The 230,686-nt window shown below is 39.1% G+C and carries 225 protein-coding genes, 5 pseudogenes and 6 riboswitches (2 of these 236 cut by a window edge); of the genes and pseudogenes, 41 read left to right on the forward strand and 189 right to left on the reverse strand.

Features of this window, described 5'->3' with window-relative positions:
* Both AC3ANV_RS17295 and AC3ANV_RS17300 read right to left on the reverse strand, forming a co-directional pair.
* A protein-coding gene (locus AC3ANV_RS17295; protein ID WP_488309926.1) for a Ger(x)C family spore germination protein crosses the window boundary here: on the reverse strand, positions 1-723 show its 5' portion. Its footprint begins 450 nt before the window's first position; only the first 723 of its 1,173 coding nucleotides appear in the window; its start codon is at positions 721-723; its stop codon lies beyond the left edge, outside the window.
* A gap of 29 nt (positions 724-752) precedes the next feature.
* Positions 753-2,354: a spore germination protein gene (locus AC3ANV_RS17300; protein WP_488309927.1), complete on the reverse strand. Its 1,602-nt coding sequence runs from the start codon at positions 2,352-2,354 to the stop codon at positions 753-755.
* Positions 2,355-2,494: 140 nt separating this feature from the next.
* On the opposite strand from AC3ANV_RS17300, the gene AC3ANV_RS17305 reads away from it, so the two are divergent.
* The gene (locus AC3ANV_RS17305) at positions 2,495-3,598 is read left to right on the forward strand and encodes a GerAB/ArcD/ProY family transporter (protein ID WP_488309928.1); all 1,104 of its coding nucleotides are present in this window, start codon (positions 2,495-2,497) and stop codon (positions 3,596-3,598) included.
* 257 nt (positions 3,599-3,855) lie between these two features.
* Here AC3ANV_RS17305 and AC3ANV_RS17310 read toward each other — a convergent pair whose 3' ends face one another.
* The 17 genes from AC3ANV_RS17310 to nirB (AC3ANV_RS17390) all read right to left on the reverse strand — a co-directional run bounded on the left by AC3ANV_RS17310 (position 3,856) and on the right by nirB (AC3ANV_RS17390) (position 21,725).
* Positions 3,856-4,029, reverse strand: coding sequence for a hypothetical protein (locus AC3ANV_RS17310; protein WP_488309929.1), 174 nt, complete (start codon positions 4,027-4,029; stop codon positions 3,856-3,858).
* Between the two features lie 128 nt (positions 4,030-4,157).
* Complete coding sequence (locus tag AC3ANV_RS17315; RefSeq protein WP_488309930.1) at positions 4,158-4,298, reverse strand: hypothetical protein; 141 nt, start codon at positions 4,296-4,298, stop codon at positions 4,158-4,160.
* A gap of 207 nt (positions 4,299-4,505) precedes the next feature.
* On the reverse strand, positions 4,506-4,700 hold the full coding sequence (locus AC3ANV_RS17320) for a Fur-regulated basic protein FbpA (RefSeq protein ID WP_488309931.1): 195 nt from the start codon (positions 4,698-4,700) through the stop codon (positions 4,506-4,508).
* 47 nt (positions 4,701-4,747) lie between these two features.
* A complete protein-coding gene (locus AC3ANV_RS17325) occupies positions 4,748-5,035 on the reverse strand; it encodes a hypothetical protein (protein ID WP_488309932.1) in 288 nt (95 codons plus the stop codon).
* Positions 5,036-5,364: 329 nt separating this feature from the next.
* A complete protein-coding gene (locus AC3ANV_RS17330) occupies positions 5,365-6,378 on the reverse strand; it encodes an SIS domain-containing protein (RefSeq protein ID WP_488309933.1) in 1,014 nt (337 codons plus the stop codon).
* 79 nt (positions 6,379-6,457) lie between these two features.
* Positions 6,458-6,637 (reverse strand): hypothetical protein, encoded by a 180-nt coding sequence (locus tag AC3ANV_RS17335; protein WP_488309934.1) that lies wholly within the window; start codon positions 6,635-6,637, stop codon positions 6,458-6,460.
* Positions 6,619-7,584, reverse strand: a complete 966-nt coding sequence (locus tag AC3ANV_RS17340; RefSeq protein WP_488309935.1) for an SIS domain-containing protein — start codon at positions 7,582-7,584, stop codon at positions 6,619-6,621. The genes AC3ANV_RS17335 and AC3ANV_RS17340 overlap by 19 nt, the downstream gene beginning before the upstream one ends.
* Positions 7,585-7,707: 123 nt before the next feature.
* Positions 7,708-8,610 carry a carbohydrate ABC transporter permease gene (locus tag AC3ANV_RS17345; protein WP_488309936.1) on the reverse strand — a complete coding sequence of 301 codons (903 nt, stop codon included), beginning with the start codon at positions 8,608-8,610 and terminating at the stop codon, positions 7,708-7,710.
* A gap of 7 nt (positions 8,611-8,617) precedes the next feature.
* Entirely contained in the window at positions 8,618-9,505 is an 888-nt protein-coding gene (locus AC3ANV_RS17350; RefSeq protein WP_488309937.1) for a carbohydrate ABC transporter permease, read from the reverse strand.
* 53 nt (positions 9,506-9,558) lie between these two features.
* Positions 9,559-10,854 (reverse strand): ABC transporter substrate-binding protein, encoded by a 1,296-nt coding sequence (locus AC3ANV_RS17355; protein WP_488309938.1) that lies wholly within the window; start codon positions 10,852-10,854, stop codon positions 9,559-9,561.
* Between the two features lie 118 nt (positions 10,855-10,972).
* Positions 10,973-11,812: a PfkB family carbohydrate kinase gene (locus AC3ANV_RS17360; RefSeq protein ID WP_488309939.1), complete on the reverse strand. Its 840-nt coding sequence runs from the start codon at positions 11,810-11,812 to the stop codon at positions 10,973-10,975.
* A 74-nt stretch (positions 11,813-11,886) separates the two neighbouring features.
* A complete protein-coding gene (locus AC3ANV_RS17365) occupies positions 11,887-12,624 on the reverse strand; it encodes a GntR family transcriptional regulator (protein ID WP_488309940.1) in 738 nt (245 codons plus the stop codon).
* Between the two features lie 442 nt (positions 12,625-13,066).
* Positions 13,067-13,843, reverse strand: a complete 777-nt coding sequence (gene cobA, locus AC3ANV_RS17370; protein WP_488309941.1) for a uroporphyrinogen-III C-methyltransferase — start codon at positions 13,841-13,843, stop codon at positions 13,067-13,069.
* Between the two features lie 194 nt (positions 13,844-14,037).
* Complete coding sequence (nirD, locus tag AC3ANV_RS17375) at positions 14,038-14,367, reverse strand: nitrite reductase small subunit NirD (protein WP_488309942.1); 330 nt, start codon at positions 14,365-14,367, stop codon at positions 14,038-14,040.
* A 30-nt stretch (positions 14,368-14,397) separates the two neighbouring features.
* Positions 14,398-16,812 carry a nitrite reductase large subunit NirB gene (gene nirB / locus AC3ANV_RS17380; protein WP_488309943.1) on the reverse strand — a complete coding sequence of 805 codons (2,415 nt, stop codon included), beginning with the start codon at positions 16,810-16,812 and terminating at the stop codon, positions 14,398-14,400.
* Between the two features lie 346 nt (positions 16,813-17,158).
* Complete coding sequence (nasC, locus tag AC3ANV_RS17385) at positions 17,159-19,309, reverse strand: assimilatory nitrate reductase catalytic subunit NasC (RefSeq protein ID WP_488309944.1); 2,151 nt, start codon at positions 19,307-19,309, stop codon at positions 17,159-17,161.
* Between the two features lie 52 nt (positions 19,310-19,361).
* Entirely contained in the window at positions 19,362-21,725 is a 2,364-nt protein-coding gene (gene nirB, locus AC3ANV_RS17390; RefSeq protein ID WP_488309945.1) for a nitrite reductase large subunit NirB, read from the reverse strand.
* A gap of 538 nt (positions 21,726-22,263) precedes the next feature.
* Between nirB (AC3ANV_RS17390) and AC3ANV_RS17395 the strand changes: the two genes are divergently transcribed.
* Together AC3ANV_RS17395 and AC3ANV_RS17400 are read left to right on the forward strand one after the other, a co-directional pair.
* Positions 22,264-23,469, forward strand: a complete 1,206-nt coding sequence (locus AC3ANV_RS17395; protein WP_488309946.1) for a NarK family nitrate/nitrite MFS transporter — start codon at positions 22,264-22,266, stop codon at positions 23,467-23,469.
* A gap of 161 nt (positions 23,470-23,630) precedes the next feature.
* Positions 23,631-24,221 carry an undecaprenyl-diphosphatase gene (locus tag AC3ANV_RS17400; RefSeq protein ID WP_488309947.1) on the forward strand — a complete coding sequence of 197 codons (591 nt, stop codon included), beginning with the start codon at positions 23,631-23,633 and terminating at the stop codon, positions 24,219-24,221.
* A gap of 45 nt (positions 24,222-24,266) precedes the next feature.
* Here AC3ANV_RS17400 and AC3ANV_RS17405 read toward each other — a convergent pair whose 3' ends face one another.
* The 4 genes from AC3ANV_RS17405 to AC3ANV_RS17420 form a co-directional block, all read right to left on the reverse strand.
* Entirely contained in the window at positions 24,267-25,049 is a 783-nt protein-coding gene (locus tag AC3ANV_RS17405) for an alpha/beta fold hydrolase (RefSeq protein WP_488309948.1), read from the reverse strand.
* 136 nt (positions 25,050-25,185) lie between these two features.
* Positions 25,186-25,941 (reverse strand): gamma-glutamylcyclotransferase family protein, encoded by a 756-nt coding sequence (locus AC3ANV_RS17410; protein WP_488309949.1) that lies wholly within the window; start codon positions 25,939-25,941, stop codon positions 25,186-25,188.
* A 236-nt stretch (positions 25,942-26,177) separates the two neighbouring features.
* Entirely contained in the window at positions 26,178-28,367 is a 2,190-nt protein-coding gene (locus tag AC3ANV_RS17415) for a S53 family peptidase (RefSeq protein ID WP_488309950.1), read from the reverse strand.
* Between the two features lie 63 nt (positions 28,368-28,430).
* Positions 28,431-28,528: riboswitch (cyclic di-GMP riboswitch) on the reverse strand.
* A gap of 667 nt (positions 28,529-29,195) precedes the next feature.
* Positions 29,196-29,417 (reverse strand): hypothetical protein, encoded by a 222-nt coding sequence (locus tag AC3ANV_RS17420; protein ID WP_488309951.1) that lies wholly within the window; start codon positions 29,415-29,417, stop codon positions 29,196-29,198.
* A 280-nt stretch (positions 29,418-29,697) separates the two neighbouring features.
* Between AC3ANV_RS17420 and AC3ANV_RS17425 the strand changes: the two genes are divergently transcribed.
* Together AC3ANV_RS17425 and AC3ANV_RS17430 are read left to right on the forward strand one after the other, a co-directional pair.
* Positions 29,698-30,213, forward strand: coding sequence for a DnaJ domain-containing protein (locus AC3ANV_RS17425; RefSeq protein WP_488309952.1), 516 nt, complete (start codon positions 29,698-29,700; stop codon positions 30,211-30,213).
* A 274-nt stretch (positions 30,214-30,487) separates the two neighbouring features.
* Entirely contained in the window at positions 30,488-30,673 is a 186-nt protein-coding gene (locus AC3ANV_RS17430; protein ID WP_488309953.1) for a hypothetical protein, read from the forward strand.
* 84 nt (positions 30,674-30,757) lie between these two features.
* Here the strand turns inward: AC3ANV_RS17430 and AC3ANV_RS17435 are convergent, their stop codons facing one another.
* Positions 30,758-31,918 (reverse strand): MFS transporter, encoded by a 1,161-nt coding sequence (locus tag AC3ANV_RS17435; protein WP_488309954.1) that lies wholly within the window; start codon positions 31,916-31,918, stop codon positions 30,758-30,760.
* 199 nt (positions 31,919-32,117) lie between these two features.
* Between AC3ANV_RS17435 and AC3ANV_RS17440 the strand changes: the two genes are divergently transcribed.
* Positions 32,118-32,747 carry a DedA family protein gene (locus AC3ANV_RS17440; RefSeq protein WP_488314264.1) on the forward strand — a complete coding sequence of 210 codons (630 nt, stop codon included), beginning with the start codon at positions 32,118-32,120 and terminating at the stop codon, positions 32,745-32,747.
* A gap of 322 nt (positions 32,748-33,069) precedes the next feature.
* Positions 33,070-33,660, forward strand: a pseudogene (locus AC3ANV_RS17445) (transposase); the annotation flags it as partial.
* Positions 33,661-33,945: 285 nt separating this feature from the next.
* On the opposite strand, the gene AC3ANV_RS17450 reads toward AC3ANV_RS17445, so the two are convergent.
* The 24 genes from AC3ANV_RS17450 to AC3ANV_RS17565 all read right to left on the reverse strand — a co-directional run bounded on the left by AC3ANV_RS17450 (position 33,946) and on the right by AC3ANV_RS17565 (position 56,794).
* Complete coding sequence (locus AC3ANV_RS17450; protein ID WP_488309955.1) at positions 33,946-35,019, reverse strand: Ger(x)C family spore germination protein; 1,074 nt, start codon at positions 35,017-35,019, stop codon at positions 33,946-33,948.
* On the reverse strand, positions 35,016-36,107 hold the full coding sequence (locus AC3ANV_RS17455) for a GerAB/ArcD/ProY family transporter (RefSeq protein WP_488309956.1): 1,092 nt from the start codon (positions 36,105-36,107) through the stop codon (positions 35,016-35,018). The genes AC3ANV_RS17450 and AC3ANV_RS17455 overlap by 4 nt, the downstream gene beginning before the upstream one ends.
* 15 nt (positions 36,108-36,122) lie before the next feature.
* Positions 36,123-37,640: a spore germination protein gene (locus AC3ANV_RS17460; RefSeq protein ID WP_488309957.1), complete on the reverse strand. Its 1,518-nt coding sequence runs from the start codon at positions 37,638-37,640 to the stop codon at positions 36,123-36,125.
* 156 nt (positions 37,641-37,796) lie between these two features.
* Positions 37,797-38,135, reverse strand: coding sequence for a hypothetical protein (locus tag AC3ANV_RS17465; RefSeq protein ID WP_488309958.1), 339 nt, complete (start codon positions 38,133-38,135; stop codon positions 37,797-37,799).
* 90 nt (positions 38,136-38,225) lie between these two features.
* Entirely contained in the window at positions 38,226-39,170 is a 945-nt protein-coding gene (gene mdh, locus AC3ANV_RS17470) for a malate dehydrogenase (protein WP_488309959.1), read from the reverse strand.
* Positions 39,171-39,182: 12 nt separating this feature from the next.
* On the reverse strand, positions 39,183-40,787 hold the full coding sequence (locus AC3ANV_RS17475; protein ID WP_488309960.1) for an amino acid permease: 1,605 nt from the start codon (positions 40,785-40,787) through the stop codon (positions 39,183-39,185).
* 57 nt (positions 40,788-40,844) lie between these two features.
* A complete protein-coding gene (gene eutC, locus AC3ANV_RS17480) occupies positions 40,845-41,720 on the reverse strand; it encodes an ethanolamine ammonia-lyase subunit EutC (RefSeq protein ID WP_488309961.1) in 876 nt (291 codons plus the stop codon).
* 12 nt (positions 41,721-41,732) lie between these two features.
* The gene (locus tag AC3ANV_RS17485; protein WP_488309962.1) at positions 41,733-43,094 is read right to left on the reverse strand and encodes an ethanolamine ammonia-lyase subunit EutB; all 1,362 of its coding nucleotides are present in this window, start codon (positions 43,092-43,094) and stop codon (positions 41,733-41,735) included.
* Between the two features lie 3 nt (positions 43,095-43,097).
* Positions 43,098-43,481: a BMC domain-containing protein gene (locus tag AC3ANV_RS17490; RefSeq protein ID WP_488309963.1), complete on the reverse strand. Its 384-nt coding sequence runs from the start codon at positions 43,479-43,481 to the stop codon at positions 43,098-43,100.
* Between the two features lie 2 nt (positions 43,482-43,483).
* Positions 43,484-43,759, reverse strand: coding sequence for a EutN/CcmL family microcompartment protein (locus tag AC3ANV_RS17495; RefSeq protein ID WP_488309964.1), 276 nt, complete (start codon positions 43,757-43,759; stop codon positions 43,484-43,486).
* A complete protein-coding gene (locus AC3ANV_RS17500) occupies positions 43,759-44,400 on the reverse strand; it encodes a hypothetical protein (protein ID WP_488309965.1) in 642 nt (213 codons plus the stop codon). Before AC3ANV_RS17500 ends, AC3ANV_RS17495 begins: the two co-directional genes overlap by 1 nt.
* Positions 44,397-45,047, reverse strand: a complete 651-nt coding sequence (gene pduL, locus AC3ANV_RS17505) for a phosphate propanoyltransferase (RefSeq protein WP_488309966.1) — start codon at positions 45,045-45,047, stop codon at positions 44,397-44,399. Before pduL ends, AC3ANV_RS17500 begins: the two co-directional genes overlap by 4 nt.
* A gap of 18 nt (positions 45,048-45,065) precedes the next feature.
* A complete protein-coding gene (locus tag AC3ANV_RS17510; RefSeq protein ID WP_307408437.1) occupies positions 45,066-45,356 on the reverse strand; it encodes a BMC domain-containing protein in 291 nt (96 codons plus the stop codon).
* Between the two features lie 52 nt (positions 45,357-45,408).
* Positions 45,409-46,926 (reverse strand): acetaldehyde dehydrogenase (acetylating), encoded by a 1,518-nt coding sequence (locus AC3ANV_RS17515; protein WP_488309967.1) that lies wholly within the window; start codon positions 46,924-46,926, stop codon positions 45,409-45,411.
* Between the two features lie 20 nt (positions 46,927-46,946).
* Positions 46,947-47,600, reverse strand: a complete 654-nt coding sequence (gene eutL / locus AC3ANV_RS17520) for an ethanolamine utilization microcompartment protein EutL (protein ID WP_488309968.1) — start codon at positions 47,598-47,600, stop codon at positions 46,947-46,949.
* Between the two features lie 13 nt (positions 47,601-47,613).
* On the reverse strand, positions 47,614-48,648 hold the full coding sequence (eutC, locus tag AC3ANV_RS17525) for an ethanolamine ammonia-lyase subunit EutC (RefSeq protein ID WP_488309969.1): 1,035 nt from the start codon (positions 48,646-48,648) through the stop codon (positions 47,614-47,616).
* A gap of 12 nt (positions 48,649-48,660) precedes the next feature.
* On the reverse strand, positions 48,661-50,019 hold the full coding sequence (locus tag AC3ANV_RS17530) for an ethanolamine ammonia-lyase subunit EutB (RefSeq protein WP_488314265.1): 1,359 nt from the start codon (positions 50,017-50,019) through the stop codon (positions 48,661-48,663).
* 24 nt (positions 50,020-50,043) lie between these two features.
* Positions 50,044-51,477 (reverse strand): ethanolamine ammonia-lyase reactivating factor EutA, encoded by a 1,434-nt coding sequence (locus AC3ANV_RS17535; protein ID WP_488309970.1) that lies wholly within the window; start codon positions 51,475-51,477, stop codon positions 50,044-50,046.
* Positions 51,478-51,563: 86 nt separating this feature from the next.
* Positions 51,564-52,160: an ANTAR domain-containing response regulator gene (locus AC3ANV_RS17540; RefSeq protein ID WP_488309971.1), complete on the reverse strand. Its 597-nt coding sequence runs from the start codon at positions 52,158-52,160 to the stop codon at positions 51,564-51,566.
* A 6-nt stretch (positions 52,161-52,166) separates the two neighbouring features.
* Entirely contained in the window at positions 52,167-53,603 is a 1,437-nt protein-coding gene (locus AC3ANV_RS17545) for a sensor histidine kinase (RefSeq protein WP_488309972.1), read from the reverse strand.
* Between the two features lie 115 nt (positions 53,604-53,718).
* Positions 53,719-54,237, reverse strand: a complete 519-nt coding sequence (locus tag AC3ANV_RS17550; RefSeq protein ID WP_488309973.1) for a EutP/PduV family microcompartment system protein — start codon at positions 54,235-54,237, stop codon at positions 53,719-53,721.
* 14 nt (positions 54,238-54,251) lie between these two features.
* The gene (eutS, locus tag AC3ANV_RS17555; protein WP_488309974.1) at positions 54,252-54,593 is read right to left on the reverse strand and encodes an ethanolamine utilization microcompartment protein EutS; all 342 of its coding nucleotides are present in this window, start codon (positions 54,591-54,593) and stop codon (positions 54,252-54,254) included.
* 145 nt (positions 54,594-54,738) lie between these two features.
* Positions 54,739-55,926: a serine hydrolase domain-containing protein gene (locus AC3ANV_RS17560; protein ID WP_488309975.1), complete on the reverse strand. Its 1,188-nt coding sequence runs from the start codon at positions 55,924-55,926 to the stop codon at positions 54,739-54,741.
* A gap of 253 nt (positions 55,927-56,179) precedes the next feature.
* Positions 56,180-56,794 (reverse strand): LysE family translocator, encoded by a 615-nt coding sequence (locus AC3ANV_RS17565; RefSeq protein WP_488309976.1) that lies wholly within the window; start codon positions 56,792-56,794, stop codon positions 56,180-56,182.
* A gap of 230 nt (positions 56,795-57,024) precedes the next feature.
* On the opposite strand from AC3ANV_RS17565, the gene AC3ANV_RS17570 reads away from it, so the two are divergent.
* Positions 57,025-57,762 carry a metallophosphoesterase family protein gene (locus tag AC3ANV_RS17570; protein WP_488309977.1) on the forward strand — a complete coding sequence of 246 codons (738 nt, stop codon included), beginning with the start codon at positions 57,025-57,027 and terminating at the stop codon, positions 57,760-57,762.
* Between the two features lie 239 nt (positions 57,763-58,001).
* On the opposite strand, the gene AC3ANV_RS17575 is transcribed toward AC3ANV_RS17570, so the two are convergent.
* The 18 genes from AC3ANV_RS17575 to purK all read right to left on the reverse strand — a co-directional run bounded on the left by AC3ANV_RS17575 (position 58,002) and on the right by purK (position 77,028).
* Entirely contained in the window at positions 58,002-58,544 is a 543-nt protein-coding gene (locus tag AC3ANV_RS17575) for a 3D domain-containing protein (protein WP_488309978.1), read from the reverse strand.
* A 245-nt stretch (positions 58,545-58,789) separates the two neighbouring features.
* Positions 58,790-59,224 carry an SRPBCC family protein gene (locus AC3ANV_RS17580; RefSeq protein WP_488309979.1) on the reverse strand — a complete coding sequence of 145 codons (435 nt, stop codon included), beginning with the start codon at positions 59,222-59,224 and terminating at the stop codon, positions 58,790-58,792.
* Positions 59,225-59,455: 231 nt separating this feature from the next.
* Positions 59,456-59,656 (reverse strand): cold-shock protein, encoded by a 201-nt coding sequence (locus tag AC3ANV_RS17585; protein WP_007083691.1) that lies wholly within the window; start codon positions 59,654-59,656, stop codon positions 59,456-59,458.
* 205 nt (positions 59,657-59,861) lie between these two features.
* The gene (locus AC3ANV_RS17590) at positions 59,862-60,107 is read right to left on the reverse strand and encodes a glutaredoxin family protein (RefSeq protein WP_488309980.1); all 246 of its coding nucleotides are present in this window, start codon (positions 60,105-60,107) and stop codon (positions 59,862-59,864) included.
* A gap of 231 nt (positions 60,108-60,338) precedes the next feature.
* The gene (gene argH, locus AC3ANV_RS17595) at positions 60,339-61,829 is read right to left on the reverse strand and encodes an argininosuccinate lyase (protein ID WP_488309981.1); all 1,491 of its coding nucleotides are present in this window, start codon (positions 61,827-61,829) and stop codon (positions 60,339-60,341) included.
* A 298-nt stretch (positions 61,830-62,127) separates the two neighbouring features.
* Positions 62,128-63,441 (reverse strand): UDP-glucose dehydrogenase family protein, encoded by a 1,314-nt coding sequence (locus tag AC3ANV_RS17600; protein ID WP_488309982.1) that lies wholly within the window; start codon positions 63,439-63,441, stop codon positions 62,128-62,130.
* 1 nt (position 63,442) lies between these two features.
* Positions 63,443-64,348 carry a UTP--glucose-1-phosphate uridylyltransferase GalU gene (galU, locus tag AC3ANV_RS17605; protein WP_488309983.1) on the reverse strand — a complete coding sequence of 302 codons (906 nt, stop codon included), beginning with the start codon at positions 64,346-64,348 and terminating at the stop codon, positions 63,443-63,445.
* Positions 64,349-64,609: 261 nt separating this feature from the next.
* Entirely contained in the window at positions 64,610-65,386 is a 777-nt protein-coding gene (locus tag AC3ANV_RS17610; RefSeq protein ID WP_488309984.1) for a HipA family kinase, read from the reverse strand.
* Positions 65,383-66,498 carry a glycosyltransferase family 4 protein gene (locus AC3ANV_RS17615; protein ID WP_488309985.1) on the reverse strand — a complete coding sequence of 372 codons (1,116 nt, stop codon included), beginning with the start codon at positions 66,496-66,498 and terminating at the stop codon, positions 65,383-65,385. Before AC3ANV_RS17615 ends, AC3ANV_RS17610 begins: the two co-directional genes overlap by 4 nt.
* A gap of 104 nt (positions 66,499-66,602) precedes the next feature.
* On the reverse strand, positions 66,603-67,706 hold the full coding sequence (locus tag AC3ANV_RS17620; protein WP_488309986.1) for a hypothetical protein: 1,104 nt from the start codon (positions 67,704-67,706) through the stop codon (positions 66,603-66,605).
* A 509-nt stretch (positions 67,707-68,215) separates the two neighbouring features.
* Positions 68,216-69,775 carry a flavin monoamine oxidase family protein gene (locus AC3ANV_RS17625; protein ID WP_488309987.1) on the reverse strand — a complete coding sequence of 520 codons (1,560 nt, stop codon included), beginning with the start codon at positions 69,773-69,775 and terminating at the stop codon, positions 68,216-68,218.
* Between the two features lie 531 nt (positions 69,776-70,306).
* Complete coding sequence (gene purN, locus AC3ANV_RS17630) at positions 70,307-70,885, reverse strand: phosphoribosylglycinamide formyltransferase (protein ID WP_488309988.1); 579 nt, start codon at positions 70,883-70,885, stop codon at positions 70,307-70,309.
* Between the two features lie 2 nt (positions 70,886-70,887).
* Positions 70,888-71,922 carry a phosphoribosylformylglycinamidine cyclo-ligase gene (gene purM, locus AC3ANV_RS17635; protein WP_488309989.1) on the reverse strand — a complete coding sequence of 345 codons (1,035 nt, stop codon included), beginning with the start codon at positions 71,920-71,922 and terminating at the stop codon, positions 70,888-70,890.
* 14 nt (positions 71,923-71,936) lie between these two features.
* Positions 71,937-74,225 (reverse strand): phosphoribosylformylglycinamidine synthase subunit PurL, encoded by a 2,289-nt coding sequence (purL, locus tag AC3ANV_RS17640; protein ID WP_488309990.1) that lies wholly within the window; start codon positions 74,223-74,225, stop codon positions 71,937-71,939.
* Positions 74,212-74,895, reverse strand: a complete 684-nt coding sequence (gene purQ / locus AC3ANV_RS17645; RefSeq protein ID WP_488309991.1) for a phosphoribosylformylglycinamidine synthase subunit PurQ — start codon at positions 74,893-74,895, stop codon at positions 74,212-74,214. Before purQ ends, purL begins: the two co-directional genes overlap by 14 nt.
* A gap of 20 nt (positions 74,896-74,915) precedes the next feature.
* The gene (gene purS, locus AC3ANV_RS17650; protein ID WP_488309992.1) at positions 74,916-75,164 is read right to left on the reverse strand and encodes a phosphoribosylformylglycinamidine synthase subunit PurS; all 249 of its coding nucleotides are present in this window, start codon (positions 75,162-75,164) and stop codon (positions 74,916-74,918) included.
* Positions 75,157-75,876: a phosphoribosylaminoimidazolesuccinocarboxamide synthase gene (gene purC, locus AC3ANV_RS17655; protein WP_488309993.1), complete on the reverse strand. Its 720-nt coding sequence runs from the start codon at positions 75,874-75,876 to the stop codon at positions 75,157-75,159. The genes purS and purC overlap by 8 nt, the downstream gene beginning before the upstream one ends.
* An 84-nt stretch (positions 75,877-75,960) precedes the next feature.
* A complete protein-coding gene (gene purK, locus AC3ANV_RS17660; RefSeq protein ID WP_488314266.1) occupies positions 75,961-77,028 on the reverse strand; it encodes a 5-(carboxyamino)imidazole ribonucleotide synthase in 1,068 nt (355 codons plus the stop codon).
* A 258-nt stretch (positions 77,029-77,286) separates the two neighbouring features.
* Here purK and purF point away from each other — a divergent pair, with 258 nt between their 5' ends.
* The 4 genes from purF to AC3ANV_RS17680 all read left to right on the forward strand — a co-directional run bounded on the left by purF (position 77,287) and on the right by AC3ANV_RS17680 (position 81,690).
* Entirely contained in the window at positions 77,287-78,666 is a 1,380-nt protein-coding gene (purF, locus tag AC3ANV_RS17665) for an amidophosphoribosyltransferase (protein ID WP_488309994.1), read from the forward strand.
* Between the two features lie 189 nt (positions 78,667-78,855).
* A complete protein-coding gene (locus AC3ANV_RS17670; protein ID WP_488309995.1) occupies positions 78,856-79,230 on the forward strand; it encodes a nucleotide excision repair endonuclease in 375 nt (124 codons plus the stop codon).
* Positions 79,231-79,475: 245 nt separating this feature from the next.
* The gene (locus AC3ANV_RS17675) at positions 79,476-80,825 is read left to right on the forward strand and encodes a YheC/YheD family endospore coat-associated protein (protein ID WP_488309996.1); all 1,350 of its coding nucleotides are present in this window, start codon (positions 79,476-79,478) and stop codon (positions 80,823-80,825) included.
* Between the two features lie 112 nt (positions 80,826-80,937).
* Entirely contained in the window at positions 80,938-81,690 is a 753-nt protein-coding gene (locus tag AC3ANV_RS17680) for a protein-glutamine gamma-glutamyltransferase (RefSeq protein WP_488309997.1), read from the forward strand.
* 154 nt (positions 81,691-81,844) lie between these two features.
* Here AC3ANV_RS17680 and AC3ANV_RS17685 read toward each other — a convergent pair whose 3' ends face one another.
* Complete coding sequence (locus AC3ANV_RS17685; RefSeq protein WP_488309998.1) at positions 81,845-82,684, reverse strand: alpha/beta hydrolase; 840 nt, start codon at positions 82,682-82,684, stop codon at positions 81,845-81,847.
* 263 nt (positions 82,685-82,947) lie between these two features.
* On the opposite strand from AC3ANV_RS17685, the gene AC3ANV_RS17690 reads away from it, so the two are divergent.
* Together AC3ANV_RS17690 and AC3ANV_RS17695 are read left to right on the forward strand one after the other, a co-directional pair.
* On the forward strand, positions 82,948-83,862 hold the full coding sequence (locus tag AC3ANV_RS17690; RefSeq protein ID WP_488309999.1) for a DMT family transporter: 915 nt from the start codon (positions 82,948-82,950) through the stop codon (positions 83,860-83,862).
* Between the two features lie 247 nt (positions 83,863-84,109).
* Positions 84,110-85,444 carry an APC family permease gene (locus tag AC3ANV_RS17695; protein WP_488310000.1) on the forward strand — a complete coding sequence of 445 codons (1,335 nt, stop codon included), beginning with the start codon at positions 84,110-84,112 and terminating at the stop codon, positions 85,442-85,444.
* Between the two features lie 153 nt (positions 85,445-85,597).
* Here the strand turns inward: AC3ANV_RS17695 and AC3ANV_RS17700 are convergent, their stop codons facing one another.
* Entirely contained in the window at positions 85,598-86,164 is a 567-nt protein-coding gene (locus AC3ANV_RS17700; protein WP_488310001.1) for an MOSC domain-containing protein, read from the reverse strand.
* A gap of 205 nt (positions 86,165-86,369) precedes the next feature.
* On the opposite strand from AC3ANV_RS17700, the gene AC3ANV_RS17705 reads away from it, so the two are divergent.
* From AC3ANV_RS17705 to AC3ANV_RS17715, 3 genes are all read left to right on the forward strand, one after another.
* The gene (locus tag AC3ANV_RS17705; protein ID WP_488310002.1) at positions 86,370-87,098 is read left to right on the forward strand and encodes a YqcI/YcgG family protein; all 729 of its coding nucleotides are present in this window, start codon (positions 86,370-86,372) and stop codon (positions 87,096-87,098) included.
* 160 nt (positions 87,099-87,258) lie between these two features.
* Positions 87,259-88,566 carry an alkaline phosphatase family protein gene (locus AC3ANV_RS17710; RefSeq protein WP_488310003.1) on the forward strand — a complete coding sequence of 436 codons (1,308 nt, stop codon included), beginning with the start codon at positions 87,259-87,261 and terminating at the stop codon, positions 88,564-88,566.
* 22 nt (positions 88,567-88,588) lie between these two features.
* Positions 88,589-89,851: an MFS transporter gene (locus tag AC3ANV_RS17715; RefSeq protein ID WP_488310004.1), complete on the forward strand. Its 1,263-nt coding sequence runs from the start codon at positions 88,589-88,591 to the stop codon at positions 89,849-89,851.
* A gap of 97 nt (positions 89,852-89,948) precedes the next feature.
* On the opposite strand, the gene AC3ANV_RS17720 is transcribed toward AC3ANV_RS17715, so the two are convergent.
* The 24 genes and pseudogenes from AC3ANV_RS17720 to AC3ANV_RS17835 form a co-directional block, all read right to left on the reverse strand.
* Positions 89,949-90,746, reverse strand: coding sequence for a hypothetical protein (locus tag AC3ANV_RS17720; RefSeq protein ID WP_488310005.1), 798 nt, complete (start codon positions 90,744-90,746; stop codon positions 89,949-89,951).
* An 11-nt stretch (positions 90,747-90,757) separates the two neighbouring features.
* Positions 90,758-92,617, reverse strand: coding sequence for an HD-GYP domain-containing protein (locus AC3ANV_RS17725; protein ID WP_488310006.1), 1,860 nt, complete (start codon positions 92,615-92,617; stop codon positions 90,758-90,760).
* Positions 92,595-92,987 carry a DUF2304 domain-containing protein gene (locus AC3ANV_RS17730; protein ID WP_488310007.1) on the reverse strand — a complete coding sequence of 131 codons (393 nt, stop codon included), beginning with the start codon at positions 92,985-92,987 and terminating at the stop codon, positions 92,595-92,597. Before AC3ANV_RS17730 ends, AC3ANV_RS17725 begins: the two co-directional genes overlap by 23 nt.
* A complete protein-coding gene (locus tag AC3ANV_RS17735) occupies positions 92,984-93,718 on the reverse strand; it encodes a glycosyltransferase family 2 protein (RefSeq protein ID WP_488310008.1) in 735 nt (244 codons plus the stop codon). Before AC3ANV_RS17735 ends, AC3ANV_RS17730 begins: the two co-directional genes overlap by 4 nt.
* Positions 93,711-95,069: a murein biosynthesis integral membrane protein MurJ gene (murJ, locus tag AC3ANV_RS17740; RefSeq protein ID WP_488310009.1), complete on the reverse strand. Its 1,359-nt coding sequence runs from the start codon at positions 95,067-95,069 to the stop codon at positions 93,711-93,713. The genes AC3ANV_RS17735 and murJ overlap by 8 nt, the downstream gene beginning before the upstream one ends.
* 16 nt (positions 95,070-95,085) lie before the next feature.
* A complete protein-coding gene (locus tag AC3ANV_RS17745; RefSeq protein WP_488310010.1) occupies positions 95,086-95,937 on the reverse strand; it encodes a polysaccharide deacetylase family protein in 852 nt (283 codons plus the stop codon).
* 9 nt (positions 95,938-95,946) lie between these two features.
* Positions 95,947-97,113 carry a carboxylate--amine ligase gene (locus AC3ANV_RS17750; RefSeq protein WP_488310011.1) on the reverse strand — a complete coding sequence of 389 codons (1,167 nt, stop codon included), beginning with the start codon at positions 97,111-97,113 and terminating at the stop codon, positions 95,947-95,949.
* Positions 97,114-97,154: 41 nt separating this feature from the next.
* Positions 97,155-99,104, reverse strand: a complete 1,950-nt coding sequence (locus AC3ANV_RS17755; protein ID WP_488310012.1) for a hypothetical protein — start codon at positions 99,102-99,104, stop codon at positions 97,155-97,157.
* 15 nt (positions 99,105-99,119) lie between these two features.
* Positions 99,120-100,730: a hypothetical protein gene (locus AC3ANV_RS17760; protein WP_488310013.1), complete on the reverse strand. Its 1,611-nt coding sequence runs from the start codon at positions 100,728-100,730 to the stop codon at positions 99,120-99,122.
* 1 nt (position 100,731) lies between these two features.
* Positions 100,732-101,832: a hypothetical protein gene (locus AC3ANV_RS17765; RefSeq protein ID WP_488310014.1), complete on the reverse strand. Its 1,101-nt coding sequence runs from the start codon at positions 101,830-101,832 to the stop codon at positions 100,732-100,734.
* The gene (locus AC3ANV_RS17770; RefSeq protein WP_488310015.1) at positions 101,833-102,264 is read right to left on the reverse strand and encodes a hypothetical protein; all 432 of its coding nucleotides are present in this window, start codon (positions 102,262-102,264) and stop codon (positions 101,833-101,835) included. It abuts the gene before it with no gap.
* Between the two features lie 15 nt (positions 102,265-102,279).
* Entirely contained in the window at positions 102,280-104,040 is a 1,761-nt protein-coding gene (gene pelF, locus AC3ANV_RS17775; protein WP_488310016.1) for a GT4 family glycosyltransferase PelF, read from the reverse strand.
* A gap of 21 nt (positions 104,041-104,061) precedes the next feature.
* Positions 104,062-104,991 carry an NAD-dependent epimerase/dehydratase family protein gene (locus tag AC3ANV_RS17780; protein ID WP_488310017.1) on the reverse strand — a complete coding sequence of 310 codons (930 nt, stop codon included), beginning with the start codon at positions 104,989-104,991 and terminating at the stop codon, positions 104,062-104,064.
* Between the two features lie 309 nt (positions 104,992-105,300).
* A complete protein-coding gene (locus AC3ANV_RS17785) occupies positions 105,301-105,945 on the reverse strand; it encodes a YfjL-like protein (RefSeq protein ID WP_488310018.1) in 645 nt (214 codons plus the stop codon).
* 639 nt (positions 105,946-106,584) lie between these two features.
* Positions 106,585-108,029: pseudogene (locus AC3ANV_RS17790) on the reverse strand (IS1182 family transposase); the annotation flags it as partial.
* A 391-nt stretch (positions 108,030-108,420) separates the two neighbouring features.
* Complete coding sequence (locus AC3ANV_RS17795; RefSeq protein WP_488310019.1) at positions 108,421-109,512, reverse strand: AI-2E family transporter; 1,092 nt, start codon at positions 109,510-109,512, stop codon at positions 108,421-108,423.
* A 265-nt stretch (positions 109,513-109,777) separates the two neighbouring features.
* On the reverse strand, positions 109,778-109,984 hold the full coding sequence (gene copZ, locus AC3ANV_RS17800) for a copper chaperone CopZ (RefSeq protein ID WP_488310020.1): 207 nt from the start codon (positions 109,982-109,984) through the stop codon (positions 109,778-109,780).
* Between the two features lie 13 nt (positions 109,985-109,997).
* Positions 109,998-110,345, reverse strand: a complete 348-nt coding sequence (locus tag AC3ANV_RS17805) for a metal-sensitive transcriptional regulator (protein ID WP_488310021.1) — start codon at positions 110,343-110,345, stop codon at positions 109,998-110,000.
* Positions 110,346-110,459: 114 nt separating this feature from the next.
* Positions 110,460-111,032 carry a DNA-3-methyladenine glycosylase I gene (locus tag AC3ANV_RS17810; RefSeq protein WP_488310022.1) on the reverse strand — a complete coding sequence of 191 codons (573 nt, stop codon included), beginning with the start codon at positions 111,030-111,032 and terminating at the stop codon, positions 110,460-110,462.
* 103 nt (positions 111,033-111,135) lie between these two features.
* A complete protein-coding gene (locus tag AC3ANV_RS17815) occupies positions 111,136-111,903 on the reverse strand; it encodes a TatD family hydrolase (RefSeq protein WP_488310023.1) in 768 nt (255 codons plus the stop codon).
* A 2-nt stretch (positions 111,904-111,905) separates the two neighbouring features.
* On the reverse strand, positions 111,906-112,664 hold the full coding sequence (locus tag AC3ANV_RS17820) for an ABC transporter ATP-binding protein (protein ID WP_488310024.1): 759 nt from the start codon (positions 112,662-112,664) through the stop codon (positions 111,906-111,908).
* Positions 112,661-113,428 carry an ABC transporter permease gene (locus AC3ANV_RS17825; RefSeq protein ID WP_488310025.1) on the reverse strand — a complete coding sequence of 256 codons (768 nt, stop codon included), beginning with the start codon at positions 113,426-113,428 and terminating at the stop codon, positions 112,661-112,663. The genes AC3ANV_RS17820 and AC3ANV_RS17825 overlap by 4 nt, the downstream gene beginning before the upstream one ends.
* Positions 113,428-113,718 (reverse strand): thiamine-binding protein, encoded by a 291-nt coding sequence (locus AC3ANV_RS17830; protein WP_488310026.1) that lies wholly within the window; start codon positions 113,716-113,718, stop codon positions 113,428-113,430. The genes AC3ANV_RS17825 and AC3ANV_RS17830 overlap by 1 nt, the downstream gene beginning before the upstream one ends.
* 12 nt (positions 113,719-113,730) lie before the next feature.
* Positions 113,731-114,723, reverse strand: coding sequence for an ABC transporter substrate-binding protein (locus AC3ANV_RS17835; RefSeq protein ID WP_488310027.1), 993 nt, complete (start codon positions 114,721-114,723; stop codon positions 113,731-113,733).
* Positions 114,724-114,909: 186 nt separating this feature from the next.
* A riboswitch (TPP riboswitch) is annotated at positions 114,910-115,019 on the reverse strand.
* A 305-nt stretch (positions 115,020-115,324) separates the two neighbouring features.
* Here AC3ANV_RS17835 and AC3ANV_RS17840 point away from each other — a divergent pair.
* Positions 115,325-115,486, forward strand: a complete 162-nt coding sequence (locus AC3ANV_RS17840) for a hypothetical protein (RefSeq protein WP_488310028.1) — start codon at positions 115,325-115,327, stop codon at positions 115,484-115,486.
* 122 nt (positions 115,487-115,608) lie between these two features.
* On the opposite strand, the gene AC3ANV_RS17845 is transcribed toward AC3ANV_RS17840, so the two are convergent.
* A complete protein-coding gene (locus tag AC3ANV_RS17845) occupies positions 115,609-117,393 on the reverse strand; it encodes a S9 family peptidase (protein WP_488310029.1) in 1,785 nt (594 codons plus the stop codon).
* A 311-nt stretch (positions 117,394-117,704) separates the two neighbouring features.
* On the opposite strand from AC3ANV_RS17845, the gene AC3ANV_RS17850 reads away from it, so the two are divergent.
* From AC3ANV_RS17850 to menC, 5 genes are read left to right on the forward strand one after another with little or no spacing between them, the layout of a single operon-like run.
* Positions 117,705-118,553, forward strand: coding sequence for a MurR/RpiR family transcriptional regulator (locus AC3ANV_RS17850; RefSeq protein ID WP_488310030.1), 849 nt, complete (start codon positions 117,705-117,707; stop codon positions 118,551-118,553).
* Positions 118,554-118,570: 17 nt separating this feature from the next.
* Positions 118,571-119,701 carry an amidohydrolase gene (locus AC3ANV_RS17855; protein WP_488310031.1) on the forward strand — a complete coding sequence of 377 codons (1,131 nt, stop codon included), beginning with the start codon at positions 118,571-118,573 and terminating at the stop codon, positions 119,699-119,701.
* Positions 119,702-119,732: 31 nt separating this feature from the next.
* Positions 119,733-121,217: an amino acid permease gene (locus AC3ANV_RS17860; protein ID WP_488310032.1), complete on the forward strand. Its 1,485-nt coding sequence runs from the start codon at positions 119,733-119,735 to the stop codon at positions 121,215-121,217.
* Between the two features lie 27 nt (positions 121,218-121,244).
* Positions 121,245-122,069, forward strand: coding sequence for a GNAT family N-acetyltransferase (locus tag AC3ANV_RS17865; protein WP_488310033.1), 825 nt, complete (start codon positions 121,245-121,247; stop codon positions 122,067-122,069).
* A 31-nt stretch (positions 122,070-122,100) separates the two neighbouring features.
* On the forward strand, positions 122,101-123,213 hold the full coding sequence (gene menC / locus AC3ANV_RS17870) for an o-succinylbenzoate synthase (protein ID WP_488310034.1): 1,113 nt from the start codon (positions 122,101-122,103) through the stop codon (positions 123,211-123,213).
* 32 nt (positions 123,214-123,245) lie between these two features.
* On the opposite strand, the gene AC3ANV_RS17875 is transcribed toward menC, so the two are convergent.
* From AC3ANV_RS17875 to AC3ANV_RS17995, 25 genes and pseudogenes are all read right to left on the reverse strand, one after another.
* The gene (locus AC3ANV_RS17875; RefSeq protein ID WP_488310035.1) at positions 123,246-123,959 is read right to left on the reverse strand and encodes a FliA/WhiG family RNA polymerase sigma factor; all 714 of its coding nucleotides are present in this window, start codon (positions 123,957-123,959) and stop codon (positions 123,246-123,248) included.
* 65 nt (positions 123,960-124,024) lie between these two features.
* Positions 124,025-124,894 carry a MinD/ParA family protein gene (locus AC3ANV_RS17880; protein ID WP_488310036.1) on the reverse strand — a complete coding sequence of 290 codons (870 nt, stop codon included), beginning with the start codon at positions 124,892-124,894 and terminating at the stop codon, positions 124,025-124,027.
* Complete coding sequence (gene flhF, locus AC3ANV_RS17885; protein WP_488310037.1) at positions 124,854-125,999, reverse strand: flagellar biosynthesis GTPase FlhF; 1,146 nt, start codon at positions 125,997-125,999, stop codon at positions 124,854-124,856. The genes AC3ANV_RS17880 and flhF overlap by 41 nt, the downstream gene beginning before the upstream one ends.
* Complete coding sequence (gene flhA / locus AC3ANV_RS17890; RefSeq protein ID WP_488310038.1) at positions 125,996-128,026, reverse strand: flagellar biosynthesis protein FlhA; 2,031 nt, start codon at positions 128,024-128,026, stop codon at positions 125,996-125,998. The genes flhF and flhA overlap by 4 nt, the downstream gene beginning before the upstream one ends.
* A gap of 13 nt (positions 128,027-128,039) precedes the next feature.
* Complete coding sequence (gene flhB / locus AC3ANV_RS17895; protein ID WP_488310039.1) at positions 128,040-129,122, reverse strand: flagellar biosynthesis protein FlhB; 1,083 nt, start codon at positions 129,120-129,122, stop codon at positions 128,040-128,042.
* Between the two features lie 14 nt (positions 129,123-129,136).
* Positions 129,137-129,910 carry a flagellar biosynthetic protein FliR gene (fliR, locus tag AC3ANV_RS17900; RefSeq protein WP_488310040.1) on the reverse strand — a complete coding sequence of 258 codons (774 nt, stop codon included), beginning with the start codon at positions 129,908-129,910 and terminating at the stop codon, positions 129,137-129,139.
* 4 nt (positions 129,911-129,914) lie between these two features.
* Positions 129,915-130,184, reverse strand: coding sequence for a flagellar biosynthesis protein FliQ (fliQ, locus tag AC3ANV_RS17905; RefSeq protein WP_488310041.1), 270 nt, complete (start codon positions 130,182-130,184; stop codon positions 129,915-129,917).
* Between the two features lie 14 nt (positions 130,185-130,198).
* Positions 130,199-130,957: a flagellar type III secretion system pore protein FliP gene (gene fliP / locus AC3ANV_RS17910; RefSeq protein ID WP_488310042.1), complete on the reverse strand. Its 759-nt coding sequence runs from the start codon at positions 130,955-130,957 to the stop codon at positions 130,199-130,201.
* Between the two features lie 9 nt (positions 130,958-130,966).
* Positions 130,967-131,560, reverse strand: coding sequence for a flagellar biosynthetic protein FliO (locus tag AC3ANV_RS17915; RefSeq protein ID WP_488310043.1), 594 nt, complete (start codon positions 131,558-131,560; stop codon positions 130,967-130,969).
* Between the two features lie 14 nt (positions 131,561-131,574).
* Positions 131,575-131,922, reverse strand: a complete 348-nt coding sequence (gene fliN, locus AC3ANV_RS17920; protein WP_488310044.1) for a flagellar motor switch protein FliN — start codon at positions 131,920-131,922, stop codon at positions 131,575-131,577.
* Positions 131,923-131,989: 67 nt separating this feature from the next.
* Complete coding sequence (gene fliJ / locus AC3ANV_RS17925; RefSeq protein ID WP_488310045.1) at positions 131,990-132,442, reverse strand: flagellar export protein FliJ; 453 nt, start codon at positions 132,440-132,442, stop codon at positions 131,990-131,992.
* The gene (gene fliI / locus AC3ANV_RS17930; protein ID WP_488310046.1) at positions 132,439-133,764 is read right to left on the reverse strand and encodes a flagellar protein export ATPase FliI; all 1,326 of its coding nucleotides are present in this window, start codon (positions 133,762-133,764) and stop codon (positions 132,439-132,441) included. Before fliI ends, fliJ begins: the two co-directional genes overlap by 4 nt.
* Positions 133,757-134,506 (reverse strand): FliH/SctL family protein, encoded by a 750-nt coding sequence (locus AC3ANV_RS17935; RefSeq protein ID WP_488310047.1) that lies wholly within the window; start codon positions 134,504-134,506, stop codon positions 133,757-133,759. Before AC3ANV_RS17935 ends, fliI begins: the two co-directional genes overlap by 8 nt.
* Positions 134,496-135,503: a flagellar motor switch protein FliG gene (gene fliG / locus AC3ANV_RS17940; protein ID WP_488310048.1), complete on the reverse strand. Its 1,008-nt coding sequence runs from the start codon at positions 135,501-135,503 to the stop codon at positions 134,496-134,498. Before fliG ends, AC3ANV_RS17935 begins: the two co-directional genes overlap by 11 nt.
* A 16-nt stretch (positions 135,504-135,519) precedes the next feature.
* Positions 135,520-137,121: a flagellar basal-body MS-ring/collar protein FliF gene (fliF, locus tag AC3ANV_RS17945; RefSeq protein WP_488310049.1), complete on the reverse strand. Its 1,602-nt coding sequence runs from the start codon at positions 137,119-137,121 to the stop codon at positions 135,520-135,522.
* A 33-nt stretch (positions 137,122-137,154) separates the two neighbouring features.
* Entirely contained in the window at positions 137,155-137,448 is a 294-nt protein-coding gene (gene fliE, locus AC3ANV_RS17950) for a flagellar hook-basal body complex protein FliE (RefSeq protein ID WP_488310050.1), read from the reverse strand.
* A gap of 14 nt (positions 137,449-137,462) precedes the next feature.
* A complete protein-coding gene (gene flgC / locus AC3ANV_RS17955; protein ID WP_488310051.1) occupies positions 137,463-137,903 on the reverse strand; it encodes a flagellar basal body rod protein FlgC in 441 nt (146 codons plus the stop codon).
* A 5-nt stretch (positions 137,904-137,908) separates the two neighbouring features.
* Entirely contained in the window at positions 137,909-138,295 is a 387-nt protein-coding gene (gene flgB, locus AC3ANV_RS17960) for a flagellar basal body rod protein FlgB (protein WP_488310052.1), read from the reverse strand.
* A gap of 126 nt (positions 138,296-138,421) precedes the next feature.
* A complete protein-coding gene (gene fliS, locus AC3ANV_RS17965) occupies positions 138,422-138,793 on the reverse strand; it encodes a flagellar export chaperone FliS (protein WP_488310053.1) in 372 nt (123 codons plus the stop codon).
* Between the two features lie 17 nt (positions 138,794-138,810).
* Positions 138,811-139,170 carry a flagellar protein FliT gene (gene fliT, locus AC3ANV_RS17970; RefSeq protein WP_488310054.1) on the reverse strand — a complete coding sequence of 120 codons (360 nt, stop codon included), beginning with the start codon at positions 139,168-139,170 and terminating at the stop codon, positions 138,811-138,813.
* Positions 139,171-139,197: 27 nt separating this feature from the next.
* A pseudogene (fliN, locus tag AC3ANV_RS17975) lies at positions 139,198-139,443 on the reverse strand (flagellar motor switch protein FliN); the annotation flags it as partial.
* A 121-nt stretch (positions 139,444-139,564) separates the two neighbouring features.
* Positions 139,565-140,509 (reverse strand): flagellar motor switch protein FliM, encoded by a 945-nt coding sequence (gene fliM / locus AC3ANV_RS17980; protein ID WP_488310055.1) that lies wholly within the window; start codon positions 140,507-140,509, stop codon positions 139,565-139,567.
* Positions 140,510-140,680: 171 nt separating this feature from the next.
* Complete coding sequence (gene flgF, locus AC3ANV_RS17985) at positions 140,681-141,475, reverse strand: flagellar basal-body rod protein FlgF (RefSeq protein WP_488310056.1); 795 nt, start codon at positions 141,473-141,475, stop codon at positions 140,681-140,683.
* Positions 141,476-141,489: 14 nt separating this feature from the next.
* Complete coding sequence (locus AC3ANV_RS17990) at positions 141,490-141,906, reverse strand: flagellar hook capping FlgD N-terminal domain-containing protein (protein ID WP_488310057.1); 417 nt, start codon at positions 141,904-141,906, stop codon at positions 141,490-141,492.
* Positions 141,907-141,922: 16 nt separating this feature from the next.
* On the reverse strand, positions 141,923-142,951 hold the full coding sequence (locus AC3ANV_RS17995) for a flagellar hook-length control protein FliK (protein WP_488310058.1): 1,029 nt from the start codon (positions 142,949-142,951) through the stop codon (positions 141,923-141,925).
* A 166-nt stretch (positions 142,952-143,117) separates the two neighbouring features.
* Here AC3ANV_RS17995 and AC3ANV_RS18000 point away from each other — a divergent pair, with 166 nt between their 5' ends.
* Positions 143,118-143,849, forward strand: a complete 732-nt coding sequence (locus AC3ANV_RS18000) for a glucosaminidase domain-containing protein (protein WP_488310059.1) — start codon at positions 143,118-143,120, stop codon at positions 143,847-143,849.
* A 20-nt stretch (positions 143,850-143,869) separates the two neighbouring features.
* Here the strand turns inward: AC3ANV_RS18000 and fliD are convergent, their stop codons facing one another.
* The 6 genes from fliD to flgM form a co-directional block, all read right to left on the reverse strand.
* Positions 143,870-145,429 (reverse strand): flagellar filament capping protein FliD, encoded by a 1,560-nt coding sequence (fliD, locus tag AC3ANV_RS18005; RefSeq protein ID WP_488310060.1) that lies wholly within the window; start codon positions 145,427-145,429, stop codon positions 143,870-143,872.
* Between the two features lie 122 nt (positions 145,430-145,551).
* The gene (locus AC3ANV_RS18010) at positions 145,552-146,664 is read right to left on the reverse strand and encodes a flagellin N-terminal helical domain-containing protein (protein ID WP_488310061.1); all 1,113 of its coding nucleotides are present in this window, start codon (positions 146,662-146,664) and stop codon (positions 145,552-145,554) included.
* Between the two features lie 166 nt (positions 146,665-146,830).
* On the reverse strand, positions 146,831-147,709 hold the full coding sequence (gene flgL, locus AC3ANV_RS18015; RefSeq protein ID WP_488310062.1) for a flagellar hook-associated protein FlgL: 879 nt from the start codon (positions 147,707-147,709) through the stop codon (positions 146,831-146,833).
* A gap of 20 nt (positions 147,710-147,729) precedes the next feature.
* Entirely contained in the window at positions 147,730-149,181 is a 1,452-nt protein-coding gene (gene flgK, locus AC3ANV_RS18020) for a flagellar hook-associated protein FlgK (RefSeq protein WP_488310063.1), read from the reverse strand.
* 11 nt (positions 149,182-149,192) lie between these two features.
* Entirely contained in the window at positions 149,193-149,663 is a 471-nt protein-coding gene (locus tag AC3ANV_RS18025) for a flagellar protein FlgN (RefSeq protein ID WP_488310064.1), read from the reverse strand.
* Positions 149,656-149,937 carry a flagellar biosynthesis anti-sigma factor FlgM gene (gene flgM / locus AC3ANV_RS18030; protein WP_488310065.1) on the reverse strand — a complete coding sequence of 94 codons (282 nt, stop codon included), beginning with the start codon at positions 149,935-149,937 and terminating at the stop codon, positions 149,656-149,658. Before flgM ends, AC3ANV_RS18025 begins: the two co-directional genes overlap by 8 nt.
* Before the next feature lie 138 nt (positions 149,938-150,075).
* Between flgM and AC3ANV_RS18035 the strand changes: the two genes are divergently transcribed.
* Positions 150,076-150,519, forward strand: coding sequence for a PilZ domain-containing protein (locus AC3ANV_RS18035; RefSeq protein WP_488310066.1), 444 nt, complete (start codon positions 150,076-150,078; stop codon positions 150,517-150,519).
* A gap of 58 nt (positions 150,520-150,577) precedes the next feature.
* Here AC3ANV_RS18035 and AC3ANV_RS18040 read toward each other — a convergent pair whose 3' ends face one another.
* The 3 genes from AC3ANV_RS18040 to AC3ANV_RS18050 are packed head-to-tail and all read right to left on the reverse strand — an operon-like array spanning position 150,578 to position 152,652.
* Positions 150,578-151,351 carry a flagellar hook-basal body protein gene (locus tag AC3ANV_RS18040; RefSeq protein ID WP_488310067.1) on the reverse strand — a complete coding sequence of 258 codons (774 nt, stop codon included), beginning with the start codon at positions 151,349-151,351 and terminating at the stop codon, positions 150,578-150,580.
* Positions 151,352-151,354: 3 nt separating this feature from the next.
* Positions 151,355-152,197, reverse strand: coding sequence for a flagellar hook-basal body protein (locus AC3ANV_RS18045; RefSeq protein ID WP_488310068.1), 843 nt, complete (start codon positions 152,195-152,197; stop codon positions 151,355-151,357).
* 17 nt (positions 152,198-152,214) lie between these two features.
* Entirely contained in the window at positions 152,215-152,652 is a 438-nt protein-coding gene (locus AC3ANV_RS18050; RefSeq protein WP_488310069.1) for a YaaR family protein, read from the reverse strand.
* Positions 152,653-152,769: 117 nt separating this feature from the next.
* Here AC3ANV_RS18050 and motA point away from each other — a divergent pair, with 117 nt between their 5' ends.
* Positions 152,770-153,567, forward strand: coding sequence for a flagellar motor stator protein MotA (gene motA, locus AC3ANV_RS18055; protein ID WP_488314267.1), 798 nt, complete (start codon positions 152,770-152,772; stop codon positions 153,565-153,567).
* Positions 153,551-154,309, forward strand: coding sequence for a flagellar motor protein MotB (locus AC3ANV_RS18060; RefSeq protein WP_488310070.1), 759 nt, complete (start codon positions 153,551-153,553; stop codon positions 154,307-154,309). Before motA ends, AC3ANV_RS18060 begins: the two co-directional genes overlap by 17 nt.
* 174 nt (positions 154,310-154,483) lie before the next feature.
* Here the strand turns inward: AC3ANV_RS18060 and AC3ANV_RS18065 are convergent, their stop codons facing one another.
* From AC3ANV_RS18065 to AC3ANV_RS18080, 4 genes are all read right to left on the reverse strand, one after another.
* Positions 154,484-154,981 (reverse strand): GNAT family N-acetyltransferase, encoded by a 498-nt coding sequence (locus AC3ANV_RS18065; protein ID WP_488310071.1) that lies wholly within the window; start codon positions 154,979-154,981, stop codon positions 154,484-154,486.
* Positions 154,982-155,436: 455 nt separating this feature from the next.
* On the reverse strand, positions 155,437-155,937 hold the full coding sequence (gene uraD / locus AC3ANV_RS18070) for a 2-oxo-4-hydroxy-4-carboxy-5-ureidoimidazoline decarboxylase (RefSeq protein ID WP_488310072.1): 501 nt from the start codon (positions 155,935-155,937) through the stop codon (positions 155,437-155,439).
* Positions 155,938-156,005: 68 nt separating this feature from the next.
* The gene (locus AC3ANV_RS18075; RefSeq protein ID WP_488310073.1) at positions 156,006-157,265 is read right to left on the reverse strand and encodes an ArgE/DapE family deacylase; all 1,260 of its coding nucleotides are present in this window, start codon (positions 157,263-157,265) and stop codon (positions 156,006-156,008) included.
* Positions 157,265-158,536: an allantoate amidohydrolase gene (locus AC3ANV_RS18080; protein WP_488310074.1), complete on the reverse strand. Its 1,272-nt coding sequence runs from the start codon at positions 158,534-158,536 to the stop codon at positions 157,265-157,267. Before AC3ANV_RS18080 ends, AC3ANV_RS18075 begins: the two co-directional genes overlap by 1 nt.
* Positions 158,537-158,777: 241 nt before the next feature.
* Here AC3ANV_RS18080 and AC3ANV_RS18085 point away from each other — a divergent pair, with 241 nt between their 5' ends.
* Positions 158,778-159,599 carry a Cof-type HAD-IIB family hydrolase gene (locus tag AC3ANV_RS18085; protein ID WP_488310075.1) on the forward strand — a complete coding sequence of 274 codons (822 nt, stop codon included), beginning with the start codon at positions 158,778-158,780 and terminating at the stop codon, positions 159,597-159,599.
* Positions 159,600-159,636: 37 nt separating this feature from the next.
* Here the strand turns inward: AC3ANV_RS18085 and AC3ANV_RS18090 are convergent, their stop codons facing one another.
* The 16 genes and pseudogenes from AC3ANV_RS18090 to AC3ANV_RS18165 all read right to left on the reverse strand — a co-directional run bounded on the left by AC3ANV_RS18090 (position 159,637) and on the right by AC3ANV_RS18165 (position 173,452).
* The gene (locus AC3ANV_RS18090) at positions 159,637-160,572 is read right to left on the reverse strand and encodes a manganese-dependent inorganic pyrophosphatase (protein ID WP_488310076.1); all 936 of its coding nucleotides are present in this window, start codon (positions 160,570-160,572) and stop codon (positions 159,637-159,639) included.
* A 113-nt stretch (positions 160,573-160,685) separates the two neighbouring features.
* Positions 160,686-161,540, reverse strand: coding sequence for a GNAT family N-acetyltransferase (locus tag AC3ANV_RS18095; protein WP_488310077.1), 855 nt, complete (start codon positions 161,538-161,540; stop codon positions 160,686-160,688).
* 32 nt (positions 161,541-161,572) lie between these two features.
* The gene (locus AC3ANV_RS18100) at positions 161,573-161,974 is read right to left on the reverse strand and encodes an iron-containing alcohol dehydrogenase (RefSeq protein ID WP_488310078.1); all 402 of its coding nucleotides are present in this window, start codon (positions 161,972-161,974) and stop codon (positions 161,573-161,575) included.
* A gap of 61 nt (positions 161,975-162,035) precedes the next feature.
* Positions 162,036-162,932, reverse strand: coding sequence for a R2-like ligand-binding oxidase (locus AC3ANV_RS18105; protein ID WP_488310079.1), 897 nt, complete (start codon positions 162,930-162,932; stop codon positions 162,036-162,038).
* Positions 162,933-162,995: 63 nt separating this feature from the next.
* Positions 162,996-163,085 (reverse strand): hypothetical protein, encoded by a 90-nt coding sequence (locus tag AC3ANV_RS18110; RefSeq protein WP_488314268.1) that lies wholly within the window; start codon positions 163,083-163,085, stop codon positions 162,996-162,998.
* A gap of 160 nt (positions 163,086-163,245) precedes the next feature.
* Positions 163,246-164,193 (reverse strand): MBL fold metallo-hydrolase, encoded by a 948-nt coding sequence (locus tag AC3ANV_RS18115; RefSeq protein ID WP_488310080.1) that lies wholly within the window; start codon positions 164,191-164,193, stop codon positions 163,246-163,248.
* Positions 164,194-164,427: 234 nt separating this feature from the next.
* A complete protein-coding gene (locus tag AC3ANV_RS18120; RefSeq protein ID WP_488310081.1) occupies positions 164,428-166,104 on the reverse strand; it encodes a long-chain fatty acid--CoA ligase in 1,677 nt (558 codons plus the stop codon).
* Positions 166,105-166,175: 71 nt separating this feature from the next.
* A pseudogene (locus AC3ANV_RS18125) lies at positions 166,176-167,345 on the reverse strand (thiolase family protein).
* Between the two features lie 37 nt (positions 167,346-167,382).
* Positions 167,383-168,156, reverse strand: coding sequence for an SDR family oxidoreductase (locus tag AC3ANV_RS18130; protein WP_488310082.1), 774 nt, complete (start codon positions 168,154-168,156; stop codon positions 167,383-167,385).
* Between the two features lie 146 nt (positions 168,157-168,302).
* Complete coding sequence (locus AC3ANV_RS18135; RefSeq protein WP_488310083.1) at positions 168,303-168,704, reverse strand: MaoC/PaaZ C-terminal domain-containing protein; 402 nt, start codon at positions 168,702-168,704, stop codon at positions 168,303-168,305.
* Positions 168,701-169,150 carry a MaoC family dehydratase N-terminal domain-containing protein gene (locus AC3ANV_RS18140; RefSeq protein WP_488310084.1) on the reverse strand — a complete coding sequence of 150 codons (450 nt, stop codon included), beginning with the start codon at positions 169,148-169,150 and terminating at the stop codon, positions 168,701-168,703. The genes AC3ANV_RS18135 and AC3ANV_RS18140 overlap by 4 nt, the downstream gene beginning before the upstream one ends.
* 21 nt (positions 169,151-169,171) lie before the next feature.
* Positions 169,172-169,936: a beta-ketoacyl-ACP reductase gene (locus tag AC3ANV_RS18145; protein ID WP_488310085.1), complete on the reverse strand. Its 765-nt coding sequence runs from the start codon at positions 169,934-169,936 to the stop codon at positions 169,172-169,174.
* Between the two features lie 60 nt (positions 169,937-169,996).
* Positions 169,997-171,175 (reverse strand): acyl-CoA dehydrogenase family protein, encoded by a 1,179-nt coding sequence (locus tag AC3ANV_RS18150; protein WP_488310086.1) that lies wholly within the window; start codon positions 171,173-171,175, stop codon positions 169,997-169,999.
* 194 nt (positions 171,176-171,369) lie between these two features.
* Positions 171,370-171,741, reverse strand: coding sequence for a DUF3147 family protein (locus AC3ANV_RS18155; protein ID WP_488310087.1), 372 nt, complete (start codon positions 171,739-171,741; stop codon positions 171,370-171,372).
* 17 nt (positions 171,742-171,758) lie between these two features.
* Positions 171,759-172,115 (reverse strand): DUF3147 family protein, encoded by a 357-nt coding sequence (locus AC3ANV_RS18160; protein ID WP_488310088.1) that lies wholly within the window; start codon positions 172,113-172,115, stop codon positions 171,759-171,761.
* Positions 172,116-172,684: 569 nt separating this feature from the next.
* Positions 172,685-173,452 (reverse strand): SDR family oxidoreductase, encoded by a 768-nt coding sequence (locus AC3ANV_RS18165; RefSeq protein WP_488310089.1) that lies wholly within the window; start codon positions 173,450-173,452, stop codon positions 172,685-172,687.
* 166 nt (positions 173,453-173,618) lie between these two features.
* On the opposite strand from AC3ANV_RS18165, the gene AC3ANV_RS18170 reads away from it, so the two are divergent.
* From AC3ANV_RS18170 to AC3ANV_RS18180, 3 genes and pseudogenes are all read left to right on the forward strand, one after another.
* On the forward strand, positions 173,619-174,122 hold the full coding sequence (locus tag AC3ANV_RS18170; protein ID WP_488310090.1) for a GNAT family N-acetyltransferase: 504 nt from the start codon (positions 173,619-173,621) through the stop codon (positions 174,120-174,122).
* A 76-nt stretch (positions 174,123-174,198) separates the two neighbouring features.
* A complete protein-coding gene (locus tag AC3ANV_RS18175) occupies positions 174,199-174,465 on the forward strand; it encodes a YpbS family protein (RefSeq protein ID WP_488310091.1) in 267 nt (88 codons plus the stop codon).
* 259 nt (positions 174,466-174,724) lie between these two features.
* Positions 174,725-175,764, forward strand: a pseudogene (locus AC3ANV_RS18180) (transposase).
* 275 nt (positions 175,765-176,039) lie between these two features.
* Here AC3ANV_RS18180 and AC3ANV_RS18185 read toward each other — a convergent pair.
* From AC3ANV_RS18185 to AC3ANV_RS18195, 3 genes are all read right to left on the reverse strand, one after another.
* The gene (locus AC3ANV_RS18185) at positions 176,040-177,950 is read right to left on the reverse strand and encodes an APC family permease (protein ID WP_488310092.1); all 1,911 of its coding nucleotides are present in this window, start codon (positions 177,948-177,950) and stop codon (positions 176,040-176,042) included.
* A gap of 355 nt (positions 177,951-178,305) precedes the next feature.
* Positions 178,306-178,902: a hypothetical protein gene (locus AC3ANV_RS18190; RefSeq protein ID WP_488310093.1), complete on the reverse strand. Its 597-nt coding sequence runs from the start codon at positions 178,900-178,902 to the stop codon at positions 178,306-178,308.
* 135 nt (positions 178,903-179,037) lie between these two features.
* Positions 179,038-179,565: an RNA polymerase sigma factor SigX gene (locus tag AC3ANV_RS18195; RefSeq protein WP_488310094.1), complete on the reverse strand. Its 528-nt coding sequence runs from the start codon at positions 179,563-179,565 to the stop codon at positions 179,038-179,040.
* 226 nt (positions 179,566-179,791) lie between these two features.
* On the opposite strand from AC3ANV_RS18195, the gene AC3ANV_RS18200 reads away from it, so the two are divergent.
* Positions 179,792-181,459, forward strand: coding sequence for a PAS domain-containing sensor histidine kinase (locus AC3ANV_RS18200; protein ID WP_488310095.1), 1,668 nt, complete (start codon positions 179,792-179,794; stop codon positions 181,457-181,459).
* Between the two features lie 47 nt (positions 181,460-181,506).
* Here AC3ANV_RS18200 and AC3ANV_RS18205 read toward each other — a convergent pair whose 3' ends face one another.
* From AC3ANV_RS18205 to AC3ANV_RS18225, 5 genes are all read right to left on the reverse strand, one after another.
* Positions 181,507-183,762, reverse strand: a complete 2,256-nt coding sequence (locus AC3ANV_RS18205) for a molybdopterin oxidoreductase family protein (RefSeq protein ID WP_488310096.1) — start codon at positions 183,760-183,762, stop codon at positions 181,507-181,509.
* A gap of 68 nt (positions 183,763-183,830) precedes the next feature.
* Positions 183,831-184,052 carry an alcohol dehydrogenase catalytic domain-containing protein gene (locus tag AC3ANV_RS18210; protein ID WP_488310097.1) on the reverse strand — a complete coding sequence of 74 codons (222 nt, stop codon included), beginning with the start codon at positions 184,050-184,052 and terminating at the stop codon, positions 183,831-183,833.
* Positions 184,053-184,169: 117 nt separating this feature from the next.
* The gene (locus AC3ANV_RS18215; protein WP_488310098.1) at positions 184,170-185,276 is read right to left on the reverse strand and encodes a GerAB/ArcD/ProY family transporter; all 1,107 of its coding nucleotides are present in this window, start codon (positions 185,274-185,276) and stop codon (positions 184,170-184,172) included.
* A 27-nt stretch (positions 185,277-185,303) separates the two neighbouring features.
* Positions 185,304-186,512, reverse strand: coding sequence for a Ger(x)C family spore germination protein (locus AC3ANV_RS18220; protein WP_488310099.1), 1,209 nt, complete (start codon positions 186,510-186,512; stop codon positions 185,304-185,306).
* The gene (locus AC3ANV_RS18225) at positions 186,512-188,119 is read right to left on the reverse strand and encodes a spore germination protein (RefSeq protein ID WP_488310100.1); all 1,608 of its coding nucleotides are present in this window, start codon (positions 188,117-188,119) and stop codon (positions 186,512-186,514) included. Before AC3ANV_RS18225 ends, AC3ANV_RS18220 begins: the two co-directional genes overlap by 1 nt.
* A 210-nt stretch (positions 188,120-188,329) precedes the next feature.
* Between AC3ANV_RS18225 and AC3ANV_RS18230 the strand changes: the two genes are divergently transcribed.
* Positions 188,330-188,572, forward strand: coding sequence for a YczF family membrane protein (locus AC3ANV_RS18230; RefSeq protein WP_488310101.1), 243 nt, complete (start codon positions 188,330-188,332; stop codon positions 188,570-188,572).
* An 84-nt stretch (positions 188,573-188,656) separates the two neighbouring features.
* Here the strand turns inward: AC3ANV_RS18230 and sdaAA are convergent, their stop codons facing one another.
* The 5 genes from sdaAA to AC3ANV_RS18255 form a co-directional block, all read right to left on the reverse strand.
* Positions 188,657-189,556, reverse strand: a complete 900-nt coding sequence (gene sdaAA / locus AC3ANV_RS18235; RefSeq protein WP_488310102.1) for an L-serine ammonia-lyase, iron-sulfur-dependent, subunit alpha — start codon at positions 189,554-189,556, stop codon at positions 188,657-188,659.
* Between the two features lie 55 nt (positions 189,557-189,611).
* Entirely contained in the window at positions 189,612-190,271 is a 660-nt protein-coding gene (gene sdaAB, locus AC3ANV_RS18240; protein WP_488310103.1) for an L-serine ammonia-lyase, iron-sulfur-dependent subunit beta, read from the reverse strand.
* A gap of 241 nt (positions 190,272-190,512) precedes the next feature.
* A complete protein-coding gene (locus AC3ANV_RS18245; RefSeq protein ID WP_488310104.1) occupies positions 190,513-191,910 on the reverse strand; it encodes an amino acid permease in 1,398 nt (465 codons plus the stop codon).
* A gap of 210 nt (positions 191,911-192,120) precedes the next feature.
* Positions 192,121-193,101 carry an L-threonine 3-dehydrogenase gene (locus AC3ANV_RS18250; protein ID WP_488310105.1) on the reverse strand — a complete coding sequence of 327 codons (981 nt, stop codon included), beginning with the start codon at positions 193,099-193,101 and terminating at the stop codon, positions 192,121-192,123.
* A gap of 81 nt (positions 193,102-193,182) precedes the next feature.
* Positions 193,183-194,373, reverse strand: a complete 1,191-nt coding sequence (locus AC3ANV_RS18255; RefSeq protein ID WP_488310106.1) for a glycine C-acetyltransferase — start codon at positions 194,371-194,373, stop codon at positions 193,183-193,185.
* Between the two features lie 681 nt (positions 194,374-195,054).
* Here AC3ANV_RS18255 and AC3ANV_RS18260 point away from each other — a divergent pair.
* Positions 195,055-195,213 carry a hypothetical protein gene (locus tag AC3ANV_RS18260; protein WP_488310107.1) on the forward strand — a complete coding sequence of 53 codons (159 nt, stop codon included), beginning with the start codon at positions 195,055-195,057 and terminating at the stop codon, positions 195,211-195,213.
* Between the two features lie 529 nt (positions 195,214-195,742).
* Here AC3ANV_RS18260 and AC3ANV_RS18265 read toward each other — a convergent pair.
* The 5 genes from AC3ANV_RS18265 to AC3ANV_RS18285 form a co-directional block, all read right to left on the reverse strand.
* The gene (locus AC3ANV_RS18265) at positions 195,743-195,904 is read right to left on the reverse strand and encodes a hypothetical protein (protein ID WP_488310108.1); all 162 of its coding nucleotides are present in this window, start codon (positions 195,902-195,904) and stop codon (positions 195,743-195,745) included.
* Between the two features lie 148 nt (positions 195,905-196,052).
* Positions 196,053-196,703, reverse strand: a complete 651-nt coding sequence (thiE, locus tag AC3ANV_RS18270) for a thiamine phosphate synthase (protein WP_488310109.1) — start codon at positions 196,701-196,703, stop codon at positions 196,053-196,055.
* Positions 196,704-197,513 carry a bifunctional hydroxymethylpyrimidine kinase/phosphomethylpyrimidine kinase gene (gene thiD / locus AC3ANV_RS18275; RefSeq protein ID WP_488310110.1) on the reverse strand — a complete coding sequence of 270 codons (810 nt, stop codon included), beginning with the start codon at positions 197,511-197,513 and terminating at the stop codon, positions 196,704-196,706. It abuts the gene before it with no gap.
* Positions 197,514-197,526: 13 nt separating this feature from the next.
* Positions 197,527-198,342 (reverse strand): hydroxyethylthiazole kinase, encoded by an 816-nt coding sequence (thiM, locus tag AC3ANV_RS18280; RefSeq protein ID WP_488310111.1) that lies wholly within the window; start codon positions 198,340-198,342, stop codon positions 197,527-197,529.
* A 104-nt stretch (positions 198,343-198,446) separates the two neighbouring features.
* Positions 198,447-198,556: riboswitch (TPP riboswitch) on the reverse strand.
* A gap of 74 nt (positions 198,557-198,630) precedes the next feature.
* Entirely contained in the window at positions 198,631-198,897 is a 267-nt protein-coding gene (locus AC3ANV_RS18285; RefSeq protein ID WP_488310112.1) for a phage holin, read from the reverse strand.
* A gap of 213 nt (positions 198,898-199,110) precedes the next feature.
* Here AC3ANV_RS18285 and AC3ANV_RS18290 point away from each other — a divergent pair, with 213 nt between their 5' ends.
* Positions 199,111-201,231, forward strand: a complete 2,121-nt coding sequence (locus AC3ANV_RS18290; protein ID WP_488310113.1) for a transglycosylase domain-containing protein — start codon at positions 199,111-199,113, stop codon at positions 201,229-201,231.
* A 40-nt stretch (positions 201,232-201,271) separates the two neighbouring features.
* On the opposite strand, the gene AC3ANV_RS18295 is transcribed toward AC3ANV_RS18290, so the two are convergent.
* The 20 genes from AC3ANV_RS18295 to katA form a co-directional block, all read right to left on the reverse strand.
* Positions 201,272-201,964 (reverse strand): ECF transporter S component, encoded by a 693-nt coding sequence (locus AC3ANV_RS18295; RefSeq protein ID WP_488310114.1) that lies wholly within the window; start codon positions 201,962-201,964, stop codon positions 201,272-201,274.
* Positions 201,943-203,586 carry an ABC transporter ATP-binding protein gene (locus tag AC3ANV_RS18300; RefSeq protein ID WP_488310115.1) on the reverse strand — a complete coding sequence of 548 codons (1,644 nt, stop codon included), beginning with the start codon at positions 203,584-203,586 and terminating at the stop codon, positions 201,943-201,945. Before AC3ANV_RS18300 ends, AC3ANV_RS18295 begins: the two co-directional genes overlap by 22 nt.
* Positions 203,568-204,446: an energy-coupling factor transporter transmembrane component T gene (locus AC3ANV_RS18305; protein WP_488310116.1), complete on the reverse strand. Its 879-nt coding sequence runs from the start codon at positions 204,444-204,446 to the stop codon at positions 203,568-203,570. The genes AC3ANV_RS18300 and AC3ANV_RS18305 overlap by 19 nt, the downstream gene beginning before the upstream one ends.
* Positions 204,447-204,464: 18 nt before the next feature.
* Positions 204,465-205,199 carry a DUF4430 domain-containing protein gene (locus AC3ANV_RS18310; protein WP_488310117.1) on the reverse strand — a complete coding sequence of 245 codons (735 nt, stop codon included), beginning with the start codon at positions 205,197-205,199 and terminating at the stop codon, positions 204,465-204,467.
* A gap of 71 nt (positions 205,200-205,270) precedes the next feature.
* Complete coding sequence (locus tag AC3ANV_RS18315; protein ID WP_488310118.1) at positions 205,271-207,088, reverse strand: DUF4430 domain-containing protein; 1,818 nt, start codon at positions 207,086-207,088, stop codon at positions 205,271-205,273.
* Between the two features lie 96 nt (positions 207,089-207,184).
* Positions 207,185-207,376, reverse strand: a riboswitch (cobalamin riboswitch).
* Positions 207,377-207,425: 49 nt separating this feature from the next.
* Positions 207,426-207,878, reverse strand: a complete 453-nt coding sequence (locus tag AC3ANV_RS18320; RefSeq protein WP_488310119.1) for a bifunctional adenosylcobinamide kinase/adenosylcobinamide-phosphate guanylyltransferase — start codon at positions 207,876-207,878, stop codon at positions 207,426-207,428.
* Positions 207,830-208,441 carry a histidine phosphatase family protein gene (locus AC3ANV_RS18325; RefSeq protein WP_488310120.1) on the reverse strand — a complete coding sequence of 204 codons (612 nt, stop codon included), beginning with the start codon at positions 208,439-208,441 and terminating at the stop codon, positions 207,830-207,832. The genes AC3ANV_RS18320 and AC3ANV_RS18325 overlap by 49 nt, the downstream gene beginning before the upstream one ends.
* A complete protein-coding gene (gene cobS / locus AC3ANV_RS18330; RefSeq protein ID WP_488310121.1) occupies positions 208,399-209,178 on the reverse strand; it encodes an adenosylcobinamide-GDP ribazoletransferase in 780 nt (259 codons plus the stop codon). The genes AC3ANV_RS18325 and cobS overlap by 43 nt, the downstream gene beginning before the upstream one ends.
* A gap of 31 nt (positions 209,179-209,209) precedes the next feature.
* The gene (locus AC3ANV_RS18335) at positions 209,210-209,785 is read right to left on the reverse strand and encodes a bifunctional adenosylcobinamide kinase/adenosylcobinamide-phosphate guanylyltransferase (protein WP_488310122.1); all 576 of its coding nucleotides are present in this window, start codon (positions 209,783-209,785) and stop codon (positions 209,210-209,212) included.
* Positions 209,755-210,843, reverse strand: a complete 1,089-nt coding sequence (cobD, locus tag AC3ANV_RS18340) for a threonine-phosphate decarboxylase CobD (protein WP_488310123.1) — start codon at positions 210,841-210,843, stop codon at positions 209,755-209,757. Before cobD ends, AC3ANV_RS18335 begins: the two co-directional genes overlap by 31 nt.
* Positions 210,800-211,783 carry an adenosylcobinamide-phosphate synthase CbiB gene (gene cbiB, locus AC3ANV_RS18345; protein ID WP_488310124.1) on the reverse strand — a complete coding sequence of 328 codons (984 nt, stop codon included), beginning with the start codon at positions 211,781-211,783 and terminating at the stop codon, positions 210,800-210,802. Before cbiB ends, cobD begins: the two co-directional genes overlap by 44 nt.
* Positions 211,780-213,246 carry a heme ABC transporter ATP-binding protein gene (locus tag AC3ANV_RS18350; RefSeq protein ID WP_488310125.1) on the reverse strand — a complete coding sequence of 489 codons (1,467 nt, stop codon included), beginning with the start codon at positions 213,244-213,246 and terminating at the stop codon, positions 211,780-211,782. Before AC3ANV_RS18350 ends, cbiB begins: the two co-directional genes overlap by 4 nt.
* A 3-nt stretch (positions 213,247-213,249) precedes the next feature.
* Complete coding sequence (locus AC3ANV_RS18355; RefSeq protein ID WP_488310126.1) at positions 213,250-214,308, reverse strand: FecCD family ABC transporter permease; 1,059 nt, start codon at positions 214,306-214,308, stop codon at positions 213,250-213,252.
* Positions 214,274-215,236 (reverse strand): ABC transporter substrate-binding protein, encoded by a 963-nt coding sequence (locus AC3ANV_RS18360; protein ID WP_488310127.1) that lies wholly within the window; start codon positions 215,234-215,236, stop codon positions 214,274-214,276. The genes AC3ANV_RS18355 and AC3ANV_RS18360 overlap by 35 nt, the downstream gene beginning before the upstream one ends.
* 176 nt (positions 215,237-215,412) lie before the next feature.
* A riboswitch (cobalamin riboswitch) is annotated at positions 215,413-215,602 on the reverse strand.
* Between the two features lie 51 nt (positions 215,603-215,653).
* Positions 215,654-216,124 (reverse strand): 6,7-dimethyl-8-ribityllumazine synthase, encoded by a 471-nt coding sequence (gene ribH / locus AC3ANV_RS18365; RefSeq protein WP_488310128.1) that lies wholly within the window; start codon positions 216,122-216,124, stop codon positions 215,654-215,656.
* A gap of 66 nt (positions 216,125-216,190) precedes the next feature.
* Positions 216,191-217,384, reverse strand: coding sequence for a bifunctional 3,4-dihydroxy-2-butanone-4-phosphate synthase/GTP cyclohydrolase II (locus AC3ANV_RS18370; RefSeq protein ID WP_488310129.1), 1,194 nt, complete (start codon positions 217,382-217,384; stop codon positions 216,191-216,193).
* A 65-nt stretch (positions 217,385-217,449) separates the two neighbouring features.
* On the reverse strand, positions 217,450-218,109 hold the full coding sequence (gene ribE / locus AC3ANV_RS18375; RefSeq protein WP_488310130.1) for a riboflavin synthase: 660 nt from the start codon (positions 218,107-218,109) through the stop codon (positions 217,450-217,452).
* Between the two features lie 16 nt (positions 218,110-218,125).
* Complete coding sequence (gene ribD / locus AC3ANV_RS18380; protein ID WP_488310131.1) at positions 218,126-219,208, reverse strand: bifunctional diaminohydroxyphosphoribosylaminopyrimidine deaminase/5-amino-6-(5-phosphoribosylamino)uracil reductase RibD; 1,083 nt, start codon at positions 219,206-219,208, stop codon at positions 218,126-218,128.
* A gap of 128 nt (positions 219,209-219,336) precedes the next feature.
* Positions 219,337-219,490, reverse strand: a riboswitch (FMN riboswitch).
* A gap of 131 nt (positions 219,491-219,621) precedes the next feature.
* Entirely contained in the window at positions 219,622-220,095 is a 474-nt protein-coding gene (locus AC3ANV_RS18385; RefSeq protein WP_488310132.1) for a GyrI-like domain-containing protein, read from the reverse strand.
* A 175-nt stretch (positions 220,096-220,270) separates the two neighbouring features.
* Positions 220,271-221,731 (reverse strand): catalase KatA, encoded by a 1,461-nt coding sequence (gene katA, locus AC3ANV_RS18390; protein WP_488310133.1) that lies wholly within the window; start codon positions 221,729-221,731, stop codon positions 220,271-220,273.
* Between the two features lie 365 nt (positions 221,732-222,096).
* On the opposite strand from katA, the gene AC3ANV_RS18395 reads away from it, so the two are divergent.
* Positions 222,097-222,288, forward strand: coding sequence for a hypothetical protein (locus tag AC3ANV_RS18395; protein WP_488310134.1), 192 nt, complete (start codon positions 222,097-222,099; stop codon positions 222,286-222,288).
* Positions 222,289-222,473: 185 nt separating this feature from the next.
* Here the strand turns inward: AC3ANV_RS18395 and AC3ANV_RS18400 are convergent, their stop codons facing one another.
* Together AC3ANV_RS18400 and AC3ANV_RS18405 are read right to left on the reverse strand one after the other, a co-directional pair.
* Positions 222,474-222,674 carry a cold-shock protein gene (locus tag AC3ANV_RS18400; RefSeq protein WP_488310135.1) on the reverse strand — a complete coding sequence of 67 codons (201 nt, stop codon included), beginning with the start codon at positions 222,672-222,674 and terminating at the stop codon, positions 222,474-222,476.
* Between the two features lie 186 nt (positions 222,675-222,860).
* Positions 222,861-223,616 (reverse strand): Cof-type HAD-IIB family hydrolase, encoded by a 756-nt coding sequence (locus AC3ANV_RS18405; protein WP_488310136.1) that lies wholly within the window; start codon positions 223,614-223,616, stop codon positions 222,861-222,863.
* Between the two features lie 486 nt (positions 223,617-224,102).
* Here AC3ANV_RS18405 and qoxA point away from each other — a divergent pair, with 486 nt between their 5' ends.
* The 5 genes from qoxA (at position 224,103) to AC3ANV_RS18430 (ending at position 229,410) form a co-directional block, all read left to right on the forward strand.
* Complete coding sequence (qoxA, locus tag AC3ANV_RS18410; RefSeq protein ID WP_488310137.1) at positions 224,103-225,131, forward strand: cytochrome aa3 quinol oxidase subunit II; 1,029 nt, start codon at positions 224,103-224,105, stop codon at positions 225,129-225,131.
* Entirely contained in the window at positions 225,121-227,097 is a 1,977-nt protein-coding gene (gene qoxB, locus AC3ANV_RS18415; protein WP_488310138.1) for a cytochrome aa3 quinol oxidase subunit I, read from the forward strand. Before qoxA ends, qoxB begins: the two co-directional genes overlap by 11 nt.
* Complete coding sequence (gene qoxC / locus AC3ANV_RS18420; RefSeq protein ID WP_488310139.1) at positions 227,087-227,692, forward strand: cytochrome aa3 quinol oxidase subunit III; 606 nt, start codon at positions 227,087-227,089, stop codon at positions 227,690-227,692. Before qoxB ends, qoxC begins: the two co-directional genes overlap by 11 nt.
* 1 nt (position 227,693) lies before the next feature.
* Positions 227,694-227,990 (forward strand): cytochrome aa3 quinol oxidase subunit IV, encoded by a 297-nt coding sequence (gene qoxD, locus AC3ANV_RS18425; RefSeq protein WP_488310140.1) that lies wholly within the window; start codon positions 227,694-227,696, stop codon positions 227,988-227,990.
* Between the two features lie 298 nt (positions 227,991-228,288).
* Positions 228,289-229,410: an AbrB family transcriptional regulator gene (locus AC3ANV_RS18430; protein WP_488310141.1), complete on the forward strand. Its 1,122-nt coding sequence runs from the start codon at positions 228,289-228,291 to the stop codon at positions 229,408-229,410.
* A gap of 179 nt (positions 229,411-229,589) precedes the next feature.
* On the opposite strand, the gene pssA is transcribed toward AC3ANV_RS18430, so the two are convergent.
* A complete protein-coding gene (pssA, locus tag AC3ANV_RS18435) occupies positions 229,590-230,300 on the reverse strand; it encodes a CDP-diacylglycerol--serine O-phosphatidyltransferase (protein WP_488314269.1) in 711 nt (236 codons plus the stop codon).
* Between the two features lie 52 nt (positions 230,301-230,352).
* A protein-coding gene (locus tag AC3ANV_RS18440) for a phosphatase PAP2 family protein (protein WP_488310142.1) crosses the window boundary here: on the reverse strand, positions 230,353-230,686 show its 3' portion. 314 nt of this gene lie beyond the right edge of the window; 334 of the gene's 648 nt are visible here — the last part of the coding sequence; the start codon falls outside the window, past its right edge — the gene reads right to left on this strand; the stop codon is at positions 230,353-230,355.

The raw sequence follows: 230,686 nt of genomic DNA on the forward strand, positions 1-230,686 counted from the left end.
AATCTCATTGAGAAGCCATAGCACTCCCCGTGTCTCATTGTCATTAATCCACCCTATCAATTTATCCTGACGAAAAACAGCCGTTCCAATAATCGCGGGAACCAACTTAGAATTCTTCCTTCCCTTTTCTTCTCGTCTGACCCCTACTTGAGCCGCTACAGGGGAGACGCCTTCTGTTGTAAGCATACTGATAAAATCCTTTTGTCTGGTCTTTATCCCTACTCCCGTGTTCATCTCCTCCCGAATGGTTTCTGAAGTGTATCGCTCGATGACAGGACTTAATTTCAAAAGGGGGGCAGCTTCTCCCTTGGAAAACAATATAAAGCCACGCAAACGAGCATCCCTTACTCTCGAAAAGAAATCCATAACCGGAAAGACACCCTCTCTTGCTGCCTTTTCCCCAATGATCAAATTCCGGCTATGTGAGAAGAAAAGGCGGCGTGGAAATTTTTCTTGAATTTTCCGGTAAGTGTCCATCACGTTTTCGCCAGTATCTGAAATAACAACAGTCGGTTCCTTATCACTGCTGGATCCTCCGGCCCCAACAGCTCCAAGCAGCTTTGGAATCGCTACCTGAAGCGAGACCCGGAATTTCCCGTCACTCATCTTATCGATAGCTGTAGTGGTTACAATTGCTATATCATTGATCTCCTCCCGGCTCCAACAGCCTGTCAGTAAGAGAATTAATAGGCAATGGATTACTAAAATTCCTTTTTTTCTCATATAGTTACCTTTCCTTCCCATGACTCTGGTTAATTCCTCCGACGGTTCGGACGTGGACGTAATGAAGGATTCATCCGGTTTTGATTCTTTTTCCCGGTTTGATCGGAACGATTCATCATTCCCCACCATGGTGCACGCACATAAATATCCTTCAGACTATTGAAATTCAAAGGTGCCACAGGAGACAAATATGGAACACCAAAAGAGCGAAGCCTTGCCATATGGGTCAAAAGAATCAAACTTGCCACTAAGATTCCATATAACCCCAATACTGCTGCACAGACCATCATGGGAAAACGAAGCATACGAATGGCGATTCCTTGACTGAAGACAGGAAAAATAAAAGAGGATATACCTGTAAGGGAAACAATTATGACCATCGTAGCCGATACAATTCCTGCCTGAACAGCCGCCTGGCCAATAACAAGAGCCCCAACAATACTAACTGCCTGGCCAACAGTCCGCGGCAGACGTACACCTGCCTCCCGCAATCCTTCAAAGGAAATTTCCATTATCAAGGCTTCGACAAAGGCAGGAAAGGGAACGCTTTCCCTTCCGGATGCGATTGTAAGCAAAAGGGTTGTAGGAAGCATTTCTTGGTGATAGGTCGTAATCGCAATATAAAGAGAAGGTAAGAGGAGGGCGCTTACCAACATAATATAGCGAAGCCACCGAATTACCGTTGAAACCATAAAATGCTGATAGTAATCCTCACTAGCTTGGAGCATTTCATAAAAAGTAACCGGTACGAGCAGAGCAAACGGCGTATTATCAATGAGGATCCCAATTTTTCCTTCCAATAAATAAGCCGCTACTTTATCAGGGCGTTCAGTATTGTTCACTTGGGGGAAAACAGAGAAAGGGTTGTCTTCAATAAGTTCTTCGATATACCCGCTTTCTAAGATAGCATCGATGTCGATTCGGCCGATTCTTTCCTGTACCTCTGCAACAAGAGCCGGCTCCGCAATTCCCTCCAGATAGGTAATGACAATATTCGTATTGGATAGCCGCCCCACTTTCATGGCTTCCATTTTAAGCTGTGGGGTTTTTAATTTTCTGCGAATAAGACTGGTATTGGTTCTCAGATTTTCTGTAAAACCTTCTCTGGGGCCACGAATCACCGCTTCCGTAGCGGGTTCCTCGACTGATCTCATTTCCGATGCTTGGGCGCTGATAAAAAGGGCTCGTTTTACTCCCTCCAATAATAAAACGGTTTCTCCGTTCAAAATATGATCAACGACTTCCTTCATCGTCTCACCTATACCCACCTGTGAAACATAGATGACTTGCTCTTGAAGAAACGTCTCCATTTCTTTCAAAGGTATTGTTACGGAATGCGTTGTCCCTTTTCTAAAATCCATTAGGGGTTTTAACACATCAGAATCAATCACCTGGGTATCCACCATGCCATCTAAAAAAATGATCACTCCTTTCTGTATCCCGCCTAACAGAAATTCACGGAACATAATATCGGAGGATCGATTAAAAATTGTTTTCAACTGCTTTAATTCATCCTGTAAATGACCTTTTAGCTCGCTGTATAGTAGATCATCCTTCTGGTGAAATAACGGGTGATTATCGTTTTGATTGAGTTTTACGCTCTTCTTTTTTATCCGGCGCCATATCTTCAATTCCTCACCCCTTCTATTCCTAAAAATTTTTTCTTATTTTAACCAGTTGCAAAAATAACTTTCAAGGTTATACTGAAAAAATTTTGTTTATGCTAATACTAAATGGGATAACAATAAATGGGTTGGGAGGGAGAAAAACCATGGAGAGGATTTCGAATATTCAACTATTTATGCTTACCTTATTATTTCAAATCGGTTCATCGGTAATATTCGGATTTGCTGCTGCAGCCGGGAGTGATGCTTGGCTATCTACTTTAATTAGTACCGGCTTAGGGTCATGCCTTATCATGATGTATCTCATCTTAATGCGGTTTCAGCCGGGACTGACTCTTGTTGAATGGTTTCCTGCCCAGTTTGGCCGTTGGCTCGGTACTCCCATTGCTTGGGTTTATATGCTTCATTTTATATATAACTCAGGGAGGACACTTGGGGATATTAAGGACCTCATTCCGACGACCATTTTGCCCGGTACGCCTAATTGGATCATCCTTGGCGTATTTATGATTGCCATCGTTTATGCGTTATATAGCGGTATTGAGGTAATAGCCCGTCTTGCAGAAATGATTTTACCCGTCATCTTAGTTTTATTTTTAATTGAGATCATCTTAATTTTCGCCTCGAACATAACCGATATCAAGCATTTGCAGCCGATTTTGGGAGGAGGATGGGGGCGTATTTGGAAAGCGGTATGGCCGAGCGGTATCCAACAATCATTTGCGGAAACCCTTGAGTTTGCAATGATCTGGACATTAGTGTTAAATCCTAAACGCATTATGAAAACCACTCTCTTTGCATCGGTTATTTACGGAATTCTCCTTTCCATTTTTGACGCACTGGCTATTCTTACCTTTGGCGAAGGAACCTTTTCAACCAGTACCTATCCCTTATACAGATTAGTCAAAGTCATTTCAGTTGCGGACTTTCTCGAAAACCTGGATGCAGTGGGAATTTTGTATTTTATGGGAACCGCCTTTTTTAAAATAACGATACAAATGTACGGAGTCATTCGGGGAATTCAGCAATTGTTGTACCTTCGAGACAGCAGGTTACTCGTTTTGCCTATAGCGGCTGTTGTCCTTTATTTAGGAATGAGCTTATCCAGTAGCACTGCAGAACATATGTCCACTTTCAAAAACCTTGGTTCCTTCGGATTATTAATTTATTTTGTTTTCCCGAGTCTACTATTAATCGTGGTATGTATTCGCAAGAAAATAGCCAACAGCCCAATGACTAAAAGTGGATGATCGTATCAATTGGAGTTGAATTTGACAATGGAGAAATTTCTTTGGCCTTGGCAGTCAAACGTCATCATTGATTATCCTTGGGTATTTTACGCATTCCTATTTTCCCTGTCTATTCTTTTATCGATCATAACGTGGGTAAAAAAAAAGAGAAGATAGTTTAAACCTATATTCCACTATTCCAAATTAGCCTGTATTCCTAAATACAGTCCGAAAGAAAAGACGATCAAAAAAAATTGATCGTCTTTTTTTATCTTATTTTATTTTCGTCTATTGATTATTTCATTCACCAAATTTTGAGTGGCATCTTGAGTCGACAGATGGCCTTTTTCTATCGCCGTTTGCACATAATTTAAAGCTGATTGTTCCCCATTTTTGAATAGTTGCATTTTGTTTTCAACTACGTTGTTCGGATGTTGATCATTTTCTGTCATGGTAAAAACCTCCAATTATTTTCATTCAACATTTATTATCTTAATGAAATTAGAAAAATATACTCCCTCTAAGTCAGCGAAAAAAAGCTGCCTCCTTTTGGAAACCGCTTCTTTCAGCTTTCAGTTGGTCAGTCATCAAATTTAAATCTTGGTAAACCTTCATCCTCCACTACAGCTTGCTCGTTTTCCACTTTTACTTTTGCTTTTTTTACCGTAAAATAAATGATACCCGCCAATAAGACCGCAAGAATAAGGATAAGGAAAACCATTATTCAACACTTCCTTCCATTAAAAATGTGATCCCATTAGAATATATGACCAATAGTTTGTCATTTTTAATTCAATCAGCAAAAAATTTCTCCCAATTTAAAAAATAATTCTAAAGAACGATTTTTCAACCTTATTCCTGAATGGTCTCTTTAATTATGACATCCATTTCTGTATGGTTTATTGGACTTTAGACATTATGTATAATACTAAAGCCCATCATGATTTGTTTTTAAATCGCAATCCAATTCATTTGCTTCTATATATTTAATCTCTTCCTCTAAATCACTCAATGTCCATTCATATAGATGTTTATTATTTTTTTTATAAACACCCGATTTAATTAGCTTATCAATGAGAAGTTGCCTTTTTTTTCGGACAGCATTTCGAAGTAAATTTTCCATTTACAGATACCTCCCAGATACACTCGGAACCTTCGGAAATAAAAAATCTATGCGACCGTTTTAAAGTTAAGTGCAGGCCTATTGCCAGGTTTAGACCGCCAGTTTTTCAACCTTTTTTTCAAGAAATCCTTTAAAAAATCATTTATCCTTTTTTGTCTTTTATGAGATTTTTTCATCATACGGATCGGCTTTACAGGTTCCTCTGTATTTGTCCTACCGAAAGCCAAAATAGATATTTTTTCTTTCGTGTCTTTACCATTGCTGTAAGACTCATCTAGGATCTCGGCAAGTATAGGAGCCTGCCGATTCCAAAGTGTTTGACATACCATTTCCATTTCTCCTCCTTTATTTTTAGGCTTTGTTAAATTTGCCTGTTGATTTCAACAAAGATCTTTAACAAAGCCTATTTTTAAAAGCCATCCTTTAAGGTTTTTAGTAATGGAAAATTTTCACCTATATTCCTACAAATACCATTTTAACATGCTATTTTTAAGAATCTGTCGATTTATCGAGGATTTACCTACTCTTAAATGAATTGTTAACTTCCCTTAATAAACGAAAAAAAACTGTATTGTTTTCAAACTGTTCATATTAAAAAAAAATACATTGAGAGACATGTCCCTCAATGCATTTTTTTATTAAGTTAAACAACCATTCCACCTCTTTAATAGTCCATTTTACGATAGTATCTTCTGGTCTCTAACGGATGGTTTCTTTCACGTTCTAGGTAAATACTGATTCGGCCGGTTAATGCCCAGTTTACATTGATAGCGAGGTGCTTTCTGAATTCTTCGCTAATTCCTTCTAATGCATAGTCCTTTGTATCAATAATGAAGAGTTCCCTTGTCATTTTTTCCGCGAATCTTTCCACACGCTCCACTAAAGGACGTGTTTCATCTTCTCCTTTAAAGAGGATAACACTTGTATCCTCCTCGACAAGCTCAAGGGTCCCATGGAAAAATTCAGCGGCATGAATGGATTTTGACTTAATCCATTGCATTTCCTCTAAAATACACATCGCATAGGAGTAAGTGTTCCCCCAGAGGTTCCCTGCCCCTACTAACATGTGATATCCTGTATCCTTGTGCTTAATAGCAAATTGTTCAGCGCGTGTATCGAATGCTTCCATCGCATTTAGCATTCCTTTTGGCAGGTCAGCTATTTCCTTTGCAAACTGATCATATTGCGGAAACTCATCATGATTATGAATAAAGCGGAACGTAAGCAGCTGTAAATGGATAAAGAAAGTGTCGAACGAATGTTTTTCGTGACCGGTTGAAACGCAATAATCAACGGTTTCGGCTAATGGCGTGCCGGGAACAGCCACTAACCCAATAGTTGTTGCACCCTTGTCTTTACAAAATTGCGCGGCAGCGACCGTTTCTTTTGTTGTACCTGTTACAGAAGCAAAGATACAAACAGAATCCTTTGTTAGGTGTCGATTGTTCATGACAAGTAATTCAGCCGCTATCTCGGCATGTACTTCTAATGAAGAATTTGACTTAAGAATATATTCAAATGGATACATCATCGCAATCGTGCCGCCGGAGCCAATCAGGAAAATGTTTTTGAATCCTTTTGCAGATATTTTATCCACTACCTTTTCAATTTCCTCTCTCTTCGCCATCGCTTCATTTCCAACTAATTGTAAAAATAAATCAGGATCAAATTTTAACATGATTATACCTCCGAATTTTTAATTTAATAGGTTTTATTTATAAACATTATTGCTTTGAACACAGTTAATTGGGTTTCTATTAGACAATTCCGCGGACTTTGGAGAAAATTCCGCCGGGTTTTTCTTTTATTCCGGTTAAATTAGCCGTAATTCCGCCGATTATAAGCGCATTTCCGCCGGGTTCACCATTTATCCCGCAACGTTCACAATTGCCGGGATCAAGATCCTTCTCACCACTGTTTAATAAGGCACCTTCCACATATACCTTCTTGTACTTAACGGATGGTTGCGCACCTTCGCTAATTCCTCCGCATATTGACGCAACACAGCTTGTATTACGAGTGGAGCAATATAGCCTTTTACACTTTCTGCGATACCTTTTAGGTCAAATTCCTTCGCATCAAGGACAATAATCCGGTCCCCATATTTTTGGGTAAACTCCAATGAACGTTCTTCTAATGGACGGGTCTCGTCTAAACCTAAAAGAAGAATCATCGGTACGTCTTTGTCCAAAATTTCAAATGGTCCATGGAAATATTCTCCTGCATGGATGGCATGGGAATGAATCCATTGCATTTCCATCAGCAGGCAAATGGCAAACCAATAGGCAATTCCAAAGTTGGCTCCGCTCCCCATCGTATAGATCACTTTTTCATCCTTATAGGATTGGCCAAATTCCTTTGCACTCACTAAAGACTTTTCCACTTCCTTTTTTAAAATCGGTCTAAGGTTGTCTAATGAAGAAATGACATCATTAAATTTTTGATTCCCTTCCTTTAAAGAAAGAAGACCAAAAACAAGTTCCAGCATAATGCCGGGTGCCTCATTTACGTAACTCGTGCCTTTCCCATCTTCATAGACAATGACATGTTCAGAAGTTTTTGCAAGTGAAGAGTCGGCATCAAAGGTTAAGGAGACAGCTAATGCCCCTTTTTCCCGAGCAAAGCTGGCTGCCTCTACAGTTTCAGGCGTCTTCCCATAGTGTGAACAAAGAATAACAAGCGATTTTTCATTAAGTTTTCTTGGATCCCGATGCACGAATTCATTTGAGCTATAAAGATCAGAATCTATCGTTTCGCTCTCACGGTCCAGCACATATTTACTTGCATACATGAGTGAGGAAGAACCGCCGCAAGCAACGAAAAAGACACGATCAATTTCCCTTTCCTTTATTACATCCAAAACCTTCTGTACGTCTGTTAACATTTTTATTCCTCCTTTGAATCAATTTGGTATATACCATTTTAACAGCAGTATCTTTAAATGGTATTGAAAGAATCGAATAGGAATTTCAAGCACCCTTTCCCTATTCGATTCGAATCCCTACTTTTATCCTTTTACACTCCCTGCCGATAAACCGCGAACAAATTGTTTTTGGAAAAGGATATAGGCCATAATCATTGGAAGTGCGGCAATCGCCAAACCGGCCAATTGGATCCCAAAGTTTGTGTTCAACTGACTCCGGAGGTTCATAAGACCAACAGGAATCGTTCTTAGGTTATTATCCTCGACAAAAACCAGCGCGAACATGAATTCGTTCCATACACTCATAGCTGTTAATAATGCACAGGAAGCAATGATCGGCTTTCCCATTGGTACAATAATATGCCAATAAACTTTCCAACTATTACACCCATCAATAATCGCCGACTCCTCAAGCTCCCCCGGAATGGAAAGAAAATAGGATCTCATTAAGAAAATCGCAAAGGGCAATTGAAACGCTACATACGGAAGGATTAACGCTCCATATGTATTGTAGAGTCCTATCGCTTGAAGTATTTTGTAAAGTGGGATCAAGCTTACCTGAGGAGCCAGCATTAAACCGCAAAGGACGATGATAAGCAGAAGGTTCTGCCCTTTAAAGTGAAAACGGCTTAGTCCAAAAGCGGCCATTGACCCGAACAGTAGAACAATTATAACGGATGTAACCGTAACCAAAACACTATTCAGGAAAAACTGGCCGATTCCCGCATCCCATGCTGCCTTATAATTCCCCCATAGCCATTCTTTAGGAAGTGACCATGTATTCAAAAAGAAATCACTATTCGATTTTAGTCCACTCAAGGCAAGCCAGATGATCGGATAAATAATAACCAATGAAAAAATACCAAATACTAAAAGGATGACAAATTGGAAGATTCGATTTTTTATCGTCGTCGAAATGCTTACCCTTCCTGTGCGAATTTCCTTTATTTCGTTTGTCTGTAAAATCGGATCATGCTTGATTGTCATCGAATCTTTACACCTCCTGTCCTGATTTTCCTAATTTTATTTGAAGTAAGGATAGAGTAAGTGTAATAACAAAAATAACGGTACCAATTGTGGAGGCGTACCCCATTTCATCATTCCGAAAGGCTGCACGGTAAAGCATCGTACCTAGTACTTCAGTTGAGCGGCCCGGTCCTCCATTAGTCATGATATAAACTTCATCGAATACTTTAAACGCACCAATTACCGTAATAACAGTACCAACAAGAGTCATTTCTTTAATTTGTGGCAGCGTGATGTTAAAAAATGTTTTTATCTTAGAAGCTCCATCAAGCATGGCAGCTTCATAATATTCATATGGTATTTTTTGCATGGCAATTAAGAAGAGCATCGCCATGTATCCTGTATATTGCCATTGGGATACAGCGACTACTGCGTAAATCGCGATCTTACTTTCACCGAGCCATGAATGAGTCCAGCCGGATTGGCCGATGGCTTTTAATGCCCCATTCACTAGACCCACTTCCGGATTATAGATCAGCTGCCATAATAAGCCGACTACCGCTATCGAAATAACGGAAGGGATAAAAAACACGGTCCGGAAAAATGGTTGAAACCTTCTAATTAATTTATCTTCTAAAATCGCGGCAATAATTAAGCCGCCGCCAACCTGAAACACTAGGGAAATAACGGCATACAGTGAATTATTTTTCAGTGCGGTAAAAAAAACGGGATCCTTAAAAAGTCTGCGATAATACTCCAATCCAACAAAAGTTTTCCCCGCCTCAAAAGAATTCCACCGAAAAAAACTGTTATAAAGATTTAATGCAATCGGCAGAAATACAAGTGACAGGATCAGAAGGAGTGCCGGTAAAATATAGAGTATTGCGGTACTTCTATTTCGAAATGTTTTCGTCATCTTTCTCCCTCCAAGGAGGGGGTAAGCAGGTGCTCCTGCCCACCCTTACTCTTTTAGTCCACTTCACTTTGTACTTGTTTCGCTACTTTTTGAACTTCTTTCATGATTTGTTCAGGGGTTTTCGAGCCATCCAGAAGCAATTGGAGATTGGATAAATAAACATCCGCTACTTTAGCGTTGACATCCGTATCCAGCCATTCTGCCATCCCTTCGGCCTTCTTCATGTAATCCACACCTTCAGCCACTTGTTTAAGTGCTGTATCGGGATTTGTTGCTCCATTAATAGGACTTGGCCAGCCAAGTTTTTTTACAAGCTTCAGAGCATTTTCTTTACTGGTTAAGAATTTTAAGAACGCCAATGCTTCTTTTGGGTGCTTTGTTTTTGATGAAACGATAAATCCATCCGGCGCACCTGTAATGTAATTCTGATTTCCTTTACCATCCGCAATGGAAGGCATCGGGAAGAATCCCCAGTTCCCGCTCATTGCTTTTTCAACGTCAGGAAATTCCTCTAATTCGACATACATGATGGCACCTTTTCCGGCAAAGAACAATTGCTTTGCCATATCATGTGTTGTAGAGTTAACATCCTTCATAAAATAACCTTTTTTATTCAAATCCAATAACATTTGCAACGCCTTTACATAGCCCGGATCCGTAAATTCTCCTGACTTTGGATTGTAATCTTTCATCCTCACATCCTGAGCTACCATTTTCTGGTTTAATCCTGTTAAGTAATGGATTGCCGCCCAAGGACTTTGATTCCCAAGTACAATAGGAGTTTCTCCATCCTGTTTCAATGTGTCGAGAACCCGGGTGAATTCATCCCATGTTTTTGGTGCTTGCAGGTGATATTTATCAAAGATTTTCTTGTTGTAGACAAAGAATTTGCCGTTAAAGCGAAGAGGTATTCCGTAATTTTTCCCATCGGAGGTGAAAGGCTGCAGTGATGCCGGGATAAAGCTATTCTTCCAAGCTGCATCTTCATTTAAGTAAGGGGTCAAATCCAAAGCGGCGCCTGCGCGAACGAATTTTCTCGCAAACTCCCCTGACCACGAAAACATGATATCAGGAACGTCGTTTCCGCCAAGGATTACGCGAAGCTTATCTTTGATTGGTTCATCAGCAATAGCTTCCATATTAATCTTGATATTTGGGTTTTTCTGCTCAAACTCTTTTACTACTTCTTCAAAATAGGGGGCGTTTTCCGGCTGAGGCCACTTTTGCAAAAACTTTAATACGACTTTACCGGAAGTATCTTCTTTGGTTGAGGAAGAGCTGGAACATCCGGTAACTACAAGTGCGATTACCAACATTACCGCTAACAAAACCTTTGTTTTCATTCTCATTCATTAACCCTCCTTATTTTCTTAACGTTTCTTTCTCAAAAATAAAATCGATCCACCTCCTATGTTTCTACCAATTGAAAATATTTTTATAGTAAAATTCACTCCCCCAAAATAGGGCTTAGAATGAAATCCCATAACCAAACGCACCATCGACCAGGCATGTTTTTGCAGCAAATTTCGCGCCTTCTTCCAAGCTTCTTTTAATAAGAAGAGCGTCACTTTCATTTTGATTCGCCTTTTTTCCAAGGAGATAATGGATTATAAACGCAGTGAAAAAGGAGTCACCGGCCCCCAATGTATCAACCGGTTTTACAAAGTGCGGCTCCTGGAGGTAAAAAATTTTTCCATCATAAACCATTGATCCACGTGAGCCCATCGTACCGATTGAAAACTTACTGCCATAGGAATTTACGCGTTTTAATAGAGACTCTATTTCGGTCATTTCCAGTTGGCCACATGATAAAAGACTTACATCCACATGTTTGCAAACGCTTTCTAAAATGTGGTCATTATACTCATTCGAAAAATCAAATGATACCAGTATCCCTGTTTCTTTTAATTTATGTAATTCTGTTGCCATCCCGCTGTAGATGCTGCTATGAGCAATTTCAAAGGTTTTAATATATTCCAGATCTTCAGCAGTTAGGATGATTGGATGATCCTTTTGCACGCCAGCATTCCCGCCGATAAATACACGGTCACCTTCCACTAAATCAACAGCTGCGAAGGCATTTTCCCCGGGATACTGTCTGCAATGAGAAATTTCCACGTTCATGCCTCTCAATGTCTTCTTAATATGTTCTGCAGCCCGATCATTTCCAAAAACGCCCAGATAAGCAGAATCTATTCCAAGCTGCTTGGCATAGACACTAAAATTTAAAGCATTTCCACCCGGGTACATCATTTTCTTAAATAGATATTTATCGACTACATTATCGCCAACACCGATTACCTTCATGGTTCATTCCTCCTAAAAAAATCTTTAACTTTTATCGGTATATACCATTTATACTAAACCTGAAATGAATGTAATCATTTCAGAAACAACTCGGAATAAAACTTAACAATATCACTTCTTGTTAATGAAGTAGAAAATTCAATTTCTTGATCATTGGGATCAAAAGCAACAGCTTCCCGAAAAATAACCGGACTTTCAGAGCGAATTCTTAAGAGCTTGCTTTCACTTTCTTCTGAAACTGTGACTTGCATATACTCCTTTGCTTTTACAAGACTAATTCCATATTCACTCTCCAAAATTTGGTATAATGAATTGAAATTGGTTATTAAATTGTCGATATTTGGACAATACCGTTCCGGAATAAAGGATTCTTCAATGGAGATTGGCATCTCATTCACCAGCCGCAAACGTTTAATGGCAACCATTTTTTCCCCTACCGCAACCTTCAATTTATCAGCTAAAATAGCTTTTGCTTCAATCTTTCTGATTGAAAGAACCTGTGTACTTGGTTTTAACCCTTTTCCCAACATGGAGTTTGTAAAACTATTAAATGTTATAAAATCCATTTCAATTTTATTATTAGAAATAAAGGTTCCGGCACCTACCCGCCGCTCCACTACTCCTTCCCGCTCTAAAATGGACAACGTATGTCTCGCTGTCATTCGGCTTATTCCAAACTGAACGGCCAGTTCCCGTTCTGATGGGAGCTTATCCCCATGGTTTAATTTACCACTTTCAACGTCTTCTAAAATTTTGTCCTTTAACTGTTTATAAAATGGGGGTGCTTCTTCATCTCTAAACATTTTACTCATTTCATATACGTCTCCTATTTCAAACTGGGATACAAGCTTAATTATATATGAAAATAATGTTTCCTGTGGTAAATTGTATGATCATTTTACAGTTAATGGTATATACCATTTTGTTTATTTTTAATGAAAACTGCAATGAAGGTATGTAAATCACGAAGATATATGTAGGAAAGATATGGCGCTCCACTAAAATTAAAACGCTTTCAAAAGTTTTCAGGATAGAAGTTCATAACAACGATTATTATTTATAACACAAAATTTATGATTACTATTAAAATAGTTTAAATTTTCTGTCTTGTCAATGCATTTTCAAAATTTCTTTGCATTTTTATTTCATTTAGGCTAGTAAACGAAAAAATTGAGCAGCTCGAAAAGGGAGACTGCCCGTCATTGTTTATTCCTTATTTTCAACTCAGGCGCTAGCGAAAACAATTAATTCCCTTTAGAAAATCAGCTTTTCCGTTACTTTTTCGGGAAACCATGATATTTTTTCTGACAGTTTTACGACTTCCCCAATGACAATCATTGCCGGATTCGAAATCTGATTTCGTTCTACCACTTCTACGATCGTTTCAAGTGTCCCAACCACCGTCCGTTGATGTTCTGTTGTTCCCTGTTCAATAACAGCAATTGGAGTGTGAGAAGCCTTTCCATAGGATTGCAATTGGTTACAAATAAAAGGAAGATGTTTGATTCCCATGTAAATAGCTAGTGTATCCACGCCACCCGCTAAATAATCCCAACGAATGTTATTCGGTTTACCGTTCATACAGTGACCAGTGACCACCGCAAATGAACGGCTTAATTCACGGTGAGTGACAGGAATCCCCGCGTAAGCCGGAGCCGCAATTCCCGAGGTTATACCTGGAACGACTTCAAATTCAATTCCATGTCTTACCAGCACCTCCGCTTCTTCACCGCCACGACCAAAAATAAACGGGTCCCCTCCTTTTAAACGTACGATTGTTTTCCCTTCCAATGCTTTTTCCACTAATAATTGATGGATAGCATCTTGGGAGAAACAATGGTCTCCGGGAGCTTTACCGCAATAGATGATTTCGGTCTCCGACCTCCCGTATTCCAGCAGAACCGGATTAACGAGTCGATCGTATAAAATCACGTCGGCCATGGCAAGACATTTCATCGCTTTAACTGTAATTAACTCCGGATCACCGGGACCGGCACCAACTATATATACTTTTCCCTTATTTTTTTCCATTTCTATTTTCGCTCCTCGCTGACGATACTTGGGTAGACTTTTCACTATCTAACTGACCTGGTACAAAAGCTTAAAACTGATAAAAAAATCTGCAAAGGAATTTTCGGTTTAATCCATGTCAGTGCCGACAATAAAAACGAAAATTCCTTTACAGGAGGATGCCCAAGTATCTGTTTCTCGGACATCCTCTTTTCTTACAACTCTTCAATAAGAAGGTAAACTTCATCTCCATCTATTATTGTTTGATAGGTTTTCACACAGCCTGTATCAGGTTCTTGAACCTTTCCGTCATCGAGACATATCTTCCAATCGTGCATGGGACAAAAGACAAATTCGCCGCTTACAATTCCTTCGCTTAAGACCCCGCCTTTATGAGGACAGCGGTTTTCAACTGCCCGAACGCTACCGTTTGATAATTTAAAAACTGCCACTTCTTTATCTCCAACCAGAACGGTCTTTCCGATACGTTCTTGGAGCTCACTGACTGAACCAATAGATAATTTTGTTAAGCTTTTGTTTATCATCTGCAGATTTCCTCCTTTAAATTGTGTACATTATGAAATAACAAGACTCTCAAATAACTCTTTTTTCACTTTGCCATCCTCTACAATTTCCTTCCACGGATCGCTAAGAACCGATAAAGCTTTATCCATCCGAACACTCAATTCTTTGCGTTTTTCCTTGTCATCCAGTACAGAACGGACATGTTCTAATCCTACACGCTCAATCCATGCCGATGTACGCTCTAAATAGTTGGCCGTTTCACGATAATATTGCAGGTACGCTGATGTAATCTCCATCGCTTCTTCTGAAGTTTTCACTTTGTATAATAGATCTCCGCCACGGACGTGGGTTCCTCCGTTTCCGCCGACATAGATTTCCCAGCCGCCGTCAATCCCAATAAAACCAATATCCTTAAAGCCTGATTCAGCACAGCTTCTCGGACAAGCGGATACAGCCATTTTTACTTTATGCGGGGTTTGCAGTCCTTCAAATTTCTTTTCCAAATCTATTCCAAGTCCCATTGAATCCTGGGTTCCGAACCGGCAGAACTGTTCACCGACACAGGTTTTGACAGTACGAAGCGATTTTCCGTAAGCAAACCCTGACGGCATGTCCAAATCCTCCCACACTTTCGGCAAGTCATCCTTTTTAACCCCCAATAAGTCAATCCGTTGTCCGCCCGTTAATTTGACTAACGGAATTTCATATTTATCGACAACATCTGCTATGCGCCGTAAATCCTGTGAATTGGTCACACCGCCGTACATCCTTGGTACAACAGAATAGGTACCGTCTTTTTGAATATTTGCGTGCATACGCTCATTGACAAATCGGGATTCTCTTTCATCCTCATATTTAGTTGGATTGACCATTCCTAAATAGTAATTCAGAGCCGGGCGGCATTTTGAACAGCCTTCCTCCGTACCCCATCCGAGGACATACATCACTTCTTTTATATGGGTCAAACCTTTTGCTTTAATTTCTTCCACTACTTCATCCCTTGATAATGTAGTACAGCCGCAAATTGCTTCTTTTTGAACACTGGCATCAAACGATGACCCGAGTGTCAGCTGCAATACTTCAGCTACTAGCGGCTTACATCCTCCGCAAGACCTGGAAGCACTTGTACATGCCTTAATTTCATCAACCGATGAACAGCCTTTTTGCTGGATCGCCTGGATAATTCCTCCCTTTGATACACCATTACACCCGCAGATAATTTCCTCATCGCCCATGGCTGCAACTAAGCTTCCACCTGTTTCTTGCCCGAGCGGCTGAAGAATGGATACTTTCATCGTATCGGAAATGTCTGCTTGCTTTTGAATCATTGAAAACAAACGATTCCCATCGCCGCTATCTCCAAAGAGGACAGCACCGACTAGTTTGTTGCCGCGTAAAACAATTTTTTTGTAAATTCCTTCCTGATCATCAAAGACTTTAATGGATTTTTTGTCTTCAGCCTCCATAAAGTCTCCTGCTGAAAACACCTCAACCCCGGAAACCTTCAATTGAGTGGATAAAATGGAGCCTTGATATGGATTCGTCGCAACACCACAGATGTGTTTCGCTAACACTTTTCCTTGCTCATACAACGGCGCTACTAACCCGTAAGGTATTCCGTTGTGCTCAGCACACTCTCCGACGGCGTAAATATCAGGTATATTGGTTTGCAAATAGTCATTTACAACAATCCCGCGATTAACCGAAATTCCGCTTTCCTTTGCCAATTCTATGTTCGGCTTGATCCCGACAGCCATTACTACTAAGTCCGCCTCTAATTCGCTTCCGTCGCTAAATCTTAGTCCTTCTACACGATCAGTACCAAAAATTTCCTTCGTTTGTTTTTCTAATAAAAATGACATTCCTTGTTTTTCTAATTCTGTTTGTAATAGTTTACCTGCAGTTGGGTCTAATTGACGTTCCATTAAGTATGGAGCGAGATGGATAACCGTAACCTCCATGCCTAAGTTTAATAGACCTCTTGCTGCTTCCAGTCCGAGTAATCCCCCGCCAATAACGGCAGCTTTTTTATAGTTCTTCGAAGCTTCCAGCATCACTTCGGTATCTTGTATATCCCGAAAAGCGGTTACCCCTTTTTTATCCGCTCCCGGAATCGGAAGAATAAATGGAAGAGACCCGGTGGCTATAATTAACTCATCAAATGGTTCTACCCTCCCTAAGTCGGTTATAACCACTTTTTTTCCCGAATCTATTTTGTTTACCGACTCTCCGGTATACAATTGTATATTGTTTTCTTTGTACCAATCCCAGTCATTTAACGTAATATCCTTAACATCAGTATCACCTTGCAATACTTTTGAAAGCAAAATTCTATTATAATTCGGATGCGGCTCACTACCGAAGATAGTAATCTCAAATAACTCTTTTGATATGTTTAATACCTCTTCTACGGCTCTGACGCCGGCCATTCCATTTCCTATAAGAACCAACTTTTTCTTTTCCACTTGTCGTTCCTCCCTTAGAAAGTTCATGAAGAAACTATATCACAGCTTTTCTAAAACATTACCGATCGTGTTAGGTTTCCTAACATACTATTTTCACTATCTTTATAATGTTTCGATAATTTAATAGTGAATTTTTTAGAGTTAAGGATTTGTTCCTTTTTTAATTGGGTTATCTCCTAACATTGGTAAGAATTTGGCTCTGTTAAACTTGACTGTTGATTTCCGCTCCAATCAACATTGTGAGCAAAATAACAATGAGCTTTAACATAACCAAGAATTTAAAAAGCCTGAGTCCAATTAGTTATTGGACTCAGGCAGGTTAGAAAATCTTTTTTACTTGTCATTTTTAATTCGAAGATAAATCCATAGCAGGACTTACTTTTACTGCACTCACTTTAAATCCAGGCATTCTACAAGTAGGATCCAATTCATTTGAAACAAGAAAATTGACATTTTGCGAGTCTGCCCAATGAAACGGAACAAAAACCGTATCTTGGCGAATGGTTTCCGACCATTTGCTTCTGACCGTAATATTTCCTCTTCTGGATACAATTTTCACCAGAGTATTATCTTGAATTCGGTATTTCATCGCGGTTGTTGGATGAATTTCCATATACGATTCAACATTTCTCGCAGCTAATGCCGGGCTTTTTCTCGTTTGCACTCCCGTTAGATAATGTGACATGACTCTTCCTGTTGTTAGGTACAGCGGAAACTCTTCGCACACTTGCTCCTTTGGAACAACCGGTTTATTTGGAACAGCAACCATTGCTGCTTTTCCATCAGGATGAGGAAAAGAGGCTTCAAAAAGTCTTGTGGTGCCCTTATGGTTTAAGTCCGGGCACGGCCATAATATCCCTCCCTCTTTTCTCAAACGATCATACGTAATACCGTAATAATCAGCGATTCCTCCGCGGCTTGCGATTCGAAGTTCATTAAAAATTTCTTCAGCAGATGAAAAGGAAAAGTACTCTCCCTTGCCAAGAACACGGGCGATTTCACAAATAATTTGCCAGTCATGTTTCACTTCTCCCGGACATGGGTAGCTCGCTTCCCTTAACGTTACCCGTCCCTCGACATTCGTCATTGTCCCTTCATCCTCTAAATAAGCGGATGTAGGCAAAATTAAATCTGCTAAGCTCGCAGTCTCTGAGACAAATAGATCGACTGCCACAAAGAATTTTAATTTTTTTAATGCTTCTTTAACAAAATGAGCGTTCGGATTGGAGACAATCGGATTCGAACACATTAAAAACATGCCGGTGATTTCACCCTCATGGATTTTCTCCATCAGTTCATAAGCCGACACACCTTTTCCCGGCAATTCGTCCTTATTGACTCCCCAAACACTTGCTACATACGCCCGATGTTCTTCGTTTTCAATTGAACGGTATCCGGGAAGCTGGTCTGCTTTTTGCCCGTGCTCCCTTGCACCCTGACCATTTCCCTGTCCGGTAATCGCTCCAAAGCCGCAATTCAGCCTTCCAATTTTTCCTGTGGAAACAAGAATATTTAGGAAATTACGGACGGATATTGAACCATCTGTTTGCTGTTCCACTCCTCTTGCCGTAAAAATCATTCCCGATTCTTCTTTTCCAAACCTAATCGCCGCTTTACGAATTTGCTCTACCGGTACACCTGTCATTTCTTCAATTTCTTCTAACTTTAGAGACGATACATACTCTTTAACACCTTCAAACCCATTAACATGATCCTGAATAAACGTATCATCAATAAGGTTTTCTTCTATAATTACCTTCAATAGCCCGTTTGCTAAAGCTGCATCCGTTCCCGGTTTAAGTTTTAAATGCAAATCCGCTATTTTCGTTGTAGCTGTTTCCCGTGGGTCAATGGCTATAATATAAGCCCCATTATTTTTAGCTTTCTCAAAGTATGGCATGATTGTCGGCTGGCATTCTGCGATATTGGTTCCTGCTAAAATGATACACCGTGTAAATGGAATTTCCGACAAGCTGTTTGTGAATCCTCTATCCATTCCAAATGTTTGGCTGGCGGCTGAAGCGGCTGCAGACATACATAATCGGCCATTATAATCAATGTATTTGGTTTTTAATGCTACCCGGGCAAATTTCCCCAGTAAATACGCTTCTTCATTCGTGATGGACGCGCTCCCATATACAGCTAATGCATTCTGCCCGTTTTCCGTTTGGATTCTGGTAAAGTTTTCTTTAATGCGGTTTAACGCTTCCTCCCAGGAAATACGAACAAATTCCCCATTTACCTTTAACAACGGATATTTCAATCGCTCCCTGCTAAAGGCATGCTGATGTGCATTCATACCTTTAATGCATAAACGGCCTTCGGAAGTTGGATTATCTTTCCCGATTGTCAGATATTTTTTTCTTGATACAAAAGACTGTTCAATCAATTGCATTTTACATTGCATGCTGCAATATGGACATTGGGTATCATACGTTTTTTCCGATTGCACTTTTTGTTGCTGTGTACGGTAATACTTTAAAAACAATTCAGTCAAGGTTCCTCACCTATTCTCATAAATTTTTGTAACAAAAATGCTTATCAGCGATTCATTTCGAGTAGCTACTCTCCAAAAAATTCATGCTTAATGACACATCCTCATCTAAACGCTCCAATAATTGCTGGCGAAGTTCTTGATCAAACACAACTTCTCTAACGTGAACTAAGCCAACCCGTTCCATCCATTGCCAAGTCCGCTCCATGTAATTGGCTGTCTCGCGATAATATTGGATAAAACCGCTGATGAACTGGATTGCTTCTTCATCTGTTGCCGCTATACATAATAACTCCCCTGCGCGCGCATTACGTCCGCTGCTGCCGCCGACATAAATTTCCCAGCCTCTTTCCATACCAATGACTCCAATATCTTTTGTTGTTGAGCCTGCACCGTTATGTATACAGGCGGATACACCCATTTTTATACGATAAGGTGTTGTGAGAAATTCTAATCTTTTTTCGAGACTGACAGCGAGCTTTAATGATGGTTGTTTATCACATTGACAGATATGTTCCCCCATACATGTTTTGACGTTTTGAACCATATTTCCATACGTAGAACTTAATGGCATGTTCAAATCCGCCCAAACGCCTGAGAGGTCTTCTTTTTTTACACCCATTAAATGAATTCTTTGTTCACTTGTTACAGCCACATCTGCTATCCCGTATTTCTCGGCCACATCGGCGATTTTCCGTAACTGATCTGCAGTTGTTTTGCCGCCGTACATTTGCGGAATAACAGTGTACGTCCCGTCATTTTGAACCGTCGCATTCATTTGTTCGCTTACGAAAAGAGTTTCTTGCTTACTTTCATATTCCGGATAGATCATACCTAAATAGTAATTGATCGCAGGACGACAGGTTGAACAGCCTTGCTTGTTCTGCCAATTAAGCATTTCCATTACGCCTTGTGTAGTGGTCAAGCCATACTGCTGCATCTTATTAACCACTTCATCTTCCGTTAACGTTGTACAGGAGCACATTGACTTTTGTTCAATCACTTCATCAAATTCATTGCTCTGTACATATAATAGAAGATCTTCCACTAACGGCTTACAGCCTCCGCAAGAACCTGAAGCTTTTGTGCATTTTTTTACTTGTTCAATGGTCGTTAGTCCTTGTTTTTGAACCGCCTCGATGATGGCCCCTTTTGTTACTCCATTACAGTTGCATATTATCTCACCATAAGCCATGGATGCTACTGAATGTCCGTTCTTATTTTCAGATTGAAATAGCGTAACTTTTTCCACGTCCGACAAATCTTGTTGCTTCAAAATCATATCTAGCAATCTTGTACCTTCTCTCGTATCACCAAACAATACGGCACCAATCATTTTATTATCTTGAAAGACTATCTTTTTATAAACGCCATCAACCTCATCATAGATTTTAATGGACTTCACAGTTTCAGCATCATCGAACCTGCCGACTGAAAATACATCAACACCTGATATTTTTAATTGGGTCGAAAGAACAGATCCCTCATAACCTTTACAGTCCAAGCCGCAAATCCGTTTAGCCAGCACCTTCCCTTGTTCATAAAGAGGCTTTACCAACCCATATACAGATCCCCGATGTTCAACACATTCTCCAACAGCGTAAATGTTCGGTATGTTTGTTTCCATATAGTCATTAACGAGAATCGCACGGTTTGTTTCGATTCCACTTTCCTTGGCTAGCTGGACATTCGGCCTAACTCCTACCGCCATGACAACCAAATCAGCTTCTACTTCTGTTCCGTCGTTAAAACGTAAACCTTCTACCCGATTGTGTCCGATAATCTCTTGTGTCCCTTTTTCCAAAAGAAACTTCATACCTTGATTTTCCAACTCTTTTTGCAGCATTTTCGCTGCTGTTTCATCAAGTTGTCTTTCCATTAGGAAACTCGCAATATGAACAACGCTCACTTCCATCCCAAGATTTAGAAGCCCCCTAGCCGCTTCTAAACCTAATAAACCGCCGCCAATCACTGCTGCTTTCTTATAGTGCCTCGAGGTTTCAATCATTTTCTGACAATCTTCTATTGTCCGAAATGTGATTACTCCTTCCTTATCAGCCCCCGGTAGCGGAAGCAGAAACGGAACTGAACCCGTAGCTAAAATAAGTTGATCATATGAAACTTCTCGATTTTTATCTGTTTTTACAACCCGGCTCTCTTTATCGATTGTGGTAACCGTTTCCCCTGTAAACAGTTGAATATTTTGTTGGTCATACCAGTCACGATCATTTATTGTAATATCTTCAATCTTTGTACCGCCCTGCAGCACAGTCGACAAAAGAATTCGATTATAGTTAACGTGTGGTTCACTGCCGAAAATCGTAATCTCAAAAGTATCGGGATCACATTTTAATATTTCCTCAATGCAGCGTACGCCTGCCATACCGTTCCCTATTAATACTAGTTTTTGCTTCTCCATTCTAAAACCTCCAGCTAGTTATAAAAGATGATAGCTCAACCATGAATAACATCAATTATTCCATAAGACTTCTAAAAAGAAATGAATCGTGTCATGTTTTCTAACATAGGAAATTTACATAGTATCTGTTTTGAAACTATTAGGATCTTTTTATTTTTTTCGACAATTTCAGAACGCCACCCTATTTAGCTATTAATACGCTCTTTATCCAATGAACTGTAAGGATTTATAATTTTCTTTGTTAGAACACCTAACATGATTTGTGACAAAATGATGGACGACAAACTATTCTTAGACATAGCAAAGGAATTCCAAAGATCCTAAACGTATTGGAGGTATGGTGATGGTAAAAAATATCAATCTATTTTCATTTTTGGTGTTACTTGGAAAAGTAGTCTTTTCAAAATCTGCAAATATCGGCTGGTACTAACAAACAATTAAACTTAGTCCGGGGGAAGCAGCCCCAAATACTGTCAAGCACTAGAGCAGTACTAACACATTATGTAGGAATTGGTTTCCAGGAAGGAGAAGTAACATTATGAAGTTATCAAATTTACGAAAAAGCGGTCATGCACCGTCATTATTCGCGTCATTTTTATACTTTGATGTTAGTTTCATGATTTGGGTTATGTTGGGGGCTCTTGGGGTATATATTACAAAGGATTTCGGTCTTTCCCCCTCTCAAAAAGGTTTCATAGTCGCTGTTCCCATACTCAGTGGTTCGTTTTTCCGTCTCATCCTCGGAGTTTTAACTGATCGGATCGGTCCTCGAAAAACAGCCATCATCGGCATGTTGGTTACGATGCTCCCCCTTGTATGGGGATGGTTATTCGGAAAGACGTTAACCGAACTTTACTTTATAGGCATCCTTCTTGGCGTTGCAGGTGCAAGCTTTGCGGCAGCCATCCCAATGGCAAGCCGTTGGTATCCTCCGCATTTACAGGGATTGGCAATGGGAATTGCAGGTGCAGGTAACAGTGGAACGCTTTTTGCTACTTTATTCGGTCCTCGGATTGCAGAACAAATCGGCTGGCATAATGTAATAGGACTTGCTCTTATTCCTCTTTCGATTGTTTTTATCATTTATGTCATGATTGCAAAAGATGCACCTTCACAACCAACGGCAAAACCGGTAATTGAATATTTCAATGTATTTAAACAAAAGGATACATGGTATTTCTGTTTACTTTACAGCGTTACCTTCGGCGGATTCGTCGGTTTATCAAGCTTTTTAAGTATCTTTTTTGTGGATCAATATGATTTAACAAAAGTAAGAGCAGGTGATTTTGTTACATTATGTGTGGCAGCGGGAAGCTTTTTCCGTCCTGTCGGCGGATTCATAGCTGACAAAATTGGCGGGGTTCGTCTTCTTACCTTTTTATTCATCGGGGTTGCACTCAGCATGTTCGGCGTTAGCCAACTTCCAACTTTACCGGTTGTAACTATTTTATTGTTTCTCGGAATGCTTTTCCTTGGGATGGGAAATGGAGCGGTCTTTCAATTGGTTCCTCAGCGATTCCGAGAGGAAATTGGGATGATTACCGGGATTGTCGGAGCTGCCGGCGGGGTAGGCGGATTTTTTGTACCAAATATACTCGGAACACTTAAACAAGTTACCGGAACATATGCAGCTGGCTTTTTCGTTTATGCAGGAATAGGAGCAGCAGCACTTATAGTGTTAATGATCGCACAAATGTCATGGCGAAAAGCATGGTCTTCAAAGGAAGCCTCCGTTAAAATTTAACAACTGCCTTAAAAATTAAGACCCTAGCTGAATCGTTAGCAAGGGTCTATTTCTTTTTTAAAGGAATGATCCTTATCGGTTTAGGCAATTCATACATAATTTCCATTTTTAATGGAAAAACTACTCTTGAATTTTTTGAGTAAATTAAAGGAGAGATTCTTATGGACTACAGAATATTTAGAGTAATAAACCAATTTGCCGGCCGTTATCGTCTGTTAGATAGATTCATGATCACAATTTCTCAAAAAGCTCGTTACGTGTTTGTCCTTATTTTACTCATTATGTGGTTTCGCGATCGCTTTCATAAAAAAATTACGTTATATACATCCATTTCGGTGGGGATTTCGATACTTCTAAATATAATTTTGAAACGGTTTTATTTTAAACCACGTCCGTTTGTGAAGCTTTTGGTCCATTTATTACCCCCGGCCCCATCAAAAAAGAACTCTTCATTTCCAAGTAAACACACTGCTCTGGCATTTGCAGCAGCAACAACTGTGATATTTTATAAACGTGGATTAGGTTATATTATGTACATTTTAGCATTTCTCGCAGGACTCTCACGTATTTGGGTGGGACAACATTATCCATCTGATATAGCAGGCAGCGCTTTGCTTGGGAGTTTAAGTGGCATAATGGTTAAAATTTCTGAATGGGTATGGAATCCATACATTGAAAAAGTTATTCAAATCTACCATCGTTACTGTTCTATGCTAAAAAATAAACTTTCAGGGGAATTCCTTAAGTTTTAGGGAATTCCCTGTTTTTTTGACTTATAATCCAACATTGGTCGCCCTTTATTTTTCACACCCATCTGAATGGGATATGATAAACTGATCCATCATTTGGTTTAATCCCACTGCTGCTCTTGTAGGAATCTGATGCTTTACTTCCAAAAACCTCAATTCATTATCCGGTAGTTTTTTGTGTAAAAGGTTAGCATAACGATGAAAGGATTTATCTTTTGTACCGTAAACCAGCAAAATAGGGAGATCAATCTTTTCGAGCTGATCGGTACAACAATATTGCAAACTATAACGAAAATACTGCTTGATATTCCTTGCATCTCCTTTTAGTGCTTCTTGGTGTAGCTTCTTGAAGGTCTCATGTCTATCCGAATTGCCCCATGAAATAGATAAGGACAATAGTGCCAGTGTTCTTGCTTTCGCAAGTCTTAATCCCAAAGAAATCCTTTGTTTTTGATACCAATCACTTACTTCGGACATTCCGCTTATGACAATACCTCCTAAAGCACTATCCGCATAATGCAGCAAAAATTCTAATACTACAGAGCCGCCGGATGAATATCCGCAAATGAAGGATTTCTTGACATTAATATGATCTAACAGTTTTCTAATGTCCTCAGCAATAAGCCGATACGTCACCGGTTGATTAGAGTACTGACTTCTTCCGAGACCTCTAATATCAAAGGCAATCACTTTAAATTTTTGTGATAATTGTTCTATTTGATACCTGAAAACCTCACTGGTTATTAATGGGGGGTGAATAAAAACAATCGGAAGCCCTTCCCCCATAACAGTATAGTACAGATTGATACCGTCTACGTCCAACATGGGCACGTTTCCTATCACCTCAAATATCAACACATTTTTTGTCTATGAATCACTTTGAAAGATTTCATTATTAGTATGTATTTTTTCAACCTTTGAATTCTTCTTTCTAGCGTTACTTTGAAAACCGGAGAATTTCTTCAATTTAGTGGTCCGGCGGTGCTGTTTCGGATTCTTTCTTCACAACGGTAATGGTTAAAACATCCTTTATTAATTTTCCATTTAGCGTTACATCGACAAACGTCGGCCGATACCAGCCCTCCTGGACTCCTTCCCGTTTAAACAAATATGAAAGACATTTCCGGTTTATTTCATACAACTTACCTTCGACCATTCCGCCATCTTCCACAATATCCGCCCGGCCGCCATCATGAAACCTTATGGAATATCTTAGTGTATAGCCATTTAGAATGCCACGGCCTGCTATTTTTTGAAAAAGCTGATTCACATTCGCTAGTCTAAACCCGGCATCATCCAAACAGCTGCCATAGGCAAAATAAAGAATGGTTTCTTGCTCTAAGAGCCGATGTAGCTTCCAATCACACGATTGGATTGGTGTCTCTAGTAAATTTTCATTATGTTCCGTTATAGTATAAAGATAAGCATCTTTTTTTCCTGTATCATAAAAAATGATTTGTTTCTTCCGATCATAAAGGTTGTTTTTACCATGTTCCTCATATTCTTCTAACTCGTCAAGTTTTTGAAGCTGCTCATCCGTTACAAGGTACAATTCACCGTAAACCATGTTTGTTGTTGATCCCTTCATAGCCGGATAGCCGAGTCCCGTATCAAAAAGGCTTCCGTTTGTCCAGGCTTGCTCAGCCACCCGTGTTGCATCCTGTAACAGCCCATGATATTTTTCATGTTTTCTTAAGGTTCCGTAAACAAACACGTAATGCATTTTGTGCATCCTGATCACTCCATTCAGAAATTGAAATTCTTCCTATTTAAGATTACTGCGGAGTCCGAAATAATCCCGCCTGATATAAAAGCTAGTGAATAAGAACCTGTTTTTTCAACAATCATGCCTGTTATCACCCGCAAGAGATCTCCGCCATGAGCGTTCCCAAAGCCAAAAATAAAAAGTGAGCAACTCCTAAATGGAGACTGCTCAACAACATAACCGTCGGATGGCAATTATTGAATCTGTAAGCTTACATCATCGACAAAAAAATCAGTTGGATTACTGGAATCGTTCGTGCCTTTAAAAGCAATTTGGATGGTTTGGCCCTTGTAATTCAGCAAATTGAAGCTGCGCTGCACCCAACCGGTTGCCGTACCGTCGTTTAGAGTTAACAAGGTTGCCAATACTGAACCACTCGTGTTACGAATTTGCGAATATAAGTAATCGTAAGGATGACTCGTTTCTGTGGTGGATACATAGGTCCAGAATGTAAGTGTCGCATTGGTTGCAGTTGAGGGAATCGTCACAGTCTGATAGATTAGATCGACGGCATTGTTGTAACCGCCCAGATACGCTGAGGAGCTCCCTGTATGCGGTCTGGTCGTATCAATCAGCTGGTACCCTCCTGAGCTCGATTCGGTCCATGGCGATTGACCGTTTTCAAAACCACCGTTTTGAATCAGCTGGATAATGTTGCCCCCACCCCCTGTTCCGCCGGAAGAACCGTTAATATCACGAATTAAGTTATACGCATCCGGTGTACCGATACCGGATGCCATATCATAACCGGACGTCGCAGGATAGTAAAGATTGCTTCCACTTGTAATATCGTGGTACGCCGGATAGACCTGCGTAGTGTTAAATGCTTTATACAATGTTAGGTTAGCCTGTCCGAGAACCCCTTTACCAAACGCTTGTGCATATTGATTATTTAAAGCGGTCAGGGCAGCCCACAAGGGAGCGGCAGCTGATGTTCCGCCGACTGTTGTCCAGGATCCTGAGCTGTAGATTGAGTATCCTGTGTTTGGATCTGCATCTGCCGAAACATCCGGGACTTGGCGCTTCCCGTTTGAATAGCTATTTTGTACACCCGGACCTGCTTGGAATGAAGGCATGGTGTAGACTGTAGAGATACCACCGCCACCGCCTGTTCGGTTAGTGCTGTTGCTCCAAACCGATTCGGAGCTGTAGGAGGAGCCGCTAAGGTTAAGGTGAGTACCGCCCACACCTGTAACATACGGATCGTTCGCAGGGCTATCGACAGACAAGGTAGAATTACCCGAGTCGTAAGCACCGTTATCACCGGAAGCAGCAAATATACTTTGCCCCTGTGCTGCGTTTTGCTGGAAAATGGTGTGTAAGCTATTCATCGTGGTACTCGAAGCTTGCTGCTCGCTGATCCCCCAGCTGACTGAGATCGATTTCGCTATGTTATCAGAAGCAATTTTTTGATACGTATCAATTAAGCCTCGATCCGTATTTGGCCCTTCATATACCTTAACTTGCGCTTTCGGAGCAACGGCATGAATAACTTCAATATCCAGTTCAACCTCGATCTCACCTTGCCCGGCAGCTCCATTATAACCGTCTACATACACGGTTGTTGGTGTCGGACTTCCGAGTCCGTAGTAATTGTCGTAGGTGCTGATATTTGAAGCCTTGTAACCGTCAAGTTCCATCAACGCTACGGTTTGCCCTGATCCTGTGTATCCGGCGCTTGCCAAAGGGCTGGCATCATATGCACCTTTTAATTCATTAGGTGTATACCCACCGGCCGGGCCGCTGCCGACTTTAGGTGTAACACTCGAATGCTTTTGTTTGTCGATGGCCGAAATTTGTCTGACTTTTGGATGTGTGTAGTGTGCTTCATTATTCAAACCTGCAATATCCGTAATAATACCTGATAATTCGGTCGGGATTGTAGGAGTCTGTTCATTTGAAAAATAGATTTGGCCTTGTGGGTTTTGGTAGTCATTAATCGTTACCGCAAACGCATCTTCCAATTGTCCCGTTGTACCGCTTGCTGTAACAAACGCATTATTGGCTGCTACACTTTCAACTTTTAACCCTTTACTTGTTAGAAAACTTTTTACATTGTTAACCGTGGTGTCTGTCGGTCCATATTGCGTTTTGAATTCCTCGGTTGAAAGAAAATGTTTGTAGTTGGGGGAAGATGGGTCATTCAGACTAGAGATAAAGGCATCTAATTTATCATTATCTCTTAATTGCAGGCCGACCGTTACTGTTACACCGGTATTGCGTTTGGTATGACCAATCTTTTTTCCGTGTTTCGCAGCCATTGGAGCGGCCCCTGATAATTTAACGGTTTTGGGCGTATCAGCATAGCTTGTACTTCCCGATATGTACAGCATTAAACTCATCATGGATACCACAGTAGTAATGAATAATTTTCTCCTCTTCATCCCTTCACCCCTCTATTATTCCAAACAAAAAATCTGCCACAGCGGCAGACTTAGGCAACCTAAAGTGGCGGCTCGACTGCCATGAAATTGACTGTTTTCAGTCATTCGTTAGGCTCGTAGCTTTGCGTCACCATTTTTCAATGGCTTTGCCTTTTCTATTTGGAATCTTGTATATGTTACTATATTTAATATATTAATCGAGAATGGCGAAAACTGTAAACAGCATTATTGTATGAAATATGAAAATTTCATTCGACAGTAGCTCCCGAAAAATCTTTAACTTTTCAATCATGTAACAAGAAAAACACCTTCTTTGATTCATCCTTATTAAAAGAATCAAGTGAAGGTGTTTTTCTTTGATTTTTGCAATTATTTTATTGTAAATGCAGGAATAAAAATTATTAAATAAATCGGAAGTTATGAAGCACCAGTCTAATCCTAAGCCTTCTCTAGCCTTTCTCTTTTTTTAAGCAAAAGTGAAAGCATCAGGAGCGTTAAGATAATCGCTGACACTAAATAAAGTGTTAATGCCACCATATCTGTTCTTAGTAAATGGTAGTCTCCGGTCGAGATAATGGCGCGAAAGCTATGTATCAGCTATTAAACATTTACAATAAATTTACAATTACCTTATACAGACTAAATACTAAACTTATATTATAATGTTATTAAATCAATTCCAGAAGGAGTTGTATTCATGCTAGAGTGGTTAACTCGTTTAGTTATTATGACAACCCTGTGCACTCTACTATGTCCTTAAACATTTAAAAGAATCTTTTTTGTCCTTTCAGCGTCCATTGGATGCTTTTTTTATTGTTTTTATCCAACCTAAATGGCCTCACCCGTTAACTGACCAACTGCATAAGCCAGGTTAGTTAGAAATTGTATTCGTATTTTTTCGTCATACAGAAAATGATCATAAAAAATTTCATTCTCGAGAATGGAGTATATGTTCGAAATATCTTCCTCTAATTTTTTCTTTTGATTCTTCGCTAGATAGTCTGATATTTGTCTTTCATAGTATTCGACAGTTCCATACAAAAAAGTCACTAATCCTCGTCCCTTCGATCAACCTAACGTAGTATTTTCCCAGAACTTCTTTATTAACAAAGATGCTTTTTACACGTAGTCAAGATGATAATAAAATGCTGAAGGACAAATCTCAACATATTCCAACAATTTTAATCAAAACGTTAAATTCGTTATGTTTGAAAATAATTTTTAATAAAAATTAAATAATCTAGTAAAACTGTAAAGTTTTATCTATGATACATTGAATTTAGTATTGTTTAAAATTAGGAAACCACGAAATACAGAGTGAGTTGAGCATATGTTAAATGTTAAAGAAGTCACGGAACAACTTCGAATAGAGGGTATAACAGATAGCGAAAATACAGTCATACGTTGGATTTTGGAAGGAAAAATAAAAGCTAAAAGGACCAAGCATTTAAATATTGACTACATAATCAATCCTGGAGATTTAGCGACGTTTATAGTAGAAAAGAAGATTGAGAAAAAGAGCAAACAATTCGGTGTTGATTTTCAACAATGGGAAAAAACGTTCGATGACAATCAAAAATTAAAAGAAGAAATCGAAGAATTAAAAAGTTCGATTCGGATTGAACAGGCCAAAGTCCGTTCATTAAAAAGAATGCTTCAAGCAGAATATGCTCTCGCAAATCCAAACCCTATTACTTATAATTCTTTATTAGGGTTAGAGGCTTCAGCGGACCAAGAATTGATAAAGAAAGAGTTTAAAAAACTACTTAAAGCCCTTCATCCTGATCGGGGTGGAGATGAACGACTTTTTAAAGTGTTTTATGAGCATTACAAAATGTCAAATTAAGGTAACAAGAGGATTGAGTTCTTTTGGTGATCTTACTTGAGAAGCTGCTGCTAATGCTTTGGGACCATTCTTTCTACAAATAATTCAATCCTCTGCCGGTTTCCCGTCGTTATTTGCAGTAAAAAGGATAGATATTGCTATTCCTAAAATAATCTGGAGAGAAATGTAGATAAGTTTTTTACGGTGCTGGCAGGAAAAAATCAACTCTTACTAAAAATATTAAAGGAGACGCTAACAGATGTCTAACGAATAAGTTGAAAGGTGGTCATTGTCCGTGAGCATGGAATTAACCCTACAACAAATCGTCGAAGGTATACCTAAGTCCTTATTAAATGCATCTGATAGAGATTTGGAAGGATTCCAAAAAATCCTCGAAGAAACAATTAAATTACGGGAAGCTCATAGAAATTTACAAAAAATGGTTAAAAACTTCTCTTCCTCTGCGATTCAGCGATCTTAAATCTTGAATTAGTAAAATGGAAATGGGAAGGTGAAAATTACCTTCCCATTTCCATTTAATAAATTTTTTCACAAAGATTTAAGGTTAGGCAACAATCACTTTTTTGTTTGAATAGGTTTTATATACAAATAAACCTAAACATCCGGCAAATGAAAAATAACTTAATAGTCTATATAACACAACTCCGCCAAATTGATCAAGAATCATCCCACCGCCTAATGATCCGATAATCCCTGAAAGGCCGAAGAATGCAGATATGAAAAACAACTGACCGGTGGCACGAAATTCAGCAGGAAATAAGCCAGTGGCATACTGGAACGTACATAAATAAAAAACACCAAATGTAATCCCATGTATCGCCTGAAGAAGGATGACTTCAGAGGGAGTATCCGCAAATGAAAATAACAACCATCTAAAGCCGTATAATCCTGAAGCAATTACAATATAGGTCATTTCGTTAAAAAATCGGAGCCAAAATGAACTAAACAAAAAGACAACGGCTTCTGCTGCAACAGCAACAAACCATGATAAACCTATTAATGATTCATTCCCACCCAGCTGCTTTATATAAATTCCCGAAAAAATATCATTTGCCCGATGTGTAATCGTTACAAACATAATCATGACTAAGAATAAAATAAATCTAGGTTGAAAAATAACTTGAAGGGCTCCCTTTATATTGATTGGATCTTTGGTTGCGTTTACATCTGCGACTTTAAAACAAAACACAAAAGCGATCAATGAAACTACCAAATATGGATAAATCAAATGGTTAACTCCAATCCGTAACAGGATTTGTCCGCCTATTAATGATGTTAGTGCAAAACCAATTGACCCCCACATTCTTATTCTGCCAAACGAAGTTCCGACCAGTTGTGATGTGTTTAACGCTAAGCTGTCCCCCAATGCCCCGACTGGCGACATAAACGAAAAAAAGATCGCGCACAGTAGTAAGAGCATCCAAAATGAATTCACTTGAAACAATAGAATGCTGCTAATCATTACACCTATTAAACAGATAATCATCACTTTTTTTATCGTTTTATACTTATCGCTGATATAACCCCAAAAAGGTTGTGACAACAGCGAAGAAAATGGTCCTACTGCCATTAACCAGCCGATTTTTGTTCCGGATAGGTTATGCCCTTGAAAATATATTGGTAGAAAAGTAGATATAACCGTTCCTGATGATTGAAAGAAAAAAAGAAAAATACTTAAATACATGAATGTCCGTTTATGCAGCACATTAATCCCTCTTTAGAAAATAATATTGTCAACCTTATGTATGAAGAAGTTCTTTTTATTTTAAACTAATACAATGGACCGAAAAGTACAAGTTACTTTTTCATGTGCATGTAATGTATTTGAATAAAAAATAGATTACTACAAATGATATATATCGGGTAAAAAGAAAAATATGATATCAATTATTTTTTTAGATGGGATGGTTATATTGGGACAGCAAATTGATTATCTTCTAGGACGGTTCGGATACTTTGGAATCATTTTGGCCTTAATAGGGGGAATTATTGGACTCCCGATACCTGATGAGGTTCTTCTTACATATGTCGGGTTTAACGTTTACATCGGAAAAATGGCGTATATCCCATCTTTAGTCAGTGCTTTTACGGGAGCGATTGGGGGCATTTCGCTTAGTTATTTTTTGGGAATTAAATTAGGGTTACCATTTTTAAAGAAATATGGTCCAAAATTGCATATTAATGAAGCAAAAATCAATAGAACCAAAAACCTATTTAGTAAAATAGGACCTTTTTTACTTATAATCGGGTACTTTATCCCCGGAGTCCGGCATATAACAGCTTATCTGGCCGGGATCAACAATTATTCCTATAAAAAATTTGCTTTATTTGCCTACACCGGAGCCCTAATATGGAGCTCAGCTTTTATTACCTTAGGAAAGGCACTTGGGGATAAATGGAGTAACGTCATCTATTATATTGAAAGGTATAGACTGTTTATTATTCCCTTGGTTGCTCTTGCTGTTATTGTTGGTGTTTTTGTTTTTTGGCGAAAAAGAAAAAGTGCTGCTGAAACGAAAGAGGCTTATGAATAACCCCCGTTTTATATCAAAGCCGAAGATTATTCTTCGGCTTTCAGGCTGTCGAAAAACCCTCGGCAGCCTCTTATTTTATTCGTTCACTTTAACAATCAACCGCGTTAATTCGTTATAATATATTAGTATATCGGTTACAACCTGTCTGTTGATTGGCGCTCCAGGCACTTCGCTTTCCGCAGGCGTGACGGGAAGCCTCCTCGTCGCTTCGCTCCTGCGGGGTCTCCCCTGCCCCGTACTCCCGCAGGAGTCTTCGTGCCTTCCGCGCCAATCAACAGAGTGTTTTCAATAAAGACCTTCAGTTCAACTAATAAATAAAAAAATAAGTCGATTTGGATTTAATGTAGAATCTGTAGCACTTGATTCAGGCTATCTCGCTAACCCTATTTGTAAGGGACTATCTGATCGTAACATTTTTGGAGTTATTGCTCATAGAAGGTTTCACCCTACTAATGGCTTATTCCCTAAATGGAAATTTACATATGATAAAAGAACGAGATATATACATTTGCCCTAATAATCAAGAATTAACATACAGAACAACAACCCGTGAAGGTAATAGAGAATAAAAGTCTGATTCGAAGAAATGTCAGAACTGCCCACTTCTATCCTAATGTACACGGTCAAAAAATAAGGTAAAAGTGGTAACACGAAATGTAGGGGAGGAGCACGAGAAAAAGGTAAGTTAAATCGCTTATCTAAATCGGCAAAAATGCTTTATAAATTTAGAAAGGAAAAAATTGAGCGAAGCTTCGCAGACTCAAAAGAGCTGCACGGGCTTCGCTACTGCCGGTTACGGGGATTGAAGAATGCAAGTGAACAGGCTCTTCTAACTGCAGCCTGCCAAAATATAAAAAAGATTGCAATACACTTAGCAAGGTTAGAAAAAGTGTGTTGCAATACTTTAGGTTGATTTGCCTCCCTGTTGATTGGAGCGGAGGGCACTCGACTCCTGCGGGATAGAGAGGTCACTGGAGACCCCGCAGGCGCCAAAAGTGCCGAGGAGGCTCCAGGACCTCCCCGCGGAAAGCGAGTGCCCGGAGCGGAAATCAACAGGCACATTAGCAGGGAGAATCAATAAATTTGGTATTTAGATTCTGACAAAATAAAAAATTGCAGAGAAAAATACCCTTTCTCGACAATCTGAAAGCCGAAGATTATTCTTCGGCTTTCTTACTTATTAGTTTTAAGATAGTGATTATTTAGTCACTCCATACTCAGTAATCTTTATTTTCACATTCGTTTTAATTGGCATTTCACGAAAATAAGCTTTATATTTATTGACAGTAAATGATCGGTCTTGGCTTTTTATGATATCCCCCAACCCAATTGGGTCTACATTTTGTTCTTGGATTGTAGCGATAATTTTTTTGTAATCTTTCGTGATTTGCTTTTTCATCTCCATTTCAAGGCTTTGGACTACTTTTTGATTATTTATCGTTCCTTTATATTCTCTTACCACCCCATCGATGGAGATATCTATGTTAACTTCGGGGACAGATCTTGAGGTGTCCACCGTATAATGCCTTTTAGAGCTCACATTCTCAACCACTGCTGAATGATGACCATTATGGATTGGAAAAATACCAGAATCAAAGTTTTCTACGAGCGTTTTAAACGCAAAGGTTTGCTTAAAAGGAATTTTTCCAACGTATTTATCGTCCTTAAATAAGGCAATCCCGTCTATTTTCACTTTTTTATTTTTCATCTTTAATAAGGGGAGAAACGGATCTCCCCCTTTTGAAAAATACATATACATCATTTGATGAAGATTTGTCTTAGGAATCGTTCCTATTTTGATGGATTTCTCCAATAAACTTGAATAGTAGAGACCGGTGTCTGTTGTTTGAAATTTTTTAGTGATAAAATCTTTTGCATTGCCTTCAACTACAGCAAGGAGCACCCGGGAACCTACACTTGGTTCTCGATTGAGATAATCAATAAAATTATAAATTCCATGCTCCGCCAGCTCTTTACTGTACAATGCAACTTCCAACTTTCCGCTAAATAATGGTTTATCTGCTTCGGAATCAAGTTTTGCCCGATTCTCCCGAATTAGACTGGAAACGTCTGAAAACGTTTGAGTTGAGATCGTTTTATCCGGTTTAAATACAGGTATTGAAACCGTTCCCCTGACATAAAGGTCATCTACGTAATCATAACCAACAGCCGTAACGAGATCGATATCATCAATGATTTTTTCTTCAGATGTACATCCTGCTAATAAAAGCATGAAAACAATAGTAAAAAATCTTAATGGAAGTTTTTTCATTTATTTTTTTTCACCTTGCTGTAAATAAATTGGCTGATAAAGATAAACGGAATGTAACCGAAAAAGACAAAATATCCTGAATAAGAAAGTGAATCTTTTAATAGTTGTATTTGGCTGTGTGTTTTAAAAAACGGAACAACAATTAATGTAACTAAAAGCGAAAACAACAGGGCTTTTCGCTGCTTTACTCCTAAAATTTGTTTTGCCCCTCTCATAAATGCCCAATAAGCTAATGTAATGTTCGGAAGGATCACTAAAGCCCAGGAGCTAATCCCGATATATTCAAATCTTTCAACAAAAGGCATTTCGATAATTTTCCATAAATCTAATGTTGGATAAAGATTTGTTTTTAGCTGCTCCTCACTATAGAATACGATGGTTACCATATAAGTGATGAGATAAATTAAAATACTAAATACATTTCCAAATTGCGCCCATTTTTGTGATTTCTCCGGATTTTTAATAAATGGATAATAGATAAACAGAGTAGAAAATCCAATATAACTAAGGGACATTCGTTTAGCCGACATCATGATGTCATTTATTGAATGGTGAAAAATCGGTAGTAAATTGTTATAGTGAGCAAATTCCAGCGGATAAATTAAAGTAAGAATTAAATAAAGCGGAAGCACAACTCCAAAAAAGCAAATACCCGTTACAATTCTGAATCCACCTTCCACGATATAATAAAACAAAGGAAAAAATATTATACATAACGAGAGTTGACTGATTTTCGGAAACATCCATACCTGAATCACTTCAAAATAGGATCGTACGTCAACAATTGCTATTAATAGGAAATACACTATAAGGAAAATATTAAAAATGTTCCCCAGCCACTTCCCAAATATGTTTTTATTGATCGCTATGATATCTGTCTTTTCTTTGTTTAACACACGGTACATCATCCAAATTAAAATATTAATATACAGTCCTGATAGGATGATCGAAATCCACGCATCATTTCCCGCCCATTTGACGATTTCAGCTTGAAAATTAAGAACACCAACTCCAATTTGGATGGAATTTATTAAGAATAAAGCTAGATAAGGAGAGACTTTATACCTATCTTCAACTGTTGTTTGCATTACTTCTCACACCACTCACTCATCAACATCTTTTTTTTCCTTTGCTTTTTTAGAATTAAAACGCAATGAATTTCCCGTTTGCAGTTTGATCGGTCTATTGGGGTTAGCTGAAAACGGAAACCTAAAAAATGCGTCTTTTAAATCTTGCATACGAGTTGGATAAATCGGTTCTAAAAATGGTCTTCCTAAAGAGGTCAACCGCAGTAAATGAGCAATCATATAACAAAAACAAACAACGACCCCTAACATGCCGTAAAAGTTTGCAAATAAAAGAAATGGAAAACGTAATAAACGAATCGTGTTACCCATTTGATAAACAGGCGTTGTAAACGAAGCCAACGCCGCCAATGCAACAATAATCAATAACACATTACTTGTTAGACCTGCTTCAACTGACGCCGTTCCTATAACGATACCTCCTACGATACCGATTGTTTGGCCTACCTTTGTCGGCAGTCTGGCACCGGCTTCTCTTAATAGCTCAATTGTTAATTCAAGAAAAATCGCTTCTAATATCGGTGGTAGCGGGACCTCACGTCTGGATGTTATAAGAGTTCCCATCAAGTCCTTTGGAATTAATTCATAATGAAAGGTTAAAGTGGCAACGTAAATAGGAGTTACCAGGATCGAAAAACTTACGGCAAATAAACGAATAATTCGAAAAGCTGAAGCGATAATCGGGTTTAAAAAATAGTCTTCAAAGGCTGCAAAAAATTCAATCAGTGACGTTGGACCAATTAATGCATGTGGCGAACCATTTACCAATACCACTACCTTGCCTTCAGAAAGAACGGCAGCAACACGATCAGGTCTTTCTGTATCCACTAGCTGCGGGAATAAGGATAAATGATTATCAGAAATCATTTGTGTAATATATGAGCTATCAATGATTTGGTCGAATTCAATATCTTTCACACGTTGTAAAACCGTGTTTACATTTTCTTCATTTGCGATACCTTCAATAAAAACAACAGATATATTCGTTTTTGATACAGTGCCGATTTCAAATTGTTTTACAGTTAACTCAGGAATGGGCACCCTTTTTCGGATTAAATTTAAATTAATCGACATAGACTCCACGAAGGATTCTTTAGGTCCTACTACTGAAAATTCAACTTCAGGCAGTGAAATAGCGCGCGATTGATGGGATTCTGCCTGCACTAATAAACATAATTCATCGAATTCATGTAATTGAATAACGACATAACCTGTATGAATTTTTGAATTAATAATAGTTACATCACTTGTAATAATAATATTTTCAATTGGTAAAACTGATTTAATGTTCTCTAAGGTCGTACCTCGAGCTTTATCTAAATGACACATTATGTCCTTATGTAAAATATCAGCATCTACAAGGGACTGATTGTACGAAATCCAATACTCATGCTCAAATTTAGGATAACAGTAGTGAATAAAGTCATCCGAATTCATTGATTTCTTTATTAATTCAAAAACATTATTAATTGAAGTTAATTCAGTTTCTTTCTGGGGTATGATCATTTTTTGTTTAAATTTAGGCTTTCTGAACATATTATTACGTCCTTTTGTAAGTACCTTTGGTATGCATGTTAATATTTTCTACCAATAAGTTTATAAGTAAACAAACAAAGCGGTATTGATATTTATTTTTTTAAAGAAGCTTTTCTCTGCTTGGTCCTGGAAAAGGTTTTTAATAGCAAGGCTATGTTAAATTTGCCTGTTGATTTCCGCTCCAGGCGTTCGCTTTCCGCGGGCGGTCCGGAAGCCTCCTCGGCGCATTCTGCGCCTGCGGGGTCTCGCTTGACCCGCTTTTCCCGCAGGACTTTGAATAAGCTTCCACGAATACTCACCGCACGAAGAAAATGCGATAGCATTTTCGAGGAGTCTCGCGCCTTCCGCTCCAATCAACATAGTGCCAAAATCAACAATGTGCTTTAACATAGCCAATAGCAAAAAGGGCTGGTCCGAAATCTGTGAAATCCGATTCGGACAGCCCTTTTCTTTTTTTATCCTATTCATTTTTACTTTAGATTCCTCTTTCGACATTTTACTTCCTTAACTAGTAATTATTAAAAAAAGACTCAAAAGGTCTTTTTATCACCATTTGTGTTAGCCCCATTGGATTAATATTTAAATTTACAATTGCTTTAGCAGCGACATTACATTCTGAACAGACTCAACTGACCTGTCCAATGCCTTTTTTTCTTGATCGGTCAAAGGAATCTCGATTATTTTTTCAATTCCTTCTCCCCCGATAACGGTAGGAACGCCCAAATATAAATTTCTATATCCATATTCTCCTTCCAGGTAGGCAATGGCCGGCAGAATCCTCTTTTTATCCTTTAATAGAGCTTCGGCCATCTGAACAAGAGAAGCAGCAGGAGCATAATAGGCACTGCCATTTCCAAGAAGACTGACAATCTCTCCCCCCCCTTTTCGAGTTCGTTCCACTATTGCATCCAGCCGTTCTTTAGGAATCAACTTTTCAAGCGGTATGCCTCCTGCATATGAGTATTGAACCAATGGGACCATATCATCACCATGACCACCTAGCACGAATCCGGACACATCTTCAACGGAAATGTTTAATTCTTGGGCAACAAACGTATTAAAACGTGCTGTATCCAATACACCCGATTGTCCCAATATACGATGTTTAGGGAAACCAGTTGTAGTAAAACATACATAGGTCATGGCATCCACTGGATTGCTGAGGACAATAATATAACTGTTTGGTGCATATCTCTTAATATTTTCTGATATTTCCTTGATAATGCCTGCATTAATACTTACCAGATCATCACGGCTCATCCCTGGTTTCCTAGCTACACCTGCTGTGATGATCACCAAGTCGGCATTCTGTATATCTTCGTAATCCGACGTTCCCGATATGTTGACATCAAATTTTTGCACCGGCCCTGTTTCGAGCAGGTCTAAAGCTTTTCCTAAGGTTGGGTTTTTTTGACTCGGAATATCAAGCAGGATGACATCCCCTATTTCTTTCTGTGCCAGCATTAAGGCAGTGGTAGCACCGGTAAAACCGGCACCGATGACAGCAATTTTTCTCCTCTTAAAGCCCATAGATATTCTCTCCTATACAGTTTCATTTGCTTCTATTTGAACTTCTCTATTATTAAGCCGGTTGTTTACATGCGCATACGTTCCTAAATGAGGACCTTGGTAAGAACGCCGTGCAAAGGAATAATACAATAAGACAATTAACACTATAATTATTAAAAATGCTTTCCCGGTTGTGTAATGCATTGTATAACTACCAAAAGTCACGTCATTTGGAGCGACGACAAACAAAATATCGAAAAAGACAATCCACAATAGTGCGATGACGTTAACAGAAACACTCCACTTTCCTAAATGCCAAGGTCCGTTATCTTCTTCTGTCCAAACTTTTCGAGAGATTGCACGCAACTTATAGAAAATCGGTAATAAGTAGGAAGTATGCAAGCCCATTACGGAAATTGCCGTTACAGCTGCATAAACACCAGGTTGAAGTCCTAACAAAAGCGCCACTACTACTGAAAGATAGATTGCCGGAGCCGGTGTCCGGAATTTCGGTGATACTTTTCCCCATATTTTTGAAAAAGGAAGTCCATTATCACGCGAAAAAGCGTAAATCATCCGCGATGTTGATGTCGCAGATGCGAGACCGCAGAACCACATTGCTACAGAAACCATCCAGGAGAGGAAAGATCCAAATTTGGTTCCCAACCCTTGTTGAACGGCTGCGAGGAACGCATTAGGGGCAGCAGCAACAGCAGTTTGATTTGTGATTGAAACCGTAACCATAGAAAGCATTAAGAATCCAAAAATTCCTGAAACCACAACGGACATATAAACACCCCAAGGAGCTCTTATACGGGGATCGAGGGTTTCCTCACTAATATGTGCGGAAGCATCATACCCCGTAAGGGTCCATTGCGCTTGTAGAAGCCCAAACATAAAAGCAACCCCGTATGGGATATGAAGACTATTGGTTTGGGTAGAGAAGGTTGTATCAAATAGGTACGAAATAGAATGATGGCTAGGTGCAAAGAAAGCTAATGCCGCGACAATTATGGCAACACCGACCATATGATAAATAGCTGAAACATCGTTTAGCTTTGCCACTAGATGAATGCCAAAATGATTAAGTAGTGCATGACTTAACAGGATACCTGCACATAGAAGATTTACCTCTGTAGGTGTAGGATTCGACCAAATTAATGCAGCTACAAACCCGGCCAAACCATAGTCGATTCCAGCTAATGTTGCAATTTGTCCAATCGTATTAAGTACGGCAGAAAACCAGCCAGTTGTACGATTACCAAGGATAGATGCCCAATGATAGACACCGCCGGATGTCGGAATCGCAGAAGTTAATTCCGCTAACGATGCAGACATAAACAAACAGAATAAAGTTACCAGCACCCATCCAATTCCGATTATTGCCGGCCCACCATTATTAAAACCTAAACCATAAAGAGTGACCCCGCCGGTAAGAATTGAGATTACAGAAAACGAAACAGCGAAGTTTGAAAAACCACCCATATCGCGTAATAATTCTTGCTTATACCCAAACGCATTTAAATCGTCCCCGGTATTCCCCTTTTTACGAGCTTTCTTGATTCCCTGATTGGCTTTCATAAAGATTCCAAACATAAACAACAAGGTAACGATAATTAATATAATCCCGATTGCCATTCATCCCTGCCCCCTATGGTAAATATTTTGAAAACGCATTCATTTCATCCGAACTGCTTAATCTTTCTCACGATTTCGTTTTTGAGAAAATTGAACTCCACTACACTTCAATTTTAACATGTCCTCTAGTAGGTCTGATAGATAGGCTCCCGCTTCAACAGAAGACAGCCCGCCTCTATGAATATTAGAGATAACGGTTCGATCGGCTTCAACGGTTTTTTCATTTGGACGATATACCATGTACGCGCTTAGGCTTTCATCTGTAGCTAAACCAGGCCGCTCACCAATAAGTGAAATAACCAGATCGCAGTTTAGAATAGAAGCGACATGATCCTGAACCCAGACGCGTGCCCGTTTAACGAATAAAGGTGAACCGACGCGAATATTTTTGAGCTGAAGTCCCTGCATCAATGCCGGTAAAAGGTCGGGCAGATTAGCTTCTATAGCGGAAGAACTTAACCCATCACATACAAGAATCTGAACCTGATTCTCTTTTTCTCCATTCCGTTCTAGCCAGTCAATTGAAGAAGGGCTAAGCCTTCTTCCGGCATTCAGACTCATTAGGTACGTATTCATATCATCTGCAGCTGTTTCCAAGATTGGTAGATTTAATTGATTTAAAATTTCCCCGCTCACATCTTTTCTAACGGCATCCTGTGCAGCAGCATGATCAATCCGAAAGCGGAGATAGCTGGATGTAAGCATCCGTGTGCCTGCTCTTCCAATCCCAATTCGAGCTGGAGTAGCTGCTTGTGCCCGTTCTATAGAAACACGGTTACGAGGATTGAATACACCAATACCTTGATTTTCAGAGAACGTAATGATTTTTTTATCTGAAGGAGTGACCCTTTTTTCATCTGTAAACGAAGAGTTCCGTGCACCTATAGCTTTGATGACAAGCGCAGCGATTTCATCTGTAGAAAGCGATTCCATCCGTTCACCCTCTTAATCGAAAATACTAAGATCACCGGCAATGTCAGTGAGTTTGCCGTTTTCCATGATTCCCATGCGTTCCAGCCACTGTTCAAATTCACGTAAAGGCCTTAATCCGAATAATTCACGCAAACTTGCATCGTCATGGAAGCTAGTGTCCTGATAATTTAACATCACGTCATCCCCTCCGGGAACACCCATGTAAAAGTTCGCACCAGCTATTGTGGTAAGCATTCCTGCGATTTCTTGATCGTTTTGATCTGCATGCATATGATTTGTATAGGTAGGAGCAATTCCCATTGGTAAACCATGCATTTTCCCCATAAATAAATCCTCTAAGTCCGCCCGAATCATTTGCCTGCCATCGTATAACGTTTCAGGACCAATAAATCCTGATACGTTGTTGACCATGAACGGTTTCCAATGCCTGGCGAACCCGTATGTGCGGGCTTCAAGTGTCTGCATATCAACCCTGAGATGCGCATTCAACGAAACCTCGGACCCCTGTCCTGTTTCAAAGTACAAACGATTCGGTCCAGCTGCGGTTCCATATCGTTTCATTAACTCGTGTCCTTCATCCAATAAGCTTTTTGATACGCCAAACGCCTCATTTCCTTTTTGCGTACCTGCTAAGCTTTGAAACATTAACGCTAGTGGGGCCCCTTGATTTAAAGCTTCAATTTGAGTTGTAATATGCGCTAAAACACAGTTTTGCGTGGGAATCTTCCATTTTTCCATAAAATCATGTGTCATATGAAGCAGACGCGTTACCGATTCAACGGTATCGACATTCGGATTGATACCAATCACTGCATCCCCCGATCCATACGATAATCCCTCTTTCAAAGAATATAGAATCCCTTCAGGGTTGTCGGTCGGATGGTTTGGCTGACAGCGAAAAGCCAACCTTCCCACCTCACCGATCACAGTATTGCATCGGGCTTGATATCTTATTTTTTGTGCTGCCATAACAAGGTCGATGCTGGACATCAACTTTGCGGCACCTGAAATCATTTCACTCGTCAATCCCTGAGAAATCCTTGATAGTTCATGAAGACCATTCTGATTTGAGAGAATATACTCACGAAGTTCGCCAACCGTCCATTCACAGATTTCCCGATATATGGACTGATTCAGGTCATCGTATATGACACGAGTGACTTCATCTTTTTCATAAGGGATAATAGGATTTTCATAGATTGTTTTTAACTGGATTTCACTCAGAACAACTTTTGCTGCCATTCGTTCCAAGGAAGATTCTGCTGAGATTCCGGCCATTATGTCCCCGGATTTTTCCTCACTCGATTTAGCAAGCACTTCATTTAATGAAGAAAATTGAAAATGTCGATTTTTAAGGGTTAAGGACCAATTCATCGATTATTCCTCCCCTGTAGCTTCTGTTATTCCCTCTCCCTCTTGGATTAGAGGATGAACACCTACAACGTTTTGAACATGTATTTCAGCTTTTTTTTCTGCTATTGACTCTTGGTTCTTTTTTTTAAACACGGTACTAACCTCATCATAAGGCCGGGGAATTACGTGGGCTGATATCAACTGCCCAACACGCCGCGCCGCTGCTTTTCCAGCATCAACAGCTGCTTGAACAGCACCAACATCGCCCTCGACGAGGACTGTTACCAATCCCCCATCAATTTTTTCTTGATTCACTAATTGGACGTCTGCGGCCTTTATCATCGCATCGGCTGCTTCGATGGAACCGATTAATCCTCTTGTTTCAATCATGCCTAGCGCTTTTCCCATCCTTATCGCCTACCTTCCACATCAATTGAATCTATAATCCCGATTATCACTGCATCAATCGGCAAATCCTCACTTTTAAAAATAAAACGGGCTGCACTTCCTCTTGTAACCATTACTCGGTCCCCAATCCCCGCACCGATGCGGTCAGCAGCAATTAAAGGAGTTTCCACAGGCACTCCTTGTGGATCTTCTAGCTGTACAAATAAAAATTTAAGTCCAGTCAAGCCATCCTCTTTACGTGTGGCCCAAACATTTCCAGTAACTTTACCGATTTGCATTATATTTGCTCCTCGTGATCGACTCGAAATTGGATTCCTTTTTCCTTTGCGGCATCCCGAGCTAAATTAGTAATAATGGTAGTTGATGCTACCCAAATTTCAGTTGCATTTATTGTCCGGATATCATTTTCCGTTAGCAGCCTTCGATCATAAACGTGCTGAGACGGTTGCAAGGATTCTATAAATCCAAACAAAACCCCATATTCCCTCAATTTTTTCTTATATTTCAGTAAATGAGCACGGTAACGAGTGACTCGTTCCGGTATCGAATGCTGGTCTCTCTTTTCAAGCAGCCATCTCATATCTTTCGAAGGCTCAAAAAAAACTGAATGCCCCATTAGCAAGGCTTTCGCGAGCAGCCAGCTTGCCGTAGTATCTGTTAATCCCATTGCACCCCTGGCAAGTAAATCCTGGTTTGCATCTAAAAAAACAAGCTGCTGATAGTCGGATTGCTCTTTGAGGCGGGCATCGTCAGCGTTAAATACCTCTACCCGCCAATGTTCCTTAAACTTCGAGGTGAGATACTCGATTTTTTCTGTCGTTGTAGTAGTTTCGCAGACTAATAAAAGTTTTGGTTTTTCAGTTAACCTGCCAGCCACTTCGAGAATGATTTGTTCTAACAGATGTTGATCAATTTTCATACTGGTACACTCGAATTAAGAAGAATCGCCTTGTCACCTGTCATGGACAATGAAGCATTGGCCTCATCGGTGTCAATGTGCATTTCTAATTGATAACGTGGAGAAACTCGGATGAGAACCCGGTCAAACAGAACCGGACGCTGTCCTTGTATTTTGACTTTTACATATTGGCCATTTTCTACATTAAATTGCTCGGCATCCTTCGGTGCCATATGAATGTGATTTTGAGCAATAATCAGTCCTTCTGATAGATAAACGCTACCGTGCGGACCAATAATCGTTGCAGGTGATGATCCTTTAATATCGCCAGATTCACGTAAGGGTGGGTTTAATCCTAATTTTACTGAATCGGTTTTACTAATTTCGATCTGTGTTGCCCCCCTAACTGGTCCAAGAATGCGGACTCTTTCGAGACTTCCTTTCGAACTAACTACAGTTACCGTTTCGTTAGCAGCAAATTGACCAGGCTGAGAAAGGTTTGCTTTTTTTGTTAGCTGATAATTTTTTCCAAACAACATCTCGAGATGCTCTTTACTTAAATGGATGTGCCTGGCGGAAACGCCGATCGGAATCGATGGCGTTTCCACTTCCTGTTGTAATTGTCTAAGCACTTTTTCAACAATTGATTGAATAGCTTGGGAATTCATCCCTTACCCCTCACTTCCTTACTCTGCTTGAATTTTCGGCAAAATGCTTTCCAATTCGTTATGTGGACGTGGGATGACATGAGTGGATAATAGCTCTCCAATTCGTTCAGCAGCAGCTGCACCGGCGTCGACAGCAGCTTTTACAGCTCCAACATCTCCTCTTACAAGGACTGTTACCAGACCGCCTCCGACATGAACTTTCCCAACTAAGTGTACATTTGCTGCCTTCACCATTGCGTCTGCAGCCTCAACGGATGCTACCAACCCTTTTGTTTCGATCATTCCTAATGCTGTAAGTTCTCTTGACATGTTTTATTCCTCCCAATATTTTAATTTAGAAATATATATTTTTATTTAGCTTTTAAAGCTGAGCTAATACCTTGCTGACCATTTGCGTAATGGTCTGTTGATTTACCGTAGCTCCACTGCTGACCCCGGCAAGAACCTTTTCTACTACCACTTGGATTTGGTCCGGGGAAAAAGAAGTGTTTTCCAATTGTTCAGTCTTTCGTTTCATCGGAACTTCAATGTCTTTTATCCCATGTGCGACGCGTTTGATATTCATTAAGTGTTCGGCACTAATGTTATCGCTCGTGATATTTCCGCCAAAGGAACCGCATCCAAGCGTTAATGAAGGCTTTAACGCCGTTGTTCCGCCCACCGCACCGATAGAAGATGGTGTGTTTATCAGTAATCTTGAAACCGGCATTTTGAGTGAAAAGGTACGAATTACTTGTTCATCTTCCGAATGAAGCGCTAAGGTATGCCCTCGACCGCCGATTGCCAATAACTGCTCGCAAATCGATAAAGCTTGGCCTGCCCCATCAACGGTATAGAATGGAAACACGGGTGCTAGCTTTTCAATCGAGAGCGAAACTTCTTTTCCAACCTTTGTTTCTTCCGCAATCAGAATCCGGGTATCCGCCGGAACAACAATTTCAGCCATTTTTGCAATTATTTGTGCATGCCTGCCGACAATTTTCGAGTTTAATTTTCCCGGCGCCGGTGATACAACCTGTTCAAGCTTTCGTTTTTCCTCTTCATTAAGGAAATATGCGCCATTTTTCTTGAATTCACGGATTACGTTCTCCCGAATGCTTCGATCGACCACCAATGCTTGTTCCGTCGCACAAATTGTTCCATTATCGAAGGTTTTACTATCGACGATCCGTTTAACCGCTTTAGTAATATCAGCTGACTTCTCGATATAGCAAGGGACGTTTCCAGGACCTACTCCATACGCAGGTTTACCAGAAGAATATGCGGCCCGGACTAAAGCTCCTCCCCCGGTTGCCAGGATTAAGTTCACATCGCGGTGATGCATCAGTTCTTGTGTTGCGGTCATTGTCGGCTTCTTGATCCACCCAATGATTCCCTCAGGTGCACCTGCACGAATAGCAGCTTCCAGACAGATTCTTGCGGCTTCCACTGTGCATTTGGCAGCAGATGGATGGGGGCTGAAAACAATCGCATTTCTTGTTTTAAGAGAAATTAAACTTTTAAAAATTGCCGTTGAAGTCGGATTGGTCGTCGGCACAATCCCTGCAATGATTCCGAAAGGACTGGCCACTTCTACGACCTTTTCTTTTTTGTTTTCCCGAATAACTCCAACCGTTTTCAAGTCGCGGATTGAATCATACACACCTATGGAGGCTACTTCGTTTTTAATGGCCTTATGCTCAAAGACTCCCATTCCGGTTTCATCTACAGCCATTTGAGCAAGCTCATCCTTTCTGCTAAAGGCTGCTTTAGCTGCGGCTTGCACGATTCGATCGACAGATTCCTGAGAAAATTCTTCATATTGTTTTTGTGCTTCTTTTGCTTTTTTGACTGCATCTCTCATCTCTTGAAGTGAGAGTAAGTCCTGATCGAACTGCATTTGTGTCGCTCCTTTCTGAGTTAATATGCGATTGGATTCCGGGCGATTTCGAGAATGCTTTTACGAAAAGCATCAGCTGCCGCACGACAGGCGGACTGGGTTCCTGTAACTAGTCCGCCGCCGAAGTTAGTTTCAGATGGCGGACCATAAAAAGCAGCTAATTGAACATCTGCTGCTTTTAACGCTGCATCTAGGCCATACATCGCTTCTAATGGAGGTGCAATTAAGTAAGCTAAGGGGGCACCTTCGTCGATTTTTGCAAGTTTTGATAAATAACTTCCTGTTCTGGCAACGACATGGGCGTACATAGTATGTGTCGCCTCTGGATTAATCGCTTCAAAATAGGCTTCATTTTCGATGACATTTCTTACAGCATCAACACCGCTGATCACCTCATCAGGAGAAGGTCCGGCAATAATACCGATAAACTCTCCTGACAATGGACCTGAGGCATGACTTGCTCCTGCATAAAATGACTTTGCATATACAACCTCTATATCAGCTCTTTTGGTCGCTTCATCTATTGCTGTATAGCCTACGTCATCGATGGTACAGGTGATGATTGCCAGGCTGCGCTGATGAAACTTTAGTTGAAACTGCTGTGCGAGTGCCGGGTCAGTATTCGGGATGATTCGAACGGCTAGTATCTCCGCCTTAACGGGCCGAAACTCCATAGGTTCCATCCTCCTAACTTTCTTTGCTGACCAGCGAGACACCGCTCGCTTGGTACTTTAGAATCTTTTGGACAACACTGCCAAGGTAGGCTCCTGCTTCCACTGGTGGTATCCCGCCAGTATGAATGTTGGAAATAACCATGCGATCCGCTTCAATTGTCCCTTTTCTCGGTTTATAGCATAGATAGGCGCTAAGAGATTCGGAGCTGACGAGTCCGGGACGTTCGCCGATAAAAAAAACCACCACTTCAGGCTGTAAAATCTCTCCGACTTCATCCATCGATGCGACCCGTCCCTTCTCTATGTAAAAAGGATTCCCATACTCAATCCCTAAATGGTCAAGAGATTGTAAGAACGATAGATAAACATCTTCCAAATTTTTTTCAATAGCTTGCGAGCTGAGACCATCTGAGGCAATAATTTGCACCCTTGGTTTAAGGTGACATTTTTCACGGATCTTGATTTTCGCTTCCTCACTTAATTTTCTTCCTAGGTCAGGCCGGCGGATATATTCCTCTTTATGTTCAACCATTGTACTAACGGAAAAAAGTTTAAGAGTGTCAAGGAGCTTTTCAGGAACCGTTCCATATACGGCATCTACAGCTGCTCCGTGATCCAGCCGAAATCTTAGCCATGTTTCCGTTTTAGGACGAAGACCAGCTCTTCCTACTCCAACTCTTGCAGGAGTTTTGTTTGCCCACTCCTGTAATGCATCCGGATGATTCGGGGAGGTGACACCAATCCTCGTTTGTAGTTCTGGAAGAATTGAATCCTCGTAATTCATAGGAATGCATGGAATGGATTCCTTTGAATTCCCTACATGGTCCCATAATTTCACCGGCTTTTCATCATCCAGTGCATGAACCGAATCTGCCTGCTGTTCCGAACCTGCTACCGTAAACTGCGGGATGGTTGATAAATGGTCCCATAGCTTGACCATTCCGCTGCTTGATGCTATTGGTTTAGTTATTGTTGCTTTTTTGACCGAAGGCTCCCGAATCTGTTCTAAAATCAGTTTGGTTATTGTCTCAATGAGCTCTTTGTTCATCCTCTCACCTCCTTACTTATGGAACACGGTTAAGTCGCCGGCAAGGGCAGTAAGTTTACCGTTTTGCATTATCCCAACATCTTCAAGCCATTCTTCAAACAGAGGAGCCGGCCTGCGGTTCAACGTTTGCCGTAATGTTGCAACATCGTGGTAACTCAATGATTGATAATTTAACATACAGTCATCCCCCATCGGAGCAGCAATGATAAAGTTTACTCCAGCGGCGGTCAACAGCACTCCCAAATCTTCAATATCATTCTGATCTGCCTTGATATGATTTGTATAACAGATATCGACCCCCATTGGGATGCCATGCAGCTTGCCCATAAAGTGGTCTTCCAACCCGGCGCGAACCACCTGCTTACAGTCATATAAATACTCCGGTCCGATAAACCCGACGACCGTATTCAAGATATATGGATCATAGCGCCTGGCAAAACCGTAATTTCTAGATTCCAGCGTTAATTGATCGATTCCGAAATGCGCTTCAGCAGATAGTTCTGAGCCCTGGCCTGTTTCAAAATACAAACGCTGCGGACCCGCAGATGTTCCCAGTTCACGAATCATCACGTTCGCCTCATCTAATAATGAAGCATTGATGCCGAATGATTTATTGGCCGCCTCAGTTCCAGCAATACTTTGAAAAATCATATCCGCTGGTGCTCCTTGCTCAATCGCCTTCATTTGCGTCGTGACATGTGCGAGCACACAATTTTGTGTTGGGATTTTCCATTCCCGGATGAAATCATGTGTTGCATGGAGCAGGCGTTTCACACTTTCAACCGAGTCATCAACCGGATTAATTCCAATCACAGCATCACCAATTCCGTAAGAGAGTCCCTCTTTTAAAGAGGCTAGCATCCCATCTACACTGTCTGTTGGGTGATTGGGCTGAAGACGGGAAGCAAGCGTACCCTTGTGGCCGATGGCAATATTACATTTCGTAACAATCTCCAATTTGTTAGCAGCGTGAACCAAATCCAAATTAGACATAAGCTTTGTAATGGCCGCAATCATTTCACTGGTAAGTGCCCGGCTTAACCGTAGAAGGTCTTCTCCAGTCGTATTGTCATCAAGGATGTATTCCCTTAATTCTGCAATCGTCCAGTTTTGGATCCTCCGATACGCTTGTTCATTTATTTGTTCTTCAATGATCCTGGAGACCTCATCTTCCTCCGCTGGTATTAAGGGATGATTGCGGATATCACTGACTGTGAGGGAAGCTAATACTTGTTTGGCGGCAATTCTTTCTTGTACTGATTCTGCTGAGATTCCTGCCAATCGGTCCCCGGACTTTTCTTCATTGGCTTTAGCAAATAGTTCTTTCAACTGTTTAAACTGGTATACCTGCCCTAACAAACGGGTCTTCATTATCACAAAGTCTCTTCCCCTTTCCTACGAATGAAACGCGAGTGTTTTGATCACTACTGGTACTACCTCCGATTTCAGCTTATTGCCGATATCCAAGTAATCACCTTGTTCGACAAGTATCTGATCGATACAGATAACATCCCGCTCAGCCTGTAAAGTCTGGAGAGTTTGCCCAAGGACTTTGGCCAGGTCATCAGCAAGTACGATCACGATCGGATCACTTTGGTTTGGCTGAAGTCTATAGGCATCAAGAAGCCATTGCCCCAATAGCTGGACATCTCTGAAGCGCAGAAATGGCAGGTCTGTCAGATAAAGAGCGAAATTCCTTCCTTCTAGCGCCGGGTCATATACTTGGATCGCTTGTTGGACGGTGTCTTTCACTTTTTGGGCTCCGTCCTTGAGATTTCCATTTAGTCTGAATTGATAAACCGGTAAATTTTTCAACGGCAGAAGAGCAGGATTAACCTGGATGGTTGCTCCGCTTATATGTGTGGTTTGTGTACCAGCTCCAAGGACCGTTGCTCGGACTGTTTCAGCAGGTGGAATCCATTCCCAGCTTTTCAGTTCGGAATTCCTCTGCAGCTCTCTTGCCAAATACACTCCAATATCAGAGTAATAATCGGAGGAGGATTCCTGTCCATATATGCATTCGCTCACCCCGCCTGAAAACATGATTTGATCAATTGGACTATTCCAATCAGGCAGATGTCCAAGTAGCAAAACCTCGTCTTCAGCAATGACTTTACGCTGTAATACATGAACTAAAACGTTTGCCATCGTCTGTGTTACAAGCCGTATCCAGCCGTCATCTACCGGGTCCCCAACAGATAATGACACACCTAATTGTTTCAATAATTCACGGACAGGAGGAGAAACATGTTTTACCCTGTCTTTCTCAAATTCGATTAGCCGACCACCGATATGGAGGGTGCAAGTTCCCTTCAAATGACCTTCTTGATAAACTGCGATATTCGCTGTTCCTCCGCCAATATCGATATTGGCGATTGTTTTCCCTGTCTCCTTGGAACGCTGGTACGCCCCTGAGCCTTTAGCTGCAATGATTCCTTCTAAATCAGGACCAGCAGTTGCGACTAAAAATTCACCCGCTTGATTCGATAAGAGATGCAGCATTTCTTCAGCATTCCGCTTGGTTGCTGTTTCACCTGTTATGATGATTGCACCCGTTTGAATATCCTTGGGACGGACACCTGCTTTTTTGTACTCTTGCTCCACCAGAGCGAGAACGGATTCCATATCAATCAACGTCTCACCATGAAGTGGAGTCCGATATATGGAACTTTTATAGAGAATTTCTTTTTCAGTAATCTCAATTCGCGGTACATGGGTTGAACCAGCTGTATTCACCAGCGTAAATCGGCTCAAAATTAATTTGGTGGTACTTGTGCCTATATCGATTCCAGCACTTAGAATGTGTTCCTTCCTTTGCAACAGTTTCACCCCCCCAAAAAAACAAAACGGCGCTTAAACAACGATTGATATAATCGTTATTTAGGCGCCGTTGCCCTATTTTATTCTTTTATTAGTTAGCCGACTGAAGCATTAGAGTCTAATTCTCTGTGGAGAATAATGTAATCAGCCACTGATTTCAGGGTCTTTCCATGGTTCATACTATAGGATCTCAACATTTTAAATGCTTGCTCTTCACTAACCTGGTATACTTCCATTAGGATTCCTTTTGCCCGTTGGATCGTTTTCTGGTCTTCTATTTTTTCTTCCATTTTTTTTATATCATTTGTCAAAGCTTTCAAGCGATTCGCTTGTGCCATCGCAATCTCTACCGCAGGAATTAGATCCCTCTCAGAAATAGGTTTTACCAGATAACTGAGAATATGAGCATTCTTTGCTTCTTCTACCAAATCACGCTCACTATATGCGGTCAAAAGGAGGACTGGAATTTGGTAAGCTTGATAGATGATTCGGCCCGCCTTAATTCCATTCATCTTCGGCATTTTGACATCCATAACAATCAAATCAGGTTTATGTAGAGCGGCTAACTCTATCGCAGTATCGCCTGAATTTGCCTCCGCAACAACATCAAATCCTGCTTCTTTTAACATTTCTTTGATGTCCATGCGTAGAATAGATTCATCTTCCACAACCATAATTCTGGATTTACCCATGTCCAATCATTCCTCTCTGTCCGGGAACGTTACCCAAGCCATTGTCCCTTGCCCGTTTTTTGGCAAATATCCAAATTTCCCATTTAGGTCATAACTCGAGAGATTTTTTACAATCTCAATCCCTAAGTGATTCGTATCGATGTAATCATCCAACCCATTTCCATCATCAAAGACACCTAGTTCAATCATTTGACCATTTCGCTTGAAATGAATCGTTATATTCCCTTTAGAACGCCCAATAAAGGCATGTTTCATACAATTTTGTATCAATTCTGTCACGATTAAGGCTAATGACACTGCTTGTGCAGAGTTTAGCTCGATATCCTCTTCCGTATGTAAATGAATCGCCACTGAACAATCCGGTTGATAGGGATAAAAAACCTGCCCAGTCGTAATTTTCTTGATAATATTGACCATGTTTACCTTTTCAATCCCGCTGCTAGAAAGCACATCATGAACTGCAGCAATACTTGCTATTCGATTGAGGCTTTCTTGATATAATTGTTTTGTTTCCTCAGGCACACCCCGTCTCATCTGCATCCGAAGCAGACTAGCTACTGTTTGCAGATTGTTTTTGACCCGGTGGTGAATCTCCTTAATTACGACCTGATTTACCATCAGCTGACGCTCCTTATCCCTTAAATCTGTTATATCGCGGATATAGAGCAGCATACGTTTGGAATCCGCCTTCTTATCGAGTAAACAGATAGACCTAAGAATAAAAACCTTATCCATACTTCTCACTTCACGTTGGGAAATCCCTCGATGTGAAAAATCTGTTTCGACTACAAACGGCAGGACCTGCAGAATGTCTCGATTCGTTAAATTTTTTGTTTGATTCGGGCTGTGTTCTTTTATTAGTCTAATCGCAAAGTTATTCGCATACTGAATGGTACCGCCTTCCCCCAAAAGAATCAAAGCTTCTTCAAGGTAATCAGGTATCATTGGGTCCTTTAGAACGATATCCCATGTTCGCCCAAATTCTGCGGTTGTTTCAGACAAGATGGCAAGCTCCTGTTCCTGCTCCACTTGGGGGGTAATGTCTGTTTCCAAAATCAATAGTCCAATCGTAAGCCCTTCTTGATTTTGAATCGGTGTTACATTCTGACAAACATGTGACCCTTCGTGCGTTAAAGCCCGGTTCATCATAACAGGTCTACCTGTTCGATAGGCTTGGAAAACGGCAGGTTCATAGGATGCTAGGATCTTCTTCTCCACCACCCGATATCTGTATAGCGACGGAACCGTAGATGGTACTGCCTCCGCTATAACTACAGCTGTTTGCGGATCTTCTGTTACACAGTCGATAAACACATTCCCTTGGGCGAGATCTGCAATCATCTGCAGCGACTTGCTTTTTTCCACTAAAATCTCGATATCATTCTCAGTTAATGAAGTATGCAGCTTGCAAAGTCTGTTAATCTGTTGTTTAACATCGGTCATTTCTGGTGCCCCTTTAAGATAAAAAAAGCACCAATCTACATAGACCATCTATGTGGATAGGCGCCTTTGCCTATATTCCTATTAATTTGTTAAAATAATTATATAAAAAAATCTATTATTTGAAAAGGCTTTCATGGTAAAAAAGTTTAGAATTTTTTTTTAATTCCAAATATTCCTTCATTCCATTATAGTTCGAACAGGAAACCAATTCCCTTAACTCTTCAATACCATTGTTTTTAATAGATGATGTGACAATGATAGGCCCCTGAACGATTGCCCTCTTTAATTGAGAGATGGCATGTTCAATATCTGCTTGCTCAGCATCCGCTTTGGTGACCACTCCAATTGTCAGCTTAGGAATTCCCGAAGAAAAGCTGGGAGGAAACGTAATTTTTCGATTGGTGGCGTCTTGAATAAACAAGACATGCGTTACCTCTAATGCTGTAGCCATGATCGACTTATAAAAGTAGGGATTTTCTACGTACTCACCTGGTGTATCGACAATCCAGTCATAAAAATGAAGAGATTGTGTTTTCACGGCCTCAACATTGCGCCCTAATAATGCATTAGTCAACGTCGATTTCCCTGCTCCAATTGATCCAATGAGCATTGCCCGATTCGATGTGGTAAACATTAGAATCCTCCTTCCTATGATTTTGTAATAGCAGCAGGGGTATAGCCAAGATTTTCAGCTAAAAAAGTATTAATCCTTTGCATTGCCATATCTACTTCTGATACGCTGCCTACTAATACTAAACTTCCAGTAAAACGATCCAGGAATCCAAGCGAAACATTGGCAGCCTTGGTGGCTAAATCACCAGCTATAATGACGGTTTCACTTGGGGTCAACGTTAATATCCCGATAGACCCCGATCTTTGTATCCCTAACTTATCAAATAATTCTTCATCCGGATTGGCAATCAAATGGCTTAGGGTAACTTGTTTTCCGGGGACAAATTCTTGAATAAATCGCTTTTTTTCATCAGACATGTACAATACCTCCTAAAAAATAAAGCCCACTTCCAAAAGGAAATGGGCTTCGTTGCCGAGATTATTTTTAAATTATTATATCATAGATGTTTCGAATTTACTCAATTTTTAAACTATATTTTATTAGATTTAGCTGAAAACATTATTAGTTTTTATTTCTTAACATGCCATAAATTTGATTATTCACTACCCCCAGTGATTTCACCCCGTTTTGGACATTGGAAAGCAACACGACGAATTCATTTCCATTTCTACTGAAGCTATTGAGCGTGTTCCAACCTGGAAGTACACCGTGATCAGAATAGCTCCCGGGATCCCGATATAAACCAAGGGCATAATTGTGTTTAAATGGCGTGAAAAACTGCTTTAAGCTTTCCTGAGTTAGGAATTTCCCTCCATATAAAGCTTTATCGAATAAATACATATCGTATGGAGTTGTATAGATATCACCGCAGCCAAATAGCTCAGACATATCGGGAAGTGCGGGTGAAATCATTTCATTTTCTTTTTGCTTGTATCCTTTTGAAGGAAACGTTTGGTTATAATATGCATCTCCGAACCCTGTATGTTTCATACCTGCTTTCGTAAAAATATGTCCCTTTACATAGCTTTCGAGGGGTTCCTTCGTTATTTTTTCAACGATATAAGCAAGGATGGAATAGTTAGAATCACTATAATACCAGTTTGTTCCAGGTTGAAATTTTAATTTCCCTTTTTCAATCTTCTTGATTAAATCGTCGTGGGAAATTTTCTCTATTGTCTCTGAATGTTCCGGTATACCCGAAGTGTGCGTTAATAAATGATAAAGCTTGATTTGCTTCCCATTTGGGAAATCAGGAATATATTGGGATAAAAAATCATTGATATTTAGCTTCCCTTGTTCTTGCAGCTGCATGATAGCAGTAGAAATAAATACTTTTGTAATCGATCCTATATAAAAGACTGTTTCCGAATTATTAGCAAGTTTATTTTCAAAGTCAGCATACCCGTATCCCTTATTAAGAACTACTTTATTATCCTTTACGACCAACGCGGTGCCATTAAAGTTTAAACCCTTTAAATATCTGTCAATTGCTGGGTCATTGTTCACATCTACCACCTTGGGGACCACACCCTTTTCCGGATATGGATCTTTTTTCAAAACACGATGAACAAAATTGTTGGTCTTAGCAGACTTAGGAGCCTGTAAAGAATGGTGGATAATATTCGAAATAAAAGTGATCGTTGCAGCGGAAATAAATAAAAGTAAAAATCGCTTTATAGAACGTTTTAACTTCCTTTTCGGCGACACTTTCGTTCGCGTATTCAATTCATCCGTTCGGAACTCCGCCATACTCATCACCTTTCCATCACATTCACATTATTCATACCAAAAACCATAATAACATCATTCGTGATGAAACGTAAAATTCCTGCATAAATTTGGTGCCAAACATCGTTAGTGGGCATTCTACAATTTTCTCCTTTCCAATTGGACACATTCTTAACAAATACAAAATAAAAAGAAATAAATTTCACCAAATAAAAGAACCCGCTCAGCTTCTAAAACAAGCTAAACGGGCTATCCTGTAAGCAATATATTGGATTTATTTTTGGCCTTGAAGAGCCAATTGGAGACCTAAGCCAATATAGATCGTCCCAACTACCTTTCCTTGCCAACGTGATAGTTGGCCGTTCTTTGGTTTGAATCGATTCCCTATTGAGCATACGATAACTGCCAGAAAGGTTGTGTATAAGATACTCATTAACACGAATGTCAGGCCAAGGGTCAGGAGCTGAAATACTACGGGAGTCCCGCCGTTGTGAACGAATTGCGGTAAAAATGCCAAGAAAAATAAAGCAGTTTTAGGATTGAGCAATTCAATTAATAACGCCTGGCGAAATGACACAACAGGTTTTGCATTTCTCTCAACAGGTTTTTCTTGTTTTTTAGATTTTTCAAGGAGGGATTTAATGCCTAAAAAAATTAGATAGGCTGCTCCTAAATATTTAACGATTTCAAAAGCAAGTGCTGATGTCATTAAAATAGCGGAAAGTCCCAGAACAGCTGCCACAGTATGAATTAAGTCACCTACAGCAATTCCTACACCTGTAATAATCCCGCCTTTCCTTCCGCCTTTTACAGTTTGAGATATTGTTAATAAAACAGCTGGTCCCGGAATCAGAAATAAAACCAATACCACTAATATAAATGCCACCATTCTCGTCGCTCCCATTTACTCAAATTATTGTAAATAAAATGATCCCTTCTCTTAATCATTTTATCATAATATTACAAATATTGCTTTAATTGGTGCCTGTCACCGTTCGTGGACAAATGCTTCTAAATGTCCTTTCTCTATGGACACTCAATCTAATTTCATCTTCTGTTATGTGAATTTATTTATATAGAAGTAGTTAAACTATATAAAAAAAACTGGAGCGTATGAGGATGGAGAAAAAAATAGCCATATTAACGGATATTCATGGGAATCATTCTGCATTAGAAGCGGTTTTGGAGCAGATTGATAACGTTAAGGAAATAGAACACATTTATTGTTTAGGTGATTTAATAGGAATTGGGTATGAATCAAATGCAGTTCTTGAGCTGCTATTTTCCCGTGACAATATTTCTTTTGTTATGGGGAACCACGATGAAGCAATCCTGGATATCACCGCGGGTCGGGAACCTTACAGCAAGGGGAAAGAAAGAGCACATCATGAGTGGATTGCATCACATTTAAACCCTAAATTTATCACTAAGCTAGCTGAAATTCCTACAACCTTGAATGCCAAATATAACGGAAAAGAATTGCATTTTACACACTATCATTTAAACGGACAAAATGAATTTATTGGATTAGATAAAGAACCAACAAACGTGAAACTTGATGAGTTTTATCAAACATCTACATCAGATATTGTTTGTTTTGGCCATCATCATGTCATTCATCACTTTAAAACAAAGGAACGGCTTTATCTAAATCCGGGCTCTTTAGGATGTAACCACAAGCCTCTTGCCCCGTTCGCGATTTTGACCATTGGTGAGTGTGGAGAAATAAATGTCACTTTCAAAGAAATACCGTATGATAATAAAGAGTTTTTATTAGGGTACAAAAAACTTAATGTACCTGATTCAGAATATATTTTGAAAATCTTTCATGGCAATCAGCATTTAAAGTATCAGTAAAAAGAACAAAAGGCGCAAGCGCCCGGTTAGCGCACGACAGGACTGGAGCGCTTCGACTGAGATAAAGGAAACACGGAGAACGTAAGCGATCCGATGTTGACTTATCGTAGGGGGAAGAGCGAAGTCCACTGGGCGCTGGAGCTGGATTCAGATAACTTTTTTAAGTTATCCACACCAAATTATTTTATAATTTCCTAAACAATAAGAAAAGCCCGTCTCGATTGAGGCGGGCCTTGATATTATTTAATGATTTGTATTTTAACTGTTTTTCTTCCCCAATTAATCGCTTGCTTTTGTGTAGGGAAAAATACATCAATTTTATTTCCTTTCATTGCGCCGCCAGTATCGGCTGCAATCGCATAACCATAGCCCTCTACATAAACCTTTGTACCTAACGGGATTACTTTCGGATCAACTGAGATTACTTTTTGATTCGGGTTTTTCTTTAGGTTAATACCTGTTGCTGTTATGCCGGAACATTTTGTGCAATTCATGGTATAGGCAGAAGCACTTACCGTGAATTCCTTTACGACAGTAGAATTTTTTGCTACTGCAGCAACTGCCGGTTTTGAAATAGTTAAAGCTTGGTTCGGATGAATGATATCAGATTTAAGATTATTCCATTGTTTTAAGTCATTTACTGTAATATGGTATGTTTTCGCGATACGAGACAGTGAATCGCCACTTTTAACCGTATATGTATTGGATGCTGCAAACACTCCACTGGAACTACCAAATAGCAAGGCAGCGGCTGTACTAAAAGTTATCAATAATTTCTTCAAAATACAAAACTCCCCTCTATCGATATATTTAAAATATCATAGAAATATTACAGGAGTATTTCAGAAGATTGCAAGTTTCGTTACAAATTGTCGGATAATTGTTTTTGTTAGATTAATTTGGGTGAATTCGCAAATATTATTACATTCTTCGACTTAATCATAACCAAAATATCCTTTAGAAAATAAAAAAGCCGGTCCGTTGTCGATCGAACCAACCTTGGTATTGATATGTATTATGAAGGAATCTATTTTTCAAGTATGTCCTTTATTTTCTTAAGGTCTTTATAGTTTGCTTTTTTCATCATAGTTGAAATAAACGGAGTAAATAGCTTTGAAAAACCTGTCGGGTTACCCTTATTACGTAACGTCATTTTCGTATTATATTCGTTAATGGCTTTCCAGGTGTAGGTTGTCTCCATTGGAAATGGCCCATCAGCAGTTCTCATTACCATTTTTTGACCCGGAATAAATTCTACAATTTCGTATACATACGCAAATTCTCTTCCCAGAAATTTTGCTTTAAAGGCGATTTGCGAACCAATGGTCAACGGTTTATCCGTTTTCCAATCTGCTGAACTAATATTTACATACCATTTAGGAGCATTGTCAGGGTTTGCTGCATAAGTAGAAACCTTGTCAATCGGACACTTAATTTTTATTTCTGTAAAAACATCAACCATAACATTCCTCCGAATTTTACAGCAGATTTCAGCTAAAAGGATTTTCCCGTATATAAATTATTAGGTGTATACCATAAATTATTACCATTCAGGCTTTTTTTATGATAATAAAGAATTTATCTGTTGTAAACAATATGGGGCTGACTCCCGATGCGTTAATGGAAGTCAGCCCCTTTTTTTCAATAAAAAAAGACTCTTCGAGAGAGTCTTTTGATTAACGTAGGTTTATAATTAAGCTTTACGAACGTTAGTAGCTTGTGGTCCGCGTTGACCTTGTTCTACTTCAAAAGTAACTGCTTGACCTTCGTCTAAAGATTTGAAGCCTTCGCTTTGGATAGCTGAGAAATGTACGAATACGTCGTCTCCAGCTTCGCGCTCGATGAATCCAAAACCTTTTTCTGCATTAAACCATTTTACTTTACCTTGTTCCATTTGTGTTTCCTCCTGTTGTGTGCTGTGCACACATTGTGTTACTATCCTTGCTCAAATCTTCAAGACAAAAAGCAGATTCACTTTTAACATCCTTACCGAACAAACAAAAATAATTCTTCTTAACTATAACAGAAAGATTTTGGAAAAGCAAGCAACCGAAAAAAATCTAATTTTAATGTTGCTTTAATAAAGGGGAAAAATTAGCTTACTTTTTATTTCTGGCCATTTCCATTAGCTCTTTCAATTCATTTGTAAATCCCTTTACCGCATAATTTTCTACAACAGTTACCGGGAGGCCCAAAAAGCCAAACTTCTCCAGTTCCTTTAGATAATCCAGGTTTGTTGACACATCTCTGACTTCAAATGAAATTCCCTCCTCAGTTAATACTTTTTTGACTAGCGTGCATTCTATGCAATCATTTGTGGTATAGACAATAACTTGTTTAGACATTCACGATTTCTCCTCATAAAAATTTTTACCGACAAAATGAAAGACCGTGACATCCTTCGTTTTAAAAAATCTAAAGTAGATATCCACCTTCCGACATAGCCGCGGGAAATGACTGATTTTGCGCTTTCCCAAGAAATTTTTATGTAGTGCCCACTACGGTGACAGGCACCATTCGTGGGCAAAACGATCAAATTGCCTTTACCAGGCGGACAGCATTCTTTAATTTTACCTTTAAAATGAATATTCTACTAGTTGTTTCCTTGTTATTGTTAGTTTTTCGATAATTTGCTCGTAATTTTGTTTGTTTGATTCAAGATTTTGTTTTCTTTCCTTGATCATTCTCATAACTTCTTTCGGATTGGGTCCTCCTTGGAGACTCCTGATTTCGACAAAGTACTCGGGGGAAATAATTTTTCTCCACTCTTCTTCTGACAGTGACTCGTTGACGAATTCATGAATCATGCTGTTAATTTCAGCTATTTCCCAATCATATAATTCTTTTTCCGCTTTTATTGTTGCCTTTGAAATATAACTTGCAATGGTATGAGCTTTACGAAAGGAAATGTTATAATTCCTGGTTAAGGTGTCTGCCAGTTCGGTTATTGTAATGCTCGATTTTTTCGCCATTTCTTTCGTATGCTCCTTATTTACTTTTAAAGTGACGATTACTGCATTCATTAGTTTCATTACGCGGTTTGCCTTCGTAAAGGCGCGATATAAATGTGGCTGCAGATCATCCTCAGTATCCACGATATCGCCGAATGGAGTATTATGGATCATATTTACCGCTGCTAATGCATCTCCATAGGCACTGCTTGCAATCGATCGTGAATGTTCAATCGAGACCGGATTTCTCTTTTGAGGCATAATGCTGCTTACTTGAACATATGGGTCAGCAACATAAAAAGAGCCGAATTCTCTTGTCACATGCAAGAGAAAATCCTGAATCCATCTACCTGTATTCACCATACAGGTCATCAGAGCTGTGGAAGTTTCCAGTATATAATCGGCTCCCCCAATAGAATCATAGGAGTTTTCAATTACTTTATCAAAACCTAAAAGCTCGCAGGTACGATTTCTGTTAATTGGAAACCCCGTTGTTGTCAACGCTGCTGCCCCAAGTGGCGATTGGTTGACTGTTTCATAGGCTGACCATAACCTATTAATGTCCCTTTGCAGGACATCGTAGATTGCCAGAAAATAATGACCTAACGTTGTTGGTTGCGCCGGTTGGGTATGGGTATAGCCAGTAATATAGGTTTTCGTATGTTTTTCAGCCTGATCTAATAATGCTTCACTTAATTGATAAGTACTTTTGAGAAGATCTAATAGATGTTGCCTCAGGACCAGACGATACATGGCCACCCCTATGTCATTTCGGCTCCGGCCAATATGGATTTTCCCGGCGAGATCATCACCTATTTCCTCTCCAATTTTCGCCTCCAGCATGAAGAATAGATCTTCGAATAACGGGTCGTAGGAAATAGTGGAAATATCTGTTTTCGCCACTTTATTAATACCCTCCAGCATCACTTTCGCTTCATCAAGGATGATAATTTGCTGTTCTTCGAGCATTATGACATGGGCACGATGTATATCAAACATAACAGCAAATAAGTAATCCCTTTGATCATTAAAAACAGGCTTCAACAGCTCTTCCACATAGGTTTTTCCTGGAAAAGCCGTACCTTCCTCTTTTATAAATTCCTCACGTTTGCTCATATTTTCAACTCCGATTTGTTGACCATATCCATTGAATTAATGATCCCGAAACCGATTCTTAAGTGACTGATCTTCACTTAGATAAAAATTCTTGAAGTGTGATATTTTTATTCAAAATAGGGTTAATTATTCCCTGTCTTTCATTGAAAATCTTAAACCATTTAGGTGACAGGTACCGTTCGTGGACATTAGTACCATTTTGTCTTTTTCCAGTGGACACCACAATTAAAGAGTGAAGGACGCTTCCTTCACTCTTACCTTTGTACCTGCTGCTTTTACTACAATTAGATTGTTAAGCCTATTTAATAATAATTGCCGGTCTTCCAACTGGATAATATTCTACTGTTCCGCACTCTCTAATCCTAGCTTCTTCAATACAATTTCTACCGTCAAAAATGATCGGATGTTTCATTGTTTTGATTAATTTTGCAAGGTCCAGCTGTTTAAACTCATTCCATTCTGTGACAAAAAACACTGCGTCAGCATCCATAACAGCTTCATCGACTGAGCTGGCATACATGATTGTATCCCCGATTACCTTTCGTGCATTATCGATTGCAACGGGATCATAAGCTACCACTTCTGCTCCCAGATTGGTTAATGAACGTGCAATTTTTATTGAAGGTGCTTCCCTTATATCATCGGTCTCAGGCTTAAAAGCAAGGCCAAGCATCGCAATTTTCTTTCCGATAAATTCCCCAAAACGGTTTAACGCTTTTGTTACCAATAGTTCTTGCTGATAATTATTAATAGCGATAGTTGCATTTAACATGGAGAAATTTATCCCATTTAATTTAGCAGTATGAAGCAATGCTTTAACATCTTTAGGAAAGCATGATCCGCCATAGCCAATTCCTGAATTAAGAAAAGATTCCCCAATTCTTTTATCTTTCCCCATACCTCTTGCTACATCTTCTACATCTGCTCCTAAAGCTTCACATAGATTGGCAATTTCATTGATAAAACTTATTTTAGTCGCCAAAAAAGCGTTGGATGCATACTTAATCATTTCCGCACTTCGAATGCTTGTTAAAATAATCGGTACATCTAACGGACTATACATTTCTTGAATTTTACCAGCCGCCTCTTTATTTTCAGAACCGATAATGATTCTTTCAGCTTGTATAGTATCCTTAATTGCCGAACCCTGTCTTAGAAATTCAGGGTTTGAAACGACTTCAAATCTAACCCCTTTGCTAGTTTCATTTTCTATTAAATTCTTAATATATTCATTCGTACCAATAGGCACTGTACTCTTTATAACCACTATTGTGTTTTGTTCTATGTGGGCAGAAATATCCTTAGCTGCTTGCTCAAGATACGATAAATCCGCTCCTCCATCAACCCTTTCCGGTGTTCCTACAGCAATAATGATAATTTTGGTACCATCTAATCCTTCTTTATGGGAGGTTGTAAATAGAAGTCTTCCAGCTGCAATATTTTTAATAAGAAGATTTTCTAAACCGGGTTCATAGATAGGAGAAATTCCTTGACGAAGAAGATTAATCTTCTGTTCATTAATATCAATACAAGTGACTTGATGCCCTATTTCTGATAAGCAAACACCAGTAGATAGCCCGACATAGCCGGTTCCTATAACAGCTATTCTCATTTCATCCTGGCTCCCTCTTAATAATCTTTTTGCTTCCTTTCTTATTTAAATCCTGTAAATAAGAAAGGACCTCTTCTCTTATATCTTCCCTTTTCAGGGCAAAATCAATTGTTGCTTTTATAAAGCCAATTTTATCGCCTATGTCATATCGGCTTCCCTCAAAATTATAGGCTAAAATGGACTGTTGTTTATTTAGCTCATTGATGGCATCGGTAAGCTGTAATTCATTACCATGTCCAAATGGAAGCCTTTCCAGAATATCAAATACCTCAGGGTTTAAAACATAACGACCCATGATAGCATAGTTAGAGGGAGCCTCTTCTTTTTTCGGCTTTTCTACCAAAGAATCGATTTGGACAAGGTTTGGTTCGATCACCATCCCTTTGGGCTTAATAATTCCATATTTACTTACTTCATTTTCTGAAACGCTTTGAACGGCGATAACCGGGCTGTTGTATTTCTCGAAAACATTGATTATTTGCTTCAAACAAGGCGTTTCAGACAAAACAATATCATCTCCTAACAAAACAGCAAATGGTTCATTTCCAATAAAGCTTTTAGCACAAAGAATAGCATGTCCTAACCCTTTCGGTTCCTTTTGGCGGACATAAAAGATATTTACCAAATTGGATATTTTTTGAACTTCCTTTAAAACGGATAGCTGATTTTTTCTTAATAGTGAATCTTCCAACTCATAGGATTTATCAAAGTGATCCTCTATTGACTTTTTTCCTCTGCCGCTTATGATGATAATTTCCTCAATTCCTGAAGCTACTGCTTCTTCCACAATATATTGGATCGTTGGTTTATCAACAATAGGCAGCATTTCCTTTGGCTGAGCTTTTGTTGCCGGCAAAAAACGAGTCCCGAGGCCGCCTGCGGGAATAATAGCCTTTCGGATTTTCATCTAAACTGCCCTCCTAATTTCATTCCTTAATCTTTTATATGCAAAGGTACAACTTCTTGTCACGATAGAAACCCATTAATATGTAAATGAAGTTCCATTCTTCGTGAACCTAACGGTCAATTGTACTAGTTCTTAGTCAGCAGCCTAGCATTCACAAATTTCTCTTTCGTTTAAGCGATTTCGCTGTCTGTTTCGACCAACATCCTATTAATAAACACATATTTTCATATAAAAAAACTCCATACTCAATTGAGCAAGGAGTTATGCCTGATTCTGGTGTAATGGCCGATAAACATTTTTGACAAATTTTCGTATTAGTTCTGAAAGAATCTTCTTCCTGCGTTTTACCAGTGCGCTAACGATTGCCTTTTTTTCGTCCTTTGAAACGCTCCATTCCTCAGGGATTAATTCAACAATTTCTTCTAATAAAAAGGTAGGTATTGTCTGAATGAGTTCCAGTTGCTCAACGAAATTTTCCTCGTCTTCGATAAAGGCCGCCAATAATTCATGTGTTCCACTTTTCATGATTTCGACTGGAAGCATTTCTAAATCCAAAAGCTCCCAACAGTAAGATCCAAAAACTTCTGCATGGTCAATGATCCACAAATGGAATGAATTTGGGGTTTCCTCACGAAAGAGAACATTCTTTCGGGTTCGATCTTTATTATATAGCCAGTAATCAAATAAAATGATACCGGCTAGAGAGTGATGATTAATGATTTGGGGAACAACAGAAACTTGATGACCATCGAAACAATCATTCACATACAGCGATGCAAACTGATATTTGATATTGCTCATATGTGCAAGTTCGGGCACTTGGGAAGAAAATTCTTTTGGTATGTCCACAATTCGACTAAAAGGAATAGGAAGTCCGAGGTAACGGGCCAAACAATAGGCGACCCATTCATTAGGTAAGGTTTTTTCAAATCCAGGTTGGAAATATTTCACAACATAGTCTCTGCCATCATTAAAAGTAATTAAGTGAGAATTCGATTTCCCTTCCAGCTTCTTACGATAAGAGACGGGTTCGATCATGGAAAATTCACCTCCCCAAATCCACCTTTCGCATGTTCGACAATTGTTTTCAATAAGTCAATATAATGATTGGCCACCTCATGGATTGCAAATTTATGTTGTACATGATCAATGGCTGCTTCCGACATGTGAGAATGGAGATCCGGATTATCTAAGATTCCGTACAATTGCTTGACTGCATCTTGGACATTATGTCCGTTAAAGAGCAATCCCGTCTCTCCTTGAACAACCAATTCAGAGATTGGCATAATATTAGAAGCTACAACAGGTACACCGCAAGCCATGGATTCAATAAAAGTGTTGCCAAACGATTCTGATTTGGTGGTAGCGAGGGTGCAGCCGCCTGATTGACGAATTTTCGCATAGGTTTGTGGCATCTGTTGATAGGGAATGACAGGAAACCATTTGATAATATCAGTAAGCTGTTCCTCTTCCCATTTGGCAGCGAATTCTTCACGTTGCACACTTTGCGCGCCCCCAATAAGCCAAATTTCAATATCATCACGCTCACTTTTAATTAATTTGGCTACCTCTATCAACATCGGCCAGTTTTTACGTTTGTCCACACGGCCTATCCAACCGATAATCTTTTTATCAGTTGGCAGTGTGGGAATAGTGTTAAAATCAATTTCCTCACTCGTTAGAGGGCGAAAGAATGATGTATCCACCCCGTTGTAAATCACATTGATAGGGATGTCATTAGTCAATATTGAAACCAACCGTTTTTGAAATTGTGAAGGAACAATTATTGATTCTGGCCGGATTCCTTTGATTTTTAGTAAGTGGGGTTTGAGCTTAATGAGCTCAGGTGTCCGGGCTTCTACAATTACTGGACCTTTATATTTTGCTTTTCGTATCCATTTAAAGGCAGCTCCTGTGTCCACAACAATGATGGCATCATAGGCATTTTTTTTAATTAATTTAATTATTTTTTTTTCGTCTTTCGTTAAATAAACGGGAGCTACATCCTGCATAATGTGCAGCCCTCCGTGGTCAGTCGTATACAGAAATTCTGTCTGAATTCCATATTTTTTAAAATAAATCGCGCGATTCCGCCAACCGGCATTTACACCGCCAACTGTGAGCAGGCGCCAGATTACAAGTACTTTCATTTTGGTACCTCCATGCTTGCATTTTGGCTCCCCCTCGTTTAGCTTGGGATTTAAGAATAGGGTTTTTTCTTATTTAACGCTCAGCATAATCAAATTTGTCACAGTTATCTATTATGACGGTGTCTATCCCATTCACGGTGTCTATCCCGATCATCGGATTTATTCTTTTCACGGTGTCTATCCCGATCATCGGATTTATTCTTTTCACGGTGTCTATCCCGATCATGCTCATGGGATTTATTCTTTTCACGGTATTTATCCCGATCATCGGATTTATTCTTTTCACGGTGTCTATCCCGATTATGCTCATGGGATTTATTCTTTTCACGGTATTTATCCCGATCATTGTGTCTTTCATGATAACTTTGTCTACCTTGTTCACGGGTTTCCCAATACTTATCGATTTTATCCATTACTTTTTCGGGGTCTTTTCCCTGTGCGAGCATCGTTTTGATCCATTCTTCTTTAAATACTTTGTGTACTAACCCTTCGAGCTGAACAACATAGTTTTTCTCATCGTTTGTTGTTAACAACTTTTTGCTTAGCACTTTCACCGTATCAATTTTAGGGGAATTTGTAATTAGCACTTGGTAAATTTGCCGAGAAATCTCTTCCATACGAATATAGTGCTTCCATTCCAAATACAACTCCGGAGCCATTGCTTGTACATGAGATAAAAATAACGCCTTATTTTCTTCACCTAAGGAAGTCAATAATTTACGCGGATAGGGATAGACACGGTCACGCCAAACTGTCCTTGCCACATCGATTACTTTCAAATTCCCATCCGGTTGCAGAAATATTTGCCTTTTATGATGGTCAATCCGTTCAAAGCCGATTTGTTTAAACGTGATTAACATCTCAATCAATTTTGAGGATAGTACAGGGGTAAGAGGTTGTGATTGCAGGTATTCCCGTAAATCTACTCCTTTAACGATTTCCATCGCTATATAGAGCGGTCCCTTACCATAGACTCGAGGAAATAGATTAGTTTGTTGTCCAAGAGATAAAGCATAGTATTCTCGTTCGCAATCCTCCGAATTGCCAAACACTTTCACACAAACGTCTTCCGAAAGTTGAAATACCGCACCTTGACGCCCTTTCCCCAGCATTTCCAACGGTGTATTATTGACCACTTCAACGTCAGCATTGACCAAGTTTCGAACTTTGATGTCTTTTATCATTTTATCCAGAAATTTAGTATCCATATATTCCCTCCTTTTTTACATATAGTATAGGAAAAGCTATATTAGTCTACTATTTTTCCTATATCGGTACTGTAAGACAATAAAACCACGGATCATGCTTCCTGATTTTTTATAAGTGCTTGTCTTACTTAATCTTCTTTTAACAACCATCCTCAATAGACTCTTAAGAATTTCCTAATGTATTTAATTCCAACATGCAATAAAATGTAAAGGCAAGCGTCTACTAATAAAAAAAAATGTATATTCTATCATTCCACCTGCAAGCGAACCAATATCTGAATTACTTAAACGATGGACAAAGACCTAAAAAGTAGTCCAACTGCCCGCTCGCTTCAAAAACTCCTTTGAAAGTGTTCTTTAGTAAAATAAATGCCCCTATAAAATATTCGGTATTTGTGACAAGGTTCTATGTTTTAAATCTAAATGCAGTTATTTTTACCTCATCAACCTAACCGGGCTTATCAAAATAAAAAAATAACCCCAATGCGGGTTACCTTAAAGTATTTCTATTAATTTAAATCATTGATTATCTCTTGTGCAGCCCTTTCTCCGGTTTCAACAGCTCCATTTAAATAACCTTTATAATCAATCGATGTGTGCTCACCCGCAAAGAAGGTGTTGCCTTCCCGTTCTCCTTCAATACCGGCAAATTTCGTATATTGACCAATTTTAAAATACGAATATGCTCCTTGCGTCCATTTATTACTAGGCCAATGGTCAACCTTGGATAAACCATTCCAGTTACGTTTACTTCCCGGCAATACAGGTTCCAGCTTGTCCAAGAAATCTTTTGTGATTTCTTTAACTTGCTCATCTGCTAAGGCAAACTGTTTGGCAGCTGTTTCTCCACCCGAATAGCCTACAAGAATTCCTGAATGACCTTGTTGAGCACGTGATGCCTCAAACGTCTGCTGATAGCCTGTATCCGCAAATGTTTCACCGTTATTTCCAAGCTTACGCCAGAACCGATTCAAAAATTGTGCATGAAGCTTTGTGTTCATTCCCATTCCCAGCTCTTCAATAGCCATTTTTTTTAATGGACGAAATCCGGCACTCTCATAGCCTATTGTTTTTAAAATCTTAAATGGAAGGGTAAGAACAACTTTATCCGCCCAAACCTCCCATTCTTTTTCTTCCTTTCGAAAGACAAGCCTTATTTCATTTTGGTCCTTTTGTTCAATCTTAATCAGCTCATAATTAAAGTTAATTTGTCCATTTAATTTCTCTGCTAATAACGCAGGAAGCTGATCGTTACCTCCTTTTATATGGTACCTCTCATCCGAATCTCCATAAATTTGAAACAAATCTTTTTGAACGGATCCTAACATATAGAGTAGATTTAATGAACTCTGCTGATGTGCCTCTGCTCCGTTTTCAACTGTATATGCCACTGCTAATAATTGACCAAATTTTGAATTAATGCCTCCTGGCACTGTTTCATTAATATAATCGATAATGGACATATGATCGAGTTCAAAGCCGCGTTCTGTAAAGCGATTATAAAGTGTAGTTTCTCCTGCTTCTATTAAATCACTCTGCAGTTTAGGATAGATTTCTAAGAAATCCTTTGTCGCGTCCTTAAAGGTATAAGGGCATCCATCAAAAAAGTATACTGGTTCTGTACCTATGGATTCTTCCTTAATCAAATTATCCAGAACTAAACCAAGCTCTTTTGCCAGCCCCTGAATCTCCCCATGACCAGTATCTATTAATTCTCCGCCACGCTCGGCAATTTGAGCTTCTTTGAAATCACCTCTCCTTGTCCAGCAACGTCCCCCAACCCGATCCGTCGCCTCATAAATAGTAGCTGATATCCCCGCTTGCTTAAGGCGATAGGCACAAGTGAGACCCGCCAAACCAGCTCCCACGATAACAATCCTTGGAGCATTTTTCCTTTCCCGTTTAATCATAAAAAAATCTTTATATTCGCTTTTTGGAGGGATAGAAGTTTTTTTCGTAAAATTATTTTCCGGCATCATAGCATGTCCATTACTTATTCGATTCTCCATATCCGCATGTACCACTGCATAGGCTTTTTGCAGTATTCTTGCTAATGGTGTATGTGCCAATGAATAGCCATCCCCTTTATTCATTCTAATTTTGCTGGATATTTTCTATTAACTATCCTTCGAAACTAATTAAATCTATTAATAAAATATGTAAGACTACTTTATTTGCTATAGGCATGAAGCTGATTAATAGATTTATATTTTTATACTTAAAGAAAACGGTGTGCGCCCTCCTAGGAACCGATTAGCTAGAACAAGATGATATTATTGAAAGCTGGACATCACACAAACTTTAAGTGTATAAATTCTGATACGATAAAAATAAAAGGCTCTGTTAAACTTGCCTGTTGATTTCCGCTCCAATCAACATAATGAGATACATCAACTATGAGCTTTAACATAGCCAAATAAAAAAGAGCAAGAATCAGTTGATTCTCGCTCTTCTACTTGTGATTAATTTGTTTACTAATTAAATGATATAAGTATCTTCTTGTTTCGTCGTTTTAGGTTATAGCCGGATATACTACTGGACTTTGAACCACTTTCCAAACAATGGAATGCTCTCGGTCCCTCCTCCTATGACTAGCACCTTCATTTTGCTTCCTCCTTATTCGCAAGACTTTGTATCACTTCCGGCAATAATCTGTGTTCCTGTTCTTGAATCTTTTTTATTAATGTTTTTCTCGTCTCATTCGAATCAATTTTAACGGTATGCTGGGCGATGATTGGACCCGTATCCATTCCTTCATCAACATAATGTACCGTGACACCGGTCACCTTTACCCCATAATCAAGCGCTTGACCAATCGCATCTTTTCCTTTAAAAGCCGGTAACAAAGATGGATGAACATTAATGATTTTTCCATCATATGCCTTCAGTAACACGTGACCCAGCAGTCTCATATATCCGGCTAATACAATTAAATCTACATGCCCTTGGGTTAATTTTTCAAGAATCTCTTCCTCGTAGGCTTGTTTGTGGGGATACTCCTTTGCCTTAAAAGTAAATACCGGGATTGATTCATCCTTTGCTTTGCTGACTGCAAGGGCTTCAGGGTTGTCACTAACTAATAAAACCACTTCCACGTTTGTGATTTGTTTTGATTTGATGGATTCCAGAATTGCTGAAAAATTAGTACCGGTTCCCGAAGCAAAAACGGCAATTTTCATGTTTACTCCTTCTTAAACACGACGTCATCGGTACCTTTTTGCACCGTTCCAATCACGTACGCCTTTTCACCCAACACTTGAAGATGCTCTAAAATGTCCCTGGAATCCTTTGTTTCGACGACTAAAATCATACCGATTCCCATATTAAATGTACGGAACATATCATAATCTGAGATCTTACCTACTTTTTGGATAAACGAAAAAATCTTTGGTACTTCCCAAGATCCATCCTTTATTTCAGCTTGTAAATCTTCAGGGAGAATCCGTGGAATGTTATCATAGAAACCTCCGCCTGTCACATGTACAAGCCCATAGACCGCAAATTTCTTTAAAACAGAAAGGACGGATTTAACATAAATTTTTGTTGGTTCTAGTAACACAGCCCCGAGTTCCAATCCCAATTCAGCGACATAGTCCTCTAAGGAGAGTCCGGCATCCTCCAATAGAACTTTTCTGACTAGAGAAAACCCGTTGCTATGTACACCACTTGAAGCTAAACCAATTAGTGTATGACCTTCTTTTACTTTCGTTCCATCAATAAGGTGTTTCTGATCTACAATGCCTACCGTAAATCCTGCAATATCATATTCACCTTCTTGGTACATCCCCGGCATCTCAGCAGTTTCGCCGCCAATTAGCGCACATCCTGCCTGAATACAGCCATCTGAAATCCCTTTCACAATGGCTTCAATTTTCTCAGGAATGATCCTGCCGCAGGCAAGATAGTCTAGAAAAAAAAGAGGCTCTGCACCTTGAACGATTACATCATTCACACACATGGCAACTGCATCGATTCCAATAGTATCATGCTTATTCATGGCAAAAGCAATTTTTAATTTGGTGCCAACGCCATCTGTACCCGAAACAAAAACCGGTTCTTCCATTTCCGTTAAATTTGGTTTAAAAAGTGCTCCAAATCCCCCTAACCCTGTTAAAACCTCAGGACGGAAGGTTTTTGTCACATGTTTTTTCATTCGTTCAACAGCTTCATTTCCCGCATCAATATCGACCCCGGCTTGGCGGTATGCATCGCTCATTCGTTTTCACTCCTTTACGGTAAACTTGAAGATATTTCTTGAGTGTTGATCTTTTTTAATAGCTCGGAACTCATAATTTCAGGAATGGCATTTCGCCAGACTTCTTCGAGTGTTGAAACTGATTGAGAGATGACAGTCAATCCATTATGTTCAATTTGCATTTCATTTCCTTTCACGATGCCAATCTCTTTTATTGGCACCTGCAGCCGGTTCGCGATTTCCTTTACATTCTTAGCGTGTTCCGAGGAAACAGAAAGAATAATTCTTGATTGAGATTCACTAAACAGGCTAAAGTCTGCACGAAGTTCATCTGTTAATACTATGTCCGCTCCCACATTCCCTCCAATGCAGCTTTCTGCTAAGGCAACTGCTAAACCGCCTTCCGCAGTATCATGGGCTGACTGCACAAATCCTTTTTGAATCACCTCGAGTGTAAAATCCTGGATTTTCTTTTCTAAATCAAGATGTAACTGAGGGGGGCGTCCTTCCACTCGGCCCGTCATTAATTTTTGGTACTCAGAACCGCCAATTTCAGCTTTTGTTTCCCCTATTAAAAAGATTAAATCTCCCTCTTTTTTAAATTCTTGAGTAGTGATGTGATCAATATCTTTAATTAAACCAACCATCCCGATTGTTGGAGTTGGAAAAATGGCTTCCCCTTTTGTCTCGTTATAAAGACTGACGTTTCCGCCAATGACCGGAGTGTTCAGCTGAAGGCAAGCTTCACTTATGCCATCTGCAGCCTTTTCAAACTGCCAGAAGATTTCCGGTTTTTCAGGACTTCCAAAATTTAAATTATCCGTAATGGCCAGCGGCTCGGCTCCTGAACAAATAACGTTACGGGCTGCTTCTGCTACAGCAATGGCTCCTCCTGTGAACGGATCAAGATAAACATATCTTCCATTACAATCCGTAGTCATCGCCAATGCTTTCCTTGTTCCGCGGATGGCAATCACAGCGGCATCCGATCCCGGTATGACAGCGGTATTTGTTCTAACCATATAGTCATATTGCTGATAAACCCATTCTTTGCTTGCTACAGTTGGCGATGCTAACAATCTCTTCAAAACAGAATTAAAGTCTATTGGTTCTTCAATTGTTGCATTCGTATCGAGTAATGAATATTGCTCATAATAAGGAGCCACTTTAGATGGCTTACAATAAACTGGCGCATCATCTGCCAGCTTGTCTGCAGGAATTTCAGCAACTACTTCGCCTTCATGGAGCAAGCGGAGTTGATTATCATTTGTAACCCGTCCAATTACAGCAGAATGGAGGCCCCATTTGTCAAAAATCTTTTTTACTTCCTCTTCTTTACCTTTTTTTGCTACCACCAGCATTCGCTCTTGGGATTCTGAGAGCATCATCTCGTAAGCATTCATACCTTTTTCACGTTGTGGAACGAGGTCAAGATTCAATTCAATACCATTTCCTGCTTTACTTGCCATTTCAGAGCTGGAGCTGGTTAATCCTGCTGCTCCCATATCTTGAATTCCTACAACATGACCGGATGCAATCAATTCAAGAGTTGCTTCCAGTAACAATTTTTCCATAAACGGATCCCCAACTTGAACAGCCGGACGTTTAGTTTCCGAGTTTTCACTCAACTCTTCTGATGCGAACGTCGCACCATGAATACCGTCTCTTCCAGTCGCTGCACCGACATAGATAACTGGATTATCAATCCCTTTTGCTAAGCCTTTTTGAATTTCATCATGATTAATTAGTCCGACACACATGGCATTTACCAAGGGATTCCCTTCATAGGATGAATCAAAATAGATTTCCCCGCCAACAGTAGGAATTCCCATACAATTCCCATAACCTGCTATACCTGCCACGACATTTTCAAATATGTATTTGGTTTTAGGGTTATTTAATTCTCCAAAACGCAATGAATTCATTAAAGCAATCGGCCTGGCACCCATCGAGAAGACATCACGGATGATTCCGCCTACACCGGTAGCCGCTCCTTGGTAGGGTTCAATGGCTGATGGATGATTATGACTTTCAATTTTAAAAACAACCGCTTGATTATCCCCGATATCTACAATACCTGCCCCCTCTCCGGGGCCTTGAAGAACGCGGGGACCTGAAGTAGGAAAACGCTTAAGAACTACCTTCGAATTTTTATAGCTGCAATGTTCGGACCACATCACACTAAAAATTCCCGTTTCCGTATAATTAGGTTTTCGCCCAAGGATTTCGATTACTTTATTAAACTCTTCGTCGGTTAAACCCATTTCCCGATAGATCTTTTGATCATAAATTTGCTCAGGGCTTGGTTGGTTATGCTGTGCCATGTTGTTTCCTCCAGTAGCTTAAAATAGATGAAAACATCCGTTTACCGTCATCTGATCCAAGCCATTTGTGAACCGCACGTTCCGGATGGGGCATTAACCCTAAAACATTTCCTCTCTCATTGATCACCCCTGCAATTTCAGAAATTGAACCATTTGGATTTGTTCCTTTATACCTGAAAATAATCCGGTTGTCCTTTTCTAAGCGATTCAATGTTTCTTGATCACAATAATAGTTTCCGTCTCCATGGGCGATAGGAATACGAATCGTCTCGCCCTCCCTGTATTCTGAAGTGAATGGTGTTTGGTTGTTTTCTACCTTTAAACTGATCATTTCACAATGGAATTTTAAACGTTGATTTCTTCGTAAAGCACCCGGCAAAAGGCCTGTTTCTGTCAGTATTTGAAATCCATTGCAGACACCAAGAATCAATTTCCCTGCTTCTGCCGCTATTTTCACTTGCTCCATGACAGGGGATAAACCCGCAACCGCACCCGGCCGTAAATAATCGCCATAGGAAAAGCCTCCCGGGACCAGAATTGCATCATATTTTGTGAGGTCAGATTCTAAATGCCATACATAATCGACAGGCTGTTCAATTGTATCTAAAACAGCTTTATACATATCTACATCACAGTTTGAGCCTGGAAAAACAAGGACAGCAAAATTCATCTTATTCCCCTCCTATCCTTCTAACATATATTAAGATCAAACCTAAAGTCTTCAATTACTGTGTTGGCCAGCAGTTTCACACACATATCCTTTACCTGTTCCTCTGCCTTCTTTTGATCATCACCATTGATTGCAAGCTCCATGTATTTGCCGATTCGTACTTCTCCAACCTCGTCGTATCCCAGTGAATGAAGCGACTCTTGAACAGCATTCCCTTGTGGGTCTAAAACACTCTCTTTTAATGTTACATATACGGTTGCTTTAAACATCGACTCTGCCTCCAATTCTCTGCAAAATTTCTTGATAGGCTTGTTCCACGTTTCCTAAATCGCGTCTGAACCGATCTTTATCTAACTTTTCTTTTGTATTTACATCCCAGAACCGACAAGTATCGGGTGAAATCTCATCCGCTAGAATTATTTTGCCATCTGACGTTTTACCAAATTCCAATTTAAAATCAACTAATATAATATCTTTGCTAAAAAGAAATTCCTTTAGGATCTCATTAGTTTTCAGGCCTTGTTTCCGAATGTTGACTAATTCGGATTCTGCCGCGAGCCCAAGTAGGGCAATATGATCATTGTTAATAAAAGGGTCACCTAGCTCATCATTTTTGTAATAGAATTCCACTACCGAGTGCGATAGCTCCTTCCCTTCCCCCCATCCTAACCTTTTAGCTAGTGAACCTGCTGTAATATTACGAACAACCACCTCAATGGGGATTATTTCCACTTTTTGTACAATTTGTTCAGTTGAGGAAATTTTTTTAATAAAATGGTTGTCCACCCCTTTTTCCTTCAACATTCTAAGGAAAATGGCACTAATCTCATTATTTAAAGTTCCTTTTCCAGTAATTTGTCCTTTCTTCTCTCCATTGAATGCAGTGGCATCATCCTTATACTCAATCCAATATTTTTCAGGATCGGATGTTCTGAAAACCTTTTTAGCCTTACCTTCATATAGTTGATCTAATTTCTCCATATTTTTTCTCCTTCACAACATTTTATCCTGAACATGGAATCTTCAAGTTGAGGGTATTTCATATTTATCAGCAATAACTTCTTCTTATTTCCATATTTGAAGATTATTAATTTGTTGGATTATCTGCTCAGGAGTAGTACCCAAAAAATTAATATGACCCATTTTCCTATTTTCTATACTTTCTTTTTTTCCGTATAAATGAAGCTTAGCTGTTGAAGGAAGTTGCACCATTTTATCTAACACTATGCTCAAATGTTGACCTAAAATATTTACCATTATAACCGGGCTTAAAAGGGTTGTATCTCCTAATGGCAAGCCGCATATGGCCCGAATATGTTGTTCAAATTGGGATGTAATACATGCATCCATGGAATAATGACCGGAATTATGAGGTCTAGGTGCTAACTCGTTCACCAAAATTCCGCCATCATTCGTAAGGAACATTTCTATTGCGATTAATCCAACTGCTTGTAATGAATCTGCAATCTTCAATGCAACGATTTCTGCTTGTTTGGATTGTTCAGCGGTGATGTTTGCAGGGACGATGGACTGATGAAGGATATTATTGACGTGTATATTTTCAGCAATTGGGAAAGTCTTTGTTTGCCCTAGTATATTCCGTGCAACAATGACGGATAATTCTTTGCTGAAGGATATAAATTGTTCGATAATCATTTCCACACCTGAATTCTCCAAAGCTTCAATAACAGTTGGTAATTGATCCATACTCCGTATTACCCACTGACCTTTTCCATCGTACCCCCCTGTCGCTGTTTTCATTACACACGGCAAACCAAAACGTTCAATAGCCGTATGAATATCATTAAGAGTTTGAATGACCGTGAAGGGAGCAACAGGGACATTAGAAGACTGTAACGTGGTCTTTTCAAGAATTCGATTTTGTGTGATTTTAAGGAGTTTGCTTCCTTGGGGTACGAAGGATGTTGATTCCAAGATGGACGCTACATTGGAATCAACATTTTCAAATTCATACGTAATGACGTCTGAGGATTCTGCTAATTCCTTAGCAGCATTAAGCTCGGAAAAGGGAGCCATAATTTGACAATCCGCTACTTGTCCGCATGGAGAGTCGGGTGTCGGATCCAAAGTAATAAAACGGTATCCCATATTTCTCCCGGCAATTGAAATCATTCTTCCCAGCTGCCCTCCTCCCAAAATACCAATTGTTGATCCAGGTTTAATTACTTTCACTTTGTTTTCCTCCTTCAAACTGACAAAAAGATTTCAAACGATTATAGGTTAACCCTTATTCTATTCTTTTACTTAAAGAAACTGATAATCTTTTGTCGAATACACACCTACGAAATAATTGATGACTCCATTTAAAAAGGATAGAAATTTTTCTTTCGCCAAAAATAATAAAATGAAATTTACGGGAGGCAGACAAAGATGGATTCAGAGATGCAGGAAAAATGCGGAGTATTTGGAGTCTTTAATCACACAAAAGCAGCTGATTTAACTTATTACGGACTTCATGCGCTTCAGCATCGCGGTCAGGAAAGTGCAGGAATCGTTGCAAGTGATGGGAAATCATTCAGACATCATAGGGGAATGGGTCTAGTTACTCAGGTATTTTCACGTAAAATCCTAGATGGACTAAACGGAAATATGGCCATTGGTCATGTCCGATATTCTACGTCCGGTGCAAGTTTATTGCAAAACGCACAGCCTCTTGTTTTTAAATACAGCGAGGGTGACCTGGCCGTAGCTCATAATGGCAACCTCGTAAATGCAAGGATCGAACGGGATGTCCTGCAGCAGCAAGGAAGCATATTTCAAACAACGACCGATACGGAAATTATTGCCCACCTAATAGCTCGGTCAAGTAAAAAGCATTTTGCTGAAGCAGCACCTGATGTTCTTACGCGTATTGACGGTTCATTTGCCTTACTCATTATGACGGAAAAACAAATGCTAATCGCCCTGGATCGTCATGGGTTACGTCCGCTTAGTCTCGGGAAAATAGGTGAATCCGTTATCGCCGCTTCGGAAACTTGTGCTTTAAATGCAGTTGATGCAAAGTTCTGGCGAGACGTTGAACCGGGTGAATGGCTTCTTGTTGATGAGAAGGGAATTCAGACTGGAAGATTTGCAGCAAAAGGAGAAAGTTCTCTTTGCTCCTTTGAATTTGTTTACTTTGCACGTCCTGATAGTGTTATTCAAGGAAGAAGTGTACTCGCGATCCGGAAAGAGCTTGGCCAAATTCTTGCGAGGGAGCATCCAACACATGCAGATGTTGTCGTTGCCGTTCCGGAATCGAGCGTCCCTGCTGCTATTGGTTTTTCCAATGAATCAGGAATTCCGTATGAAATGGGGATCATCAAAAACCCATATGCCGGTCGTTCATTTATCGAGCCTACTCAGGAATTACGCGACTTAGCCGTTCGTTTAAAATTGAGCGCCGTTCAAGAAATTTTGGAAGGAAAAAGAGTAGTATTAGTGGATGACTCGATTGTCCGGGGAACAACAAGCAAACGTATTGTCCAATTAATCCGACAAGCAGGTGCTAAGGAAGTTCACGTAAGAATTAGCTCACCAATGGTAAGAAATCCATGTTTTTATGGTGTCGATATGCCAACAAAAGAAGAACTATTTGCCAACAAACACGAACATGAACGAGCAATGGGGCAGGTCATCGGTGCAGATTCATTAGCCTTTTTAAGTACTGATGGGTTATTGGAGGCAGTAGATGTAGACCTTGCAGAAACCAGCAGTCGCTGTATAGCTTGTTTTAGCGGAGCTTATCCGACAAAATTGTATTTGAAATAATATGGCTGTATTATTTCAAAGATATTCAATACAGGTAAAACACTTGTCAAATGTGAAGTCTATAAATTTTTTGAAAAATTTAAAATATAACACTATTGATAGAAACAAACTTATTTATAAACATTGTGTTATAATGGAACATTAGTATAAGACCGGTAACAAGTTACTGAGATCAAGGAGCGATTCGTAGTGATTAATATTGAAATACCTTCACCAGATATTGTTATTACCAAGCAGAAGAAATTAGGAGAGCCTGTTGAATCAGAATTAAGCAGTGTTTATGGATTTACTGATTACCACCGAATTCCAAGAGATAAGGGCGGTCTGATCCTTTTTTTTGATGCTAATGATGAACTTTTATACGTTGGCAAAGCAAGAAAATTAAGACCGAGAATCAAAAAGCATTTTGAAGACAACGTATCACCAATCAAAATGCATCGTAACGAAGTATATAAAATCGCTGTTTGCGTTGTTGAAGATCCAATGGAAAGAGAAATTTATGAAACATTTATTGTTAATAAACTTCAGGCAAAATATAATATTGACAAAGTTTTCTATAAATAAAAAAGAAATTTCCTTCGTATTTAATTGATTTCTATATTCGTGCTATTTAAAAAACGCCTCCTTAAAAGGCGTTTTTTGTATTTATACCCATTTAATTGGTGACTTGTACCTGACTTGTCTTCTCAGGTGCATGACCCCAAGAAAAATTTCATACATTATCCCCCATTTTATTATTCACCTATAACATTATGATAAATTTTTCATAAAATAACTTATCCACAAAATATGATTGGGGGATTAAAAACATGGATTATAGTATTCAATTAACCTCTGACACTAATAGCACGGAGTGTTTTTCTATTCATCCCGATATGGCAAAAACATTAGGAATCTTATACCCAACAAAGAGACTTCTCAGATTCGGTACCCGCTCAATCCCGATTAATGTTGAACTTTCTAATCATCTTCAAAAAAATGAAACAAGCCTATCTTCGGATTTAATAGAACAGTTAAAAATTCCTCTTACCTGCAGCTTTGAGATTCAATTAAAGGAAAACGAAATCCAGCTCGGCCCTCTTATTGGTTTACTCGCGGGGTATTATGATTCATCGATAAAAAAATATCTTGATGATTTAGTAGACTATTTATTTCATTACAATGATATCAAAGGTGCAATCATAGTTTTTTCGCTTGAGAAAGTAGACAAAATTAACAAGTCTATCAAAGGCTATCTTTATAACCCCGTGAAAAAAAGGTGGGATGTAAATACATTTCCTTATCCTTCATCTATTTTCATTATGAGTAGTGAGGTAAGTTCTGCATGGATTAAACATTTTCAATCGGTCATTGGCGATTCGGTTTTTAATGACTTTTATTTGAATAAATGGAGTATACACGAAAAATTAGCTGCCGCCGGCGAAGTAAATGATTATTTGCCATACTCGATTCTTTATGAGTCCCCTCAAGATTTATACTCCTTTTTATCAAAATACCCTAAAGCCATTGTCAAATCTATCAGTGCTACGAATGGGGCATCAGTTTACACTATTTCAAAAGAACAGTCCAATATCATTCTCACCTACCCTAAAAAAGGAGAAACCAAGGTAGTCAGTTATCACGATAAGGACCAAGCCTACTCATTATTTAATAAGTATTTTAGAAAAGGAAAGTATATGATTCAGGAATCAATAGAATTGCTCACTACTCATAATCGAACCATCGATTTTCGTGTCATTTTATTAAAAAATCCCCAAGGTGATTGGCAAGTAATGGGCATGTTTGCAAGGCAAGGAAAACCCGGTACCAATTTAAGTAATATTTACCCTCTAATTGAATTGGGTGAAGTAACATTAAAAGAGGTTTGGGATCTTAGCGAATTGAGCACTACCTTGTTAATCAAGCAAATATATGACATAGCCGTAAAAGCTGTTAAAGTTATCGAGCAAAGCGGAGTACACTTTGCAAATACCGGTGTTGATATTAAGATTGATGCGAATAGGGATATATGGATTATTGGTATTCAGCACTGTAATCCCTCCCATGAGCTTGCTTTAGTAGCGGGTTTTCCTGATCTTTATTATGAAATCCTAAAAACGAATATGCTTTATGCTAAGAAACTTGCCGGATTTGATCCTACCTTCTCATCATATAACTAGATCTTATAAATTTTAAAATACATTTAATAAACGATTTAATAGGTATTGCATATAAATTAAAGGAGTTTCATATTTTTTAGGAGGTGTTTATGATTCATTCAGGAGGCAGAAAATGATTAAAATTAATGATCGGATTTTCAAACCTGAGGAACTCTTTCATGATTTTAAAAAAACCGAACAAAAAACCATCATTAAACAGATGGCTGCCTTTAAAGTCATTTACCGGTATGAAACTTTAAATCAATTGAAATTTGAACTTTTGTTTAGGGCCAACACATTAAAAGCTGCAACCGAACTTAACAAAAGCCGTGCTAAATTTACAACATTTCAATATGCTTTTTGTAATCCCAAGTATTGGGATCGTTTAAGTAATGGTGGATTTCTGCTTAAAAATAATGCGAATCCTTCTGCTGCGATTTTAGACATCATTAAGAATGGACCACTATATGCATTTGAATGTTCCACGGCTGTAGCCATAGTTTTATATATTTCGACTCTTTATTCCATCGGGTCAAGACTATTTGATGCTTACTTCGATAGGCTTTATTTAATGGATTGGCAATTTGACGAGAATCTCCCTGTTTATCAAAAAGAAACGATTGATTTTTTACCCGGTGATGTTTTACATTTCAATAATCCTGATTTTGACCCTAAACAGCCTCATTGGCGGGCAGAGAACGTCATCTATTTTGGAAATGACAAGTACTATGGCCACGGTGTAGGCATAAGAAATGCGAGTACAATTATTAAATTTCTTAACACGAAAAGAAAACAAAAACCCAGTGAATCAGCCTATCTAATGAGACTTGTATCCAGGCCTAATTATAAATCAATTTTCTCGTTAATGATTCAAAGGGAAATTTGAGAAAGTTTGGTTTTAACAAATCTGAGTGTTATAAGGTATGTAAGATGGAGCGTAAGATTACAGTACATTATTGATCGCATTGGGGCCACTTCAATTTAACGAGAAAACGTATTACCTCAATTAGGGTAATACGTTTTTGTGCGTTACAGGAGATTTATACTTGCTTTTGTGTTTGTTGGTCCAGCCAATTTAATAAGTCTTCTAAAAATTGTTCACGGCCCAAGTCATCAAATGGACGATGTCTTGCTGATTCGTATTCAAACTTCTGTTTTTCTTCTGAGCCAACAGTATGAAAGAATTCTCGAAGCTTCTCCGGTGGTGTAATTTCATCCGCTAGCCCATACTGTAACAGAAAGGGCAGCCTGATTGATTGAGACTGGTTCATTATACTTGGTACTACTTGCATTAATCCCCTGCCTAAACCGGGAGTTACCGTATTATGACGCAACGGATCTGAATACAGTTTCTTTACCATTTCAGGGTCCTGGGTTAGTAAATCTGGATTATCAGGTTTATTAATGGTGTAATCCGGCTTTATTTTACCCATTAATGCAATCAGCACTTTATCTGAAGCGGTTACTTCATATGAAATAGCAGGAGCTATGGACACGATTCCTGAAATACCACTCCCATGGAATAAGGTATAATCAAGGCTGATAGCCCCGCCAAGGCTATGACCGACAATATATAATGGCTGCCCGGGATGCTCAGTACTGACTAATTCTCGAAACGCATGTAAATCTCCCCGATATTCCTCCCATTTCCGTATATAACCCCTTACACCTGAACTTTTGCCATGACCGCGTAAATCAAAGGCGTATATAAGATAACCACCTTCAATCAAGCGTTCAGAAATATGTTGAAGCCCTCCGCTATGGTCTCCATGGCCGTGTACTAAAATAACTGCTGCTTTCGGTTCTGATTTTGGTTTTAATACCCGGTAAAACAATTCACGGCCATCCAGGCCATTAAACGTTCCTTCTTCTATGTTCAAGAAAATCTCCCCTTTTTTGAAATGAATAACCTAATTAAACCCAAAAAAACACTCCTGGTAAAACCACTCTAATCGTAATATATATTACATTATCTAAGGAAACTTGCGTTAAACTGTACACTCACAGTGGACAAACCTTCAAAGTGTCTTTTAATGGTGCCTGTCACCATTAGTTCTTTCGCACCCCGAAATACCATGTTATAATAAAAAATGGATTATTAAATTAAAATTTTAAGTTGTCGGAAAGGTTTGTGTTTATCCTTATGTCAGGAAGTAATAATAAAGCTTTAATTAGCTTATTTTTGGTTTCGGTATTATGGGGCTGTAATTATCCCGTAAGTTCTTATTTGCTTCAAAGCTTCTCCCCTGTTTTTTTATCAACGGTCAGGATTTGTTTTACTTCACTCTTTCTTATCATAGTTGCAATTGTCCATAAGGGAATGCAGCGGCCTTCGACATCGGAATGGAAATACCTTGTGGGTGTTGGTATCTTTGGTACACTTTTGAACCAAACTTTTTATTTTACCGGTTTGCACCATACCACACCTGCTAATGCATCATTGATTATTTCGATGTCACCCATCGCTACTATTCTATTGGAACGGATTATTTTCAAAGTGAAATTTACGACGAAAAAAGCTTCCGGAGCAATTATCAGCTTAATCGGTGTGTTTTCGATTATTGGTGTGGGGAATGGTTCCTTTGGAATCTCCTGGGGGGATTTTAATATCCTAATCGCGATGCTTTGTCTATCTATTAGTCTTTTATTTATCCGTGGTTTAGCTAAAACCATGCCTTCTTTTGTGATTACGGTTTATGCAACGGTCCTGGGAAGCGTCCTTATGATTCCCGCTGCAGGAGTGGAAAGAATAATTAGCGGTTCGGTTGTAAGCCATTCTCTTTTGATGTGGATTTTGTTAATATGCGCAGGCGTACTCGCACAGGGAGTGGCCGGCTTTTGGTGGAATGGCGGTGTCGCAAAAGTTGGTGCAGGAACGGCTTCCATGTTCATGAATATCCAACCGTTTGTTGCCATTCTTGCTTCTCATTTTATATTAGGAAATCAAATTATGTTGACTCAAATAATCGGTGGAATGCTCGTATTACTTGGCGTATTTATTGCCAATATGCCAACGGCAAAACCAATAATATCAACTGGAGCAAATAAGAGTGTATAGTATTAAATTATCAAGAGTTCTCAGAAAAAATGAGAACTCTTTTTATTTTTAAGAATAACTTAGAACATCAGATAAGCTTGTTTACAATACTGATTATTTCTTTCCCTTTAAGGAATTATTAAAGAAAGATGAATAAATAATTATACAAATAATACTAATTTAAATATTCTAAAAAAATATTACTTTAAAATTTTCATGTTATAATCCGGTTAAGCAAGACAAAAACATTTGTACACGGGGGATGGACATGAAAAACGAAGCTCACTTGAAGAAAAATATCGGCTTTGGAGTTGCCACATCTTTAGTCGTTGGTACAGTGATTGGTTCGGGAATTTTTATGAAACCCGGAATCGTAATTTCAGACACAGGAAATTCCACACTTGCACTTTGGGCGTGGATTATCGGCGGAATTATCACACTGGCAAGCGGGTTAACCATTGCAGAGGTTAGTGTAAAAATCCCAAAAACAGGTGGTTTGTATGCATATATCGAAGAAGTATATGGAAATTTTTGGGGATTTTTGTGTGGCTGGCTTCAAACACTTATTTATGGCCCTGCTATTATGGGTGCCCTTGGTTTATATTTCGGCTCGCTCGTAGCCGGACTCTTTGGAATACCGGATAGTAATAAGATTATTATAGGAATCGTAACGATTATCTTTCTCGGTTTTATGAATTTATTAGGAACGCAGTATGGCGGCTTCATTCAAAACATCTCTACAATCGGAAAATTGATTCCTATTATCCTTATTGCTTTTTTTGGAATTTTTAGAGGTGATGTTACCGTTCTTAATATGGGCAGTGGGGTTACTCACTCTTTTAGCATGGGCGCTGCTGTATTAGCAACGCTATGGGCTTATGATGGTTTTATGAACGTCGGATTTATGGCCGGAGAAATGAAAAATCCCGGCAAAACTCTTCCGAGAGCGATTATTTTCGGAATTCTTATTGTCATTGTTGCCTATCTAACCGTAAATATTGCCATGCTCCATGTCTTACCTGCAAGTAAAATTGTTGAATTAGGACCAAATGCCGCCAGTACAGCTGCTGCCCACCTATTTGGAAGCATGGGCGGAAAACTAATCACCATTGGAATTCTCGTTTCGATTTTTGGCTGTTTAAATGGAAAAGTATTGACTTTCCCTAGAATTCCTTACGCGATGGCAAAGGACGGATTCCTGCCGGGAGCAAAGGCATTATCTAGCATCCATCCAAAGTATAAAACACCTGTCGGGGCAACTGTGGTTCAGCTTGCAATCGCCATCATCATGATGATTGTTGCCAATCCTGACAGACTTTCAGATATTGCTATTTTTACAGTTTTCACGTTTTATGGTTTATCCTTTTTAGCCGTATTCTTACTTCGTAAAAAAACATCTGTTAGTAAAAATATGTATCGGGTGCCTTTATATCCGATAACACCGATTGTTGCTTTTATTGGGGCGGTCTATATTATTGGAAGTACTGTAATCAATTCTCCACTTGATGCTTTACTTTCTATCGGTTTAACTATAATTGGTATACCTGTTTACGCAAAACTTAACTCAAACAAAAAACGGGACTTACTATCAGAAGCAAGTTAAATAACATTTTAATATATTAATTTGATAGAGTTCAGTTTAGTTGCCAGGGACGAAAAAAAGGACAAGAAGGATATATCCCTCTTGTCCTTTTTTAGTATCTCGCACCGGTATCTTACCTTCTGCTTTCTTATTTTTATGTAATTCCATACGGATTTATTGCATCGGATTTTTTAAATCATTAATCAAAATACGGACTTCATCACCTTCAAAAATTTCCCCTGGCCGTTCAACTGCGCATACAATCCCCCGCCGTTTATACCCCGCTCGGACAAAGTTAGCGGCAAGTTTCGGTTTCGTTTCGTAATGTCGCTGGATTTCCTCACCCGGAAAAATACAGGGTTGATTTTCCCCCATACAGATTAATCCCGTACCGTTTGGAAAAAGGATACGGGAACCCATCGGCAGCTTTGTAAGTTCAGGATAACCGTTCAGTAATAGATTTGCCCCAAGCCATTCCGGTAAAACATATTCTACCCCCAGCTCTTCCGCAATTTTTTGACATTCTTCCTCCGAAACAATCGTAATTTGACGGCGATTTAAAATCTCTGTTCCTTTTGGATACATCGGTTGCCGGGAATCAGAAGGATAGGTCACACCAAAGTGTCGATCTCCTTTAATTCCGCCAAATTCAAGACACACTTCGGGAATTCTTCTTGTTACAAATGTTTCGGGTGTATCGGCTATTAGGATCGCATTCATCTTTGCATTCGCTTTTTTCATAAAACACCTCTATCTTTTTTCTTATGTTATAAAAATTTATAACAGCTTATTTTGGTTAATTCAAACAAACTACTTCGGTAAAATCATTTACTTATAGTCGTAAAAGTTATATTCCCGGCATGCAAAAATGGCTTGGAAGCTGCTATGGACATTCACCTATAAAGATTTTCCTTCATATCCTATTGCGATGGGAGGAGCGTTTAAGATGTTGTTTACAAAAGAATCCATATATAAGAGCGGTCTTGAAAAATGGAAGAGGGCTGCAGTAGAAGAATTCTCGGCAAAACTGGACGATAAAAACTCCTTATTTCCCTGTATACCTGCAACTCTTGGGTATCGACTAAATCATTTCCGTTATGGATTTGTTTCTGATCCGAGAAATATCTCCTCTGCAGATGAACTTGCCAAACTATTAGAAGCGTATTCAAAATGCTTTCGAAACTTCGGAAATTACACATCCTTGATTATCTTTTATGAAACATCCCAAGAATTAAAAGATAGTACCCGTGTAGAGCCCTTTGAACAGTTGTTTTGGAAACAACTCAATCGCTTAGCTGAGATCGATTGTAAAGAATGGCCGCGACATATACCAACAGACCCGCATAATCCGCTATGGGAATTTTGTTTTCACGGGGAACAATATTTTATGTATTGTGCGACCCCTTCTCATAAAAATAGAGTCAGCAGACATTTTCCTTATTTTATGCTGGCAATTACCCCCAGAACTGTATTAGTGGAATTCCACTCATATGAAGCCCATGCCTCAAAAGTAAAATCAAAAATCCGCAAACGATTGACGGACTACGATTCTATTGGAATTCACCCGGACTTGAATAGCTATGGAAAAGAGGATAACTTCGAGTGGAAACAATATTTTTTACATGATGACAACACCTCTATTTCTAATTGCCCCTTTCATAAAAATAAGGGATAAAATAGATAAAAATTTCAACAAGCCTGATTTCTATAGTAACTATGGATTTCACATGGGAATTTTTCAAATAAGGGAAATTTCCATGTGATTTTTTTTATAACAGGAAAGTTTTTATAGTACAATGAAAATGAGCAGGCATTGCGATAGGAGGTCTTTAACTATGGAACGTCTCACAGACCATTTAATTGTCATTTCATTTGATTGCCTTTCTGCTTTAGATTTCCCATTACTGCAAACACTCCCCCATTTTCAGACACTCCTTCAACATGGTGCAATTGCCCCAATTGTCGAGTCTATTTATCCTTCGATTACCTATCCTTGTCATGCTACAATTGTTACGGGAAATTATCCCAATCGGCATGGGGTGATCAATAATACTCTATTGCAACCAGGCTGGCTTTCTCCTGATTGGCACTGGTTTCGTAACTCTATCAGGGGAACCACTATCTATGATGAAGTAAAGAAGGCTGGTATGACGACAGCAGCATTACTTTGGCCGGTAACAGGAAAAGCGAATATCGACTACAATATGCCGGAAATTTTTGCGAATCGGCCCTGGCAAAATCAAATTCTTGTTTCCCTTTTAAGTGGAAGCCCTCTTTACCAATGGGACCTGAATAAACGATTTGGTCATATTCGAAAGGGTCTAAATCAGCCTGAATTGGATGACTTTGTCCTGGAGTCAACGGTCGATACGATAAAAACAAAGAAACCGAATTTATTATTAGTTCACTTTACAGACTTAGATACACAGAGGCATTATCACGGGTTTTCTTCCGAGGAAGCAACCGCTGCGATCCACCGTCACAATGAACGGCTTGGCAGGATTATTGAAGCCCTTAAGGATAGTGGTATCTATGAAAATTCAACCATTGTGGCCTTAGGCGATCATAGTGCATTAGATGAAAACAAAGCCTTACATCTAAATGTTCTTCTACATAAGCAAAAGCTAATACTAACTAACTCCAAAGGAAAGCTGATAAATTGGAAAGCCTATAGTAAAAGTTGTGATGGGTCCGCATATATTTATCTAAATGACATTCAAGATACTAAGACATTTGATGAAGTTTCCCTACTATTACATTCATTAAAAGCTGATCCCGAATCAGGGATCGAACAGGTGCTAACCGGTGAACAGGCTGCTGAAAAAGGCGCTGACGGGACCTGTGCTTTTATGGTGGAAGCGCAAAAAGGCTTTTACTTTTTAGAGGATTTTCAAGGGGAATATCTTAAAACGATAACCAGGGAGGATGTTACTGCAGATAAAAAATATACGCTGGCAACACATGGTTATTCACCCAAAAAAGGAGCGTATTCAACGATTTTTATCGCATGTGGCAAAGGGGTTCACCCCATCACCCTGCCTTCAATCAGACTAATAGACGAGGGGCCGACGTTGGCGAGGCTTTTAGGGGTTAGCCTTGGAGAAACTGATGGAAGGGTTTTGGAGGAGATGTTAAAAATCTAAAAAAGAAATGGGGGAAAAACAGATGAGCAAATTGTCTAAACCGGAAAAAAGCTGGGTCTTTTATGATTGGGCTAACTCGGCATACTCCTTACTGATCACTACAGCCATCTTTCCATTGTACTTTAAAGCGGCTGCAAATAATGCCGGACTTGCCGCGACTACATCCACTGCCTATTGGGGTTATGCCAATTCAATTGCCACACTTCTCGTTTCCGTTTGTGCGCCAATACTCGGTACGATTGCAGATTATCAAGGGTTTAAGAAAAAATTCTTCACTTTTTTCTTCACGTTAGGTATTGTATTTACAACCTTTCTGGCAGTTGTGCCTAATAGTCAATGGTTTATTTTGCTTATTTGTTATATGTTCACCGTCATCGGTTTTGCGGGGGCCAATATCTTTTATGATGCCTTCCTTGTTGATGTGACCACTGAAGATCGTATGAATCGAATTTCTTCTAGAGGATTTGCCATGGGCTATATTGGCAGTACCATTCCTTTCATCATAAGTATAGCACTCATTATTCTATCCCAACAAAAGGTTATCCCGCTATCTGTAACAGTAGCGAGTCAAGCTGCTTTTGTTATTACAGCACTTTGGTGGGGGCTGTTCACGATCCCGATGCTTAAAAATGTCCAACAGGTTTATTATATTGAACGGGTGGCGAATCCTATATCGAGCAGCTTCAAGCGAATGTACGCAACCTTTAAACATATTAAGTCCTACCGTCCGCTATTTCTTTTTCTGCTCGCTTATTTCTTCTACATCGATGGGGTTGATACGATTATTACAATGTCCACCACGTATGGGACAGATTTAGGAATCAGTTCCACCAACCTTCTCATTATTTTATTTGCCACACAAGTGGTGGCCGCTCCATTCTCCATTTTATATGGCAAGCTTGCAGAAAAATTCAAAGGAAAAACCATGTTGATCGTTGGTATTTTCGTTTATATCGTCATATGTACCTATGCCTATTTTATGAAAACCACTTTGGATTTCTGGATCTTGGCCATGCTGGTTGCTTCCTCTCAAGGAGGGATTCAAGCATTAAGCCGTGCCTACTTTGCGAGACTTGTCCCGAAGGAAAATGCGAACGAGTTCTTTGGCTTTTATAATATCTTTTATAAATTTGCAGCGATCTTAGGACCTTCCTTAGTCGGTCTTACCGCATACATTACAAAAAACACCAATAGCGGTGTATTTTCCTTAATCATCTTATTTGGTATTGGTGGTTTCATTCTTTACAGAGTCCCGGAAAGTGCAAACAAAACACAGGAAGTATAATTTACTGCCGGACGGTATATTTATAAACAAAATAGGAGTTCACTTTATACTAGTGAACTCCTATTTCCTTAAATAAAGAGATAATAAACCTGAATATCTACCCTTTTATCATATTAACGCCTTCTACATAATTTTCTGATGCATAGTATAAAAGAAAATCATGCTTTTTGGCAATTTTCCTTGCCTGTAGGTAACTTTTTCTCTCTTTTTCAATAGTCTCTTCAAGCAGTAGGAAAATCTTTAAATTGTGTTGATCTTTATACATGGAAAGTTGGCGAATAATCACTTCTACCCATTCCTGACTTTCCGGTAAGGTAAAAGGTGGATTTTCCCAGAAAATACCATCAATTAATGAAACCGTCTTACTTGAAACAAATTCTAACCCGTTGTTTTGAATCAACAAATGATGAGGATATACTAATCTCACAACAGATAGAAAATTTAACGCTGCATTTAATTGCTGCTCTTTTAACGGGTATGGTATCAAATTGAGTTCTAGATCCCCAATTGTATCGATAAAAAGTCCATCTGATTCTAAAACATTAAAATGGTAGTTTATTTTTGTTAATAAATAATTGATCCATTTTTTTGATTGCAGGTTTACAAGGTAGGTTCCAAACGCGTCATTCTTTAATGGTTTTCCATCAATAAGTAAGAAATCCTCACTAGACAACTCCTGAAAAATAGGCTCAGTGGGATGAACTTCTAGTAAGCTTAAATAAGTAATGATCAACGTATTATTTAATTTTAAGCGCCCAAGCTCTTGAATCTTTAACCCCTTTGGATCAACAATGGCAATATCAAATAGTGACAATTCCTTTCCTTTTCCATAGCCGTAGTACAAAGCATAATTTTTTGCAAGTAACAATCGATCCTTACGGAAACTGGTTAGCATGTCTGACATCTCTATATCACAGCCTCTTTCGATCGATCTATCCTTGACATTGCTTCAGTGTAAACAAGGCAGGTTTGGCACATTTTGCCGTGGGCAAGACAATTATTTCGCTCAAACTCCCAGCAATTCTGATTCATTTGGCCGAATGCAGGGCATTGTGAACAAATAGATGAAGGTGTACAGCATACTTCCCAGCAATTTCCTATAGCCCTATTTCCTTCAGCAACAGCCCTTTTTTCTTCATACCAGTTAAGAAAAATTGCAACAATTTTTGCATCCAATTGAGAATCTGATGAGTCATTTATTAGTTTAAGTGCATCATCAAATGGTAAGGGATCACGATAGGAACGACCGTTGATTTTGGCAAGAAAGGTTTGAACTACTGAAATAATTCTTGCTCCAACAGGGATATTTTCACCTACTAGTCTAGATGGATAACCGTTTCCATCCATCCGTTCATGGTGATGTCTTATATATAGTGCAACATCCTCTTGAGCAATAGTGTTTTCGATGATGGTTGCACCGATTTCGGAATGGAGCTTCATTTGTTCATATTCCTTATCAGAATATATTCCTTCTTTATTTAATAAACCATCGGATAATCCAATAATTCCAATATTACTTAAATACGCTGCTAGTCCTATGCTATGAATTTGAAATTCACTCAATCCCATCTTCCTTGCAATGGCCATAGAATACTTCGACATAAGCATCGAAGCTCCGATTGTAAATGGCGACATTTGGTCAATTAAATCTGCAATCATTTTTAAGAAATCAATATAGGCAACAGAAACCTGTTTAGTCCCATGTTTTATTTGAACAAAATGCTGAATTTGTGTCCAAAGCGTTTTTATTGACTGTATTCTAGTATTCTCTACTTCTTTAGACTCACCCTCAAATGAAAATAGCATGATATACTGCTTTCCTATTAAAGTAAATTGTGTCATGACCAAATAGTCGGCACCATTGATCATTAAGAGTTCACTCAGTTTTGCATGGCGTGTTGAAGTGTTTGAAATAATCGAAAATGACTTGTCATCTATTAAACTCTTAATTTTTAGAAAAAGTTCAGAATTATTATTTAGGTTTTGCACTATTTGCTTACTTACCCCAAAAGAATACGCTACTCTTTGGAAAGAGGAACTTGCCTCTAACATCGTACATGTCAATGGTTGAGTGTTTTTAATACAGGTTTGAATAATTAACTTGATAAATTCTACTTCATGGATAAATAAGTTATGAATATATTTGACTGCTTTAGCAGATGTTGTAAGCACGTCGTAATTTCTTTTTTGATCTTCCTCTTCAATTAGGTTTTTAAGAGGGACCTCTAACAGCTTTCCTATTTGATCAAAATTCCTTAGAACTTTATTTGGGACTTTATTGACTGGTCCAATTTGAATAATGCCTTTTCCACCTTTTATCGGAATAGTCAATAAGGGAACTTCTCCTTCTTTTACAATGGTTGTCAATGAAGTTACACTATCCGCTGGAAGGGAAATAGATGGATCAAATTTTTCTTTCTCGTAAGGTACTAATCCGCTATACGATGGAGCAATGTTTGTGTCAGTTGTCAATTGACGAACAGCCTTTAATGTATATTTTTGATTAGCAGGATTATAAATATAAAAACAATAATTAGGAGCCATAACTAGCTCTTGTGTTTTCAAAAGAATCAAATCTAAGTTTTTCTCAATACCAAGTGTTGGTTTATAATTGTCAATAAATGATTGTAGAAAATTCATCCCGACATTTTGATGCTTCTTCTTTGAAAGCGTAATAAAAATTAATAGGATAGAAACAGCAAATAATATGATAATAGCCAAAATTAAAAGTAAGAGTCCAATATCATTCATGATTTTCTCCATCATATTCAATTCCCACCTCTGTTACCCCGCTGTTTACATGCTGATCATGTATATGACTAAGCGCTAAATATTGAGATATATCTTTAACTTTACTAGACAGCTTTGTAATTTGTATCGTTTGATAAAGACTAAATAATAATAAGACCAGCGTTGATAGCAAGAATAATAGCGAGGGAGGATAAGCAATCCCTAACCACTTCGCTGATTTATCCAGCAATGCAGGGTTACCGGCAATTAGAAAAATGAGTAACGTACCTGCGAGCCATATAACAGAGTTTCTCTCACTAATTTTATTCTTCAATAATAAACTAACAACCACAAATGAAAATAATAATGCACAGACTATTAAAAAAAATTGTAGATAGCTATTCATGATGTTTTCCCACCCGTAAGATGCATTTTATTTTTCATTATAACAATTAAAATACTTAACAAAGTTTGGGCCATGTAGATGAAAGGCTTCAAGCCGGAATGATGAATTTTGCTCTCTCCATGTTCCCGATCAAACATATTAACCGGTATCTCCAAAATCGTAAGTTTCTGAAGTAAAATATCTATAATAAAGTTGCTATCAGGCAAATCATAGTAAAAATTCCGTGAATTTGTAAATCGTTTGTAAACATTTGCTTTAAATGCTTTAAATCCCGAAGTAGGATCAGTAATCCGTTTCTTTGTAATCCTATAAATGATGGAACGGAAAAATTTTACGGCCGCCATTTTTGAAAAACCGATTTTCATATTACTATTATTAAGAAATCTTGAACCAATGACAACATCTACTTCATTTCGTTTAATTGCTTCCATCATATCCTTAATACACCCGGGATCATGTTGACCGTCTCCATCAAAAAAAATGACATAGGAATAATTATTTTTTTCTGCATATTTAAATCCTGTTTGAAGTGCAGACAAGTATCCGAGATTTGTAGGGTGACTTAAGACTTGGGCACCACATTGCCATGCTTTTCCGGCTGTATTATCTGTGGAACCATCGTCAATAATAACAATATCAATCGGTAAGTTCAGTTGATTTAATGAATGAAAAACATTTCCCACATTCTTTTCTTCATTGTAAGCAGGGACTACAACTAAGAAATCATTCATATGAAACTCCTCCCTTCTGTTCTACTGAAAATAAGCTTTTAATGAAATAAGCGAGAATTATAATACCGCTAAATGAAGAGGATATCGCTGCTGCATAACCTATTCCCGCAGCTCCCATTGATGGTACCAAATAATTCAATAGAACAATATTTAAACTGCTTCCGCTCAAACCGATAATCAATGGCACTCTCATTTTTCCTTCCGCTAAATAATATCGAGTACAAAAAACAAATAAGCTCTGCCCTACGATTGATAACCCATACCCCTTTAAAATCGTACTGGTTAATTTAACAGACTGTAAATTAAAGGAACCTCGTGCTAAGACAATTTTTAATAATGGCTCCGAAAAAATTACCAAAAGAATTGATAGACTGGCAGAAACCAAAATAACAAACAAAAATGATTTTGTTAGATCACGTTTTAACGAAAAGGTATCATTTTTTTCAACATGTAAGCTTATCGTTGGCAAAATAAATGTATTAATTGCCGCAATAAAAACCCATAGTGGAAATTGTGAAATTCGATAGGCATAGGATAATGCAGCAATGGTTCCGGTCTCAAGGGTACTAGCTATAAGTCTCTCAGAAAAAAGAGCAGCTTGGCTGAATAATAAAATAATTAAATAAGCTAGAAATGTAGAAAATATTTTCCTTATTTCTAAAAGATCACTTTTTAAGGAACAAGCAATAAAGGTCCATTTTATTTTCTGCTTCCTTAATACATAGTACCAAGTCAAACAACCAACAAATAGGGTCGAAATCGTCATCACGATTGAAAATAGCCTACCACCCTTCAATTGTGGTATTCCCGCCCATTGACAATAAGATAAACATACCAAAAGAAAAAGATTATAGATAATCGGTGTGACCGCTGGTAAATTGAAACGTCTGGATGCTTGTAATACAGACGAGCCCAAAAGCCATATCGGGGCAATTCCGATAATAGGAGACAAAATCATAAAATAATTGAGTACTGTTTGTGAATTCCCCTTATTCGTTAAATGAAATAATTGAAACAAAGATGATTCAGAAAAAATAATACCTCCCCATATTAGTAACGACCCAATAATAACTAGTGCAACTAACTTTTGAATTGTACCTATATATATTGAGACGTCATCTTGTAATGCCAACCTCGTTAATACAGGAATACTAGAAACCGCGATTGCAGCTCCAACGAGATTATTTCCGATCGTATCAGGTAAAAAAAACGCTAGATTAATTGCATCAGCTACATTACTTGTTCCAAAATATGCGGCTAAGAGTACATCTTTTAAAAACGCAATAAGGGCTAGTAGTAGGTTTGAGAAAATAAGTAATTGTACTGTATTGGAGGGTTTTGTTTCAATCAACCTACATTCCCACTTTCTAAATTTCTTTATGCAAGATTTTTTGCTGTTGCAAGACTTTTCCAATTGGAGCAAAGTCAAAATTCGCTAATAATTTTCTCAATTTACGTTCGGTTGAATGCAAACGATAATATTGAATGATAAAAATGAACCAGCTTGTTTTCCATTTAGGAATGTGGGGATCTATTTCCCAAGGGTGGACATAAACTAGTCCAGATCTTGTTTTGTTAATTTTTTTTAGCAACTTAGCAATCACTTGATAAGGAAAAAATCGCAAATAAAATCCTCCAGCAAATGGAAAGGTTAAATTTTTACTCACTTGCATAACTGTGGGTGGGAACTCAACTAAATCAAGATGTTTTCCATCTAGTACAGGCTTAAATGGATGTGTCGGTATACCACTCAACCCGGATAATGGTGTTTTAAATGGCTGTAAACTTGAATCAATTATGATTCCATTCTGCTCTAAAAAATGCAGGACCTCTAGTTTATCATGTGAAATAGACCAGGAGGGCGCCCGATACAGCTTGATTTTTTGTCCGGTTAGTTTTTCGAGTGTTTCAATTGATTGAAGAACATCGGTTTTAAACTCTTCCATTGATTGTTTATAGACTAGTTGGTGATTCATCCCATGTGTCCCGATCTCATGACCACGACCTGCAATCTCATTCACAAGTTTAGGGTATTTTTTCGCCACATCCCCCAAAATAAAAATTGTAGCTTTTACTCCGAATTCATCAAAGAGATCTAAAAGTTTCATTGTATTTTGATAAACTGTCGAAGGGAGCCTGTCCCATTCACTTTTGGGGATATTAAGCCCATTGGTATGATACCAATCCTCAACATCTACTGTTAATGCATTCAACATCATTCATTTCTCCTATCGCTTAAAAAACATTTTCCATGACTTCATACTAAAAGCCATACGAAAACAGGTAAGTATTAACATAATCCCAGGCATTGGATCTGAAAAACAAAAAGTATCATCATAGACACTATGTTTTTTTCCGGAAAATAGCGATGGATTCATCGAAAATCTCTTTGGATTCAATAGAAAGTGCAGTATATCTCCAGGAAACAGCCATCTGCTTTTTCTCCCTGCCTGGTATTGATTTTGATTGCTTACCTCTACGTCCATGCATAATTGAAATAACAAATAGGGAAAATCAATACCACACTGAACCGCCAAATCTAATGAATTCCAGAAACGAGGGTTAATTTCCATTAATGTCGGCTGACCCGTCCGATGATCAATCATATATTCTACTTCGACAATTCCACTCCAGTTTAACGGTTTCAATAGGTGGATGCTGCGCTCAATTAAAGCATCAAAAGCAACACTTTCCTGAACAGTACTAGGACCTATTTGAATGGGAAAATGCCGAATCTCTTTTTGAACAAAGGATGCCTTTATTTCATGGTTATTATTATAAAGTAGACAAACGTCGTATCGTTCTCCAAGCGGAATATATTCCTGTATCATTAGCTCTGGATATTCTCGCTTCATTTCAGGAAAAACTTCAAGTAATGCTTCCTTATTATCTACTTTGCGGATCCCTCTTGATCCACTGCTTTTACGTGGTTTGATGATTAAAGGGAAGATGGCAGCGTCAGCGATTTCACGTAATTCCTTTTCATTCTTTGGCAGAAAGGTCTCAGGACATCCTACCATTTGGTCTTTTGCCAGCTTCATCGTTTCATATTTATCTGAAGCCACAGCATAGGAAGTCTTCGTTGGTAAGATACATCTGCATAAATTTTTTATATCCCCGATATTATCCATCACAACATCCATAACTGCGTCATCCATTGGCATAAGAACAGGAAAATTACTTTGTTTAAGCCTATGAATGAGCCAGTTTAAGAAGAGTTCACGTTTCTCTATTGGATCAGGGTATTTCATTCTTTTATTGCAAAATTTCGAGAACCCGCTCGGTGAAAACCAAGACTTTTCTCCTACAACTGTTTTAATCCCTTTACATCCGAGTGACCTTGTTGCGGACAAAGATTTTCTCAACAAGCCATCCGTAATCAGTACTGTTTGCATTTATTCACCGCTTTTCTCGATATGACGTAATGATTTATTAGTTAATTGTTCTCAGGGATATCAAGACGATAGACAATAATGTTTTTGTTTTCAAAATAAATTTCAACTTTATTGCCTGCTGCTTTATGAGTGCTTATCCACCTTGTTAATTGTTGATATTCTTTAGCTCTCTGTTTGTATTTTGGTTCTGCCCGTTGATAAATACTATTAGTCTTAGATACTTCAAAGACTTTTTTCTCCTGAAAAATAAAAATATGCGGAGGTAAATTTCTATCTGTGACAATTTGATTAACCTTAGTCAAGTTTTTCCCTTTTGGATTATAGTTCTTTAGAAAATCGCCAAGGTGCATGTGATAACCGGCACCTAGAGAAACGGAATAACCCTCATCCTGTGAGACAATCATCCATGTCTTTGGTAGAAACTTCTGACTTATCTTTAAATATTCTTCGATATTTTCATTATACTCAAGCTTATATGGAATAATCGGTGCTGGCTTACAGCTGATTATCGTGATAACAATACCTATAACGGCGGTTAGATTTAGAAATACATTCGATTTTAATTTCAAACCATTAAATAAATAGGATACCGTTATTCCGGTACAAAATGGTATAGTCATTCCCCATAAATCTACAGATCGTGAGGCAATTAAGGTGCTTTGTGTCAGTACCCCTCCGGCATAATAAAGGGCAAATACACTCCCGCCTGCCAATATGGTAAATACAGCTATAAATCGTTCTTCCCTTGTTATCTTTTTCCGAAATTGAAGTAAGAATAAAAGGACAATAAATCCTAAAGCAACATAGTTCAATGTGCCTAGCTTAGTGAAATGATAGGTATTTCGGCTAACTAAATAGTCAGCCGATGAGGAGTTCAAATTTTTCCCTAATATATAACCTGTCCCAAGTGGCAGCATGGAGAGTATAACTGTAAGAATCGCCCCAATACAAATTTGTAAGATCGGTTTCATCTGCTTTTTTAACGTCAATGCTGCACTTAAAACGATTAATATTACTAATAATCCAATCAGTGCAAATGCAAATGAATGTACCAATCCAACTATAGCTGTACATATTAGGCCTACATAAAAATCTTCCTTTTTCTCTCTAATAAAATAGTTTAGTAAATAATATACAGCAGGAAAGATAAAAACAAAGGCAAACTCTTGTGAGTTCGTTGCTGCTTGGCGGTCAATTGGGAAAAAAGGAGTTATTACCCAAAAAATTCCATAAATCCACGACGCCATTAATGCTCCAATGCCGTTAGTTGATAATTTACGGACCACAAAATATAGCCCGGTGGCAATCATAACCGTATTTAATGGTCCTGTATACCGTAAAATAAAAAGCGGGTCCACCGCTGCAAATTTGAAAAGTGAGTCCAAGTAAATATGAAATCCTTGCGGGTAAATACCATCATGGAATAAATCACGGCTATCAATATATTTCATCCACGCAAGTGTAACGTAACTATCTGACAATGGAAGTGCTGCATTGACAAAGGCATCATAGATCCGAAGATAGAAAGAAAGAGAAATAATAATGCCAAAACCTATTCCTTCAATAACCAAAAACCAGGTAAAGTTTTTTCGTATTTTTATGCTTTGATCTTTTAGCCAACGCACCAACCTCGTTTTTATCATCTGATGATTGGTTTTGGTTAATCCATCGAGTAGATCAAATAACCCTTTGAGTAGATAATGCATAGTAGTATCTGTTTTCGATTTATCTTTTTGTTTCAGGTATCGAAATCCATTAATAGCTAGGAAAACCATTAATAACGAAAGTACCTCAAAGAGTTTAGTAATAACCAAGGTGTAGCCAATAAAAATAAGTAACAGGATCATTTTTACATAACCTGAAAACCAGCTTTCGATCCTATCTTCGTATTGGGATTTAAATAGGAATCCGGGCAAAAAGATAAATAAAAAGAAAAACGAAAATGAATAGTGCAATAATGGCAATAAATGAGTGTAAATAGATGAATACATTTTATTCGTTCACCCTTATGAAGCAGCATATAAATAATAATCGAGATTTTTAAAAACTTTAATCATTGATTTTGTTGTTAAAAAAGCCATTAGGATGGTTCCAATAAATAAACCTAAAATAGCATATTCATATGCAATCCATCTGCTTAATAAAAAACCTATAGTTAAATTAGTTATTAAAGACGGAATTATGGCTTTAACCACCATCTTTGCCTGTGAAAGTGCAAATAAAATAACAGAATTCATTAAACAAAAGGCCAAAATAATATATGAAACTACTCCCCACCACAACACAAATAACGTAATATGACTTGACAAAAGATTCTCGCCGTTTACTTTTATTGAAATTTGATTATACCAAAGAATAAATCTATAAATGGCAACAGAACTGAGAACTGAACTAATGACTATATATATAGCCATTTTTCGATAGGTTTTAAGAAATCTTTTGTACATCTTGTCTGCCTCGGCTGCTAGATAACTCTTCTGACTTGACTCAATATCTAACATAAGTTTTGATAAAACAACTTCGCTAACTCCCATTGGAATAATAATTGTGAGTAAGGCAAAGTCTAATCCAAGTTCATACTGACCTCTAAATATGATGAGGAAGGGCATAAATTCTTCATGTTTTGACCAAGCATTAATTCTATCGATAAACAAAAAGCTAAAATATAAAAACCCATAAAAGAAATATGGCCAGATGGAATAAAGCGTAATGGAAAATCTCGGTAATTTTATCGCAATCCCCTTTTCACCTTTTCTTTCTGCAGCCATAAAAAAATATAAAACTAGCAGAATACTGCAAACTGAAACAATTAAAAGCGAAATTAATTGAGAGATAATGATATCCAGTTTAAAAATTTCAAAAAGGAGGTACACCAGAAAAATACCGAATACAATTAGACCAGTAAAAATAAGTTCTTTTTTTAAAATGTACATTACTGTAACTGAGAGCCAAATTGTGGTAAGGAAAAAAAAGAATAAAACAATCAAGAAAAGCATGTCAAAAGTAAACATGTTAAAAATAAGGCTCAGGCAAATTAATAAGCATGAAATGACAATACATACTCCAAATCCAATCCCAATAAACAGGAACGTAGTCTTACGTGCTAGATTATAATACCCTTGAGTTATGTAGAAAAAACCCCGCCTTGCAATGGCTTGTGTAAATCCACCTACTATAACAAAGCTAAGAATGGTTCCAATTGCGATACTCGTAGCATTCTTTAATGATAGAAATTGATATGACCAAAGCGAGAATTTCATCGTAAGCATCGCTGCCACGGAAACGGCCATGGGGAAGGCAAAAATTAACCCCCGTAGGAAACTTCGCACCATTTCTACAACCAACGAAGTGCCCCTTGGTTTTTGGACATTGGAAAAAGGTTGATAGTTAATGTTTGACTGAATTGCTTCCCACATATACTCTGCTAATTCGAAAATATCCTCTACTCCAAATTCCTTTGAGACCCGGATGTCATTCCACCCCATTGATTCAAGTAGTGCGGCAATTTCAAATTTATCTTGAGGTTGTAGTTGTTTTTCTAAAACTTCATTTAAGAGCTGATTAAAGGTACTCGAATCTAACATGACGCCAAAAGATGGAGGTAAAGTTTCCTTCACATTAATCCACTCCTGCTCCCGTTAATTTCATGTTCACAATTAACTCAGCTAATCTGCCTTCACGATTTGCTCTTTCAACAGCCTCACGGGTAATTAACGAGTTCCGGGCAACGATAATATTACCATGAAGATCATATAAGTCCTCCCCGGCAACCTTCCCGACAATGTATTGTGTTTTTATGGAATCTATTTGCTCTAGTAAAGCATCGTTTTTGTTTTCAGATACCATTTCAGGTATTTTGACAGTTCCCATTGTTTTCTTAGCTTTCTTTTTTTCATTACCATTAGATTGAGATGATATGTCATCCTTTTTCTCAATAAAATTTTCCTCAGATTCTTTATCTATGGTAATAAATCCATTTTCAATGTAGGTTTGATCTTCTTGAAGGAAAGTGAGGCTAGTATTCGCCCACTCCTCGACTTCTCCCCAAAAGTTTCCAGGATTATGATGGACTTCAGTTTTTGAAGGTGCTTCAGCATTATCCATAAGGGCCTTTGCACCGGGCTTTAGATTCTCAAATTCTGATTCATCTCCAAAAGATTGTGTCAGTTCAATATCATCATCAAATGTCATTTCAACACTTGCGGCGACCTGACTAACTGACAGCATTTGATCAGAATCTATTTCCATTTGTTCCTTTCTAACTTTTTGTTTATTTTTAGCCAGACCTCTTAACTCGGAAGTCAAAATATTGGATTTTGAGAGATTTTCCCAAAGCGTAAATTGGTTCAACAAAACAGAAAATAACTTTTCTATTGATTTTATTTCTAGGTTTAAATCTCTAATTTGTCGATTAATACTATTAGTATTCTCGGTAAAATTCTTTCGTAATGTTTCCATCTCTATTTCTTTTTGTTCGTTTAAGTGATGGATTACCTTTTTTATCCGTTCTTTTCCAAGAGTCATAAATTCATGATCTTGAGTTTGGTTCTGATTTTCTTCGATTATTACATTTATTTCTAATTCTAGGTTTTTATTGTCGGCTTTAATGCTATCTAATTCCAACTGCAATTTCGTAGACTCAGATGTGAAATCGATATTAATTTGTTTTAATAACTTATCTATAGGAGCTTTTCGTAAACCAAATATTTGTTGTTTCATCTACTTACTCAGTTCTTTCTTAAGTTCAATTTTTTGGCCGGACAATGTCTTTAAATATTGGATGGCATCTTGAACACGCTTTTGAGCCAACTCCAGTTGCTGCTTCTTTTGCTCTAATTTTTCTACTTGCTTTCTGTCCATCTCTTGCAACTCATATTTAAACTCTAAAATTTCTTTGGTTTGCTGGATAAAGTGTTCCATAAATATTGAATTAAGTTCTTCGGCAAAAGTGTTTTTCGGAAGCGGCTGCTTCCTTTCTTTTAATTCAGCTTTAAGAATTGTATTCTTCTCTTTTTCTTTCAGTATTTCCTGGTGAAGAAGCCCAAGTTCCTTCTGATGTTGATTCTGTAAAGAATGTATTTGCTCACTCACATCCTTTGCATTATAGCCGATAATAGCACGTTCCTTATAGAGTGTTCTTTCTATGTTCAACACGCCCACCTCCAATCATTTTGCTTTTCTGAAGCGTTGTTCTTTTATTGATTGTTCCATTTTCTCTAATTCAATAGTGGCTTTTTTAGATTCACCTAAATGATAATAAGCTTTAGCAATTTCAGTTCTGTAAACAAAGGTTGCCGGCGTACCGGGGTCCACATTGATTGCAAGACGAAAGTGCTCTATCGCCTCATTATAAAAGCCGTTTAATAAAAACGCATACGCTTTTTCACTATAATGTTTTTGTAGCTTCACAATTGTACTTGAATCTAACAATTGATCTTTTTGAATATGAGCAACCTGCTCAAATGAATGTGTAGCAAGCTTAATATAGCTTTTTAAATGATGATCGAGTACTTTATTTAAGGTAAAGTAGTTTAATGCCCGCTCCCTGGCATCTCTGCCAAGGGACTGTCTTAGGCTCAAATTCTTCAATAACAAGGTAATCGCATTAGCAAATTCTTCTGGATTCCTTGGCGTTACAAGAAAACCTGTATTTCCAAGGGCTTCTCTAATTCCACCTACATCTGTTGCAACTACAGGCTTACCTGTCATCATTGCTTCGACGACTGAATAGGGGAACGCTTCTGATATAGATGATAATGCAATAATATCTCCAGAATGATAAGCTGAAACCATATTCGTCGAATGCCCCGCAAAAATAAATGTTTCTTCAAGTCCTAATGTTTTTACCAAGGAAAGGCATTCTTCATAATAGCCCTGGACTGAAACAGATCCATAAACGATAAACTTAACATTTGTTATCTGTTTTTTTACAATCGCAGCCGATTTAATTAATGAAAGAATGTCTTTAATGGGATCAATACGTGCGACCGATACAACAGTCGGGGTCAATCGCTCCACTTTTTCTCCCTCAACAAAAACATTTGTGTCCACACCGTTGTATATAACCTCAATATTTTCCTTTGGTACGCCAAATTTCGTTTCCCATCTTGTATTGTAATGACATACCGGTGAAACCTGATCAGCATAGTGAAAATTTAACGCATTAATCGAATGTATAAAGCGTATAAGAAAAGTATTTAAAAAGACTGATAGATTTCTTTTAGAAAGTGATAAATATTGCTCCCGTAAGTAAACTCCGTGTTCTGTTAAAAGGAATGGGGTTTTATGTTCAATTTTCCCAATTACACACGGAATTCCACAAAAGGCTGATGCAGATGAATGGCTGACATGTGCCTTTGGAACCGTTGTATTAATAATATTTAAAAAACGGTACACCCAGCCCAGGCTTTGAATAAGTCCATAAATATCAGGCTGAGAAAGTTTAAGTTTCTGATCCGATACCAACTCTAAAATAAGTGCTTTATAGTGATTCCACACAAGTTCAGATTTAAATGTTTCTTTATATTCATATTCCTGAAAATACTTATAGAGTTGATGAAGAATCAACCCAAAATTTCCAGAGTCCTTATCGGGATTAATGATCTCTAAAATTAACTCTTTAAATAATGGAATAAACAACCCTTTTATCACCTTTTTGGTTGTTCGCTTCTTTTGTAAATAGACGAGTGAAAAAGGAGTAGGTAAATGTTCACACGGCTCTTCCGTTCCCCATAAAGGTACTTTTAGTAAGCCTGTCGACTTTGGAAGTTTGAATTTTTGCGTAATAAATGGATCAGTCATTACGCTATATAGAATATAATCGACCATATCCAATTCCTTAACAAGCGTGTCACACCACGTGCTAACCCCCCCCTGATGGAAAGGGTAGGTACCCTCTGTTGTGAGCATTACCTTTAATTTTGTCATTACCTTCACCCATTATAAAAATCAATTTTTAAACATTATCTTATTTTTAAAAAAAGCAACGGTTTCCTTTAATCCTGTTTCAAATAATGTCTCCGGTTCCCATTTCAAGAATTGCTTTGCCCTTTCTAATGATAAATAGCTATCTTTTATATCACCCGTTCTGGCTGATTGATAACTGATTTCAAGTGGCTTTTTTGAGAATTCTTTTAAACGTTCTATTAACATATTTAAAGAGACTGGATTACAAGTACTGATATTAAATGTCATATTATTACCATATGTAATTGCTCGTACATTTGCTTTTGCAACATCACGTACAAAGATAAAATCTCTTGTTTGTCTTCCATCACCATATACAGTTAATGATTGGTCATTCATCAGCTTATTAATAAAAATACTTATAACGCCGGCTTCACCTGAGTGATTTTGTCTCATACCATAAACGTTACTATAGCGAAGAATCGTGTAATTTAATCCATGCAGGCTATGGTAAAGTCTGATGTATTGTTCAGCAGTTTGTTTAGATAGCCCGTAAAAGGAAATCGGGTTTAAAGCATCTGTCTCTAAAATAGGAACATTCTTTGCAAATCCATAAACAGCTGCCGATGAAGCATAAATGAATTTAGATACCTTATATTTTGTACAAAGTTGCAATAGATTTAAAGTTCCTAAAATATTAATCTCACTATCAATTAATGGATGATGTTTTGAATATTCAACCGATACTTGAGCAGCCTGATGTATGACGATGTCTGGTTTATGAGTTATAAAAATTTCTTCGATTGACTGTGAATTAATATCTATTTGATAAAATGGAAGCCCTTCAGGGACATTGGTAATGCTCCCGGTGCTTAAGTTATCTACAACAATGGCTTCCCAGCCTTTTTTTAACACTTCCTCAATTATAAAAGACCCAATAAATCCTCCACCGCCTGTTACTAGAACTCTCACTACACCACTCATTTCTAAACAATTAATTTTTTCTTTAAGATTAAGGAAAAAATTACCAATTATATTTATTTATAGGCTATTTTCCCTATAACTTTTCTATTTCTTTGTAAGTATATTATTACTTATCCAAAAGTGTCTACTAGGAAATAAGAAAATTCGACAATATTTTTTTCTGAGTTATTAAAAAATATTCTCCACCTTTTTCAATTACTACTATTTTTGAAATGAGACAAACTTAATCCTTGAAGCTAATTAAAAAAAAGCACTCCACTAAAAAAGTAGAGAGCCTTTTTTTCACAACAATACCTATTATTTTTCTATAATTTTGCCAACTTCCGATATAAAAAAAACCTTCTCATTATGGTGCAATTCTTTTTCAAAATATCTGATTTCAACCAAAATCGGAAAATGTTGCTTTTTTAAATAGCTGCTTAGTTCGTACATCTTTTGTTTTTCACTTTTCATGTTCATTTTTTCCCAATTGGCTTTCATATTGATCGTTAAGGAGCATCCAAGTTGGGAAGCATGGACCTCTTCGTAGGTAGGAATATGTGGGCCAAAGAATTCTCCCCTTTCAACAATTCGCATTGCCTTGAATGTCGGTCCATCCAAGTTGGGAAAAATCGCTTTGATTTTCGCTTTCATTTTACTTGATAAATCACTATCCCACATGACTTTCGGGTAGGTGTCGGAATAACCCGCTACCGCATCCGGGTCCTGTTCCACACTAAATAATAAGTCGGGATTCTCCTTTGGATAAGCATAGGATTGATACGTTTCAGTTAAATGATTATAACTCGTTTTCTTTATAACAAAATCCTTATTATACTTTTTTGTTACGTAGGACTGCATACTAGCTTCCTGTTTTGCTTTTCCCCAGGGTGTTCCAAATAGACTAGCATAAACGTAAAAGCAAATAAATAGAATGAGTACAGCTAACAACCATAAAATCACTTTCGTTGCTTTAATACTCCCTCACCCCCCTAAAATGGAAATTTAAGGTTTATTTATCTACAATCGTTCTATCCTCTTTAATAAAAAAATTTTGTATTTAGATTAAACTTTTATTCAAAGCATGCAATTTCTACTACTAATTTCTGAATATTTTATACTATTTTATTCGACAGTTTCCCTTTGTATTCCTTTAGCTACTATAAGAAAAAATGGTAGAATTAGTGTTTGATGCTTTTGGCATTAAAGCACACCTTTACTATTAGTACAAGAACCTCCTGTTCCACTACATAGGCAAAAGCTTGCTCAAGAATAAAAATTATGAAAAACAAAAGCTTCCCTACGGTAGCTCAGGCTGTCGAAAAACCCTCGGCAGCCTTTTATTTTATTCAATCACTTCAATAGTTCACCGCGTTAATTTGTTATATAGGCTTTTAAACAGGTCTGTTGATTGGCGCTCCAGGCACTTCGCTTTTCCGCGGGCGTGCCGGGGAGCCTCCTCGTCGCTTCGCTGAGGCCACTGAAAATCTTACGTTTTTTATTTTTAATATTGGAAGTTGGTACAAAAAAGGCAGTTTGTTGTCCAGATTCAGACAACAAACTGCCTTTTTCCTTGTTAATTTGTCCTGATTTTTTCTCCTCAAGGAGCTTCAGAATCCGCTTAATATTGACTGCGAATATCGCTGTTGCTCCTTGAATCTCCATACCTAATAGACCCGCGGATGACGCTATATCATACCCGTGTCTGTGTTTCAGTTCACTATTTTTTGCTTCAATTTTATAGCGAGTTTTCGCTAGTTCTTTAAATGCTTCCGTATTTTGGAACTCTTCTTGATCTAGATGTTCTGTTGATTTGATGGTTACTGAATAGGTCTTACTTTTCGCTCCATCTTTATAACATCCTTCACTGAAAGACAAACTTGACATTTTTTAATGTCAAAAAGGTACTTGATCCTAGGGTTTTTATCTTGACCCTTTCTTGCTTCAAATTTTTTTCGAATCGCCATATGTCCTGCTTTACAAACATACATTCCTGCATCTTTGTTAAATTCAAACTTATCCTCTTTTGCGCGAGTACCATGTGTAATATGCGGATGTAACTTTGAAACCAGTGTTAGCTCATGCTCTTTTGTATAGAGAATATTATTTTTCTCGGAGTAGGCTGTATCCCCAATGATCGTATCAATTTCCATTCCAGTGGCTTGGCTTTTTTCAATTAACTCCTGCATGTATTTTCCATCACTTTTTTCACCTGTTGTCACAACAGCTGCAGTTATTATTCGTTCGTCACTCATTGCGATATGTGTTTTATAGCCAAAAAAGGAGGAATCTGCTGTTTTATGTCCTACACGTGCATCTGGATCAGCTGAAAAGTTTAGTTGTTCTGTATAATCTTCCACTACTTCTTTTAGCACATTTAATTTTTCCTTAACGACTGGAATTGTAGCGATTTGAGGTTCTGATTCAACCACAGAAATTACTTCACGACAATAATTTAGTTCATCTGTTACTTCGTTAGAAGTTGTTTTCGGTGGAAATTTCTCTTTCATTGATTCATCAATTTGATAGACGGCTTTTCTAACATTTTTTGATTTCTCTTGTAGAAATTCCTTCGGTGCCTTTTGGTTATAACGCGCTTTTGTATGTGTGGCATCCATAATAATTGTTTTACTTTTAATGATTTCTTTTTCAAGTGCAATCTCAACTGTTTTTCCAATAAGCATATCTAATAAACCCACATCTTGGAGACGGAGCCTACGGAATTTCGTTAAAGAGCTAGGGTCAATTACAGGATCTTCCGGTGCCATGTCGAGGAAATACTTAAACGACATATCATATTTAGAACGTTCGACTACATCTACATCTGACAAATCATGAATCGATTTGAGCAATAGATATTTAAACATACGAATTGGTGACACTGCATTTCGGCCGTTATTAAGGCAATATTTCGCTTTTAATTCCTCGATAATGAAAGAAAAGTCCACTAGTTCATTGATTTGGCGAAGCATATTATCTTTTGGAACAACAAGATCATAAATAGCAATATATGGACTAAAATTGAGAGAGTCTTGATTGGAAATCATTTTGATACCACCTACATAATTTAATGTCATTATTATAAGGCAAAAAGACAGTTAAAGGTTTGATTAAATCAAACCTTTAACTGTCTAATAATAAAAAAGGACTTTTTCAGTGGCCTCCGCAAAGCGCCGAGGAGGCTCCAGGACCTCCCCGCGGAAAGCGAGTGCCCGGAGCGTAAATCAACAGGCCCATTTGCAGGGACAGTCAATAAATTTGGTATTTACATTCTGACAGAATAAAAAATTGCCGAGAAAAATAACCTTTCTCGACAATCTGAGCTCCTCTACGGTAGCTTTTTGTATTTAGTGTACTAAGTATTGGTTTGAACTCAACGACTGTAGCAAAAATTTTGTTCTTGTTTATACTCGATTATTTAACTATTTTTATATACTATCAGGACTTGATAGATGCTTTTTTCCTAGCCTTAATAAATTTAATTGTATTTAAGACAATTGTTTTACCAACAGCATAAGTTGGTACGGCTAAAACCATTCCTAAGACACCTGCAAGATTTCCGGCAGCAAGAAGTATTATGATGATTGTTGCAGGATGGATATCAAGACTTTTACCGAGAATAAGGGGCGATACTACATTCGATTCCACTTGTTGTGAAAGTATAAGCACGAGTATTACTAACAGGACCTTAGTTGGTGAATCGAAAAAAGCTACGATTATTGCAGGTATAGCTCCAAGAATTAGACCAATATAAGGAATAAAGTAAGTAACTGCCACGGTTAAAGCCATTACAAGTGCAAATGGTAAGTTGATTATAAGGTATCCAATTAGTGTCATAGTTCCAACCGAAATGGCAACAGCTATTTGTCCATGAATATAGGTCGAAAGAGTTTCACCTGTCTCTTTTATTATTGTCATACCCTCATCCCTGAAAGCAGCTGGGAATAATTTAGACAGTGCTTTTGGAAATTTATAACCGTCCTTTAACATGTAAAACAGCAAAAAAGGCACAGTGGCAAGAATAACTGCTATATTTGCAATCACACCAATTATATTTGTAATACTATAAGTAATCCTCTCCGGCATTGTATTGGCGAAGCTAATAAGCTTTTGTTCAAAAGATTGAAAAAGATTATTTTGTGCGTTTATGGCCCATTTAAATTCCGATGTTTGAGCTACCTTGTTAAAATAATCAATGGTTTTATTAGCATATTCAGGGAGTGCCATGGCTAGTGCAGTAAACTGCTTACTTATAGATGGAACAATGTTCCCAATTATTAAAACCACCATTCCAACAACCACTACATAAATAATTAGAATCGCTATGAATCTTGGAACTCTTTTACGATGGAGAAAATTAACCACTGGATTTAACAGGAAAAACAGAAATCCTGCGATGAGGATCGGAAAGAATAATGTTGAAATAAAGATACCTATTGGCTGGAATAAGAAAGAGACCTTTGAAGAAACAAAAATAATAGATAAAATCAACAGTATCTGGACTAACCAGTATTGAAATTTACTTTTCAACTTGCTGTCCCTCAATTTCTAACTTAGTTTTGTTAACTCTCAGATAATATTAGACCATTTAACCAGTTGTAAATCAAGGATACATTTTCATGGTTATTAAACCTTTTATAGAGCTTTTTGTTGGCATATTTCATACGAAAATGGCCGCACCATTAGGTAGAGGAAACTTCAATTGTCCCTTATAAGGAATACGCCTTAAATTATCAGTTACCTCCAAATACCAAAATAAGAACGTACAATCAAGTACGTTCAGTGCTGCTGAAAATTATTTTACATCATAGCCCTGATCATCAATGGTTTCTATAATTGTACTTAATGAGACCAATTTAGCGTCGAATTCTACATCAACTTTACCCTTAGAAAGATCTACCGATACCTTTTTTACTCCTGGGAGTCCGCCAACGCTGCCTTCAACAGCTTTCACACAATGGCCGCATGACATTCCGCCAACATTTAATGTTACTTTTTCCATAATAAAACCCCCGTTACATTTTCATTAATTTTTGTATGGTGACAAGCACCTCATCCAAAACTTCAAAATCGCCTTCTTGAATGCGATCTACTACACAGGTCTTCATATGGCCTTCTAACAAAACTTTCGCTACACTATTTAATGCCGATTGAGTAGCTGAAATTTGAGTGATAACATCGTCACAATATGTATCTTTTTCGATTAACCCTTTTAATCCGCGAACCTGCCCCTCAATCCGATTTAGTCTAGTGATCAGATTGCTTTTGACTTTATCCGAATGATGGCTCTTTCGCTGGCTAACGTCATCTGAACAACATAATTCATCGATTAAATCTTGCTTAGGTTTTTGATCAAAAGACATGTCAACACCTCCTTTTTGATTATTATAATATACCCCCGTATCGTAATGCGACTGTCAAATCCGTTTGTTAAAAAAAGTTCACAAGCATTTTTATAGCATGGGACCTTTTCTTTTTTATTTCACTTCATTAAATGTGTTTTTATAGCAATCACAAGTCATGATATGGTCATTCACCATACCGGTAGCTTGCATAAAGGCATAACAAACGGTAGAACCGACAAATTTGAAGCCGCGTTTCTTTAAATCCTTACTTAATTTGTCACTTATTTCTGTTGTCGCAGGCACATCCTCCAGCACTTTAAAGTGATTTTGAATCGGCTGTCCACCGACAAATGACCATAGATATTTTTCAAAGGAGCCGAATTCCTCCACTACTTTAAAATACGCTTTTGCATTGCTTATGACTGCATTAATTTTAAGCTTATTTCGAACAATTCCCTCATTATGTAACAGTTCTTCAATCTTTTTTTCATCATAGGTAATAATTTTTTCAGGGTCAAAATTATCAAAGGCAGCCCGGTAGTTCTCCCTTTTCTTAAGAATCGTATACCAGCTTAAACCTGCCTGGGCCCCTTCGAGATTTAAATATTCAAACAGCAAGCGATCATCATGGACAGGCACACCCCATTCTTCATCATGATAGCTTATATACAACGGATCCTGATTTACCCAACCGCATCTATTCATCTTAAATAACCTCCATGTTAAAACAATAATAAGGGGTTTAACGGAATCACGCCTCTGAGGTCAGTCCCTCACCCCCTTAAAGTGTTACCTGAACTGAACTTCTTTACGTTAAACTGTAAAAGAATTTTGTATTTCGAATTAAAATTCCAGCCACTTCCTCCTTAGAGCGTTTTTTTAGTTTTGCGATCATTTTTATAGATTCCATCATCATGTTTGGATGTGTCATTTGTCCTTGAAATGGTCCTTCAAAGGGCCATGGGCCGTCTGTTTCAATCATCATTTGCTCTAATGGATATCTCTGTACTAATTGTTGGATTTCTTCTTCATAAACCACGTCAGGGGTAATCGAAATAAAGTATCCATTTCCTGCCATTCTCTCCACTATATTTTCATCACCTTTAAACCAGTGAAAATGCGCCTTCCTTACAGAATATTTTTCTAAGAGGTCACAAACGAAAGGAGCATCATCATATACAGCATGGAGAACTATCGGTTTCGCCCAAATTTTAGCTTTAATAATAAAACTCTCTAACAGCTTCATATATTGACCAAAATCCTGCTTAGACACTTTTTGTTCAAGTCTCAGGTAGTATGGGAGGCCAACCTCTCCAATCGCAATCATCTCTTCACGATGCTTCTCCATCCATTCTAGCAGTTCATTCAGCTCTTCCACCGTAGGCAGCGGCTGCTCCGGATGGAAACCGAAAGCCGGTTTCACCTTAGAAAATCTTTCCGATAAATAAAGATTTCTTTTACACGATTCAAGATCAAAAGAAACTGACACCATTGCATCAATTCGAGTTGAACTACCCATCAGACTATTAATTTCTTCATCTTTATAATGATCTAAATGAATATGAGCATCAATCATTTTCAAAAAACTCCCGCCTTCCCTGAGGCCGACCCGACTAATGAATAATGGACTCTTCTTTTCCATTGTAAAAAATGATCATCCAGTAAAATACTTTCATGTCGCGGCCGCTTAAAAGGCACCGCAATTTCGTCAACAACTCTAGAAGGCTTTTGAGATAGAACAATAATCCGATCAGATAAATATAAGGCTTCCTCAATATTATGGGTGATGAACAAAATGGTGCGCTTATGTGCTTCCCAAACCGATAACAACCATTTTTGCATCTCAAAGCGTGTGAGTTCATCCAATGCCGAAAATGGCTCGTCCAGACAAATAACCCCTTGCGGACTTAACATCGCACGTATAAATGCTGCCCGCTGTTTCATTCCTCCCGATAACTCATGAGGATACGCATTTTCATAATCAGTCAGTCCTGCTATTCCAAGCATTTCTCTTGCCATCCCAACTTCCTTTTTTCCTTGAAGCTCCTGCCCCAGAAGAACATTATCGAGGACTGTTCTCCAAGGCAAAAGTGATGGCGTCTGAGGCATATAGCTGATGAATCCACGTTTTCCGTTAATCCTCTCATTTTCCAACGTTATCTCCCCGCTGTCCGGTGACAAAATCCCGCCAATTATGTTAAAGATCGTACTTTTTCCGCTTCCGGAAGGCCCAATGATGGAAACAAATTCATCTTTTTGAATCGAGAAGTTCATCTCCTTCGTAACTTCATTTGGCCCGAAGCTTTTTGAAACATCCTTCACGATAAGATGGCTCACTTTCTCTCCTCTCCTTTCAACTGCCAGCGAACAACTCGCCGTTCGACCAAAACAATCATCAGAAAAAATAATAAGCTTAATACCATAATGGCAAAAATAGCGACAAACACCCTGTCTGTACGAAACGAAGAAGAGGCTAATGTCATATAGACCCCAATGCCCTGTTTAGACCCAAGCCATTCTGAGATGACAGCCCCCATGACGCTGTAAGTAGCGGAAATCTTTAAGCCGGAAAAAATAGAAGGTAACGCAAATGGGAACTCCAATTTCCAAAATAGCTGTTTTTTCGATGCGCCTGCCATCATCATATAATGTTTTAGCTCTGCAGGAGTTTGCCTAAAACCGTCCAATGCGGCAACCGTAATCGGAAAAAAGCAAACGAGCGTAATCACAATGATTTTTGGCAATAAACCGAATCCGAACCAAATTACCAATAGCGGTGCAAGAACGATAATCGGTACATTTTGCGATAAAATAAGCAATGGATAGAGCGATTCTCTTAAAATTGGAACCAAATACAGAAAGACTGCTACTGCCAATCCAATTGCCGTCCCGACTGCAAAACCAAACAAGGAAATTTTAATGGTCGAAATTAAATCAAGATAAAAACCTGACCAGCCTGCGAATGCTTCTCTAAATACGTTTGATGGTGGAGGAAGCAGCCATTCCGGTACATTCAAAACCCTTACAACAATTTCCCAAATTACGAACAAAAGGAGGAGAACCAATAACGGTCTCCACCCTTTTAAAAGTATTTTCTTCATTATCGATATTTCTCCGTCAATTGGTCCATAGTAATTCCGCTTGGTTGGTACAGTATTTTCACTTGGGAAATCACATTACGGCTTCCGATTTCAATCATTCGTTCATTCATTGCAGCGATAATACGAAATAAGTGCTCAAGCTCGCCCTCCATCGTCGTTTCTAATGGATGGACTTCATATTTCACTCCCGATTCATCGATTACGCGAATTGCTTCATCCACATACGGGATAACATCTTCTCCGTCTTTTGTTTTCGGTAATATTTGAATGCTGATCAATGCATTGGCCATTTTGATAACCTCCTATTTTGGTAAAAATTCATTCGTAAATGCTTTATTCGCATCTAATTTTTTATCAAGAAGTTTATGGTCATACATCCAAGAAGCGTAGTTTTCCCAAACCATCTTCTTTTGGATCCCCCATTGCTTCGCATCGTCCTGATATTTCGGTGATAACCATTTTTGGCTCGCTTTCACAAGCTTTGGATCTAAATCCGGGGCCGCTTTAATAAGGATATCAGCCGCTTGGTCAGGATTTTTAATCGCATACTGATAGCCCTTTGTTACTGCCTTTAAGAACGCTTTTACTGTTCCGGGGTCTTTTGCAATCATATTTTCATTTGTTTCCAAAACAGGCGTGTAATAGTCGAGCTTATCGGAATAATCCGTTAAGTAAATCATGTTAATTTTTTCATTGCGAAGCTCAGCTTCTACACCTGTCCAGCCGTAATAAATCCAGGCAAAGTCAACATTCTTTTTAATCGCGGTAAAAAAGTCGGTGTCTCCCGTATTAATAATTGTTACCTTATTGACATCGGCATTTTCTTTTTTCATTAAAGAATCAATAACAGATTTTTCAACCGGTGAGCCCCAGCCGCCATAGGTTTTTCCTACAAAATCCTTTGGAGATTTGATATTTTTGGCAGCAGGTGATGCAAAGCCGGATGTATTATGCTGAATGACAGCCGCAATCGATACCAGTGGTACACCCTGGATGCGGGCCTGAGTGATCGCTTCCTGATAGCCAACCCCAAAATTGGCCTTTCCCGAAGCCACCAGCTGATCCGTACCGGCTTGACCAGGCATGATAATATCTACATCTAACCCTTGATCTTTAAAATAACCTTTTTCTTTCGCTACATATAATCCAGTATGATTGGTGTTCGGGGTCCAATCCAGAACAACAGAAATCTTTTTCAGTTGTTTAGTATTCCCCTTCGAAGTATTTGTCTCCTTTTTACTGCTGCAACCGGCAATAAGAAAAACAGATAATAATAGAACGAACCACTTTTTCATTTTTAAAGCCCCCATATGTTAAAAAATAATATCTCTTCCGGATAACATCCGGATGTAACAGAAACAAAACGTAAACAAGAAACAACCTGATAGACGTAATGTTGTTAACATTTTTGAATAAAACAAGACCTAAACAAATAATGCACCCAGGTTTTAGCAACCTGAGTGCATATTAACAAACAATCAATTGTTTAAGAATATGTTCCCTCCGCCGGTATCAACCAGATCAGGTTCCAAGGGTCTACGTCTTAAGAACGATATCTCAACCGGCAACACCGGTCCCCCTACATTTCATTGTATCCATTTTATTTCCCTCACTATTATACCGGAAGCATTTAAAGATGCCAGCCCAGTGCAGAATTCAAAAAATATTTTTCTAAGTTTCAAGAGGGATAGGCAGGAATTTAAGATCATTTTTCCGAATTATATTGTGTAAAAAGGAAGGTGAAGCAGTCATTAATTGTTTCATAAAAAAGAAACATTCACAAGTTAGTATCATAAGATGAATTATTACTATTTTTTGCGTATTTCTATTTCTCGAATTATTTGTTTTTCATCCTTTATTATATTGTCATATCTAACTTTGGAAGGTGTGAATAATTTGACAACCAATTCTGAAACGAAAAAAATTGATGTTAATTCAACCATTTCATTAAAAGGAATCGTGAAGGCCATATTTAACGATACCATTCATGTGCAAATTGGTGGAAAGATTATTACCTTGCCAAAAGGGGATTTTTTGTTAGATAATTCAATGAATTAATTTGAATGGCTGCAAGAAAGGGCCTAATCTTATATTTACGCGTTACTAAAACCCGCCACTTACTAAAGTGGCGGGTTTCCTTTAGTTTAATAAAGCCCTCTATATTTCATTGATTGCTAAAATTAATTTCCGATATATTGTTCGAGGAAATCGGCCACCTTCGTGTACGTAAAAATTTTATTTTTTAGTTTTTCGAAGGAATGGCCTTCATCTTCAAAACGGAAGTACTTTACTGCATGGTTTCTTTCCTTTAATTTATTTACTATTTGTTCGGATTCTTCAATTGGGACACGCGGATCGTTTGCACCATGAAAAACCATAAGAGGGCATATAATTTTATCGGTATGGTTTAATGGGTCAATTTGATCAAAAAACGCTCCATCCTTTTCAATCGTTCCATATTCAAACTCCCGAAGTTTTTGACGCCATGGATTTGTATTTTTAAGAAAGGTTCTAAAACTTGAAATCCCCACAATATCAATCGCTGCGGACCATAATTGAGGAAAATGGCTGATAGCTGCCAGAACCATAAATCCTCCATAACTGCCCCCCATGATCGCTATTTTACGTTGGTCAACGCTCCCCTCTGCTTTTAGCCAATCTACTAACGATACCAAATCTTTAACGGAATCCATTCTTTTTCTAACATCATCAAGGTGGGTATACGTCTTTCCGTACCCGGTACTGCCACGAACATTCGGAGTACAAACTGCAAAGCCAATGCTCAGGAAGTATTGCAGGACAGGATTATAAACGGCACGAATTTGGCTTTCAGGACCACCATGTACATAGATGACAACCGGGTGTTTTTTTGAAGTATTTTTCGGCTTGTAAAAAAAGGCTGGAACATGAAGATTGTCAAAAGATTTATAGGTTATTAGCTCCGGGGTAACCAATTTATTTTCCAAACCCTGTGACCGGATGGAGGAGGTAAGTCGTTTTGTGTAAATTGGCTTAATCTCAAGCTCCCAAATATCAGAAGGATGTTCAGGCCCATTAAAAACATAGGCTAATTTTTGGTTATCGGGTGAAAAAGTAAGATCAGAGATCACTCCCATCGGTGTTTTCCATGTATAAAGATTACTTGTATTCAAGTCAACAATAATTCCTCTTGATATCCCTCCCTCGTTCATTGAAAAGGCTAACTTATTTTTGTCCTTGTTCATTGTGAGTTCTTCAAAATCCCAATCTCCCACTTCCAACCAAGTGTGCTCTTTTGAATGAAGATTTATCATTGCTAATCCAAAGTATTCTCTACCTTTGTTTGTTAATAAAAAGAGATGGTCCCCATCCTTATTGAAGTAAGGATCCTTAAAGCTGGCTTCGCCAACATGTGCAGTTAGCCAATTCACTTCTCCTGTGCTAAGCAACAGCAGCCCTAAATCATTATCCTGATGTGTATTTGTTTTTCTTATCAATAATGACCTCCCATCAGGAGACCACTTTATCGAAGAATAGATACCATCATCTGAAAATACACGGCGTATTTCAAGTGTTTCTAAGTTTTGGATATAAATATCAAAATAGGCAGGATTACGCCGATTACTTGACCAGGCAATCCACTTCCCGTCCGGAGAACTGCCGCCATAATGATGGATATGGTTTAGTGAATCTGTCAGCGGAATTAGTTTATGGTCTCGCTTTAATAAAAATAGTTGCTGCCTTTCATTTCCGGCAACATCCATGCCTATTATCCGCGTCGAGGTTCCGTTTATATATTTAACAATTTTTATACTTTCATTTGTAAAGGAGGCTTGGAGGGCAGACCTACCACCTCCAAGATCAAACTCCCAGACCTGAGGCAAGCCGGAATAGTCCGCAATAAAGCTTAATTTATGGCCATCAGGCTGATAAACGGGGTTTCTTGCAAAACTCACGCCCAAATATGGTTTAATTCCGATATTCACTATAATCAACCCCCTTTAGTTACGAACATTAACGATGAAATAGTATCGGGTTCTGTTGTTTTCCTTAGTAGAAATTAATTAATCAATATTAAACTTGTTGTTTCTCCTCTTAAATTAATATGTAATTCTTCTATTCATATGCAAATCCATCCATCATCAAAAAAAATCCTATACCACTTAAATAATCACAAAATTTAAAATATACTCTTTTATTACATTTTAATTTATGATAATGTTAAACTAGTAAAGAAGTTTTTACTGCACCAGAATGAATAATTGAAGGATTTACTTCTCCGGGAAAGGATGATGGAATGGAACAACTTCCTTTTCAACAGTTGGTAAAAGAAAAATTCCCCGATTTATCAGCAGGCCAAAAGAAAGTGGCAAATTATCTGATTGAAAATCTCAATCAGGCTGCCTTTAAAACGGCCTTTCAAATTGGACGGCAAGCAGCTGTTAGTGAAACCACCGTAATTCGACTTTCGTATGCCTTAGGATTTGAAAGCTTTAGTGAAATGCAAACCATTATTCAAGAAGATCTGCTCCAGCAAAGCCAGCCGGAGAACAGAAATTTCAACATGAAGCAATACCACTCTGCCGATCCATTTAAGAGAGTTATATTAAACGAAATTCATTTATTAAAACAATTAATTAACCAAACTAACGTCAGGGAAATTTGGAAAGCAGTAGATGCGATTATCCAGGCAGACCAAATTTTAATTGCCGGGCATATGCTTTCCCACGCAGCCGCTTACTGGTTTTCTTATATGCTTAGTTCGATTAGAGATAATGTAACGCTGTGTTCCCCTACCGGAGAATTTTTCGAAAAATTTTGCAATCTTACAAAAAACTCTGTTGTCGTCGTTTTTTCCTTTCCGCGCTATTCAAACGAGACAATTAAATTGGCGGAGTGTGTGGCAGAACATGGGATTTGTTTAATTACCGTCACCGATCGGCTCCTTTCACCTGTAGGAAGGATTGCAGATATTGTTCTGACAACTGAAGAAAATGCCCAAACCGGATCCAATTCCATTGCATCTGTTATAAGTTTAGTAGATTTGATTATTGAAGGGATCCATGAAAAGGACCAAAAGCGCATCCAGTCCCATCAACAAAAATTAGAAAAGCTGTATTCAAGCTTTGAAGTTTTTAATGAATAAAAAGAGGGTGTACCGTTATGAATCCACTTCAATTTATTGATCAAAACAAAGAAATGGTGTTAAACACCTATCATGACCTCCACGCGATTGCCGAGCCAAGCTGGGAAGAGAAGAAAACATCTCGTTTTCTTGCAGAGCGACTTAAAAATGCCGGTTTAACGGTTACAACCTTTCCGGGCCATTATGGAATCATTGCAGAAATTCCCGGCAAATCCGATAAGGTTGTGGCCTTGAGAGCCGATATGGATGCACTTGTCCAAGAAGTAGATGGATTTGTTAGGCCTAATCATTCCTGTGGACATGATGCCCATAGCACAATGGTATTATTTTCAGCACTGGCGCTAGCATCCAGTGGAATCCGGCCGAAACAAACATTGCGCTTTATTTTTCAGCCTGCTGAAGAAAAAGGCGAAGGCGCATTGCAAATGATGGAAGATGGCGCACTTGACAATGTTTCTTATTTATTTGGTGTACATCTAAGACCGGCTATCGAGGTCCCTTATATGAAGGCCTCCCCTGTTATTGTCCACGGATCAGCAGGAACGTTTAGAGGAACGATTAAAGGTGTACAAGCCCATGCTTCCCGTCCTCAAGATGGTGTTAATGCGATTGAGTCTGCGGCATTACTTGTTCAAAAATTAAAACAGATTCGGTTAGAAACAGAGACACCCTTTTCGATTAAAATGACCCAGCTGCAAACAGAAAATGGAGCTACAAATGTGATCCCGGAAACCGCAAATTTTGCGATCGATGCTAGAGCCCAGTCAAATGAAGTCATGGATGACCTTCGGAAATTAACACAGAAAATCGCGGATGAAACAATGGAAGAGACAGGAGCATCCATAGACTGGTCCGTGGAAGAGCTTGTACCTGCTGCTACCTTACATAAACATGCAATGGAACTAGTTGAAAGCGCTATCAAAGATATTCTTGGTGAAAATAATGTTATTTCTACCTGTGTTTCTCAAGGGGGTGAAGATTTTCATTTTTACACTGCGAAAAATCCCGGAATTGCCGCAACAATGGTTGGATTAGGCTGCGGTCTATCCCCCGGTTTGCATCATCCGCAAATGAAATTTAATTTGGATGCACTTATCTATGGATCAAAAATTTTAACCCGCGCTGTATTGCTGGCATCAAAGGAGTAGAATTTAAAAAAATAATTTAAAGAGGTGTTTTATGCAAAATACTGCTCAAAAATCCGAAGTTACATTAAAAGCAAATGCTTCTACTGAAGAACATTTAGAACGTAAGCTTAAAACCAGACATTTAACGATGATTGCCATCGGCGGGACGATTGGGACAGGGCTTTTTTTGGCTAGTGGAACCACCATTCATGATGCCGGTCCCGGTGGTGCGCTTGTTGCCTATCTAATTGCTGGCATCATGGTGTATTTCCTGATGACAAGTCTTGCAGAAATGGCTGCGTTTATCCCAATTTCCGGTTCTTTCAGCACTTATACATCAAGGTTCGTTGATCCTTCCTTAGGCTTTGCTGTCGGTTGGAACTATTGGTACAATAATGCGATTATCCTTGCCCTGGAACTTTCGGCATCATCGCTAATTATGAAATACTGGCTCCCACATGTTCCAGGTATCGTTTGGAGTGCGAGCTTTCTGGTAATCATTTTTGCCTTAAATATTTTATCCGTTAAAGGATATGGGGAAGCAGAATTCTGGTTTTCGCTTATCAAAGTCGTGACGATTGTTGCTTTCATCGTGGTCGGATTATTAATGATCTTCGGGATTATGAGCGGTCATTCCGGCGGGTTTGCGAATCTGACAAAAGGGGAAGCGCCATTTAAAGGCGGCCTATTATCCATTTTCAGTGTCTTTATGGTGGTCGGTTTTGCCTTCCAAGGAACGGAAATGGTTGGGGTCGCTGCCGGTGAAAGTGAAAATCCAAGTAAAGATATGCCTAGATCGATTAGACAAATCTTCTGGCGAATTCTTTTATTTTATGTTTTAGCGATTTTCGTCATTGGTTGTTTAATCAGCTATAAAGATCCGAATTTACTAAGCTCCGATGTTTCGAATGTTGCGGTGAGTCCTTTTACCTTAGTTTTTAAACATGCAGGTTTTGCTTTTGCAGCTGCTGCAATGAATGCTGTTATTCTTACATCTGTTTTATCTGCAGGAAACTCATCTTTATACGTTGGTTCGCGTGTCCTTTGGACATTGGCAGAAGAAGGTAAAGCTCCCGCTTTTCTGAAAAAGGTTAGCAAAGGCGGAGTACCTGTTAATGCAGTGTACTTAACTACCATTATTGGAATGTTTTGCTTCCTTACCTCACTTTTCGGTGACGGAGCGGTTTATTCGTGGTTATTAAATGCGGCTGGTTTAGCCGGTTATATCTCCTGGCTAAGTATTTCGGTCACTCATTATCGTTTCCGTAAGGCTTATGTTGCCCAAGGCAGAGATTTTAACGATTTGCCATATGTAGCAAAATGGTTCCCATTAGGTCCTATTTTAGCAACTGTGCTATGTTTGGTCGCCACACTTGGAACAAATTATGGAGCATTTATTGGATCAAAGATTGATTGGTATGGAATCGCCGTATCCTACATTGGACTGCCTTTATTCATTATCGGTTATTTAGGCCATAAGTTTGTAAAGAAAACAAAAATGGTATCCATCCAAGAAGCTGATTTCAGCCGGGAATAAAGTTATTTTTTAAAGGGGGAATTGAAGATGACGAATGTACAAGAGATGGAAATTCGTTCCCTTCAGAATATCGAAGAGCTAGAGGCTGTACGAAAGCTCGAATGTAAAATTTGGGGTGAAAACGACTCAATTCCTACCCATCAAACGATTACCGCCGTTAAAAACGGCGGTTTGGTTTTGGGTGCATATTCCGAGGGAAAATTAGTTGGCTTCCAATACAGCTTCCCCGGATTCAACGGAAGATCAGTATATCTATGTTCCCATGTTTTAGCAACTGATCCTGATTTTCGTAATAAAGGAATTGGTGAAAAACTTAAGCTCGCCCAGCGGGAGGAAGCTCTGAAGCTTGGTTACTCCTTAATTACGTGGACATATGATCCGTTAGAAAGTGTCAATGGATATTTGAATATTGCTAAGCTCGGCGGCGTAAGTTCTACCTATATTGCCAATTGCTATGGAGAGATGGAAGATCTGTTGAACAGCGGGATCCCTTCCGACCGCTTCCTAGTCGAATGGCATATTGCTCAGGAAAAAGCTGAAAGTTATCAAGATTTCGAGCTTGACTTTGCGATTGCAAACTCACTCGTACAGTGGAATTTGAACAAAGAAGGTTTGCCAATTCCTACATCCACCCTTCTCTTTCCTAATCAAAATGCTGATACAGCCTTTGTGGCAGTTCCAAAGGACTTCCGAGCAATTAGAGAAACGAATTTGGGAGCTGCTACTGATTGGCGAATGAAAACAAGAGAAGTTTTTAGGCAAGTTTTTCAACAAGGATGGCAGGTTTCCGGGTTTATAAAAAATACGCTGCCTGAATGTCCTGTCCATTTTTACATACTGACAAAAAAATAAGCTTAACACCGTGGAAAAGGAGTGTTGTTACATGAAAATTAAACAAGTAGTTTTACGGCATATGAAGATGGATCTGCTTCACCCATTTACGACAAGCTTTGGCACGGAATATGATCGGGATTTTATTCTAGTTGAGGTGATTAACGAAGATGGTGTTTCCGGTTGGGCGGAAAATGTTGCTATGCCTACCCCCTATTATAATGAAGAAACGGTTAAATCCAATTGGCATATGCTTGAAGATTACTTAATTCCGATACTATTAAACAATGAGATTAAGCATCCTGATGAGCTTTCTGAAAAGTACTTCGCTCATATTCGCGGCAATTATATGGCAAAGGCTTCTTTAGAAATGGCGGTTTGGGACTTGTATGCCAGAGAGCATGAAGCATCTCTTTCAAGCGTGCTTGGGGGTACAAAGAAGACCATTGATGTCGGCGTCAGTATTGGAATTAAAGACTCAATCGATGAGACGTTGGAAACCATTGAAGAGCGCCTTGATGAAGGGTATAAGCGCTTTAAATTAAAAATCAGGCCCGGCTGGGATGTTGAATTAATCGACAAGGTCCGTAAAGTGTATCCGGATATCCCGCTCATGGCCGATGCCAATTCCGCTTACACGTTAAAAGACATCGATATGTTGACGGCTCTCGACGATTATAACTTAATGATGATTGAACAGCCGCTCGCATACAACGATATTATTGATCACGCAGAGCTCCAGGCTAGATTGAAAACATCGATTTGTCTGGATGAGAGTATTCATTCCTTAGCAGATGCAAGAAAAGCTCTAAAGTTAGGAAGCTGTAAAATTATTAATATTAAAGTTGGGCGTGTAGGCGGTTTGACAGAAGCTAAGAAAATCCATGATTTTTGTCAGGAACGGGACATACCGCTATGGTGCGGCGGTATGCTTGAGTCAGGCATTGGCAGAGCCCATAACATTGCAATCACTACCCTTCCTAACTTTACTCTCCCGGGTGATACTGCGGGCTCCGCTCTTTATTGGGCAGAGGATATTATAGAACCTGAAGTAACAGTCGAAAAAGGGTTAATTACTGTTCCTACCTCACCGGGAATGGGCTATGAACCTAGTTTAGAAAAAATCAAAAAGTATACGGTATCCAGTAAATCTTTTAACCTATAATAAAAGCCAGGTTTCCTTTTAGGAGCCTGGCTTTATCGTTCCCAGCCTTGTTCCGTTGCAGCAGTACGGAGTCTTTTAATGGCTTGGTTGTGGAGCTGGGAGATGCGGGATTTGTGAAGTTCCAGTATTTTGCTGACGTCTGTTAAGCTTAAGTTTTCATAATATACTAGAGCTAGAATAAGTTTTTCTCTTTCCGGTAAAGTGTCGATTAGGCCTGCAAGTCTTTTTTTCTTTTCTTTGGCCTCTACATACTCCTCTTGTCTCGGAAAATAATAATCCTCTATCCGGTTAAATACGGCGCGTTCTTTTCCCTCGTCATCTAGCGGTTCATCTAAAGATTCTTGCTTAATAAATGATAGCTGCATAAGAGTTCGTTCATACTCTTCCGGATTAATTCCAAGATGTTCGGTCATTTCTTTAGGTGTCGGTTTGCGCAAATAGAATTGTTCTAATGTTTCACGAGCCTCGCGTAATGTTTTTTCTTTTCTTCTTAATGTTCGCGGGACATGGTCCGTTTGTCGGATCCCATCCAGGATTGCGCCGCGAATTCGCTGAACGGCATATGTTTCAAACTTAACACCCTGGCTTGGGTCGAATTTCTGTGCTGCATCCCACAATCCCGTCATTCCGGAGGAGTAAAGCTCACTTTCATCTACCTGATTGGATAAGGTCTTTTTCATCTGTGCTATAACCAGCTGAACCAGTGGTATAAATTGTTCCAGCTTCTCTTCCATATTCAGTTCCATCCCGCCACTCCTCCTCCCTATAGCTTTATTTCACGATAACCTTAATTAACCGCAAACCTACATCGTTAAGAATCTAACATTCTAGAAAGCTTTCGAATAAAACCTTTGATTCCAGCCATTTCGTGTAATTCTGATTTACCGGTTACAAACCGTTCAGCAAGTCTTTTAATCATTACCGAAGCAGACGAACGGGGTGAAGCAAGATATAAAGGTATCTGTTTTAAGACTGCTTTTATTACACTTGGATCTTCAGGGATTGCTCCAAATACTTTTATTTCTTTATTTAAAAAAGAATGAACAGCCGTTTTAAATTTACCGGCAATCTCTAAGCCCTCTTTAGGATTTGAGACACGATTGATCACCAGCTGAAATGATAGCGAAGGCTGTTGGCTATGCAAAATTTTCAACACGGAATAAGCATCAGCAATAGCAGTAGGCTCCGGAGTTGTAAGGAGAATGATCTCATCTGCTGAAAGATGGCATGCTTGAGCCTCTAAGTTTAGACCCGCACCTGTATCAATCAGAATAATATCCGCATACCCATGAAGCTTTTCTAATTCATCAAAAAAGTAGCTCCTTTCATCCTCATCAAACTGGTGAAGATGGGTAAATCCTGTGCCTCCCGCAAGGTATTCCAGCCCATTTGGCCCCTCCTCCAGCACATCCCAGATACTCTTCCTTTGCTTAATCATGTCCATTAAATGATAGGTGGGCGCCATCCCCATTAATATATCTAAATTCGCCATCCCAATATCAAGATCTACTAAAACTACTTTCTTTCCCAATACCATTAAGCTAAGTGCGAAATTTAAAGCAAAGTTGGATTTCCCCACACCGCCCTTTCCGCTTGCAATCGTAACAACCCGTGAAGTCCGCTCGCTAGTGGAAAGGGATTTAGCTAACTGTCTCAAGAGTTGTGCTTGGTCCTGCTGCATGCTCACCCACTCCTAACACCTTTTTCGCCATATAGCTTGCATCTGCAATCATAATATCCTGTGGCACTCTCTGTCCCATACTTAGAAAAGATAACGGAAACGGAAAGTGATACACCAAGTTAAGCGCCGCACCGTAACAAGTCGTCTCATCCCATTTTGTTAAAATCAGCTTATCGATTGGAACTGATTTCATCTTTTCAACAATTGTTTTCATATCCCGCCAGCGAGTCGTCATACTTAGAACGAGATAATTCTCTTGAGGAGCATCTGAGGATAAATATTGATTGATATCCTCGATATACTCATCCTCAAGATAATTTCTGCCTGCACTATCCATTAGAATGAGTTGACATCCCTTTAATCCATCTATGGCCGGTTTCAATTCATCCGGACTTTTGACCACTTTAATAAAAGCATTTAAAATAGTAGCATACGTTTTGAGCTGATCAACCGCCGCAATTCGATAGGTATCAGTAGTTAAAAGCCCTACCCGCTGGCCATGATGTATCACTCTTGCTGCCGCCAGCTTTGCAATGGTAGTCGTTTTGCCAACCCCCGTCGGTCCAACTAATGTTATCAATAAGGGGCTTTCTTCAGTATCTTTCGCTATCCCCTCGTCAAATAATTGTTCCAATATTGCGAGGAGATTTTTTTCGATTTCTTCCCTTTTTAGTTCCTCTATGTTCTCATATTTTAGATTCAATCTTTTCAAGATGAACTGTACGACTTCTTCATCCACTTCTTGATCCCGCAATCTTTCAACCAATTGCTCTAATGGCTTTGAAAAAACCTTAGCAGTGTTAGTCCCTCTTACCATTGATCGGATTAACCCTTTTACTTCAGAAAGCTCCTTTAGCACTTCCAGCTGTGGCGTCATCTTTATAGGATCAGCTTGTTCCTGCACCCTCTCACCTTGCCCTTGTTTAGTTTCCCCTGCAAGATCGGATGCAGCAACAACCTCTAGCTTTTTTTTCCGGAGAAACCAAAAAAGTCCCGGTGCCCTTACCTGCTTTGTTTTTATAATAATGGCCTCTTTACCAAGGTCCTTTAAAATCATCGGATAAGCTTCTGAAAGAGTGCCAACAACATAGGTTTTAATTTTCATAGATTCACTACTCCAACACTTTGTACATCAATATTTGGTTCCAGCTCATTATAAGAAAGAATGGGTATATCTGCCAAATTCCTCTCGGTTATTTGCCGGACATACATCCGTATTCCTGCTGAAGTAAGGATAATCGGGCGAATTCCCATTGGCGACGTTCTCTGAATGGTTTCCGTAAAGGAATGAATCATTTGCTGACTTGATTCCGGGTCAATGGCAAGGATGTCCCCTTGCTCTGTCCGTTGAATCGACTCAACTAATTTCTTTTCAACACCGGCCCCTAACCGAATTGCATGGATAATCCCATTTTGTGCGTACTGTGACGTTAATTGTCGTGCGAGTGCCTGCCGAACATATTCCGTCAGTATCTCGGTGTTTTTCGTGTATACTGCATAATCTGCTAACGCTTCAAAAATAGCGGAAAGACTGCGGATGGACACATGCTCTTTAAGCAGCTTTTGCAGTACCTTTTGAATCTCACCAATCGATAATTTTTGCGGCACTAACTCCTCCACTAACGAAGGATAGCTTTCTTTAATATGATCAATTAATTGTTTTGTTTCTTCTCTGCCTAAAATTTCATAGGCATATTTACGGATTGTTTCTGAAAGATGCGTGCTAATGACAGAAGAAGGATCAACGACCGTATAGCCAAACAATTCCGCCTGTTCTTTCATCTCTTCATTCACCCATAATGCAGGGAGTCCAAAGGTTGGCTCTGTCGTTTCGATTCCTTCAATTCCATGCTCCTCATCACCCGGGTTTAGCATGAGAAAATGATCCAAAAGGATCTCACCCTTCGCCACTTCATTCCCTTTGATTTTGATGCAATATTCATTTGGGTGAAGCTGAATATTATCACGAATACGAATTACCGGAACGACTAAACCTAATTCCATGGCGATTTGTCTGCGAATAGCCACAACCCTGTCTAATAAATCTCCCCCCTGGTTAACATCTGCCAGGGTGATGAGTCCAATGCCAAATTCAAATTCAATTGGATCTTCACGGAGTAACGAAAATACATTTTCAGGTTTTCGAACTTCTTCCAGTTCTTGTTCTGATTGGCTATTTTCCTGATCCGTTTCAAGCTTTGTCCGTTTCTTTTGAATCTGATAGCCGCCAAATGCGAGCAAACCGGCAATCGACCAAGTGAGAACGAGGCCAATGGGTGTGACAATTCCAAGCAGAGCAATTACACTTGCTACAATATACAAAAGAGTCGGATAAGCAAGCATTTGTTTTGTAAGGTCATCACCGAGATTCCCTTCAGAGGCCGCCCTTGTTACCATAATTCCTGTAGCTGTAGAAATTAACAGTGCAGGGATTTGACTGACAAGTCCGTCACCTACAGACAAGAGTGTAAACGTGCTTAACGATTGCGAAAAATCCATTCCGTGCATCGTCATTCCGATTATGAAGCCGCCGATCACATTGATGATCAGAATAATAATCCCGGCAATGGCATCCCCTTTTACGAATTTACTGGCCCCGTCCATAGAGCCGTAAAAATCGGCTTCCTGCTCTACTTTTCTTCTTCTGAGGCGTGCCTCCTGCTCATTAATCATCCCCGCATTTAGGTCTGCATCAATACTCATTTGTTTTCCGGGCATGGCATCTAATGTAAAGCGGGCCGCCACTTCTGCAACTCGCTCCGCACCCTTTGTTATTACTAAAAATTGAATAATGACCAATATAAAAAACACGATGAACCCGACAACGGCATTTCCACTAATAACAAACTGGCCAAATGCCTCGATAACATTACCGGCTTTGGCTTTTGATAAAATTGACCTAGTACTTGAAACGTTCAAAGCCAACCGAAAAAGCGTCGTTAATAATAGCAGCGACGGGAAGATCGAAAAATCCAGCGGTTCTTTTGTATTCATGGCAATTAATAAGATCAAAATAGAGGTTGATAGATTCAAAATAAGTAGAATATCCAGCATGAAGGTCGGTAAGGGAATGACCATCATGACCACAATCATAATAACGGCCATTAAAACGACTAGATTTTTTAGTTTCATACCTATACCTCCGCTACTTGCTTAATGTTCCTTTAACCCTATAAACATAGGCTAAAATTTCTGCAACTGCTTTAAATAGTTCTTCAGGGATTTCCTGTCCGATTTCAACACCGGCATATAAAGTTCTTGCTAATGGCTTATTTTCCATGATAACGACACGATGTTCCTTCGCTACTTCTTTTATTTTGAGAGCGAGAAAATCGGCACCCTTTGCAACGACAACAGGAACCTTCATTTTACCCGCTTCGTAGGAAATGGCGACTGCATAGTGTGTTGGATTTGTTACCACTACCTGTGCGTTTGGAACCTCCTGCATCATCCGTGCCCGCGCAATCTGACGTTGTTTTTCCTTCACCTTATGTTTGATTAACGGGTCCCCTTCCGTTTTTTTGAATTCATCTTTAATATCTTGTTTGGACATCCTTAATTTTTTTGCAAGGTCAAACCGTTGATAGAACAGGTCAGCTGCAGCTATAACAAGATAGACTGCGGATATGGTGAAACCCAATTTAATCAAAAGAGAAGTGAGAAAAGAAACAATATCAATCGGCTGTTTTTCCGGAAGATTTATTAATTCGCTCTTATGCGACCATATTTGCATTCCTGCCACGTTCGAAATAACAATGACCTTCACCAGAGATTTGACTAATTCTACGGCCGTCCTAGCCGAAAAAAAACGTTTTGCCCCTTCAATCGGGATCAGTTTATTTAAATCCCATTTCAAAGATTCTAAGGAAATGAGAAAACCAACCTGTGATATCGTAGCAACTAATGAAGCAAGCCAGGTAACGACAATAATCGGGGCTGCAATCATCGCACCGGTTTTTACTAAATTTAAAAACAGTGACGGCAGTGAATCTCTCGTTAGATTTATAAGCAGCATATCCGATAAACCGTAACGAAATAAATCCATTAACCGTGTCGCAGCCTGCCCCCCATAAATCAATAGAACAGAAAACGAAGCTAATAAGACAACGGCATTGGTTAAATCGGTACTCTTGGCCACCTGGCCTTTTTTTCTCGCTTCCTGCTTTTTTTTGGGAGTTGCTTTTTCGGATTTTTCGGCAAATAACTGTAAGTCTAACGAAAGCAGCATGGATTTTTCTTCCTTCATGTACCTAATATCTTCAAAATTTGTTCAAACGATTGGACCATCAAACTAACCAGTTTTCCCATTACATAAAAAAAGCCAGGTAACGATACATAGAGAACGATGAAATGGACAATCATTTTAACTGGAACTCCAACAACAAAAAGATTCATTTGCGGAACCGTTTTTGCTAAAATTCCTAAAGCAATATCCACCAAAAATAACGTCCCTACCAGTGGAGCTGCAAGGAGAAATGCCAGCCAAAACATATTTTTCGTCACATCCAAGGAGAGCAGAACCAAATTTTCAGATACGCCGGTCGGCAGCAAGGAATCCACGGGAATCCACTGAAAACTGGCCAGCACCCCTTGTATAAGGATGTGATGTCCATTTACTGATAAAAAAAAGACAATCGCAATGATATAAAAAAGGCGGCCTGTGATCGGTTCCTGCACACCGGATTGCGGATTAAAAATCGATGCCATCGCAAAGCCGCTCTGTAAATCAATAAAACTCCCGGCCAATTGAACCGCATACAATAAAAGTGCTGCAAAAAACCCGATGCCAAGTCCTACCATTGCTTCTTTTAAAATAAGCAAAATATAGCTTCCATTTAGTTCAAGGGCATGGTGGGAATTGATGACTCCAAAAACCAGAATTGAAGTAAAAAATGCAAAACCCCATTTAAAGAGGGCAGGAATTTGCCGATCCATCCATAATGGTGCTGTAATAAAAAAACATGATAACCGTACAAATATCAACATAAATAATGGAATATACGCGATGATTTGCATTCTTCTATCCTATATAACTTGTAAGATTCGCAAGTATATTATGGGTAAAATCGATTAAATGTGTCAGCATCCAGGGACCAAAGATTAGGAGCCCGACAAAAACAGCGATAATCTTTGGCGCAAAGGATAATGTCTGTTCTTGTATTTGAGTAACGGTTTGTAAAATACTAACAATTAACCCGACCACTAATGCAATTCCCAAAACAGGAGCTAAAACCAGTAATGTCAAATAGATGGAGTTTTGCGCAAGTCCCATAATACTTTCAGGCGTCATAACCGAACACTTCCTTATTTAAAGCTTACGAACAATGATTGAATCACAAGATGCCAGCCATCTACTAAAATAAACAACAATATTTTAAACGGTAAAGAGATGAGTGAAGGCGGAACCATCATCATCCCCATTGCCATTAGGATACTTGAAACGATCATATCAATAATGACAAATGGGATAAAAATTAAAAACCCCATTTGAAACGCCGTTTTCAACTCGCTGATCGCAAAGGCGGGAACTAATGATGTCATCGGGATATCGTTGATTGTTTTGATGTTTTTCACATGACTATAATCCAAAAATAATTTTAAATCACTCTCACGCGTTTGCTTTGCCATGAACTCCTTCATCGGGACACTCGCCTTCGTCATCGCCTCTGATTGGCTAATCTTTCCATCCATAAAAGGCTGCAGTGCCCGATTATTCACCGTCTGAAAGGTTGGACCCATAATAAAAAAAGTTAATAAAAGACTTAACCCCATAATGACTTGGTTTGGCGGCATTTGCTGCGTACCAAGGGCATTGCGGACAAATGAGAGGACAATCGCAATCCTTGTAAAAGAAGTCATTAATAATAGAATACTAGGTGCAACGGATAATACTGTCAGAAGAATGAGCAATTTTATCGACATCGATGTATCATTGACACTGCCAGTTCCGCCAATATTAAGCTGTACACCGGGAATGGTCGAGCCGGGCGATGCTGCAAATGCTGTATAATGAATGAAAAAAAAGATAAATGGCGTTAGAAGGATAACTTTTTTCAGATCCATCGCCCCCTTTCATGATTGGTCATGGTTGTGAGTTTGGTTCGATTGCACTTCTTTTAATTGCTCGATGAGATGAGTGTTCCATTTCTCCTCTGTTGTCTTTCTTGCGGGAAATTTCCATTTCCACTCCCATTCCCATTTTCCGGAAACATCCAATGGCGTGACGGCAACAGATTCCAACAGCTTTGTTTGTTCTTCACCGGGTGGAATCGTTCGAATCAGGTTTACGCTATCCCCGACCCCGAGAATATATAAGGTATCTCCAATCATAAGCATCTGTAGAGAGCGATGGTTTCCGAATGAATGTCCGCCTATAGCATGAAAAACCCCGCCCCCTTGGAGAATTTTTGATTTTCGTGAGACATATTTTAGAACGAAAAATAACAGGCCTATAATTAATAGAAAAGAACCGATAAATTGAAATACATACAGTCCCATTGATGGAGTGGATTGTGCCTGTTTTTGGGTAAGATTGTTATCTTGCTGCTTGTTTTTGTGGAAATTATCATAAACAGTCTTTTCGCTCGCATGTACCACTGTTATCGGCATTTTGAAAACGATTAGTAAAACTGTAAACAAGACGATCCATTTTTTCCATGAAGTCACGAATCCTTCCCCTCTCATCTAATTTTTTTCTCCCGTTCTTGTTTGGAAACAATTTCTGTAATACGTACTGAAAATTTTTCATCGATCACAACAAGTTCTCCGGCAGCGATTGATATATTATTGACTAAGACATCAATATTCTCTCCAGCCAATTTATTGAGACTAAAAAAGGATCCTTTTTGCATGTCCAGAATCTCTCGAACCGTTTTTTTGGTTCTACCTAGCTCGAATGAAATATTTAACGATACATCTGTTAATAATTGGATTTGTCTTTTTTCCGGAGCAACGGTTTGCTGTTCCAAAATTGGAGAAAACTGCACTGATTGAACAGCCCCATACGATTCGGTCTTTTTTTCCTTCACGATCCTGCTCCCTTCCTTCCGTAAAAATCGAAATTAGTTAATATTATCCAAAAAATAACGCCCTTCACTATGCCTGATGTGAGAGGCGTTGATGATAGTGCCTTATGGTCGCTATTTCATCCAACATATCTTGTTCTGCCTTTTTTTCTTTTTGGAGATAAGTCTCAAGTGATTTCTCCCTCAGGTGATGCCACATCCGAACATCTTTTTTCTTTACTAAAAATTCTTCTTGTTTTGCTGAAAGCTCCTGCTCCAGTTTCATTAAGCCTTCTTCAGCGTTATTAATTTTTCGATCTAAATGTTCCAAGTAATGTGTCCGCTGCTGAATTTCAGAAATAGAGATCAAACTGCCCGCCTGCTCCCAGTTATCGAGCCGCTCCTCTTTCTCTTGGAAAAGAGCGTTAAGCTCTTCTGCCATGAGTCCCTTTTTCTTTACTAACAGCCCAAATTCAGAAAATGCCTGTTCTTTTTCCTTTTCTTTTAGGTTTAAAATATGCAGATATGGAAAACGAAAAGTCATACATTATTCACTCCAAATTGTGAAAGTAACAGATCAATGGTAGTGGCAAGCGAAGGGGATTCAACTGTGCTTTGTTTTACAAACTGATCAATCCATCCCTTTACCTCGACCGCATGATCGATTTCCAGGTCTGTTCCCCGCTTGTATGCCCCGATTTGAATTAAATCCTCGGCCTTTTGATAAATGCTCGCATGCTTTTTCAGCTTTTCCGCAGCCATTAAGTGCTCAGGCGCTACTATATCCTTCATTACCCGGCTGACGCTCGACAAAAAATCAATTGCCGGATATACACCTTTCCGGGCAAGATTTCGATCTAAAACAATATGACCATCCAATATTCCTCTTACCGTGTCAGCAATCGGTTCATTCATATCATCGCCGTCAACAAGCACCGTATAAAAAGCAGTAATACTCCCATTTGAATTGGTTCCCGCTCTCTCCAATAAACGAGGCAGTAGTGCGAAGACGGATGGTGTGTACCCCTTTGTCGCAGGCGGTTCACCGATGGCTAAGCCAATTTCCCTTTGGGCCATAGCAAAGCGAGTGACGGAATCAAGCATTAAATTCACATTCATCCCTTGATCGCGAAAAAATTCTGCGATGGCGGTTGCAATCATCGCTCCCTTAATGCGAATAAGGGCCGGCTGGTCTGACGTTGCAACCACTACAACCGATTTCTTTAATCCTTCCTCACCCAAATCGCGTTCAATGAAATCCAGCACTTCTCTTCCCCGCTCTCCGATTAACCCGATCACATTCACATCAGCCTCTGTATTTCGGGCAATCATCCCAAGAAGCGTACTTTTTCCTACACCGCTGCCGGCAAAAACGCCAACTCTTTGCCCTTTTCCAACCGTTAAAAGGCCATCAATTGTCCGGATTCCAACACTTAACGGGGCTGTAATTCTCGGCCTCATTAAGGGATTGGGCGGGAGATTATCGGCTTTTGATTCAAGAAGTCCAACAGGATGATTACTTCCGTCCATTGGATTACCAAGACCATCCAACACTTTCCCTAAAAGGTCCATTCCTACTTTAACCGTTAACGGTTTCCCGGTAGAAACAACATCACATCCAGGAGCAATTGAATTAAGTTCCCCGAGAGGCATGAGCAAGACTTTATGGTTGCGAAATCCGACTACTTCCGCTTTTATTGGTTTTTGTTGTTGAGAAGAAAAGATATAACAGATATCTCCTAATTTAACATCCGGTCCCTGTGACTCAATCGTAAGACCGATAACCTGGGTAACTTTCCCGTTCATTTTGATCGGGTTTACGCTCTCCAGCAGATCGAGATAAGGTTGCAGATTCCATTTACTCACGTGGTTCCTCCTGTTGATAAGCAAGTAAGGCTTTTTTGATTTCACTTAATTGAACATCGATTCTCGCATCGACACTTCCCGAGGAGGTACGGATGATGCACCCTCCATGCTGAATCGAATAATCAGGAAAAACCTTTACCTCTACTTGACCGTTTACAACCGCCAATAATTGCTCTCTTTGTTTTTGTACAAAAGCAAAATCCTCCGGTGCGACACAAATTGAAAGAGAATCAGATTCATAGACTCCTGAAAGTGATACTTTAATCATCTGGATTAGAGCTTCTTGATTACTTGTCAATTCCTGCTGTAAAACCTTTTTCGCGATTTCCAGACTCAACTCAATCACAAAGGGCTCTGCTTCCTGAATGACAGCCTGTTTATCCTGATAGGCATGTTCTAAAATACCATTGGCTTTTTCCAGCATTTCTTTGAATTGCCCTAGCCCAAAATGCCTACCTTCCTCAATCCCTTTTTCGTAGCCTTCATTGTACCCGCGCTTTTTCTCTTCCTCAAATTGAATGCGAAAGCGTTCTTCCTCACTTTTCTGCCATTCCGCTAATTCTGCTTGTACCTGAACACGATATTGTTGAAGTTCCAATTCGAGAGCTACTCTCGCTTGTTGCAAATCCTCCTCAATGAACGATTCGCTTTCTTCCTGGATTTCATCGTAAAGAGGGTACATAACGACTTTGGGAATTTTTTTTGCTACTACGTTTTGTGCTTTTACTATTTTAGTTGCCAAGATTTTCTTCCCCGCTTCGAGAAATGATAATCACACCTTCTCGCTCTAATTTACGGATTACACTTACAACCCGGCTCTGAGCCTCTTCAATATCCTTCGGTTGCGGTTGTTCTCCTGAAGAAAGCTCTTCCTCTAAACCTTCCAGGCGGCGTTTTGAAATATTGCGGAATATTGCTTCCTTTATCCCCTCATTTGAGGCTCGAAGTGCAAGCGAAAGGTCCTGATTTTGAACATCCATTAAAATCCTCTGAATGGACCGGTTGTCTAAGAAGGCAATGTCATCAAAAACAAACATTCGTTGTTTAATTTCATTTGCCAACTCAGGTTCAGCGTTTTTCAATGTTTCAAGAATATTTTTTTCAGTACCGCGGTCAACACTATTGAGTATGTTCACAATGGATTCAACTCCATTATGAATATCACTTTCGAAGGAGCTAGTTGCCGCAAGCTTTTCCTGTAAGACACTTTCAACCTGGAAGACAATTTCCGGCGAGGCCTTTTCCATCACCGCTATCCGTTTGGCAATTTCAATTTGACGCTCAGGTGAGAATGACGAAAGAATTGACGCAGCTTTTTCCGGGTCTAAATAGGATAAAACGAGAGCGATCGTTTGGGCGTTTTCATTTTGGAGCAGGTTTACTATTTGTACCGTTTCAACCTGTTTTACAAATTCAAATGGTTTCTCTGTCGTCCGTGCAGCAGGCTCCAAACGATTTAGAAACCCTGCTGCTTTTTCTTCTCCGAAGGTTCGAAGCAATAAATCCTTCGCTACATTAATGCCGCCATAGGAAACAACATGTGACGCAACAATTAAGCCATGGAACTCCTTCATGATTTTCTCTTTCACATCCGGAGTCACTCTGCGTAAATTGGTGATTTCTGTGGTAATACTTTCAATTTCTTGTTCATCCAAATGCTTCATTACTTCAACCGTAACATCCGGTCCGACGGAAAGCAGTAAGATGGCTGCCTTCTGAATGTTCGTATATCTTTCCATCTTAATGCACCCTTCTCTATTCCTTGTTAAGCCAATTTCTTAATAAACCAACAAATTGCTCCGGCTGTTGCCGTGCCATTTCCTCAATTTGTTCTTTAATTGCCACTTTTTCTTCTACAGTATTTTCTACATTTGCGACTGATACCGCTGCTTCCTGAAACACAGGGAAAGGATCCAGTTCTTCTTCTTTGTCTCTCTTTTTACGACGGACAACAAGGAATAGGAAAAGAACAATAAGAAGTACACCGGCACCTATCAAGGTATACAATAACCAACTTGGTAATATACCTGCCTTTTGCTGCGAATTTGACTGTAATGCATTTCCGCTAAATTCACGCGGGAACACTGTTATACGGGAATTTACATTTTGACTTGTCAGGTTTGGATTGCCACTTAATGCTGTTGCAACTACATTGGAAAGAATTTGTTGAATATTTGATTTGGTAGCTGCTGTTAAGGAATTTGGATTCTTGGGATTCGGCGGTTCTACGCCGACATTGATTGTCATATCGTCAATCTTATATGGACTTTGCACAATATCCTTGGAGATTCGATTCACTTCATAGTTCACACGACTCTCAATGTCGGATGACTTGTTATTTTGAGAAGAGGAACCTGATGCAGCATATCCGGTCACATCTGTTTGTCCTGTTCCGCTTGTGCCCGAAGGAGTATCATTACCGCTATACGTCTTATTAATTTTTTCTGCACTGACGGCGATTCCCTCGTTTGTATCTTTTTTAACTGGTTCAACGAGACTATCCTTTTCTTGAACCTGATCAAAATTCAATCTAACATAGGTCTGAACGATTACTTTATTTGGCCCAATAATAGTGCCGAGCATCTGCTGAAGACTTTTTTGGATATCAGCTTCCACATCATGCTGAATCTTACGCTGCTGCTCAAAGTTATCAGTAGCCGAAGTTGATTGTTGCGAAGCATCATCCAACCCGGTTCCATCCTGGTCCGTCATCACAATGTTTTCTTTCGGTAAATTCGGTATACTCTTGGACACCAGGTGGTATAGTGTTTGAATTTGTTTCGGGTCGAGTTCATAGCCAGGCTGTAGCTGAAGCACTACAGAAGCTGTCGCCTTTCCGTTATCGTCTTGTCGGGCAAACAAGCTTTCCTCCGGCTCAGAAATAACCACTTGCGCACTTTTAACACCGTTCACATGGGTTAACAGGTCTGCCACTTGTCCTTGAAGCGCTTCCCTCTCCATGGCATTGAGCTGCCTGTCTGTGGCCCCGAACTGCAAATTTTTTGTCATATCCGAAAAACTGATCGTCCCTGTTTTCGGAAGTCCCTTGGAAGCAAGTGACACCAATAAATTAGAGGCATCTTTTTCAGGAACGGAAATGCTCGTCCCATTATTTTCTAAGCGGTACTTCGAATACCCTTCACGATCCAGCTCGGCTTTAATATCCCCTATCTCCGATTGACTCATTTCATTGCTATAAAGCGGTATGTAAGTTGGTTTGGTAGTAAAATAAATGGTGAGCGACAGGGCTGCGATGACCAATAAAAATAATCCAATATAAAGAATCTTGTTTTTTTTGCTGACTGAATTCCAAAATCCACTAAGTTTGTCACTAAATTCACGTATCTGTTGATTCATGCTCTCTCCACTACTTCTTCTGTAGACTTATCACTAGACTTGCATTCTCATCATTTCCTGATAGGCTTCAACCGCTTTATCACGAATTTGCGTTGTCAATTGCACCGCAATACTCGCCTTTTGGGCTGCAATTGTCACATCATGTAAATTGATATTTTCTCCTTTTGCTAAGGAAATAGACTTATTCTCAAAATCTTTCACTGCACCATCTGCGTCCTGAATATATTGATTGAATATCGATTCAAAGGAAGAAGAATTGGTTGTATTTTGTGTATTATTTATAGTTTGTAAACTACTATTTACCGGCAGGATACTTGTAATATTCATCTGTTATTATTCTCCTATTTTCCAATATCCAGTGCTTTTTCTAACATCGATTTCCCGGCATTAAATGCTGTTACATTGGCTTCGTACGAACGGGAAGCCGACATTAAATCGACCATTTCCTTGGTGACATCTACATTTGGCATCATCACATAACCCTGCGCGCTGCTATCCGGGTTTGTTGGATCATATACGGCTTTAAACGGACTTGTATCATTTACGATTTTATCCACCTTTACACCGGTAAGATTGAGCTCCTGATTTAAATATCCTTCAAAAGAAGGGGCTTGATTGGTTGAAAGTTCAACCATTTTTCTTTGATAAGGAACCCATTTTCCTTTTACAAATTCTCCTCTTGTCGTATTGGCATTGGCAATATTAGCGGAAATTACATCTAAATTTACCCGCTGTGCCGTTAAGGCGGAGCCGCTAATCGAAAGTGGCTGGAAGATTGACATATCGATTACCCATTCCCTTTAATTGACATTTTTAATAAATTAAATTCTTCATTCACACCATATGTTAAGGATTGATACCAAAGCGAATTATTAGTCATTTCTGTCATTTCACCATCTAAATCGACACCGTTTCCGTTATTATTCATAACCGTATTTTCCTTAATAAGCTGAGGAGCAGGTATATGATCCGAGCCTCCAATAGCGATATGCTTTTCATTTGTGCGAGTTCCATTAAATGTACTAGTTAACTCTTGCCGGAAAAGATCTTCAAACGATACCTTTGTAGGTTGAAAATTAGGAGTATCGACATTTGCGATATTGTTCGATATAACTTTATGCCTTAATGCTGCTGCATCCAAAGCGCGGGACATAATTCCTAGTACCTGATTCATATTCTTCACCTTCACCTACAATAATCCATTTAATTTGACAGCATTCGATAATATTCTACATTAATCTTCCTGAGTTGGAAATCAAATTTTTGTACAAAAATAAAAAATACCCCCTAAAAATCAAGATTAGGAGGTTTTGACTACTTTCATCGCTTGTGCCCAAGTGTTTTTTAGTTCAATTAGCATGTTTTCAATTTCGTCAATAATGGAGATGTCCTTTGATAAGTTGGCTTCAATTAATCGGCGCATCATATAGTCATAAAGGGATAGAAGCGAATTGGAAATTTCATATTTCATATCTAGGGTAGACATCAATTCCGAAATGATATCCTGGGTTTTCATGATAACAGAATGCGCCTTAGGATGCTCCTTTTTCTCAATGGCCAGTTTTGCCTGATGGAGAAACTTTATTCCGCCATTGTAAAGCATGAGCGTTAACTCTTCAGGTTTAGCAGTTGTTACTTGATTTCTTAGATACACTTCATTTGGGTTTATCATAGAGGAGTTCTCCTTCGTTATTTTTTTATATCATAAAAGACACCCTTCGAGACAGGAATCGAATCTTCGTAATGTTTGGTAAGAAACCTTTTATTTTCAATAATACGAATGCGTCCCGATAGTTTACTTAATGTTAGTTGAAATTCTTTACGCACGTCCTGTTCAAGAGACAATTGCTCTTGAAGCAGTTGACGGATTCGATCATTCATTAAGATTGTTCCGGCTGCTTCGTCTATTTTGCCGATGGCTAGTATACAGTTTTCCCGATGCTCTAACAGGCTATTAACATCATCCACCCTGCCATGAACTAAGGCATCCAATAATGCTATTGTAAACTGATAGTACTGGTTCAGGAGCTTTTCTTTTTCGTTTATCATTGGTACATCCTTTACCCTGTCGTAAAATTAGGAAAGCGATTGTGAAATTTCCGTAATTCTAACACCAAAATGTTCATCAATCACGACAACTTCGCCCTTCGCAACAAGTTTGCTATTCACATAAACATCTACCGGTTCCCCTGCCATTTTATCCAGCTCAACAATGGAACCTCCTGATAATTCGAGAACTTCGCTGATTTTCTTCTTCGTTCTGCCAAGCTCAACCACAACTTCCATTGGGATATCAAGCAGGAGCTCCAAATTCATTTGTTCTTCCCCGGTTTTTACTGCTTCATTTGCCGAAAGTTCCGTAAAGCGGAAGGTATCATTTCCGGTTGTTTGCCCGCCGTCCCCGAGAAGTGCATCCATTTCCTCTTGCGTGAGTTTCCCTTTATCATTCATTGCTGTCTTCCCCTTCTATTACTTGCTCAATCTTGACAGCCATCCTGGACTTTTTTGTGCCTGGATAGGCCAAATATTTTATTTGTTCATTTATCTTTACTTTTAGCGGTTCATCTACCAGCTGATCCAATTGAATGACATCATTCACGGCTAAGCCAAGAAACTCTTCGATTGTGATCGAAGCTCTCCCTAATTCAGCACAAACCGGCACTGTTAAATGCCCAATCCGCTCTTGCAGCAAGCCGCTTTCGCCGTTATTCTTTCCTGCGTGTCCATGTCTATTGTGTGATGATAACTTCTGAATAAATGGCTCTAAAAGAATGTAAGGCAAACAAAGCTGCATTTGTTCCGCGTTTTGTCCAATGTGTACCTGAAAACCAACAACAATAACCGTTTCTGTCGGTGCTGTTAGCTGTAAAAATTGCGGATTTGATTCAAAATCCAAAACCTTAAACTTAAAGCCGGCTATGTCCCCCCATGCCTTCTGCAGGTTTTGAATAAAACCTTCCAAAAGGCGCTTTAATATAGTTGTTTCAACCGGTGTTAAACTAGACCGTTCCCACACCCCTATGATACCTTTACCACCCATAAGACGGTCAATCATCGAAAAAGCCAATGTCGGATTTAATTCCAATACGATTCTACTTTCTTGTCCACCATTTTCGAGTACAGATAATACCGTGTTCTTCGGAAGTTGCGTAATAAAATCTTCATAAACCATTTGTTTCGTACCTGTTACTTCAACCTGGACGATTGAGCGTAACTGTGCAGAAATGGTAGAGGATAGATGATAGGCAAAGGCTTCATGTATTTTCGTTAGCGCCCGTACCTGTTCTATCGAAAGGCGCAATGCTTTTTTAAAGTCATAAATTTTCACTGAAGAGGTACCGTCACCTTCAGCTACGCCGTTTTGAGTCATTGAATCCGGATAAACCATTTAAAAAATCCTTTCAATAAAAAAATCATGAACAAAAGGCGCTGGAGCTGGATTCAGATAACTTTTTCAAGTTATCCGCACCAAATTATTTTATAGTTTCCTAAAAGACAAGAAAAGGGGGAAACAACTTCTCCCCCTATCCTATTTCGAACCTATTAAATCACCAACTGCCTATCGCTTTAAATTAATTAATTCATCCAAGATCGTGTCTGAGGTCGTAATAATTTTGGCATTTGCCTGAAAACCACGCTGTGCCGTGATCATATCGGTTAACTCTTCAGATAAATCGACATTGGACATTTCCAGCTGACCTGAGATAATTTGGCCGTTACTCCCCTTGCTTATTAGGGCATCAATTGTACTCGGATCTGCATTGGTTGTAAGGGAATACACGGAGCCTCCCTCTTTCTTCATTCCGCCTGGATTGGCTACTGCGACCGTTGCAATGGTTTGTCCGGTTACCGGATTACCATCCTTATCGACACCGTTTATGGTCCCGTTTGCATCAATGGAATATGAGACAGCAGTAGATGGAATGGTAATAGGAGTGCCGGTTTTATCCAGAACAGTCATACCGTCGGGATTTACCAATTGATTATCTCGATCCAACGTAAAATTCCCTGCTCTTGTTAAAAATCTCTCTGTTCCCTTTTGAACAACAAAAAACCCGTTTCCATCAATATATAAATCATTCGGATTATTTGTCATTGTCGGACTGCCGGGTGTATAGAGGTTATCCACGCTTGCGACTCTTGTTCCTAACCCCACCTGTAACGGATTGATACCTCCTGATGTACTAGAAGGTGCCGTAGCTCCCTTCATGCTTTGACTAAACAAATCTTCAAATTCAACGCGGCCCTTTTTATATCCGACTGTATTTACATTTGCGATATTATTTCCAATGACATCAAGCTTTGTTTGAAAAGCTTTAAGGCCGGATACCCCTGAATTTAATGAACGTAACATGAACGTTCCTCCTTTTACTTATTCACTTCAACTGAAAGAATGGAACTCGAGGGAATTTCTTGATCCCCGATTTTAAAATAAACAAGATTATCTTTATACTGCATTCCCGAAACAACTCCGCTTTTTTGCTGATTTGTATCCGGGTTTGTCCAGGTGACTTTTTTATCCAACATACTGGAATACTGACTTAAATTAGTTTGGTTAGAAGAGAGATAAGATGAAAGCGATTGGTTTAGATTCGATAATTGCTCCAATACACTAAGCTGTGCCATTTGGGAAACCATTTCTCCATCCTGCATCGGCTGGGTTGGATCCTGGTTTTGCAGCTGGGCCACCAGTATTTTAAGAAACTGCTCTTTTCCCATTTCTTTATTTGGCAGTGAGCTAGTAGTTTGCGTCGAATATGAATGAATGGAATTGATGGTCGTCAAAATTTCTTCCCCCTCTTTACGCTGTTGTATTGATTTGTGAACCCCATCCTGTTTCTATTGCAAAATCCGGGTACTCTTCATCTTGATTATGTATGTATTTTGCCGTTTGTTTTCTTGAGTCAGGTTGCCCTTGCCTTCCATGGGAATCGCCTTTTTGTGAAAACATGCCGGTAAAAGCCGCATTATTTTGCCGGGAGATGTCTATTTTATCCACTTGGAATCCCTGCTGCTCCAGTGCTGTGTGCAGTGCCTGTACATGGGATTGCAGTAAATCTTTTCCTTGAGAAGTGCTTGCAAGAAATTCGGCCTTGACAATCCCATCCTTAATCGACAACTTTACATCCACCGTTCCTAAATGGTTCGGATGAAGCGAGAAGGTTGTTTCCATTCCATCCTCAGCATTCCGGACATGGATAGCAGATTGAAGTACCTTGGCCACATCCTTTTCGATATGCTCCGCCCTTATAGGAACTGAAAATACAGGCTTTTCACCGGCATCACTTTTATTCACTGCAGTAGTTAAGGATGCATTCGGATCTGCTGAAATAAAAGAAATTAATGGCGGAGCCTGTGGCTCTTTCTTTTGATTCGATTCTTTTTCATTTTTTGTAAGAAGATTACCGGATACGAAAGTTTTCTCTACCGTCTGACTCTGACCCTCAGTGATTGGTAAGTTTTTGAATTGCTCTTGTAAAAATTGCTCAACCAAAGCTGTCTGTTCCGGCACTTTCCGGTCATTTTGTTTAGAAAATAAAGGATTCTCCTTCACTTGTATGACAGATAAAGGGGTTTGATTATGTAAAGGCGAAAAATTTTCTTCGATGACTGACGGAGCCGGCTGTTCAATCGGTTTCTGTACCATCGGAAAAATCTGAATACATTGGTTTAACATACCCAATAACCCTTCAGCCTTTTCTTTTTCCTTTCCTGTTCCATTTGTTTGTTGAAATAATTCATCAAAAACAGGAACGGGTTCCCCTGTATGTGATTTCGGTTTATTTAAATTATTCATTCCTTTGTTTCCTAAAGTTGGGAGTTGAATCAATAATTTCCACCTACTATTCCAAAACTTTCTAACATTAGAATAATAGTTTTTTAGTCATCAAACAACAAGAAAAAGCAAAGTTTGACAATCTTTTTTATTTGTTCGTTACTTTTTCGACGAAAAACGATAAAATAATCTCAAATGGACGTTGAAAGGAAAAATGGACATGAATATTCGTTCCCTGGCAACTGGTAGTTTAGTTAATACAACACTTATGAATAGTATTCAAACTAACGATACTAACTCTTCCAATTTAGCAAGCAATTCTTTTGCTTCACTATTAACAGAAGCACTATTGCAAGCAGAGCTCTCGACAATAACTAGCAGCCGGCAGGATGGTTCAGCCGGCCTTCTTAATGGGCTTAACCTATTAGGGAACCTTTTAGAAATTGATCCGAGTAATGATTCTACTTCAATAACAAACTCACTTTCATCTATTGGAAATGGAGGTACTACCTTAAGTGGAAATACCCTTCAAGATAATGATGTCACTCCATCAGATCTTAATCCACATTTAAAAAGCGCCTTACAAAATGCCGGTCATTTATTTGTCGAGGCTGGAAAAATGTATCAGATTAATCCTGCTCTTCTAGCCTCCATCGCCATCCACGAAACTGGAAACGGTACTTCCTATGCCGCACTTTATAAAAATAATATTGCGGGGATGATGGGGAAAAACGGCTTAAAAACATATGCTTCGATTCAAGAAAGCGTTTATGACATGGCTCGTAATCTCCGAAACAATTATTTAAACGAAGGAAAAACAACGATTGCGCAAATTGGCTCCAAATATGCTCCGATTGGGGCCGCAAATGACCCCAATCAATTAAATAATAATTGGGTAAATGGAGTGCAGCATTACTTTGATACCCTCACAAAAAAGGCCGATTTCGCTTAAGAAATCGACCTCTTTTTCTATTAACTGCTTCCCAGCTGCGAGGATAACCACGAGCCTTGGGAATTATATTTTTGGACCGCCTCTTCCATGGCGGCAAATTGCTTATAGTATTGATCTTCTGTCTTATTTAAGCGATCAGTTTGAGTTGTAATATCTGTTTGAATACTTAACAGCAGCTTTCCTATGACGCTTTGGTCATACTGAGAATTTCCGGTCATCCCTGCTTTATTGGTTAAATCTTTAACCCCTTGGGACATCGCATCAGAAAGTCGGTTAATGATGCCATTGGTCCCATTACTAGTATCGCCGATTTGGGAAAGTAAATTCCGAACGCCAACGGGATCCGCTTGAATGGCTGCCCGTAATTTTGTTTCATCAACATAAAGTTTTCCCTTGTCCTGATAGCTTTTTGAGGAAATCCCGATGGTTGAAAGTGAATTATATGTACTGCCATTACTTACGATCGTAGACATCGTGTTTCGCATTTGGTTGATGACATTCTTAATGATACTGTCCCCGTGAAGCAAACCGCTCTTCGCTTTTGTTTCCCATTGTGTAATTTGCGTCTCTGACATCGCACTTCGCTGGTCATCAGTAAGCGGCTGATAATCCTTATAGACCGGTTCATCGTTAGCAGTATTTAACTTGTCTAAAAGATCATTGTATTTATTAACGAAGTCTTCGATGTTTTTTACTTCGTTGTCAATATTTTGTGAGACCGTTATATTGCTAGTTGTTCCGTTACCGTTTGCATCTATGGTTGGGCTTTTTAATGTGATGCTGATCCCCATAATCGTTGCATTGTTAGATGAAAGTGTCGTAATTTCATTGCCATTAAAAATAATATCGGCGTTTTGTCCTGTTGCGGTAGGTGTTGTAGTGTCAATGCCAAGGGTATTTGTTAAAAAAGCTTGGCCATCAGTACTTGTCTTTGAGAAATCAATTTGTGTCGCTGCACCTGTTGCTTTGGTTTTCACAATAAATTGCTGAAGATTTGTGTCATAGATTGCTTGCAACCCTAAACTTTTCCCTGATGTATCGGTTGCACTATTTATTTTTGCGACCACATCATTAATTGTATCGGTTGTTTTAATTGAGATATCAGCAGCTTGAGTGGCAGATGGATTTTTTGGATCATTATTTACATTAATGGTAATGGAGGTATCCGCTAAAAGTTGGCGTGTACCTTGGGCAGCATCACCTATTGTCTTTGTTGTATCCAATTGAACAATTTTTCCCGTAAAGGTTGCCGATTGCGCTAATTGTTTCACGGCAACTGTATAATTCCCCTCAATCGCACCTGAAGTACCTGTACCTGTAACAGAGTTTTGTAAACTTGATGTCACATCGTATGTAATATATGAACTTGAGAGTTTCATATTAAATAATGTACTTGTTTGAAATGAAAACAAATCCTTATTCCATTGGCGATATGCATCACTTTGCCATAATTCCTTTTGTTGCTTTTGTTTCAGTTGGTTAAGCGGAATTTGCTCCACATTCATCAACTTTTTGACAATCGAATCAGTATCCAATCCGGTGGCCATACCCGTTATTCTTGTTATGGAGGAAGTATCCATGGTATTCACCTCGCATTATTGTAATTTCTATGTATTAGTATCGGCTGTATTCGTGAAAAAAGATAGTATAAATATAGAAAAAGAGATCTTGATCAAACCAAGATCTCTTTTTAACTTGCCAATTATCCACGAAGTAATTGAAGAACAGATTGTGGCTGCTGGTTTGCTTGTGAAAGCATTGCTTGCGCTGCTTGAGCAAGAATACCGTTTTTGCTGTTTTCCATGACTGCTTTAGCCATGTCTACATCAGTAATACGAGATTGAGACGCAGATACGTTTTGTGATTCAGTATTTAGGTTATTCATTGTATACTCAAGACGATTTTGTGACGCCCCAAGATTTGATAATTGAGATGATACTGTATTAATAGCTGTATCAATTTTTGCGATTGCAGCTGAAGCATTAGTCTGTGAATCAACTGAAACTGTATTATCAAGTCCTAATGCTGAAGATCTAACATCTGCAACACTTAAACTTAGTGTTTCATTTGCATTTGCTCCAACCTGAATCGAGTTTGAAGTACCTGTTGTTTTTATCGTTTTACCATCTAATGAATCAGCTGCATATCCAGCACCCGTTTGAATCGTTAAGCCAATTCCCTGAAAAGTAATAGAACCTGAACCGGTAGCCTGTGTATTCGAAACATATGTATGAGTACCGTCAGTAATGGAATATGCATTTGTAGCAACCTTTGTCCCATCACCTTTTGATAAAGTCCATGTTGCAGCACCCATTCCACCTGTTGTCTGAATACTATTAATTCCAGCAATAGACAAAGCTGTAGAATTCGCAGCATTTTGATCAACCTTTGAACCTAAGGAACCGTCTAACAAGCTTTGGGAGTTGAATTTAGTCTGATTCCCAATGTCATCTATTGCAGATTTTAATTGTGTGAATTCATTATTAATACTTGTTCTATCACTAGAGATATTTGTATCAGACGATGATTGTACAGCTAATTCGCGCATGCGTGAAAGTATATCATGAACTTGATTCATCCCGCCTTCAGCAGTCTGAATTAAAGAAACTGCATCTTGGGAATTTCGAGATGCTTGATCTAAACCGCGGATTTGGTTTTTCATTCTTTCTGAAATTGCTAATCCAGCTGCATCATCAGCTGCATGGTTGATTCTTTTACCAGAAGACAACTGTTCCATTGTATTACTTTGTGCTGCCTCATTTTTAGATAGTTGGCTATACGTGTTCATTGCTGAAAGATTGTGGTTAATTCTCATTTTTTTGTACCTCCTATGTAAGATAAGGAATTTTCCTCTCTATTACTATGTATCGACAGTGATTTTAAAAGTGTAGAGGGGAAACTTGAAAAAATTTATATTTTTTTGTAGTTTTTTAGGAAAACACAAAAACTCGCCAAGCGGCGAGTTTAATGAAACAATTATTCTACTTTAAAAAATCAGCTAATGTCGGCTGGATAATCTTAGCCCCGACCGCCAGTGACGCATTGATCGTTGCTTGTTGTGCCGAAAGCTCGGTATAGGCTTTGGCGATGTCTGTATCTTCAATATTCGACAATATTTTCTGATTCCAATTATTAGTTTGGTCCAGTCGATTAGATGCTAATTGTAATAGATTCTGATTCGCACCAACAATGGTATGCAGGGCCGATACATTATCAATTTGCTTATCAAGTGATGTTAAAAGAATACTGGGATTTTGTCCGCTATCTAATGTTTGTGCAAGATTATCAATCGTTTCCAATAAGTTTTTTCCGTCAACAGATAGACCAAATACCGAACCGGCACTTACATTGACATTTACAGACACACCCTTGCCTACGTCCCATTTCGTCCCTGATTGCGATGTGTTTTGCAGCGTACCATTGCTATATGGCGGTGTATTTATATCTGTTCCTGAAAAAAGATACTGACCATTATAGGTGGTATTCGCGATTGTCCCCAGTTGTTCTTTCAGTGAGTGAATTTCAACTGCAATGCTTTTCCGATCATCTGCGTTACTCGTATCACTGCTCGCCTGAACGGTTAATTCCCGAACCCTTTGCAAAACGTCCGAAACATTTCCAAGAGCGTCATCAGCTGCCGTCAACCTGTCCAAACCGTCCTGTGCATTTTTTTGATATTGTTCAATCTGCATCCCCGAAGAACGCTTTGCCATTCCCTGCATCACAGCCATTGGATTATCAGAAACCTTGTCATACTGTTTGCCGGAAGAAATTTGCTGACGGATCTTATCCAGAGATTCATTGTTTTTATTCAAATTTTGGATAAACCGACGACTGACCATTTGTTGTGTTACACGCATGTTATTCCCACCTTCGGTGTCTACTTCATCCCGTTAATTAATTTATCCAGCATTTCATCAATTGCCGACACATATTTGGCAGCGGCATTATACGCTTGTTGAAACCGGACCATATTCGTCATTTCCTCATCAATCGAAACCCCGGAAATCGATTGTCTGCGATTGTCCACCTGTTGAACCGCCGCATCAGCAGTGTCACTCTTGCGCTGGGCATCCTGGATGTCTGTTCCCAACTTACCGACGATCAGCTGATAAAAATCGCCAATCGTCGTTGTAGTTCCACCTATACCCATTTTTTGATGTTGAATATTAGCCATCGCCGAAGCATTTGAGCCATCACCGATTGAATCGGATTTGGCAGCAGCAATTTTTGCGGGTGAGTCGACCAATTTCGGATTGACAATCATATTGACAGCATCTTTTGGCGGCTGGGTTGGATCATCTTTATCGACAAAAAATATAAGCTGATCTAATGGTGCGGAAGAATTGGTGCTTCTCGCTTGAATATCATCTAAATTCCTGGCATCATTCCCTGCCTGAACTGCATTTATACTATCAGTAAACGCCTTCGCTACTAAGTTCACATTGCTTCTTAAGGAAGCGATACTCCCTGAATCCGAACCGGTTAACGTATCAATCAATCCCTTGACCTCACCGCCGTCTAATTCAACGGGTTTGCCGTCCGCCATTGTCGCTCCTGTTTGCGGATCAACTGCAAACGTGCCTGCAGTCATGCCATTAAACAGGGCCACACCGCCGACGGAAAGAATCACTACCCCATTCTCGCCCGGTGTGGTATGTACACTGATAAGTTTTGACAGCTTATCAAGCGCCAAATCCCTTTGGTCCACCAAATCATTGGGCTGCGCTCCGCTGGCTGTCATGAGGGCTATCTGACTGTTAAGCTCTGATACCTGCTTGAGGGAAGAGTTGATTTCATTTACCTTACCGGAAAGCAGGTTCTGTAAATCCTTTTCATTTTGATCGATTCCTGAAGAAATCGAATTGAAACTGGCCGCTACAGCCTGTCCATTTGCTAAAACAACCGAGCGGATCGCAAAACTATCCGGTTGTTTGGATAGCTCCTGTATGCTTTGGGAAAAACGGTCCAGCGTCATACTTAACCCCGAATCGGAAGGCTCATTAAACACATTTTCGAGATTCGAGAGTGCCGTTGCCTTTGATTCCCAATAGCCGGCATTCTGCTGCTGGCTGCGGTACTGGACATCCAAATAATCATCACGAATTCTGCGAATCTCTGAAACTTCTACACCCGTACCGATTGTCATCGGTCCCGTTCCGTTGGTTACGCTTGGATTGGCTAATGACCGTGAAGGCTGTACCACTGCTTCCTGCCTGGTATACCCTATGGTATTGGCATTGGCAATATTCTGTCCAGTCGTGTTAAGAGCGGATTGCTGTGCTAAAATCGATCTTTTTCCTATTTCTAATCCATGAAAAGTTGAAGTCATAACGGTCTCCTCTATGCTTTTGCATCGAATAAACGAACAGAATCGCGCATTTCCTTGGAAGCAGCCATAGGACTGTATGCACCGGAGCCCTCCGATTGCGGCAGCATCTGTTCGATCATAAATTTTGTAAAAGATAAAGATTGCTTAAGCAGCTGTTGATTGGATTGATTCACCCGTTCGATTTCTTGAAACAGCCGCTGCAGTTGTTGATGTAAATGAATCCATTCTTCCCTTTCGGCTCCGTCCGTTTGTTTTTCAATTAGTGCCGAAAGAGAAGATTGATAGGCTTCTTCACCTAAACTAGCCATTCTCTTTTGATCCGCTTCTTTAATTTTTTTAATCAGCTTCGATTCTTCAGATAAAATCGCTAGCAGTGGGTTCATTTCCGCACGAATTAAGATTTGTTGTTTTTTCCGGGCAGTTGTTAATAAGTTTGCGTGTAGTTCAACAAGAGACTGTAAAACACCGGTAAGACTATTCATCGATTTTGGCCCCGGACTTCCAGAATGCGACTAATTTTTCAGCAATCTTCTCACCGTCAACCCGATATGTACCGCTCTCAATTTGCTTTTTCAATTGCTCAATCCTGGCATCTTTTTCGACTTGAAGTTGCTTTTGGGCTTCAGTGGATAATTCTACTTGGTCAAATTGAACTTTCTTCACTCCGCTTGTCTTCTTCGGCTGCCCGCTATTTTTTTGATAGGCCTGATAAGCTTTCCCGACCTGATTAATTTGATTGATTTGATTAATTTTCATATGTCCGCTCCTTCCATCATTCCTCTACTTATTTTATCGGCAAGATAGATTCATTTGGATAGTGGAAATTTCCCCCTGTTCAAGCTTTTTATATAATGATATTATTTCCTAGAATAATCCCATCAGGAGTTGAAACCTATGACTTACGGCCTACTCGCACTATTCATTGTCATTATTATTCTATCTATCATGGACTTCCTTAGAAAAAGAAAGAAATCAGACCATTTACCAAAAGTCGATAATAAGAATCGTAGGAGGTCCTTCCGTATTAAATTCGAAAATTCCTTTTGTGATTTTCAACCAATCGCTGCGTCTTCAAAGCTGCCCGGTATCATGCGGGACATAAGTGCTGAAGGAATCGGCATCGAGACGACCTTGCCTACCCTATTTGAAGGTTCATTTTTAATGTTATATTTTGATCTTGATGAGGAATCATTTATATTCGAAGGAATTGTGAAAAGAAAGCAAATTCTGGATAACGGTCTAGTAAGGTATGGAATTCAATTCATTAATTCTACTGCATACATACGTGAAAATTTATATAAAAAATTATGGGCAATCGAGCGGCAGCGCGCTCAATAGACAAAATCGTTATAAGTAAGATAGAGGATGACTCTCATTGGTCATCCTCCTTTTTTTATTACGATCTTATAATCCCATTTGCGATGCCTAACATCTGATCTGCGTAGCTTATGGCACAGGAATTGGCCTGGTACCCTCTTTGCGCTTTAAGCATATCGGTCATTTCCTGACTGATATCCACATTAGATGATTCTAAGAATCCTTGTTTAATCGTGTAGGAGTTTGCCGCTTTTACTTGACCGCCGTTTAACCGGTAGCCCCCGCCTGCATCTGTTAAAGCTTGAGGATTTTGAATCTTAACGACACCGATTTTTCGGCTTGTCCCGTCTATCGTTCCATCAGCTTGAACACGAAAATCTATTCCATTAGTTAGTTCAATCGGCTTACCGCTTTGATCCAAAAGCACATCACCTTGCGGATTAACAAGCTCAAACCGTCCATTCCCAATAGGAGTTTGTTGAAAAGCTCCACTTCTGGTATACAACGTTTCCTTAGCATTACCTGAAGTCCTTTGCACCTGAAAATACCCGTTCCCTTCCACCATCATATCAAATGGATTGTCCGTTTCCTTTGGTGCACCTTGAGTATAATCCATCAGGGTTGCTCCGATCCGTGATCCAAATGTTGTCCGAAGTCCGGAAGGAGACAAGCGTCCTATTTCTTTTGGTTGCTGGGCTTGATTTTGAATGGAAACAGCAAGATTGTCTTCAAATGTTGCTTCCCTTCGTTTAAAGCCGGTCGTATCAACATTTGCAATATTATTGGCAATTGTATCAAGTTTTCCTTGGTATGCTTGTAATCCTGTCGATGCTATATATAAAGACATATTCATAATTTATACCCTTCCCACTGTATTCAACTGTTCAAGTGTTTTATCGTAGGTTTGCAGCACCTTTTGATTGGCTTCATACAGGCGGATGTTTGCCATCATTTGAGTAAGGGTCTGAGACATATCGACGTTAGATTGTTCTACCATTTTTTGGTGTAAATTCACCCCCGATGGAAGGGTTTTTTCTATCATTGAAGGACTTGTCCCCTGGAGTTGAAACAGCCCGTTTCCCTCTTTCACTAATTGATTCGTATCCTTTATGATCACAATCCCAATAGCGCCCACTTTTTTTGCAAGACCTGCATTATCAGGATGTAAAATAATTTCACCATTTTCACGGATGGCCACATCTCCTGAGGACAACTCGGGATCTGCAATAGGGGAGCCATTTTGCCCTAGGACAATGTCACCTGTGGAAGTTGTCAGCTGGCCATTCCCATTAACCGTAAACTGTCCATTCCGCGTTAAGTGAAAGCCTCCGTCTGCTGTTTGAACAGCAAAAAATGCTGAAGGTTGTATGTATTGGTTATTTTTTAAAATCGGTGAAAGCTGCCGGTCCTCAATTCCAACATCAAATGGTTGGCTTGTGGAAACAAGACTACCCTGAGAAAAAAGCGGCAAGGTTTCCTGGTTATAGACCCCCGTGGTTAAGGAACCGATTTGCGAAGGCTTTCCATTTGTTGACTGATCATGAATACGCTCGAGCAGCATCTCAGGAAACGCCCGTAATGGAGCTGCATCCTGCTTGAAACCGGGTGTTTCGACATTTGCCAAATTGTTCGTCAGAGCATCCTGTCTTCGTTGCAGAGCGATCATTCCCGATGCTGCGGTATCAATTCCTCGAAGCATGTATTTGCTCCCTTCCATTACAAATATAAATTAACTATTAATCCTTTAATTTCTCCGATTTTCTGCAGCAGGTCTACTTTTGGTGCTTGTTTTTCGATTACCTGTTCCGATAGCTTGAGAAGGTGTTGATCCACCCGTTTAATCATCTTCAGGCGCTTTTCACGGCCGTTCGGCAGATGACTCGTGTGATCCTCTACTGATAAACCGTTCTGGACCACTTCGTTTAAAAAGTTTCGGATTGTTTGTTTATATTCCATTAAATCTTTAATCGAGCGGGAGTGGCTCAAACGAGTTCCCTGCTGTTCCAAATCCTTTATTAATGATTGCACGCGATCCTGCGATTGGTTTAATTGGTTATCTTGGAAAATTTGTTGAAAGGACGGAGAATCATTTCCTCTCTCGCGGGCGGAAAAAAATCGGTTCTGGCTTAACCCGGGATTCTGTTGAATCTTCAATGAGAACGCCCTCCTCAATTTTGTAAATAATAATTTAAAAACATAATTGTCGAATTTTACCGATTCACGTACAATGACATTATAAAACTATTTTTTATACATTTAAAGGAGAAAATGATGTCGAGTATTGTTGGACTTTTGCTTGCACTGTTAGCTATTGGTATTGGGATGATGTTAAAGGGGGCTTCTTTAACCGCATTAAACAACCCAGCCGCATACTTAATTATTTTCGGTGGAACAGCAGCAGCACTGTTAGTGGCTTTTCCTTTTAGTGAAATTAAAAAGTTTCCTATTTTGCTAAAGATTGCGCTGCTCGAACCGAAACTTCCTTCAAAGTCAGAGCAAGTTTCCAATTTAGTTTCATGTGCAGAAATTGCAAAAAGAGAAGGATTTTTAGCTTTAGAAGAAATGGCCTCTACGACGAAGGACCCGTTTTTTAAAAAAGGATTGGAAATGATTATTGACGGAAATGATGCAGGATTCATAGAAGAAGTATTATTAGATGAAGTTTCTGCGATTGACAAACGGCATAAAACTGGAGCGCTGATTTTCACACAGGCAGGAACCTATGCTCCCACACTTGGTGTACTTGGAGCCGTAATCGGTCTTATTGCCGCATTAGGTAATTTAAGCAATACAGAAAAGATTGGCCATTCCATTTCTGCTGCCTTTATTGCCACCTTGCTGGGGATTTTTTCCGGATATGTTATGTGGCACCCGTTAGCAAATAAATTAAAACGTATTTCAAAAAAAGAACAAGAGTTAAAGCTGCTTACGATTGAAGGATTACTTGCTGTCTACCAAGGCGTCTCACCGAGTGCGTTAGAAAAGAAACTAACAGTTTACATTCCGCCAAAGGAACGCATGCGCTTTGAGAAGAAAGTAGAGGAAAAAGCAAATGAGAAAATCGCGTAGAAGCTTTGATGATGAGCATGAGGAGCATATTGATGAAACCTGGCTGATTCCTTATGCAGACTTACTTACTCTCTTGCTCGCATTATTTATCGTTTTATTTGCGGCAAGCAGTATCAATAAGTCGAAATATGAAACAATCATGGCATCATTTAAGTCGGAATTAACGGGAACAAAAATAGAAGACAATCGAAAAGGACTCAATCCAACACCCTCTTCACAGAAGGTTCAAAAGCTGATGCCGCCGCAAACTCAGCCAAATAAAAGTCCGAAAATAGTACAAAACCCTGCAGACGCCGAATTTAATCAACTGAAGCAAAAATTACAGAAATACATCTTGGACAACCACTTACAAGCGGTTGTTACACTTCAGGAATCGAAACGAGGAATTGAAGTCACCCTTAAGGAAGTCATCTTATTTGATTCCGGAAAAGCTGACTTAAAGGAACGCTCTTTTCAAACATTGGACGGTTTAGTGGGTCTAATCAATACTGTTACAAATCCGATCAGCATTGAAGGCCATACTGATAATGTGCCAATTATATCCTCTACATACCCTTCTAACTGGGAGTTGTCATCTGCAAGGGCTGCTAGCGTTCTTCACTATTTCCAAACCAAAAATATTGCCCCAAGCCGGATGCAATTTACTGGATATGGAGAGTACAAGCCGCTCTTTCCAAATGATAACGATGTCCACCGACAAGCAAATCGTAGGGTGACAATCGTCATTTTACGAAATAGTTAAGCCTTATGAAAGATCCTTTCATAAGGCTATTTTTTCAATTAAAAAGGCCTTCTTATTTTTTTAAAGGCCTTAAAACGAGTAATTTTGTTTAAATAATTGATACCATGATAGGGGTAAATACTTATTCCCATACTGCATGTAACGTATTAACGTAGGGGCGGGCTGGTTACACAATTAAAGAAACAATACCATATATTCGTCATCAAAGTAGCGTCCTTCTATTTTCAGTGCTTTTCTTTCAATCCCAAATGTTTTAAAGCCCATAGATGTATATAATTTTTTCGCTGATGCATTCGATGACACCACACAAAGGTTAACCTGCTCAATTTCATCAAGTTCTATTGCCTTTTGAATGGCGGTTAGCATCAATAACTTTCCGATACCCATTCCCCGTTTTTGAGGAGACACATACATTGCGACAATATTTGCCCGATGCTTAAGTTTTGATTTCTGTTCTTTTAGCAAAGTACAGACACCAATCAATTGTTCATTTTCAAAAGCACCAAACGTGAACGATACATCTAATCGGAATCGAGCCTCATAATTTTCAACAGGAACCTCTTTTTCCTCTTCAAAACTTGAAGTGAATGATTCGGGATTGTTTTTTAAAGCTTCTAATCTAATTTTCCGATATTCTTCAGCATCTTCTGGTTTTAAAAGCCTGATATCCATGTTTTCCCCCTTTCATCGCCATTTTTACCGCTTTCCATACCATTGATCACCTCAAAAAAGATTATGGGTTTCTGGCTTTTGGGAACATAGTTGTCGGAAATTTTAATAATTATTCTTTCAGCCTAAAAGCCCTTCTTTCTGCATTTTGCGAGCAGGGGATACAAATTTTTACTGTCACCCCTTTATCATTGATATTTTTTCGAAACGGTTTAACCTTTCGTTTGCAAATCGCACATTTTTGAATGAAAAAATTATAAATTGACAACTCACCCTCAAAACCTTAATAAATTCTATTAAGCTCTTAAATATTCCATTCTTTTTACAAGTATAATATGTATTATTTCTTATAGGGATTAAATTAAATTGATTTTTTCAAAACATGAAAGAAAGGACCTCGATCAAAGTTAAGGATTTACTTTCGAGGTCCAAGCAATCGGGGTTACGATTGTCTGCACTTAACTGGTAATAAAACCCTCCAAACGGAAGAGGGCTATTTTATAAATTTGTTCAAGTGCTTCTCTAATTTCGTCATCCGGTGAATTGTTCACTCGCTTCTTCATACTTGCTCGAATGGATTCTTTATTTTGACCTTTTACAGCCATGATAAAAGGGAAACCGAATCTGGTTGTGTATGTCTTGTTGAGTGATAAGAATTCTTCTTCTTCTTCTTTCGAGAGTTTATCAAGCCCTGCACCTGACTGTTCCTTCACGGAGGCATCAGCCATTTGGACACGGCTTGCCAAGTCGGGATGTGCCCTTAGTAACGAAAGCTTTTCTTCTATTTCAGATTCATGGACCACATTCTTCATGACATGATGAATATCGTTAACAGTGAGAAATGGCCGTTTGAACCATGCCCTTTCTGCAACCCAGGGCGAATGTTCAAACACCCAACCAAGTGCTTCAGTAAAAGCCTTTTGATCCCAATCATTTAGATTATCAAGATTTATGTTCATGGATTTCTATCCTTTCCTTCAGGTATGGCCAGCCTTAATTTACCTCAACTAACATACTTTTCAGTTATTTATTCGTTTTGCTGTTCCAAAAGATCGTAAAGTGCTAAAGCAACAATTTTTGTAGATTTTACTAAATCAGCAATTTTTACATGCTCATCCGCACGGTGTCCATTTGCTTCTAATAATGTCCGCGGACCGGCTCCAAATAAGACAACAGGAATTCCAGCCTCGGCAAAATGACGTGCATCTGTATACAATGGTGACCCGCCAACAGGCAACTCTCCGCCCATTATTTCAGTCCAGTTGGTTGAAATCGATTGTACCAATGGAGAGTCAACAGGTACCGGTCCGAAGCTGCGGGCTAATAAAACTTGTTTGATTTCTGCTTCAACACCTGGATGATTTTCAAGTGTTGAAGCAATCAAATTTCTGATTTCTGCTTCTGCAGCCTGAGGATTTTCTTCGGGAATTAAACGTCTGTCAAGTCTGATAACCGCTGTATCCGGGACCACATTTGTATTTATCCCTCCGGAAATTAATCCTACTACTAAATTAGGAGAATCAATTCCAGGCACATTTGATTTCACTTTTGAAAAACCTTTTCTGTATTCATAGAGAGCACTCAAAACACCGGTCATAGCTTCCAGGGCATCATGTCCATATTGTGGTTCAGCGGCATGTGCAGACTTTCCTTTCAGTTTTACTTCCAAATGCAGACAGCCGTTATGGGCATTGACAAGGGAATAGGTAAAGCCTGGGCAGATTGCCATATCCGGATTAATTATACCCTTTTCAAGCAGCCATTTTGGACCAATGTTACCACCGGTTTCTTCATCAAAGGTAAAGGCTAATGAAATTTTCCCGCTTAATTTTGCCTGAAGCTGTCTTAAAGCCAATACTGCGAATGTATAGGAAGCAATATCTGATTTTGATACGGCAGCACCCCGGCCATATAATTTTCCATCGACAACATTTCCACCATAAGGATCCTGTGTCCAGCCAAGCCCGGGAGGGACAACATCCCCATGGGAATTCAAGGTAATTTCAGGTCCTTCCCCATTGCCAAAAGTAGAGAAGCCAACAACGTTTGAAGCTTTGATCATGCCAACTGCTTTCACTTTTTCTTTTTCGACTTCATTAATTGAAACGTTTTCTAATCCAAATCCGTCAAGGCGTTTGTAAATATGTTCAGCAATTTTTTGGCAATCACCCGGCGGATTATCAGATGGGATCGACACAAGCTCTTTTAAGAATGTAATCATATGCTCCTGTTGCTGTTCAATATAGTTGATTAATTGTTGTTTTTCATGACTTAGTGTTTTCGCCATCAAATTACTCTCTCCTTCAATATGTTTTTATCATTAACGATTATTTGAATAACTGTATCCAGTAAGACTTTGGCGCCTATTTCCATATCTTTAACGGTGACATATTCCTCGGGGTTATGACTAATTCCCGCTTTACAACGGACAAAAATCATTCCCACTCTCGTTAAATCAGCCATTGCCATCGCATCATGTCCAGCACCGCTAACTAAAGAGATTGGTTTTATTCCATTTGATAGTATTGCAGATTCTATTGCAGACGTAATTCCATCATCACAAAATGTTGGAGCTGTTTCCATCATTTTTTCAACCTGAAACGTTAAATCGCGTTTTTTACAAATTTCTTCCCCTGCTTGGAGTATTAATTTAATTATGTCATTTTTCCTTTTTACATCTGTATCGCGAATATCTAAAGTCCCTGACACTTCGCCCGGTATAACATTGCTTGCCCCGGGATGAACCTGTAACTTTCCAACCGTGGCTACAATCGGTGCGTTTTCTTTTGCTAATCTTTCCACTTCAATGATCCATTCAGCCGTTCCTGCAAGCGCATCCTTGCGATGCCGAACGGGAACAGTACCGGCATGACCTGCAAATCCTGTAATTTTAAATGAATACCTTGAAGCTCCGGATATACCCGATACAACCCCGCAAGGAAGACCTTCTGCTTCGAGAACAGGTCCTTGTTCAATATGAAGCTCTAAATACCCAAGTACTTTTTGGGGGTCCAGTGCTGCTGATTGATAGTTATGTGGTCCTAATCCTAATTGTTGAAGAGCTCCGGCCAAAGATATGCCTTTTTCATCCTTTAACTGTAAGGTTTCTTCGGAAAAAGTACCGGCTATCGCCTTACTTCCTAAAAAGGTTGAGTGAAATCTTACTCCCTCTTCATCGCTGAATCCGATAATCTCGAGAGGATTTTCCAATCTGGTATCATTTTCAAAAAGTACCCTTATGATTTCGATTCCGGAAATTACGCCTAACATCCCATCATATTTTCCGCCATCAATCACTGTATCAAGGTGTGATCCTATTAATAATACGGGTGCAACGGGTTTTGAACCTTCATAACGGCCAATAATATTATTGAGGTTATCTATTCTTACTGTCATTCCCGCTTCAATCATCCATTTTTCAACCAATTTTTGAGCTGATTGAAATTCTTTTGTAAATGATAACCGTGTCACCCCATTTGAAGGCTCGGAACAACTTGCAAGCTCCTCAATTCTCCTTGAAATTCTTTGACCATTGATTTGCCCATTGCGGTTTGCCAACTGCCATCCTCCTTATCGCAAGAGAAAAAATAAATATTTTGCTACTTTATGAACAACGTTTATTCTTAAGGATTTGTTTTATTGGAAATTCTAATATAAAGATTTTTCTGACAATATTTTAACATAAAAGACCTCCATGTTAATCTATATGTGCAAATTGGGATTCAATTGTAGGAAGTTTTTTTGTAAGTTTTATAGTATGATGGTATTTAGAAATTTGAAATGAAAGGAATCATCAGAGATGACGTATAAAATGATTGTCCTAGATTTAGATGATACATTATTAACTGACGACCTTACGATATCACCACGTACGAAGCAAGCATTAATGGATGCACAAGCTTCGGGAGTTAAGGTGGTTTTAGCGTCTGGACGCCCAACCTACGGTATGAAGACAATAGCTGAAGAATTGAGTCTAAAAGATTACGGAAGCTTTATCCTTTCCTATAATGGGGCAAAAATTATAAACTGGCGGACAGGCGAAGAGCTTTTTAGCAGCACTATGCCACCGGAAACAGTTCACAGATTATATGATATTAGTCAACAGGAGGGTGTTTGGATCCATACCTATGTAGGGGATGTCATTGTCACAGAAGCTGCCAACCAATATACAACGATTGAAGGGGAAATTACGGGACTGGAAGTTGTCGTGGTTAATAGTTTCATAGATTCAGTAACAAAACCAGTAATCAAAGTTTTAATGGTTGAGGATCCGGCAAAGCTTAATGCTGTTGAAAAGAAGCTTCATCAAGAATTTGCGGGAGAATTAAGTGTGATGCGTTCAAAACCTTTTTTCTTGGAATTTTTGGAGAGCGGTGTAACTAAGGGGTCAAGCCTAAACCATTTGATCGGGAAGCTTGGAATTAAGCGTGAAGAAGTTATTGCCATCGGTGATAGCTACAATGATCTAGCGATGATTGAGTTTGCAGGCCTTGGCGTCGCAATGGGTAATGCACCGGATGACATTAAGCAAAAAGCAGATTACGTAACTGACACGAATATGAATGATGGAGTAGCAAAAGTAGTTGAAAAATTTGTGTTGAAATCAAAGGTCCTTATTTAATAAGAAAACTCGCCGCTTGGCGAGTTTTCTTTCTTTATTATAGTCCTTTGTTAAAAATGTCCGTTAACACAGGGACAATTTGTTTTTTGCGTGATACAACACCCTTTAAGGTAGCAGTATTGTTAGTAAGTGTAACATTATAAGCTTTTTCTACAGCAATGGTTTTATTTCCTAGTGCCAAAGCGATGGAATCATTTGTTAGAATATCAGTTACGACAAATAAGAATAAGTCTAAGTTCTTATCAGCAATCACTTTAGAAATCGTTGTTTCCAATTCTTCTTTAAGGGAAAGCACGTCATTTGTATCAACTGCATTCACCTGTGCAATTTCAACTTTGCTTGAACCCATTTCAAATTCTTTTGCATCGAGGGATATAAGCTGTTCTACTGTTTTATCACTTAAATCCGCACCGGCTTTGAGCATTTCCAAACCGTATGTATCTGCATCAACACCGGCAATGGCTGCTAATTCACGTGCAGCCGCCACATCTTCAGCTGTACATGTTGGGGATTTGAATAGTAAGGAATCAGAAATGATTGCTGATAGCATAAGACCGGCAATTTCTTTCTTAATTTCTTTACCATTTTCTTTATACATTTTATTTAAAATTGTTGCCGTACATCCAACAGGTTCGCAACGATAATATAATGGATCGCTTGTTTCGAAATTAGCAATCCGGTGATGATCGATTACCTCTAAAACACGGACATCGGCAATGTCCGTTGCACTTTGCTGGCGTTCATTGTGGTCAACTAAAATGACGGATTTTACTTCACAGGCAACTGCTTCAACCAAACGTGGAACTTCTGAATTGAAATGGTTAAGAGCATATTCCGTTTCGCCATTAATTTCTCCAAGACGAACCGGTTCAACATCCATTCCTAATTGTTTTTTCAGGTCTGCATAGGCAATGGCAGAACAAATCGTATCTGTGTCGGGATTCTTATGACCAAAAATAAGTACTTTTTCCATTTGAATTACTCCTTAATCGAATAAAATATACGGACCTACCCAAGAAATGTGAATGACCCTATGGCAAATTATATATTAATCCGATGAAGGTTTCAAAAAAAACTTATCAATTATCATCTTTTTACCATTTGCACCTGTTCCGTTGTTATCTTAAAGCCATTATCTATTAAATATTGGGTAACCGGATTTGTCATCGAAGCATTGATAATGACAAAGTTTACAGGATTGTTTTCCCCTTCAGTAATTTTTGCGATAATGGCTTGCATTGTTTCTTCATCTAAATCTTGAAGTAGTTCAAATTGATATAAAAATACTTTATCTAAGCCTTCCTGATTCCAAACTCGTTTAAACAGCGTATAGCCTACCGGATTCTGTTTTTTATCAAAGTAAACCTGGGCTTCACCTGATTTCACGCTTGGCCATTGACATTGCCATGCCACATTTTCCTTATAAAATGACAAAGCTTGAAGCTGTTCAGGCCGGATTGCTTTGGATTGTAGCAAATTCCCGGCGGCAAAATGAAACTCCGGAACTCCATTCAAATATACGAGTGAGTCGACGACTTGATAGCCAAACTGTTCATATAGTCGGATCGCTCGTTCATTTTCTTTAATGGCTTCCAGTGTAGCGATCTCCACTCCCTCTACTTGATAAATTTTTAAAATCTCCTCCATAAGAAGTTTAGAAACTCCCTTTCCACGATATTCAGTGGCAACCCCAGTACCGCCATTCCAAGAGATTTTTTTGCCGTTAACACTCCGAAATCCGTTTAAGACAATCCCAACCGGATTCTCATTGTCAAAGGCAACAATGGAATGTTCCATCGATAAACCCTCGTTTACCAACCGGTTGAAAAACATTTCAGGTGTCATTTCCAATTTTACAAAATAGCCCTCAAACCCTCTATTCCAGGCTGTAACTGGCTCGTGAATTGTACAATCTATTAATTTTTTTATTTTTAAGTTCAATTCCGATTACTCCCTTATTAAGAATGCCGTTTTTATTTGCGAATCAAACAATTCGATAATTTTTGCCATTTCAAACCCAACCGGCCAATAATGAACCGGCTGGGAAGTGCGTATTTCACCCCTTTAACCGTATCAAGAACGCTTCCTCCCCCTACTGCCAAAAGGGCATCTGCTCTAACCTCTCTTGCATAACGGACCGCAACATTAATGCATCTGCCTTCAGCATCTTGAGCAATATCCAAAAATGTTCTGACAAGTTCAGGTCCGCTTCCATGTCCTGTTAATGCAAAAATCTCGGCAATTTTTTCAACCACACCTGCTTTTTCTAACCCTCTGTCACTAAAAAGGACAACTCGTTTGGCACCAATGCCGTAGTTCGAACCACTGTAGATTCCCGTACGAAACATAAACTGTGATAATGAAGTTTTCATCATCTTCACCTCTTTATTAGTTTGGCCAACCAGAATTCCATACCAGTTCCGTCTCTCAAGCTATTTATAAAACACCTAAGTCACTTTCTGTAAATCTATAAATCTCTTCAATTTTTTTCCCTTTTGCCCGCGCTAAAATTTCCATCCGGACAGAAAGCTGCTTCATAGTAAAATTCCTAATATCCTCAGGGTTTCCACCGAATGAGCTTACCTCTCTCCCTGCTATGCCTTCTTCATTTAACCTAAGGGCTAATGGAGTTAATTCAGCCATTCTTTCGGCAACAAAATCAAAGAGATGCGGATGTTCGCAGATTAATCGTTGAAGCAGGAATGTTCCATAGCCAATATGCCGTGATTCATCCTTTTTTAAATTACCGACGCCTTCTAAAAGACCTGGCATAATTCCTGCTTTTTCTAATGCCTGATAGAATGAAAAATAGCCGGTTTCCGCTAATACTCCTTCAACAAACATGTTGTAAACTACTGATGCGTCAGTAATTGCCTCCGGGGATTGGTCAGTGATAAGGCACTCCATCGTTGTTGGCAAAATTTCATAGAATATCTTCTTATATGTCGGGGTATGGCAGTAGGATAAATCTCCTTTCTCGCCAATCGCATTTAATACAAGTCGGAAAAATTCTGTATGTTTGGCTTCTTCGTATAAGAACGTTGTTAAAAACATTTCTTCTTCTAAACGGCCTTCTTTAGCAATCGCCATAATAAGGGGAAGTAAATCAAGCGTTACCGCTTCTTCACCTGCCTGGAATTGAGAGATCAAACGCAAAATATCGGCTTGCTGCTCTAAATTTAGTGTTTTCCAATCCCTTTGGTCCTGACTGAAATCGATATCTGCAGGATTCCAAGTTCCTATTCGTTTTGCCTTTTGGTATAAGCGATACGGAAACGAATCTTCGAGTAGACCTCTAGTGCTTGTCGTTAATATCCTTCTTCTTGTTTCCATAAACATTCTCCCTTCCATTTTTCATTATGTTAACGAATCTTCGGAAAACATGAGAAGAGGTAATCACCCGCTTTGGCCCCGTATTCCAAGATAGATATAGATGACCTCCGGACAATTAAGCATACAAACAATAATGCGATCACCTTGCGATATTCTAAGGCGGCGAAGCCCATTGGCAAATTTATCTGCATTCTCCTACGTCTCAACATTGGTATATTGTTTTTCTTTGAAAAATAAAAAAGGCTATTCACCATACCGGTCAATATTAGATTCAAGCGGCTCCTTAAGCTTCAAATAAACCACCCCTTTTTCATTAATTCATCAAACGATACATCGAAATCGAATCCCGTTTTTCAACAGCCAACCGATTTCTTGTTTCCAGCAAATCGATATGGCCTTGTATTTGCGATAACCCTAAAAATATCATCCTATCCTTTAAACGGGGGTACATCTCCGTGCAAATCTCAAAAATGCTTTTTGGACCGCCGGATAAGATTCTTACAATCTGCTCACAGCGATTCTCCTGTTCTATTAATCTTTGTTGAATTAATGATTGATGGTCGCTAAAAGATTCTCCATGACCGGGATAAACCGTTTTCAGCGGGAGGCGGCTAATTTTATCAAGTGACCGGCGGTACTGTAACAATGGCTTAGGACGGGACAAATTACCTGGAATTGGCGGTTCGATAAAAGCGTTTACGGAAAAAGCCTTCACCAAATGGTCACCGGAAAATGTATCCCCTGTTTGCTTATCCCAAAGCAAAATATCTGTCTGGCTGTGCCCTGGAACATAAACAACCTCAAAATTTTGTCCCCCTAATGGAATCACATCCCCCTCTTTTAAATAGGAGACATTCCTCCACTTTTCCTCTTTAAAGCTCCGCTTTATGATATGATTCAATGGGTCTGCTCCACAATGTTCCATGAATTGATAAAAGAAAAGCATGTCGCGTTCAAAATCGTCGAAACAAGCGTTTAATGAGCTTTTTGCCATCTCATGAACATAAATAGGGACTTCCGCCTCGTTCTGAATAAGAGGAACACCGCCGGCATGATCAATATGGATATGGGTAAGAACAATTTGATCAATATCTTTAATGTCAATATTATTCTTATGTAGTTTTGTTTTGAGTTGTTGAAACGACTCTTTGTCGGGATTTCCTGTATCAATTAGGGTGATGGTTTCACCGATCGCCAAAAAAGCGTTAACTGTCCCTTCTGCAAAATGTGTTTCCAGTTCAAGCGGTACAATTCTAACCATATCCGACCACTCCCTTCAAAACTTTTATACTTCGAAAGCAGGTTTGACAAACTGCTAACAAAACTATATTTTAATAAAACATTGAATATGTATAAGTTCTTTCCAAAAATTGAAAATACCTGTTAAAAATTTCTGACAAATAAATTACAAAAAAAGATCCCTCTTGTGGTTTTAATCAGTTCTTTCAAAAACAAGAGGAACTGCCCATTAAAATGACGCCGCTTCTACTAATCTCTATCTAACCTTATTTTCAGCTTTTTCGTTTTCCTCTTCCTGCAATTTACGCCAGAGGATCTTCCCGCTGCTTGTCATTGGGAATTGCTTACGGAACTCAATGAAACGAGGGTATTTATAGGCAGCCATATGCTCTTTTGACCACTCGATAATCTCTTCCTTACTTACCTTGCCTTCGTAGCCTTCGTTTAAAATAACAAATGCTTTAACGGTTTCCCCTCGTCTTGAATCAGGTACCCCGACAACACAGGCTTGTTGAATAGCAGGATGCTTATAAAGATAAGATTCTATCTCTGTCGGCCACACTTTAAATCCTGATGCATTAATCATTCGTTTCACACGGTCGACCATAAAGAAATAGCCTTCTTCATCATATCGGCCGATATCACCTGTTCTAAAAAACTTTTTACCTTCCACTTTAATGAAAGAACTTCGGTTTTCATCATCACGGTTATAATAACCAACCATGACTTGCGGACCATTTACAATAATTTCTCCGACTTCACCGACACCAAGTTCTTTTCCCGTTGCAGGTTCAATAATCCTTGCATCGACATCAAAGGAAGGAACACCAAGGCATTGCATTTTCGGGCGTTCTGCCGGGTTAAAATGAGTCTGGGCAATAGTCTCCGATAGTCCGTAGCCTTCCACAAAGCGCAAGCCGGAAATTTTATATAATTTTTCGCCAATTGCTTCAGGCAGTGCCGCTCCACCACCTGAAATTGAAGTTAGGGATGAAATATCCTCAGCTCTTAAAGCAGGATTGGCTAAGAAATCGATAATCATTGTAGCTATAGTGACCCAATGGGTACAGCCTTGATTTTTAATGAGTTCTACTGCCGCTTCACGATTCCATCGTGTCATGACGACAATGGTACTACCGCTATATATAGGCATATGCATACTGTGAACCATACCCGTTACATGGAACAGCGGCAATGTCATCAAATGGACCGCATTTGGAGTTGAATTTGACCAATGATAGCAGCCAACGGTATTCGCATTGACGGTCCGATTGGTATGCATACAGCCTTTTGGAAGTCCTGTTGTCCCTGAAGTATATGGTAAAACGGCAAGATCATCGACCTTTGCGGTGTGTTCACTTGGAGGATAATTTGCCTGTAACGCCTCACTCCAGAGGTAATGGCCGGAATCGGATAAGACAACTCTCGGAGCTTGTGCTTCTTCAGGAATAGTCCCTTCAAACTCACTGCTTATATAGTCGGAATAGGCTGCAATAACGAGATTCTCAAGTGTCGTTATTCCAATCAAGGGCTGAACTCTTTCATATAATTCCTGACCTACCAGAGCAGTCTTAATTTCACAATCGCGAATGTAAAATTCCAACTCATTCGCAGTAAGCATCGGATTGATTGGTACGACAACAGCATTCGCCCTTAATATTGCATAATATCCAATGATAAATTGCGGCGAATTCTGCATAAACAACAAAACTTTCTCGCCAGTGGACACCATTAGCTTTTGTTTTAAATATCCCGCCAAAGCAATTACCTCACGGTCTAATTGTTGGTAGGAGATTTTATTTCCATAATAGTAAATCGCATCTTGATCCGGATAACGGCCGGCACTAACCTTCAGGTTGTCATATAGCGAGGTGGAGGGAACCTTTAGTGATTTTGATATTTTCGGCCAATATGGATAATGAAGAGTTAACATCGTTTATCTCTCCTAAAGTTTAATTTTTAATGTAACCGCTATCATAATTTAGTATGATTAAGTACTTTCCTCTATTCACGTTCAATAATGGTAGTGATTCCTTGGCCTCCGCCAATACAGGCTGTAATAAGTGCAAATCTGCCGCCTAAACGTTTTAATTCATAGGCAGCCTTCGTCACAAGAATGGCACCTGTTGCACCAAGAGGATGCCCATGGGCAATCGCACCGCCGTTTACATTTACTTTTTCCGGATCAATTTCAAGCTCTCGATTACAAGCTAGCACCTGAGCGGCAAATGCCTCATTGATTTCAATAAGATCCATTTCTTCCAATGAAAGGCCTGACTTGTCCAGCACCTTCCTTACTGCAGATACAGGTCCAATACCCATAATGTTCGGATCGACACCAGCCACAGCATAAGCTCGAATTACTGCCAGCGGGGTTAGATTTAGTTCCTCTGCTTTTTCACGGGACATTACAACAACTGCTGATGCCGCATCATTTAAACCGGAACTGTTTCCGGCGGTAACAGTTCCACCCTTAAGAAATGCCGGCTGAAGCTTTGATAATGCTTCGATAGTCGTTTGTGGACGTGGGTGCTCATCTGTTTTAAAAATAATTGGTTCCCCTTTTTTAACCGGAATCGTAATGGGGACAATTTGTTCAACAAAGCGGCCCTCTTCCATAGCAGCCGCCATTCTCTGCTGACTGCGAAAAGCAAAGGCGTCCTGCTCTTCTCTAGTAATCTTATATTTTTCTACGAGATTTTCTGCGGTAATTCCCATAGGCGGATCACCGATTTCTTTAGGAGATAACTGCGATTTTCTAAAACTTGGAGGTGTTGGACTAAACGGTTTTTCCGGCCGGTCCATTAAATAAGGAGCACGGCTCATGCTTTCAGTACCACCTGCTATGTAAACATCTCCATCACCGGCCCGGATTGCCTGTGGGGCTAGATTAATTGCATTGATTCCTGAACCGCACTGCCGGTCAACGGTTAACCCCGGTAAATCAAGTGATAAACCCGTTTGTAAGGCTGTTAATCTGGCAATATTTCCGCCACCTGATAAAACGTTGCCAAAAATGACATCATCAATCATCTACGGTGTAATTTTTGCCCGCTTAACGGCTTCCTTAATAACCTCTGCTCCCAATACATGTGCAGGAACAGTTGCAAGAGCACTACCCTGCCTGCCAATCGCTGTCCGTACCGCAGAAACAATGACTGCATCTCTTTTCATTTGCTCATCCCCATATTAATTTCGGTTATCGTGAAATCTACATTGCATGTGCCCCGCCATCAACAATGACAACATCACCTGTTACAAAATCAGAAGCAGGTGCCGCTAAGAATAAGGCAACCCCTTTAAGGTCATTCTCAGAACCAAATTTACGTAACGGAGTTCCTTCTAAAATTCCTTCACCGCCATGGTCCAGTAAGCCTTTTGACATTTTTGTCGGAAAAAACCCCGGTGCAATCGCATTAACATAGATTCCATGCGGTCCCCATTTTACGGCTAAATCCTTTGTAAAGGTAATAACTGCACCCTTACTCGAATTGTATCCAATCGCATTCATGTATTTTGGATTTGAACCTTTTAAACCGGCAACAGAGGCAATATTAATGATTTTTCCTGATTTTTGCTCAAGCATCACTTTGCCCACTGCCTGTGACATTAAAAAGGTGCCTGTCACATTGACATTCATTACTTTTTGCCATGCTTCCAGAGGCATATCCTCTACCGGAGCACCCCATGAGGCACCACTATTATTGACAAGAATATCAATTCGTCCAAACCTTTCGATCGTTCGTTCAACGATATTTTTTACATCCTCAGGATTGGTTACATCACATTTAAGTGCCAGTGAATCGACACCAAGCTTCTTAAGCTCTTCACTTACCTCCATACATGCTTCCAGTCTTCTGGAACATACCACTACATTGGCGCCTGCCTCAGCAAACCCTTCAGCAATTTGCTGTCCAAGTCCTCTTCCACCGCCAGTAACAATTGCAACCTTACCTGTTAAATCGAATAATTCTTTAATATGCATGAGCGCTTCCTCCTTTTAATAGCTTAATTTACATACTAACTAGTTGGTATGTAACTAAAAATTATAAATTTCCACTTTTTTCAAAAAAGATAGTAATAAACCCAGCCCCAGAAACGGAAGCTTCTCTGGTGCCGGGTAAATAACAATTAGTATTGATGATACAAAACCTCACCCTTTAAAACTTCAATGCCCTGCTGATTCACTGCCTTAACCTTGAAACGGAGGTTTTGATCCTTTTTTTCAATCAATGTTCCCTTCAGTGTAATTACATCATTCAAAAATACCATTCCTTTAAAGCGAATGGAGTAATCCTGAATAAAGCCTTCTTCATAATAAGGAGTAAACAGTTTTGCCAGATTGCCCATCGTCCACATACCATGGGCAATAATCCCGGGCAAGCCCGCTTTCGTTGCTTCCTCATCGATCGTGTGAATAGGATTAAAATCACCTGATGCACCTGCATACTTGATTAAGTCAAGTCTTGAAACCGGCTCTAGCTGAATTTCCTTTAGCGATTCCCCTTCTTGCAACTCTATAATTGCATTCATCGTGACAACACCTTCCTTACTGCTTCCGAGATAACAACAGTTGATGTTGAACTGAAGATTATATTTCCTGTCATATCCTCTCCATAATTCTCAATCAACAAGAAGCCCATTTCACCAAAGTTTCCTTTTTTCTCAAAGTAATTCTTCACTTTGGTATAGCAGTAAATTTCTTCCCCCACCAACAATGGCCGCTCGTAGTGAAATGTTTGTTCACCGTGGATCAAGCCCTTATTAGGCAGGTTGAATCCTTCAATCACACCATAATCAAAAGTCCTTGGAAATGTTGGCGGGGCAATATTGTTCTTATATCTGGAAAGGCGCCCTGTTTCCTCATCAAAATATATAGGATGAGGATCCCCGATCGCTTCAGCAAATTTCTTTACCGCACCCCGTTCTACGACATTTTTTACCTTTTCCGATTGTTTGCCGATTTGTTCTTTGAACAATTCCTCTTCACCTCATTAGGATTAATTTTTTGGTCCACCTGCAACATAAATGACTTGACCATTCACGTATGATGATTTTTCATCAGCAAAAAAGGCAACAGCATTGGCGATATCAGCAGGCTTACCGCTTCTTCCGACCGGGATGTTCGCTACGCTTGCTTGAATTAATTGTTCGAAAGAAATGCCGAGTCTGGCAGCCGTTTCTTTCGTCATTTCGGTCTCAATAAAACCGGGGGCTACCGAATTAGCAGTAATCCCATACCTGCCAAGCTCAATGGCAAGTGTTTTCGTGAAGCCCTGCAGGCCTGCTTTCGCCGCAGCATAGTTAGCCTGACCGCGATTTCCAAGGGCTGAAGTAGATGAAATGTTGATAATGCGACCATATTTATTTTCTACCATGTATTTTTGAACAGCACGGGCGGAATTAAAAGAGCCTTTTAAATGGACATCCATTACCGTTTGCCAATCTGAATCGGTCATTTTGAATAATAGATTATCACGGATAACACCCGCATTATTGACAAGAATATCCACTGAACCAAACGTTTCATATACCTCTTTTACAGCGGCTTCAACTTGCTCGGCATCTGTAACACTGGCAACCTTAGAAAATACCTCATAGCTTTTTTCTTTTAATTCGCTTGTAGTTTCACTCAATGCTTCTTCGTTTAAGTCAATTAATGCGACTTTAGCACCTTCTTGAGCAAAAAGCTCTACTATACCCTTTCCAATTCCACGGCTTCCGCCGGTAACAAACGCTACTCTTCCTTCAAATCTCCCTGCCATTCTATTTCCTCCAAACATTTTATAGTAATTTAGCAATCCAGTTAGCGCTTACAAATAAATTTATACGTATTGGCCAACCTTTACATGCCCTTTAATTAGGTTTCGAGAAATAATCATACGCTGAATTTCATCTGTACCATCATATATTCTCCAAAGTCTTGCTTCACGGTACCAGCGTTCAATTGGAAGTTCTCTTGTATAGCCCATACCTCCATGAATCTGCATAACACGATCAACGACCCGATTTCCCATATTTGCACCATATAATTTTGCCATGGAGGCCAGTTGGCGATTATCTTCACCGTTATCAAGAGTAAAGGCAGCATTTAATACTAACCATCTTGCTGCTTCGATTTCTACAGCAGAGTCAGCAATTTGCCATTGGATTGCTTGTCTTTCAGCAATTGGTTTTCCAAAGGTAATCCGTTCTTTGGAATAATCAATCGCCATCTGCAACAAGCGTTCCGCTGCTCCGACGGCTCTGGCACCAACCACCCATCTTGCGAAGCCGATCCATTCCAGACCAAGATTGTAACCCTTGTGTAATTCTCCAAGAATATTTTCCTCAGGAACTCGGACATTATCAAACACTAATCCGGCTGGACCCCATTCTCCCATTGTATGTATATACTCAGATTTCCAGCCCATATCACGGTCAACAATAAAACAGGTTACTCCTTCGCGACCTTGTGTAGATTGATGTCTTTCCTTATCAGTGATTGCAATGGCCATAACAAAGTCCGCTTCGTTTCCTCCGGTGATAAATGTTTTTTCGCCATTTAAGACCCACTCACTACCATCTTTTATAGCCGTCATTTTAATATTTCTTGTATCAGAACCTGCCCCGGGCTCAGTCATCGCAAAGCAAGATTTCTTCTCGCCATTAATAGTTGGAATGAGATATTTTTTCTTCTGCTCTTCGTTCCCATAATAAAGAATATTATCAGCCCCTCCTCCAAACGAAAATGGGACAAATGTCTTGGAAACTTCCATTAACACAATCGCCATCATCATTTGCCCTAGGTCGGCACCACCGTATTCCTCCGGTGTGTTAATTCCCCAGAAACCGGCTTCCTTTGCTTTTAATTGAAGCTCTTTAAGCTTACCCTCGGGTAAACTTGGCTTGCCTTCTCTTTCATTTCTTAAACAATCATTTTCTAATGGAATCAATTCTTTTTCTACAAACCTTCTAATTGTTTTCTGCACCATTTTTTGTTCATCTGTTAAACGCAAATACATACCTTTCACTCCAATCTTATTCTTGTAAACTAGTTATTTTTTCCGCTACAAAAATAATATGTAACTATCCCAGTTAACATACCAACCGGTAGGTACGTTAATTCTATTTTATTCTGAACTTTCAGATAAAACAAGTTTTAATTTACAACATGATTATAAAAAAAATCCTTTGGTTCATACCAAAGGATTTTTTTTTAAATTTGACGAATTGCTTTGTTTAATGCGCGTTCTTTTAAAGTAGAAATGGCAATTGAACTGCCAAGCCAAGCAAGAAGGCCTATTATAATACTAAAGCTCCAATTATTAGTTGTTTCTAATACAAGTAATACGGTAGTTACACAAACCATTCCGCCGATCATCCCATACACTGAGCCCTTAGCAATATTCGTTGCTTTTTTTGTACCTGCAGCAATACCGACCATAATGACTGCCGTTAGCATAACGGCCGGGAATGCAGCAAATATACCGGCTAGAATCTTCCATGGAGAAATGACTGTTATGAGATAGCTTAGTGAGACAGCTGTCCCTCCAAGTAAAAAACGAATAAATAAGTCCTGTTTATTCATGTCGATCACCTTTTTCCTTAATGAGATGTAATATATACGACCACAATTGATACGACAAACCAGCAGGCCATTGAGTGGATAATTCCACGTTTCCAGCCTATCTTTGGAAGCAGGTATCCGGCTAGTATTGCAACCAGAATATTAATTGCCATTCCAAAGATTGCCCCTTTTGAAATGATGATAGAATGTGAAATAAGTTCACCGCCGTGGAAATCGAGACCGATTGTTAACAGGGCTGCTAGATATACAGCTGGAAATGCAGCAAATATTCCCCCTACCCTTTCACCCAGATTCCTAGCAACCAATGTACAAGCAAGTACTGCAGAGCCTCCCATTAGGAATCGAATGATTAGGGCACTTAAAGATAAATGCATAGTTAGTTCGCCTCTTTTTTTATGTTTGTGCTCTTTTTCACAAACTATTTTTATATAGCTATTTTACCTCAAATAGAATGGAACGCCTGTGAACTTTTTATTAATGTTTTTGAAACGGTTTCATAAAAAAACTCACCAAATTGGTAACGTGTTCACTTGTGTGGTACAAAACTGTAAATCTCAAGTAGATTCTCAGAACTAATCACAAACTTTTCACCAAGGAAAACGCATTATTATACGCAAAAAGAATGACTCTAACTTCTCCGAGCCATTCTTTCTATTATGCTATTTTTAGATAGATTGTTGTTTTTAAGAACTGCCCTAATCTTAACCGCTTTACTTTTGAACAGTCTTATAATGGGCAAGCCCGTAATGTGACTGGGAGCTTTTGTCCTGTCTGAATTAGCCTCGGATTCGGACTATCACTGGCAATTTCCTACTTGCCCTGTCCGAATGACCCTCGCATTTGCTTAAAAAAAATCATCAATATGTTCAAATCCTCGGTTGAATTCATACCTTAAATCACTTCAAATTCACATCCTGTTACCAAATTGGCGAGTTTTTTCAAATTAACTCAAAAAATCCGGATTCCTTTTTATAAAACCCTCCCAAGCCATCTTGACATCTTGCAAATTTTCCTCCCTTGGTGCATTTAACCGTTTTTCCGTATCGCCATAGCCAATTTCAAGGTCTCCCTTTTCAAAGCCTAGAAAAATCGTATCGGCAAAGTCATTCAATGGTGCCCCAAAAGTATGTAATCCGATACCGCCTAAATCTGTGTTCACCGCCGGCGGCAAGACCTCGACAACCTTAATGCTTGTGTTTGCTAATTGGTGTCGTAACGATATTGTAAAGGAATGTAGTGCTGCTTTTGTTGCGCTATAAACAGGTACCCATACACCCGGCATGATTGCCAGGCCTGAAGAAACATTGATGATCGCCCCATCCTTTTGTTTCTTTAGGTGTGGAATAAATAGCATGGATAAATGTATCGGGCCGTCGACATTAATCGAGATTTCATTTCGGTAATAATCCCAGTCACTACTTGCATTTTGCAGGTTTACTCTTTGTTGAATGCCTGCATTATTCACCAGCATATTTAATTGTGGAAATTTATTTGTTACCCAGTCAAAAAGCGATTTACGTTCGTTTTCATTCGCAACATCACAAACCCTGATATGGAGGTTCGGAAACTTTTCCTTCGCTTCTTTTAATTTTTCTTCACGGCGGCCCACAACGATTACTTCATTGCCCCTGTCTAAAAAGCGCTCAGCAAAGGCCAAACCAATCCCAGAAGCACCACCGGTAATTAATATTGTGTTTCCTGACATTTTCATAAGATTTCCTCCTATCCTTAAAATGAAATTCTATTCCTTATTTTAAACATGCATTCTTAGAATCTACAAATAGGAAATAATGATTCAAACTCTTATTGAAATTATTTGAATTGAAAGTTAAGATGAAAACTAGCAGAATAACGAACAAAAAGGATGTCGAACAAACATGTATGAGGATATTACAATTAGGGATGCAGTGTTAAATGATTTACCAACTATCGTTGATATTTACAATTCGACAATTCCCAGCAGGATGGTGACTGCCGATACAGAGCCTGTTTCCGTTAAAAGCCGTGAACAATGGTTTAACGTCCATTCACCCGCTGACCGACCATTATGGGTGGTAGAAAATCAGGTGGAAATTTGCGCTTGGGTAAGTTTTCAATCTTTCTATGGAAGACCGGCGTATCATGCAACAGCCGAAATCAGTATTTATATTCACCGGGAATATCGAGGGAAGAATCTTGGTAAATATCTCATTCAAAAAGCGATTGATGCCTGTCCAAAGCTTGGAATAAAATCATTGCTTGGATTTATTTTTGGTCATAATGAGCCCAGCATTAAGCTATTCAATAGTTTTGGATTTGAAGAATGGGCACGCCTTCCAAATGTAGCAGAATTAGATGGAATCGAAAGAGATTTACTGATTCTTGGAAAAAGAATTTGGTAATCATCATGATAAAGAAATTCATAAATATATGATAAGATAGTAGGAAAATATGCAACAATGAAAAGGAGAACTGACTATGAGTGTACATAAAGCTATTACCCGGCATGTTAATAAACAAAACCATAGAATCAACGACTTTTTAGCACTGGATCAACAAAGAGAATATTATATTGAAGAAGCATTAGAATTATGCAGGCAAGGAAAAGCATTTTCAACAGCGAAAATTAATGAAGTTACCAATCAAATCAATGAGCTTGCAAAACAAGGAATTATCCCCTCTCGAAAGCAAGTGACCAATGAGATGATCCAAGAATATGCCTCTAAATTAAAGGAATCTAACTAAAACAAAAAAGAGCAGCGGATTCCCGCTGCTCAGGCTGTCGAAAAACCTTCGGCAGCCTCTTGTTTATTTATTTGCATTAACAATTCACCGCGTTAATTCGTTATAATATTATTGGTATATAGGCTTTTAAACAGGTCTGTTGATTGGCGCTCCAGGCACTTCGCTTTCCGCGGGCGTGCCTTCCGCGCCAATCAACAGAGTGTTTTCAATAAAGACCTCCAACTAATCTAATAAATAATTAAAATAAGTGGTGAAATCAATGTTTAAGCCAAAAGAGTCTAGCCAAAGTGAATTTGAATTTGTATCTATTGATGAATTGGTACCTGATGACCATCTTCTTCGTTTGATTGATAAATATATTGATTTTTCGTTTCTTCTTGAAAAGATCCGTCCTTATTACAGCGATGATAATGGACGCCCTACTGATCCCTTTATTCTTTTTAAAATGATGTTTATTGGTTATATTTACGGCATTTGTTCTGAACGTCAACTAGAAAGGGAAATAAGAACAAACGTTGCCTACCGCTGGTTTTTAGGTCTGAAATTCAAGGACCCAGTACCTCATCACTCTACGATTAGCTGGAATCGTCAACACCGTTATAAGGATACAAATATTTTTTAGGAGATTTTTGATGAGATTGTTCTTCTTGCAATGAGTCACAAGATGGTGGTCGGTCGTGTTTTATTTACGGATTCAACTCATTTAAAGGCAAATGCAAATAAAAATAAGTATACAAAACAAGAAGTGGAAGCGGATACTCGAGAATATTTTGAAGACTTAAACAAGGCAATAGAAGAGGATAGAATTAAATACGGAAAAAAGCCATTAAAAGAAAAGGAGGAAGTAAAAGAGATTAAGGAAATTAGAGTCAGTACAACAGACCCTGAATGTGGTTTTATGTCCCGTGAAAATAAGCAGGAAATGTTCTGTTATCTCGATCACCGGACTACTGATATGAAATTTAACATTATTACTGATGTATTCGTTACTCCTGGAAATGCACACGCTCAAAAAATAAAGTAAAAGTTGTAACACGACATGTATGGGAGGAGCACAAGGAAAAGGTAAGGTTAAATCGCTTATCTAAATCGGGAAAAATGCTTTATAAATTTAGAAAGGAAAAAATTGAGCGAAGCTTCGCAGACTCAAAAGAGCTGCACGGGCTTCGCTACTGCCGGTTACGGGGATTGAAGAATGCAAGTGAACAGGCTCTTCTAACTGCAGCCTGCCAAAATATAAAAAAGATTGCAATACACTTAGCAAGGTTAGAAAAAGTGTGTTGCAATACTTTAGGTTGATTTGCCTCCCTGTTGATTGGAGCGGAGGGCACTCGACTCCTGCGGGATACAGAGGTCACTGGAGACCCCGCAGGCGCCAAAAGCGCCGAGGAGGCTCCAGGACCTCCCCGCGGAAAGCGAGTGCCCGGAGCGGTAATCAACAGGCACATTAGCAGGGAGAATCAATAAATTTGGTATTTAGATTCTGACAAAATTAGATTCTGACAAAATAAAAAATTGCAGAGAAAAATACCCTTTCTCGACAATCTGAGCAGCGGATTCCCGCTGCTTTTTCCTTATTTTTTCAAATGATAGGGAACTGTTGTTATCACAACATCCTTATGTCTAAACAACCAAAAACGTAGTAATAATGCTGTTTGGTTGTGTAATAAATTATGCCACCACTTTTTCGGGATAAATTGCGGAATGACTATCTGGATAAGTCCATTGAACCCTTCTTTTTCCTCGATGACATGGATTAACCTTGAAAGAGGTTCTAAAACCGACCGATACTTGCTTTTCAATGTCACTAATCGGCACGGTGTCCCCCACTCTGCCCATTTTTCCTCCATATTATGAATGGCATCATCATCAAATCCAACATATACAGCAATTAGTTCATCCTGTGAAATACTTTTTGCAAAAGAAAGAGTATTATTTACTACTCTATGAACACCCGAAACTAAAACCATTGTCATGACCTTATTTGTTTCAGGATGAGTTTTATTCACATCAATTTTCAACTCATTTGAAATGGTTCGATAATGTTTTTGGATCGATATCGATAACATAATGATCGTCGGAATAACAATGATCACAATCCAGGCACCGCTTGTAAATTTCGTAACGGCAAAAATAATCGCAACGATTGTAGTAATAACGCCTCCGGCCGTATTGACTCCTAATTTCACTTTCCAATGCGGTCCTTTTTCCCGTTTCCACCGTTTCATTAGCCCGAATTGAGCAATTGAGAATGATAGGAAAACTCCGATGGCATATAAAGGTATCAACGCATTGGTATGTGCTTTAAAGGCGATAATAAGTAAGCTTGCTGATGCCGCAAGTGAAATAATTCCATTCGAATATCCCAGGCGGTCCCCACGGTTCGTAAATCCTCGCGGCAAAAAGCCATCTGCCGCTACAATTGCTGCTAACTGTGAAAAACCTGTAAAAGTGGAATTTGCCGCCAAAATGAGGACAATAAACGTAAACCAAATGATGAGTTGATATAAAATTCCATGACCAAAATAAATAGCGGTAATTTGCGAAAGCATCGTATTATGTAAATTCGGTGAAATACCCTGCACGTAGAGATGATAAGAAAATCCTAATAAGGTTATAGAAGTAACTGCACCTAATGCAATATACGTTTTAATGGCGTTTTTCTGCTGGGGCTCCCTGAAAATCGGTACAGAATTAGAAATCGTTTCAATTCCTGTTAATGCAGAACAGGCTGAACTAAATGCCTTTAATAAAAGTAAAGTAGTCAATCCTTTTGGGACTGTTCCAAATGGAGGAGTAGAAGCCTGTGCAAATCCATGTTTAAACTCATGAAAAAACCCTGTAACAATTAAGAGAAGCATACAGAACATAAATCCAATTGTCGGCCAGGCAAATATTTTGGCAGATTCGGCAACCCCCCTTAAATTGACAACTAATAAAATAAACACACAAAGGATAGCTAGAACTGTTTCATAGGGTCCAACGACCGGATAAGCGGAAGTCACCGCTTCTAATGCAGCCGAAACGGAAACCGCCACGGTTAAAATGTAATCAACTAATAAAGAACTTGAAGCAATTAATGAAACCCATTTCTGATTATAATTATCTTTTGCAATCGCATAGGCACCGCCGCCATTCGGATAAGCTATGATTCCCATAATATATGAAACAATTAAAATAAAGAGAAGAATAATTGTTGAAATGGTTATCGGAATGATAAACCATTTGGCTCCCGATCCAAGTCCGATCAGTTCAGTTATCCCTGATTCAGGTCCATAGGATACAGAAGAGTATAAATCCGCCGCGAGTATCGGTAAAGCAATAAACCATAGCAATTTATTGTGTTTTGCATTCAATTCTGCTGTCCTCATAGGTCTCCCAATCAGGATTCGTTTAACACTATTAAAATTTGATATTGAATACCAAATAGCGATTAAAGACACAATAAATAAAATTATTTCAAGTAGGTCAGATGGGTGTTTCATAATAAATCCCTTCTTTTTTTAAATAAGGCTATTTTCGCATAGATTGTTGTTTTTCGTATAAGTTTATCAACCCGTATAATTAGAAGCTTCGTGGCATCTTTTCGTAAGAACATTTGCGAAAATTGCCTAGAAACTTAGTAAATGAACTTTATTAAGCTTCAAAAGCAACAAAGTTTACGAAAAGAGCCTTAAATAAAAACCACCATGCTTTACCTGATTTATACCATGTAATATATACTCATCAAAAGTAATTGTAAAGAAATTTAAGTTTTATTATTTTGTAAAAAAAAGAACGTCTCATAAATCAAAATGAGCGTTCTCAAATAGGCTTTCTATTCAAAGAAAGCCGGCAAGGCTACATGGACAAACTCGCATTTCTGCTGTTGTTCTTTGCCTGAACCATCGGTAATCCGCAAAAAACAAACCCAAGCCCGGTAAAGGCAGCGCCAATTGCTTCTATCCACAAATGCGCAGCACTTACAAAACTGGCAATTACAAATATTAAGGTTCCTAAAATTAAAAATAAACCGGCACGTCTTGATAATTTTTTCGTTAAAACGGTTGTAATACCAATAAGAATCATGCCTATAACAAAGAGAAGCGGCCCAATTGAAAAAATTAGATTGGAGATAGGTGCTTGGAAAACCAGGTCAGTATTTACCCCTGAAAAACCGGCAATCTCAACGAAAACGATTCCGGAAACAAATGAAGTTCCTAAAATGCTCAGAACCAGTCCGATCAATCCGAGAGATTTTGATTCTGTTGCCTGTTCTATATATATAGCGAATAGGGCAAATATTACGATTAAATGAGCTGCCAAAACAAAACTACTTCCTAAAATGGTACCTTCGTTGGATTCTCCGAAAAGGTTTACAAAATGGGCAATAAAAAGTAAAAGACCTGAAAGAATGCATGACCAGCCACCGAAAGTTCTGAATGAAATTGGTAACATTTATTTCCCTCCAAAAGATAACTTCTAACTTTGGATGAAAGTCCTGATGCCAATTTTATTTTACCGGATTTTTCGATTTAATATAATATTTAGAATAGTTTATATTTTTAATGATTATAAATGACAAATTTATTTTTACACAGCCCTTTCATTTCTCTCGGCAGATTCCATAAGAATCCTTAAATGTTTGATTGCACGATGCTGTGTTGTTTTAACTTTACTTTCCTTCCATCCTAATACCTTTGCCGCTTCAATAATGGAAAGTTCCTGAATAAAACGAAGGTTAATCACACATCTTTGGTCCATTGTGCATTTTTCAAGGCATCGGACCATCAATTTAATCTCTTCCCTCTGAAAAGTGATTTCATCAGGCAAAGGTGACTCATCCTTCATTTGTAAGGCAGGATGTTCAAATGTATCGACTATCCGCTGTTTCCACCCTTTTTGTTTTCGAAAAAAATCAATGGCAACATTTCTGGCAATGGCAAATAGCCATGTTTTCTCACTGCTTTCACCTTTAAATTGCTGATAAGATTTTAAAACCCGGATATATACCTCCTGTACAAGGTCCTCTGCATGTTCTCGGTTATGAATCATAAAGTAGATAAAATTAAATAGATCCTGATGATATTTTTTATATAAGTCATTAAACATCTGTTCCACTGATTATTTCACCTCTTAAAAATTCATCACGCGATGACACGAAAGGCATTTACTCCTATTTTCTATCATATTAAACTTAATTCTTTCTTAAATTCATAGGAATTTAAGATTTCCAGTAAAGCATTATTCCAAAAGGAGGCAAAATCTTGTACTATATGTATTGAAATGTTTTTTCACTCTAATTATTATGGAAAGATAAATTTCTTAAAAGAACAGGAGATAACTTATGAAGAAAAAAAAGCTAGTATTCCTGTACTTTATAGCTAGTATTTTTTGGATATATGGAACAAATTTTTTGATTGAGCAGTTTATCCCTTCATCACTTGTTTACATTGTTGAGCGATCGAAGGAGATATTCTATGTGTTAGTTACCGGTGGAGTCATATATTTTTCCATTAACAAAACGGAAGAATTACACGCTTCTCAAAAAGATGAAAAACGGCTTTCAACTTTAATCAATTCTATGGTTGATTTTGTTAACTTCAAAGATGGTGAAGGCAGATGGATTGAAGCCAATGAGTTCGGGTTACAATTATTTCAGCTTGAAGGCGTTGATTTCAGAGGAAAAAAAGACTCGGAATTAGCGGAGTATACCGATTTTTATGCTGATGCGCTTCGCTACTGCGAAATTTCAGATGAAGAAACATGGAAAAATGGTAAGGTCACACACTGTGAAGAAATTCTTCCCGTGCCCGATGGATCAACCAAGATTTTTGATACTATTAAAGTGCCTCTTTTTCATGATGATGGCAGCCGTCAAGGTTTAGTCATTATTGGCAGGGATATTACTTACAGAAAAAATATGGCAAGGCAACTAGCGGAAAGCCAGCAGCAATACAAGTCATTATTTGAATTCAATCCGGATATCGTCTATATGCTCGATTTAAATGGTGTAATAACCAATTTGAACCCGCAATTTAAATTGACTACAGGGTATAATCCGGATGAGTTTATTGGTAAAAACATTGCCGGATTTGTTCCGGAAGACCAAAAAAAAGAAGTTCTAAAATTAATTTCAACGGTTCTTACTGATAAAAAATCGTGCATTTATGAAATCGATTTAATGCACGCAAATGGAAGTTACATTACTATTCATTGTACATCCCTCCCAATTGTTGTTGATGAACAAATTGCCGGAATTATTGGCTATGGAAGAGATATAACAACATTAAGGCAAACGGAGGAGCGTCTAAGAAGGACTGAAAAACTCTCTGTCGTCGGAGAACTTTCAGCTAGTGTAGCTCATGAAATACGAAATCCCCTTACCTCATTAAAGGGATTTGTACAGATATTGCAAGTAGAAGATGAAAAGCACCAATATTATTATCAAATCATGTTAGATGAATTAAATCGAATTAATCACATTGTTGGCGAACTATTACTTTTAGCTAAACCACAACATTTGAAATATACAAAAGCGGATATACAAAAATTATTGTTCGATGTCATCTCATTGTTAAGCACGGAAGCAAGCCTTTATAATGTTCAAATTGAATTCTTTTCTCCGAATAAGGAAATTTTGATTGAATGTGAACCGAATCAGTTGAAACAATTATTTATTAATGTAATTAAAAATGCCATTGAAGCGGCCAAAAGCGCCGGGTCCATTTGGATTACTCTTGATCCATTAGAAAATGATCGTATTTCGATTACCGTTAAGGACAATGGCTGTGGAATTTCCAAAGAACGATTAACCAGAATCGGCGAACCTTTTTACTCTTCAAAAGAAAAAGGTACCGGCTTAGGTTTAACGGTCAGTTTTAAAATTGTCGAATCCCATAACGGAACAATCCAATTTGACAGTGAAATAAATCAAGGAACATCTGTTCAGATTGAATTGCCTGTACAACAAGGCCGTTCCGGTGCTAATGTTCATTCAAAATATGCTGTATAAAGAAAAACCTGCATTTATTTTCAAAAATGCAGGTTTTTTACTTTATTTTATATTACCTTTTTAATCTCTACCGGCACCCCATTAAGTACCGCATTGCCTGATAAAGCATCTATCACTTGTTCATCTGTTAAAAGATTGACATTTACACCGGAATGCTCGTTTGCTACCTGGAGACGAGTACCTGGAAGGCTGTGGCCCCATCCATGCGGCAGACTAACCGTACCGGGCATGATATCATCCGTGACCTGTACGGATACTTCAATCTTACCCGTGCGGGATTGTACCATTGCTTTATCACTATTTAACAGTCCAAGTCTTTCAGCATCGATTGGATGGATCCATAGGGTACAGCGGTTTTCACCCTTAACCAATACAGGAAGATTGTGAAGCCAGGAATTATTACTTCGCAGGTCTCTTCTCCCGACTAAAAGGAATGTTTCAGTGTTCGATTTCAACGTTTGACGTAGACGAACAACGTCTTTTACTAATAAAGGGGAAGCCAATTCGATTTTTCCCGAGGGAGTTTGCAGAATGTCCTGAATTCTTGGTTGAAGAGCCCCCAGATCTATTCCATGTGGATTAGACTCGAGGACAGAAAGACTTAATCCTTTAGGATTAAGTCCGAAATGATCACCATACGGTCCCACCCGAAGGTAAAAATCAAGGAAACGCTCCGGGCCTTTTCGATCATTTAACATTGCCAAAACCACTTTGACATCTTGTTCATAGATAGGAGAATCAGGGTTCTTAATCTCATGTTTTATAAGTTCTGCTATCGCTAATTCGTCCAATTCCCTCCCGGGTTTTCCTTCGGTTATTTTATCACTGACAGCTGCAGATAAATGAAGGAAAATATCCGATTCATCCATTTGCTCAGGCGGCAAACTAAAAACCGGAGGAGAATAATGAGCAATATTTCGAATAGCAAGACTATAAAAAGTAATATCATAGTGTGATCTTTCTAATGGTGAGGGAACAGGAAGTATGACATGGGCGTGGCGTGTTGTTTCATTTTGATAACAATCGATGCTGACCATAAAATCCACTTTTTCTAGAGCTTCTTGAAGACGGTTGCTATTGGGTACAGATAATGCCGGATTTCCTGCTATTGTTATAAAGGCCTTTATTTGTCCACGACCCGGGGTTTGTATTTCTTCTGCCAGACAGGCTGCCGGTAATTCCCCTAATACCTCCGGTAATTCTCTTACTCTGCTTTGAAAGCGGTTATATTTTATGTTACGGGTTTTTCTAAAAAGTGCCCGTCTAGTCGCAGGATTTGGAAACATGACACCGCCTTGACAATCCAAATTGCCGGTTAAGACATTTAATACATCCACTAACCAACTATTCATCGTACCAAATGGCTGTGTACAAGTGCCCATCCGCCCATATACAATCGCCCTAGGGGTCTCGGCTAATTCTCGTGCCAATCGCCGGATTTCTCCTGCAGTAATTCCACATTTTGAGGTTACAACTTCAGGTGCAAAATCGCGGGAAAGGGTTTTCATTTCTTCAACACCATTAATCATTCCGTTCAACTTTCCAAGGTGCACCAAATGTTCCTCAAAAAGAGTATGGATGAGTCCAAAAAGAAACAAAGCATCTGTTCCAGGTCGAATAAAATGATGTTCATCCGCAAGATGCGCTGTAACGGTACGAACGGGATCAATAATAACAAGCTTCCCTCCGCGATCTTGAAGAGCTTTTATCCGTCCTCTCATATTTGGCCCCGTCATTAGACTGCCATTAGAGGCCAAAGGATTGGCACCAATCATTAGAAAATAATCGGTATGATCAATATCCGGGATTGGAAGATTTGCCTCGCTTCCAAACATAATTTCGGAGGAGAGCTGTTTTGGAATCTGATCCAATGTACTGGCAGAGAAGATGCTTTTACTTCCTAACGCCCGCAAAAAAATAGGTCCATATAACATCCCGCCTAAATTATGGACGCTGGGGTTTCCTAAATAAACCCCTACCGCATTCCTGCCAAACTCTTCGATAATCGGCATTAGTCCTTTCCTAACCGCAGCGAAGGCTTCATCCCATGATACTTCCTGCCATTCAGCTCCACGTCGAATCATCGGTTTTCGAATTCGGTCAGGTTCTGAATGCAGTTCTTTTAAACTATATCCTTTCGGACACAAATAGCCCTTGCTAAACGGATCAAGTTTATCCCCTTTTATGTTAACAACTTCCCGCTCTTGTGTATGAATTTCTAAACCACAGGTTGCCTCGCACAATGGGCAAGTACGATAGCTTATATTTTTGGATGAATTCATGTTTGTCTCGTTTTTAATCAAAAAAATCACTCTCCCCTTATCATAACTCATGATATTTTTACGGAATAAGTACCAATTTCCCAGTCGTCTTACGCGCTTCCAGAAATTATGCCGGCTACTTCAGCACCCGGAATATAGGGAAGAGAAGTTTTCGTCAGATACTGACCATATCTGCGAGCCGTATCTGCAAAATTTACACCGGCAGTCTTCACTTTCACCAATACACCCCCTGGCTTAATGGGGGGTATTTGGACGTCTACAAATTGTAACACTTCAGGTTTTCCATATTCAGTAAATTGAATTGCTTTCATTCATTCTCCACTCCTTTTTACAGCCACAAATACTGACTGGTTAGTATGTAATGATTATATGATTAATTATTAGATTATTCAAATACTTTCGATGCTTTTTCATAAAGAAAACTCGTCTCATGACGAGCTTGTTTGTTTTTTTCTATTACGAAAAAAAGCAATAATCAGTAAAAAGCATGGGAGGATGATTTGAAAAGGCCAATGCAAATAAATTGTAACAATTTCCAGCCCTTCTTTAATGTGTTCAGCATAGTTTGAAGCAATTGTCATCGATGAAATTAAAATGAGCAGACCAATAGGAAAACCGAGCGTTCTCTGGTTTTTTAACTTGAAGATATCAGCAGAACCGGCTAGCGCAGCATAATAGAAGAGCGAAACTTTAAAAAATCCGCCAATCACTAAATAAAGCATAAAAAAGACATCAAGACGTTCAATAAAATCGGCCAATTGAATTTTGCCTATGGTGCTTAAAAGCGGAAAATTAGATCGGACAAAAAGATCAACCCCTAATGCTGTAATATTTACCACGGCTGTAATACTGATATTAATGCCACTTAATATTATCCCTCCAACACAAACGAGTTTTACTTTTTTAGGATCGTTAACATACGGGAACAGCATCGTAAAGACTATCATTTCTCCAAATGGAAAAGTAAACGTTTCGGTAAGAAACGTTTTCATCACTGGTTTCCATCCATTTTCCAGTACCGGCTGAAGATTTTCAAAATGGATTAAACCTGAAAAAACGATTAAGAGCATTCCTAATATTGCCATAAAATAGACAATCCCGAAATAAAGCTCTCCCATTCTTGCAATTACTTCAAAGCCTTTATGAACACCATAAATAATTGTCAGAATCATCAGGGTATCGATAATAAAAATCGGCGTACTGGAGTAGATAGTCGTTGTTAATAGTTCACCAAAATCACGCAATACTCTGGATGCACAGTAAATAAAATAGATGATATATAATATCCCGATAAAACTTCCGACCCATTTCCCGGTTATTTTTTGCAAATAACCGGTTAAGGGGATATCCGGATAATATTTAAACAGTCGGTAGTAAACGAGGAAGATACATACTCCTGCCGTCATCCCCAATAAAATTGCTATCCAAGCGTCCTGTTTCGCTCCTGCTCCGAGCCCTACCAGTATGGCACTGCCCATTTCAAACAGGACTACTAAGACAAACAACTGGGATGGATTTATTTTTGCTTTTTCCATACACTACACTTCCACCTTCAACGAGGGTTATTTATTAATATCAGACCAAAACGGCTTAGTCCGTACTCCTTCCCTGCGAATATAGGAGTTTACCTTAACGTTTACTTCAAGGTCCGCAAATTGTTCATTCCAATTCCCTTTAATCTTCTTCCAAAGCTTTGGATCCGCACGATGAACCTTTTCACCAAATCCAAAAATATCACTCTTAAATCTTTTGGCTGAATTTACTGTTGCAAGAATTTCCTTCTTAATTTCTTTTTCGACGAGTTTATCTATTTTTCCGATTACGCTTGGGTCAGTCAAATCGATTGCTGTATTTGCTTCATCAATCCAGCCTTCGTCTTCGATGGCTACCTGAATACTTGGTTTTCCATTTTTCGTGCTGGCTGAGACATTGGTTTTCGTTCTAATGGTAACGAAGCTGAGAGCATTTTTTTTCTTATTCCACATTATGCTTATATTGGTGCTCTTCACCTTATCCAAAATCCAAACAACTCCACGTGCCTTCTTATTATCAATCCAGCCTTTTAATTTTCCGCCATTGAAAATGGCAATGCCGCTTGCTTCAAGAACTGCATCAGTCGTTGTTTTTTGTAGATTATCTGATTTCCTTGCTTCCGATTTTTTACCTGAAAGGCTATATCCGCTTATCGCCGGTTGTTTCCCTTTACTTAATACTCCGTTTAGAAAATCATCTATATTTACCACCATATTTTCTCCGAGCATGCTTTCTGTTGTTTTGAGCTCTTTAGTAATCTTATTAACCGGTATTTTATCTAAGATAGTGAGGGCCGTTACAATATCCTCTGCAGAAGACTTCCTACTAATTACAATCACGGTAGTCGTTCTAAATTCCGGATCCCGCTCTAAGGCATCAAAGATATTCAACATATCACTACTTTTTGCAACTTTTTCATTTATAACCAGCAAATTGGTATGCGCATAATATAAGCGGCGTGAAACATTTTTTGTTGCATTTCTGGCAGCCTCCGTCAATGTATCACCGGAGCTTTTATAGACTCCAATCGGCAGTCCCTGGCCTCCCACACCTTGTGCCGATGAAACATTTCCAGGGATAACAATTTGAAACGAAACATCAAACTTCTTGTTTTTGCCTTTATCAATTCCCATTGCTGTAACAAATGCCAAGTCAGTTAATTCCTTTTGATTCCAGCAGGAGCTTAAGATAGGTAAGGTTAGTAAAATGAGTAAAAGCGTTACTAAACATTTTTTCATCACTTTTCACCTTTTGTTTGCTGATCATCCGTTTGGTCAGGCGGACCCGGCTTTTGATTATCCCCTGTTCTTGCTAAATTTCCTTTACTTATAAACATGGGCCGATTTTTCATCGACCATATTGGAAAGCGAACAAAAATATCTTGTTGGCTTTTAATATTAAATGGAGCTAAAGGCATCATGTATGGAATCCCAAATGAACGTAAGGAACATAAATGGATAGTCATAAACATAAGGCCTAACATAACTCCATAAAAGCCTAAAATCGTAGACAATCCCATCAGCACAAAGCGAAGCAATCTCGCCGCAATGGCCATGGCAAAAACGGGCGTTGAAAAATTCGCAATCGCCGTGATTGAAACAACGATAACCATTACGGGTGAGACAAAACCGGCCTGGACCGCAGCCTGCCCGATTACGAGTGCCCCGACGATGGAAACGGCCTGGCCCACTGCCCGCGGAAGTCTTAACCCGGCCTCCCTTAAAATTTCAAATGTAACCTCCATAATTAACGCCTCGATAAAAGCAGGAAACGGAACATTTTCACGTTGTGCCGCAATCGCTATCGCCATCGTTGTCGGAATCATCTCCTGATGGAAAGTCGTAGCCGCGATATATACAGCTGGACCAATCAAAGCGATAAAAAACGATAGAATCCTTAATAAGCGAATTCCCGTTGAAATATCAAAACGGGAATAGTAATCATCCGGGGCCTGGAAAAACTGGATAAAAAGAGCCGGTGCTGTTAATACAAACGGTGTCCCATCCACGATAATGGCAATTCTCCCCTCCAATAAATGAGAAGTTACGATATCAGGCCGTTCTGAATGATAGGTAGTGGGAAATGTTGTCCATGTTTGGTCTTCAATCAATTGCTCAATATATCCGGAACCAAGTATGGAATCAATTTCAATTCGGTTTAATCGCTCTTTGATTTCCGTTACGATTTTATCATTGGCGATTCCTTTGATATACATGATGGCAATATCGGTTTGTGACACAGTACCGATTTTCATCGATTCAAGCCAAAGATTGGGGCTTTTTATGCGCCGCCGTATTAATGCCGTATTTGTACGGAGGGTTTCCGTAAACGAGTCCTTTGGACCGCGTATTGCTAATTGGGTGGATGGTTCGGTAATCGCCCGCTTTTCCCACCCCTTTGTTTCTACCCCAAGTGCTTTATTATATCCATCTAAAAAAATAACCGTATTTCCTGAGAGCAACCCATCATATACCTGATTCCAATTATGAATAGGCTCAACATTCCCTAAACCGGTTGCTAACTCAGCCATCAATTGGAAGGAGTCTATTTGATGATTTCGATCATTTTCCGTAATCGTTTCCAGAAAAAAATCGGAAATCATATGATTATCAGCTAATCCATCAACATAAACAATCGTTCCGTTAAACTGGCAAAATGAGATTTCACGAAAAGATATATCAGTACTGTTTCCGAATTCTTCTTTTATTCGAGAGATATTATCTTTATAATCCCTAAGTATTGGCAAATCCTCGGGTTTTTGCGGATCTTGCTGCTGCCTAACATTATCGTTCTGTCCTTTTTTTTGTTTTTGTTTCTTTTTCAATATATTAGACAAAATCGACACAATTTCCGCCTCACTTCGAAAAGAATTTAAATTTCACCCAATAATGGTTAGAATACCCAAGGGATTAAAACTTATCCAAATTCAACCAAGTTTATGAATTGTATACGTCAACATTACTTAAAAAATCAAAACAAACTGGTAAAAAGGAATATGAATAAAGATTTTTAAGAATAGAACACTATAGATAATGTTGATTCGAGGGTGACGCGATTGAAAATATTTTTAATAACGATTTTATTAGCTTCTATTCTATTTTCCCTGATCATTGGTCTTGACCTTATAATGGGAATTAGCGGATTAAGCCTACACAGTATCATTCGGAAAGCAGTAAATCCTTTCCAAGTTATGGAACCATCAGAATACATTATTTTATTTCTATTTCTCCTTTTTTTCATCCTTGAATCCATTGGTGCCTATCTTAATAAAAAGAAGGGAAATAATTCTTCTAATTGAACTGGGATCGGTCAAATTGTTTGGTCTTTCGCCGCACACCAATAAATTAAGCTGCCTGGAATGACCGGCAGCTTTTTGAAGTAGTTATACTAAATAATCAATCAATCTTTGCTTAGGCTGACCAAAAATTTCCGCTGCAAGCCTCCGTCCGGTCGGGGTAGCCGCAAGTCCGCCTTCAGCTGTTTCCCTTAAAGGAGCCGGCATTGTCTGTCCGATGGCATACATGGCTCCAATGACTTCGTCACATGGAATCCTGCTGGTTATCCCTGCAAGGGCCATATCGGCTGCTGTCAAAGCATTCGATGCACCCATTGCATTCCGTTTCACGCAAGGTACCTCAACCAGGCCGGCAACCGGGTCGCAAACAAGACCCAGCATATTTTTCAAGGTGATGGCCATTGCTTCTGCTGATTGCTTAGGCGTACCGCCAGCCATTTCGACGATTGCGGCTGCTGCCATACCTGAAGCCGAACCTACCTCTGCCTGGCAACCCCCTGCAGCCCCTGAAATGGATGCATTGTTTGCAACGACAAATCCATACGCCGCTGCCGTAAATAAAAATTCAATCATTTCCTGCCTAGTTGGATTGAGTTTTTCCTTTACCGCAAATAATGTACCCGGGACAACTCCAGCTGAACCGGCAGTTGGCGTGGCACAAATGATGCCCATTGCGGCATTGACTTCATTCGTGGCAACCGCTTTGCTCACCGCATCCAACAGCAATGTGCCCGAAAGGGACTTTCCGCTCTGAATATAGTTTTGCAGCAATACTGCATCCCCGCCAGTGAGTCCTGTGCGTGATTTTACTCCATTTAAGCCCCGTTCGATAGCCCGTTCCATTACCGTCAGGTTTTGATCCATTTTGGCCATCACTTCTTCACGGAAAAGGCCAGTAACTTCCATTTCCTGCCGAATCATGATTTCGGCAATTTTAACCTGATGTTGTTCCGCCAGCGAAACAAGTTCAGCTACATTACGAAACATAGCATTTCCCCCTGCTGTTTTCTATTAATTTTATGTTCGTTCCCGAAAACACCTATTATTCAGCCATACGAATTACACTTAAAACGTTATCAAGCTTTTGCAGCTCGCCTATCACCCGGTCATCTATCTTTTCATCGGCCTCAATGACCATAATTGCCATGTCGCCTTTATCTTTCCTGGACACTTCCATATGGCTGATGTTTATTTCATTTTGCGAAAGAATGGTTGATACAGAGCTGATTACTCCAAAACGGTCATTATGAATAACCAGTATGGCGGGGTCACCCGATAATTTTAGTTTGAACGAATTGATTTCAGTTATTTCAATGGCTCCTCCGCCAATGGAGATACCGATAATCTCCAATTCTTTTTCTTCATCAAAAAGATTAATCTTTACTGTGTTTGGATGTTCTGTAACGGCTTCCTCCTCATGAAAGATAACCTCCATACCCAATTGTTCCGCTATTTCCAATGCGTCGGGTATCCGCTCGTCGAACGTATCAAAATCCAATAAGCCCGCAACAAGAGCCAAGTCTGTTCCATGTCCTTTATAAGTTTTTGCAAATGAGCCGTAAAGCGAGAGGACAGCTTTTTTTGGCTGGCTCTCGAACAGGGTTCGGGCAACGCGGCCAATCCGGACTGCACCGGCTGTATGTGAACTGGATGGCCCAATCATAATCGGACCAATGATTTCAAATGCTGATCGATACTTCATTGTTTTCACCTGAGTTCTATAATTAAGATTCTCTGCATAGTTGTTACGTTTCATTCTTAGCATGCAGCCTTTTAAAAAAACTCGCCGATTGGCGAGCCCCTTAGGGCAAAGACAGAGGCGTAGTTGCACTTATGCATTAGGAAATAAAAATAGGGACAACTGATGAAAACTGTCCCTATTAATTGTTTCTTATATTAATAGTTTCCTTATACCTTTCGTTTCTCCCACACAGATCAGGAGTTTAGAGCGCTTTCCTTTCGGTTAGATCCTCTGCTTGAAGCTCCTTAGTTACACGCTTGTTTATTCCGAAAGCATAATAGCTGATTGCCACAATAGCCAGGAACACAATACCCGCAATCAGTGATACACGAGTGTCGTCATTGAACCACATACCGATAAGCACCGCTACCAGATAGCCAATTGTCAGGTAATTAGTAACCGGTGCAAAAGGCATTTTGAATGGATGGCTGGCCATTTTTGCAGCATGGACTTTCCTGAACTTGGTTTGGCTGATCAAGATGACAAACCAAGGAACCATCCCAGGAAGAACACTTGAAGCATAGACGTACACAAACAGTTTTTCCGGTGCAATATAACTTAAAACTACTCCAACGCCAAGGCCGAATAGTACGCCAATTGTACCGAATAGAGGCACCCCGTTACTCGAAACCTTCGCAAACGCTTTGGGAGCCTGTCCATTGACTCCAAGAGTATAAAGCATGCGCCCTGCGCTGTAGATACCGCTGTTGCAGCCAGACATCGCTGCAGTGATAACAACAAAGTTAATGATTCCGGCTGCAGCTGTAATACCGATTTTTGCAAAAGTTGCTACGAACGGGCTTCCGAGAGAAGTCAATTGATCCCAAGGATAAACTGTGACAATAACAAAAATTGCGCCAATATAGAAAACGAGGATACGCCAAATTGTACTTTGAATCGCGTTCCTTATTGTTTTCTGAGGATCTTTCGCTTCACCAGCCGTAATTCCGATAAGCTCCACACCTTGATAAGCACCAACAACGAGTGATAGGGCAAAGAGGAATCCTTTCACTCCTCCAGTAAAGAAGCCGCCATTTTTCCAGAGGTTTGATAGGCCGATCGCTTCTCCTCCGTTGCCAATGCCGAAGAAAATAAGGCCGAAACCTGCAACAATCATCAATACAATTGTAACTACTTTTATCAAAGCAAACCAAAATTCGAATTCACCAAATGATTTAACAGAAATAAAGTTTGCTGTCCCAAGGATAACCATTGCGATAAGGCCTGGAATCCATGCAGGAAGATCCGGATACCAATAATGCATATATGTGCCGATCGCGATAACTTCCGCCATGCCGACAACTACCCACTGGAACCAGTTGCTCCAGGCAGTCATATATCCCGCTATTGGATGGATATACTTATAGCCAAATGTTGCGAATGAACCTGTACTTGGTTCCAAATAAAGCATTTCACCCATGGCGCGCATAATCAAATATAGAAAAACCCCTGTAATTGCATAAGCGAGCATTACGGATGGACCCGTCCAGCCTATCGTGCTGGAAGATCCCATAAATAGACCTACACCAATCGTTCCGCCCAAAGCAATCATCTGAATATGGCGTGAACTTAAGCCCCTACTCAATTCCTTGTTTGCCATTTTATTTCCTCCTTTGCACTGCTTATTGTCAAATTTAAAGCAAGATACATATACATCCTTTGCACATACTTATGTTAGTGCAAGGACAACCTACAATAACATAATTCCCACGAAGTAGTCCACCCGAAAAATACAATTGTCTTTTTTAAATAGATAGATTATAATAGTTTGGTAGACGGAAGCTTATTCCCTTTACCCGGTTTTCAGAAATTAAAAGGCTAATGCAAGCTCTCTAAAAGGAATGCCTAATTTCTCTGATAAATTTTCCAGCATATCTTTTGTCATACGATCCAGGTCGTATTTTGGATTGAAATCCCATTCTTCACGTGCGGCAGAGGCATCAATGCTATTTGGCCATGAGTTTGCAATACCTTGTCGTACAGAGTCAACATGGTATGAGATTTCAAATTCAGGAATGAATTTCCTAATCGATGCAGCAATTTGTTCCGGATCAAAGCTCATCGCAGTGATGTTAAATGCATTGCGGTGCTTCAATCGTGAAGGGTCAGCCTCCATCAATTGAATGATTGCTTCGATTGCATCTGGCATATACATCATGTCCATATAGGTTCCTTTGCCAATGAAAGATGTATATTTCTTGTTTTTAAGAGCTTCATAGTAAATATCTACTGCATAGTCGGTTGTTCCCCCACCTGGAAGAGTCTTGTACGAAATCAGACCAGGGAACCTTACTCCGCGTGCGTCTACACCGAATTTAGTGAAATAGTAGTCGCAAAGTAATTCTCCGGCAACCTTAGTAACACCATACATAGTGGTTGGCCTTTGAACCGTATCCTGAGGTGTCATTTCTGCCGGTGTTTCCGGTCCGAAAGCAGCGATGGAGCTCGGTGTAAAGAGTTTTAGGTTTAGCTCACGGGAAACTTCAAGTGCGTTCATAAGACCGCCCATATTCAGGTCCCATGCGAATTTTGGTTTTGTTTCTCCCACTGCCGACAGTAGGGCCGCAAGATGGATAAGGGTGTCGACTTTATATTCTTGGCAAAGGCCAAGCATTGCTTCGTAATCCATCACATCAAGGATTTCAAATGTACCTCCTTCGATGACTGGATTGCCTTCAATACGGCGGATGTCTGTTGCAACAACGTTTTCTGTTCCGTACACTTCCCTGAGACGGTGTGTCAATTCAGAACCGATTTGGCCTAGACTGCCAGTAATAAGAATTTTTTTCATATGACGGGACCTCCTGAGGTTTCTTCTATCATTTTTCAACTGATGGAAGTATTCTGTTATTCTTTGTAAAATTTTAAACGATTAGATAATAGACAATTCTTTGCCTATTTTTTCATAGACTGCCAGAACCTCATCCAGCATTTCCTTGGTATGCGCTGCAGTAGGCATATTCCTTACCCTGCCTGTACCTCTAGGAACTGTTGGGAAGGTAATCGATTTTGCGTAAACGCCTTCTTCCATCAGCCTGCGCGAAAATAATTGTGTCAGATCTTCTTTTCCGATGATGCATGGGGTAATTGGTGTTTCGGAATGGCCAATATCGAAGCCAAGGTTCTTTAATCCTTCTTTTAGATACCTTCCGTTTTCCCAAAGCTTTTCAACTTTTTCTGTCGATTCGGTCATGATATTGATAGCTTCGATACATGCCGCCGCATCTCCCGGAGTCAATGAGGTTGAAAACAGGAAAGGACGTGCACGGACTTTCAGCCAGTCAATCAGCTGCTCTGTACCTGCGACATATCCGCCTACGACACCAATCGCTTTTGAAAGGGTCCCAATCTGTAAGTCAATTCGGTCTGAGAGGCCAAAATGCTTAACCGTACCAGCACCGTTACCCATTACACCGGAGCCATGAGCATCATCTACATACGTGATTAACCCAAACTCATCAGCAATTTCGACGATTTCAGGAAGCTTTGCTACATCACCGTCCATTGAAAAAACTCCGTCTGTGATGTACATGACTTTTTCGTATAAACCGCTTTCAACTGTCTCTTTCGCTACTCGACGCAAATCGTCCATGTCCTGGTGCTTGATGCGGATAATTTTCGCTCCTGACAATCTGCACCCATCAATAATCGATGCATGGTTCAATTCATCGGAGAGAATTGCATCCTTCTTTGTCATCAGGGCTGAAATGGCACCCATGTTACAATTGAACCCGGATTGGAAGGCAATCGCAGCTTCGGTATGCTTGAACTTGGCAATGGTTTTCTCCAATTGATTATGGATTGCCAATGTACCATTGATTGTACGGACCGCACCGGCCCCCAACCCATACTCTTCGATTGCTTCATACGCTTTTTGCTTCATTCTTTCATTATTGGCAAGGCCAAGATAGTTATTGGATGACATATTGATTAATGATTTGCCATTGATGGTAACTATAGGGCCGTTTGGTCCTTCTACAGTGTCAATGACATTGTAGAGGCCGTTTTCCCGCAACTCGTTCAGTTGGGGTGTTAAGAAGTCCTTTAAAACCTTTTTTGCCAAAATAATTCCTCCTTTTAAATTACTTCACTCAGTTTCTTCACATAACACCTACTCGTGTTTTTTCATCGGGAAATTTATTTTAAAATCAACCGATTTGAAAGCGATTTCAAATTAGTGCCAAAAAAAAAGCAATTATATCTCGATAAATAATTACTCCGAAATTTTTCAATCCTACTTTTGAACGCATGATGTTATGCTATGGAATTGGAAGTGTAATAATACGCTGGTTTAGTTGATCCTTCTCTCAACCATATTCGGAATATATAGATTCATATATTTCAGTGCTATTCTATAATTATGTTGAAAAACTGTCAATACTGTTTAGAAAAAACTAATCATTCTGAGTATTGCCCTCCGTCAAATGCAGTGCTGCTTTCGTTAGATTCTTCTGACTTTAGAGGACCTCCAGTATTTCCTAATCATAGTAATCCCCTATCACCTCCCTAATTCTTCCATATAAAAGTTTTTTATATACCATTATAATCTTTTAGCATTTTATTTATTTCCATTTTTGCATTATCATTGTCTGTAGCAATTAATAATTAATTCTTCAAAGCTTGGATTGGGACTTCATTAACCTAAATCATCCTTAAGGTTTAAACACATCATATGTTATTTTTAGGCGAATTTTTAGATGTCCTGTCTGCTGGACAGAAATAACTTAAATTTGGAGGAATTTTCATGTGGATTATAACTCGTTTTTTAGATTCAAATATTTCTATGTTTGAATTCGAAACTGAAGAAGAAGCAAGAGAGGCTCTCAAAAACATGAAGGGCTGTAAAATTCTTTCTGAAGTTGTATACTTCAATGATCCTTGTTTTCAGCAGGAAGCGGCTTAAGATATTTGCATTCTAATGAAAGGATTGGAGAAAACTTCGACCCATTCTTTAAGTGTATTATACTGCGGTTTCATTGGTGAAAAGCTTATGATTAATGGTAAGATTTCACCTGTGATTTACAGTTTTGCACCTCAAAAGTAAACCCGTTATTTTAAATTGTAAACCAATTTGTTAAGGGAATGTAAAGAATTTTCCTATTCTTCTAGAATCTGTTTATCAAAAAAAGAGAGACTCAAATTCTGAGTCTCATTACCCTATTAACAAACGAACATTTTCTATTTCAATTTCAGTATTTTCATATTGACTTTGATTTGTTTTTGCACGTAATTCAACAGATAAATCTTGGTGTGGGTCTTGAACAAAATTGAGCTTTGTATCTCCACTCCACTTTCAATTAGACCATGTTTCATTTCATCAAGACAGTCGGTGAATAAACATAATCCAAAAATCCCGCGTTTTCCATTATTATACTTTTGAACCCACTCTTTTTTCCTTCCGCCGCCATCTTTCTTTTTTAAATAGGGAAGCTCTAAGTATTGATCGCCAACCCAAAGATTTCCACTTTAAATCCCTCCGTCGCTTTTCGCCTTCCAGGTTCAAATGGGATTCCGTATTCATCAAATTTCTCTTTTAAAAACTTCATCTTTTCCTGATCATGGTCAATATGCATCACAAAATGGTCTAACCGCAACAAGATACACACCTTCTCTTGTTAAAAATGGAATTAATACCCTTAATAGTAAAATTATACTCCATTTTTAAAAAAACGGGAATTATTAACTCGGAAAATAAGACTATAAAGACAAACAATCCTGCCAATAAGGACAGGATTGTTTCATTCAGAAAACATTTTCTTTTAATTCACGGGTTGTATCCGAAATTTTACTAGAGTGGCTGATTGCAGAAATGACCGCTACTCCATCTGCTCCTGCATTCATGACTGTTCGGGCATTCTCAACCGTTATACCGCCAATTCCAACAATCGGGATGGTCAATCCATTGGTTCTTAGCTTCTCAATGAGTGTCGTTCCGCTAACCTCTTTTGCATCATCCTTTGTTTTCGTTGGAAAAATAGGCCCTAAACCAAGATAGTCTGCACCATTTTCGATTGCGATGTGAGCCTCTTCAAGAGAGTGAGCGGAAACACCGAGAATTTTATCACCGATTTTTTTGCGGATGTTTTTTACAGGCTCATCCTCTTGGCCAATGTGAATTCCATCCGCATCCAGTTCCAAGGCCAACTCAATATCATCGTTTACAATGAACGGAATCCCCTTCGCTTTGCAAACAGTTTGCAGTTCTTTTGCCAGTTGGTATTTCTCATGACCCGTTAAGGCATCTTTTCCTTTTTCCCTAAACTGGAATATCGATATACCGCCTTCGATTGCTTCTTCCACAACCTGAATGGGATTTTTGCTACAATTGTTGCTTCCGACAATAAAATAAACCTTTAACGCAGCTCTTAATTTTTCCTGATCAATTCTTCCCATTTAATGACGGCTCCTTTTTCGGTTAAACGCCCAGTGATTTGTCGGTCCGTGGCCCGCTCCGATGGCTAATTCATCTTCAATTGCAGCCTGAATGAAGCTTTTTGCTATTGAAACTGCATCATAAATAGTGGACCCTTTCGCTATTTCAGCAGTAATTGCAGCCGAGAACGTACAGCCTGTCCCATGGGTGTTTTTTGTCAAAATCCGTTTACTATTGAAATAATAAAATTCTTTTCCATCGTAGAGAAGGTCAAGAGCGTCATTTGTTTCTTCATCATGCCCGCCCTTTATCACAACATTTTCTACACCTAAATCATGCAGTCTTTTAGCAGCATCCTGTTTATCATCCATGGTTATAATTGACATGCCGGTTAACACCTCTGCTTCAGGAATATTGGGGGTAACCACCATTGAAATAGGTAAAAGGAATTGCTTCAAAGCGGAAATGGCTTCCTTTTGCAATAATGAAGCTCCTCCTTTTGCAATCATTACCGGGTCGACAATTACTTTCTGCCAATTATAATATTTTATTTTCTCAGAAACGGCCTGAATGATTTCTGCATTAAAAAGCATCCCTGTCTTTAAGGCATCCGGGCCAATATCCTCTCCAATAGATTCCATTTGCCTTGTAACTGCTTCAGGCTCCATTGGATATACAGCCTGTACACCCAAAGTATTTTGTGCGGTAATGGCCGTGATTGCTGACATTCCGAAGACACCCAACTCTTGAAATGTCTTTAAATCAGCCTGAATTCCCGCTCCTCCCCCTGAATCAGAACCGGCAATCGTTAATGCTTTTCCAATATTCATTTAATAACACTCCTTACAATTGCTCGATTTTTTTCACCTTACTGTATTGTACTATTTCATTATTCGAAACTAGCGCAAGTTGATTGAGCAGCTCGATTTGGAAACTTCCCGGTCCTTGTTTTGCTGTTTTGCCGGCCGCGATTTCGGCAGTGACACCGTAGAATACTAACGCTGCTGTAGATGCTGTAACAAAGTCACTTTCTACTGCAGCAAAAGCGCCAATAATAGAAGTCAATAAGCATCCTGTACCCGTAACCTTTGTCAGAATTGGATGACCATTATGAACAACATAAGTAGTTTGTCCATCTGAAATTACATCGTCCTTACCCGTTATCACAACCACGGTTTTAAATTTTTTTGCCGTCAGGATTGCCAGTTCAACAGTGTTGCCGCTTGTGTGCCCTGCATCCACACCTTTTATATCCCATTGATATCCTGCGACATTAGCGATTTCTGCTGCGTTCCCTCTTATTACGGAAATATTTACTTCCTTCATTATTCTCTTTGCTGTTTCAGTACGAAAGAGAGTTGCACCTGCACCCACGGGATCAAAAATGACCGGTACCCCGTGCTCGTTGGCAGATTTTCCGGCAATGATCATTGATTCAATTACGGTCGAGTTTAATGTACCAATGTTTAAAACAAGTGCTCCTGCGATTTTTGCCATATCTGCGACTTCTTCGGCCGCATAAGCCATTACCGGCGATGCGCCAAGTGCAAGTAACCCATTGGCTGTAAAATTTGTCACCACAACATTCGTAATATTATGTATAAGTGGATTTACCTCTCTAACTTTATTTAACAATGTACTAATGAATTCTTGATTCATTCCATTTCCTCCTTTTATTAAGCCCTCAGTTGCGACTATCCTTTTAATAAAATAAAAAGTCAGATCCAATAAGGACCTGACTAAGCGGTAAGTGACGAGAAATGATTATGTTTCCGCTACTTTCCTACGCTGGTATGATCCAGATCAGGTCCAAAGGGTCGAAAACGGAAATGCTTTTCTCTCAGCCCTCTCCCGGGCACCCCTAGTAGTTATCAATCTTATTCTACTAAACTAATAATATCTCTTTTGTACAATTTCGTAAATAAAAATGAAAGTATATGAGTTCCCCTATTTCGGTTCTTTGTAATTTAATGCGTTATCACTGTCACCGTATCCCTTCGTGGTTGGATCTTGAACAATACCAAGCAGGGAAAGGATAACAAAAATTGCATTTACAAAAGTTAATATCGAGTTCTGGATTGCTCCCGTAAGGTGAAAATGACTTACTCCCAATGTATTTAACCCGGCTAATACCATTTCAGCGATTATCATAATTTGTGATAAAAACGAAAAAACCCAAGGCTTATTTTTTAAGCGGACCTTCCAGTTAATCATAATCCCATTCCTTTCATATGTTCTTTGTGTTTTTTATTAACATATGCTTGAGGTTAGAAATGATTGTCCACGAATATCATAGGTATTTTTGCAATTTAGTAATTTTTGTGATTATTGGGGATATTAGTATGAAAAAGAGCTATTATTGGTCTTTTTCAGGAAGAATATTTATAATGGATGAAATAAAATTCCTTTTGAAAGTAAGGAGAGAAAATGGAAAGATTGAAACCGATTTTGGAAAAGTTGAATCCGATTTGGGCAATGTTTGTCCGATTTTGGAAAAAGAAACATCTAACACAAATTATCTTATTAATTATTCTTGTATTTGTTCTCGGCACCATTCTATATTTTGCCTGGCTGGCAGCAAGGGCAAATGTTCAGTCATTAAAGGAAGGCCTAAGCCAGCCAACCGTAATCTATGATAAAGAAGGAAAAATTGCCAGCAATGTCTCGACCAATCGTATGAATGGCATTCAAATAAAGAAAATACCGAAATATGTACCGAATGCAGTAGTAGCCATTGAGGACGAGCGTTTTTATGAGCATGGCGGCTTTGATATTAGAGGGATTGCCCGTGCTTTCTTCGGTAACTTGTTTACAGGACACATCACCGCGGGAGGAAGTACACTGACCCAGCAGCTGGCAAAAAATGCATTGCTCTCTCCCGAAAGAACTTATACTCGAAAGGCAGAGGAATTATTCCTTGCCGTAAAAATGGAAAAGGTTTATACGAAAAACGAAATTCTACAAATGTATTTGAATCAAGTTTATTTCGGAAGCGGTGCATGGGGAATCGGCAATGCCGCGAAGAAATATTTTAATACGAATATAAATAATGTTTCTATAAGTGAGGCGGCAATGCTTGCGGGCCTCTTGCATGCTCCCGATTACCTGGACCCTTATAAAAACTACGATTTAGCGATGAAGCGCAGGAACGTTGTTTTAGCTAAGATGAAAGAGCTGGGGATGATTACTTCCGCTCAATATAATACAGCAATCAAAGAAAAAATACGACTTCACGATGGCGGAGGCAGCTATGTAGATCGGAAATATCCCTATTATGTTGATGCAGTATTAAATGAAGCTATTTCCAAATATGGATTAACACAAGATGAAATTATGACAAGAGGCTATAAGATTTATACAGAAATGGATCAAAACATACAAACCGGGCTTGAAAAGGTATATAGCCGAAACTACCTTTTCCCAAGAGGCATGAGTAATACGCTTGTTCAAAGTGGAGCGGTTTTAATGGACCCTGCTTCAGGTGGGGTACGTGCCCTTGTTGGCGGTCGGGGAGAACATGTTTTCCGCGGCTTTAATCGGGCTACCCAGCTTCAGGCACAGCCAGGCTCAACGATGAAGCCGCTTGCGGTCTATACACCCGCACTTGAAAAAGGCTATGATTATTCGTCTGAGCTTGTTGATCAACCTGTTTCCTTTGGAAATTACAAACCGGAAAACTTCTCTAAAACCTATTCCGGAAAAGTCCCTATGTATAAAGCGGTGGAAGAATCGTTAAATATTCCGGCTGTTTGGCTGTTGAACAAAATTGGTTTAGATACTGGAATCGCATCATTAAAGCGCTTTGGGATTCCTGTTGAAAAAACCGATAAGAACCTGGCGATTGCCTTAGGAGGAATGAGCAAAGGGATTTCCCCGTTACAATTAGCAGAAGCCTATACTGCTTTTCCAAATGGCGGAAAGCGAGAAGACAGCCATTTGATTACAAAAATTGTTGGACCAACAGGCAAAATTATTGCCGAGCGGAAACCAGTGACGACAAAGGTTACTTCCACAAAGGTAACAAACGAGATGACATCCATGCTGTTAAATGTAGTCGAATCGGGAACGGGAAAGCTAGCGCGCATTCCCGGTGTTGAGATTGCGGGAAAAACCGGTTCAACCCAGCTGCCATTTACAGTAAACGGAACCAAGGACCAATGGATGGTAGGTTATACAACGGATTTGGTTGGCGCCATTTGGATTGGCTATGATCAAACCGATCAGCAGCATTACTTACCAAGCAGCAGTTCAACCAATGTTGTCCCGCTTTTTAAAGAAATAATGAAAGCTTCCCTGCCATACACGAAGCACGCGAATTTTAGTGTAGATTCTATTAACACGCAGCTGGCTCAAAAAGGGCAGTTTCAGAAAAATATTCAAGAAAAGGCAAAGGAAATAACCAAGGAATTAAATGCTAATGCGCAGAAAATCGGAGCCAGTATTAAAGAGAATGCGCCTGTTTGGAAGAAAGGCTTTGAACAAGCTGTACGTGGCATTGGAGGAGCAGTAAATTCTCTTGTAGAAAAGCTTCAAAGCTTACAACATTAATATCAAAAAAACTCCTGCTTGTGTTCTTAGCAGGAGTTTTTTATTCAAGCAATCCATATTTCTTTTTAAACCTGTTTAAAATTTTAATCCAAGTGTTTCCAAATAGGATTAAAAAGAATACATTCGACACAGCATGCATTAAATCAAAACTTGCACTTGCAGCAAAATAGGTCAAAACAGCCGGAAATGTTGGAGGACCCCCGGTTTGAGTATAGGCCAAAAACCCCCACACGTTCATAATCCAGCCGAATAAAAAGCCCCACACCGCCCCAAAAACGATTCTCCCCCATTTCCAATTTAGAAACCTTGTATTTCGAAGCAATCCCGCTGTTAAACCGACTAAACCCCAAGCAACCATTTGCCATGGGGTCCAAGGTCCTTGACCCAATACCATATTGGAAGCAAGTGCAGCAACTGCACCGATGATAAAACCACTTTCAGCTCCAAAAACATACCCCGATATCATAATCACAAAGGTAGTCGGTTGAACACTGGGGATACTCGCAAATGGAATACGGCCTACGGCAGCGATGGAAGCTAACACAGCTAGAAGGACTAATTCCCTCGCCTCCACTTTTCTGGTTTCAAAGCGGATAAAAAACAACAAAATCGCGATCACCACAAGCCCGAAGCTCAAAATTAAATAGGCATCCTGCCAAATACACGTTAAAACTAATACCCCAATAATGACGAGGCATAGTAAAACGGGCTTTAGGGGCTGATTGAAACGCATTGTTCCGAAGCCTCCTCCAACGAAATCACCGAACCATCCGACACATCTCGAAAAACCCTTTGAATCATTGTCGTGTAAAAGAAATTCCCCTTAAAGAAGTTTCTTGGTACATCTTCAGAGGTAATCGTTCCTTGAAACATCATCCCGCATTTGGTTGCATATTGCGCGGCAAATTCAATATCATGGGTAGAAATTAGAATGGTAATCCCTGCAGATTTGAGTTTGAGTAAAATTTTTGCTAAATTTTCTTTTGAAATCGGATCCAAACCTTTGGTTGGTTCATCCAACAGGAGAATTTCAGGCTTCCGTAATAATAAACACGCTAATGCGGCTTTCTGGAGTTCACCGCCACTTAGATCGTAGGGATGGCTGGATGTTAGATGGGCAATGCCCAAATCCGTTATTAAGTCGACTATCGATTCTTTGTTCGATATTTTCCACTTAAGCGCAATATCATGGATTTCTTTTTCAATCGTATCCTGAATAAAAAATAACTTTGGATTTTGTGGCAAATAGCCAATTTTTCGGGCAATCTCATCACTTTTATACTTATTCAACGGCTTTTCAGCTAGAAGTACTTTGCCAGCGTCCGGTTTAAACAAGCCGGCGATTACTTTTAAAAATGTCGATTTCCCGGACCCGTTTCCACCCAAAAGAGCGTAAAATTCCGCTTTTTCAAGTGAAAAATTAAGGTCTTTCAAAATGGCATCAGATTTTTTATCATAGCGAAATACAATATTTTTTGCTCGGATTCCAATTTCCCCTTGTGTCTCCCTGGTAATTCCCCGTTCTTCACACTTTACCTCCAAAGCTGAATTATGAACCCAGTTCCTTCCCTCTTTAACGGTCAAAGGAACAATTCCTTTACCCTTCATCTTAAAAAATAATCCGGGTATACTTGGAACATATGCTTGATTTGGAGTGTCCCATACTTGTGTCACAACCGTTTTAGGGTCACCTTCTATCAGAATTTCTCCCTTATCCATCATGAAAATTTTGTCTGCCAATGTAAATACTTCTTCCAGACGGTGTTCAGCAAGAATAATGGTCATGCCGAATTCGTCATTAAGCCTTTTTAGCATATCCAATAATTCACGGGAACTGACTGGGTCAAGCTGGGCAGTTGGTTCATCCAAAATTAAAATGTCCGGCTGCATAAGCAGTACAGACGCAAGATTGATCTGTTGTTTTTTCCCACCGGAGAGCTCGTGTGTTTTTCGCGGCAACAAGGATTCCGCACCGAAAAAGTGGACCATTTCTGCGACCCTGCTTCTCATTTCATTCGTTGAAAGCCCGCTATTTTCCAGTCCGAAAACAATTTCATGCAAGACATCATCCGCTACCACCTGATTTTCCGGATCTTGAAAAACAAAACCAATTTCTTTCGATCGACCTGCGGTTTCTTGGACTTGAACCCCATTGATAAAAATACTACCTAAAAGCTTACCATGCGGCTGTATTTCTTTTTTTAGCAATCTTAAAAGTGTACTTTTACCTGATCCTGATGAACCAAAAAGGACAACAAATTGACCTTTTTCAATCTTAAGGGAAAGATTCCTAATGGCTGGCTGCGGGCAGTCCGGATAGGTAAAAGATACATGATTTATTTCGATAAGTGCCATCGGAATGATCCACCTGCTTCAACTAATAATGGAAAACTTAAAAATAGCAAGAAAAAAACCAGGGTCGTGGAATCCATCATGGTCAATTTCCACGATCCCATTAGAGGATACACCTTTAAAAATCCATATCCTCCAATTCGGCCATAAAGAATAACCGAAAAAATCATGAGGAGATAGGCAATTGCGAACACATCTGCATTATTGAAGCGAAAGTATTCGTACGTTGATCGCCTCCCTTGACCAAAACCTCTTGCTTTCATCGAATCAGCTGTTTGAATGGCTTCCTCTAAAGAAAATGTAAGCAACGCTTGAACAAACAGCATCCCTGTTTTTACTTTCTCCCTCCACTTTCCGTGTGTAACAGAAATTCCTTTGCTCTTTTGGATTATCGAGATTTCTTCCATTCTCCTTCTCATTAACGGAATAAATCTTAAGGTCAACATGAGCAAAACAGCAAATTGCGGCAAAAGCTTGGAGAACAAGAATAATAGCTTATTCGGAGTCATGATTACATTATAAGAACTAAAAATGGCAAGCACTCCAATGAGTGATAATGCATTCATTCCGCCATACATAACTGCTTCGAACGTAAACCGATGATCTGCAACTTCAAACAAAACATGACGCCCCCTTTCATTAAAAAGGGGATTAAGTAACACCATCAGCAGAAAACTTGTGACGATAAAAATTGACCAGTGCCTTAGTCCGTTGAACCGATCATGGACAAAATTAATGGTTAGTACAAATACAAAACCGATACATAAAAAGACTGGATGAAGCATGAGAATAAAAAGGGATATCGCTCCTGCATAAAACAGGAATGAAACAAGCGGGTGGAATTGGGAAAAACGGTTCTCCATTACTTTATTCTCCAAACATTATTGTGTATAAATCCATTGAATACTGTCACCGCTTTTGACTGTTATAACGCCGGCACTTTTAGGAATTGTACTTCCATTCTGTTTAACAGTCCAGCCGCTCTTTGCACCATAGTCAAATTCATAAATATTATCAATTCCTTCAACATAAGCGGTAGCCCCGCTTCCTCGATAATCAACTTGAATATTCTGTTTTTTTGTTGCTTGCAACAGAACATCAAGAATCGTTTCACCGGTATTAATGATAACTTTAGAGGCTGCCATAATTGTACCCTTTGGCCCAACAATTGACAAAGTCACGGTTGCTGCCGGTTTTGGACTTACTGTTGTAGGCGATGTTTTTGGCGGAGTGCTTGTCGTTGTTGGTTTACTTGGTGCAGCCGTTGGTTTTTTTTCAGCGGCAGCCGGTTTATTGCCTGAAGAAACCTTTGAATTTGTTTGATTGTTAGTAGAATTCACCACAGCCTTTTTCATATCTTGCGTGTTTGTTGTTTGTGCCTGTGATATAACCTTATCCTTCACTTCTGTTGAAGAAGTTGTTGTTTCTTTTGGCTGATCCTGCTTCATTTTCTGATCTGTTTTAGGGCCCGATTCCTGACCTGCAGCTGCATGAGTCGATTCTGATTTTTTCTCTTGCATTCCCATTGAAGTATTTGTAGATGTACCACAGCCCATCAAACTAAAAATCAGCATCAATGAAAATAAAAGGGCAGTTACTTTTAAAAATCGTTGCATGGCTTTTCCCTCCCATGTTGTCTTAAAACCAATTCCCTCTTGCCACATGAACAAGAGGGAATGGATTTGATTTAGGCGTTCCTTTTCTTTTCTCTCAGATAAAATAAATAACCAATCATCATGAGGAAAAGTCCTAAAATAAACAGGTTATACGAATTGCTTGCCGTATTCGGCAGCGGATGACCCTTGGCACTTTCAGGATTACTCTCCGTTACAGGAGATTGGGTTACAGGCTTTTCAATTGTTGTTGGTGTTTCTTTTTCAGGTGCCTGGGCAGCTAAAGGCAAGTGATAGAGTGAGCCTTTTCCATTTGAAAACAGCTGGTAGGCCGCTAAACCTTGAATACCCTGAGCAGTTGAAAAGACATCACTTACATCTCCTCCCTGCCAGTCAAAGCCTCCGTCAGCATTTTGGAAGGATAGCAAATATTGTACTAAGCTGCTATTATCCTTGGCAAAAGGAGAACCATTGGCATCAATGCCTAAAGAAGATAAGGCAATGACCGCTTGCGCCGCAGTGGAACTGTTATCGATTTTAGCGTTTTGGTATTGTGTGGATACATATTGAACAGCTGTATCGACCTTTTCCTTTACTCCTGTTTGGTTTTTATATGGGGCAAGTGCTGTTAAGATCATTGCGGTCGTATCAATGTCACTTTTTGAGCTTTCATCCCAAGCCCAGCCGCCATCAGGATTTTGTTTCCCTGCCAATTCAGAAACAAGCTTTTCCTTTGTCCAAGCGGCGGAATCAGGGATGTTAAAATTTGCACTATCTAAAGCAATCAGAGCATAAGCTACACCATTTAATCCTTGCTTGGTCACATTACCATTATAGATGGATTCAACAAGATTATAGCCGCTAATATTTGTTGGATCTCCTCCGGCAGCTAAAATACCCAGAACATATCTTTCCGTATCGGTAATTCTTGAAAATTTACCTTGTTTTTCTTTCACCAGATTTTTCACATTTTCAAGATAGCTTGAAGGGATTGATTTACCGGCTTGTTTTAAAGCAACAGCCTCCCATTCGCTTACCTGGTTCTTAAGGACATATTGACTGGCAGAATCTACCGCCTTTTGGAGGGCAGCTTTTGAAACAGTTGAATTTGATGGTGATATAGTTCCATTGTCAGTGGTACCGGGTGAAGTTTGCCAGGATTCAAGTTGAAAACTAATTTGGTCTCCAGGCTGGAGCTGATAGCTGCCAGCTCCTACTGAAGCCATTTTCCCATTTACATAAAAGGCCCAATAATTTGTTCCTTCCGCTGTAATGCCATTAATCGAGGTAATCATTTTGCCGTATTGGGTGTCAGTCAAGCCAACCTTGTCCGGACCAAGGCCTACTTGTAAAAACTGAAGCGCTGTTGGCTGCCCAATGATTTCAACTCCTGATAAATCGTTCGTTGTCTTTTTTGCGCCATCCACTACCTTGAGCGAAACGGTATTTTGTGGCGGTTTGGTCCAATCGATATAGCGGAAGCTTAATTTGTCTCCGTCCTGTACAATATATGAATCGGCACCTACCTGTGCAGCGACCCCGTTAATGTAGAATGCCCAGTAATGAGTACCTTCTGCCTTAACGCCTTCTATCGAAGTTATCATTTTACCGTAAGTACCGGTGGTATACTCTACATTCTTATCACCTGCAGCATTAACTAAGACATCAAATGCTGTATCTTTATCTCCATATTGTACAGACTTTTCCGACATCAATGGATTATTTTCATCCCTGATAACAGAAATCGTTCCTTGCTTACTTTGTACGGCAGCAAATGCAGATGGTTGGAAACCGCTCGCCATTAAAGTAAAAACGAGAATCAGTGCCATCCACAATTTTTTGCTTTTGACTATCATGTTTGTTCTCCCCTTTTTTCTCTGAAAAATTTGCATAAAAAAATCCTCCTATAAGGAGGAGGTGTTATGTAGGTTAAGATTCGAACGTACGAAAACGCTCCGGTTGCTTAACACTCTCCTATCCGCGTAGGTTTGGTGTGCAAAGAACAGGCAGGTTTCCTGGCTCATGATCATGGCTCCCTATGTCTTCCCATCGATTAGACAGTGACATTTTATAGGTTGCTCCCATTTACAGTGGCGGGACCGCGTTGGCTTGTACCAAACTTCCCTATTAAGCTAAGAGTCTTCTATAAAGACTCCAGCACCTATTTGCAATCTATTTTTTTATGATATTACTATTATTATATAAACAGGAAATTTTGTATATACTTTTTCAATCAGTAGGTAGAATGTCCTTAATCGTTTGATTGATTCCATACCATATTAGGTCTACTTTTTCTGCTTTTGCAGCACTATCCTGATAGGCCCATCCGGTAACATCCCGCCACAATCTATTAGCTTTATCCATTGGAACAATCCCTTTTGTAATATCCGTTCCAATTACCACTACATTTCTCATTACTTTTTCTTTTTCCCAACTAAGCCAATTATCCAGGCAGTTATTCCAGATACCGCGGCATTTGTCCGAATTAAATTCCTCCGTTAAACCTTTCAACCATAATTCTACTCCTTCAAGGATGATCAATTTTTGGTCCATTTTTTTAAAATTAGTTGGGAGGGGACAGTTATCATAAGCTGATAGCCAACAGTAATCCTTTGTCCCCGTGTATGTGTTCTTTACCCATGCTCTTTTCCCGTTAAAGGCACCTCCAATAATAAAGTGCACCGTTTACCCCTCCTTAACGCTTCTTTATCAAATATAAGTTCAATCCCTTGATCCTGAGGGGTCGGCCAGCTCCAAAAATCTTTCTGTTCCGGTGCAAATTCCGATAATAAATATCTGATTACCCCGCCATGTGTCATTACCGCACAACGCTGAAGACTATGAGAAAGAATTTCCTGAATTACTCTTTGCCATCCGGCTTGTACTCTTTTTGTGAATTGGTGAAAAGCTTCTCCCTTTGGAGGGCAAATATGAAAAGGATCTGATAACCAGCGTTGATATAGAAGATCATTTTTTAGCTCGTCATATGTTTTTCCTTCCCATTTACCGAAATGCAATTCTCTTAATTCTTCTAAAAGGAATGGGTTAGTATTTGGGAATAGGAGTTGGACTGTAGAAATACATCTTTGTAAATCACTTGAAAAATAGCATTCGTACCTCCTAGTTATGAAAAGCTCTTTTGTTTCAGGACATAGGGGAGAATCATTCCACCCTAAATATGCTTTTCGTTTATTTTCTACTGTTAAGCCATGGCGAAATAATGCAATAACCACACGGTCATCCATAGAATTAACTCAGTCCCTTCTACTGTAGCTCCTAAGACGTCTCCGGTTATTCCGCCAAACCATTTCACGGCTTTACGACGGCAAAAAAGCAAACAACCGGCAGCAACGATAATCAATGTTCCCCCTAGTAACATAGCTTTATTTAATAGAATTAGAAAACCAACGATGTACACTGAATAGACCCATAATACTCTTGGAGATGCCGTACGTTGAAACAATGAACCGAGCCCTTCATTTTTAGCTGACTTAACGGTTAACAGTAAGACGCCCATCACACTTTTACTCAAATATGGAATCGCTGCAATAAAGATGTAGGATAAAGCTGCAACCTTCTGTGTGCTTTCAAATATAAAAAGAAATCGACAGCTTAATAAAACGATGATGGATAGAACGCCAAACGCTCCTGTTCGGGGATCCTTCATAATTTCAAGTCGTTTTTCTTGATCCCGATACGAAAAGTAAGCATCACTTGAATCCATCCACCCATCCAGATGGATTCCACCGGTTAGAAGAATCGGAGCCAGCCATAGAATAAAAGAAACAGCAAGATGGGATAAAGGAGTCCAATCACGTAGAATATAAAATAAGGCTGAATAGATAATCCCTTGAAATAATCCCAATAGCGGAAAGGTTTGAACTGCCTTTCGAAGATGATCCTTATCCATCGGTATCTCTAACGCAATTGGGATTACCGTAAAAAATTGCAAATTAATCAGGAAACCTTTGATGAACTTCATTATTTTGAACTCCATTGCTTTATCAATTCCTTCATCGAATTACTCCCTTCATGATGATCGGAATTCCGGATTCTACTAAAAATGCCAGGTCCGCTTCTTTCACCAATTTTTGATGGATTTGTCCTAATAATCTTCCGTAAGTAAAAACCAGATGATTTCCATGTAATGGCTCGAGTAAAACTTCGTTACTTACAACAATCATAACCCCAACCCGATTTTTTATCTCGGATATACCTGTCACAATACCATCTCTAATTTTTTCTAAAAAAGGCTGATCCCATTCATGTTCAGAAGAAAACAGTTCATTATTTAATAGCGTTGTGACACAATCAAGCAGAAGAATATCCCGGTTGTTAAATGTACCGGCAAGCTCCTCTATTTGTGCCGGCTTCTCTACGGTTTTCCAATGGTACACCCCTGCTTCCCGATCACGCTTGTGTTTATTAATTCGTTCCTGCATCTCACCATCGGATGAAACGCCGGTTGCAAGGTAGTGAAGCTGTCCCCCTGTTTCGATTGCAATCTGTTCTGCTTTCTTTTCAGCAAAGTTGCTTTTCCCGCTTCTAACACCGCCGGTTATGAAAATGAGTGATGCTGCTGCCTCCACAGGGCCAACACCTCCATTAATTGATTGTTTTCTTCATTGGCCTTAATGGCAAAGCGGAGCCATCTTCCCTCCAAGCCCGGAAAATTAAACGTATGGCGAGGAATGATTCCGTTATGCAGAAGAAACTCAAATAACACAAACTGATTTTCCAAATAAGGATCCCGCAATAAATAGAAATTTGCCTTCGAAGACGTAACAGCAAAGTCTTCTTTTTTATAAAACTCAAAAAGCCTTATTCGTTCATTAAAGATAAAATTCTGAGTCTCTTTTATAAAAGCTTCCCCTTGTAAGCATAACTCTCCGGCTAATAAGGCAATGGTGTTCGTACTCCAATGTGATTGCAGTTGGCTGAGCTCAGCAATAATCTCAGGCTGAGCAACTAAATAGCCTAAGCGAATTCCGGGTATTGCAAACATTTTGGTCATCGATCGAATAATGAGTAAATTTGAAAATCTATTAATGTAAGGAATAAAAGAATCATATTCTACTAAAAAATCATAAAAAGCTTCATCCAAGATGACTAAGCAATTTTGCCGTTCACATTCCTCAATGATAGAAATGACCGTTTCAGCAGGATAATGTATACCTGTTGGATTGTTAGGATTACATAAAAACAAGGCATCCGCCGCAACTAAACTAGATCGTAATTCCCCGGTATTTAATTCAAAGTCCGGCCCGTGTAATTGATGATAGTGTATTTTGCATTTGGTAGCTCGACAGGTTTCTTCATATTCTGAAAAGGACGGCTGGACGATGACGACTTTTTTACCTGAGAGCATACGTGCTGCCAATGTAATCAGCTCCGCGCCGCCATTTCCTATCAAAATCGACTCAATTGAGATTTGTTCCTTTTTTGCAATCCTTTCCTTGAGCTTTGCAGCATATGGGTCGGGATAAACACTGATTTCATTATAAAAATCAGCCCACTTTTCTTTTAAATCCTGCGGGGGACCCAGCGGATTAATATTCGCACTAAAATCCACATACTCCCGTGGGAGTGTTAGCCCCATTGCCTCATATAAATAACGCGGATTGGATCCATGTGAAGGCCAAATCAATGATCATTCCTCCTATCCATAAAAATAGTAAAAATAAAAAGACTGTTCTTGCTAAAATGGAATTCACCTTTTTTATATGTTCTGCTTCGATAGGATGAAGAGGGTCACCCATCTTTGCCCGGTTCGAAACTACTCCTTTGTAGTAATTAATCCCGCCAAGCTGGATCCCTATAATCGCGGCAACAGCCGCTTCACCCCAGCCGCTGTTTGGACTTGGATGCTTTTTAGCATCACGGAATAAAATCGTCCATGCCTTTCGGTAACTCATTTTTTCCGGTCTGTTTCCTAAAAGCATGATCATTCCCGTCAGCCGGCTCGGAATCCAGTTCGTGACATCATCCCATTTTGCAGATGCCCAGCCGAACTCTTTAAACCGATCATTTAAATGCCCCACCATCGAATCACATGTATTCGCTGCCCTGTACACCATTGCCAAGGGCGCACCGCCAATAAGTGCCCAAAATAATGGAGCGGTTACCCCGTCACTCGTATTTTCTGCCACTGTTTCTATTGCTCCCCTGGCAATTTCTCCTTCATCCAAAAAATCAGTATCCCGGCCGACAATATAGGACAATTTTTCTCTTGAATATTTCAGTTGTCCGGCTCTTAATGGTTGATATACCTCAAGGGCTGCTTCCTTCAAGCTTCTTTGTGCGATTGTTGAAGAAATCAAGATACTTTCCAGTAAAATTCCGACAGAAGGATGAATCTTATATCCTATTAATACGACGATTAAACTAATGGAAAAGACGATGAATAAAACAAAAAGGAGCATGACGACTCCTTTATTTCTTTTAGACTCCCCATTATTCCACCGTTTTTCCAAAAATGAAATCATCGCACCCACCCATCTAACAGGATGGGGCCAATTAGGTGGGTCTCCTATAAGCAGATCAATGATATATGCAAGTGTTATCGAAATCAAGTGATAAACAATCACGGTTGTTTCCTCTTTTGCGATTTTTTAATGGCTTCTGTCGTGCACTGATAAACGGCTTTACTAATAAGTTTTCCTAAAGGAGTAATGGTTCCCGCATATTCCAATACTTTTCCTGATTGTGTAGCAGCAATTAATATACTATCGGTCGAGGTACCCGTAGCCATGGTTCCTGTTACGGGATCCATTACCTCCAGATCATGTAATGCCTTTACCTTTGCTTCAGTGGCAGTTATGATACTTTGAATAAAAGACTCCTCCGTGAGTTCACCACTAATGAAAACCCAAATATTGATTGTGCCGGGTGTCATTTCGTAGGAATGCTGTTCACTTTTTGAAGCATCAATGGCATTTCCAACTCCTGCTGTTACGACAACAAATAGAGAAAAGCCACTCCGGTCAATTCTTTGATACACCACATCCTCAAGTATGACAGCTGTCATCATTCCGACGGTCTCTGAGGGTTCGAATCCCTTTGAACGTAAAAATGAAGCCATTTCTAATCGATGATCACTACAATTATAATTCTTATGAACATGCCGATTAACAAATGTATGATGCCAGCCGGTTCCTGAACCAATCACACCGGAAGACATGGTCCGTAATGGAGCGGGTGTTCTTACCTCAATAATCTCATTTGAAACAGTTAACATCGTTTCATTAATCACATAATGATTTACTTCCCTATTCACTTCCGGAAGCAAAACCATTTGCGGTGCTGCGACTTTCGGATGGGGGTGTTTCTGAATGTCTGTATGATACACATCCCTTATTCTTTCTTCCCTCAGTACCTCATTCGGAATATCATTAATATTAATCGTTCCTTTTTCAAGCAGAAGCAAGCGATCGCAATAGAGCCCTGCTAGGTTTAAATCATGAAAAATAGAAATTACAGTCAAACCTTTTTCTGAGGTCCATTGTTTTAATAAATCCAATAATTCTTTTTGATACGATAAATCTAAGTGGTTGGTCGGCTCATCTAAAAGAAGAATATCAGGCTCTTGCGCCAATGCTTGGGCAAGAAATACTCTTTGTTTCTCCCCGCCGGATAACTCCTGAATATTTTTATTTTGAAAGGAGGAGACACCGGTCCGGTTCATTACTCGTTGGACGATCTCCTCATCTTCTTTAGACCATGCCTGAAACAAGCCCTTTTGATGAGCATACCGTCCTAACGAGACTGTTTCTTTAACGGTGTAAGAAAAAGATTGCGAAGATTGCTGCGAAAGGACGGCAACAATTTGGGCAAGCTGTTTTACTCCGTATTCCTGAAGCCTTTTTCCACTAATCAAAATTTCCCCTTGTTGAATGGTCAGGATTCCGCTTAGCATTTTTAAAAGGGTTGTCTTTCCGCTTCCATTCGGTCCCAAAATGCCGAATAATTCCCCTCGTTCAACTTCAAAGGAAATGTCTGTCAGAACGGATTCACCTGAATAACCACCTGAAACTTTTTGAACGCTAAGCATTCGTTAACCACTTCTTTCCATCCTTTTTCTTTGCAGCAGGATTATTGCAAACACAGGTGCACCAATTAAAGCGGTAATGACACCGATCGGTAATTCGGTCGGTGAAATAATTGTTCTAGAAACAAGATCAGCTAGAATTAAAAATCCGCTTCCGGTTAACATCGATAAAGGGAGAAGATGTTTATGATCAGGTCCCCATAATAATCTCGATAAATGCGGAATCACCAGTCCGACAAAACCTATCGTGCCGGAAACGGCAACTGCAGCACCTGTTAAAATAGAACCGGCAGTTAAGATGATTAATTTTCTTCTTTGAACGTTCACCCCTAAATGGTGTGCTCTCTCTTCCCCAAATGACATGGCGTTTAATTCTTTCGCATTAAAAATAAGAATAGCAGCTCCAATAATAAAAAATGGCAAGATAATTTTTATGTATTCCCAGCCTCTCAATGAGACACTACCTAAGAGCCAGCCAATAAGCTGTCTTAATTCATCGCCTGTCAAGGCAATCATAAGAGAAATGAGTGCTCCCAAAAAGGAACTAAAAATAATTCCTGTTAAAATAATCGTTTCCACTCTCATCGACCGCTCCATTTTTCGAGCAAAGGAAAGCACTAAAAAGATGGTAATAAATGAAAATAGGATACTCAGTGATGGTAATGTGAAGGACCCAATAATAGGGAGAGATAAGTGAAAAAATAGTGTAATCACCGCACCGATTGATGCTCCTGATGATACCCCTAAAGTGTATGGATCTGCTAACGGATTTCGTAATAGACCTTGAAAGGCCGCCCCTGCAATAGCAAGAGCCGCCCCTACAAGACCTGATAAAATTACTCGAGGTAAGCGGATGTCCATCACAATACTCGAATACATGGGATCGGTAGACCCGCTTGTTATACCAGCTAGTTTAGCACCTATTAATTGAATGATTGTAAGCATTGGAACAGAAACTGTACCAATGGAAATACCTAATAAAAGAGAAAGGACAAGAAATATTCCTGCTAGAATATAGGCAAAATACTTATTATTTAAAAACTTCCGGATAAACAGCCTTCGCAAGATCTTCTACTCCTTCAACAATCCTAGGACCTGAGCGAGTTACACGATCTGAATTTATATCGATAACTTGCTTATTTTTTACAGCGATAACATTTTCCCAGCCTTTTCTGCTTAACACTTGCTCAGCCGGGTTTTTCACATAGTAACCATATGTAGTAACGATAACATCCGGATTTCGTTTTATCATTGCTTCTTGATCAATCTTAACCCAACCCTCTTGATCGTTTGCAATATTTACAGCGTTAATAGAAGAAATCATTTCATCCATAAAGGTATTTTTTCCAGGTGTATAAATTTCCGGTGCCGGCGATACTTCAACAAACACCTTTTTCCTGTTTTTTATTTTTGCTGCCTTTGCTTTTATATCTGCTAATTTGTCCTTCATACCTTTGACGATTTCTTCCGCTTTCTTTGTTTCACCGGTAGCTTTTCCAACCATTTCAATCGAATCATACACCTGGTCAAAATTTTTAGCATCATTAACAATAAGAACGGTTACTCCGGCATCTTTTAACTGCTTGATCCCTTCCGTCGAATTATGGGCTGATGAAGCATGTGCCAGCACTAAATTTGGTTTTAAAGAGATGATCTTTTCAACATTCATGTCCTGCCCGCCAATTTTTTCTTTGTTTGCAGCTTCTTTCGGATAATTATCAAAATCTGATACCCCGACTATTTCTTTTCCAAGACCTAAAGCAAAAGCAATTTCGGTATTACTTGGAAGCAGTGACACTATCTTTTCGGGTTTTTTCCCGATAACAACCTTATTCCCTAATGCATCTTTAATGGTAATTGGAAACGCCGTTTGTTCTGTTTTCTTTTCAACATTCGCATTATTCCCGTTACCTTGATCTTTCTTTTCTGCACAACCTGCTAAAGCGCTTATTGTTAACAATAGTACTAACAATAGCGGATACAATTTCTTCATCTTTCTTCCCCCTGTTTTCTGACTGTTAGTGATGAGTAATAACAAAATAAATAATCCTCGCAACGACAAAAAACATCTCCACGGTATCATGGAGATGTTGGTATGAATTAGAAACTGTTACTAAATAAAGTAAAAAGAGTCTAGCCCTCCACACCTCCCTATCCTCGTAGGTTTTTTTGGCGCGCGTGAAATAGGCAGGTTTCCTGGCTCATGATCATCACTTCCTATGTCTTCCCATCAAATTGACAGTGACATTTTATAGGTTGCTCCCATTTACAGTGGCGGGACCGCGTTGGCTTTTCACCAACTTCCCTTTTAAGCTTAAAATCTTAGAAAGATTTTAGCACCTAATTCTTCAATATTTATTTATGTTAGATTCATTATATAGGATTACAAAAGAGTTTGTATATGTTTTTATTATAACTCTAATGTTCTGCATAAATTAGCCATTTCTATTGCCGCAGTTGCTGCATCCCAGCCTTTATTTCCCGCTTTTGTTCCGGCCCGTTCGATCGCCTGTTCAATAGAATCAGTTGTTAACACTCCGAAAATAACAGGAATTCCACTATTCAAAGCAGTTGCAGAAACTCCCTTTGCTGCTTCATTACACACATAATCAAAATGTGGCGTAGAACCGCGGATAACGGTACCCAGTGTAATAACTGCATCATATTTTTTACTGTTAGCCATTTTTTGGGCAACTAAAGAGATTTCAAACGCACCGGGAACCCAGGCTATATCAACATCACCCTCACTAACTCCATGTCTTTTAAGAGCATCCTGTGCTCCGCCTAATAATTTACTTGTTATAAACTCATTAAATCGTCCGACAACAATTCCAATTTTTAGCCCTGAACCAACTAAATTACCTTCAAAAATATGTCCCATGATAAATCCTCCATAATGTATAATGTATAATGTATAATTTATATCATTGTTCGTTGAATAAAAATATTAATAATGTAAAAGATGCCCCAGCTTGTCATGCTTTGTTCGCAAGTAATTTTCGTTTTCGGTTCGCATTTCCATTTGAAGCGGTACCCTTTCGACGACTTCCAGATCATAACCTTTAAGTCCTTTAATTTTTCGAGGGTTATTCGTTAATAACTTCATTTGTTTAATGCCCAAATCTTTTAATATTTGTGCCCCAATTCCATATTCTCTTAAATCTGCTCCAAAACCAAGCTTTTCATTTGCCTCAACTGTATCATATCCTTCTTCTTGGAGCTTATAGGCTTTCAATTTGTTTAAGAGTCCTATTCCGCGGCCTTCCTGGCGCATGTATAATAGGACGCCATTGCCCTCTTGATTGATCTGAGCCAAAGCTGCATGCAATTGCGGTCCGCAATCACAACGGTATGAACCGAAGACATCCCCTGTTAAACATTCAGAATGAACCCGGACAAGAACAGGTTTTTCAGGATCAATTTCACCTTTTACTAATGCCACATGCTCTTTAAGATCGACAAGATTCGAATATCCTACCGCTTTGAAGGTTCCGAATTCTGTTGGCAAGTTAATTTCCACTTCACGTTTGACTAGTTTGTCTTTTCTGTTGCGATATTCAATTAGGTCTTTAATTGTGATCATTTTTACATTTAAATCATCGGCGATTTTACGCAATTGCGGGACACGGGCCATCGTCCCGTCTTCGTTCATGATCTCGCAAATAACTCCTGCCGGCTTCGCTCCACATAATCTGGCTAAATCTACCGCTGCTTCTGTATGTCCTGTTCTTCTTAGTACTCCTCCTTTTTTCGCAACTAACGGAAAAATATGACCAGGTCTTTTAAAATCATCCGGCTTTGACTCGGGATCGAGTAAGCTTAATACTGTTGCCGAACGTTCAAAAGCAGATATTCCCGTTGTAGAATACTTATGATCAATGCTTACGGTAAAAGCTGTACCATGCGGATCAGTGTTTTTCGATACCATCGGGAATAAATCAAGCTTTTGAGCCAATTCTTCCTCAATGGGAATGCATATTAAACCTCTGCCGTGGGTCGCCATCAAATTAATCACATCCGGCGTAGACTTTTCCGCTAAAGCAATAAAGTCACCTTCGTTTTCCCGGTCTTCGTCATCACAAACGATTACAACTTTCCCTTCCTTTAAATCATTAAGTGCTTCTTCAATTGTATTAAACACGCCACATCTCTCCTTCCAATTTGGACAACTTTTTTAAGACTCAGTCCTTAGGCAATGTATCAATTTTAGGCAAACCCATTATCTTGTAAAAATTGTGCAGTGATCCCCGATGCATTCTTTTTGTTAGTTTTTCCTAAAACACCAGTTAGAAAATGGCCGACATATTTTCCTATCATATCGCATTCTAAATTGACAATATCACCTTGTCCTTTTAATCCTAAAATCGATTCAGTCAATGTGTGGGGAATAAGAGATAAAGTGAGACTATTTTCTGTCACTCCAAAAACAGTGAGGCTTGTCCCGTCTACGGCAATCGATCCCTTTAAAATGACGTATTTTACTATTTCCTGATCAGCTTCTATTTCATAATAAATCGCATTTTCAAATTGCTTTTTACTTTTTATGACCCCTGTCCCATCAATGTGTCCGGATACAAAATGGCCGCCAAATCTGCCGCCGGCAGCCATAGCTCTTTCCAGATTTACTTTAGAGCCGCGTTTAACATCATTTAAACTTGTAGCTTTAACAGTCTCCGGCATGACATCCACTGTAAAATGGGTCGTTGAAAATGAAGTAACTGTTAGGCAAACACCATTAACGGCAATACTATCCCCGAGATGGACATCACTGAGAATTTTCTTAGCTTCAATAGTGAGCACAAAAGATTCACCGGTCCGCGAGATAGTTGAAACCAATCCTATTTCTTCAATAATTCCTGTGAACATGATATTGTTCTTCTCCTTAAATAGGTTCAGCAATGATTCTGATATCATTACCAACCAGCTCTACTTCTTTAAAAGTTAGCTGCACTGTGTCAGCTATTTTTTCAATCCCTTCTCCGCCGAAGGATGCAGGAGCGAGTTTGCCGCCAATTAATTTCGGTGCAATGTAGGCAATGACTTGTTGAAAAGCCCGATCCTTTAGAAAACTTCCATGGACTTCTGAGCCGCCTTCAACAAATAACGAGGTAATACCTTTTTCTCCAAATACCTTTAACATTTCCGGAATGCTAATATTCGGACTTGCCATTTTTACTATTTCAATTCCTAAATTTCTAAACTCTGATTCAAGTTTAGGATTCACTTCTGAACCTGTTACAATCCATGTTGGCGATTGTTGATCTGTTATTACGTTTGCATCGATGGGTATTTTTAAATGGGTGTCAAGGATGATTCTAATTGGATTTTTCCCACCTGATGTGAGCCTGGTTGTCAATGTAGGATCATCCTTAATTACTGTATTTGCACCAACCAAAATTGCGTCATGCCAGTGACGGAACTGATGAACATCGTTTCTGGCGGACTCTCCGGTTATCCATTTACTTTCACCTGTGACAGTTGCGATTTTCCCATCTAAGCTTATTGCTGTTTTTAATGTGACATATGGCAAGCCTGTTCGTATGTTGTAAAAAAAGACTTTGTTTAGCTCAAGTGCTTCATGTTGGAGTAATCCTACTTCTACCTCGACACCCGAATTTTTCAATCGTTCAATACCTCTTCCGGCTACTTGAGGGTTCGGATCAGTTGTTGCGATAAAAACTTTTTTTATCCCTGTTCTTATAACCAAGTCCGAGCAGGGAGGTGTTTTACCAAAATGGCTGCAGGGTTCGAGTGTTACATAAAGAGTTGCATCTTTTGCTTTTTCCCCTGCCATTTGAATGGCATGAACCTCGGCATGCGGTTCGCCGGCTTTCAAATGGGCTCCCATGCCTACAATTTGATTTTCCTTCACCAGTACAGCACCCACTACAGGATTGGGTGAAGTCTGGCCAAGTGCTCCCTTTGCGAGATTTATTGCTAAATTCATATAAAATGTGTCATTCATATTCTTTCCACCTTTTTAAGGTAATAAAAAGGACCCTGAAGACGGTGTACACTTCAGGGTCCTTTAAAAGGCAATGAGAAACTAAGGCTTACAAATAGGTGTATTTTTCACCTATCTCTAATCCTGTTTTTTTCCTTCTCCCATCCAGACTTTAACTGTCGGCCCTGGAATTTCACCAGATCCACCGTTTAACTTAACGAATAGGTTAAACGGGTCACGGACTAAGAAGCGATTGGCTTCATCACCGCCGGTTAGGAATTTCACCTGACCCCGAAGGAATTATTTATTTTATTTATTATTTTGATAATATAATACTAAATGCAAACAGTAAAGGGAAATGCTTTTATTTATCAATTCTCACTTCATTTTATATTTTATATCCTATTTCTAAAAAATTATTTAAGGTATCAACCTTATAATACCGTATATTCCTTTACTGGCAAGTATATATCATAATGTAAATCCCCGGTAGAATTAAGATATTTATGTTCTTCTTTATATATTTCCAAGCTTAAAGCATGTTGATCCAGCTCATAACCATACTCTTTCATCCAGTTGAACATTTGAAGATATGTATTTTCAACTTCCTCAGGCCGTCCTTTATGAGTAGCAAAAACATAATTTTTTCGAGGAATCGTGAAACCCACCATTCCTTCCGGAACTTCTTCAATTTTTTCAACAGGTGTTGTCACATAATAAGTGAACTCTGTTTCCCTGCTATGAAAGGGAGCAATCAATACAGATTCATTTGTTTGATTTGCAACTTCATAAAGACGTTCTTTCATTTTTGTAAATAGACTAGGAATGATGGTCGTCTCTGAATAGGTACCATTCCATGAAATTCCAACTACCTTTAGCTCATTCTTTTCAACCACTTGAACATCCATTCATATTCCCCCTTTTACAACCATCTTATTTCTATTATTCTGGTTTTATCCCTTAAATTCCTGTAAAAAATAGATTTATCAAGAAATGCGGAAGTACTCGTCTTGCATATCTAAATGATTAAAATAATTTTAAAAAGACCGTTCAAAATGAACGGCCTTCAAATAGTTTACATAATTATTTGACTTCTTGCGGAAGTGCTAAACCTAAGCCTTTGGCAATACGCTCACCAAACTCTGCATCAGCCTTATAGAAATTTAGTGTTGCACGCATCTTAATATCTTCTCTTTCCACAGGCTTCATCGCTCCGACGATATTTTCAACTGTACGGGACTTTTCACCCTCGTCCATTAAACGATATAGATCTCCGGCTTGTGTATAATGATCTTCTTGATCATATGAAACCTGTTCAGCTACTCCGGAAACTTGGAAAGGTGTTTGTTTATATTCAGGTGTTTCCTTTGGCCCGCCAAAGCTGTTTGGCTCGTAATAAACAGAACCGCCGCCATTATTGTCAAAACGCAATTGACCATCACGTTGATAGTTATTTACTTCTACTTTTGGACGGTTAATTGGCAAGGCAGCATGGTTTGCACCAACACGATAGCGATGAGCATCAGAATAGGCGAATATTCGTCCTTGAAGCATTTTATCCGGTGAAGCTTCGACACCCGGTACCATTGTTCCAGGGGAGAAGGTTGCTTGCTCCACTTCAGCAAAATAGTTTTCAGGATTACGGTTTAAAACCATTTGACCTACTTCTATTAATGGATAATCTTTATGTGACCAAACTTTAGTAACATCAAATGGATCAAAGCGATAGGTATTGGCATCTTCTAATGGCATGATTTGTACGAATAGCTTCCATTTAGGGAAGTCGCCTTCTTCAATTGCATTAAATAAATCTTCTGTGTGATAATCCGGGTTTTCACCGGCAATTTTTGCAGCAACATCATTTGTCATATTTTTAACGCCTTGTTCCGTTTTAAAGTGATATTTCACCCAAACTGCCTCTCCTTCAGCGTTAACCCACTTGAAAGTATGGCTGCCATAACCGTTCATATGACGCAGTGTCGCCGGAATACCACGGTCTCCCATTAAGTATGTAACTTGGTGCAAGGATTCAGGTGATAATGACCAGAAATCCCAAATTGCAGTAGGATTCTTCAAATGTGTTTTCGGGTCTCTTTTTTGAGTATGAATGAAATCAGGAAATTTGATTGCATCACGAATAAAGAAGATTGGTGTATTGTTTCCTACGATATCATAGTTTCCTTCTTCGGTATAAAACTTAACAGCAAAGCCGCGCGGGTCACGTACAGTATCGGCTGATCCCAACTCACCGGCAACAGTAGAGAAGCGGATGAACAGCGGAGTCCGCTTGCCAACACCGTTAAAGACTTTTGCCTTTGTGTATTTTGATAAATCATTTGTTACTTCAAAATAGCCATGAGCACCCGCACCTTTAGCATGAACAACACGTTCAGGTACACGTTCACGATTAAAATGAGCCAATTTTTCAATTAAATGGAAGTCTTGAAGTAATGTTGGTCCACGGGAACCGGCAGTCATGGAATTTTGATTGTCTCCGACAGGAGCTCCGTGACTGGTTGTTAAATGCTTGTTTTCATTTGTCATTTGATCACCTCTTAAACTATTTTTCTAACATTAAGTAAATTATAATATAAATATATTTAAAATCAATACTTATTTAGAATTATTTTAAATAAATATTGATTTTAGATAACTATTTCTTCCTATTTCAAAAATGGATGCACTTATTTAGAAATGTTTAAGAAGAATTATCTATATTTATACTAACACCTTTCATTATTGATAGGAAATTTAAAAGATTCGGAAAAATCGGAATTTATATACATTTTCCGACAATTTTCATTTAATTTCCTCAATAAATCTACTCACTCTGAGCCTTGGCCTATTAGTATTCTGCAGAAAAATAGCTTATACTGTAGATATGTTATCAAATTGTTAGGAGGATTTTTATGACAGAAGCAAATGAAGAAGTAGCCAAAAAGAAAATGAATCTCCAAGATGCAATTAAAAAGCAGCTTGAAAATAAAAAAAAGCAAAATGCTTCCGGTAATTCGATATCAAATAATGCCCATTCATCGAAAAAAATGAAAAGTCAGCAAACGAAAAAGGTAAGTAATTCCCGTCGAAAAATGGGTGTATAAAAAGTGAACAACGTAGAAAAGAAATAATTCCAAAAAGGTATTTATTTTCAGAATTCACACCATACTATTAGTAACCATTTTACTTTTCACATATTTAGAAGGCAGACTTTATATATAGTTTGCCTTTTTTTTGGTACAAAAAAACAGACTCCTTGAATTGGAGCCTGTTTTATCTCGAAGGTAAATTATGCTTTACGAACGTTAACCGCTTGTGGTCCACGTTGACCATTTTCGATTTCAAACGTTACTTCTTGACCTTCATCTAAAGTTTTGTACCCTTCGCTCTGAATGGCAGAGAAGTGAACGAATACATCTTCGCCACCTTCACGCTCAATAAACCCAAAGCCTTTTTCACTGTTAAACCATTTTACTTTACCATGTTCCAATTTGAAATCCTCCTAGCATGTAACTATACATGAAATTGCAATTTATACTTGCCCAATTATTTTTACCAAGAAATATTTTTTTAATACCTAATATCATAAAAATCATATCTTCTTTTTTAAGTAAATATAAAATTTCTTATTATGTATCTGAATTTTTACGAATGTACTTTACTAATTTGAAGTTACTCAGTTTTTTAATACCCACTTACGGATTGCTTTTGCAACCCCGTCCTCATTATTCGTTGCAGTTACCCAGTTTGCCTCTTCCTTGACAACTTCCTGGGCATTACCCATGGCTACACCTAATCCCGCTTCCTTAATCATCGCCATATCATTTAGACTGTCCCCAACTGCCATAACATTTTTCATATCAATGCCAAGCCTGCTGCAAACGATTTTAAGTCCATTTGCTTTGTTGATTCCAATTGGGTTTACTTCAATATTTTTTAAAGTGGAATTGCTAAGTTCAAATTCTCCTTTTCCCTGAAGCTCCATCAAAATAAGCTCTCTGACATCATCATCATCAATATCAAACCCAAATTTCAGCCATTCCCGGTCATGGATATCCTCTGGCATTTCATCAAACCACATTTTGTCAGTGCTGATTGCCCAAAATTTTGTTTTATGCTGCTGGGATAACTCCCACATCCATTGAATAAACTCAGATTTCATCACATTTCTTTCAACAAGCTCCCTTTTTTCATCCCATATCTCACTCCCATTAACCGTTACTAAATAAGAAGTTAACTCTAGTGATTCGGCATGTTCACCGCAGCTCATTATGGAACGCCCCGTGCTAAGAACTACATATATTCCTCTTTCCTGTGCTTCTTTAATAGCCTTACGATTACCGTCCGAAATCCGGTGATCGTCAGTAAATAATGTCCCGTCCATATCCAGCGCAATTAATTTGATTACATTATCGTTTAGAAAATTGTCCATGAGTATTTACTAACTCCCATCATTTTTCTTTTAAGATTAACATTTCCTATATTAACTAATCAAAAAAGATGGCTTATTTTTACATAATATTAATAAACGGTGACCATGGTTTTCCTTTTGAATTCCTTTTCATTATCCCATTTTTATTCAAAATCAGACAAATATAACCATTCCGTGTAATAAATTCGTTCCATTTCCATTATTTAATACTTTCATAGGACTGAATTTCCATCGTTTTCCTTTTTTAGGATTATAAAACCTTAACAAATTTGTCACAATTATTTTCAAAAACCTATATTATCATCATCTACATGTTGTTAATATAGGTTTTGGGAAGAAAAATTCTAATTTTAATTGTGAACATCCATATAAAAATTGTTCACATGTTTTAAGAATTATAGTATTATAGTCTGGTCGAATTTGTGAACGAATTCACGAACAATTATGGTAAAAAACAAACATTTTTAAAGGAGAGGAGCAGGAGAAATGTCCAAAAAGGGCTTTTTAATTCCACTATTAGCATTATTACCTGTTTTACTTTTAAGCGGCTGCGATACCCATATGGTCGTATTTGAACCGAAAGGACCTGCTGCAAGAGAAATACTTCATTTGATTAACTGGTCATTAGTCTTCATGGCACTTGTTGTTGTAGTGGTATTTGGTCTATTTGGTTATATTGTATGGAAATACCGCGCGACACCGGAAAATAAAAATTATGAGCCGCCTGAAGAGCATGGCAGCACCAAATTGGAAATCATCTGGACTGTCATTCCAATTATTATTGTTATTGCCTTAACCATTCCGACAGTTAAATCGATTTACAATTTAGAAAAGGTTCCTGCAGGTTATGAAAATAAGAAACCGATAACCATTAATGTTACTTCCGCGGATTGGAAATGGATTTTCAGTTATCCGGAGCAAGGAATTGAAACAGTTAACTATCTTAATATACCTGTCGGCACCCCGGTTAAATTCAAGTTAACCTCTGCCGGAACAATGAATTCATTTTGGATCCCTGCATTAGGCGGTCAAAAATATACAATGGCGAAAATGGAAACACAATTATATCTTGTTGCCGATCAAACCGGTGAGTATATCGGCAGAAATACTAACTTTAACGGAAAAGGCTATGCCGGAATGGAATTCACGGTTGAAGCTCAATCACCGCAAGCATTTTCGAAATGGGTTAAAGATGTAAAGGGCAAGGCACCAAAGCTAACAGAAAAGAGCTATATCAACCTTTTGAAGCCTTCAAATCTTGGCAGGGAAACATTTTCAAATACTCATCTAGCGTTTGTAAACCATGCTGACATGAATTCGAAAACCTATACATTCCCTGAATTGTACAAAAACCATGACTATCCCGGTCAAATTTTTAAAGAGCCGGATAACCAAAATCATAGCATGAAGATGGACGGTCAGGCTGAAGGTAAATCTATGGATATGAGCAAAATGAATATGAAAAACATGGATATGAGCGGAAAATCAACTGGAGGTGAAAACAATGGGAATTAAATGGGATAAGATTTTAATTACTGGCGACCCTCTAATCTTAGGATCACAAATTGCTATTCTTTTAACGATGATTGGTGTCGTTGTTGGGGTAACTGTTTTAAAAAAATGGAAGTATCTTTGGACAGAATGGTTTACAACCGTTGATCATAAACGAATTGGTATTATGTATATTCTCGTTGGTGTATTAATGTTTTTCCGCGGTGGAATCGACGGGCTATTGATGAAAGCTCAAACGGCAACGCCGAATGAAAAGTTCTTAGATGCACAGCATTATAACGAAGTATTTACGACACATGGTGTCATTATGATTTTGTTCATGGCGATGCCATTCTTAATTGGTTTAATGAACGTAGTCGTACCATTACAAATTGGTGCACGAGATGTAGCCTTTCCACAATTAAATGCTGTTAGCTTTTGGCTAACATTTGCAGGGGCTATGCTGTTTAATATTTCATTTGTCATCGGTGGTTCGCCTGATGCGGGTTGGACTGCATACTTCCCTCTTGCCGGAAAGGAATTTACACCGGGGATTGGGAATAACTTTTACGCTGTCGCGATTCAGATAGCCGGGATTGGTACTTTAATGACTGGGATCAACTTTATCGTAACGGTTTTAAAAATGAGAGCACCAGGCATGACATTGATGAAAATGCCAATGTTCACTTGGACTTCTTTTATTGCATCAGTCATTATTTGGGCATCATTCCCTATCTTTACGGTCGCCCTTGCTCTAATGACTTTTGACCGTATTTTTGGAACACACTTCTTTACTGTCGGCGGCGACGGTAACCCTATGATGTGGGCAAACCTGTTCTGGCTATGGGGCCATCCGGAAGTTTATATCGTTGTTCTCCCGGCGTTTGGAATGTTTTCTGAGGTTATTTCTACCTTCTCCCGTAAAATGCTTTACGGATACAAATCAATGGTATTCTCCATTGTTGGAATTGCGTTTTTAAGTATGCTTGTCTGGGTTCACCACTTCTTTACAATGGGTGCCGGACCTGCAGTAAACTCTATTTTCTCAATTACAACCATGATGATTGCAATACCTACGGGTGTAAAAATATTCAACTGGCTATTTACAATGCGTAAAGGACGAATACAATTTACAACAGCGATGCTGTGGGCACTTGCCTTTGTCCCTTGCTTTATCATCGGTGGTGTTACAGGGGTAATGTTGGCTATGGGTGCAGCGGATTATCAATATCATAACTCCCTATTCCTAGTTGCTCACTTCCACTATGTATTAATACCAGGTGTTGTTTTCGCTGTATTCGCAGGACTTTACTACTGGTGGCCAAAAATGTTTGGACATATGCTTAATGAAAAACTTGGAAAACTTCATTTCTGGTTCTTTGTAATTGGTTTCAACATGACGTTCTTACCAATGTTCTTCCTTGGTTTAAACGGAGCGATACGACGTTCTTATACCTACTCCGCTGAAACCGGATTTGGTCCATTAATGCTTTTATCTGCTATTGGTGCCGGAATTCTGGCTATTGGCTTTGGTTTCTTGTGTTATAACATTTATTGGAGCGCTCGTTATGCAGACCGTAATATTTCAAGCGATCCATGGGATGCAAGAACACTTGAATGGGCAACTGCTTCACCGGTGCAATTCTACAATTTTGCCAAAGTACCTGAAGTGAAATCAATTGATGCTTTCTGGTATATGAAGAAGCATAATGAAGGATTAGAATTAAACGAAGATGAGCTTGAAGAAATTCACATGCCTAACAATTCCGGACTTCCATTTGTTATGGCTGTAGTAATGGGCATTGCCGGTTTCTTCTTAATATTCGAATGGAAAATTGCCGCTCTTGTTGCCCTTCTTGGCATCTTCGCGTGCTTGATTGCCCGTTCCTTCGATTCTAAGGATGGATTCCATGTGCATATAGATGAAATTCAACGAACTGAGAAAGCATGGAGACAAGTAGATAAAGAGGTGAAAAATCATGTCAGCTAATGTGAATACAGCATTGCCACTCGAATATCAAACCGAGCAAAGTCGGATGAATATCTTTGGTTTTTGGGTTTTCTTAGGTGCGGAGATTATTCTTTTTGCAACACTCTTTGCTACGTATGCGGTGTTAAATCATCGATTCGCCGGCGGCCCTACTCCACATGATTTATTTGAAATTAAAGGTGTAATGATTGAGACAATCCTTTTGTTAACAAGTAGTTTTACCTGTGGGTTAGCTATTTTTGAAATGCACCGCCATAACAAAAAAGGCCTATTAGCCTGGATGGTTATTACTCTTTTACTTGGTGCAGGCTTTGTCGGAATGGAAATTAGCGAATTTATCAACTATGTTCATGACGGTGCAACGATGCAAACAAGTGCATTCCTTTCAGGCTTCTTTGTCCTGTTAGGAACACATGGCTTGCATGTTAGCATGGGGATTGGCTGGGCGATTATGGTGATGATCCAGATTGCTAAAAGAGGATTGAATCCCGTTACTGCTCGAAAAGCTTTTATTATCGGTTTATACTGGCACTTCCTTGATGTTGTTTGGATCTTTATCTTCACATTTGTCTATTTAAAAGGGATGGTGTCTTGATATGGATAAACATTCACACGGTACACCAATGACACAGGTATTCGGATTTGTTTTATCATTAGTATTAACCTTCGCAGCTCTATTCGTTGCATTAAAGACATCAATGTCATTTAACGTGATTATGTGGATCATTGGTATCCTTGCAGTCGTTCAAGCCGGTCTTCAGCTCTTTATGTTCATGCATTTAAGAGACGGTGAAGACAGTAAAGCCCAAACCATTAACGTTTTATACGGAGTATTCATCGCAGTCGTAACGGTTGCAGGCTCCATTTGGGTTATGTCGTTTGGCGGTATGTAATAAGAAAAGCCCAAGCGCCCCGTTTAGCGGCGTATGGACTGGAGCGCTTCGACTGAGATAAAGGAAACACGGAGCTCAAGTCGATTCGATGTTGACTTATCGTAGGGAGAAGAGCGAAGTCCACTGGGCGCTGGAGCTAGACAATTCTCAAAGTCAAAAATTTATACTTTCTTATACTTTAAAAAAATCCGGTCCCCTCTTTTGAGGCGGACCGGATTTTTTTATTATTCATGACTAATCCTACATCTTTTTGGGGACATTAATTAATTGACGAAAACATAAAGGATGTAGAATATAAATGATGACAAAAATAAACTCTTTACTCAATGATACTTCGTATCTTCTTTTTAGCATGATTGGAGGTCTGATTCTTTCATTTTCGGGAATTCCCATTGCGTGGATGATGGGTAGCTTATTATTTGCCGGACTATTATCCTCACTGCCTCCAAAATGGATAACTGTTCAAATGAAGATTAATGGCATTCATCCGTATTGGAGGCAAATTGGACAAACTCTTTTAGGAATTGAGTTAGGGAGGAATTTCAGTGGTTCAATCATTGATACTTTTGAGGATTACTTTCTCATTATTATTGTCATGGTGATTTCCTCAATTACGATTGCATTTCTTTCAGGAATCCTTTTATGGCGTTTTAGTAAAGTAAATATGATAACCAGCCTTTTAGGAACAACGCCCGGAGGTATTTCTGCAATGCCATCCATTGCTGAGGAAGTGGGTGCAAATGCCTTTATCGTAAATATTATTCAAACTCTTCGTATTTTACTAGTTATTGGGGTAATACCATTCGTTGCCGGTGCCTTTAATTCTGCAACTGGAGGTAATGCGTTAGAAAACCATCCGATGCCTTTAGCACATCAGTCATTACGCTTTACAGAACTACTGATCATTGGCGCATTAAGTGGAGCGCTTGTAAGCAAAAGATTCAAGATGCCTGTTCCATGGCTTGTGGGAAGTATGCTTGGGGCAGCAATTGTTCAATTGCTCTTCCCTCTTCTATTTGGACAAACCGACACAGCTTTTTGGCCTCATGAATTCATTTTTCTTGCGCAAATATTAATTGGAACGAGTATTGGTTCACGTATAAATAAGAATATGTTTAAAGGATTAGGCAGAATTATTGGAGTTGGATTAGTAAGTTCCCTTTGCCTGGTAATCTCTATGCTTCTTTTCTCCTTCCTAATCGCAGATATAACCCATATTCCGCTTGTAACTTGCATTCTCGCCTTCGCACCGGGAGGGGTGGCTGAAATGGCCACGGCTGCGATTGCCCTTCATGCAGATTCTACCTTTGTGGTAGCTGTTCAATCATTAAGATTAATTACTATCATTATCCTATTGCCACCATTATTCCGCTTCATCAACAACCACGAACCGATTCATTCAATACAATTCAGAAAGTAAGAACAAAAGGCGAAAGCGCCCCGTTAGCGAAGTCCACTAGCCGCTAGGCGCTGGAGCTGGATTCAGATAACTTTTTCAAGTTATCCACACCAAATTATTTTGTAGTTTCCTAAAAGATAAAAAAGAAATAGAGTGAAATCTCTTTCTTTTTTTAAATATACACTGCAAATGGATATCAGTTATTTATTGTTTTTCTTTTTGCTCCTCACTAATTGATACCCAATAAAAGATACATATAATGGGATCGCCACATAAATAAAATAAGGAAATCTATGGTGCTCTTTACGAAAGACAATATAAATCGCATAACCTAAAAAGGCGGTTATAAGAATTCCATATTTCGGAAGCGGAATTTCCTTCATGCTTGGAATTTTCACTTTACTGACCATTAAAAAGCAGATAACAAAAAAGGCTATCGGGAGTATGATATGCGGCATTCTGCCATGAAAAAATGTTAAAAAAGTTAATAAGCCTCCACCGGCAGTGATGGGAACTCCAGTAAAATAATGAAGAGAAGATTTCACTGCATTAATGTTAAATCGTGCTAAACGATAAGCACCGAATAAGGGAAAGAGTCCGGCAATGGCCATTCCAGCTACACCGAATTTTGAAAAATAGGAGTAATAAGCCATCATAGCAGGTGCAACCCCAAAGGTAACAATATCCGCAAGCGAATCCAGTTCTTTACCAAGCTCACTTTCCACATGAAGCATCCTGGCAATCCGACCATCCATACTATCAAGCATCATCCCAATTAATATTAGAATGGCCGCATTCTTGTAATCCCCTAAAGCAGAATACATCACAGACAAAAACCCAAAAAATAAATTTAAAAGCGTAAAAAGGTTAGGAATACTTTTCTTTATAATATGTATCACTCCAATTTTCATAAGGGCGGATCGTTCAGTTCTTTTATGTAACCAACCATCATTCACCATGTTTTTATTTCTTATTATATCGTTTTTCTTTATAAAACTGGAAAACCCAAATAGCTATTGCCAGCCAAAATCCACTTGCAAAATAACCGCCAATAATATCGCTTGGATAATGAACTCCAAGATAAATCCTGCTAATTCCAATCGCTAAAATCATTAAGATGCTCAAGAATAGTAATATGCTTCTACCCAATTTACTAGGAATATGCCGCCAAAGTAAAAAAGAAATAATAACATATACAGTAAATGCATTCATAGCATGACCGCTCGGAAAGCTGTATCCTGATACATCGATCAGCCTATGTAAATTAGGACGTACCCTATGAAAAATACTTTTTAAC

The organism is Neobacillus sp. DFD-2R (assembly GCF_057747865.1).

Bases quoted from the DNA above. Each gene is read 5' to 3' on its own strand.
- AC3ANV_RS17305 (WP_488309928.1), top strand. From the start codon at position 2,495: ATGGAGAGGATTTCGAATATTCAACTATTTATGCTTACCTTATTATTT.
- AC3ANV_RS17310 (WP_488309929.1), bottom strand. From the start codon at position 4,029: ATGACAGAAAATGATCAACATCCGAACAACGTAGTTGAAAACAAAATG.
- AC3ANV_RS17315 (WP_488309930.1), bottom strand. From the start codon at position 4,298: ATGGTTTTCCTTATCCTTATTCTTGCGGTCTTATTGGCGGGTATCATT.
- AC3ANV_RS17320 (WP_488309931.1), bottom strand. From the start codon at position 4,700: ATGGAAAATTTACTTCGAAATGCTGTCCGAAAAAAAAGGCAACTTCTC.
- AC3ANV_RS17325 (WP_488309932.1), bottom strand. From the start codon at position 5,035: ATGGAAATGGTATGTCAAACACTTTGGAATCGGCAGGCTCCTATACTT.
- AC3ANV_RS17330 (WP_488309933.1), bottom strand. From the start codon at position 6,378: ATGTTAAAATTTGATCCTGATTTATTTTTACAATTAGTTGGAAATGAA.
- AC3ANV_RS17340 (WP_488309935.1), bottom strand. From the start codon at position 7,584: ATGTTAACAGACGTACAGAAGGTTTTGGATGTAATAAAGGAAAGGGAA.
- AC3ANV_RS17345 (WP_488309936.1), bottom strand. From the start codon at position 8,610: ATGACAATCAAGCATGATCCGATTTTACAGACAAACGAAATAAAGGAA.
- AC3ANV_RS17350 (WP_488309937.1), bottom strand. From the start codon at position 9,505: ATGACGAAAACATTTCGAAATAGAAGTACCGCAATACTCTATATTTTA.
- AC3ANV_RS17355 (WP_488309938.1), bottom strand. From the start codon at position 10,854: ATGAGAATGAAAACAAAGGTTTTGTTAGCGGTAATGTTGGTAATCGCA.
- AC3ANV_RS17360 (WP_488309939.1), bottom strand. From the start codon at position 11,812: ATGAAGGTAATCGGTGTTGGCGATAATGTAGTCGATAAATATCTATTT.
- AC3ANV_RS17365 (WP_488309940.1), bottom strand. From the start codon at position 12,624: ATGAGTAAAATGTTTAGAGATGAAGAAGCACCCCCATTTTATAAACAG.
- cobA (WP_488309941.1), bottom strand. From the start codon at position 13,843: ATGGAAAAAAATAAGGGAAAAGTATATATAGTTGGTGCCGGTCCCGGT.
- nirD (WP_488309942.1), bottom strand. From the start codon at position 14,367: ATGATAAACAAAAGCTTAACAAAATTATCTATTGGTTCAGTCAGTGAG.
- nirB (WP_488309945.1), bottom strand. From the start codon at position 21,725: ATGGAGAAGCAAAAACTAGTATTAATAGGGAACGGTATGGCAGGCGTA.
- AC3ANV_RS17395 (WP_488309946.1), top strand. From the start codon at position 22,264: ATGAAGTTATCAAATTTACGAAAAAGCGGTCATGCACCGTCATTATTC.
- AC3ANV_RS17400 (WP_488309947.1), top strand. From the start codon at position 23,631: ATGGACTACAGAATATTTAGAGTAATAAACCAATTTGCCGGCCGTTAT.
- AC3ANV_RS17410 (WP_488309949.1), bottom strand. From the start codon at position 25,941: ATGCATTACGTGTTTGTTTACGGAACCTTAAGAAAACATGAAAAATAT.
- AC3ANV_RS17415 (WP_488309950.1), bottom strand. From the start codon at position 28,367: ATGAAGAGGAGAAAATTATTCATTACTACTGTGGTATCCATGATGAGT.
- AC3ANV_RS17425 (WP_488309952.1), top strand. From the start codon at position 29,698: ATGTTAAATGTTAAAGAAGTCACGGAACAACTTCGAATAGAGGGTATA.
- AC3ANV_RS17440 (WP_488314264.1), top strand. From the start codon at position 32,118: ATGGTTATATTGGGACAGCAAATTGATTATCTTCTAGGACGGTTCGGA.
- AC3ANV_RS17450 (WP_488309955.1), bottom strand. From the start codon at position 35,019: ATGAAAAAACTTCCATTAAGATTTTTTACTATTGTTTTCATGCTTTTA.
- AC3ANV_RS17455 (WP_488309956.1), bottom strand. From the start codon at position 36,107: ATGCAAACAACAGTTGAAGATAGGTATAAAGTCTCTCCTTATCTAGCT.
- AC3ANV_RS17460 (WP_488309957.1), bottom strand. From the start codon at position 37,640: ATGTTCAGAAAGCCTAAATTTAAACAAAAAATGATCATACCCCAGAAA.
- AC3ANV_RS17465 (WP_488309958.1), bottom strand. From the start codon at position 38,135: ATGTCGAAAGAGGAATCTAAAGTAAAAATGAATAGGATAAAAAAAGAA.
- mdh (WP_488309959.1), bottom strand. From the start codon at position 39,170: ATGGGCTTTAAGAGGAGAAAAATTGCTGTCATCGGTGCCGGTTTTACC.
- AC3ANV_RS17475 (WP_488309960.1), bottom strand. From the start codon at position 40,787: ATGGCAATCGGGATTATATTAATTATCGTTACCTTGTTGTTTATGTTT.
- eutC (WP_488309961.1), bottom strand. From the start codon at position 41,720: ATGGAATCGCTTTCTACAGATGAAATCGCTGCGCTTGTCATCAAAGCT.
- AC3ANV_RS17485 (WP_488309962.1), bottom strand. From the start codon at position 43,094: ATGAATTGGTCCTTAACCCTTAAAAATCGACATTTTCAATTTTCTTCA.
- AC3ANV_RS17490 (WP_488309963.1), bottom strand. From the start codon at position 43,481: ATGGGAAAAGCGCTAGGCATGATTGAAACAAGAGGATTAATCGGTTCC.
- AC3ANV_RS17495 (WP_488309964.1), bottom strand. From the start codon at position 43,759: ATGCAAATCGGTAAAGTTACTGGAAATGTTTGGGCCACACGTAAAGAG.
- AC3ANV_RS17500 (WP_488309965.1), bottom strand. From the start codon at position 44,400: ATGAAAATTGATCAACATCTGTTAGAACAAATCATTCTCGAAGTGGCT.
- pduL (WP_488309966.1), bottom strand. From the start codon at position 45,047: ATGAATTCCCAAGCTATTCAATCAATTGTTGAAAAAGTGCTTAGACAA.
- AC3ANV_RS17510 (WP_307408437.1), bottom strand. From the start codon at position 45,356: ATGTCAAGAGAACTTACAGCATTAGGAATGATCGAAACAAAAGGGTTG.
- AC3ANV_RS17515 (WP_488309967.1), bottom strand. From the start codon at position 46,926: ATGCAGTTCGATCAGGACTTACTCTCACTTCAAGAGATGAGAGATGCA.
- eutL (WP_488309968.1), bottom strand. From the start codon at position 47,600: ATGGAGTTTCGGCCCGTTAAGGCGGAGATACTAGCCGTTCGAATCATC.
- eutC (WP_488309969.1), bottom strand. From the start codon at position 48,648: ATGAACAAAGAGCTCATTGAGACAATAACCAAACTGATTTTAGAACAG.
- AC3ANV_RS17530 (WP_488314265.1), bottom strand. From the start codon at position 50,019: ATGAAGACCCGTTTGTTAGGGCAGGTATACCAGTTTAAACAGTTGAAA.
- AC3ANV_RS17540 (WP_488309971.1), bottom strand. From the start codon at position 52,160: ATGGGTAAATCCAGAATTATGGTTGTGGAAGATGAATCTATTCTACGC.
- AC3ANV_RS17545 (WP_488309972.1), bottom strand. From the start codon at position 53,603: ATGACCGATGTTAAACAACAGATTAACAGACTTTGCAAGCTGCATACT.
- AC3ANV_RS17550 (WP_488309973.1), bottom strand. From the start codon at position 54,237: ATGTTTACCACATCGAATCGGGCAATGCTCATTGGATCAATTGGAGCA.
- eutS (WP_488309974.1), bottom strand. From the start codon at position 54,593: ATGTCTGATGAAAAAAAGCGATTTATTCAAGAATTTGTCCCCGGAAAA.
- AC3ANV_RS17560 (WP_488309975.1), bottom strand. From the start codon at position 55,926: ATGGCGGAGTTCCGAACGGATGAATTGAATACGCGAACGAAAGTGTCG.
- AC3ANV_RS17565 (WP_488309976.1), bottom strand. From the start codon at position 56,794: ATGGTGGCATTTATATTAGTGGTATTGGTTTTATTTCTGATTCCGGGA.
- AC3ANV_RS17570 (WP_488309977.1), top strand. From the start codon at position 57,025: ATGGAGAAAAAAATAGCCATATTAACGGATATTCATGGGAATCATTCT.
- AC3ANV_RS17580 (WP_488309979.1), bottom strand. From the start codon at position 59,224: ATGGTTGATGTTTTTACAGAAATAAAAATTAAGTGTCCGATTGACAAG.
- AC3ANV_RS17585 (WP_007083691.1), bottom strand. From the start codon at position 59,656: ATGGAACAAGGTAAAGTAAAATGGTTTAATGCAGAAAAAGGTTTTGGA.
- AC3ANV_RS17590 (WP_488309980.1), bottom strand. From the start codon at position 60,107: ATGTCTAAACAAGTTATTGTCTATACCACAAATGATTGCATAGAATGC.
- argH (WP_488309981.1), bottom strand. From the start codon at position 61,829: ATGAGCAAACGTGAGGAATTTATAAAAGAGGAAGGTACGGCTTTTCCA.
- AC3ANV_RS17600 (WP_488309982.1), bottom strand. From the start codon at position 63,441: ATGAGAATAGCTGTTATAGGAACCGGCTATGTCGGGCTATCTACTGGT.
- galU (WP_488309983.1), bottom strand. From the start codon at position 64,348: ATGAAAATCCGAAAGGCTATTATTCCCGCAGGCGGCCTCGGGACTCGT.
- AC3ANV_RS17610 (WP_488309984.1), bottom strand. From the start codon at position 65,386: ATGATCGAACCCGTCTCTTATCGTAAGAAGCTGGAAGGGAAATCGAAT.
- AC3ANV_RS17615 (WP_488309985.1), bottom strand. From the start codon at position 66,498: ATGAAAGTACTTGTAATCTGGCGCCTGCTCACAGTTGGCGGTGTAAAT.
- AC3ANV_RS17620 (WP_488309986.1), bottom strand. From the start codon at position 67,706: ATGGATACTAAATTTCTGGATAAAATGATAAAAGACATCAAAGTTCGA.
- purN (WP_488309988.1), bottom strand. From the start codon at position 70,885: ATGAAAATTGCCGTTTTTGCTTCGGGAACCGGTACTAATTTTTCAGCA.
- purM (WP_488309989.1), bottom strand. From the start codon at position 71,922: ATGAGCGATGCATACCGCCAAGCCGGGGTCGATATTGATGCGGGAAAT.
- purL (WP_488309990.1), bottom strand. From the start codon at position 74,225: ATGGCACAGCATAACCAACCAAGCCCTGAGCAAATTTATGATCAAAAG.
- purQ (WP_488309991.1), bottom strand. From the start codon at position 74,895: ATGAATTTTGCTGTCCTTGTTTTTCCAGGCTCAAACTGTGATGTAGAT.
- purS (WP_488309992.1), bottom strand. From the start codon at position 75,164: ATGTTTAAAGCAACCGTATATGTAACATTAAAAGAGAGTGTTTTAGAC.
- purC (WP_488309993.1), bottom strand. From the start codon at position 75,876: ATGGAGAAATTAGATCAACTATATGAAGGTAAGGCTAAAAAGGTTTTC.
- purK (WP_488314266.1), bottom strand. From the start codon at position 77,028: ATGATTTCAATTGCCGGGAGAAATATGGGATACCGTTTTATTACTTTG.
- purF (WP_488309994.1), top strand. From the start codon at position 77,287: ATGGATTCAGAGATGCAGGAAAAATGCGGAGTATTTGGAGTCTTTAAT.
- AC3ANV_RS17675 (WP_488309996.1), top strand. From the start codon at position 79,476: ATGGATTATAGTATTCAATTAACCTCTGACACTAATAGCACGGAGTGT.
- AC3ANV_RS17680 (WP_488309997.1), top strand. From the start codon at position 80,938: ATGATTAAAATTAATGATCGGATTTTCAAACCTGAGGAACTCTTTCAT.
- AC3ANV_RS17690 (WP_488309999.1), top strand. From the start codon at position 82,948: ATGTCAGGAAGTAATAATAAAGCTTTAATTAGCTTATTTTTGGTTTCG.
- AC3ANV_RS17695 (WP_488310000.1), top strand. From the start codon at position 84,110: ATGAAAAACGAAGCTCACTTGAAGAAAAATATCGGCTTTGGAGTTGCC.
- AC3ANV_RS17700 (WP_488310001.1), bottom strand. From the start codon at position 86,164: ATGAAAAAAGCGAATGCAAAGATGAATGCGATCCTAATAGCCGATACA.
- AC3ANV_RS17705 (WP_488310002.1), top strand. From the start codon at position 86,370: ATGTTGTTTACAAAAGAATCCATATATAAGAGCGGTCTTGAAAAATGG.
- AC3ANV_RS17710 (WP_488310003.1), top strand. From the start codon at position 87,259: ATGGAACGTCTCACAGACCATTTAATTGTCATTTCATTTGATTGCCTT.
- AC3ANV_RS17715 (WP_488310004.1), top strand. From the start codon at position 88,589: ATGAGCAAATTGTCTAAACCGGAAAAAAGCTGGGTCTTTTATGATTGG.
- AC3ANV_RS17720 (WP_488310005.1), bottom strand. From the start codon at position 90,746: ATGCTAACCAGTTTCCGTAAGGATCGATTGTTACTTGCAAAAAATTAT.
- AC3ANV_RS17725 (WP_488310006.1), bottom strand. From the start codon at position 92,617: ATGATGGAGAAAATCATGAATGATATTGGACTCTTACTTTTAATTTTG.
- AC3ANV_RS17730 (WP_488310007.1), bottom strand. From the start codon at position 92,987: ATGAATAGCTATCTACAATTTTTTTTAATAGTCTGTGCATTATTATTT.
- AC3ANV_RS17735 (WP_488310008.1), bottom strand. From the start codon at position 93,718: ATGAATGATTTCTTAGTTGTAGTCCCTGCTTACAATGAAGAAAAGAAT.
- AC3ANV_RS17745 (WP_488310010.1), bottom strand. From the start codon at position 95,937: ATGATGTTGAATGCATTAACAGTAGATGTTGAGGATTGGTATCATACC.
- AC3ANV_RS17750 (WP_488310011.1), bottom strand. From the start codon at position 97,113: ATGCAAACAGTACTGATTACGGATGGCTTGTTGAGAAAATCTTTGTCC.
- AC3ANV_RS17755 (WP_488310012.1), bottom strand. From the start codon at position 99,104: ATGTATTCATCTATTTACACTCATTTATTGCCATTATTGCACTATTCA.
- AC3ANV_RS17765 (WP_488310014.1), bottom strand. From the start codon at position 101,832: ATGAAACAACAAATATTTGGTTTACGAAAAGCTCCTATAGATAAGTTA.
- pelF (WP_488310016.1), bottom strand. From the start codon at position 104,040: ATGACAAAATTAAAGGTAATGCTCACAACAGAGGGTACCTACCCTTTC.
- copZ (WP_488310020.1), bottom strand. From the start codon at position 109,984: ATGGAAAAAGTAACATTAAATGTTGGCGGAATGTCATGCGGCCATTGT.
- AC3ANV_RS17805 (WP_488310021.1), bottom strand. From the start codon at position 110,345: ATGTCTTTTGATCAAAAACCTAAGCAAGATTTAATCGATGAATTATGT.
- AC3ANV_RS17810 (WP_488310022.1), bottom strand. From the start codon at position 111,032: ATGAATAGATGCGGTTGGGTAAATCAGGATCCGTTGTATATAAGCTAT.
- AC3ANV_RS17815 (WP_488310023.1), bottom strand. From the start codon at position 111,903: ATGATTGATGCTCATATTCATTTAGATCATTATAAAGATGAAGAAATT.
- AC3ANV_RS17825 (WP_488310025.1), bottom strand. From the start codon at position 113,428: ATGAAGAAAATACTTTTAAAAGGGTGGAGACCGTTATTGGTTCTCCTC.
- AC3ANV_RS17830 (WP_488310026.1), bottom strand. From the start codon at position 113,718: ATGGCCAATGCATTGATCAGCATTCAAATATTACCGAAAACAAAAGAC.
- AC3ANV_RS17835 (WP_488310027.1), bottom strand. From the start codon at position 114,723: ATGAAAAAGTGGTTCGTTCTATTATTATCTGTTTTTCTTATTGCCGGT.
- AC3ANV_RS17850 (WP_488310030.1), top strand. From the start codon at position 117,705: ATGGAACAACTTCCTTTTCAACAGTTGGTAAAAGAAAAATTCCCCGAT.
- AC3ANV_RS17855 (WP_488310031.1), top strand. From the start codon at position 118,571: ATGAATCCACTTCAATTTATTGATCAAAACAAAGAAATGGTGTTAAAC.
- AC3ANV_RS17860 (WP_488310032.1), top strand. From the start codon at position 119,733: ATGCAAAATACTGCTCAAAAATCCGAAGTTACATTAAAAGCAAATGCT.
- AC3ANV_RS17865 (WP_488310033.1), top strand. From the start codon at position 121,245: ATGACGAATGTACAAGAGATGGAAATTCGTTCCCTTCAGAATATCGAA.
- menC (WP_488310034.1), top strand. From the start codon at position 122,101: ATGAAAATTAAACAAGTAGTTTTACGGCATATGAAGATGGATCTGCTT.
- AC3ANV_RS17875 (WP_488310035.1), bottom strand. From the start codon at position 123,959: ATGGAACTGAATATGGAAGAGAAGCTGGAACAATTTATACCACTGGTT.
- AC3ANV_RS17880 (WP_488310036.1), bottom strand. From the start codon at position 124,894: ATGCAGCAGGACCAAGCACAACTCTTGAGACAGTTAGCTAAATCCCTT.
- flhF (WP_488310037.1), bottom strand. From the start codon at position 125,999: ATGAAAATTAAAACCTATGTTGTTGGCACTCTTTCAGAAGCTTATCCG.
- flhA (WP_488310038.1), bottom strand. From the start codon at position 128,026: ATGAAACTAAAAAATCTAGTCGTTTTAATGGCCGTTATTATGATTGTG.
- flhB (WP_488310039.1), bottom strand. From the start codon at position 129,122: ATGCTGCTTTCGTTAGACTTACAGTTATTTGCCGAAAAATCCGAAAAA.
- fliR (WP_488310040.1), bottom strand. From the start codon at position 129,910: ATGCAAATCATCGCGTATATTCCATTATTTATGTTGATATTTGTACGG.
- fliQ (WP_488310041.1), bottom strand. From the start codon at position 130,184: ATGACGCCTGAAAGTATTATGGGACTTGCGCAAAACTCCATCTATTTG.
- fliP (WP_488310042.1), bottom strand. From the start codon at position 130,957: ATGGATCTGAAAAAAGTTATCCTTCTAACGCCATTTATCTTTTTTTTC.
- fliJ (WP_488310045.1), bottom strand. From the start codon at position 132,442: ATGACTTTTCGTTTTCCATATCTGCATATTTTAAACCTAAAAGAAAAG.
- fliG (WP_488310048.1), bottom strand. From the start codon at position 135,503: ATGGAAAGATATACGAACATTCAGAAGGCAGCCATCTTACTGCTTTCC.
- fliF (WP_488310049.1), bottom strand. From the start codon at position 137,121: ATGAATCAACAGATACGTGAATTTAGTGACAAACTTAGTGGATTTTGG.
- fliE (WP_488310050.1), bottom strand. From the start codon at position 137,448: ATGAATATTACAAGTATCCTGCCGGTAAATAGTAGTTTACAAACTATA.
- flgC (WP_488310051.1), bottom strand. From the start codon at position 137,903: ATGTCAATCTTCCAGCCACTTTCGATTAGCGGCTCCGCCTTAACGGCA.
- flgB (WP_488310052.1), bottom strand. From the start codon at position 138,295: ATGAATCAGGTACTAGGAATTATGTCCCGCGCTTTGGATGCAGCAGCA.
- fliS (WP_488310053.1), bottom strand. From the start codon at position 138,793: ATGATAAACCCAAATGAAGTGTATCTAAGAAATCAAGTAACAACTGCT.
- fliT (WP_488310054.1), bottom strand. From the start codon at position 139,170: ATGATAAACGAAAAAGAAAAGCTCCTGAACCAGTACTATCAGTTTACA.
- fliM (WP_488310055.1), bottom strand. From the start codon at position 140,509: ATGGTTTATCCGGATTCAATGACTCAAAACGGCGTAGCTGAAGGTGAC.
- flgF (WP_488310056.1), bottom strand. From the start codon at position 141,475: ATGTTACGTTCATTAAATTCAGGGGTATCCGGCCTTAAAGCTTTTCAA.
- AC3ANV_RS18000 (WP_488310059.1), top strand. From the start codon at position 143,118: ATGAATATTCGTTCCCTGGCAACTGGTAGTTTAGTTAATACAACACTT.
- fliD (WP_488310060.1), bottom strand. From the start codon at position 145,429: ATGGATACTTCCTCCATAACAAGAATAACGGGTATGGCCACCGGATTG.
- AC3ANV_RS18010 (WP_488310061.1), bottom strand. From the start codon at position 146,664: ATGAGAATTAACCACAATCTTTCAGCAATGAACACGTATAGCCAACTA.
- flgL (WP_488310062.1), bottom strand. From the start codon at position 147,709: ATGCGTGTAACACAACAAATGGTCAGTCGTCGGTTTATCCAAAATTTG.
- flgK (WP_488310063.1), bottom strand. From the start codon at position 149,181: ATGACTTCAACTTTTCATGGATTAGAAATAGGAAAAAGATCGATTTTA.
- AC3ANV_RS18025 (WP_488310064.1), bottom strand. From the start codon at position 149,663: ATGAATAGTCTTACCGGTGTTTTACAGTCTCTTGTTGAACTACACGCA.
- flgM (WP_488310065.1), bottom strand. From the start codon at position 149,937: ATGAAAATTAATCAAATCAATCAAATTAATCAGGTCGGGAAAGCTTAT.
- AC3ANV_RS18035 (WP_488310066.1), top strand. From the start codon at position 150,076: ATGACTTACGGCCTACTCGCACTATTCATTGTCATTATTATTCTATCT.
- AC3ANV_RS18040 (WP_488310067.1), bottom strand. From the start codon at position 151,351: ATGAATATGTCTTTATATATAGCATCGACAGGATTACAAGCATACCAA.
- AC3ANV_RS18045 (WP_488310068.1), bottom strand. From the start codon at position 152,197: ATGCTTCGAGGAATTGATACCGCAGCATCGGGAATGATCGCTCTGCAA.
- motA (WP_488314267.1), top strand. From the start codon at position 152,770: ATGTCGAGTATTGTTGGACTTTTGCTTGCACTGTTAGCTATTGGTATT.
- AC3ANV_RS18060 (WP_488310070.1), top strand. From the start codon at position 153,551: ATGAGAAAATCGCGTAGAAGCTTTGATGATGAGCATGAGGAGCATATT.
- AC3ANV_RS18065 (WP_488310071.1), bottom strand. From the start codon at position 154,981: ATGGATATCAGGCTTTTAAAACCAGAAGATGCTGAAGAATATCGGAAA.
- uraD (WP_488310072.1), bottom strand. From the start codon at position 155,937: ATGAACATAAATCTTGATAATCTAAATGATTGGGATCAAAAGGCTTTT.
- AC3ANV_RS18075 (WP_488310073.1), bottom strand. From the start codon at position 157,265: ATGGCGAAAACACTAAGTCATGAAAAACAACAATTAATCAACTATATT.
- AC3ANV_RS18085 (WP_488310075.1), top strand. From the start codon at position 158,778: ATGACGTATAAAATGATTGTCCTAGATTTAGATGATACATTATTAACT.
- AC3ANV_RS18090 (WP_488310076.1), bottom strand. From the start codon at position 160,572: ATGGAAAAAGTACTTATTTTTGGTCATAAGAATCCCGACACAGATACG.
- AC3ANV_RS18100 (WP_488310078.1), bottom strand. From the start codon at position 161,974: ATGATGAAAACTTCATTATCACAGTTTATGTTTCGTACGGGAATCTAC.
- AC3ANV_RS18105 (WP_488310079.1), bottom strand. From the start codon at position 162,932: ATGGAAACAAGAAGAAGGATATTAACGACAAGCACTAGAGGTCTACTC.
- AC3ANV_RS18115 (WP_488310080.1), bottom strand. From the start codon at position 164,193: ATGGTTAGAATTGTACCGCTTGAACTGGAAACACATTTTGCAGAAGGG.
- AC3ANV_RS18120 (WP_488310081.1), bottom strand. From the start codon at position 166,104: ATGTTAACTCTTCATTATCCATATTGGCCGAAAATATCAAAATCACTA.
- AC3ANV_RS18130 (WP_488310082.1), bottom strand. From the start codon at position 168,156: ATGCATATTAAAGAATTATTCGATTTAACAGGTAAGGTTGCAATTGTT.
- AC3ANV_RS18135 (WP_488310083.1), bottom strand. From the start codon at position 168,704: ATGAATGCAATTATAGAGTTGCAAGAAGGGGAATCGCTAAAGGAAATT.
- AC3ANV_RS18145 (WP_488310085.1), bottom strand. From the start codon at position 169,936: ATGGCAGGGAGATTTGAAGGAAGAGTAGCGTTTGTTACCGGCGGAAGC.
- AC3ANV_RS18150 (WP_488310086.1), bottom strand. From the start codon at position 171,175: ATGTATTTGCGTTTAACAGATGAACAAAAAATGGTGCAGAAAACAATT.
- AC3ANV_RS18155 (WP_488310087.1), bottom strand. From the start codon at position 171,741: ATGAATAAACAGGACTTATTTATTCGTTTTTTACTTGGAGGGACAGCT.
- AC3ANV_RS18160 (WP_488310088.1), bottom strand. From the start codon at position 172,115: ATGCATTTATCTTTAAGTGCCCTAATCATTCGATTCCTAATGGGAGGC.
- AC3ANV_RS18165 (WP_488310089.1), bottom strand. From the start codon at position 173,452: ATGAAAATGTCAGGAAACACAATATTAATTACCGGTGGTGCTTCTGGG.
- AC3ANV_RS18170 (WP_488310090.1), top strand. From the start codon at position 173,619: ATGTATGAGGATATTACAATTAGGGATGCAGTGTTAAATGATTTACCA.
- AC3ANV_RS18175 (WP_488310091.1), top strand. From the start codon at position 174,199: ATGAGTGTACATAAAGCTATTACCCGGCATGTTAATAAACAAAACCAT.
- AC3ANV_RS18185 (WP_488310092.1), bottom strand. From the start codon at position 177,950: ATGAAACACCCATCTGACCTACTTGAAATAATTTTATTTATTGTGTCT.
- AC3ANV_RS18190 (WP_488310093.1), bottom strand. From the start codon at position 178,902: ATGTTACCAATTTCATTCAGAACTTTCGGTGGCTGGTCATGCATTCTT.
- AC3ANV_RS18200 (WP_488310095.1), top strand. From the start codon at position 179,792: ATGAAGAAAAAAAAGCTAGTATTCCTGTACTTTATAGCTAGTATTTTT.
- AC3ANV_RS18210 (WP_488310097.1), bottom strand. From the start codon at position 184,052: ATGAAAGCAATTCAATTTACTGAATATGGAAAACCTGAAGTGTTACAA.
- AC3ANV_RS18215 (WP_488310098.1), bottom strand. From the start codon at position 185,276: ATGGAAAAAGCAAAAATAAATCCATCCCAGTTGTTTGTCTTAGTAGTC.
- AC3ANV_RS18220 (WP_488310099.1), bottom strand. From the start codon at position 186,512: ATGAAAAAATGTTTAGTAACGCTTTTACTCATTTTACTAACCTTACCT.
- sdaAA (WP_488310102.1), bottom strand. From the start codon at position 189,556: ATGTTTCGTAATGTAGCTGAACTTGTTTCGCTGGCGGAACAACATCAG.
- sdaAB (WP_488310103.1), bottom strand. From the start codon at position 190,271: ATGAAGTATCGATCAGCATTTGAAATCATTGGTCCGATTATGATTGGG.
- AC3ANV_RS18245 (WP_488310104.1), bottom strand. From the start codon at position 191,910: ATGGCAAACAAGGAATTGAGTAGGGGCTTAAGTTCACGCCATATTCAG.
- AC3ANV_RS18250 (WP_488310105.1), bottom strand. From the start codon at position 193,101: ATGAAAAAAATTCTTATTACTGGCAGTCTAGGCCAAATCGGTTCTGAA.
- AC3ANV_RS18260 (WP_488310107.1), top strand. From the start codon at position 195,055: ATGTGGATTATAACTCGTTTTTTAGATTCAAATATTTCTATGTTTGAA.
- thiE (WP_488310109.1), bottom strand. From the start codon at position 196,703: ATGGGAAGAATTGATCAGGAAAAATTAAGAGCTGCGTTAAAGGTTTAT.
- thiD (WP_488310110.1), bottom strand. From the start codon at position 197,513: ATGAATATTGGAAAAGCATTAACGATTGCCGGTTCTGATTCAGGGGGA.
- thiM (WP_488310111.1), bottom strand. From the start codon at position 198,342: ATGAATCAAGAATTCATTAGTACATTGTTAAATAAAGTTAGAGAGGTA.
- AC3ANV_RS18285 (WP_488310112.1), bottom strand. From the start codon at position 198,897: ATGATTAACTGGAAGGTCCGCTTAAAAAATAAGCCTTGGGTTTTTTCG.
- AC3ANV_RS18290 (WP_488310113.1), top strand. From the start codon at position 199,111: ATGGAAAGATTGAAACCGATTTTGGAAAAGTTGAATCCGATTTGGGCA.
- AC3ANV_RS18295 (WP_488310114.1), bottom strand. From the start codon at position 201,964: ATGCGTTTCAATCAGCCCCTAAAGCCCGTTTTACTATGCCTCGTCATT.
- AC3ANV_RS18300 (WP_488310115.1), bottom strand. From the start codon at position 203,586: ATGGCACTTATCGAAATAAATCATGTATCTTTTACCTATCCGGACTGC.
- AC3ANV_RS18305 (WP_488310116.1), bottom strand. From the start codon at position 204,446: ATGGAGAACCGTTTTTCCCAATTCCACCCGCTTGTTTCATTCCTGTTT.
- AC3ANV_RS18310 (WP_488310117.1), bottom strand. From the start codon at position 205,199: ATGCAACGATTTTTAAAAGTAACTGCCCTTTTATTTTCATTGATGCTG.
- AC3ANV_RS18315 (WP_488310118.1), bottom strand. From the start codon at position 207,088: ATGCAAATTTTTCAGAGAAAAAAGGGGAGAACAAACATGATAGTCAAA.
- AC3ANV_RS18325 (WP_488310120.1), bottom strand. From the start codon at position 208,441: ATGGATGACCGTGTGGTTATTGCATTATTTCGCCATGGCTTAACAGTA.
- cobS (WP_488310121.1), bottom strand. From the start codon at position 209,178: ATGAAGTTCATCAAAGGTTTCCTGATTAATTTGCAATTTTTTACGGTA.
- AC3ANV_RS18350 (WP_488310125.1), bottom strand. From the start codon at position 213,246: ATGCTTAGCGTTCAAAAAGTTTCAGGTGGTTATTCAGGTGAATCCGTT.
- AC3ANV_RS18360 (WP_488310127.1), bottom strand. From the start codon at position 215,236: ATGAAGAAATTGTATCCGCTATTGTTAGTACTATTGTTAACAATAAGC.
- ribH (WP_488310128.1), bottom strand. From the start codon at position 216,124: ATGGGACATATTTTTGAAGGTAATTTAGTTGGTTCAGGGCTAAAAATT.
- ribE (WP_488310130.1), bottom strand. From the start codon at position 218,109: ATGTTCACAGGAATTATTGAAGAAATAGGATTGGTTTCAACTATCTCG.
- ribD (WP_488310131.1), bottom strand. From the start codon at position 219,208: ATGAATGACACATTTTATATGAATTTAGCAATAAATCTCGCAAAGGGA.
- AC3ANV_RS18385 (WP_488310132.1), bottom strand. From the start codon at position 220,095: ATGGATGTTCAAGTGGTTGAAAAGAATGAGCTAAAGGTAGTTGGAATT.
- katA (WP_488310133.1), bottom strand. From the start codon at position 221,731: ATGACAAATGAAAACAAGCATTTAACAACCAGTCACGGAGCTCCTGTC.
- AC3ANV_RS18395 (WP_488310134.1), top strand. From the start codon at position 222,097: ATGACAGAAGCAAATGAAGAAGTAGCCAAAAAGAAAATGAATCTCCAA.
- AC3ANV_RS18405 (WP_488310136.1), bottom strand. From the start codon at position 223,616: ATGGACAATTTTCTAAACGATAATGTAATCAAATTAATTGCGCTGGAT.
- qoxA (WP_488310137.1), top strand. From the start codon at position 224,103: ATGTCCAAAAAGGGCTTTTTAATTCCACTATTAGCATTATTACCTGTT.
- qoxB (WP_488310138.1), top strand. From the start codon at position 225,121: ATGGGAATTAAATGGGATAAGATTTTAATTACTGGCGACCCTCTAATC.
- qoxC (WP_488310139.1), top strand. From the start codon at position 227,087: ATGTCAGCTAATGTGAATACAGCATTGCCACTCGAATATCAAACCGAG.
- qoxD (WP_488310140.1), top strand. From the start codon at position 227,694: ATGGATAAACATTCACACGGTACACCAATGACACAGGTATTCGGATTT.
- AC3ANV_RS18430 (WP_488310141.1), top strand. From the start codon at position 228,289: ATGATGACAAAAATAAACTCTTTACTCAATGATACTTCGTATCTTCTT.
- pssA (WP_488314269.1), bottom strand. From the start codon at position 230,300: ATGAAAATTGGAGTGATACATATTATAAAGAAAAGTATTCCTAACCTT.